The organism is Paenibacillus sp. AN1007 (genome assembly GCF_040702995.1).
Lineage (GTDB): Bacteria > Bacillota > Bacilli > Paenibacillales > Paenibacillaceae > Paenibacillus.
On record NZ_CP159992.1, the window covers coordinates 5,157,501 to 5,388,186 of the forward strand.

A 230,686-nucleotide genomic window follows, 5' to 3' on the forward strand; every position below is an offset into this window, starting at 1 on the left:
GGATATTGTTCCAGAAATTCGTGAATTAAATTTAATAAAAAAGAACCCCGACTTTTGCCAGGGCTGATAAAGAATATATTATGTATCCTTTCACGAACGATTCGTTTTTTGATAAGCATGCATTGCCGTTTGAAATTGATCTAACGCTTCTTGATATTTCAGACGATCTTTGTCATTAGCGGCCAGCTGCTTACGCATTATTAAATCATCCTGCAATTGCTGGACCAGTTCTTTAATTTGATCATTCGGATTCGATTTGGCTGGTTTGGGCAAGGCCTCCGTCCCGGTCTGCACAGTCAGTTCTCCTTTACTATCCACCTGACCGATTGAAACTTGGCTTAATGTCAGACCTAGTTTACGCAGTTCTTTTTTGACCCAATCCTCAGTCACTCCAGCAGCCTTTAACGTTTCAGGTAGAATGCGGCCATCCATAATGATCGTTCGCGGTTCCTTTTCCGAAGAAAGACGATACCCCAGCATGTCTGCAGTGAGCGGTTGATATTCCTTTTTTAATAATACACTGATATCTCCACTCTGTTCCATTACCGCAAATTCCACATCAGCCACCCGAAAAACATCTTTTTTACGAAGCTGTTCCAGAAACTCATCAATCGTCAGCCGTTCCTTCTTCAGATTTTTTTGAATCACAGCTCCGTTTTCAACAAGTATGGTTGATTTCCCATCCACAACATCGCGGAACTTTTTACTTTTCATCGTTAAATACTCCGCTCCTGCGGAGACCGAAACCCACACCAACACAGCAAGAAAACCCAAATACCAGCTTGTGTCTGTATCCAAAGAGATGTATCCTACCAGATTCCCCAAAGTGATACCCGTTATATATTCAAACAAGGATAGTTCAGAGATCTGCCGTTTGCCTAAAATTTTGGTGATGAGAAACAGCATGGTTACCGCAGAGAACGTTCGTATAATAACCTCTAACCAATCAGGCACGTCGCATGTTCCTTTCCTGTGAAGTCTTGTGTTCAGATGATGAACTTCATTATTGAAGGTTATACTTACCATGCGCGTCAGATTGTATGCATGCAGCATTCATTCAAAAGTCCGCTGTTTTTTATCTTACTTGTCCAAGATGATAGTATATTCAAAGAGGATGCTTTCTGAAACAATCACAACTCATGTATTTTTCTTACCGCAAACCACAGCTCAACGAAATTAAACCCGTCTTTAGCTCCTGTAATTTCAAATTCCAACCCATCGACCTGTTCGTATCCAGCAGTAGGAAGCCATTCGGAGAAGAACCGTTTATATAATGTATCAATTGTTTCATCAAATTTGTCCCATGTGAACGGATCAGAGGAAAAAATTGCCCATGTTTGAGCTGGGATGGTTAACCTTGTGTAGCCCTCAGTTTTACTCGAATCCCCCTTGAATGCGGACAGCATATAAGGAAAATGATCCTCATCTGTTTTTTTGTAGCTGCAAACAGCATGTATTTTATGATAGTTCTGATTTAAAAAGGTTGGTAAGTCTCCAGCATTGTCCGCCAGTTTTTCAACCTCGCCGTTAGCATGGCATTGCTTCCATAACTCTGCTGGAGTATCTGCTCCGTTTAATTGAAATACTTTTTCAATACCGAATACTTGAAAGGATTCTTTTGTCTCAATACGATAGTTCATAGCCTTTTCCCCTTTAATTGAAATAAGGAAGGAAAGCCGAGGAAAGGCTTTGAGGGAGGTCCCTTCTTCCCGGGCCATTGCCGGATTAACACCATGTAGTAATTGAAAAGCCCTTGCGAATGAAACTGGAGATTCATAACCATACTTTATCGCAATATCAACTACTCTCAGATCACTATGCTGCAATTCAATTGCAGCGAGAGTAAGCCTTCTTCTCCTTATATATTCCGCAAGAGATACATCTGTAATGAATGAGAACATTCTCTGGAACTGATGTGAAGAACAACAAGCACATTTAGCAGCTTCCTTCAATTCGATCTTTCCAGTTAGATTTAATTCAATGTAATCCAATGCTCGATTCATCCTCATCAGCCAATCCATCTGATCCCTCCTCTTAACAGAAGTATAGTTTCACTACATTTTCGTATCGCAACAATTTGTGCACAATTAAGTTTCCTTAGAGAATTCAAGTTGATTCTAAAAATTAATTATATAGCACAAATATGTATATGAATAAGGAACAACCTCTCTAATTACTCACTTTTTCAGAAACCGTACTGAAGCGAAAGACCAGCTTTTCTCCATCCTCAGGATGATGACCGAATTCTTCGGAGTATTTCCCGTTGGTACATGTGTTAAGTGTTCTACGCCAGAAACGTTTCGCATGTTCGTTTCGTTCAGTTGGATTTGTCTGCAATTCCCATTGCCCTGGCATCTTTCCAAAAATCTGCCTCACCGCTTCTTCTCCAACACCCTTTCCTCGATAATTACGTAATAGGAAGAAATCATTCATGTAATAATCGATATAGTGAGGACATGGTATGAAAGGGGAAGTAGCTACAAAAGCAAGCCCCGCAGGTATATCATCCACTGTGATAAGATAAGGGAATAATATGTTCGGGTGTTCCCACCAAATATCAAACACGCGATTCTGTTCAATCAAAGTTCGGGTATCATCATTTTCAAACACCCCATAACGATTGGTCTTGCGTTCCCACACTTCAGACAAATCATGCAGATAAAGAGGATAAATATTATTGATAATGTACTTCTCTTCCATACTGCATAGTCTAACGGTAACATTTAACTTATTTACTTCATGATTAACGCATTCCATTCTGCAACTCCTCCGATTTTGATACTCTCAGTCAACAATATCACTGATACCATAATTCTTCCCCAGCATCAGTATAAAGTGACTGCCGCATCCTTTATAGGCCGAGTATTTATATATTCATTTTTTACATAACAAAAGGCCCGTGTTGGTTTTATCCAACATGAGCCTTTTGTTATGCCTGCGTTTTATAAACAATCTTCTTAATCTGTCATGGGATTGACAGTAGGAATTTGCGAGTTGATCCACATTCAATCAGTAAGTGTTCTTCTTGTTGACATTTACTGCTTGCTTAACTTATTTCTTGCTGCCGGCCATCCATAACCCAACTACAGTAAAAACTGCTCCAGCTCCCGTCATCGCTCCTTGAACTGCGTCCTTCAGTCCAGATCCTTCTCCACCTATGACTGATGCTAAAAGCAAAACTACTATACCTGCGCTCATTAACTTATATGAATTTGTATTTAATTGATTAATCATATTGAGTACCTCCCATAGTATGTTTTTTTATTATTATTTTTTTGAGGTGTATTGTTTTAAATCTTGTACGCCTTCATCGCTTTGAACAGCTCTTTGAAGGTTGGGCGTTTGCCATACATCAGAACACCGGTACGATAAATCTTGGCTGCAAGCCAGCCGAAGACCAGGATAGATACAGCCAGAATGGCGAGAGACGTTAGAATCTCCCAGGTTGGTGCAGCTCCTGCGCCGATTCGCACTAAGATAGCCGTTGGCGAAGTGAACGGAATGAAGCTTGCGACTTTGAGCAATAAAATATTCGGTGCAGAGATGCTGAAGAGTGCGATATAGAATGATACCAGCGACAGCATGGTGATGGGCAGAACCGCCTGCCCCAGTTCTTCCGTGCGGCTCACCATGGAACCGACGGCTGCGAACAGCACCGCATACAGGAAGTAACCTAAAATGTAGAAAATCAGTCCATATACAATCACTGCGATATTGATGTCGTTCACACTCAAATTGAAGTCACTCAGTACCGCCCGATTGTGCGGCAGCATGATGTTACCGGCGATTACAGCGCCGAAGATCCCGATCTGAAGCATGCCCACCATAAAGATTCCGATAATTTTACCAAACATTTGACTGAGTGGTGATACACTCGTAATCAAGATTTCCATGATCCGTGAGCTTTTCTCTGCCGTGATCTCGGAAGCAATCATATTGCCTGTCATCATCGTGGATGTGAACAGCAGGATGATTAACAAGTACACGACGATATAGTTAATCGGGCTCATTGATTTTTCCGAACCAGCTCCAGCCTCACCATCATCGGTGCTTAAGCTTTGTGCGGTCAGCTTTACAGGGGTTGTAATCAACGCCTTTTGTTCAGGCGTCAGTACATCCTTAACAACGACATCCAGCTTTACACTTTGCAGAGCAGATTCAATAGATGTTATGACCTGAGGCGAAATGTCGTCTGTAGAATATAAAACAGGCTGTGGAAACTCCTGTCCTGCAGCAGTTTCAAGTTTCAAATAACCGTCGATCAGACCCGCCTTCGCATCTGCCTGTAATGCAGCTTCATCCTTATCCCCACTCATGATGAACCGATAAGCCTCATTACCCTGAGCTGCCGAGAAATCTTCCAGCTTCTGTGCCACATCCTGCTGCTCCGTTGTCAGAAGCCCGATGTTGACAGGGTTACTGCCCGAAGCTCCACCACCCGTACCACCATTAAATAGAGTAATGAAATATGGAACATTGAGTCCGATCGAAATTAAAAGTGCAAGTACAATGGTCGTGACCATAAATGACTTCGTTTTTACTTTGTTTTTGAACGTGAAACCTGTAATTGTGCCCATTTTATTCATTCGACTCACCTACCTCACGAATAAAGATTTGGTTAAGCGTTGGTTCCTTGATCTCAAAATGCTCCACGGTGGTCTGTGCCATCGCCGTTTTCAGAATCTCCTGAGCTGCCTCAGCCTCACTGACATGGATCTGATATCCACGCTCGTTTTGCTCCACTCGTTTTACACCCGGAAGCTGCTCAAGCCCCTCTACCTGACCAATAGTGCTCAGATATACCTGTTCACGAGGATAACGGCTCTTGATCTCCTTGATCTCACCCTGCACTACCGTATTAGAACGATGAAGTATCGTGATCTGACGGCACAGCTCCTCAACATGTTCCATGCGGTGTGTAGAGAACAGGATAGCTGTTCCTTCATCACGCAATTCCTTAACTGTGGATTTGAGCAGCTCTACGTTAACCGGATCAAGTCCGCTAAACGCTTCATCCAGAATAAGAATCTGGGGTCTGTGTACCACTGCGGCAATAAAGCCCATCTTCTGCTGATTACCTTTGGATAATTCCTCAATTTTTTTATCGTAATACTCCGGCACTTCAAACCGCTTCAGCCAGTACTTCAGACTCTCATCCGCATCCTTGGCACTCATTCCACGAAGGCGTGCCAGATAATTGATCTGTTCACTCACTTTAACCTTTGGATACAACCCGCGTTCTTCGGGCAAGTAGCCCATAATCTGCTGCAGCTCCGTGTTGTAAGGCTTACCGTTGTACAAAATGTTACCGCCATCCGGGTGAATCAGGCCCAGCACCATACGCATCGTTGTTGTTTTACCTGCACCGTTGGCACCAAGCAGGCCGTAAATCTCGCCCTCTTTTACATTAAGTGTTACTCCATTAACAGCTGTTTTGTCTGCGTACTGTTTGACGACTTGCTTTAATTCCAATCGGTTCATTCAGAATCGTCTCCCTTCGGTTATCTCCACTGTACGGGTGCATACCCGGCAACCCAATATTCCAGCACTTCTCCCAGTTCCAAATTGCGAATTTGGAGCACCCGATGATTGGATAACTCCAACCGTTCCTGTGCCTCACTCACCCGGGTGGTTATGACACGGATCAGGCCATTTTCTTCTTGAAAAGATTCCACCACACCGGGAATACTCTCAGGTCGCAGGTCCCCCTCATACCAAATTTCTTTCCACTGCTCAAGCACAAGGTCCTTCTCCGCCATGCCCAGAACCTGCCCTTTGTGCATCAATACGATGTAATCTGCCAGCCGTTTCACTTCATCCGCAATATGAGTGGCAATCAGAATGGTCGTGTCTCCACTTTTCATATAATCCCGGAATTGTTCAACCATCACCTTCCAAGCAAATGGATCAAGTCCCGACGAGGGTTCATCCAGCAGCAGCAGTTTGGGACGAGCAGCCAGCGCTGCAGCGATTTCGAATTTCCGCCGCTCCCCCTTAGACATCTTGGTCAGCTTCACATCACTTGGCACATCCATATCTGCGATAAGCTGCTTAAACAGCTTCATGTCCCACTTGGGATACCAATGTGATCGAAAATCTGCTGCCTCCTGCGGTGTCATCCGGTTCTCTTCAATACCGCTGTTGTCTGCCACAAAGCTAATCTGCTGCCTCAGCTCAATCGGAAGTGTTCCCGAATGCTGCTTCTGTCCAAACCATATGATCTCTCCGCTATCCGGCAGTACAATCTGCTGCAGCATATTAAGCAGTGTACTTTTGCCAGAGCCGTTGTGTCCCAGAATTGCTACAACATATCCTTCCGGAATAGTTAGATCAATGGGGCCAATCACTCTGCGTCTACGCATCTTGGAAACACCGTTTAACTGAATGGCTATGGGCTCCACCATATTTCTGCCTCCTTACTTTGAATAATTCGCTCTTAGGGCCTGCTGGAACAGAGCCTCCATCTCCTCTTCTGTACATCCCACAGCTTTACCCGACTGCACCGCGACCTGCATCGCTTCCTCCGCAGCCTTCAGCCTGTAATTTTCCCGGTCTCCTGCCTCAACCTGAGCCACAAATGTACCAGTCCCCTGCTTCGTACGAAGCAGACCTTCATTCTCCAGGTCCTGATAGACCCGCCTAACCGTAATTACACTGCAGTTCAGTGCCCCGGCAAATTCACGAATGGACGGCAAATGTGTCCCCTCCTCCAGTTGACCCGTTATAATTAACGACCGTAATTGATTCTCAATCTGGTGATACAAAGGTTCAGCGCTATTCTCATTTATTTGAATGGGTATCTTCACATCTTGCACCTCGCCCTCCGGTACACTTCATTCACTTGCCTGAACGTGCCGGTTTCATCCTTTATTCTTTTATCATTTTACTTTAAGATGCCTTCTAACTCAGATCTCTCAAGGCAAGCTTCTTCAGCGTTAACCGGCTGAATCCCCACAATACTGCCAATCCTGCAGCTGCCGCAACCCACAACACCGGGGAGATTAACCCCCATGATTTACTGTAATGAATAACATACCAGAATCCATAATTACCCGAGAGGCGGATCAGAACAGATATCACAACGGCTATCGGTAAGAACATAAAGCTGAGCAGCAAATATTTTTTACCACTGAAGAGAAACTCTCCGTAAATATATAATCCCGTAATCAGAAGTCCATATCCTGTGCAGCTCAGTGCGAAAGCCAAATATTGATCCCATGTGAAGCCAACCGTGTGCAGTTTGACAGCATATAATAATCCGTAGAAAAATAATCCATTATACGCAAACGCAATTAGAGCTTGCTGCAATCTTGACCACATTACCGTTTCATTCGAGATGGGAAGCCTTCGATAGTAGGCCAGCATCTGTGTGTAGGAATCCTCCTGTATGTAGCGGAAGGAACGTCTGCTGAAGAGGAATCCCTGAAACGGGAGCATGATTAGAAAGAATGCATCCACCACCGGATTAATCACGCTGCTCTCCTGCTGCCCAATCAACAGCACCCCACTCATACTGCCGGTATAAATCATGAACATGGCAGACCACAACCACTGGAGCTTATCCTTTCTAAACTCGTTGCGGGTCAACCACCACGCTTGCTTCCATGCATCCATATTCATGCCTGCCTTTCCACTGTCTTTCATCCTGTTTATTTCATATTGTGCTGTACTGTGCTTATGTTCCAGTTCACTGTGTCTACTGTATATATCAATATACACAGTATACAGACCTGGGACTTGTCCCGTCAACCCCTTTTTTCCTGAATCAGGAATTCGGGATAGGAAACGCCTCTGTTCTGCGATAAAATAAACACAGCAATTCCAGATGAAAGGAGCGGTCCTTATGGGATGGCTTATTGAGCCCGTATTGGTTTTCATATTTATCCTTGCGATGATCTGGCTCATTATTCGAAGTGAACCGAATCGGGAGAAGCGCAAAAGAGATGTAAGACGCTCTAGGCAAAACCACCATCAATCAGATTCCGCTGCCTCTTCTTCCATGATGGCTTCTGACTTCTCAACAGATTCTCATTCCAGGCACAATCACGACCACCGACTTCACCACGATCATGATCACAGACATCATGATATGGATTCTTCGGGGTCACATCATCATTCAGGCAGTGACCACGGAAGCAGTGACAGCGGCGGGGATAGTGGTGGTGGCGGAGATAGTGGAGGCGGTGGGGATTAACAGCACCAGTCCCATAAGAAAAGAGCTGTACCCGATACTGTGAATAATCACAGAAGGGTGCAGCTCTTTCGCTTTTTCATTATCTTTTTCCGTTCCGGTCACCTGATTGCAGAAGAGGCCAAATCTTTACACGAGTCGGTAGCCGGCTGGCAGCCTGCGGTTTCTACGGATGGCACGAATTTCAGCCAAAGTGAGACGCTCGTTGGTGGAGATCAACGATTCCACGTCATTACCGCGAATCAAGTCATCCAAATCTCTCAGATTGGTGTTTCCGCGATAAACCCGGAATCCACCTTGAAAGTTAGGCCGTGTAAACAGCACAAGAGTTGCATTGGAACTCGTTGAGAAGAAGCGGAGACTCTCTACCCCGTCCAAAATATTGTCCAGGTTACGAAGCCCAGTATTTCCGCGGTAAATACGGCTTCTTCCTCTGTAGTTCTCCTCCGAGTACACGGTAAGACGAGGATACGTCTGACTGATGCTCACTGTTTTTTTCATTTTGTTTTCCCTCCTCTCAAACTCATTCTATGAATGAATAAGAGAGAAAGTATGGACCAATCATCTGTCAGATTCGTCCATTTTCGTATTTTCATAAATTATGCGCCGAGAATAGCCTCCCACACCGGACGAGTATGTCCTCCTGGATACAAAATATATAACAGAACATATACCACCACACCCGTCATTGCCGAGCCAAACCAGATCATCGAGGTAAATCTGCCCCAGCGGCGATGCGTCCCAAACTTCTTTTTAAAACCAAGAACGAGTGTCGAGATACCAAATACTGCTGCCACAGTAGCCAGAATAATATGAAAGATCAGAAAGATCCGATAAAAGATTTCCATATCCGGGTCCCCGCCCCAAGCCGTATTGCCTACGAATACCGTGCGGGACGTGTAGATTACAAAAAAGATCAGAGCCGCGATTGCTCCCGCTACCATAGCCGACTGGTGTGCCTCACGTTTACCCCGAATGATTAAAACCCAGCCAATCGCCACAAGTACCGCACTAATCACAATGAAAGAAGTACTGATCGTAGGCAGCCAGAAATACATATCCATCGTGCGTTCCCCCTTTTGTCATCACATTACAATCCACTCATGATTTGGCAGCCGGATTTAGCGGTCCGGGCTCGTTGCCGCCGCCGCTAGGATAGGAATCATCATCCTCTTCCTGTCTCTCTTTCCGGTACCATTGAGTAAATACATAGGCCAGCATGGAAACGAAGATCCCCTCCTGAATGAACTTCATCAGAATTCCGCCTACCTGCTGATCTTCCTTGGCTGAAGATAAAAAATTAAAGAACTCCGGCCCTCCAAACGAGCGCAGGATTGCCGAGGAATCGCCAGAGACGCAGTACCTCATCGCTTCAGCCCATACAGCCGGGTTGCTGTAGGTCTGATACAGCGGTTCGGATGCGAAAATAATCAATCCGCATGCCGGTGTTAACAGCACCATGTTCAGAAAAATGAATCCAACCTTCGACAAGCCCGATGCTTGTCTGCCCTCAGGAAGAGGATTCAGCAATGTCCACCACATCAGCATGGACGTGATAAAGAGCACAATATAATACAACCGGTGAACGGTAAAATTCAACATCACGTAATCATGCACAATCGGCAGATGATACAAGGAAAACAGTCCGTTGAACAGCACGGCCGCTACAATCGGATGTGCCAAAAATGAAAGCTGGCGGGTCGGCAGCCAGCGCACGATGCTGCGCCACACCCAAGTGGGCAGCCCCTTCATCATCAATGGCGGGGCAATAAGGTAGGACAGCGCCATGCTTACCATATGGAAGCTGAACATCACATGACCCAGCAGATTAAAAGGACCGGCTTGGGCCAGATACAGAACAAACAGACCTGTAAAAAACATCACTTTCTGTCCTGCTGTCGCCGGTTCAGCGTTCTGCACTTTCTCGCTGAATGGACCTACCAGCACCAGATATGCCGCTGCGATAATCAAAAATAAAGCAAGAACAAGTGGGCTCCACAAGTCCTCAAAACTAAAATACTGCAACCCGAGCATACGGGAAACCTCCCCGTGACCAGTTTTAGTGAACATTGGCTTCGTATAAAAGGGGAAAAGACGGCAGCATTCGCCGCCGCCATCTCTCTTACCACCACACCCAGAAGAGGGCCATAATAATACATGTAAAAGCTACGAAAAATCCAAAGGCCATAAACAGAATCGGCATCAAGTGACCTTTGTCCTTCAAGTGCATCCAATAACCCAGCTGAACGAATACCTGAAGAATGGCCATGACGACCATAAGAATGATTGTGAAGGTTGTGTTGACCCCTCCGGCAGAAGCTGCCGCAAATGCAATCAATGTAAGAATAATGGAGAAAACAAATACGACAACGTGCTTCTGAGGTCCTTCAGCCCGGTGACGGTGCTTCACAGGCTGTTGATCACTTTGATCCTGAGCGGACATGTGTTATCCCACCTTTCCGAGCAGGTACACGACCGTAAAGATGAACACCCACACAACGTCAATGAAGTGCCAATACATGGCGGAGACATAGACTTTCGGTGCGGTTACGACCGTTAATCCTTTTTTGAACAGCTGCCCGATAATGATTCCGATCCACACAATACCGAATGCAACGTGGGCTCCGTGGAACCCGACCAGCGTGTAGAATGCCGAACTGAAGGCACTCGTGGTCATACCGAACTCTTTATGCTTCACGTATTCGTAGAACTCGTAAATCTCCAGACCAAGGAATCCCAGACCCAGAACAACCGTTATCCCCAGCCACAAGGCAAGTGCATTACGGTTCCCTTTGTGCATCGCCTGAATGGCGAATACACTCGTCAAGCTGCTGACCAGGAGGATGAACGTTGCTGCTGCCACAAGAGGCAGATGAAACAATTCATTCGCTGTAGGTCCGTCATTGGTCTGCCCGCGGAGTGCGAGGAAGGTGGCGAAGAGCGTACCGAACAGCACTGTCTCGCCGCCAAGGAACAGCCAGAAGCCGATGAGCTTGTTGCGCCCTTCGAGCGTCGCCTTCTCCGGTTCATGCGGCAGTTTGCCGTTTACCGGCTCGGCATGTGAGGTTGTCATGTTCTCGCCCCCTTCTCGTCCTGATCCTCCGGTTCAATGTGCCAGCCGTGATCGTCATATAATGAACGCAGTGCCATCGCACCAAATGTAATAAGAAGACCGATAATAACCACAATATAATTATTGAAGATGATATTCATAAATTCCAATTCGAATTTGTCTTTGCTGAACATCAGTCCAAGTCCTGCGATAAAAATACCTACAGACATGACAAACGGCAGCGGTGTAGCAGATGGCATATGAATCGAACCTACCGGTTCCGCCGGGGTCATCTCTTTGTTGCCTGCCATCTTCTCTTTCCAATACGCATCGATACCGCGCACCAGAGGCGTTTGCTTGAAGTTGTACTCTGGTGGTGGTGATGGGATCGTCCACTCCAGTGTACGTCCGTCTTCCCAAGGATCATTCGGTGCATCGACCGGTTTCCTCGTCGTAATGACGATGTTGATCAAGAAGATGATTACGCCAACCCCCATCAGGAATGCGCCGATGGAGCTGACCAGGTTAAGCAGATCAAAATCCTGATTCGGCAAGTATGTAACGATCCGGCGCTGCATCCCCATCAGACCGAGGAAATGCTGTACGAAGAAGGTCAGCTGGAAGCCGATCATGAATGTCCAGAACGTCCACTTTCCAAGCGTTTCACTCAGGATCCGGCCAAACATCTTCGGCCACCAGTAATGAAGCCCTGCGAATAATCCGAGTACGAGCCCGCCCACAATAACATAATGGAAGTGAGCTACGACAAAGTATGTGTCATGGAACTGGAAATCTGCCGGAGCAGAAGCCAGCATGACGCCGGTAACTCCGCCCATAACGAAGGTTGGAACAAATCCGACAGCGAAGAGGTTCGCCGCCGTGAAGCGAATCTGTCCACCCCACATCGTAAAGAGCCAGTTGAAGATTTTGATCCCTGTCGGTACGGCAATCAGCATCGTCGAGATCGAGAATAACGCATTGGCCACGTTACCGAGACCTGTAGTGAACATGTGATGCGCCCAGACCATGAAGCCCAGAAAGGCAATCAAAATCGTAGCGAACACCATGGAACTATAACCAAACAGCCGCTTACGCGAGAAGGTTGGAATAACCTCCGAGATAATGCCAAAGGCCGGCAAAATCAAAATGTAAACTTCCGGGTGTCCGAAAATCCAGAAGATATGCTGCCACAGTACGGGGTTACCACCGTTCGCAACATCGAAGAAATTCGCACCGAGAATCCGGTCAAACGTCAACAATACCAGACCTACCGTGATGGCAGGAAAAGCAAACAGGATAATGGCGGACGTAATAAACGTGGTCCATGTAAACATTGGCATCCGCATATAGGACATGCCTGGTGCACGCATCGTAATAATGGTCGCCAGGAAGTTAATGCCGCCAATGAGTGTACCCAGACCGGCGATCTGAAGACCGATCGTATAGAAGTCCACACCATGCGATTCACTGTACGCTGCACTGGATAGCGGTGTATACGCAGTCCATCCTGCGTCCGGCGCGCCTCCCATAACCCAGCTCAGATTAAGCAGCAAACCCCCAAACAAAAACGTCCAAAAACCTAACGCATTAACAAAAGGGAACGCTACGTCACGTGCCCCGATCTGCAAAGGAACGACCGCATTCATAATGGCAAAAATAATCGGCATGACGCCAAGGAAAATCATCGTGGTTCCGTGCATCGTAATCAATTCGTTAAATACTTGTGCCGATACAAAAGTGTTCATCGGCTTCATCAGTTGAATCCGGATCAAAATGGCTTCAATTCCGCCAATGCCGAAGAAAAATCCGCCCGCAATTAAGTAAAGAACGGCAATTTTTTTGTGATCGACTGTGGTGATCCAGTCCATCAAGCCCCTGTACCGCTTGACGCTATGCGCATGAGCCAAGGTTGTGTACCCCCTTCTTCATCCTTGCTGTTCTATTCGTAGTCCAATTTGTAATTGGCCAAATACTCGGCAATTCCGTCGATCTCCTCATCCGTGAGTCCGAGACTCTTCGGACTTGGCATGGTATTGCCCTCTTTCACAGACTGTGGATCATGAAGCCACTCTTTCATGTTATCCAGCACCGGTTTGCCTTCTTCCTGACCCTCACGCTGATTCAGCAAAATACCTGCAACGGCTTCCTTGCCGCCAATGCCTGTAAGGTTCGGTGCAGCCGGTCCGCCTTGATCGCCAACAGCGTGGCAGGAAAGGCAGTTTGTTTTGAATTTCTCGGCAAGCTGTGTGTCTTCAGGAAGAACAGCCGGTGCTTTCATGGCATTAACCCAGCGATCGAAAGACTCCTGACTTACAGCTTTAACTTTAAATTCCATGAAGGCATGTGATCTTCCGCATAACTCGGCACATTTACCACGGTAAACGCCTTCATTCGGAGCCGAGAAGCTGAATTTGTTCAGTGTTCCATCCGGGTTTGTGTCCATTTTACCCGCAAGTGACGGCACCCAGAAGGAATGAAGCACGTCAGCGGTTTTCAATTCAAATGCAATTTTCTTTCCGGTCGGGATGATGAGGTCTTGAGCGGTGGTTATGTCATACTGAGGATAAGTGAATTCCCACCAATACTGATGTGAGGTTACCTGGACCTTAACTGCGTTTTTGTCGTTCGTCAGATCTTCACCATGGGCAAAAATCGTCTGCACCGTTGGCACAGCCAAAATAATGACCAGCAGAAGTGGAATGGCTGTCCATATTACTTCCAGTTTGAAGTTCCCTTCAACCTGCTCAGGCATTTCGGTCTGCCCGGCTCGTCTGCGAAACCTGATAAGGACATAGGCAGCAATCGCAAATACAATGATGAGCACCACGATCATAATCGCAATAGACAGCTTCATCAGATCTAATTGGTCTTGCGCCACAGGACCTTGAGGTTTCATTGCCGACAAGTCTTCCCGCCCGCATGCGGATAGCAGCAAAGAGAACACTGCCAGCAAGGGAAGGATTCGCTTTGCAACCTGCCACTGTTTCATCATTGATCTACCCCACTTTTTTACGTTTTCGTAGATTACGGTTGTCGTTCGGTACAAAGGCAGCACTGTACGTTTCGGTACGATAAACATAATCCTCTTCATCAAATAGAATGCTTACAAAAATAACGCTTCCAGTACTCCCGTCATTTCCTGTCCAGGGCATGTCTGCGCATTCTTCCAATTCATTCTATATGCTTTAATCACTTATTAAATATAAGTTGAGGGTATGATTTTGTCAATCTTTGGACACATGTTCACAAATTGTTCACTTTATGTATAAAACCGCTCTGCAGCTTGCTTTGCAAACGATTTCACTTAAAAGTATTACTCTCTTCATCTGAAAAATTTTGCCAAATTTCGGTGATAAACTAAAAATTCTTAGCGATTTTTATCACAATCAAAACATGTGGTATTATGCAAAAATGAACACACTTAGGTTAAGGTAATCATTTCCACTGAAACTGGAAATGGTTAAATCTGCCCCATGCGTTTGTCCGCCATGATTGGCATGGAGCAGCCCTCGTCAGTCTTTACCATTTTGATGTTTACATCTCCGGGTCTTAACAACCGCTTCTCTGTTTTCTTGTATGGTTCATTATCTTCTTGTTCTCAAGTACCATCTGTCAGAATTAAAGGTCCATCCTTAGTAATCGCTATAGTATGTTCATACTGCACACCCCAGCTTCCATCAAGCGTTCGCACGGTCCAGCCGTCCTCATCCCAGACTACAGCGCCGGAGCTGCCCTTCGTGAAGATCGGTTCGATGGTTATGACCATACCTTCAGCAAGCATCATTCCTGTTTTGCGTTTCCCGTAAGGCAGCACATTCGGCGGCTCATGGATATACTGCCCGATACCGTGACCGATCAGCGGCTTCACAATGCCGTATCGGTATAATCTGGCTGTCCGCTCAATGGCATTACCGATGTCTCCAAGCGTATTGCCCGGAACAGCCTGAGCTATCGCTTTATACAGTGCTTTCTCTGTACGCTGCATAAGCCTGCGAATCGATCTGCTCGGTTCGTCTACGGCATATGTCCAGGCCGAATCAGCAAGCCATCCGTCTTTGTTTACAACCATATCGATTGTAACGACATCTCCGCTTGTCAGTGCCTGATTGCCGGGAAATCCGTGACAGACCACTTCATTCACTGAAGCACATGTGGCGTAAGGATATCCCTTATACCCTTTTTGCTCAGGTGTCGCCCCATGATTCGCAAGGAATACCTCCACACGTTCGTTAATTTCCGCTGTTGTGGTGCCTGGAACCATGTACTTCTCGATATGTTGATGGCAGCTTCGTAATATTCGTCCCGCTTCCCGCATGCAGCCAATCTCTTCTCTTGTTTTTAAAATAGGGTCCACATGCCTTCATCCTTCCTGCTGTAGGTGTACTTCTATATATATGCAGCAGGCCTACAACAAAGCCCCCTAAAGTGACATCTGTATCGAGAAAGTACAGCCGATGCGGCCCCTCTGCCCAAACGCAAAAAAAACCGTCTTCCGGAGCCAAGGCCCGAGAGACGGTTCTATTCATATTTTGAACAGTATAATCAGAAGTTGGTGTTGTTTCAGGATACGGAAGAATCCATCTTGACAAGCTCATGCTCAACGACAGAAGTCAATTCTTCCTCATACCCACCCGTAATCCGGTATTTTCTCACATACTCCTTCACGAATTTTTTTGGATCCTTAGGACGGAAAATCCGAGTCATTTCCCTCAAACTTTCTTTGACCTCATTGTGACCTTTCGTTGCCATTGTAATTCCCTCCCAAAACGTTGAAAGTGAATGCTCCGTTTAGAGAACGCCGAATAAGTCTTAAATGCCATTCATGAAGTTGTGTGCGCGGCTTAAAGCAAGCTTTAGGTCGGGAACCTCGCCGAATAGCAAGTACCTGACACTATAAATACCCGATATGATTCAGGTTGAATCATAATCTTATTGTATCATATTCGGAACCTCGTTACGACTTGACGATTTTTCCTAATATATATAACGGTTTTACGGCCCAAAAAGTTTAATTCCGAATCATATTTTACAAAATGTTTATTCTATACGGATTAATCTATCCAGCATAACTCCCAACTATTCGGGGGATATTATCTTGGACCACCAAATCAGTTAACTATCTGGAATTAAAAGGAGGACCTGTTATGGATCGCAAAGAACAGGATATGCTGCCCCTTTCGCATGAAAAGGTAGAAGTCGACGGTGTTTATATCAATGAATCCGGGCAGGAAGAACATCTTCACCGGGGTCAGCATTTCCCCGCCGATCCCGTACTTGGCAGGACGGAATGGAAGCTGACGGAGTTTGCTTTCGATAATCATCATGAAGGAAAAACAGATGAGCGTCTCGTGCCTAAGGAAGATGACGAGGATAAGAAAGGAAAAATCACCAGTCCCCGCAGACAGATTCAAACTTAGTGAATTCATCGGTTCAGTTCTGTCCAGCTCCTACATAGCCTTATAAAAAGGACAAAGGAGGCTGGGCATGATGTCCCCCATGAAATCGTCCAGTGGTCTGGATGAAAATATAGCCGGCATGTTGTGTTATCTTTTCACATTTGTAGGCGGCATTATCTTTCTGGCAGTGGAGAAGCGAAGCAAATTTGTATTATTTCATGCTCTTCAATCCGTAACGGTCTTTGGACTGATCATGGTGGGGCATGTGCTGTCGACCTTTCTTCCGCTGTTCGGTCCGCTTGTGGCGTCACTGTTATCCCTGCTGGGTGTAATTGTATGGCTCCTGACGGTAATCGCCAGTCTGCAGGGGAAATGGTTCAAACTGCCTTGGATCGGTGATTTTGCCGAAAAACAGATGAGGCACCTCTAACATCACAGGCATTCGAAAAAACACCGAAACAACGGGCCTCTTCTGAACCCTTTGTTCCGGTGTTTCCTGTGCGTATATTATGTTAACTTTAAGAATTGAATTGACACTAAATACACGAGATACTGAATTTAATAGTCCATTTATTGTATGTTTAACATCGTTGATATTTTATAACATAAATTATCAAGGTCATAAATCGTTCGTATCCTGAGTCAACATGGGTTATGTCATGAATCATTCATGATATCAGTTTACATAATAGTGCATTTGAACCGCAGGTACTCCCCACAAACCACAAAATAAACCTGTGTTCACGATAAAGCAAACTACCTTATCTCTACTGATTTTCCATTAGCATTCGGTCTTACATTATTCCTATCTGTCTTATCTAACCTTATGTGCCTTACGCAGACTTGCTGCTCTCCTCAATCATCTCATCTTCATGCGGTGCAGCCAGCTGAGCCGCGGTATCTTTACTTCCAAGGCCATTAAATAACAGATTCATAAAGATCGCTGTAAAACTTCCTGCAATAATGCCATTGCCCAACATAATCTGAGCCCAGGCTGGCGCACCCGCGAACAACTGAGGCACAACCGTCACACCCAGTCCCATACCAACGGAACAAGCAATGATGAACAGGTTCTCGTGACGGTTCAAGTCCACCTGACTGGCAATGATCCGAACACCAGAGGAAACAACCATGCCGAACAAAGCCACCATCGCACCGCCAAGGACAGATCCGGGTACAAGCTGGGCCAGCGCGGCAATTTTCGGTACAAAGCCAATCACGATCAGCAAACCGCCAGCAACAACGATGACGTCACGTGTCTTTACACGCGTCATCTGTACAAGTCCTACATTTTGCGAATAGGTTGTATATGGAAAAGAGTTGAAGATCCCGCCAAGTACAATTGCCAGACCCTCTGCGCGATATCCACGCGCCAAATCTTTGGAAGTCAGATCCTTGTCCAACAATTTGCCCAGAGCCATAAATACGCCCGTGGATTCGGCCACACTGACAATCGCAACCAGAATCATTGTCAGAATCGGAACAATCTCAAAGGTGGGCTTGCCGAAATAAAATGGCTGTACCATGTGAAACCAGCTTGCATCAAGAATAGGAGCAAATTCCACTTCGCCCATCAAGCCGGCAGCCACCGTGCCAACGAACAGACCAATTAATACCGAAATGGAACGTACAAATCCTGTCGTGAAACGAGTCATCAAAATGATGAAGATGAGAACACCGAACCCGAGCATCAGGTTAACGCCGCTTCCAAAGTCCGGCTGTCCCTGGCCACCGCCCAAATCGGTGAATGCCACCGGAATCAGTGTCAGACCAATAATGGTAACCACCGAACCTGTAACCACTGGCGGAAAGAGCCGGATCAGTTTGCCGAACAATCCAGAAAAAACAAGCACGAACAAGCCCGATGCAATAATGGCACCGTAAATGGCAGAGACTCCACTGCTCTGTCCGATCATAATCATTGGGGATACCGCCTGAAATGCGCAGCCCAGCATAACTGGCAGTCCTACGCCAAAATATTTATTGCCCCAAACCTGGAGCAGTGTAGCCACACCGCAGGCAAGCAGGTCGATTGCAATCAAATAAGTCAGCTGCTCTTGTGTAAATCCGAGTGCCTTACTGACGATCAGCGGTACAATAACAGCTCCCGCATACATCGCCAGTACGTGCTGCAGGCCCAGTGAAAAGGTTTTGACCGGATGCCGGTGACGCTGAAAAATACGTTCGCGTGCCATATCAGTTCGTGCCCTCCTCATCTGCAAAGGTTACTTGTCCATTGGACAGCGCTCCGATACGAACCAGAGATTCCACACGGTATCCAGCCTCTTTTAACAGACGCCCTCCCGGCTGGAAAGCTTTTTCAATCACGATCCCAATACCGACTACTTCTGCTCCAACCTGCTCCACAATGCGAGCCAGACCAAAAGCCGCTTCACCGTTCGCCAGAAAATCGTCGATGATCAGCACACGATCGCCGGGGTTCATGAACTTTTTGGCAACCGTAATCTCGTTGGTCTCCTGCTTGGTGAAGGAATAGACTTTTTCCACCAGAATATCTTCGGTCAGGGTGAGCGACTTCTGCTTCCGAGCGAAGATTAGCGGAACATTCAGTTCGAGTGCAGTCATAATGCCGGGCGCGATACCGGACGATTCAATCGTTAATACACGTGTAATTTGTTCACCTTCAAACCGGCGAATAAACTCTTTGCCTACTTCCTTCATCAACACGGGGTCCATCTGGTGGTTCAAAAACGAGTCTACTTTGAGTACCTGCTCGGACAGGACAATGCCTTCCTGTCTTACTTTGTCTTTTAACAGCTGCATCTTTTTTTCCTCCCAAAGCTCTTTACCTGCATATACAGTTAGTTTTGCATCACTACCCCACACCTCATGTAAAAAAACAAAAAGCCCGCCTTTTCACACCTGCGGCATCAACCGGAGACGGGAAAGACGGACTTGTTCCTGTATGGACAAGCCGTGTGAACACTGCAAACGCCAAGGGACGAGGTCAAAGTGTACAAATATACTGACCTTGACCGCTCAGGGCGCAGAAGCATCCTTCCCGTAGTCCAATCATTCCGGTGATCGGGTAGAGACATGCAGGCCTATTCCTGCACATATACGAGTAACGGCATATTTAATTCATTTTGGCTCCAAGATTCGTTTCAATGTATAATTGCGAACCTGAAATGTAAAAGTGTAATCTCACTGACAATGTTAGAAGTATACCGAATTGGCGGCTTGAAATAAAGAGGAATTTTCATGGAATTTACGGAAACTATGTTTTATTTGCAAACAAGGGGATGATTGATTCTCATTTTTTTTGTACAATATGAGAACGAAAGCGTGTCCTGAAGGGATGAACCTGAGAGGAAGCGTTCTGAATATAGTCGTTAAAGGAGATTGTCACAATGAGAGGCATACTGAAAGAATTTAAGGAGTTTGCTGTGCGCGGCAGCGTTATTGATCTGGCGGTCGGTGTCATAATCGGGGCTGCTTTTGGAAAAATCGTTACGTCCCTTGTGAATGATATCATCATGCCTCCGGTCGGGAAACTGCTCGGCGGGATTGATTTCAGCCAGAAAATTATTAACTTGGACCCTGATGTAAAAACAGCAGGCGGACAAGAGATCACAACACTGGCTCAAGCCAACGAGGCTGGGGCTACCGTCATCGCCTACGGTCAGTTCATCAATATCCTGATTGATTTCATTATCGTGGCGTTCTGTATCTTTATGCTGGTGAAGGGCATCAACTATCTCAAACGCAAGGAGCATGCCAAGCCCGAACCGGAAAAAACGACCAAAGCCTGCAAGTACTGTCTATCTGAAATTCCGGCTCGAGCTACCCGTTGTTCCCAATGCACCTCACAGCTCGAGGCAGAAGGAAGCAGCGCTCCGGCTTAAACGTTGATCTATGGTTATGTATAAAAATAAACAATGACGCAGGTTTGATTCTTTGATACTGATGCTCACAGATAAAAGCCGTTTAAGTTTAATGCTTATCCAGCCATCACGGTAAGCTTATAAAGCATATTCAAAGTTTGGTATGAGACATATTCACTGCTATGTATACACATATAAATTACATCAAACCTGCGTATGTCCAGGTTCCACCTATTGAGGCGGGACCTTTTTTTCATTTATCAAAAAAACTTGCTCGTCAATCCTATGCTCCCTGCTTAGAAACGCCGCGGAAGCAGATGTTCCAGAATCGATTTGAGGTCTTTGTCTTCCTTGTAAACCTCTTCCCCGGTATCCAGTTCAGTGACCCGGATATACTCAAAGTTAGCATTGGCATCCGTTGGCTTAAACAACAGCTGTGCCTCGTCCTCCAGTCGAACATGAAATCCCATGTCTTTAAACATCGTCGTAAGCTGACTGCTCGCCGGCTCCTGACCCTGCCCTACAAAGATAAGTCCTCTAAGGGTTTTGCGCTCCTGAGGTTGCGGATAAATCACCTGAAAGTGTACAATGCATTCCATACAATCGTTCCCCTTTCGTTAAAAACATAGTTTGTGAAATTTTGAACTTTAAATTCTGCTATATAAGGAGATACGTATCATGACCCCAGAACGTTTCGACATTTATGACAATCAGCAAAAATGGATCGGTACAGCTCCCCGAAACGAGGTTCATGCCAAAGGATATTGGCATCGCTCCTTTCACTGCTGGATCGTGCGTGATGAAGGTGACCAGCGTATGATTCTGTTTCAGCGACGGCGGGATATCAAGGATACTTTCCCGGGATATTACGACATTACGGCAGCCGGCCACCTCACAGCTGGTGAACAGCTGCAGGACGCCTCCCGTGAGCTTGAAGAAGAACTCGGTGTGCATACGTCATTCGAAGCACTAACTTATTTGTTTACAGCTGAGCAGCAGCTCCAGGGCGAGGTCCGCGGAGTTCCTTTCCTGGACCGGGAGATCAGCGCAGTATACGGCTTATGCCTGAATCAGCCGCTGGAGTCTTATCGCCTCCAGGCCAGCGAAGTAGACAGCCTGTATGAGGCACCACTGGATGAGCTGATTGCTCTTTTCGAGCAGCAGACGAATGTCATTCAGGCATCAGGTGTGCGGCCGCATTCTTCTGTGTCCATGCCGGAAGGCGCAGCATCATCTGTGCCGACATCAGCTGGCATCTCATCCGATCTTGGCCATTCCAAGCAGCCTGCCCGCACTGATCGCATCCTGCGTGAAGTCCGGACAGCAGATTTTGTGCCGCACGGCACCGAATATTATATCGATGTGTTCGAAGCGCTGAAACGAGTTAAACAAGCATAACTTCATTTTCTCAACATCAGCATCACTTCATACCTTAAATCTTCTTACTTTAAATCTCCATACCTTAAGCAGCATTAACCTGGATCTGAAATACTGTACTAGCCCTAACAACAAAAGGACGAGGCGCAGCGAGCCATCGTCCACGGATCGTCCTTTTATAGTTCACGGCCATAAAGCCGCTATGTCTGCTTCTCTTCCCGTTACCGTACATCTCTTGGTGCAGGGGAAGACCAGTACCGTGCAGCGATATCTGCATATCGTCGTCCGTAACGGCTCTGCAGCTCCTCACCCATGTCCTGCTCCAGTTCATACAGCACCAGTTCCTGTGCAAAGTGATTCAGCAGCAGGCCCGTCATCACCGGATGCTCTGTGACCACGGCCTGCGTTGAAGTGGACTGCCCGCGCATGCCGAGCATGCACCAGCGGCGATCCACGACCAGCGAGAACTTGCGCCCCGTCCCCGTTCCAGATATCGGCAGGCCCGGGAAAGGAAGTGGATGGTCCAGCATGCCTTCTCCGCCCTCACAGGACCACAAGAGGCGCACGCCCCGAGCCTCCGCCTGCTGCAGATCTTCCCGAAGCAGCTCGGCTTCTTCCCGCCAGACGTCTACCACGATCTCCTGCTCGGCCCCGGCCAGCTCACGGCTCAGGTTCTCAAACACATTTTTGTCACCTTCCACATTGTAAAACACAGGTTTCTCCGGCTCACTCTTCGGCATACTTCGCTCCACATAATCCAGCGAAGTATGCATCTGATCCGAGATCATGCGTGTCATCTCTTCAGGTTTCAGCATGCTGTATTTCGCAGGCTCGCCCGGGCTGCACCTGAGAAATCCCCGCTGTTCCAAGCGCTGCAGGGATGCATACACATTCGAACGGGACACCCCCAGCCGTTTGGCAACCTCATACCCCGAGGCTGATCCCTGACGGGCTAATTCCACCATAATTCTGGATTCCATCTCGGTAAACCCGAGATGACGTAAATGATGCAGCAGTTGGTCCATATTTCTGTCCCCCCATGCTGTCAGCAACCAGCACTGCCTAATGGCAGCACGTCCACTGCATCACATCAGATCTGCTCGGCACCGCAGCGCGGGCACCACTTCGAGCCTTTGGGCAGTTCGGATGCACAGATCTGACATTTCACCATTTCACGCGGCAGTTCTGTCTGTACATCTACTGTATTTACAATTGGATTGTTTTCTTTCCAATAACGAATACGCTCATCCAGCTCCTGCTGACGCTCACGTTCCCGCTGCATCTCCTCTTCCCTGCGGCGCTCCCACTCTGCATCGAACGCCTCCTTCTCTTCCAGTGTAAACTCGGTGCTGTTATACTCCGGCTCTGTTTCGAGATCGGCAATGGATGGAATAACCGTATGATACGGCTCAGGCTCTTCATGATCTTCCACGGCTTGTGCATTAAAAATCGACTGTTCCACAGCCGGATTCTGAGCGGCTGCTGCTTCTTGTTTTGCCGTATTAACGGCTGGAGCAGCTTCTGCAGCTCCCGATGCAGCCGTACCTGGTTTGAATTCCCCCAGCTTGCGTCCACACTTCGGACAGAAGTTGGCATCCAGCGTTGCGACGTGTCCACACTCGCACAGCCGTTCATTTTTCAGCTCAGCAATCTTGCTCCGCAGAGCGTCGATCTCATCCTGCAATTCGTCGCACAGTTGAGACAGATCCACCATCTCTTTTTCGGCCCGCGTCATATCCTGTATACGGTAACCCTCATAGAAGATCCGGCCCATATCGGTAAAATGGACTTCCTGTTCCTGCTGCAAGCCCACAATCTGATTGTTCAATTTGCCAATCTCAACGGCGTGTTGTGCCCGTTCTGTTGCTTTATTTGCTCCATTTTTGATGCGCTGAAGCAGTTTCATATTCATTCCTCCTCTGTCCCGTCAAAACAATATCATTTCATTCTTCATTAGTAGTAGGTCGGCAGTTCGCAGCATGCGAATTGCCCTAGATATATAACTTATACGATATGAAGCCAAAAAGTTGCGAAAAATCGCGCCGGCACCCCATTTTATGCGGATATTGGATAGAAACAGGGGCTTTCGTCAAGACCATACGTTCGGTATAATGGAACTTTGGCTCCATTACTTATGGATTTTCACTCCATATCGATGAAGCGATGCCGTTTGAAACACGCATGACTCGCAGCTAACTCTATCTTACCAATTTACAATGCGATTGTGAAAAGGGCAAATGGTTTACTTTTGAACGGGATAGTCCTATCCCTGAATGCATACAGAGGTGGATGAAACATGTTAAGTCCGAACTCAACGTTTTACCCCCGTCCGCTCGGGGTGACCCCGGCAGCATCCCTGCCCCAATCCCCGGCAGCACCGCTGGAAACCAGTCGGCAGCTTGTGGGTGACGACCAGCAGGATGCATATTACTTCCGCTCGCTAGAGAAAGCAGGCATCAAGCTTAACGGTCCGCAAATCTCGGCCGTGCGCCATGGCAGAGGACCTATACTCACCCTCGCGGGTGCCGGATGCGGCAAAACAACCGTACTCGCTGCAAGAGCAGGCTATCTGATGGAAGTCAGTGGTGTACAAGCGGCCAGCATACTGCTCGTAACGTTTACCAACAAGGCTGCCGCCGAGATGAAAGACCGGATCGCTGCTCTGCCGGGCATCAGACCTGCTGCAGCAAGGGCCGTGCAGGCTCGAACCTTTCACTCGTTTGCACTGACATTGCTGCGCCATTACGGAGTGCAGGAAGACATTTTTGGTGAGCCGCGAGCCCAGCATACGGTGCTGAAAATGCTGCTTCGCCAGAATGGCATGAGCGAGGCTTTCCAGCCGGAGAGTCTGCTGGCGATGCTGTCCGCGTGGAAGATGCAGGGATCAGATACGGCAGATCTGCCGGAGAAAACGCAGGATGAGCGCGATGCCAAACGGGTGCTGCTCGGATACGAAACCTGGAAGCAGGATCGCGGCAAAATGGACTTTGATGATATCCTGCTGCGCGCGGCCGCGCTGCTTCGTGATCCGGCGGTGTTAAAGCCGCTGCAGCGGCGTTTTCAATACATTATGGTTGATGAATTTCAGGATACCAACCGGCTGCAGTACGAAATTGTACAGATGCTCGCTGGAGCACACCGCAATCTGATGGTTGTCGGAGACGATGACCAGACAATATATACGTTTAACGGCGCACGGCAGGAATCGATTTTGGAATTCGATAAAGTATACCCGGGTGCGCGCATCGTGACGCTGGATATTAATTATCGCAGTGATGCTCGTATTCTGGGGCTCGGCAGTGAGCTGGTTGCACGCAATAAACGCAGACGGGACAAACGGCTGCGTGCGGCAGGACAGCGTGGGGATGCACCTCGCTTTGCCACTCCTTCCAATGCCGAAGAAGAAGCGGCCTGGGTCGTTCATCAGATCTGTCAGCAGGTGGAGGAAGGGCTGTATCCATATCGGGACATAGCCATTTTGCACCGGACAGCCAGCAGCAGCCGGGCCGTGTTTGAGCAGTTGGTACTGAAGGATGTGCCGTTTGTACAGCATGGGGCTGCCCCGGTATTCTATGATCAGTCTCTCATCAAACCTTTGATGGATCATATGCGGCTGTCTCTGAACCCGCGGGCAATGGATGCTCTGCCAAGTGCACTCGGTCCGCTGTACGTGTCCCGTGATGCAGGATTGGAGTATATCCAGCGCTGTGAGCAGGAACAGGCCAAGAAATACCCGCTGATCCATCTGAGCAAATGGGACAAGCTAAAACCTTTTCAACAGGAGCAGGTCAAGGAACGCATCAAGCTGATCAAATCCCTGCATAAGCTCAAGCCCATCAATGCGATTCAGGAGATGCGCCGTCATTTTTATGATAAATATATGGAGAGCGGCGATCCTTCCATTTTCACCCATTATAAGGAAACGATGCTGGAAACACTGGATGAGTTTGAAGCAGCTGTCAAAAAGTTCGAAACCGTGGAGGAATTCGTGCAATTCGCGGACGAGCTGTCACGCAGGCATCGGGAGATGGAATCACTGCGCCGCGCGCAGGATAGTGACGCCGTGCAGCTCATGACCATTCATAGGGCCAAAGGACTTGAGTTTCCCTGCGTCTACTGGATCGGAGCCAGCGAAGGCATCGTGCCGCACAGCACTGCTCTGCGGCAGGATATTCCGGAGGATCAGAAGGCAGCACTTACCGTGCAGCAGACGGATGCTGATCTGGATATGGCACTGGAGGAGGAACGCAGACTCGCTTATGTTGCAATCACCCGAGCGAAGCAGCATCTCTATGTAACCTCACCAGCGAGCCATCACGGTAAACCTGCAGACGTGTCTCGTTTCCTGCTGGAAGCCTTCGGTATGGAAGTACCCGACAAACGCAAAACACGGGAAGAGAGCCGTGCCAGCGGCACAGCATCTTATGGAAATAACCGAAATGAAGGATATAACGGAAATGGAAACAGCCGAACCGGCAGCGGCAACTGGAAAAGCATCCGGGACGCCGGGAATGGCAGCAGACATGAGAGTGGTCAGAGCGGCGGGACGCTTCATCATTCAAGGTCACAGCCAGCGAATGCTGCTCAGCGGCATTCGCTGCAGCGCAGTGCGATTAATCATAAGGATCATCGGGAAATGGAGATGCTCGATGAACGGGATGAAGATCGCCTCAGTGAGCAGCGCGGCAGCGGAATTATTCGAGATCATAAAGCATTCAGTACACCCGGCCTTCATCCAAAAACGGCGCAGACGGCCTCCACTTCCCGATCGGCTGCATCCTCACCCGCAGGTTCAGACAAAACGGAGCGGACGGAAATGGTAGCTGTCTGGAAATGCAGCTCAGCTTCGTGCAAAGCATGGTTACGACAGAAACCGGCTGTCCCTTCCGGAAAATCGTCGAAAAAAGACTCTTCCGTGCCTCCGGTTTGTCCACTATGTTCAGGGACAATGGTGGCAGGCACCCGGCAGGTTCCGGTGACGAATCGGTTCGGGAAATAGACTACACTTTCGTTTCAGGACGCTTACTGCTGTTTATTAACAGTAAAAGCGTCTTTTTTCCAGTTCAACAGTATCAGGTCTTTTTTCAATATTGGAATGGGGGTTGGATTATGCAGGACGGTAAACAGCATCTGTATGTATCGGTGACTCATAACCTGATTGAGCAAACCAAAAATGAATCTACACCGTTTGAAGTTATCGTGGATGACGGACAATTGGCCACTTTACAGGACTTGATGAAAATGCTGGAAAAGGGTGATGACTATTCACTACAGCGTGCACCCGTGCCTTACAAGTCGGCAGATCACGATGAGGGAAATGAGCGGTTTACGGACGGCGTGACGATGCTGTACACCTTTCTTTACGATCACGGCACACCTGAGACCAGACAAGCCATAGATGATATGAACGTGCTTCCCAAGCTGCAGAATACCGACTACAATGACCCGGGATACGAAGATTCGCCCATGAATAAGTAACAAGTACAGATTGGAATGTCGGCCGGAACAGAACTTTATTCATCAAATGCAGCACCCCTCCTTCTAACCAGTAGAGCTTAAATGGAGGGGTGCTTTTATATCAACGATCTACTTAGTCCAGCCTGATCTCCTGCCCTTTTTCGGCAGACTCATAAATGGCGCACAGCATACGCGTGGAGGCCACCCCATCCGCAATCGGACTGATGGGCGGCGTACCGTTCAGGCAGCATTCCACGAAATGATCGATCTGATTCTGGAACGCACCATGTATATCGAGACCGGAGTGGTCTGTCTGGGGTTCAATGTTCATGATCGTGTCATTTTTCTCCGTGACAATCAGCGTTTTCGGCTCCAGTTCAAATCCGCCTCGTTCTCCGTACAGCTTAACTAAAGACTCGTCCCCACGGGCATGCAGGGTAAAGCTCACATCCACTACCAGCGAAGCACCATTTTCGAAACGAATCAGGGCATTTGCCATATCCTCTACGTTATTAACGGCGGCACTGTAGTCTGCTGCTTTATAAAATGAGAGATGTTCAATGTTCGCCCGGTTGCCGAGTTTACGATACGTATTGCCGCTGACCGACACAGGCTTCGGTCTGCCCATCAGATACCAGCACTGGTCGATAATATGTACACCCAGATCAATCAAGGGGCCTCCGCCGGAACGAGCTTTATCTGCAAACCACCCTCCCGGGTTGCCCAGACGCCGCAAAATAGAAGCTTTGGCATAATACAGCTGGCCAAACTCTCCGGCATCTATAAATCTGCGCAGCATCTGCATGTTGTTATCATAACGGCGTACAAAACCTACAACAAAGGTACGACCGCTCTTTTTCACCGCTTCCTCAATCCGCAGCGCATCCTCCACATTCGTAGCCACCGGTTTCTCCAGAAGCACATGCTTGCCTGCCTCAAGTGCAGCAATGGCAAACTCTGCATGGGTATTGTTCCACGTACAGATACTAACTGCATCTACATGCGGATCTTCCAGCATCTCGCGGTAGTTGGTATATACGGACTGAGCGTCATACTTTGCAGCAGCCGCCTTGGCCCGTTCCTCGTTCAGATCACAGATGGCATAGATGACCGCATCCTCATTTTTGGCATAACACCTCATATGAAGATCCGAGATCGAACCTGTGCCGATCATGCCGATATGCAGCATTTGCTTTGTGCTCATCCTGGTCCTGCCTCCCTTTTCCAAAACTTCGTTAACGTCTAGTCTGCCCGCAGCATGCCTTCATAAATACCGGGTGTAGAATTTTCAATCTCCACCGCTCCCAGTGTTCGTTTGTAGAATTCGACCGGACCAGCCGATCCAATAATCGCATACCCGTAGCCATCTGCTCTCATCGCGTGCATGCAGGCCAGCAGCAGCGCTGTCCCTACACCCTTTCCGCGTGCATCCGGGCTTACTCCAGTTGGACCAAAGAAATTGCGACAAGTAGCTTCATAACAGGCAAAACCGATCATTTTCCCATGCTCCAGCGCAATATAACAGGTCACAGGCTGACGTGCAAAAGCGACATCACATTCATCTACCCAAGGCTGGTTAAAATGGGATCTCACCCAGTTCAGCACCTGCTGCTTCTCCGGGGCAATCGCTCTGCGAATCACAATGGATTTCGCTCTCAGCTTCTCCAGTCCACTCTCCTGCTCTGGCAAACGATAGAGCGCGACCAACATATCACTCATCCGTATATCCCTCCTCATATCTCACATGCAGCCCTGATTGATTTCTTCAAATGTAGTCTGTAGAGGTTCAATTTCACAAGTTTGTCCGCTTATCTTCACATTAACCTAAACCTACTACCGATAACCTGCTTCTTACGCGAACATCTGAATTTAGGCTAACACGCTGTTTACATTGTTACAGACCAAGTGCAACACTGGGCCAGGTTATCCCGTCAGTAAATATGATATGCGGCATTCTATTTAAGAGTTTACCGTGACATTACACTGATGAGAAGGGATGATCATATGAAGAACAGCATGAAAAAAGTAAGCACCTTGATGGCCCTTTCGATGGTGCTGAGCGGCGGAGCCGCTTATGCAGCGTCACTGGATAACGCAGCTCCGCCTGCAGAGCAGCATGCTGCTTCCACTGATAACAGCACTGCCGGAGTTGTTAAAATATCCGTTAACGGTGCATTCGTGGCCGACGGTTACTGGAATAAAGAAAGTAAAGCTGCCATGGTTCCGCTTCGCTCTCTGGCGGAAGCTTTGGGTATCGAACTGAAATGGCATAAAGAAAACAAATCCGCCGAGCTGACTCGCGGAGCGATGTGGACCCAAGTGGTTACGGATAAAGATCAGTATTCTGTTAATAAGATGCTGCTCACCCTCGGTACAGCACCTGAAATCAAGGACGGAACGCTATACGTACCTGCTGTGTTTGCGGAGAAAGTACTGCATGCCCAGCTGAATACAACGGGTAATCAGGTGACGATTACAAGTGAAGAGGATGTGAAGACAGTTACAGATCGCGGTGTAATTACCCGGATTTCGAATCAGGATAAATACCAGTCGATTCAGATTGGCGGTGCAGGTCAGGATGGCATCGTGCTGAACCTGAACAAAGACAGTCAGTTCATCTCCTCAGACGGAAAAGAGATTAAACTTACCGATCTATCCTTGGGTATGGTTGTTGAAGCCGAACACTCCTTAATGATGACAAAAAGCCTGCCCCCACAAACACCGACGTATAAAGTGACTGTGCTGGATACAGCAGCCGAAACAGCAGCGCAGCCTCAAGAACTTTTTGGAACCTCTGGTACGATTGAAGATGTAAATATGAAGGACGGCGCAGTGTCCCAAATTGAAATTAACGGCACACGCCTAACTGAAACAGCACCAGATCATGTTGTACTGAATATCGACAAAGCCACTTCGCTGGTTAGTCAAAATGGCGAAGCTGTAAAAGCCGAGCAGTTGATCAAAGGTGCCAAAGTCATTGGATTCTACAGCCCCATGCTGACACGCAGCCTGCCTCCAATCGGCACAGCCTGGAAATTGGTTATAGAACTTCCGGCGGTGCAGCCTAAAGCAGAATAAGACGACAGCAGTAAACTATAGGTTACAGTGCACAGCTATACCCTGTAACCTATAGTTTAGAGTCTATAGTCTAGAACCCTTTAGACCAGAGGAGAAAATCTACCTTCGACTTCGCGGAAGTATTGAAAATACGGGCAGATAAAGTGTTGGTAACAGCACAGCAATGCCAAATAACCTTGCCACTTGTCTTCGGAGAAGCGGCAAGGTTATTTATATTCTCTAACCCGTCTGTATTAAAACTTCTGAATAGAGTGAGGAATGAATAAGGGGATTTACACTTCCTCTGAAGTATCAATGATTGCCTCAGCCTCAATCTCAACCATCAGCAAGGGATCAATAAGCGCATTCACTTCGACCATGGTAGCCGCGGGTTGAATCTGTCCAAAGAATTCCCCATGTGCTCTCCCGACCTCTTCCCACTGTGTAATATCCGTGACAAACATGCGTGTTCTAACGACATCGGCCATGTCTGCCCCCAGCTCTTTCAGTGCCTTTTCAATGGTCTGCAGAATAAACTTGGTCTGCACATAGGGATCACCCGCGCCAACAACGACCCCGTCCTGCATGGCTGTCGTTCCAGCTACCTCAACCCGGTTACCCACACGAATAGCTCGGCAATACCCCACCAGCGGTTCCCAAGGGGAGCCGGTAAATACCTGCTGTCTGCTCATTTTCTTGTCCCTCACTTTGTTATGTAATAGAAACTGTAAGTAAACTTAAATTATAACAGCTCAAATTCATTCCGAATATATAAATCTGGCACCTTCCACCCGGCAGCCTGCCTATTCCACAACATCATAAATCCCCTGAACAGCCGCACGATCTGAAAAATAGGCCATTCAAGGGATTGATGATAGGGTCATCCTGGTTCGAAAAAAGTTATACACATGTGGATAGGTGATGTCACCGATTTACGGTTTAGATACGATTTACAGCTTAATATTCGCTTCGTCAAAATATTCCTCAAGCGTCAATCCGCTTTTGACCACATCCGGTGCGAGGTCGGCACCCACATAACGAATATGCCAAGGCTCGTATACGTAACCGGTCTTGTCCTCTTCACCTTGCGGATAACGGATGATAAAGCCGTACTCGGCTGCATGTTCATCCAGCCATTTGCCTTCTTTGGACGAGCCAAATACCTCTTCCAGCACATTACCCACGCTTGGACTCGATACATCTATCGCTAGTCCGGTCTGATGTTCACTTCTGCCGGGAACGGCACTTACACGAGAAGCATACTCTTCCCCTTTGGTTTTCACATTGTTATTGTAGATAGATACTTGTCGTTTGTAAGACCGGTAACCGGATACTGCACGAAGCTCGATACCGTCTGCTTTTGCACCTGCAAACAGTTTCTCCAGCGCTTCCGCAGCTTCCTTGCGCATATGCCGTTTCTCATGGGGGCCCTCGAAGGAAAACGGTACGTTTGGCTCTACGAGATCACTCGGCTCATATCCTTCCGGCAGACTGCGCTGTTTGTTAACAATCACCGTCATCGCCTGTGCATTAGTCACGACGGATTGAGAATCTACCGTTGTCTGCAAAGCACTAATACTGCGTTTCTCCATCAAGGGATCTTCAGCCGCCGCTCCACTTCCATTGTCCGAAGAACCCTGATCCTGTCCTGCAGATGTGCTGTCTGAGCCGCTCTCTGCACCTTTATCACTGCCCGAATCGGATGCGTTCTCTCCCATATTGCCTTTTCCCTCTGTGCCCGGGTCTTCGGTCAAATGAACAGTAGTACCATCGGCGCCCTGCTCCGTGGATGATCCGTTTGCGTTCTGATTCTCATTCGATCCAGAACCGTTCTGGCACGCAGCCAGAACAGCTCCACATATCATAAGTGAGGACAGCAGCACCACGATCCGGCGCTGTCTTCCTGTTCCTGATTTCATCGTAAAACCCCTATCACGTTAGTATTAGATTACATATATTCATGTGCGTTTTTACACGGTTCCTATAATGTTCCCTGCGACAGTATACCTTAATTGCATGCGAAGCTCCACCAGTAAAGAGTACCTTCTCCCAAGTTCTATATGGATCTATACCCTATATACAGCTTGTACCCTGGTTTTCTGTAGATTTAATACGCCATTCCAAACTTAGTCAACTTCGATGCAAACTGGAAATGGGTATGCATCTCCACAAAAACAAGCGAGGGCGATCATCCGATCTCCCCCGCTGAATAGGTGATATGCCTCATTTGGAAGCCGGGCTGTCCTTGCGCTTCTGGACAGCCTGCCACATCCGCGCCGCCACGCGCTCGCGGATCAGATCCAGACCTGCGGCTGCGGGCACACCCGGCAGCAGTGCGGTCAGTTCAGGCAGCGCCGGCGGTGTACCCGGCTGCGCGAGCCGCACCTCCACGGCGCCGAAGCCCGGCCCCGGCTGGTGCATGGCGCCGTCCGCGGCCGCCTCGGCGATCCATTCGCCGACGGCCGCGCCGCCTTCGCCAGCCCGCGCCTGCGGGCGGCCCGCCGTCTCCGCTGCGCGGCCCGGGCCGCTGGGATCATGGGCAAGTTCCTCTGCCCATGATCCCAGCACGCCGGCGAGCAGCGCTTCGCGCGGCAGGCCGGCGTGCGCCAGCAGCTGCAGCGGCTCGGCTGCGAGGCGTGCAGCAGCGGCACGCTCCGCAGCCGCGGCATGCGCGCAGCCTGCGCTGCCGCAGGTGCACGCTGCTGCTGCGCCGGGCACGGCGTCGCCTGGCGCGCCTGCAGGCTCAGCCGCGGCCAGCAGCCCGGCGAGCTCCTCGGGCGCCGGGCCGCCGCGCAGCAGGGCGTACAGCGCCAGCGGGCGCCTGCGCAGCTGCGCCAGCACGGCCTCGCGCTGCGCCTCGCTCAGCTGCGGCAGCGTGCCCGTGACCGTGAACACGCCGGTGGAGGCGGTTCCGGTCTCATTCGCATCAGCGGACCCGGATGCTTCCTTTCCCGAATTCGCTGCTGTATTTACCTCTGCTGTCCACATCCCGGGGGACATATGCAGCTCCACTTTCCACTTTTCGCTCATCATCATCCCCCTTTCTCCCTTGATCATCCGAGCCGATTTTTGCTGCACCACACACAGCTTTAATACCTTCATCACTGAACATTATGGTTTATAAGAGTAAACTACAGCCATGTCTCCCCTTGAAGCGAGATCAGGCTGCGCAGCTCGTCATCGGACATCTCGGTCAGCCAGTTCTCTCCTGAACCAACCACCTGCTCGGAGAGTGCTTTTTTGCTCTCGATTAACTCATCGATCCGTTCCTCTAGCGTCCCCTGACAGATTAGCTTGTGTACCTGCACGTTGCGGTTCTGCCCGATGCGGAACACCCGGTCTGTCGCCTGATTCTCCACCGCAGGATTCCACCAGCGATCATAGTGAATGACGTGGCTTGCCCGCGTCAGATTCAGGCCAACACCGCCTGCGCGTAGAGATAGAACAAACATGGATGGTCCTTCTCCCCTTTGGAATGTCTCCACCATTTCATCCCGCTGTGCCTTGGACACACTGCCGTGCAGGAAATAAGGCTCTTCCTCATAACGCCGCTTCAGCCTGGAAACGAGCAGTTCGCCCATCGCCACATATTGAGTAAATACGAGTGCTGATTCTCCGTTATCCCGAATCGCGTCCAGCAATTCAAGAAGCCGCTCCATCTTGCCGGAAGCTTCTGTCTTCCCATGGTCCTTCCGGCTGCTGTCCGCCAGAACAGGATGATCACAGATTTGTTTCAGCTTGGTCAGAGAGGACAGCACGATGCCTTTGCGAGCAATACCGTTTCGGCCATCCAGACCGCCCATAAGGTCATCGACGACACGTTGGTACAAAATCGCCTGTTCCGGTGTCAGTGAACAATAGGATTTCAGCTCCAGCTTCTCGGGCAGGTCTTTGCGAATGTCCGGATCACTTTTCAGCCTGCGCAGCATAAACGGCGACACCAACCGGTGCAGCTCACGCAGCGAGGCCGCATTCTCTTCCGATGGAACCAGACCTGTATAACGCTGGCGGAACGATGAGGATGTGCCGAGATAACCCGGGTTGAGAAATTGGAAAATAGACCAAAGCTCACTAAGCCGATTCTCCACCGGCGTGCCTGTCATGGCAATACGATGAGAGGTCGACAGCCGCATAACACTCTGTGCCTGCTTTGTACGATAATTTTTAATATACTGTGCCTCATCCAGCACAACCGTAGACCAGTGCAGAGAAGCGAGATCCGGACCGTCACGGCCAGCCAGATGATAGGTGGTGAGCACGATGTCATGCTTCTGCGCCTCCTCCTGAAAGGCACTGCCATGAAGCCGCTGTCCGCCATGATGAATATACAGGGACAGATTTGGCGCAAAACGCTTCAGCTCGCGCTGCCAGTTGCCCAGCAGCGATGTTGGACAGACAATAAGTGCCGGCCATGGACCTTCCAGCATGTCTGCAGCGCCATGCATCGCAGCAGTCTGCATTCTTTCGTTGGACTCACTATGTTTCGAAACCATGCTCTTTCCAGGGTCTTTGTCCTGTATAGTTTCGGTTATCCATCCTCGATCTGCAGATGGACCAGCAGTGGACTTTTGGGCTTCTTTTGATTCCTGTGCCTCCTGCAGTGCAGCCTGCCGTTCCTCTTGTTTCCGGTCCAGCAGACATGTAATCACTTGGACCGTCTTGCCAAGTCCCATATCATCAGCCAGACATACCCCGAAACCAAGCTCTCCCATAGCCGATAACCATTGATACCCGCGTTCCTGATACGGTCGCAGTTCGCCATGCAGCTCCGCTGGTACGGGACGTGGTTCGATGCTGCGAAGCACCTGCCCCTCGAGCAGAAAGGCAAGCATCCCCTCGGACGCAGCACCGAACACAGACATGCCTTTCCAGATGGAGTCCTCTCCCTCATCTGCGGCCAGATGAAGCCATTCGGAGAGCGGCATATACTGCTCTTCTTCTTTTTTCATATAACGAAGCACCTGGCGAATTTCTTTCGTGTCTACTTCTATCCATTCTCCGCGAAACATCACATAAGGAACGGTTGCTTCAGCCAGAGCTGCCAGCTCTTCCGCCGTAATCGGCTTGCCATCCAGCATCGGCTCTGCAGTAAAGGCTACCAGCTGCTCCATGCCCAGCGCAGACACAGCTCCGGGCTGACGTTCCGGAATTCCGTTCATCATCTGCAGACGCAGCCCGGCCCGCCTTTTTCCGGCACGGCTCCATCTCGATGGCATCAGGACCGTTACCCCGGCCTTCTGCAGTTTGGGAACCGCATGGGTCAGAAATTCAAAAAAACTCTGCTGCTCCAGCTGAATCCCTTCTGGTCTAGCATGCAGCAGAGCGGTTTCCAGTTCCGGTGCCAACTCGGACGCCTGACCGATGGCCATCAGTAACTGCTCTGCCGCTGACGCGTAGTACACCTTGCCCCGGTCCAGATCACGCTCCGGATGTGCCCATATGGTACGTGCTGGCAGCCTCAATCCAGCTTCCTGATCACTGTCTACCCAGAAACTGATGCCCCAGGTAGAATCCTGTTCACCCAAAGGCGGCTCCAAACGCAGCACCAGCTTGAATTTGCCTTCGGCGGGCAGCGTCTCTTCGGCACCTAATGCAGGCATCGTTGTGCCGCCAGCTTCATGAATGCTGTCCACAAAGGCAGCCATTTCCTCCGTCGGACCCTGCACAGTAACGGGACGGAACATCGAGATCAGACTGTTCCACCAGAGCTCCGACACCGGTGAAGAACCGCGCCGGAATGATGTCCGATAACGCGAAAGTTCGCTATCCATGCCTTCCAGTTCACTAGTGACCACGGCATGAATGATCCCGCTCATAAACGAAAACAGCACTGCACCAGCCGCCTCTTCGCGTGTTTCCGGCTCCATGGAGGCATAAGCTCCGGGTGCTGACAGCGCAATCGGCGGCATCGATTCGGCAAGGCTTCTGAAACGCTCCTGATCCTCTTCAAGATGCAGACGCGGACGCCAGACCCCTGCAAGTGTCTCCTGTCCGGTTCTCCGCCTTGCACCGGTCTTGGCAGCAAATGCAGCCGCTGGAGCGATTGCCCCGCGAAGCAGCAGTTCCTGTGTGAACTGTGCCGCCTTAACCCAGTAACGCATTTCCTCCCCAGCCTGAATGCCCGCCGCAAGAAACATCCGGTCGTCCCACTGCATCAGCATCCGGAAGGCATCCTTCGGCGAAACTGCCAATCCTTCCAGCGTGCGTCCAAGCAGCTGCCGCCGTTTCACCGTCTTGGCTTCTGCAGCATTTCGAAGCGGATTCGGCCAGCGCAGTTCGGCAAGACGCAGTGCAGCAGGCTGAAACAGACGACCCCCGTCGCCAAATTGCAGCCTTCTCACCACGCTGCTCCATGCATCCACACGCGGTTCCGATGTTTCACCGGAAAAACAAAAAAATACGTCTCCAAGCCATACTCCATACAGCGATTGCATCATTACAGTCTCCCGTCATCCCTTCGCATTGTTACTCTCCATCATATACGAAAATGAACGGATTTAAAAACCTTTACACATAAAAAGTGCCGCTCATCCTCTTTTTCAGCATAAAAAAATGTCCCTTCTCCAGAAAACAGAGAAGGAACATTTTGTTTAATCGTTTGTTTAAATGAAACGAGCCGTATAGGCTGTCACCCGTTTTTAATGATCAAGAACGGATCAGACTGCCAAGCAGTACGTCCAGATTCAAAATACCTGCACGGTGATCTGCGCAAAATCCGATTTTGTCGAAAACACCAATCATGAAGCGGCGATGCTCTTCAGCAGGTTCTTCAAACCGATCATACGTCACAACCGAATCTACCATGTCTACAATTAGCGGCACAAACCCGTTCTTGTATGGAACAACGATAATCCGTGTAGATGAGGTGTCTTCCTGTTCAGGCATACCGAGCAGCACGCGAAGACTTACGACCGAAACCACCTTGCCGTACAGTGAAGCAAATCCTCTGATTTCAGGGCTTCCAAAAGGAACCGTTGTAACCTCTACCATTCTGATAATTTCATGAACCTCATCAATGCGAAGTGCAAAAATCTGTTCTCCGACCGAGAAATTAATATATTGCATTACTTCATCCATAATTGTCCCCATACCCTCTCATTCCGTAAAATCAGATCTTCAACACGCTTTTGGCTGTCGAACTTTAGACGATGAGTCGTTACATGTTGTATCGGCAATTTTGGCGTAAATGTTTAGGCTTCCAAGCAAGAAGGGGCCCACTCCTCTTTCTTTTTCGATCCTCTTCCCAAAAAATGAGTTTTGATGCGCATTTCTGTGGATAACCACTTCGATAAACCTTGATGTTGGACAAAAATATATAGTTATACCTGTTTTGTGGATAAGTTGTGCACATATTGCTCACAACCTGTGGATATATACGTATATTTATGTGGATATTTAATATTTCAGTGTGGACATGTTGTGTATTTGTTGGTAAATCTGACGTAGAATTTTGTCGTATTTAGTCCTTTCATCCCTTATTGTGGACATATTGTGGAAAGAGAAGGCCTTCTATGGTAATAAACATTCGGGCAGCAGACGGCTGAACTATTCTTATTCAACCGCTTTCTCCTGCCCATGCTGCAAGAATCTCCGCTGTATGCTCATACTCCAACACAGGGAAGTAGTGGTTATAGGGTACCTCGACTTTTTTATACCCGGCCTGCAGACCGCTTGGAAAGCGGTATTCCCGATCCTTGGCAGCCCAGACAACCAATCGATCCGAGGTATTTCCGGTCTTTGTAAAGCTTCCGTATTCCTCCCAAAAACTTAATCCCCGTCTATTCCCTTGACCCAGGTGAATCCACCGCAGCAGGTCGACGTGTGCGCCTGCAATGCGAGGAGATCGGAAATAAGCGTACACCCTCTGGCCCAGTCTCGTGACGCTGCTATCATTGATTTGTCCGCCACTGCCTGTATTGAACATTCGTGTCCAGCTCTGACGGGACCTGCCGCGAAGCAAGGCTCTTACCATGCGGCGCGGTAAACGGAGTATCTGTTTCAAACGCCAATCTCTCGCGTTATCTGCGGCAGGCTGCAGTAAAGCAGTGCGAATATCGGTGCGCCCACTTTGCTTCACCGCCGCTGCTGCGACAGCAGCCCCTACGGAATGTCCAACGAGTCTAAGCGGACCACGGATTGCAGCCAGAACTTCCGCAAGAGCATTAACCTGACCGATAAATGCGTCATGTTCAAGGTGAATAGGCGAACGGCCAAACCCTGCCATATCGATAATCCAGACGGGATTTCCTGTAAGCCGCCGCAGCTGTGCTCCAAGCGGGAGCAAATCGTCAGCACACTGCAGCAGCCCATGCACGATCACCCACGGTTCCCCTTCGCCTTCCCAGCCTAACATGGCCAAATTTCCTTTTCGCACGCGGATATAATCGGTTGGAGAACGTTCAGCTTCAGGCTTTGGCAGAAGGCGGTAATCCAGATCGGCCGTAATGAACGGAAGCTGCTCCTGAATATCCGGCCAGCTTCTCCCCATACGTGCCAGAAGCGCCTCCGTCTCATGTACCGGGAAGGTCCTGTCTGTAACAAATGCGAGTGATTGTGCAGGGATACCGCTGATTCGACTTCCGCCAAGGCTCAAGAGTCGTTGAATCAAGCTTAAAGGTAAGGATCCTGCTGGTTTAGGCACATCAAGCTCCCTTGTGATCAGATTGAGCAGTTCTTTCATATTCGGACTATCTTCCTTGCGAGCCAACAGGGGGTACGTCCCATCAAGCGGAGCTTCATCACGGGCCAAGAATACAAGTGTCTCTGCTACGACATCGTTCTCGACAAGCGGCAGCCAGAAGGACTTTCCGCCAGGTACTACAGGCATCAGACCTTTCTGCACAGCTCCAATGAGCAGTCCGATGCCACCCGTCTGCTCGGTTTCACCTGTGGGACGGGGCCCAACCACCGTACTGGGATTTACGACAGACAGAGGATAGCCATACTGTTTTGCATGTTCCCGAATATAAGCATCTGCTTGGAATTTCATCTCTTCATATGCACTCTCTTGGCTGCCCGCATGGCTCACCTTCATCCGTTCTTGCTGCTCAATTTCCTGTCCGTAAGGACTCATGAAACCAACCACATGAATAAAATGCCGCAGTGCTCCGCTCACCTGGATATCCTGTGCCAGCTGCGCTATTTCTCTTGCCCCATTCATGAAGATTCTCTCTGCCTTCTCTCGCTCCAGAGTAATGTCCATCGTACCGCCTGCATGAAGGATTACATTGGACTCCCTGACGAGTTTGTGTTCTCTTTGTGCAAGTCCCAAACCCTGCAGGGATAAATCCCCAACGATAAACGTTATCCGCTCAAAGCTTTTTACACCATAACTCGCCAGTACTGTTCTGGCCCGCTGCTCGGAGCGAACCAGGAGAAGCATATGTATATCCGTGTTTTCTACAAGTTGTTTGACCGTTTCCCTTCCAATAAAACCTGTACTGCCCGTCATAAAAAGAGTCGTTTTTGCTGAAGCTGTTTTCTCCATTTCATGCCTCCATATTTGCTGATATTTAATATCCAGTCTTTTTGATCATTATCTAAATCAGTATCATAACCATTCCACAAACTAGTACTATATAGTACTATTAAAGTCCAAAAAAAGAGCTTCGTTTAACGAAGCATCTGACAAAATGTACGCGCCGCCCGCTCAATCATACCCAGATCACGAGAAGTTCCGGCCAAGATCAATGAACCTTCAAGTGCCGCCACGAATAGCGAAGCTGCAGCTCCGGGTTCAACCCCTCTGCGGAATTCTCCGCGTTCCAGCCCTTGCTGGAGCAGCTTCTCCACCATAGGTACAAGCTCTCGAAAGAAAATCGAGATGCTTTCCTTCGCTTGGGATGCACTGTCGGGGGCCTGGATATATAGCGTGACAAACGGGCATGTTCCTTCGAAGTTTCGACTTTCTATACCTGCCGAAAGAAGTGACAGGAATGAATGGATTCGTTCCTCTACACTCCGCTCGCGCTGGCTGAGCAGCAGATACAGCTCTGATTCATACTGCGCAATCCAGAACTGTACAACGGCCTGAAGCAGTTCCTCCTTATTTTTGAAATGATAATAGATGTTGGATTTGGATACGCCGCTGACCCGCACCACCTCGTCCATGCTGACATAAGCATACCCCTGCCGTAGAAACAACTGCGCGGCCACTTCAACCGCTTTGGTGCGGTTCACCGGACCAGAGCTTCTAGGCTTGGACAGTTTAGACATTCCTTGATGTGGTGCATTGCTTTTATTGTTATTCATAATTAGAACTATACAGTACTATTTTAACGAAAGCAAGTAAATCCGTTGATACAAGCAGCTCATAGTCCTCATTTTCAAAAAGTTGTCCACATTTAGATCATATACGCACAGGATATCCACATATAGTATCAAATTCATGTAAAGTATCGTTTGCTTGCTGTAAATGAAAATGAGTTATCCACACATCTTCAAGGCTGCCTGCTGCATTCGGTTGACAGCAAAATAAAGGAGCCAGCTGTACATACAGCTGACTCCACATTGCGTGTGCTTTATTTCTTTTTCAGACTATCCCAGTTCTGCTGCAGGCCATCCAGCAGTGCTTTTTTATCCGATTTGCCTGCTACATAAGCTTGAATGGTGCTGCCGAATTCCTGTGGAACCCCTTCAGGGAAACGGTTAAAGTTCCAGCTTAACGTTTTATTCTCCTGACTATACTTCATAATATCTGTCGCGAGGTCTCCAAGCTCTTCCTCAGAGGCCTGAATAGAACTAAATGCCGGGATGAACTTGAATTCTTTGGTCAGATACTTCTTGCCGATGTCGGAAGTGACCAACCATTCCAGAAACTCTTTCGCTTCCGGCTTCACTTGGGAGTTTTTGTTCACAACCCAGTAGTTAGGCACACCCACAAACAATTTGTCGTTTGGTTCATTAGTAATCGGCATCGGCAGAATGCCCAGATTCAGATCCGGATTAATTCCGTCAATCTGTACCTGTGTCCAGTTCCCCTGCTGCATCATTGCTGCTTCGCCGCTGGCAAACAGCGTTACTTGGGTGTTGTAGTCTGTAGTAAGCGGATTTTTGTTACTGTATTTCAGCGTCAGGTCCAGCAGATTTAACCAGTCGTTAAACACAGGATTGCCTGGAATTTTCTCTGTGCCTTCGTTCAATCCTTGAATGAACTTTACCGGATCGGCCTGATTGGCAAACGCTACGTTAACGTTATGATTCCCCAGCACCCACCACTCCTGATAACCGTTGGAGAATGGCGTAATGCCTGCGTCCTGCAGCTTCTTCGCTGCCTGATCCAGCTGCTCCAGCGTTGTTGGAATTTCAGTAATGCCGGCTTTGGCAAATAGATCCTTGTTATAAATAAATCCGTACCCTTCCAGTGCAAGCGGCTGTCCGTAAAGCTTGCCATCTTTAGTCATAGGCTCTTTGGCAACTTCCAGAACATCCTTGGCCCAAGCTTCACCAGACAGGTCTTCCAGATATTCAAGCCAGGTATCCAGTTCACGATATCCACCCACGTTAAAAATATCCGGCTGTTCGCCTGCAGCAAACTTGGCTTTTAATGCAGCACCGTAGTCACTGCCGCCGCCTACCGTCTGAATATCCAGCTTGATGCCCGGATGGGAGGATTCGTACTCGGTTTTGAGGCGATTAAGGGCTTCTGCAATTTCAACTTTGTATTGAAAAATTTTAATTGTTTTTGAGCCAGCCGCTGCTTCACCGCCGCCAGTTTGCGCATCCGTGTTGACGGGACTGCCGCTCTTGTCCCCGTTTCCGCAACCCGCAAGCATGACTGAAAAAGCGATGAACATCAGCAGCGTTAACTTCGTCATTCTTTTCATAGATACACTCTCCCTGTAAGTAGTTTCATTTTAACTGTCTGCATGCCCCTGCTTACTACCGTTTGCTTCTTGTACTCTGGATTCTTGATTCGCTTTTGCTCTGTTTGCCAGGATTGATCCTGTCCTTAGCCTCTTCTTTCTTTTCCTTACTATATAGATGAACTAGCACGATCCACACAACGTGTCACGCGTAGTTAATCACGGAATTAGCGGACAACCCAAAATCCTTATCTTCTTTGTTTCTTCTCTAACCTTATCTGTCCTTCTCTGCTTTTGACTTCCTTGCACCGTCCTACTCCGGCACATCTGCCCAAGCCTTGCGGGTAGATGTGCCCTTTGCCTCTACCTCCGTGCGAGTCAGAGCGAAGGCAGCATGATGCGCTGGAGGAGCAACAGCGACCAAAAGCACACATGATGCCGGAGCAGCCTACTCTCGCACTACCCTTTAACTGATCCTGCGGTAATGCCCTGAATAATATACTTCTGCATGAGCAGGAAGAAAATAATGATCGGCATAATGCCGAGAACCAGAGCAGGAAGTGCCAGATCCCACTGCTTGGTATATTGACCAAACAGCGCGAAGGTCGCAATCGGAATGGTTCGCAGATTAGAGCTCTGCAGGATCAAGGATGGCAGCAGATAGTCGTTCCAGATCCAGAGCGTATTTAGAATGATTACGGTTACATACATAGGTTTCATCAGCGGGAATACGATCCGGAAGAACACTCCGTAGACCGAGCTGCCATCAACCCGAGCCGCTTCTTCAATCTCCAGCGGAACCGATTTAACGAAGCCATGGAACAAAAAGATAGACATCGGTGCACCAAATCCGAGATAACAGATAATCAGCCCGCCCAGACTGTCGATCAGTCCCAGATTACTGGTTACCGTGACGAGCGGAATCATGATAGACTGAAACGGAATTACCATTGCGGCAATAAATACACCGAATAATATCCGGTTAAACCGTGTATTGCTTCGAACCATACGGTACGCAGCCATGGAACTGATCAGTACCAGCAGCAGATTGCTGATGATGGTGACGATCAGGGAGTTCATGAGCGCTGACGGGAAGCTGATTTTCTCCCAGGCATTGGCATAATTCCCCCACTGGAACACTTCCGGCCAGGCGGCCGAATTCGTAAGCAGGTCACCGAATGTTTTGACCGAATTCACAAACAGGAAGTAAAACGGAATCAGAAACAGTATCCCGATAAACACCATGATGATCTCGGTAATCACCGTACCGAAGCGATAATTTTTCGTCGTCTCCATCAGGCTTCAACCTCCTTGCTCTTCGTCACACGCACCTGAATCATGGTGATGATCGCAACGATTACGAAGAATATAAATGCTTTGGCGGTTCCAATGCCGTACCGGTTGTTCACAAAGGCTTCATTATAAATATTAAGTGCAACCGATTCAGTTGATCCAAACGGTCCGCCCTTCGTCAGCGATAGGTTAAGGTCGAACATTTTGAAAGACCAGGAGATTGCCAGAAACAAACAGATCGTTACACCAGGCATGATAAGTGGTAAAATAATGCTCCGCAGCACCTGCCAGCGGCTGGCCCCGTCAATCTCGGCAGCTTCCAACAGATCAGGTGACACATTTGTCAAAGACGAGATATAAATCACCATCAGATAACCAGCGGTCTGCCATACAAAGACGATGACAATTCCCCAGAAGGCTGTCGGTTCATCACCAAGCCATGGGAGGTTAAAGAAAGACCAGCCTGTCACGTCACCTACCGCTGAAAACCCTTTCACAAATATAAATTGCCAGATAAACCCGAGCAGCAGCCCACCAATGACGTTAGGCATAAAGAAAATTGTGCGCAGCACGTTTCTTGTCTTGAGTGGTTTGGTCAGGAAATAGGCCAGAAAAAAACCGATGACGTTGGTAAGAATAACCCCTATAACGGTAAAGCGTACCGTGAACCAGAAGGCCGACTGGAACTTGGGATCGTTTGCAAAAATATGCACGAAGTTATCAAGTCCTACCCAGTTCACGCTGGCAGATACTCCGTTCCAATCTGTAAAGGAATACACCATGCCAAGCAGGAAAGGGACCACGATGATGAGAATAAAAAATACAACGGAGGGACCCACGAACACAAGCTGCTGTAACAGCTGTGAAGACTTGCGATGCTTCATATCGTTCTCCCCTTCTATAGATGGATGATATTGGTCTCTTGTTCTATTAAACTCCAAAATCGTAAAGGGAAACACCGACATTCTTGAACAGTTGGGTGTAAAATATTGTCCTCCCTTGACGAGGCGCCTAGAAGGGGTGTACTGATGTCCAAATATTACAGTATCCGCACCAAGCTAATTGCCTTTATGTTGATTGCAACAACTATTCCGCTGCTGGCATCCATCAGCATGACTTTTATTCAGACCAAAACAGCCCTGCGGGAACAAGCCTTGGAAGAAAATAAACGACTGATCTATCAGGCATCAACCAATCTCAATAACTACGTGGATAACGCGGCACGGGCCTCACTTGCTGTTTACAATGATCCTAATTTCCTGCGAAATTTGGCGAAGCTTCCTGGGGACTATCGCGCTGTTGCCGAGGTATATACCACTTTACAAACGATCAGGTCAGCTGTGCCCGATGTGTTTCAACTCTATCTTCACTCCTTCGCATCCAACCAATCGACGTTGATTGCTAACCCTTTTCCGAAACGGGAGGAACGGAAGCAGGCCTACTCGGATTCACTGCATGGTAAAACAGGGGACGGAAACTCCGATATCTGGGTAGAATCTGCACATATGAGCCATACCTACGGCTTCAAAGCCGCTTCTCCAGATGATTCACCGAGAACCGTAATTACCCTGCACCGGATCATTCGAGATATTCCCTCTCCTGAACGACTGGGTGTGCTTGCCATCGATCTCAACATGAACAGCATTGCTGCCATCTGCAGCAGGCTGTATGATCCGGCTAAGGAGCAGATTTACGTCGTAGATGGACAAAACCGGATAGTCTACCAAGGGCATTCCGAGGTACAGAAAGCAAGTAATACGGACCATCTGCAGCGAGCGGCAGCTGATGCCCTGCAGGACGGGCGAGCAATTGCAGGCACGGCACTCGATGCGGCCGGTCATTTTGAACAGGATCACTCGATGTATGTGTATCAGCAGCTCGGGAGCAGCTACGCAGACTGGACGATCGTCAAGCAGATTCCAAATGAAACGTTATATGCAAGGGCTACTGCGCTTACATGGAATAATGCAGTGATTGCTTTTGCAGCACTTATTCTTGTCATCGTGGCAACCTTATTCATTTCCATACGGATCACAGGTCCGCTCAAGCAGTTAATGCGGTATATGACTCAGATTCAGGCAGGACGCCTGCATGTGGATATCCGTTTGTCGAGCCGGGATGAGTTCGGGGTGCTTGCAAGGCATTTCCGGGATATGATGGACACCGTTAACAACCTGATTCTAAGAGAATACCAGTTGGAGATTGCGAACAAGACTCATCAGCTCAGAGCTTTACAAGCGCAGATTCAACCCCATTTTCTCTATAACACCCTGCAGTCGATCGGTACACTGGCGCTGCAGCAGCAGGGAAAGCGAGCTTATACCTTACTGTCTTCTCTATCCAAAATGCTGCGTTACAGCATGAGGGATCAAACCCGTGTGACACTTCATGAAGAAGCAGAACATGCCCGGTTATACCTGGAGCTGCAGCAGGAACGCTTTGGTGAGCGGCTGGAGGTACACATGGATTTTGCGGAGGATACCCGATCTGCTCCGATCCCTCGTATGACACTGCAGCCTCTCATTGAAAATTATTTCAAGCACGGTGCAGACATACAGCCTGGAAAAGGAATTATTTCAATTACCAGCCGCCGGGTTGACGAACAGTGGATTGAGATTGTACTAATGAACAATGGACCCGTCATTCCTGAAGACAGATTGGCCGAAATTCGGAAATGGCTCCAACCTGAAGCTGCACTATCTGACATACCACAGGAATCGACAGGATCCGAATCTATTGGCCTGCGCAACGTTGTACGCAGACTCGCACTTAACTCCCCACCGGGCAAACCTGCCCGGATCGAAATGAACAATATAGATCCAAGCGGTGTGAAGCTTCAAGTCAAACTATACGCGGGAGAGTGAACAACATGAAAGCACTGCTTGTCGATGATGAACAGCATGTCCGTCATGCCATCCGGCTTCTCGGTCACTGGCACGACCTCGGAATTAATGTGTTACTGGAAGCAGCAGACGGGTCTGAAGCGATTGAAGCAATTACAGCACATCAACCGGAGATTATACTGACGGATATGCGTATGCCAGGCAAGGACGGCATGGTACTGCTTGAATGGATTTCAGCTCATTCCCCGCACAGTAAGGTCATTGTCGTCAGCGGGTATGATGACTTTGAACTGGTGAGGCATGCCATCCGGCATGGCGGCATGGACTATTTGCTAAAACCTGTCGAGGCGGATGAATTAAACTCCTCCTTGAGGAAAGCCGTGAAGGCCCGGGAAGAGGAGGATGCCCTGCGTATAGAAACCACCAAGCAATCCATCGTAGTGAACTGCATGCGTCCGCATTATCAGGATCGCCTGCTCACTGAACTGGCTGTCGGCAGAGGCAGCACCTCTGCACACATACAGCGGCTGCAGGAGGAACTGAATTTCCCCGTTTTCATTCCGAGGTGCTCTGCTGCCGTCACCAGTCTGTCCCACCTGGATGCGGACTGCTTGGCTAAATATCGCAGCCAGCCGGATCTGCTTGTATTTTCAGTTCTTAACATCTGTGCCGAGATGATGCGCATGCCGGCAGAAGGCGTCACATTCCGCCAGCTCAACCAACCAGATGAAATTGTACTGCTGCACTGGGGATCTCAGTCCTCGCTCGAACGCATTCTGGAAAGTATCAATGATGGATTAGAACAGACAATTCAGCGCCGGCTCCATTTTGGAATATCCACTTGTGACAATTACCCTGCCGGTATTTCAGCTGCCTATCTGGATGCCAGTTCGAAATTGTGGAGACGCAATACGTTACATACTCGGCAGCGCATCCACTCCACGCTTGAATCATCTGCCAAAAATAAAGGCAAGCGGCTCACTGCATTCGAAGAGTCTATGCGCGTGGCAGCCTTGAGTTACCGTGCTTCCAGTGTATCTGCGGTAGTCGCGGAGTGGCTCGATCCCTTCACCAAGCTGGATATAGTCAGCGCAGAGCAGCTGCTGCAGTGGATGCAGGAACTGGAATGGATGCTCAGCCGATGGTTGGATGATGCGGAAGGCCCGCTCTCCCATGACGAGGAGGGTGCTGAGGATCCGTTCCCTCCTTTTGCGGAACTGCCCTTTGACGATGAAGGTCTGCTTTCGTTCCCGCTCCTTCGCTCTCTCTTGGAACAGCGATTGCTTGCAGCCGGGAAGGCACTTTCAGCGCAGCAGCACGCTGTTTCTGATCCTATGAGTGAAATTGCCCGTTACATGGATGCCCACTATCAGGAGGACTTGTCATTGCAGCAGATTGCGGCACGCTTTTATCTGAGCAGGGAGTACATCTCCCGTAAATTTAAACAGCAATTCGGGCTGAACTGGTCGGAATATCTCGGTAAACTGCGGATCAATAACGCCAAGCTCCTGCTGCAGAATCCCTCACTTCGGGTTGCCAAAGTCTCGGAGATGGTCGGTTTCCAGGATGAAAAGTACTTCAGTAAAGTTTTCAAAAAGATGGAAGGCATGACCCCTGCGGAATATCGGAAAACGGTATGCCAAACCGGAACGTAACTCACCTGTTTTCATCTAAGAAAAGAGGACTTCCAGTATGATCTTTTGGAAGTCCTCTTCGCGTATTTACATTTCACTGCAGTCCAGGTTTAACGTCCGTTGGATTTGTCAGATCTATTTTCCTATAGTAGTATCCGACTCGTATCGATTCCGGCCTAGATGGGAAGAGTTATCAGTCTCGCAAGATCACTCTAGGTACCACGCGGATATATATCAATTCTCCTGCAAGCTCCACCATCGTCTGAGTAACGATGACCGCTGCAGCGATGGATGCCCACTCGGATGAGAGAGATAACGCCAAAGGCAGAACAACCAGCGAATTACGAGTTGATGCACTAAAAATCAACGCTCTGGAGGCACCTGTATCGAGTCGAAACAGCTTTGCAATAATCCGGGATATCAGGGGCATAATGATTAAAAAAACAGCATAAATCGGAATTACATGAACGATCGTTCCGATGTCTTGGTAGACCTTCCCCATCTGCGATGCAGCCACGACCGTTAAGGTAAGAGCCATCATTGGAACCGGAAGCCATACTGTGGCATACAGCACCCGCTGTGTACTTAAGCTTTTTTGAGAGAACACTTGCGTCAATACGGCCAGCAGCAGCGGAAGGACAATTAGCAGCAGGAAAGCTTCCAGAAACGGACCTGTCTGCATCATTCCAGCTCCCTCACTGCCCAGCAATAACCAGAGATAGACGGGAAGCAAAACCATCTGCACGACAAACAGAAATGGAGTCGCAGCCAGCATCAGCTTCTCATTCCCCTTCCCCAGCTGTGTGAAAACGATGACGTAATCAATGCAGGGCGTTAACATCACAAGATAAACCCCAATCAGAGCACCCGGGGATTGTGGAAAAACAAGTGCAAGAAGCCATACTACCACAGGAACTAAGATAAAATTAACCAGCAGCAGCGCAGCCATAAATCGCAGATTGGTCCATGAAGCTCTCAGCTCCGTAAATGGGATCTGAACAAACATGCTGTAGAGCAGCACAGCAAGGATTGGAGACACCGCATAATGCATTGCATTTCCCACATCCGGGACGGCCAGTCCGATCCATACACCTGCAAACAGAGCAATCACGTAGAACCAGGTCTGCTGTTTCTCCATCGTTTCTTTCAGTAACATACTTTCCCCCCTAATTGTCGAACAATCTTGTATAGACATATTCATGTCTGCTGCAGCGTACATTGGGACAGAGTGCAGTTCGTCTCCAATAAAACCAGATTAAGCAGGGAATCTGGAGGAACTCTGTGATCGAGTATGGAGTTTCGATTATTAGAACGAGTGGTTAGTGGGTATATTCATAGTAGACTGACCCGCGGTTCATTTATTTTATCAAACCAAGGAGGAAACGCTATGTCACGAAATAATCCGTATAAGTGGTTAAACGCCATCGGTTTTATCGCTGTCATTATTGTGAACTACCTCTCCAATGCGCTGCCGATCGGCGGCAAAACCAACAAGGAAGTATCGGATATGTACCCTGTACTGCTCACACCGTCGGGTTATGCCTTTGCTATATGGGGGCTGATCTACCTGCTGCTGGCGGGCTTTGTCATTTATCAGTTCTTCCCTGCTTCCTGGAAAAACAACTCCATCGCCCGTCTAGGATACTGGTTTCTCGCCAGCTGTGCCTTTAACGTGGCATGGATTTTTGCCTTTCAGAATCTGCAGACCGGGCTCGCCCTGCTGATTATCGTACTGCTGCTGCTCAGCCTGATTATGCTTTACGTCAAAACACGCATGATTACCATGCCAACCACTGCCGAGATCTGGCTTGTTAAACTGCCTTTCAGCATCTATCTCGGATGGGTCAGCGTAGCTACGATCGTTAATGCGGCGGTTTATTTATACAAAATCGGATGGGATGGATTTGGCATCAGTGAAACAGCCTGGACGATCATTATGCTGGTTGTTGGTATGATTCTGGCTGTACTTGTCAGCTTCCGATATCGCGACAGCGTGTATCCACTTGTGTTCACTTGGGCGTACATTGCCATAGCTCTTAAACAAAAGGATGTCACTTCCGTCTATTATACGGGAATTACCATAGCTATAGTTCTGGCGGTTTACGCCGTATGGCTGTTTCTCGCCCGCAATCAAGACCGTGATTAAGCATCTTCTATAAAACCAACCGATAGCAAAAAGCCGATTTGAGGTCATCTGACTCTTAATCGGCTTTTTGCTGTTATTTATGCAGAGCTGGGCTGTCTGTCCCGGTCAGGGCTGCGAGCTCATGCTATTTCAGCGCGATAACTTCAATCTCCACCAATGCGTCCTTTGGCAGACGAGCAACTTCTACAGCACTGCGCGCCGGATAAGGCTGTGTAAAGAAGCTGCTGTACACTTCATTTACGGGAACAAAGTCATTCATGTCTTTCAGGAACACCGTTGTTTTCACAACTTTATCCATACTTGTGCCCGCTGCTTCCAGGATGGCTTTGACGTTGCTCAAAGACAGACGAGTCTGTTCCTGAACATCTGCTCCGAATTCACCTGTTTGCGGATTAAGGCCAAGCTGCCCAGATGTATAGATGAAATCACCCGCATCTACTGCCTGACTGTATGGACCGATGGCACCCGGCGCTTGTTCGGTCGAGATTGCTTTTTTCATTGAACAGGTTCTCCTTTGTGTTCGCTGCCCTGCCGCCGGAAAGCAGCAAGACCTGCTATTATTTTTTAAAATTTATTATATCATGCTCTCATTCGGGGAAGAAACGCTTATCGCTATTTATCCTTGTATCATTACAGCAGCACCGTCCCACAAAAGGTCAGACGCATGACGTGCCCTGTACACCAACAGCATGAATCACATCATTGGGATATATATGATTACCTGTGGTTTGGACCACGGCTATATTCCTCATCGCTTGAGCGATTGTTGAGGCATGCACAGCCCGGTATTTGGCTGCTCGCCCTTTCATCCAGCGGTCTAATACTTTCATCACTTTGGCAGCAAACTCCTCACCGAGACGTTTCTCGCCGCGATCCCCCAGGATGAGTGATGGACGAAAAATGTGCAGGGAACGAAAACCGATTTTCGAAAGGGCCTCCTCCATCTCACCCTTGGTGCGGCTGTAAAATACACGTGAAGCTGCATTTGCACCCATAGCGGAAATAACCAGCATCTGTTTCACATCATACTGCTTCGCCAGTACCGCCGCACGAACCGGATAATGATAATCCACCTCGCGGAACTTCTCCTGACTGCCTGCTTTTTTAATGGTCGTGCCCATACAGCAGTAAAGATCATCGATATCTTCAAACAGATGCCCCTGACTCTCCAAGTGCGCCCAATCCACAACATGCTGCTTCAATGCGGGATGCTCCAGATCAAGCCTGCGTCTAATCAGGATGCGAACCTCGCTGTACAGCGGGTGTTCCAGCAGATTGCGAACCAGAAGTTCGCCTACCAGTCCCGTAGCCCCGATCACCATCGCTTTACGTTCAGGATGACTCATGTGCATCCCTCCAATCTATTCAAAAATTGAGAGCGCAGTCGTAAATGGTTTAATCTGTTCCTATTTTAGAAGTACACGTCGCCCTAAGGTAAACGTAAGCAGCAGCATCACCGCACCAACGATGACTTGAAATCCGTAGGTGGACATCCAGATCGCTGCCTCTGAGAGTGTTTCCATTTTCTCGTACAACCAGCCTCCAATCAGCGGCCCGATAAACGAAGTTACACCAGTTAGTGCCGAATACACGGCCACAAACATGGGTCTTTCACTTTTTGGTGTATCACCTATCGTAAAATTGAACGCAAGCTGGTTGAAGCCGCCAACGCCAATCCCAAGGAAGATATGGGACAGAAATAACGCAACCAATACCGGAGCAAAGGACATTACTCCCCATGACAGACAGGACAGCGCAATCACCGGCAGCGTCCAGAACAGCAGCGTTTTGTTACTGTATCTCGCATTCAGATTGCCCCAAATATAGAATCCACCCATCATCACCAGAGTCTGAACAACCGTAATCAGGGAAACCATCTGATAACTGACGTGCAGCAGATCGAGCATGACGTAGGAATAGAGCGGTACAATCAAGGTTTGAATCAGCAGCCATACCGCCAGGAAAACGGTTGCCTTCAGGAAAACTTTATCTTGAAAAGGTTTGATAAACATACGCGAAAACGCCTTCTCTGTCGAACGTTCAAAAGGCATATCCGGGTAAAAGAAATAGATGACGGTATTGGCAATGGCACAAATCCATACGGGGATGAACAGGATTAGAAAGCCGGTCTCTCCCGGATAACGGTCCAGTAGAATCCCACCACCAAACAAGCATACGCTTCCAAGTGCATTCAGAATCGTATTTCGTATCCCGAAATAGCGTCCCCTCACTTTGGCAGGTACGATGTCTCCAATCAGGGAGGTCCAGATCATCCCCCCGATGGTATTGCATATGAAAGCGATCGTATATAAGCCAATATAAACGCTGACCCACCACTCCTTGGGAAATATAAAGGGAATCAGTCCCGTTGCACTCCACAAGATGCGATGAGCCCCGACGAACAGCAAAAGCATACGCTTTCGGCTGCGAATGCGCTGCATCCAGTACGCTGCGCCAATCTGTGCAATGTTTACAAACGTAGTAATCGCGAGCACAAAGCCGATATGTCTCGACCCGGCCCCGAGGTAAAGCAAAAACCCGGTGAGGAATGGACCGCCCAGCAGCGTCTGCAAAATAATCGCCGGCACGCCCTCCCATGTTGCAATTGATAAATTCGTACGCTGTGTCGAACCCTTGCGCCGCGGCTTGCCTGTTAACGAAGAGGGGTTCATCTTGAACATCTTCTGTATGGGGATACACTCCTTAGACCGGGTAATGCTTGCCGGTCGATGCTAGTTGTCACCCCAAATTCTACTCACAGCACGAAGGTTGTCAACTCATTTTTTCACGGTCAATGGCAGCCACAGATGGAAGATGCTCCCCTTCCCGGGAACACTCTCGAGTTCGATCGATCCACCCAGCAATCTTGCCAGATCTCTACTGATAGAAAGACCGAGTCCAGTCCCTCCGAATTTCCGGCTGATGGAGCCATCCGCCTGTTGAAAGGCTTCGAATATGGCATGATGCTTGTCCTCCGGAATACCGATCCCTGTGTCCTGTACAGAAAAAACAAACCACTGTCTGTCACTACCCGCTTGTTGGGTCTGTTTGACGCTCACGCTAAGGGTAACCTTTCCCTTCGGGGTAAACTTGATCGCATTGGACATGAGATTTCGCAGAATCTGCTGCACACGCTGCGGATCAGACCAAAGTGTATCCGGGAGTCCGATTTGTTTCTCCAGAACCAGCTTAATCCCCTTCTTGTCTGCAGCGAGTTGGAAATGATTCATTGCATCTTCGATGAGCTGGTTTAGACTGATGTCTTCCAGTACAATGTCCAGTTGGCCGGCTTCTACTTTGGACAAATCCAAAATATCGTTGATCAGTCTTAACAGCTCTTGTCCGGATTGATCAATCATGCCCGCAAAACGTACAATTTCTTCCTGATCCATCGTGTCGGCATTCTCGCTAATCATCTGAGCAAAATTAATTACACTATTCAGCGGTGTTCGCAGTTCATGAGACATATTGGCCAGGAACTCGGACTTGTACTGGGAAGCAATCATCAATTGTTTGGCTCGTTCCTCCAGTACGATCTGTGCCTTCTGCAGCTCTTCCTTCTGCACGGATAAGAGACGATTCGTACTCTGAATCAGGAGAATCCGGTTTTGCTCATTCTGAAAGTCCCGTAAGATGAATGCAAAAATAAGACTAAGCACAATTCCGCTGGGAAGTGTATAAGGCATAATATGTGAGAAGAAATATGCGGCGGGGATGACGCCCACGAAGGCAATATTCACACTATTTATAACGTTAACAATTACGGTAACAATGATACCTTTAACAATCAGTCGGTAGCTGCTGCGCCTCATCCAGATATTCAGACCTGCACACAGCAATCCCAGGATAGACATGTTAATAACGGCGGCGATTGTGGCGTCTGTAATGCCGAATGTCAGTCTGGACAATCCAATCCCCACACCTATAATCACCGTACTATAAGGCTGTCTGTACGACAGGACAGCAACGATTAGAGGCACGTAGCGAAGGTCAAAAATGACTTCATCATTAAGCTGGAATCCAAAGACAGTGCTGATCCAGCCTGCAAAAATCAGCACAAGCACGGAACAAATCTGTTTCACCTGGGAAGAAGCACGTATTACGATATATTTATAGAACACACTCGCAAGATATGCGATCGTAATAAGCATGCCCATATTGAGTACGAACATTTTCGAAAACTGCATGAACTCACTCCTGTTGTTCGACATATAACCCAAGTGCTTATTTTATTCGTATGGTTACATCATATCATGCGCTTCCCGTCTCGGCATGGAAACCTCATCAAATGGCAGCAAAAAAATACACAAAATCAGGATTCATTTTGTGCGCAGGAAGTAGTAAAATATATTGTTGTTTCGTTTTTAGCCTTTATTGCTATGGTCATGTTAGTTTACAACATGATGAAAGGAGAAGTACTGCTGTGCACGTGTTAAAAAATAAATCCTACTGGCTGTCACTAAGTCTGATGTTATCCTTGGCTGTCATGGGGTTATTCTATGATATTCTCAACAGTCCGGAGCGCGGATATGTGATCCTGAACTCTCCCATCGACCGGATGCTTCCTTTTATTCCTGCAATGTCGATCCCCTACTTGGGATGGTACCCGTTTGTATTCGGTGTGCTGGCTTATCTGTGTGCCAAGGATCGGCTTGTCTATTATCGTGTCTTGTTATCCATGAACATCTGCGTCTGGATCTGTTATCTGATCTATTTTAACTTCCAAACCATGGTTCCGCGTCCGGAATTATCAGGTTCCGGTCTGGGCTCTGCCGTCATTGGATGGCTTTACAGCCAGGATCGTCCATATAACTGTTTCCCGAGCATTCATGCCCTTCATTCTTATTTGGTTATGCGTGCTGCCTTGTCGGTTTCCAGCATTCGAAAATCCGTCAAAACACTTGTGGCTTCCGGCGCAGCCCTGATTATTGTCTCCACACTGCTTATCAAGCAGCATGTCATTTACGATGCACTCAGTGCCATCATTCTCGGTGAATGTATCTTCACCATCGTGACTGGACTAGCGCTTTACCGGCGGCGCAGAAAATCCAAATGGACCGAGGGGATCAGCTGACCCCCTCTTCCTTCTTTTTCTCCGGCTGTTTTTGCCGTCTCCATTCATCAATAAACAATCCTGCATAATAGGGGTCCCACTGGGTCCCCTTCCCTTCTTCCAGAATCATCAGTGCTTTCTCATCGCTCATTCCATTCCGGTACGGCCGGTCTGACGTCATGGCATCAAAGGCATCTGCCACCGCAATGATGCGGCCAAACAGTGGAATCTCCTCGCCTGCCATACCATCAGGATATCCTTTGCCATCGTATCTCTCATGATGGGACCGCACCCCCGGCAGAAAGTCTGCCATGGCATCCACAGGTTCAATCTGAAGCAAAATACTCTCCCCTAATACTGGATGTGTGCGAATGACTGCAAACTCCTCATCACTGAGCTTACCGTCTTTCAAAAGCACTTCGTCAGGTATGCCGATTTTCCCGATATCATGGAGCAGTGCAGATTTGTACAGCAAATCGGCTTGTTCGTCATTCATACCGCTAAGCCTGCCAATGAGAATGGAATACTCCGCTACACGCATGGAGTGTCCCGCTGTATATTTATCCCGGGCATCCAGTGCAGCCGCCAGCAGCGAAAAGTAACTCTGCAGCAGCTGCCGATTGCGTTCCTGCCTCATTTCCAACCGATTGATCATCATGTTAAATCCGGAAATCAGCTGCGAAAACTCATCTGCATATAAATCCGGGGTCCTTCTGCCGAACTCGCCTCCCTGAATCCGGTTCATCTCCTGCGTTAGTTCTGCCACCGGATCACGGACATCCCGGATCAACAGCCAGCTGCCAATCATGGAGAATCCTCCACCCAAAATGACGATAAGTACACCCCAAAGCGTATATTCCTTCGCAAACTGCGGATCTATGTACTGGAGCCTAATATAAGTAGCCAGAAAAAACAAACACAAGGGAAATAAACCGATGAGGGCAGTACTGGTCTGAAACTTCCGCTGTATAGATACCAGGATTCTTCCGCCCAGTGAAGGTTCCATGCCGTACAGTACCTTGCCTCTGCGGCGAACTTCAAGCAGCAGCGGTCTCACTGCCCGCACCGTAAGATAATATTCAATCAGGGCATGCATGATTGCAATCAAGAACGCACAGACAGCCGCAATAACGACATATCCATAGGGAATCTCCAACCAGCCTGTGGAGATCATCCACAGGGTTAAACCAGCTGCTGGCAGCGAGAAACCCAGCATATGCGGACCGATAATGCGATATATCGTTTGTCCTGGAAAGCGGTGAATCCTCTCATACAGCCGATTCAATTCTGCCTTTTCATGATGCTCTGCAGCAAAAAATTGCCTTATCGGACCCAGCTGAGCCCACAGTGTAATTAACTCGGCAACCAGCATAAACAAAGTTGAAATGACTACAATAACAATTAATCGAATATATTGAATATTGGGTATCTGCAAGGTTGAAACCATCACCACTGTGCCCACTACAAGGATCGCTGTTAATGAACCAATCAGATAATTGCGCAGCAGACGGAAGATAAATGCACGATATACTTCCAATCCAATCCCTCGCTCTCTATGTCTAACCAGTTCTGCCCTGATAAAAAAGGGAGAATATAGGATGTTAACGCCTATATATTTATCGGCTGTTCTCATTAAAAAAATTAATAAAGTCCTGCAAATATTGCTTTTTCTCGCGGATGGCTCGCGGATGGCTCGCGGATGGCTCGCGGATGGCTCGCGGATGGCTCGCGGATGGCTCGCGGATGGCATAAAAAAGGCTGCTCCCTTGAGGGAACAGCCTTTTTTATGTTTTCAGGTCTAACTTTGGTTTCGGTTATTGTAACGTATCTTTTAAGGCAGCTTACCTTCTAGCTTGTTTTGATTTTCGCTGCCAGAATCATCGTACCGCGCGGCTGGTCTCCCATGGCATCCGGTTCAAGCGTGATTGCCACTGTATCGTAATCATTCGCGGTATCCAATGTATAATAGACTGCCCCCGCGCCATCCCGGCTTAGGAATGTACCTGCATTCTTAGGGGTATCCCCCTTGATCAGCCATACTTGGAATGCTTGATTACCTTCCAGTGCAGGCAGCTTCTCCGCCTGTACAACGAGGTGTGTTCCCTTGCTGTCAATCACGATGGTTGCAAGACCCTGTGCGACAATATCCTGCGTGGCCGGGCTCAGTTTCACAGCCTCACCCGTTTTCATCCCCTGCGCCGGGGCCAGAGCGGAAGCAAGCTGCTCCTGCAGCTGTGCGTTCTGCGCCTGCGCCTCGGCAAGCTGCTCCTGCGCGGCCGACGAGCCTGCGGCTTGCTGCGTCAGCGAGTCGATCCGGCTCTGCAGCTGCGCCGCATACACGCCGAGCACCAGCGCCGCTGCCGCGAGGCCCGCACTGGCTGCGCGCCAAGCGCGGCCACCGCGCGCACGCGCACGCTCTTGCGGCTGCCCAGGCGCAGCTGGGGCAGCCTTCTCGGCCCGGGCTGCAGGCACCGCCGCTGGCGGCAGGCCAGGCCCGGGCTGCGCCGAGCGCGCTTGCTGCGGCGCAGCGTCTTCCTGAAGCACCGCAGATGCGGGTGCTTCAGCCTGCTGCGCAGGAGCGGCCGCCGGCGCTTCGCCGGTGCTCTCCTGCGCCTGGCCAAGCACGCTGCCCAGCACGCGTGCTCGCATGCCCGTCGGCGGCGCCACAGGGTTCGCCGCAAGCGGCAGGAAGCTGGTCACTTCCTGCAATTCCTTAACCTCCTGACGGCATGCTTCACAATTAGACATATGTGCTTCGAATGCCGCCACTTCCTCTGCTTCCAGTCCGCCCAGCACATACATCGGTGCCAGATCAGACCACTCCTCATGTCGTTCTATCATGGATGTATGCCCTCCCTTCCCGCGTCCGGATGCAATTCAGCATCAGCCAGCAGCTTTTGGAGCTGCCGCATAGCAAGCCTGACACGGCTCTTCACCGTACCCAGCGGAATCCCGAATCGGCTGGATACTTCCTGCTGCGTTAAACCTGCATAATATATCGATTCAATCACTTGTTTCTGGTCCTCATTCAATTGGGTCAATGCCTCTTTGATGCGAGTGCCCTCCCATTTGCGCTGGACTTCTTCTTCTGTATTTGTATATTCGTCAGCATATGCCGCCAGTGTCTCTTGCTCAACTGAAGTGGCCGCTGCTCCTTTCGATCTCCGCCTCAGCATGTCCACCGCGATGTTGCGCGTAATCGCGAACATCCATGTGGTCAGCTTCCCCTGTGAGGCATCAAACCGTTCTGCATTATTCCAGATGCGCAGGAAAAGTTCCTGAACAGTCTCTTCTGCCGTCATTGGATCACCAACAATCCGGTAGGCAAAAGAATAGACGGCCCGTTCATACCGGTCATATAACAGCTCCAGCGCCGAGGCGTCACGTTCTGCTATTCGCTGCATTAACCTGCTGTCCTCTATCGATTCAGTCATCCGAGGGCCCCTTTCCGTATCTTCCCTCATATTATAACCTACGCAGAAACGTTTGAAGAGGATTACCCCAAACAACATTTTATGAGAATTATTTTACCCAACCATCTTTTGGGAATATTTATTCTGGCAGTTTTTAGGGTGTTTCTAAAAACGATGAAGGAAGCCAATTTTGCCGAATTTTCGTTCCCATCCAAGAAGTTTACCGCAGGCGTGCCGGGGCACGTCAAGGGAAACTGACGCCGCAGAGGGCAAAAAGGGGGTAAATGATGAACTTCAGCGTGTTTCAAAACACGCCCTAGATTGTTCCCGGAGATTTTTTTTCAAAAGTTTCACTTCGTTCTTTTACACTTCTTTCTTAAAAATGCAATGAAATGGCGTGTGTCCGGGGCTTCTCTTCCTTATTATTGCAATAAATTACAGACTGTGGTATGATATAAAAGTTGTATTAACAACCTCATATGATTTTCCGTCTTCTATATTAACCCCGGAATATTTTCTTCATGCTGCGACCGCAGCGAATAAGCTCAACTAACCTATGGAGATTGACGAACCTGAATCACAATAACCCGGTAGACAAAGGGTTTACAAGATGTTCCCATTCACACTGGCGCGGTCATCGGAGCCGCAAGGACAAAAGAGAGGTAGGGCTTTTGTTGTTTTGGATATCACTTATTCTTGAGAAGATTGAAAACATACATCAAGCACCCGGAATTGGGTTCCGGGTGCTTTTCCATGTCTCATTTATTTTCTGATTTGTTTTTGTGGTTTAATCACCTTTTTATCCCAGATGAAAATCACATCTACCATTTACGATTCGTTGATCGCTTCAGGCTTGCCGGTCAGCCTGAACGTGCAGTCCACGTTTGGACTGCGGCCTCTCAACAGAGGCTTAGATAAACATCGTTTTGGAGATGATCACGAGCAGGATAAACAGAACGAGAATGGTTCCCATGGAGCTCCAGGCTCCTCCACCATAACCATAGGCAGGTGCGCATCCGTGCTGGTATCCTTGCATCATCGGGGCCTGATTAGGCTGATAGCCGTACCCATATCCATACCCCATCGGCATTGTTCCGCAGCCGTAACTGTACATCTCATGACCTGTGTACTGATATCCATACATCTGCTCATGTCCTCCTTTATGTCCGTAAACATGCCCCTGTCCGTTCGGTGAGTTAGGTTTAACTTCGCTCATCGTTCATTCCTCCTTAACATTTGCCTACACCCCTAAGCTATGTATCTGCCCTGTTCATGGACCGGGCTATGGCCCTCATCTGTTCAAAATAGGCGTTTAGCTGCCAATCACTACGCAATAGGCTGGGTGCAGGTTAGTCATCCATAGATCTGAACTTGTTTTTTTCACAAGAACAAACGTACACCACTGACCTTCCAGCGATCTGCATCTAATCCAGCTTGTCCACTCTCATAAAACCCTGCCGGTTACCCGGCAGAGCTCGTCAGATTATACCCAGAACGACTTCGTGATAATTACCAGCAGAATGAACAGCACCAGGATTGCTCCAGTGGAAGTCCAGCCGCCGTATCCACCTTCCATTACGTTACCCATGCAGAACCCTCCTCGCCTATCCATTAAGGTCTAAACGGTTTATTAAACCAGGAATGCTTTCGAGATGATCACCAGCAGGATAAAGAGAACCAGAATCGCGCCAGTCGATGTCCATGCGCCGCCGTATCCACCAACTACTCCACTCATGTAAAACCCTCCTTTAATTTGAGGTACAGTTCACTATATGCAGCAGACATACAGTGGACCGGGCTCATATATAAAATGGGCGAAATCCCTGTTAGACCCTCTTCTTAACCAGCATAAGAGATCGCTATCCTGCTTATGGAGAGGCATCCTTCTCGTCTAACACTTACCTTAACGGACGCTTAGTGCTATAATTTATAAGATTTATGATCTGTATATTTCCATTATTGGGATATATACATTTTTTTATTTAGAAATGCTGTTATTTTAATATTCTAGGGAAAGGAGTAGGCGAAATTACCTTGGGGTGAATGGACACGATCTTATCTATTCTTACAAGAGGAGCATCAAGACCCGTTTAGCAGCCAAGAAGATACCACATGTCATTTCCTTATCATCATAATTTAGAGTGTAGACTTTACCCGATGACCTAAGAAAAGAACCCATCCGATGGGAAGCATATTAGGGGATTAGAAAGATGAAGAAACTTGTTATGATTCTTGCATTAACTGTACTGCTCAGCGCTTGCGGTAATTCGGAATCAGCGAAAACGCCTGACAACCAGACAGCTGAAGCGAAGACTGCTGCCGAGAACGGATCAGCGGAGACTAAAGCAGCTAAATTCACTACATACAGCGGGGAAGGATTCTCGTTCTCCTATCCGGAATCCTGGAAAAGCGTAGATACAAGCCAAATGCACGCAGCGGTCAAAGCCGCTTTCTCAAATCAGTCTGCTTCAGCAAAATTTGCAGATAACATTAATTTGACCATTGAAGCCAACACTTCCGGTTCCGTTAATCCTGAGGAGCTTGCAAATCATACAACGGACTACTACATACAGAACGGCGAGTCTATAGGTATATCCGATTACAAAAAGACGAATTATAGTAACAAACCGTACAAAGAAGTAACTGCAGGCGTACTGGAGGGAAGCTACACCCACTCTTCGGGAACGAATATAAATCTGGTTCAGTTTATGATTCCAACCGATACAGATCTCTATACCCTGACATTATCTTATGCGAAAGATACTTATAATTCAGATGAGGTCAATGAGATTCTGAACTCTTTGAACATTACTGCCGCTTTGGCACAAACAGCTCCTTCTGCTCCAGCAGGAGATTCATCTTCTCCCGCAACTGCAGCGGATTTCTTTAACGATTTAACTCCGTACATTACGTCTGAGACAGCCGCGCTGGAGCAGGCATCTTATGATTTTTTGGCAAAACATACGGATCTGTTCTCTGCAAATACTGCTGAACTTCGCAAAAAGGTAAAAGGACTAGTTAATACCGAAGTAACAACACGGCATCTCAACAAAAATGTGGCCAATTATTATGATACATTTGTCCAAATCCGTGGACAGGTTGTTCAGGTTGAAGAAGATAACTCCCTTGGCTCGACTTTCTCTGAAGTTCTGCTCATGGATGATTATGGAAACCACATCACGGCGCTTTATCCCGACACGACCGGGGATCTGCTTGACGGTGACTATGCAACTGTTATTGGAGTGCCTATTGCCAATTATTCTTTCGATAATGTCAGCGGCGGATTCACCAACTCCACGCTGATCGGTGCATCGTTAGTCACTGCAGAATAGACTGCAGCAAATGAATAAACTCCAAACAAGCTGACTTCAATGAAGTCAGCTTGTTTGGCTTACCGTTCTAATCAACGGTACTTATTTTAGCCATAGCATGCAGTATGACAAATCCAAAAACGGAAAGCCCATGTGTGAGACCTGTCGCCATTTACCAACTGGCCTTTATAATTACTGTGCCAGCAGGCATCCCTTAACCTTTATCAGCGGTATAATGAGCTTGGCGCACTACGCTGGTCAACGCGCAACCAGACCCGCATGGAACTTTTGTTAAGCTCCGCCAGTTGATCTTCTGTTTTCTTCTCACTACTCTTTAATTCGGTCTGTTGTGCAGCGAAACCAGTTTGTCCTGTACCGACTGCAGCTTCTGCACGCTGGAGGCATCCGGTTTGTCACGCCGGTCATCTATCTTCACAGATGTGGAGACACGCTGGGCTCCTGACAGAAACGGAGCTTCATGCAGAGCCGCGATGGCGGTGAACACTTCATTCAGCGGGCCTTCAATAATTGTACTCATCGAGGTCAACTGGTATGTAATACCTCGCTGCCGTTCCAATACCTTTTGCATGTCCGCTACATAACTGCTCAGACTGGTGCTTCCCGTCCCAATCGGAATAACCGTTACTTCTGCAATTGCCACTTCGCTCTGCCTCCTCTGGGCCCGGATTGATCCGCTGCCGCTCATGTTTTAGTCGAGTTTTGACTGATTTTATTTTACCAGTTAAAAGTGCTCCAATTCAAACTGACGTGATGACGTCATTCCATTTTTCTTAAATTTTTTTTCGCAGAATCTTCAAATCTTCCATTCCTTTTCCTTTGCGGATTCTTGGCTTAGATGGTATACTCGGAATTACGTTTCATGGTTTCCACCCTGTTTACAAACACTATATGTTGGGGTACATTAGTATCACAGCAACAAAATATAGTGAAACGGGATACCCCACTTCTTATACCCAGCATCTGGAATCTATCGAAAAACAAGATGAAATCACCTCCAAAGGCACGTCCCTGTAGGTGTAAATCGCTTTCTCGAAGACAGGGCTGGCATGGAGGTTAACGGGGCTGTTTGGACTGCGCCCGGCACCTTTATTCACAGGTAAGAAATGATCAGACAACAGCTTACATACAGCAGCTTGTTCTGTCGGAGATTCATAGATAAGACAGTCAGAAGCCAGAACATGGATGGGCATTTTCAGCCGAAAGGCAAGGGGAATGCTTTTTGTATGGGCATGTACTGTTCACCCCTTGCTTGAATGATTTCATCCTAAAAGTCCTTTTTACCACCGCGGCAGTCCGCAAAATGCGTTTTTACTCACCGTTGTAGACCTCCAATTCTTATTTACAAAGAATTGTTTCATTTTTTATTTTTATCATTATCTTTTTATCATGTGAAAGCGAGGAATATTCATGCCACAAGTTGTGACCAAGCCGAACAATCGCCAGCTTGCCTTCGATGAGATGCGGATCTCGGTATATGCCGATCGTATCCTGGAAGGACTGGACATGCTCGACAAGGAACGTCTGGTTCGCGGAGTAACGAGCAAACTTCGTCGTGACGAAGTTACCGGAGATGAGATCAGCAATGCTTTTATGATGAGCGCTCTGGAACTGGTAACGAAAGAGGAGCCGAACTGGAAATTTGCAGCAGCGAGATCCCTGCTTACTTCCCTTTACAAAAAAGCGGCAACCAACCGCAGATACAAATCATACCCGGACGAGCCTTACGGCGCATTCCACCCACTCATCGTTGACCTTGTCAAAAAAGGCATCTATCGCGAAGAATTGCTGGAATGTTACACCAAGGAACAGATCGACGAGCTTGCGGAGTGCATTGATTATCGCAACGATCTGCTCTTCGATTATATCGGTCTGCTCACACTGGCTGAGCGTTACCTCGCTAATGATTTTGACGGGAAAGTCATGGAACTGCCGCAGGAGCGTTACATGGTCATTGCCATGTACCTGATGCACCAAGAGCCTGCTGAGAAACGTATGGAGCTGGTAAAAGAAGCATACTGGGCGATGAGCAACATGTATATGACGGCAGCTACGCCGACAATGTCCAATGCAGGTAAAAAGGTAGCCGGACAGCTCTCCAGCTGCTTCATTGATACGGTAGATGACTCTCTCGAAGGTATCTTTGATTCCAATACAGACGTAGCTCGGTTAAGCAAAATGGGCGGCGGCATCGGCGTTTACCTCGGTAAAGTCAGAGCGCGTGGTTCAGATATCCGTGGTCACAAAAATACAAGCTCGGGCGTTATCCCTTGGATTCGTCAGCTGAACAATACAGCGGTGAGCGTGGACCAACTCGGAACCCGTAAAGGCGCAATCGCCGTATATCTGGACGTTTTCCACAAAGACATTCTGGCGTTCCTCGACCTGAAGCTCAACAACGGAGACGAGCGGATGCGTGCGCATGACGTTTTCCACGGTGTCTGCCTGCCTGACCTGTTCATGGAGCGCGTTGCAAGTCGTGGTGAATGGAGCCTGTTCTGCCCGCACGAGATTAAAAAAGTGATGGGCTGGAAAGACGAAAACGGCCGCGCACTTGGACTGGAAGATTTCTACGATGAATCCTTCGGTCAAGGTACATTCCGTGAAAAGTACGAAGAAGCCGTGAATCATCCGCTGTTGTCCCGTATTACAGTACAGGCGATTGACATCATGAAACGTGTGATGAAATCGCAGCTGGAGACAGGTACGCCGTACATGTTCTACCGTGATACCGTAAACCGTACGAACCCTAACCGGGCACATGGCATGGTGTACTCGTCCAACCTGTGTACTGAAATTATGCAGAACCAATCTGCTACCGTGGTGGAAAAAGAAGAACTGGTGACGAAGGATGGTCAGACACGCATCGTGATCTCCAAAGTGCCTGGTGACTTCGTGGTCTGCAACCTGAACTCCATCCACTTGGCTCGCGCCGTACCTCATAACGTACTGGAGCGCTTGATTCCGATCCAGGTTCGTATGCTGGACAACGTCATCGACATCAACAACATTGAAGTGCTTCAGGCCCAATACACGAACAGCCAGTATCGCGCTGTCGGTCTGGGAACATTCGGACTGCATCACCTGCTTGCTCTTGAGGGCATTCGTTGGGAGTCCGAGGAAGCCGTCACCTATAACGATAACCTGTATGAAAAAATCAATTACTTGCTCGTACAGGCCAGCATGGAACTGTCCAAAGAAAAAGGACATTATCCGAAGTTCAAAGGTTCTGACTGGGAAAGCGGCCATTACTTCGATCAACGCGAATATACAACGGGTGAGCGCGTAGGCGAATTTGTAACTACAGATCAATGGAAAGAACTGCAAGCGCAGGTGAAACAAAACGGTGTACGTAACGCCTGGATGTTTGCTATCGCACCGAACGGTTCCACTTCTATCATTGCTGGTTCAACAGCTAGTATTGACCCGCTCTACGAGCTGCTGTCATATGAAGAGAAAACAACATACAAAATTGCTAACCCGGCTCCGGATCTGTCCGAGAAGACGATCTGGTACTACAAAACGGCATTTATGGTGGATCAGCATGCTTCGATCAATATGGCTGCTGCCCGTCAGCGTCACGTTGACCAGGGTCAAAGCTTCAACCTGTATGTTCGTCCAGATATTAAAGCGACTGAATTCCTGGAACTGCATCTTCATGCTTGGAGAGCCGGCATGAAATCGACCTATTATGTTCGAAGCCGTGCATTAACGATCGAGGAATGCGATTCCTGCGCAAGCTGATCCGCATAGGATCGTAACATCGTGATAGACATGGGTACCTCCATCCTGCCACGCTAACGATGATGACCACCGGGGCATCCTGTTTTGAATACAAAATAGCGCTGCCCCGGTACTTTTTTGCCTAAAACCTGACCACAGCATCGCAAGATGTTAAACATATACCCAGACAGTACAAGCATGTTCTGTCATGTAGTTTCACAGTGTAAATTCATTCAAGGAGTGAACGAATTATGCAAGTACAGAAAATTTTCAATACCGAAGCACCTAACCAATCAACACGTATTATCGAAGGTGAATGTTCAGGTATCCTGAACTGGAACGACATTCGTATGCCCCATATGTATAAGCTGTACAAAGTACTGCTGCTCAACCACTGGATTGCAGACGAAATTCCGATGTCCAAAGATGCTTCCCAGTTCGCCCACCTGGACGAAGAGGAGAAACGTACGTTCAAAATTAACATTTCTCTGCTGGCTGTACTGGATTCTATGCAGACGATGTTTGTCGGTGACGTGAAACGTTACTTTACGGATTCTTCCCTTGAAGCAATCTCTGCCATTATCGGACAACAGGAAGTTGTGCATAACCAATCCTATTCCTATGTTCTTTCTTCGATCGTTTCCGATCAGGAGCAAAAAGAAATTTTTGAGTACTGGAAGCATGATCCAGTACTGCTTGACCGCAACCGTTTCATCGCCGATATTTATCAAAGCTTCCGGGACAATCCGTCTCCACAGACGTTCTTCCAAGCGATGGTTGCCGACCTTATTCTGGAAGGTATCTTCTTTTATAGTACGTTTGCGTTCTTCTATAACCTGGCTCGTGATCAGAAAATGATGGCAACCAGCCAGATGATCTCGTACATCCAGCGGGATGAAAATCAGCACTGCTACTTCTTCGCGGAAGTGTTCAAACAGCTGCTCGTAGACTTCCCTGAACTGAACACACCAGAAAACATGGATTACGTGTACAAAACGATTGACCGCGCAGTTGAGCTGGAAACGAACTGGGCACATTATACACTCAGCAACGTTCGCGGCATCGACCTGAACGAGCTGGAAGACTACATTAAATACACAGCGAACAAACGCCTGCGCCTGATGGGTATGGAAAAAGCATATGAGGGTGTTGACGTAAACTGCATGCCTTGGATCAAACCATTCTCCGACGAAGCGCTGAACGCAACGAAAACCGACTTCTTCGAAGCCAAATCCCGTAACTACGGTAAAGTCGGCGACGATAACGGATTTGACGATCTGTAACAATATTACCGTAGAGCTGGAGCCAAAGCTTAATCAGGAAGCTGCTCTCTCTGTTTATGCAGGAGCTCGCCTCTTGAGTGCTCTTCTTATGTAAATGAATCACTTGAAACCAACCACTCCCTTCTGCTGGGATAGCTTCAAGGCTGCCAGCTGAAAGGAGTGTTTTTTTGTCTCTAAACCTTGTAAAATAGTTGGAAGAGTTTCCTATTCTTTTACTATGAAAAGAGGTCTAATCATGGATAGAGAGTTGCTGGAACAGATCAACACATGGCATGCACAGGAAGATTACGCTCTCATCGTTAAACGTCTTGAAGCATTACCCGAATCCGAGCAGGATGCCGAAACGATCGGACAGCTTGCAAGAGCATATAACAATTTGGAAGAGTATCGTAGAGCCATTAAACTATTGCAAGGCGTGAAGGAACAAGGCCAACTAGATCCGCTATGGCACTTTCGATTAGGTTATGCCTATTATTACGTCGCTGAATACAAGCTGGCACAGGCAGCTTTCGAAGAAGCGAATCGACTTGAGCCCGATGACGAGTCTACCCTGGAATATCTGGACTGGATTCGCCCCAAAGCAGCTAAAATGGATCAGGATCGCATTCGCTGGGAGACGGAGCAGGCAGAGTGGGAGCAAAGCGGAACACTAAACCAGCTTCAGGCTGCTTCAGGCACATACGATCCTGCAGCGTTCTGGCGGTATAGCGATTATGCGCAAGATAACCATGTGTCTGCTCCTTTTGACGAGGAATTAATTCAATCCATTGAACAGGAACTCGGCTACAAATTGCCAGCTTCCTATATTCAGCTAATGAAAACGCAAAATGGCGGTTTTCCTGCGCGCACAACGTTTCCGACACAAAAGGAAACCACATGGGCAGAGGACCACATCGCGATTACAAGCATCAGCGGGATTGGCCGGGACAAAATGTATTCTCTCGGAGGTGAGCTCGGCAGCCGCTTCATGATTGAAAATTGGGGATACCCCGACCTCGGAATTGTCGTCTGTGACTGTCCGTCCGCTGGTCATGATGTCGTCATGCTGGACTATCGCTTCTGCGGCCCTCAAGGTGAACCTTGTGTCGTTCATGTGGACCAGGAAAGCGATTATGAAATCACCTATCTTGCGCCTAATTTCGAAGTATTCGTCCGCGGTCTGCTGGATGAAGAACAATTTGATCTGCTAGACGAGGAAGGCTCTGACTCTCTTGATGAAAGACAGGCAATTACTGCTGTATTCACAGAGAACCAAAGCGTGTCAACATTCTCTAAAGAAGCCATCGCACCTTTTAGGTTCATTGATGCAGGAACCAATTCCTATTCCGTCATTCTCAATGCAGGTACATATCTTCAGGACGTTTTTGATTCACGCGCAGATGAAGGTTTCGAAGGTGGCGGGTACGATTGGGCCTCCCTCGCATCTGTGTTCCTTGAAGAAAAGATGCCGCATCTGACTTCGGTGATTCGTTTCGATCCGGAAGCCGATATGTTCTGTGCTTATACAGATGACAAAGATGCACTTATATCCTTTATTCTCGGGTTCAAGCGGGCCTGCGAGCAGCGTGATCTTATTCTTGACCTGTTTTCAAGAGCGGAGCTGGACTAAACAGAAAATAAGGAGCCCTTTTATGACAACTCGCATCTACTTTGCTTCGAATAGTCTCGGGCATGTCCCGGAGCCCGACCTGCAGCGGGCACTTGATCATTTCAATATCGGGGAATTAGTCCACTTTCACCGGACAGCTGAAGGGGTGATGGGACAGACCTTGCTCATTCAAACTACGCAAGGCGAGTTTATTCTGAAAGGCAATCCGTTATACAACGGACAGTTTCAGGAAGAGCAATTTTTCGTGGAACAGCTGTCTGCTCGAACAACCATCCCTGTGCCTGTTCCCTATCAGATTCAGGAGGACACGCAGCTGCTGGGCTGGAGTTACGTAATCATGCCCAAGCTGCCTGGAAACCATCTATATGATCCTGTTTTCCAAACGACTCTAACTTCACAAGATCATAAAGACATTGCTGATGTACTGGCTGAAACGTTAGCCGAGCTGCATCACTGGAAAGTTCCGGATGCCGGAGAATATGATCCTGTGGCAGATAAAATCATGCCTTTTGCCGGCTCGTATCTGGACTGGCTGTACGGAAGCATCCGCCACTGGCTGCACGATGCGGAGAAGTACTCCGTGATTACTGACGATGATTTGCGCTGGGTGGATGAGCAATTGAGGCAGTCCGAATCTGCTTTTTTAGTCTCGACGGTCCATGAATTTGTCATGGGAGATTTCAAAGTTGAGAATTTTCTTGTCCAAAAAGCAGATCCGCCTGCGGCTCCGTGGAGAATCAGTGGATTATTTGATTTTACGACGGCTTATTTCGGTGATGGCACAGCCGATCTGACTAAAATGACCGCAAGATACCTTCGGGAAGATCGGCCTGATCTGGCTGCGAGATTTCTTCGTCATTACCGGGAAAAGGTCTGTGCAGACGATGTGGAAAAATGTAAACATTTTCGTTCGCGCCTTCTTATTCATCTATTGTATCAACGTATTCTGTGGTGGGGTGAAGCGAAGGCCACAGGACAGGTAACTTGGGAAGCTGATCTGTCTTTTGCTCCGTGGGCAGAGCAATATATCGAGAGGGTGCTCTCTTTGCTCGACTGAACGTTCAGATCGTAAGACAAGCTTGCGGCTTGCAGGTGTTAAAGGACTCCATGACTACCGATGGATCTGCATCCATAGTGGTGAAAACCTGATGTGATAACTCAAAACGAAAGCAGCCAGTGATCCTTGTGATCACTGGCTGCTTTTAATTTGCTCTATATTATAGCCCACGTCTACTTGGTCTACCTCAGTTATAGTCACATCAAAGATCTACTGAATTCTATAGTGATCCAACGATTCAAATTAAAACTGTGTGGCAGGAGTCTTTTGATGTTTTTGCAAAAACTCGACCATTTTACGATAAACTAAAATTTCATTTGTTTTTCTGGAGAAACCATGGCCCTCATCATCCAATACGATGTACTCGACGTCTACGCCTTTCTCCTGCAGTGCGGATACGATCTGGTCGGATTCAGCCTTGACCACCCTTGGATCATTGGCTCCTTGGATGACCAGCATCGGGTTTACCATCTGATCCAGATACGTAATTGGCGAATCTTTGATCAAGCGTTCACGGTCACGTACCGGATCACCCAACCATTTGTCCATCATAGGCTTCCAGTCTTCCGGTACAGATTCCAGGAAGGTAAACAGATTACATGGCCCAAAGATATCCACAGCTGCGCGGAACAGCTCTGGATGACGACCTGCCAGCAGCAGGGTCATATAACCTCCGTAACTGCCGCCCACCACAAATAAACGCTCTGGGGAGCTAATACCCTGATCAAACAACCACTGAATGCCTGCGACACAGTCCAGCCTTGGCCCTTCGCCCCAATCCCGCTCTACCATCTTCACGAATGCAGCACCATAACCGGTACTTCCCCGGAAATTCGGAGCAAAGATGTGGTAGCCCTGTGCCAGCAGCAGCTGGAACATCGGCCGAAAGAACTTGCCCTCCGATGCCTGCGGTCCGCCATGCGGCCAGAATACGCTGTAACCGTTAGCTTGCTCCGGTTTGGCTTTGAACAGCAGTGCTTCAATCTCCAGTCCGTCATAGGAACTGTACCTTACTACATCTGGATATACGAGATCATCCGGGTTCAGACCCGTTACCCGATTGGCCGTTAACGGCTCCCAAGAATCAGATCCTGCGAGCAGACGATAGATGTTGTGCGGCTGTACAGCACCGCGTCCAAGAATGTACACGTTACCAGCTTTGGTCACGTTCACCTGTTCGATCGTATCAAGCGGCATGTCCATGCGGCGAGGTTTTTCAGCATCTTTTTCCAGCACATACATGTGGTACTCCGGCCCGGTCATTGTCCAAACAAATAACGTTTCAGATGCCTCATGCCAGCGAATTTCTTCTACATCTTCTCCTTCAATGTGACACAACGCTCGGAACTCTCCCGTATCAATCACATACTCAGCCACATAGGAATAGGCCGAATCATCATTGGTAATCAGCAGCAGGCGATCATTTCCTGCAAACAGAACATATGGAACCTGACTCTGTCGCTCGGTAACCGGTACTATGGAATGAGATTCCCCGTTCCGGTACAAATGGGCTGTCTGGTACGTGTTGGAATACATTTTGATGATAACATAGGCTTCTTCATTCGGGCTTACTGCGATCAGACTGCTGGTTGCCTCTTCTCCTTGATGCAGCAGCTTGTCCTCTCCCGTTTCCAGGTCACGGCAGCGTGAGTTCAAATAATTCGGATTGCCCGAACTGGTATTATAATACAACCGTTTCCCATCCTCCGATAAGTGAGCATAATAACAGCGGTCATTTGGCTCTGCCGGCACAATAGGCAGCGGAACTCCACCCTCCGGCGGCAGTGCATAGAGGTGATAATTTTCATCCCCATCTCGATCAAAAGCAGTGAGCAGATGACGCCCCTGCGGATCAGCCTTAATAAATTGACTGCTTTGGTCCAAATACGTCAAAGGATAGGGATATCCCCCAGGCAAATCCAACGCCCAAATATTCGGCTGACCATTCAGGTTGCTGTCCATATACAGCTTCTTCTCATCCGCTGATACGGCAAAATGCGAAATACGATACGTCTGAAAATATTGCTCCACATCCGGTTTTGGAAACTGAATCATCATAAACCTCCTTATGATTGAACCCGTGAATTTAACATTGGTAAATTAAGGTGCTATTTGTCCAGTTTATCGTTTATTCCATTGTTTTCACAATAGATATGTGAGCTTTAATTCCATTAATATTTTCTAAGAGGCATATCCTTACGTATAAAAGGTCATGTGCGGTTTATCCTCACGGTAATATGTCAACCGCTGCTTCAAGCTGCCTGTATGCAGTTCGAATAGATGTCCGTCCGGGTCTGTAAAATAAACCGATCTCCCATCCCGCTCATCTCTCGCTCTTCCGGGAATAATATCGGCTCCTGCAGCTCGCAGCTGCTCCACTGATGCGTCAAACTCTTCCTCTTTTACCGTAAACGCGATATGGGTATAGGTTCGTTCCGTATAATTCCGAAGAACATCCTCCTGGTTCAAAGCAATCCAAAGGCCCGCCAGTTCAAAGTAGGCCAGCTTGCGTCCTTTCACCTGAATTCGGGCACCCAGAGCCTGCTCAAAGAACGTAATGGATCGCTCCAGATTCGATACGGAAAAGCACAAATGATTGATTCCCTGAATGTTCATAGGGCTCCTGACACCTCCATCAAATTTAAAGATTCACATCCTTATTATGGTATATTTTTTGCATAGAAAACAAGCATGTTACTTCGTATCACCGCACCTTCTTCTGGGCGAACGCATAGGGTAGGTTTATCAAGAAACGTTCGAGGAGGATGTCAAAACCATGAACCCTGTCTATCCATTTTACGGTGAAAAAACGGTGTGCAAGCCGCAGAAGTTAGCCTTTCCGCCCCAACATCAGGATCGGCAGCCCGGTCTGGAATCGCTGATGGTGCCCGAACCGATCAGTGAAGATCCTGCTTATATAGGCAGCTGTAAGCTTCAAAACAAGGTTGCCATTATTACGGGCGGCGACAGCGGCATAGGGCGAGCGGCGGCAATAGCTTTTGCCAAAGAAGGTGCAGACGTAGTCATCGCTTATCTATATGAACGAAACGACGCAGAATGGACACGTGATCGGATCGTGGAGCTCGGTCAGCGCTGTCTGCTCATCGAAACAGATCTGCGGCTCAAACCAAACTGCGAAGCAGTCATTCGCAAGACCATGGAAACGTTCGGGAAAATCGACATACTGGTCAACAACCACGCCGTGCAGTATGTGCAGCAGAGCATTGTCGACATCACCGAGGAGCAGCTCTACCATACGTTTCAAACGAATGTGTTCTCGTATTTTTTCCTGATCCAGGCAGCCCTTCCCCATCTGTGCCAAGGGGCATCTATTATCAATACTGCCTCCATTACAGCCTACAAAGGCGATGTGCGGCTAATCGATTATTCTTCGACCAAAGGGGCCGTGGTGTCTCTCACCCGTGTACTCTCCCAATCCCTGGCTGACAAAGGCATTCGTGTAAACGCCGTGGCTCCGGGGCCCATCTGGACTCCGCTTATTCCAGCCAGTTTCTCGGCTGAAGATGTGCAGGTGTTTGGCACCGATACGCCTATGGGGCGGGCCGGTCAACCTTACGAGCTGGCGGCGGCCTATGTCTATCTGGCATCACGTGATTCCTCCTATGTCACGGGTGAATGCATCCATGTCAACGGCGGCGATATGGTGACTACGTAAGCTTAAATAAAAGTGTGTATTCAAACAGCTTGTTTGTATCTCTCATGGATATAACAGGACATGAAATAGGCCCGGATTGTAAATTGTAGATTGCAGGTTACAGACTGAATCCGGAACTCCCGAAATGGGTGAAGACCTAGACATGCATTAGCAGAGAACCGCACTCTGAAAGGCATGTATTGATGCTCCTCACTCTTGGTGTCAGGTTGGATTTGGTTGGTTTGGCAGGAGATTGGTTATCCCGTTGCGAAAAGGGTTAGAAGCTTTACTCCGGTTAAGAAACGGAATCTGACATCTCGCGACAAGGAGCTGATTGACAAATGAACTTTGATCCCCTTTACCAACCCTATCCCTCATACCGTGTGCCGGTATACGCCAAACAGGGCATGGTGGCGACGTCGCAGCCGCTCGCTGCGCAGGCTGGTCTGGATGTGTTGAAACAAGGCGGCAATGCGATTGATGCCGCCATCGCCACTGCGGCAGCACTCACCGTGCTGGAGCCGACCTCCAATGGCATTGGTGGCGATGCTTTTGCCCTCGTCTGGACAGAGGGCAAGCTGCACGGCCTGAATGCCAGTGGGCCTGCGCCTCAGAGCATTTCGATTGAGGCGCTTCGAGCGGCAGGCTGTACGGAGATGCCGAAGCTGGGGGTTGTGCCGGTGACGGTGCCTGGCGCACCGGCAGGATGGGCGGAGCTGAGCCGTCGTTTTGGACGGCTCACGCTGGCGCAAGCGCTGGAACCAGCCATCCGCTATGCGGAGGAGGGTTATCCGCTTGCGCCGGGGCTGGCCCGCCACTGGGCGCGGGCAGCCGAGGTCTATGCACGCCAGGGCGATGCGGAAGCAGGGCGTGCTTGGTTTGAGACGTTTGCCCCTGGCGGGCGTGCACCCGCTGCGGGGGAAGTGTGGCGCTCGCCGGGCCATGCGGCCGCGCTGCGCCGAATTGGCGAGAGCGAAGCGCGAGACTTTTATGAAGGAGAACTGGCGGAACGCATTCACGCTTTTATGGCCGAGCATGGCGGTTACCTCACCCGTGACGATCTGAAGGCTTTCCAGCCTGAATGGGTTGATCCGATCTCTGTCTCCTATCGCGGCTATGATGTGTGGGAGATTCCACCGAACGGGCAAGGACTCATCGCCCTATCTGCACTTAATCTGCTGAAGGGATTTGACTTTGCCGAGAAGGAATCCGTTCTGAGTTATCACCGGCAGCTGGAAGCAATGAAGCTGGCTTTTGCCGATGGAGAAAAATACATTACGGAAGAACGCAAGATGGGCGTATCTGTGGAAGAACTGCTGTCTGAAGCGTACGCCGCAGAACGGCGCAAGCTGATTGGAGATACGGCACGGGCACCAGAGGCAGGTGATCCGCGCGGCAGCGGAACAGTATATCTGGCTGCCGCAGACGGCGAAGGAAACATGGTCTCTTTTATCCAGAGTAATTATATGGGCTTTGGTTCAGGATTGGTGGTGCCGGGCACAGGCATTGCACTTCAGAACCGCGGGCATAACTTCTCGCTTGATCCGCAGCATGCCAATGCACTGGAGCCGGGTAAACGTACGTATCATACCATCATCCCCGGGTTTCTCACCCATGGCGGTGAAGCGGTCGGCCCTTTCGGGGTAATGGGCGGTTTCATGCAGCCGCAAGGTCATGTGCAGGTCATCATGAATACGATCGATCATCAGCTCAATCCACAGGCTGCGCTCGATTCTCCGCGCTGGCAGTGGATCAAGGACAAAACGATACTGGTTGAGCAGGGCTTCCCCCCTCACATTGCCCAAGCACTCGCTCGTAAAGGGCATGATATCCGAACTGAGCTGGATTCGTCCCCGTTTGGACGCGGGCAGATCATTTGGCGCAACCCGCACACGGGTGTGTTATGCGGAGGAACGGAAAGCCGAACGGATGGCTCAATAGCAGCGTGGTAGAGAGCATGGTAGAGATTAATAATGCAGTGATGCGTACTGGACGATTATGTACTTAATGGGATAGTTCTGGAGTGGATAACCTAAGGATGTAATAAGGACTTATAATACTGAAAAAGGCTTTTAAAATAGGCTTTAAGATAGGTCGTATCGATTAGACGTGACGTATGTAAAGGTCAAGCAGGGCAGAGCAAAGTAGAGTGAAATTACTCTGCTTTGCTTTTTTTATTTTCACGTTTAATTCAAGGCAAACTTATAACTGGAGAGAAGTCTAATGTAATGTAACAACACAATTGTAAGAACCACGTTTAATTCATGAAATGGATTTATATTTCTGTAAACTTTCATTAAACACCATTAAAAAAACACATTTTTCACCGATATAGTTAAAGGGAAAATCTCGCTGCATAGATGACTGGTGTCCATCTATCATCCAGTAAATTTCCATAAGCATACATAAAAGCACAAAGAAATGGGGGCATTTCAATGAAAAAAATGATGCACATCCGAATGGGGCTCACGATACTCATGGCCCTGACGCTGCTGGTACTGGCGGCCTGTTCCAACAGCTCTAAAGCGGCGGTTGCAGATACCAAAACCAGAGTGGGGATTGTCCTCACGGAAGTGGGACTGGGAGACCGATCGTTCAATGATGCTGCTTTTAACGGATTGGTCAAGGCCAGAGACGAGAAGAGCATTGTTTTTGACTATCGCGAACCCAGCAAGGATTTGACGGCTGAAGCTGCGTTTGAGGAGTTTTCCAAAGAGAAGTTCGATCTCATTATCGGTCTGAGCAATACGGTTCTGACGGATATGGAGAAGGCTGCCGCTAAATATCCACATCAGCAATTCCTGTTAATTGATAGTCAGTCTGCCCTGCCTAACATTGCATCCATCTCATTTCGTGCCGAAGAAGGAAGTTATCTGGCTGGTATCGTTGCAGGCATGGCTTCCAAAGAGAACCATGTCGGTTTTCTGGGTGGAATGGAGATTCCAGCACTCAAAGATTTTGAGCAGGGATTCAAACAGGGCGTACTCGCCGTTAACCCCGAGGCTGCTGTAGAAGCTGTTTATGCAGGTGATTTTGGCAATGCGGATCTCGGCAAACAGCTGGCTCAAAAAATGATCCAGGAACAGAATGTCGATGTGATCTATGTGGCCGCCGGTCTTACCGGTGTAGGCGCACTGGCCGAAATACAGGCACAGGGTAAATATGCCATTGGCGTGGATACGGATCAATTCTTTTTGGCGGAAAAAGCAATCCTTACATCCATGCTGAAAAATATAGATGTCTCCATCTATAACGCAGTGAATTCGTTCATTGAGAACAAACATACCTTCCCGAAAAAGGAAATCGTAGAGGGGCTGGCAGAGAACGCAGTAGGCTTGACTGGGCTGCACAACATCACGTTGAGTGAGGAGCAGCAGAAAACCTTCGATGATCTGAAAACTAAAATTTCTTCGGGTCAAACTAAAATTACATTGAATCCATAACCCACGGATCGAGGAGGTACGCATATGAAATTACAGGGAAAACTCATCATCAATGCTCTGATCTCAGTGCTTCTATGTCTTGCGCTGGTCGCATATATCATCACGGAACTGCTCGGCATGAATGCGAAAAATCAAAACTTGGTACCTGCCATGCTGAAGGTAAGTGAGCTGAACTCCAATCAAATTCAGACACAGCAGGCGCTGGATGTTTACTCCTTCTCGATGACGGCCGGTAATCAGGAAGCTGTACTGGTTCTTCTAAAAGAAGGCCAAGCCTTAATTAAGGAGCTGAACGATGGACTGCTGGAAACGGTTGAGGAACGGCAGCTCATTCAAACGGTTCAAACAAAGCTGCAGGCACTGGAAAAAGGCGCTGCCGAGGCCATGACCAGCATGAACAGTGCGGAAGCGAAGCGTTACAGCGCACGGGTTCGAGGCATACAGAATGACATTTATTCGCTGAATGAGATTACGCGGGAGCGGTACACACAGTACACGTTGGATCTAGAGAATGACATCCAAATGACCTGGCAGGTGGCTCTGGGCGGTGCTGCCCTTTTGTTCATCACGGTCATGCTGTTTAATATGTACACATCACGTCAGATATCCAAGCGCATTCGACTGCTCAAGGAAGCTGCGGGACATATCGCTAGCGGTGATCTGACCCAAACGCTGCCTGAACCTAAAGGGAAAGATGAACTTGATGATCTGAGCCGCTCCTTCGGGCAAATGACGAATAACATTCGCGGCATTATCCAGTCCATCGATACAGCTGGACAGCGAGTAGATCAGATGGCACAGGATATTGACCGCGGCAATGATACGGTACAAGCGATTGTGCAGCAGGTCTCCCGTACAACGGAAGAGCTGTCCATCGGCAGCCAGAAGATTGCCGAGGACCTCAGCGAAACCGTCATCGTAGTCGACAAAATGCAGTCTACATTTCATGGCAATCTGCAGGCCACTTCCCAATCCGCCATGGCTGGACGTGACGTATTAGCTACGGTGGAAGAGGGGAACAAGGCCATTAAAGAACAGCTGCGGCTGGCCGAAGTGAACCGCCAAGCGATGTCCGAAGTGGAACAGACTGTACTGGAACTGGAAGAAAGCGCGGCTCGCATCACTACAATGACAGGATATGTATCCGAGATCGCGAAGCAGACAACCCTTCTATCTCTGAATGCCTCCATCGAGGCTGCACGTGCGGGGGAAGCCGGACGCGGCTTCGCTGTCGTGGCAGGAGAAGTGAACAAACTCGCTGAGCAGTCTGCCCAGTCCGTCAAACACATCTATGCGGCTGTGAATGAGATTACCGAATCGATGGAAAAAGTAAAAAGCTCTGTGCTGCAGAGTACGCAGCTCTTTGGTGAACAGGAACAAGCCACTGGCCAGACACGGCAATCCTTCTCGGCCATCCGCGAAAGTGTAGAGCGGATCAGTGCGGGTATCCAGCAGCTTGCTGACGATATGCATCACTCAAGCCAGCTTAGCTCCCAAGTACAGCATGCCATCGAAAATATCAGTGCCATCACCGAGCAGTCCGCGGCCAGCAGCGAAGAGATCACTGCTTCTACTGCGGAGCAGCAGCGCTCCTTCAACGAAGCAAGCATCAAAGTCAAGTCACTGCGTGATATCAGTGCGGAAATGCATCAGGAACTCCAGCGTTTCCGTCTCTAGGATAACCTGGAGAGCAGCGGATGACATGCAGCGCGTGATCCTTCTAACTCGCGGTGTACGTATGGTGTACGCGTGGTGTACATACGGTGTATGCGTAGTAGTGCACGTGTGTTGTACGTACGGTGTATGCATATTGTATTGATTCTAGGCGTATCATGTAAATTTTGGGGGAATCATATTGGCTGGTTGTGCGGCTAAGGCTGCATACTGCTCATATATGGGCAGCCTCGCTGAGGGATTCGACGAAATCATAGTAATTCCGTGCTGAGCAAGACATTACATTTTATTGTAACGATCTCAGGTGACCTTATTTGAATGATTTTGAGTCGTTAGAGATTCTAACGATTTCCACGGAGCTTATTTTGGATAAAATTGAAGTAATGGCTCCATTTCCAACCTAAATGATCGAAATAGGGTTCCCTGGGATCGTTAGAGAATAAAGTTTGAGAATATACCCCAAATAAAGTTCTTCAGGATCGTTAGAAATTTCCACCTTCTAAGAGTGGATATTAGCGTTAGGTAACTCGCCTTCGTCAGTAATAGTTAGTGAGTCTTTTTTAAGTTGGATTTGTGGATTCGGTTCGTGTGTGTAGCCTTGGGTTCGATTCATGCGTTTGGTTCGCTGGTTCGGCCTTGGTTTTGGTAATGCTGCTGCAGCGTATCCAATGGTCGCTGACCATAAACAATGATTAAACCATGTTTCTATTATTATTGAGAATATAATACTAAAAAGGAGCCCTCCACAACTTGGTCAAGACCCCATTTAGTAGACATTATAAAAAGACCCTAGGCTGCAAACTGGCGTCGGTACTCTACCGGCGTCAGTTTTTTCAGTTTCCGTTGTGGCCGCTTTCGATTATAAAAACGAATATATTTTTCGATTTTGCTTTGTGCTTCGTTAAGCGTTCGGATATGATAAGGGTAGAGTCCTTCCGTTTTGAGATGCGAGAAGAAACTCTCCATCGAGGCATTGTCATAACAATTTCCTCGGCGAGACATGCTGATTCGGGCGCCAACCTTTGGCAGCATGTCGTGGTAAGCATGAGACGTGTACTGGAAACCCTGGTCGCTGTGAACGACGAGTCCGGTCACGTCTTTTTGCTTCGCAAACGCCTTACTGAATGTGCGGAGCACCAGTTCATTATCGTTGCGTTCGCCTATTTCGTAGGCCACAATTTCGTTATTAAACAGATCCTTTATAGCTGAAAGATATATCCAGCGCTCTCCCACACGATACTGGGTAATGTCCGTTACCCATTTCTGATTCGGTTTTTCTGCACTGAAGTCTCGCTTCAGGCAGTTCTCTGCTACTCGCTGCGCAGGTGCATACGGGCCACTGGAGCGTCGTTTACGACGAATCCTGGATTGAATACCGAGCATTTGCATCAGGCGGAGCACCTTTTTATGGTTCATCCAAGTCCCCTGATCTTGCCAAAGGAACAACTGGAGTTGTCGATAACCATATTTCCCTTCATATCGTTGATAGGTTTGAAGTACTTGGTTCATCGCCTTTGTATCGCGGTCAAATCGTTTACGTTTTATGTAGGCATAAAATCCACTCCGTGACACGCCAAATACATCACAAAGTTTCTGGATATCCCCGTATGCCGCTACTTTTTCTATGATCTGAAATCTTTCTTGTTTGCTTCCTCCTTCCAGATGACCAAGCACTTTTTTAGCAACGCATTCTCCCGTTTCAGTTTTTGGACATAACGGTCTTGGTCCAAGTATTCTTTACGTCGCCCTCGCTGATCCATCAGTCCAAACTCACCTTGTTCCCGATATTTTCTCATCCAGCGCTTCATTCGTCCTGGGTCATGAATTCCCAGATGCTCATTAATCTTTCGATAAGTCCAGCCCTCAACCGTGTGCAGACGAATAGCCTCATTTTTCAACGTCTCCGAATACGTTTTAAACTTTTGTCCCTTAATCGCCATAAAAAATACACCCCCTAGAATTTCATCGGTTAAACCCAGGGGTTTTTCCAATGTCTATTCTAAGGGGTGCACTTCAACTTGGATGGGGCTCCTTTTTTGATCCTTCTTTGATACCGCTTGTACGTAGGTTTAATCCATTAGTCAGGTCCAGCACATTTATATGTTAATGCTTTTGTATGATGCTGCTCGCTGGTTTAAGATGTTTCTTACAGCGCATCAATGATATCTCCAGCCAGCAGGGATGACGGGTCACCGCGCAGCAGAGCTGCTCGTTCGGCTGCCTGTCCATGCAGGTATACGCCGAATGCGGCGGACTGCTCTGCGCTTAGTCCTTGGGCAAGCAGACCGGCGATGATGCCGGTCAATACGTCCCCTGCACCGCCGGTTGCCATGCCGGCGTGGCCGGTGGTGTTAATGTACGCCTCGCCGGAAGGCGCTGCGATGACCGTTCGTGCTCCTTTGAGCACAAGGGTCACGCCCTGCTCGCGGGCGTACCGTGCAGCGTGTCCAATTCGGTCACGCTGCACCTCGGGGGTCGGCATGCCCAGCAGACGGCCCATCTCGCCTGGGTGCGGCGTAAGGATCGTCGCCGCACTGCGCTGTCCCCAGATGCGCGGCCCGCCCGGGCCTGCATCTGCCAGCATGTTGAGGGCGTCCGCGTCAATAACAAGCGGACGATCCGTCTGCTGCCACAGACGGCGCAGCCAGTCGGTGTCGTCTTCGAAGCGGCCAAGGCCAGGGCCGGTCGCAAGCACGTCGCGGCTCTCCGCAAGGCGCAGCACAGCTGCGGCGGTAGCCGCGTTCCATTCGCCGCTGCCGTCATCGGCTGCAGGGGCAAGCATTAGCTCGGGCACGGTGCCGATGACATGCGGCATCAGCGCCGCGGGCAGCGCCCATGTGGCAAGCCCGCAGCCTGCGCGCAGCGCGGCTTTGGCCGAGAGCAGGCCTGCGCCGCTCATCGGCATGCTTCCTGCGGCCAGCAGCACATGGCCGTAGGTGCCCTTATGGCCGTCCGGTGCCCGGCGGCGGCCTGTGTCCACGCGCAGCACAGCCTGCAGCACCTCTTCCGTCAGCAGACGGACCGAGGGGCCATGCTCCGGCGCGAGCCGCGCGGGTATGCCGATGCCGCGCACGACAATGCGCCCCGCGGCAGAAGCGCCCGGGTACTGTACCAGCCCGCGCTTAAGCAGCGCAAGGCATACGGTCACCCGGGCTTTAACACAGGGCTCGTACACCTCCCCCGTATCGGCATCCAGCCCGCTTGGCACATCGGCGGACACGACCGGCTTGCCGCTGTCGTTCGCCGCCTGAATTAGCGCCGCGTACGCGCCGCGCGGCGCCCCTCGCGAGCCGGTGCCCAGCAGCGCATCCACGATGCCCGTGCACCGGCTGAAGTCCACGGCTTCGCGCCCGTGGACCACGGCAGGGATGCCGAGCTGTGCGGCGGCATCTCTCTGCACTGCGGCTTCGCCCCGCAGTGCCTCCGGGTCGTCGGCGTAGACCAACGTCACGCCGAGCCTCGCTTCCACCAGATGGCGCGCCGCAACCAGCCCGTCGCCGCCATTGTTACCCTTGCCGATCAGCATATACCAGTGCTGATCACCGGGATGCAGCATCACCAGCGCCGGGTCGGCGATGATGTCGCCCCCATAACCCGCGCGATCGCCGGGCCCGGTGTGTGCCCGTTCCGCCCTTTTGGCCGGGCCATGATCAAGCCAGGGGCGAATGCCTGAATCGCCCTTACCATTTTCACGTTGAGCTTCATCGTCTGCAAACCGGCCACGACCACACTGGCCCCCCCGGCACAGTTTGATGACTTCCTCGGCAATCGCTCTGCCTGCATTCTCCATCAAACTGGCTGCAGGAATGCCAAGATGCCGGATCGTATGCTCGTCCACCGCACGCATCTGATCAGCCGTCACGATAAACAACAGTCATCCCTCCCGATCGACATGCTCATTTTATCTGCATCCGCCATTAACATTCATTAGCTTTCCGTTTCTACGTCCTGCCATTCCATCCGATCCAAGCGCCATCCTATACGTTCCTACTGCCAAAGGATTTCCCCAAAACGGCGTATGCTTAGTATCCCACCGTAAACCGCGCTTGAATAAACTGCGGATCATCCAGCTCATCTACTAAAGCCGCAGCAAAATCGCCTACAGATATGCTGCTCTCGCCCAAATCATCTGTAATTACACGGTTCATGCCAATCCGGAATTGACCTGTTCTCCGCCCTGTAGTGATCGTTGCCGCCGGACTCATATAAGTCCAGTGAATGTTTGATTCCTCAAGAAGTCCATAGGCATCCGCATGGGCCTGCGACAGCGGTTTTACTTCTTCGGGGAATCCAGGTGTATTCATAAGCATTTCGCCAGAATCGGTCATCAGACTCCCTGCCCCGCCAACAACAACCAGACGTCCTGCATTTGCACGGCGCACGCCTTCAATCAGTGACCGAGTCACTTCCAGCAGTTCCTCTTCCTCGCCAAACTTCGGCCCATAAGCACTGACTACCGCTTCTTGTCCGGCTGCAAAATCAGCGACCTGATCGGGGTTAAGTATATCCCCCTGCTCCACACGCAAGCGCTTATGTACCATCTCCACCTTGGATGGATCACGCACGACTGCCGTTACTTCATGACCGCGATCCATCAATTCCCACAAGATGGTTTTCCCAATTTCGCCAGTTGCTCCAAAAATCGCTACTTTCATATCCATTCCCTCTTTTCTGTCGATGTCGTCTCATCAATATCGTTATTGTAATGCGATTTCCTTTTGTTATATACCTTAAACGGCTCACGTCATCTTAAACCGGAAATGAGCACTTGTAAACTCGAATCAACATCCCTGTTTTATACAGGGCGCCAAGTTCATCATGCCAAAAAACCTTTGGTTGTCCAAAGGTTAACGGTCTATTTTTACACATCCTGCTCCCCCTGCCTCCACCACATTCCCTCTGACTTCGGACTTGTATATTCAAAGCCAAATTGAGCGTATAAGCGATCAGCAGGAACATCAGCCAGCAGACTGACGAGTCCTCGCGCAGGTACGGCTTCGCGTAAATAGTTCATAATCTCGATCATAATCACTTTCCCGTAGCCCTTCCCCTGCAGATCGGGATGGACCGCAATATCGACCACCTGAAAAAAACAGCCGCCGTCCCCGATGACACGCCCCATACCAATCAGGACATCGTCCTCTCGTAAACATACTGCAAATAAACTCCGCGGCAGTCCAATCTCGGCTCCTTCCCGGCTCATCGGGCTAAGCCCGGCAATCTGCCGCAGCGTCAAATATTCCACCGCAGCTGGCGGTGCATGTTCAATTTTCACCTCATCCATCCACTGTTCTCCCTTCTGATTTTAATGAACTGCCATTTAATGCTTCATCTAAATGCGTGGATATTTATGCTGATCTTCCTCTGTAATCTCCCTGATGACCCTGCATGGATTCCCGGCAGCAATAACGCCGGCAGGAATAGGTTTGGTAACGACACTCCCCGCACCAATAACGACATTGTCTCCAATCGTGACGCCGGGCAGGACGGTTACTCCTCCCCCAATCCACACATTATTTCCTACTGAGATCGGTAAGGCAATCTCCAAGCCTTGGTTTCGCTGTTCAGCATCGAGTGGATGTTCAGGTGTATAGAACCCGCAATTAGGACCAATGAATACGTGATCTCCAAAACGGATTCTACCCGCATCAAGCATAACGGTATTATGATTGCAATAAAAATGTTCTCCGATCTCAATGTTATATCCCTGATCGCAATAAAACGGCTGCTCGATCAGAAATTTCTCTCCTGTTTTTGCAAAAAGCTTCCGGATAAGAGCCTCTCTTTCCGCTAGATTGCTTGGCCGAATTTGGTTATAGTCATAGCACATTTCCTTAGCAAAAGTGCGTTCTTTAACTAACTGTTCATCATTGTTATTATCGTAAAGCAGACCCTTCTGGGCTTTTTCCTTCTCCGTCCATTTCACACTGATTTCCTCCAACACATGATTTCTCTTCGCACAGGTGTATCCTAACAGAAATCCGTGAATTCTCCAATTGTGAATGAAGGGTATCACATGCCTCACAGTCCATTCGCCTCGCTCAACCAGCAGGTGAATGGGCCTCCTGTATTTCGTATAAATACCCTAAGATATCCTCTAAATCAACGCTCCATCTGCTTGAATTCATCGACTTCCTGTGTAATAGTGAGAGAAAGCTTGCGTGAACCGTGTTTCAATACGTTAAGTTGGTGCAGAGGAGGAAAAATTGTGTTTCAACATTGGTTCGATATCCTGCCCTCATATCCTGGCGCTGAAGCGGCGCTGCTCGGGGTGATCGCCCTGCTTCTGGTAACATACCTGTGGTCGGCCACAGAAATTCGCCGCAGCCGGGAAAGACGAATACAAAGGGTACGAGATACATTATACATAAGCACAAAACTTTTGGGACAACTTACCATTTGGGAACAGCGAAAATATGAAGTATCTGAACACGAGCACCATGAGCTGCTGAAGGCAATGCTGACCTGCAGGACGGCCTCATGCCTCTCCCCGCAGCTGCATGACCAGATTCGTGAATGCGTTAAAGACCACGATACGGCCAGACTTGCACTTATGCATAAAGCGCTGGAACGAGAGTGCACCGCACTTTCGGAAGAACTCATCCGGAATGCCCATTCCGTGCACTGGGGCAGGTCCATCTGGACAATTATCCGCCCGGCTGCTGAACCTGCCGCACTTGCAGCCACTGCACTTTTATTCGGAAGTTTCTACAACAAACTCCTGAGAGAAGGCATCATGCTGGACTCATGGGAAGGAATTCTACCATGGATACAGTGCGCTTCCCTCATGCTGACCATCGTTTACGGTTATCTGCTGTGGGCCAGTCCCAAACGGGGGACAGCCGGCACCTTACTGAGATGGCTCTCGCTGCTGATTGCGCTGTGCGCGCTGCTTCACCTGATCGGACTTGCGGCAGCGCCTTACGCTCTTGCACTGCAGCTGATTCTTTTTGCCTCAGGATTCAGATTGACCGGATCACGTTCCCGCAGTGAGCGTCCCTATGCCGGGCATACCGACAGCGGAGAAGCCGGCAGCAGTGACATCGCGTCAATCTCTGAATCCGTGGAGGAGGAGATGAATGATACAGATGCCTCCCGAAAATTCATATCCAGTTCAGACAAGTGAAACATTCCAATTCAGAGAATTGAACAACTCGTCTCTAGTGATTATATTTGTCTTATAATCCTGCTTTCTGAACAGGTAAAATGGTTAGTGCACAAAAAGGGCTGTTCTCCAAGTCACTTCCGTGATTTGAAGAGCAGCCTTTCATCATTTATTTATATTGTTTAGCTGCAGGTTGTGTTTGCAGCACTTTTTACGTTTTCCACGTTTGCAGCGTTTGTTACGTTTTTTTTTGCATCTACGACCCTTCTCAGCTTATCATCCTAATTGCACTATGAAGTAAATGACGTATTTCGTAAATTCGCTCCAAACAACGTTTCAGATTTCATGTCAATACATCATGATCATACGTTTAGGCTTCTCTATCCTTTGGCACTCGCATTTGATCCACGAACGGAACGGGATGAGGTACTTCGAGAGGTACTGCCGGATTTGGAGGCGCTGCCTGAGGACGTATTTTCAAAACGCCTGCGCTCCGTTCGCTCCATCTGCACAATCTGACCCTCATGTACTACGATGTGCAGTGAACCAAACTCCATGTCATTCAGCTGTCCGGCAATTCGGTCCAACCATACCTCATCCACTTTTAACGGCTTAGCCATAGAGCCGCCTCCTCTTCTCGGGCTTCCACCCGTTATAATCCTGTTAACATCTGTATTCCAAAAGATTATAATTCATTCTTATCCAACCTATATACTTGGTTTATACAATATCAGGGCTTCCAGCGGCTGTCAATTGATATTTTGATCCCATACAGCAGCTTCCTTTTCCAGCTCTTTTCTTACGCTTTCAGTACAACTACCCCTTATCTGACACGGCTTTATGCCCAAGCCAGCTTTTGAGCAGCAGCGTAGCCAAGGCCAGGATTAACAATAGCGAGGCCACAGCAAAGGAAGCTGAAAATTGATATTCGTTATACAGAATTTCAACGTGCAGCGGCAGGGTGTTCGTTTCTCCGCGAATGTGTCCAGACACTACAGATACAGCTCCGAATTCACCCATGGCACGCGCGTTACACAAGATGATGCCGTACAGAAGTCCCCATTTAATGTTGGGTAACGTCACGCTCCAGAAGATGCGCCACCCGGAGGCGCCAAGCGTCACAGCCGCTTCTTCTTCCCGAGTTCCTTGATCCTCCATGAGCGGAATCAGTTCTCTCGCCACGAAAGGAAAGGTAATAAACAATGTCGCAATCACAATGCCCGGCAGCGCAAAAATAATTTTGATATCATGCTCGGCCAGCCATGGGCCAAACCATCCGTTTGAGCCAAACACCAGAACAAAGATCAAACCGCCAACGACAGGCGAGATGGAAAAGGGAAGATCAATCAGGGTAATCAGCAGTCCTTTCCCTTTGAACTGGAATTTGGTGATGACCCAGGCTGCCGCCACGCCAAAAATCGTATTTAGCGGAACGGTGATTGCGGCAACCAGTAGAGTCAGCTTCAGTGCAGACAAGGCATCCGGTTCCGTCAGCGCAGCCATGTAGACACCCCAGCCTTGCTTCAGCGCTTCCATGAGCACGATCACCAGCGGCAGGATCAGCAGCCAGATCAGGACGAGACTCGCAAGTCCGATCAGCAGCCATTTTACCCAAGCTGCCTCTGTTGTCGCGCAATTTGTACTGCGTCCGGTTTTTACAGGCGGAACAGGACCAAGGGGTACAGAACTCGCCATAAATACACCTCCTTCGGTTTGGGTGAGCGTGACGCAGCGCGGCTGTGTATTCCCGTCCGGGCCGCCACGAATGGGCAGGCCGCACGGACAGAATGCGAGGTTATTCGAGCTTCCTCTCCTCACCTCCTCTGATGCTGCTGCGATATCACGCTCTCCCTGCCTTACGACTCCAGCGCTGCAGGGAGTTGATGATGAGCAGCAGGATAAACGATATCAATAAGAGCAGCAGGGCTGTGGCTGCAGCTCCTGCATAATCAAACTGCTCCAGCTTTGCCATGATGAGCAGCGGCGCGATTTCCGTTTTCATCGGCATATTGCCTGAAATAAATACAACTGAACCGTACTCACCAATGCCCCTGGCAAAAGCCAGTGCAAACCCTGTCAGCAGCGGGGGGATCAAATCCGGCAGCAAAATAGTGCGGAAAATTCGCCATCGCCCTGCTCCCAGCGTTGCCGCAGCCTCTTCCACTTCTGCCTCAAGCTCCTCCAGCACTGGCTGCACGGTACGTACGACAAACGGAATACCGATAAACATGAGCGCAAGTGTAATTCCGGCCTGAGAGTATGCCAGCTTGATGCCCAAAGGCTCTACGAACTGTCCAATCCAACCGTTTCCGGCATAGATTGCCGTAAGAGCCACTCCGGCTACTGCCGTGGGCAGCGCAAACGGCAGATCAATGACCGCATCGAATATTCGTTTACCGGGAAATGAATACCGGACCAGCACCCAAGCCAGGAGCAGGCCCAGGAACAGATCAATTAAAGCCGCTGCTCCGGCTGTCAGGAAGCTGACCCGAAACGAAGCCAGCACTCTTGGATTGGTGGCTACTTCCACCATCGCTGCCCAAGTCAATCCTGTGGAGTTGAATATCAGTGCCGTCAGTGGAATCAGCACGACCAGACTCAGATACAATACGCTGTAACCCATCGTTAATCCGAATCCTGGCAGTGTTCGCCTTCCCCGGATTGCGATCCCCTTGCTCATGCCTATTCACCCTCTCCGCCGTCAGCCGGTAGGGCTGGTTGGCTGCGTACAGTGCAATATGTGCTCTTGTAGTGTTTCTTTTGTTGTGTTTCTTTTGCTCTCTTTTGGTTCTGCTGCACTTTCGTTGTTCTCCCAGTTCGACTCCTCGGTTCCGAGAAGAGGTGTTCCTAGCTGCCCGGTACGTAGATCTGATCGAAGACACCGCCATCTTTGAAGTGTTTGGCCTGGGTATCCCCCCAAGTACCAAAAACATCTTTTAACGTGAACAGCTCCAGCGCCGGGAACTGGTCCTTGAATTTCTCTTTCACACGGTCCAGCGTTGGACGGTAGTAATTTTCGGCAGCAATCGTCTGGCCTTCTTCGCTGTAAAGGTATTGGAGGTAAGCCTCCGCCACATCGCGGGTACCTTTTTTGTCTACATTTTTATCCACGATCGCCACAGGGGGTTCAGCCAAAATGCTGATGGAAGGCACAACGATGTCGAATTTGTCCGGTCCCAGCTCTTTCACCGAGAGGAATGCCTCATTCTCCCAAGCCAGCAGCACATCGCCAATGCCGCGTTCCACAAATGTCGTTGTTGATCCTCGAGCACCCGAGTCGAGCACAGGAGCGTGTTTGAACAGTTCTGCCACGAACTGTTTGGCCTTCTCTTCGTCGTTGTTGTTATGCTTCAGGGCATAACCCCATGCCGCCAAATAGTTCCACCGTGCGCCGCCCGATGTTTTCGGATTCGGTGTAATCACCTGGGTGTCTCCTTTGATCAGATCATCCCAATCCTTGATGCCTTTGGGATTACCTTTGCGCACCAGAAACACAATGGTGGACGTGTACGGTGAACTGTTATGCTCGTATTTTTCCTGCCAGCCTGCATTAATCAGGCCTTTATCTTCAATCGCATCAATATCATAGCCAAGCGCCAGCGTCACCACATCTGCATCCAGTCCGTCAATGACGGAACGGCTCTGCTTACCCGAACCTCCGTGAGATTGTTTAATGGTCACTTCCTGACCCTTCTCTTTCAGCCAATGCGCGGCAAATGCCTTATTATATTCCTCATAAAGTTCCCGTGTCGGGTCATAGGAAACGTTGAGCAGTTCAACTACTTTGCTTCCTTCCTTGGTCCCGTCTGTTCCTGATCCTGCTGAAGCACCTGCCGCACCAGACCCGCTGTTATCGGATCCGCAAGCCGCCAGCACCCCTGTTAACACCAGTGCCAGCCCAACCAGAATTCCCTTATGAACTCTCTTTCCCATCACTTTACACTCCCCCCGATATAAACTTGCATGATTAACTACAGGTTGGCAGAACAGCGGAACGCACCCGAAAAAAAAACAACAAGACGGAGGAACCCCTGCGCACTCTCCCCTCATCAAGTCATACCGACCCCAAGGCCGTGTATGCTTCATCCGGTAAAATGCGCTGCGGTGTTCCTCCGTCTATACGGTGAGAACGCTATGCTGTTCAAATGTGTGTACTCTTGTGTCTGTCATGACCGACTCCGCAACAAAATCAGCCATTTTCATTATTCCTACCTGTTTAGTAAGTTATATACGTATAATAAAGGCAGTCTATATGACTGTCAAACGTTTTTTCCACTTTTCACCGAAATTCTGCACCTCTGGAAAAAAAGAGGAACAACGGCTCCTTACTCGTTGTTCCCTTCCGCGAAGTTTAATCCTTCGCTGATCCTGTTCACATGACTGGAGCCGGGCTGCAGAACCTGCCCGTTCTTTATCTGCCCGCATACCGAATATTCGGCATTGGAGGCGGGTTCATTCCTTCACCCAGATAAAAGCCGGTATGCGGCGGCTGGTTATAAGCCGTATTTTGCCAAGCGATTCCGAGACGATATACCGGATCATGCATCAGAGTATAAATACGCTTGTCCGTCAGAGCTGTGGTGGTGTAGATTCGCAATGCCGAGCTGTCATTTGTACGCCATACGACCTCTTCCCGCCAGTCTCCGAAAAGGTCTGCCTGAAGGCTCGGTGTAGATTTGGTGCCATTATTGGAAGATACCCCGGAAGCAGTCAGCAGATTTACAGTTTTACTGTTGGCATAGTCCCATTTGTCGATCCGGTTGCTGTCCAGCAGCTCGCGCAGCAGATCACCGTCCCACCAGATGCCAAAATTCGTGGAAGAAGGCAGAACAGAACCGAGCTTCTGCCCTTTGGCTGTGTACAGGCTGCCGTCTGCCCATACTTCGGCACCTTTGTACCTTGGATCGATATCTGCTGCCATGCCGCGTCCAATATCTTTCGTTGTTTTGATACCCCAGATAAGCTGACCCGTACCTGCATCACGGAACGATACCCCTGCATTGGACGGTGTCTCGTGAACCTGAAATACCTCCAGCCCCGGACGATCCGGGTCCAGATCACTCAGATGCATCGCATCTCCATGCTTCAAACCTGTCGTGTACAGCCCTCTTCCATTATCGTCGACAGCCATAGCCCCATAAACAATCTCATCCCTGCCATCCCCGTCGACATCAGCCACACTCAGATTATGATTTCCCTGTCCGGCATAGCCTGAATTGCCTGCCGTATTGGAGTCAAAAATCCACTGCTTAGTCAGCTGTCCGTTTCGCCAGTTATAGGCTGCCAGCACACTCCGTGTATAGTACCCGCGAGCCATAACCAGACTTGGGCGTTCACCATCCAGGTAAGCAACGGCCGCGAGAAAGCGGTCGACCCGATTGCCGTAATTGTCTCCCCAGTCTGAGACATTACCCCGTGCCGGTTCATAGTTTATGGTGGACATCGCTTTTCCCGTCTGCCCGTTGAAGATCGTCAGGAATTCGGGTCCGGATAACACATAGCCGCTCGAATTGCGGTAATCCTTGCTGGCATCCCCGATCACAATGCCTGTACCATCCCGAGTGCCGTCAGCTGTTTTCATGGCGATTTCGGCTTTGCCGTCCCCATCCAAATCGTAAACCATGAACTGGGTATAGTGAGCGCCCGCACGAATATTTTTGCCTAAACTGATCCGCCACAGGCGAGTGCCGTTTAATTTGTATGCATCGATGAATACTTCACCGGTATAACCGCTTTGCGAGTTATCCTTGGAGTTGGAAGGGTCCCACTTCACGATCAGCTCGTATTGACCGTCTCCATCCAGATCCCCTGCGCTGGCGTCGTTGGCACTGTAGGTATAAGCCACACCATCCGGTGTGGTTCCACCCGCAGGAACTTGAAGCGGCACGCTCAAATAATTGCTGCCCCAGACACCTGCAGCGGCAGAAGCAGCCTGCTCGGTTCCACCAACAACAGCACGCACCGTATACTTTGAACTGCTTGTCCCGCCTGCATCCTGCAGATTGGTGCTGCCTGTTATAGGTGATGTATTCACTTTGATTCCATCCCGATACACATTAAAAGCCACATTGGAGCCTTCCGTTCCGAGCAGACGCCAACTGACAAACACACCACTGCCTGTTTTCACTGCCACCACACCCCGATCCAGATATTCCATCTGCCTCGGACCAGCTGCATGAGCTCCAGGCAGGTGGATCAGACCAGGCGAAGCGGAAAACAGTGCCGAGCCCAGCAGCATTATGCCGGCTGCCCGCCATGTGCGCTTCCAGAGTGATAATTGTCCCATTATTCATTGCCTCCCCAATCAAATTGGTAAGCCCAATGCCTTGTAGCGCATCTACAGATATGCAGGTAAAAATCAATTTTATGTAAGCGCTTTACTAATTATATTTTAAATTAAACATAAAATCCCATCTATAGGTCTTAATTAGTAAAAACGTTGGTCGTCAGACATTTCGTTCGTATCACAAAAGTAACTGTGATTTCATAATCCGTTCATCGGCCTGACAGATCCCATTGCACATTTTTCTAACGATCTCCAGAAACGCTATTCGGGCATGGTCGCACGGTTTTATTTTCTAACAATTTCAGAAAAGCTTACTGAGACGATCACCCCCGGATTATCGGACTAATCCAAAGGTTACGTTGTGAATTCAGATTTGGCAACAATGGAAGCAACCTTTTGAACAGAAGGGTCGTCTATAGGTGCAAATCACTTTAAAATAAAGGGAAATACCTCCCTGGAAAAGCGAGGCGACACGAGATGAAAAAAAATATGATGGCTGCTTTCAGCGCAGCGGCGCTGCTTACGCTCTCACTAAGTGCAGGTCCTCTCCATGCTGCGCCATCCAATTTCACGGATATTCAAGGATTACCAGGTGCAGACAAAATTGAATCCCTTCATCAGAACGGGTTAATCAAAGGGGTTAGTGACAACTTGTTCAAGCCGGAAGAACAGCTGAATACAGCCCAAGGCATTCAATTGATTGTAGACGGGCTGGATCTTAACCTTAACGCTATTCGTTTCATCAAAATGCCTGTACCGAGTGATTATTTTTCTGCTGTAAAAGATGGCGTCTGGTACAGCGATGCGTTCATCCGCGCACAGTACAACAGCATCAAGCTGCCGCAGAATATCGACCCCTCCAAACCGCTCACCCGTGAGCAGTACACCCTGTTCCTGATGCAGGCCATAGAGGCCAAAGGCGGTCTGCCTATGATCAAAATTCAGCCTGTTGATATCACAGATGAGAAAGAGCTTACGCCGGAGTACCAAGGTGCAGTACAGCGTTCCCTCGTGCTGAAAATCAGCACGCTGGATGCGAATGGACAGTTCAATCCGAAACAAGCCATTACTCGCGCTGATGCTGCGGTGATGATGTACAATGCAATGGAGCACATGGAATCCTTCTTTACACCGCAAATCCCGGAAACACCGGAGAAGTGAGATTAAATTTTCTCTTTAGTAAAGCCGGATTTTAAAAAGCTGATTATTTTGTAAAAGAAAACAGCACCAAATAAACTGCACTATTCTTTCGTAGAAAGAGTGCAGTTTATTTATTATACTGAGTTTGAATTTGAGATGGAGATTCACCTAAAGGTAGAGTGGAAATAAAGCGTGAGTTTGAATCGGAGCCTCTGTCTACGTGATTTATATTACACTGCAGAATCTGTCTCGTCTTTGATGCAGGAGGTTAGCTTGGTCAAACCCTTTAGCAGCATGGTCGTTTTCTAAATATCTCCGCCGCGATAAATATACGCAGACCATTTCGGAAAAACCTCTTTGAAAAATTTGTTTCCCAGGTCGGTTAAGTCCGAACTTTGCTAAACCAGGTCTTCCTTGAGTGAGCCATCCTCCTGAAATGGTTCTACAACGTTTAACTTATGTTCAACTAAAAATTTCATGTGTACCACTGTCATTGAAGTCACCTGCTGTCGATACGACAGACTTTTGCTTCTTTTCAGCATCGTAGGATAACTGTATCTTAATATACTCACACCTGCCGATCACCTCGATTATATGTACTATTGATATCATATTTTACCATACACAGAAATTCCCATTCAGACCGGAGCAATCTCCTGCCCACTTCTTTCTGTGCGTACACCAATACAAACACACAGCAGTTTGATCATCGGCAGCCTCTATCGCAGCAGTAAAATAACAGGTACAGGCCGCCTCATATTGAGCAGCTGAAACGAAGTTGAAGCGTAGTTGAAAAAGCAAAAAAGCGAGTACTCCCCCTGATTAGAAGGACCGTACTCGCTTAAATTATTACTGCTTATAATCCACGTTCAGATGATCTTAGAATGAACCTTTTACAACGACTTCAGACAATGGGAAGCGGCCTGACGGACGAGCCGGCTCAGCAGCCTTACCCACAGTGATCAACAGGGTTGGCACAAAACGTGCAGGGATGTTGAATGCTTCAATCAATTGCTGCGGGTTGTATCCACCCATCGGGCAGGTGTCATAACCCAGGGAGCGTGCTGCAAGCATGATATTCTGGGAAGCAAACGAAGCGTTGCGAATCGCTTCATCACGAGCGATTTGCGGACTTTGGTAAGCACCGTTAATTTGACCAACCAATGCGTCACGAACTTCCGCAGGCAGTGCACCAGCTTCAACAGCCTGATCATAGATAAATGTGTTGCGGTTAGCTTCCAGATCACCAAGAACCGCAATGGTAACGGAGCTGTCAACCACTTGTGTTTGGCCGTAAGCAATCGGGAGCAATTTTGCTTTGTCTGCTTCGGATTCAATGACGAGGAATCTCCAGTGCTGCAGATTCCAGGAAGATGGTGCTTCCGCAGCTGCGGTCAGTATTGCGTTCAGATCAGCTTCCGGCAATACAAAACCTTTTTCATACTTTTTAACTGCGTGGCGTTCGCTAATGACGCGAAGTGTTTCATTTTTTTCAGTAACCGACATTGTGTTCCACTCCCTAGTTGTGTTTGGAATATTTTATTTTTACGTTCGCAAAGCCTCTTGAAAGCTATTTCGCCCTCAAGCAAAGACCTTCCGAAAATAACATCAGCGCAGACGAACGCTCCCCATCTGTGTTCACGTTATGCCCGGAATCACCTCAATCTTCAATCCATCTTACACCGGAGCATACGCCTGTTTACACTTCTCCCCCATGCCTGGTCGAGCTGCATCATGATCCACCTAACGGATGACAATCATCAAGACTTCTCTTTCTCTTTGACAGAGAAACCTTCTATTAGACAGGCTCCTTCTCCACGCTCAATGCTTTGTCTTACATCACGAATGGATATTCCATCGAAATAAGCGCTCAGCGCCTCTTCTCCTCCATCGTATATAGCCCCCATCACACCCTGCATATTAGAGGATACTTTACAAGGTGAACCCGATTCACCTGAACACCAGCTTGGCCCCAGTGAACCTCCGGCTACGAGCCTGTACACTTCCCCCAGCTTGATCTCTTCACTTGGACGGCTGAGCAAGTACCCGCCATGGGCACCTTCCTTTGTTGTCAGGTAGCCATGTTTACGCAGAACACTCAGTACCTTGCGGACTCTGGCCGGGTGCGTCCCCACACTTTGGGACAGGTCTTCACTGTTGGCCATGCACTCGCTTCTCATGGATAGAAAAACAAGACAATGCACCGCAATGGTAAATTCGCTGTTCATAACTTACTCCCTTCCCGGCATAATGCGCCGATGAACTTCTTTCCAAGGTAAGTATAACTGTCATTATATGAATAACAGTTATGTTTGTCAACACCTGCACCTGGGCTTGGACCAAGTATGAATATGCCTGTTATACCAATACTTACAGCCCCTCTACGATCTGCTGAAAACACATTTGGAAAAGCAGGTTGGAGAAGCCATTTATATAAAAAAAGTGAGCCTTTCGCATCGCGAAGGGCTCCAATAAGATAGACATATGAAAGGGCTTACGTGATTATTATAATCGGTAATCCGCAATTTGAAAACGCTTTTTTTGTAAAGTTTGATTTTAATCTGATTTCATGATAACCCGGCTCATTTTAAAATAATGATTGCCAAAACTAATGTCATTAGTTATATTACTAACATCATTAGTTTACGGGAGGTTTTCAAGTGCGTATTATCCGCGAGTTCGATGTAACCCAAGTCACATTTTTCCCCCGCCTCTTTCCTGTAAATGTCTATCTGGTTGAAGAAGAGCAGCATTTGACCCTGATTGATGCAGGAATGCCATTCAGTCTTAAAGGAATTCTTACAGCAGCCGCTGCACTCGGTAAGCCTATTACTACCATCATCCTGACCCATGCTCATGCTGATCATGTTGGTTCACTTGATGGTCTCAAGGATGCACTTCCCGATGCTGAGGTGTGCATCTCCAGACGGGATGCCGAGCTGTTAGCAGGGGATGTTTCACTGCTGCCGCACGAGCCGCAGACGAAAATACGCGGCAGTGTGCCTAAAGGCGTCCGTACGAAGCCGGATCGCCTGCTCGAAGATGGCGACCAGATCGGTTCGCTGGTCGCCATTGCTTCTCCAGGCCATACGCCGGGGCATATGGCCTTTATGGATACACGCAGCCGAGTGCTGATTGCCGGCGACGCGTATCAGGTGCGCGGCGGTCTGGCTGTATCCGGCCGCATGCGCCCGCTTTTCCCGTTCCCTGCGCTGGCCACGTGGAATCGCGAAGCGGCACTAGCCAGCGCCAAGCGCCTGGCAGAGCTGGAACCGTCCGTGCTGGCCGTTGGCCACGGACGGATGCTGCGCCAGCCCGCGACCGCCATGCGCGCGGCCGCAGCGGATGCGCAGCAGCGGCTGCAGCCAGCCGGGGGCAGCGATGAGCCCCCGGCAAGGTCTGGACCGCGACGCGCTGCTCAGCGCCGCGATCCAGATCGTGGACAGCGACGGCTTTGAGGCGCTGACCCTTGCCGCTCTTGCGAAGCGGCTCGATGTGCGCTCACCGTCGCTCTATAACCACATCAGCGGGCTTCCCGGGCTTCGCCAAGAACTGGCGCTGATGTCAGTGCAGCAGCTTGGCCTCGCCGTAAACGAGGCTGCGGCTGACCACACCGGCGATGAGGCCATTCAGGCCATCGCCGCTGCTTACTTGGGCTTCGTTCGCCGGCATCCCGGGCTCTACGAAGCCTCGTACCATGCACCCGATCTGAATGAACCACAGCTCGCGGCATGCAAAACAGCTCTGCTGAACATGATGCTGCATACCCTGCAGCCATACCCCCTCACCGAAGCGCAGGCGCTGCATGCTGTTCGGGGATTGCGAAGCCTCTGCCATGGTTTTGCCTCAATCGAGGCACAGGGCGGCTTCGGCATGGATTTCAGTCCAGACGACAGTTTGCGTCTGACCGTGTCTGCCTTTCTTCACGGGCTGCGCCACCTTTCCGAAAACACATAACAAGGCCGCTCTTGTCAGAGTAAGAGGACAGTCTTGAACAAGCTGCACCAAGTCATTGAACCTCGCCCAGCCAGTCAAGCTTTGGGTACCGCATGAAGTTTCCATCTTCGCGGTACCTTTTCATTTTCCCATCGTTCGAATAAACATGAGCTCGGCGGGAACACTATTACATACATATTTTCCTAATAAAAAAAGGTCGGTATCTTCATCGTTTTATAATATATGCGTTCTATCGAGTTCCAGCGTTTGTGCTATAATAGGAACTGAAAAATCAGGTTATTTGTATTTCATCCGGTCTATCGGATTACATATCATTCCAGAAAGAGGGCGTTTACGTGGCTCAAATCTCTCCGTACTATCTTCAGATCGGGGCGACCGTTGGTATGCTGGTCATGGCCTTACTTGCCATCTTTATTCGCATGAAGGCCAGCCACCGACCAGTCACCATTCGTAAAATCATTATTCCGCCGCTCGGCATGAGCACAGGCTTTTTTATGTTTGCTGTACAGGAGACGCGTGTCCCATGGTTATGGGCATTCATTGCTTTTCTGGTCGGCTGGTTTATTTTCTCGTATCCGCTGATTCGCAGCACCCGGTTTGAACGCGTAGGAGAAGAGATCTTCGCCACACGTTCCCGCAGTTTTGCCTTCATCTTGCTTGGATTGCTGGCTGTACGCCTAATACTGCATGAAGTCATCCAGCAGTACGTCAGTATTCCGCAAACGGGTGGTTTGTTCTTCCTGCTCGCGTTCGGTATGATTGTGCGCTGGCGTGTATATATGTATAAGCACTACAAAGAAGTGCTGGCTGTTCAACATTAGGCAGCTGTAGTGTCGCAGTATCACAGCAACTCAAAAGACACGTTCATCACCATCCAAAGGTGCTAAAGAACGTGTCTTTTACTTTTCTTGCTGTCACTTTTGTGTTTGCTTTTGTCTTCAACTTCAGACACGAGAGCCCCACAGACCTGCTCAGCTGAGACTTGAAGCAAAAAGCCATTTATCATTCAGGGTCCGCAACTTTTACCAGCTGCTTGCCCAGATTATCTCCCGAGAAAAGACCCATGAAGGCTTCCGGTGTGCGTTCGAAACCATCTACGATGTTCTCCTCATACTGCAGCTTGCCTTCCTTGATCCATTTGGCCAGCTTGGCGCGCCCTTCCTTAAAGGACTTTGTATAGTCGCCCAGCAAAAAGCCTTTCATCAGTGCTGTGTTCGTTAACAGCAGTGTCTGTGGACGCATTCCGATATCCGGCTTCTCCAGATTATAGGATGAAATCTGTCCACACAGCGGAATACGAGCATTCCGATTAATATGACGCAGCACGGCATCCGAGATGTCGCCGCCGACATTGTCGAAATACACGTCCACTCCGTTTGGACAAGCTTTTGCAATCGCTGCAGACATATCCTGCTCCGTCTTGTAATTGAGCACAACGTCGAAGCCAAGCTTTTCTCTCAGATAATCGCATTTATCGTCAGAACCGGCAATACCGACCACACGTGCACCGACGATTTTACCGATTTGACCCGCAATCATCCCCACAGCTCCTGCCGCACCGGATACAACAACCGTCTCGCCATCTTTAGGTTTTCCGATATCCTCCATACCGAAGTATGCGGTCAACCCCGTCAAGCCGAGTGCACCCAGATAGGCTGTGATTGGAGCCTCATCTGAATCAATCAGTGACAGATCCGCTGTATTGACCGCAGCGTACTGCTGCCATCCCCACATGCCGGTGACCAGATCCCCTTTGCGCAAATTCGGCTCGGACGATTCCACAACCTGTCCAATCGCCCCACCCTTAATGACTTCATTCAAGGCATACGGTGGTGCATACGATTTCGTATCTTTCATTCGTCCCCGCATGTACGGATCGACCGACAAATATAATGTACGAACCAGCACCTGCCCGGCTTCCGGTTCTGGCAGCGGTACCTCAACGAATTCAAAATTTTCTCTGGAAGGTGCCCCTTCAGGACGGGACGCCAGTACAATCTGTTTGTTTACAGTCATCAAAATAACCTCCTGATTCCCAATGGCTTCAAGGTCAACCCTTGTCATCTGCAGTGAAACAGTGCACCACTGGCTCTATGTTGAATCTTCATAATAGTTTAAACCGAAACAGGCGGATCACAAACGTGGGCCGCCCAGAAATATACAAATATCATCACACGGCAGCTTTCAACCATGCCTAATACAATTTTTCAATCCTTACGGGGACTTCTCAATGACCCATCTAATAAAACCTCTCAACCAACCTTACTGTGCAGTCAAAATGACGGGGCCTTCCGCTGTGATCGCAATGGTGTGCTCATATTGGGCAGACAGGCTTCCATCCAATGTGCGTGCAGTCCAACCGTCTGAATCCAGCTTGCTGCGGAATGTTCCTGTATTCAGCATCGGTTCAATGGTAATAACCATACCTTCCTTGAGACGTGGGCCGCGATGTGGCGGACCGTAATGTGGAACCTGAGGTTCTTCGTGCATCTTTTCCCCGATCCCGTGTCCAATAAATTCACGAACTACCGCCAGACCTTCTCCTTCGGCATACTGCTGAATTGCATTGGAGATGTCACCGATCCGATTGCCTACAACTGCAAGCTCTATCCCTTTATATAGAGAGTTTTTGGTCACATCCAGCAGATGCTGTGCTTCGGGACTTACATTCCCCACCGCATAAGACCAAGCCGAATCGGCCAGCCAGCCATTCAAATTAACGACCATGTCGATGGTAACGATATCGCCGTCTTTCAGTACGTATTTTCCCGGAAAGCCGTGACAGATCACGTCATTAACCGACGCACATGTCGCATAAGGGTATCCGTTGTACCCCTTTTGTTCCGGAATAGCGCCATTTTTTTTAATAAATGCTTCTGCAAACTGGTCAATTTCCTGTGTTGTGATCCCCGGACGAATCAATTTTGCGATTTCTCTATGGCACGCAGCAAGAATTTCGCCCGCTTTTCTCATATATTCAATCTGTTCTTTGGTCTTTAAAGTAATCATGCCAACTACTCCTTGTCCGTTATGATCTTATCCTGTCTTCTATTGTAACGCGAAATGCCCAAAATAAAAAATTTCGGTTCTCTAGCCAACATCATATTATACGCCAAGCCGCCAATGGATGAATACTCTTTTCTCGAAAAACACGAAACCCCTCTCAGACGAGCATCGTATTAGCATAAATAACTGAAAACGAAAGGGTGAACGACTTATGTTTAAGAAGCTCATAGGAAAACTAATGGACTCCAAGTCCTCATCTCACCACAAACGTTACAGTTCCTCCAATAGACGATCCTATAAAAAATACAGCAGCTCCTCCGGCAAACGCACATACAAACGCTACTCATCATCGGATATGAAACACAGGGATCAACGCCATGGCTCCGGTTATTATAAAAGCAGGAAATACAGCTCCAGCTAAACGAAATACGGTTCTGGCCGGATTGACTGTACAAACCCTAGGTGATAGACCAGCCACCTAACTTACACTATGTATGCAGCGAGCTAAGATTCAGATTCGATTCGTTTGGATTGGGATTGGATTCCCTTATGCTTGGACTGCTGCTTAAGCTTGACTTGTCTTAATTCGGCCTTGGCTTGAGTCTAATTCTCAGCTGCGAGACATACTAAAGGGGTGTTCACCAATACCGTTCTCACGGTCAGCTGAACACCCCTTTTTATATTTATACTTGCTTTGCTCCGCTCTGCACACTTCCTTTACAGCAGCAGTTTCAAACCCTCCATCTCGAACAGCAGCTCTGCTGCCCCGCCCTCATAACCCGGACGAAGCCCCAGAAGCCGTTCCAGCATTTCATGCAGTTCAGGCGTAAGTCGAAGTTCCTCCTGCCAGCTGGCAGGGGCGCTTCCCTTCTGCGGCTCATACGCTGAGTACAGCATAAAAAGCAGAAAGTGTCCGATATCCTGCAGATCCTGATCAGGTACAGCTGGCTCATTTTCGGCCTCAGGCACATCCTTCATTCGGCGCTTCAACTCTGGCAGCAGCGGCTCCCCCAAGCGTCTTGCCAGGCCAAAATCAATCAGATACACCTGTCCCTCTCGTAAGATGACGTTAGGGATTCGTATGTCGCCGTGAATATACCCCTGCTCATGCACATGAGCAACCGGAGTCAGCAGCTGAATGGCGAATTCAATGCACTCAAGCTCTGTATACTGCTGCCCCTGCTCGAAAATTAAATGTTCCAGTGTCTGTCCGCGAATGTACTCTGTCACCATGTAATTCCGTCTTCGCACTGTAAATGCGTCCAGCAGCTTAGGAATTGAAGGATGATGCAGGTGATGCAGCACGTCCGCTTCCCGAAACAACAGCCGTGCGGCAAGTTTCCCCTTGCTGGGCTTCGACTCCTTCAATGCCACTTCTATTCCAGTCTGCTGGTCTACACACAGATAGGTAAGTCCATAACTCCCTATACCCAGCAGCTCCCGTATAACATAACGCTCCCCGACAATCATGTCTTCCCGCCCCGGACGGTCTGTCCACAGCCCAAGCAATCTACGCCAGCTTCGCTCCAGTTCCACGCTGCCTCCTATGCCAGTATGCTGACCCCGTTTATCGTAAACCGAAAAATGGCGGATCAGCGGCTGGACTTCATGTTGTATTGGAGCTAATTATATCAGGCCGTATAGGTTGAAATCACGATCAGCCGTAATGCAGGATGATTATTAATGTAAACTGATCAGTCATGATCATCAAGCTTCCTTATGTTTCTTGGGCAGCAGACCAAACAGCATACGGAGCGAAGTGACTTTGGACTTGCGTTTTCTTCCCTGGTAACTGCGCAGATTCGTGACCAGTTCGCGGTCCCGTTCCTCCTCCAGCTTTTCGTTCATCCATACACGCTGCTTCTCCATCTGTTCCTGCAGCGCAAGGTGGGTTTCCGCCAGATGCTGAAGTGTGAGCTCCAGTTCATCTACACGATGCTGCAGCAGCTGCACACGATCATCCTGTTCCTGCTTTGGTTCTACCGCACCGTAAGTGACCTCACTTACAAGCTGACCCAGCCCTTCATACGATCTCAGCTGGCCATGCTGATCCACTTCCAGCAGCGGTTTGGAATCAGGGCCAGACAGCACGGCACTGGCAGCAGCACACTCCTGTTCTGATTGCTCGTAAGCACTCTGCACTAAGTCCGGTTCTGATTGTTTTTCTGCCGGAGACAGCACCGTGACTACGGCATCAGCCAGCGGCAGATTATGCTCACGAAGCTCCGTCATCAGGCGTTCAATGCACTCGATATCATCGGATTTGAACAATCTTGATTTATTCGCAGCACGTTCGAAGCGATATCCCTGCTCCTCCAGCGCTGCCGCATATTTACGAAGAGTACTGGCGCCTATTCCCAGGCTCTTGGCCGTTTCCGTCGTTGCTCCTGCTTCTTCAATCATTTTTAATTCCCTCCCGGTATGAAGTCTTTTGGGCTTGCAAAATAACGGCTTCAGCGTTCCTGCAGCGAACTGTCATCGGATCGGGTAACCTCTCTTCTGCACAACAATGGATATGGATTAAAATAACCTTTCACACACACCCCATCAGAGTTCCTTTCTGCATGTCGATAAGTATTCGTCGATGTGCACGCATAACCCTTTGACGGTTTAGTTCTGTTTCTGCGGAATCATAAGAACTTTTGTCAGGTATCATTTTCGTAGAAAATTCCCTTTATCCGACAAGCTGCAGGAATGCTGTCATGTCGGAATATGGACATGCAGATGCTGTCTAAAATTCAGAGTTCAAGTGATTCATGTCATTTTTGTTAACTCCGCCGCTCCAATACGCTCCCGCGACAAAGGAAATCATTGCTGTATGGCTTTTTTATGTGTTATCTTATGTAACGTAGAATTGAACATCGGCATAAAATAAAGCACTATACTTAACATAAGAATAATCAGGTAACGGATAAATTCATTGTAAACGGAGGCTGAAGGCAGTGTTAGGCAAATCAGGTAAGGTGGCAGTCATCGGGGCAGGTCTTGTGGGTTCAAGTTGTGCATATTCGATGATTAATCAATCGATATGCAGGGAGATTATGATGGTTGATCGGACGTATGACCGGGCTGTGGCACAGGCTCTGGATTTTTCTCACTGCATGGACTTCACTCATAACCGAACCAAAGTCTACGCAGGGACCTACGCCGATTGCGGCAGTATGGATGTGATCATTCTGACTGCAGGAGCCAATCCGAAGCCAGGGCAGACGAGACTGGATGTTCTGGAGGAAGCGGAGTCCATTGCCAAAGATATTGTGGTCCCCATTATGGATAGTGGTTTTAATGGAATTTTTGTCATCGCGGCGAACCCCGTGGATATCGTTACGTATATGGTATGGAAATTATCTGGTTTGCCGCGTGAACGTGTGATCGGAACGGGTACATCCATTGACTCTTCACGGCTCAAAACACTGCTGTCCGAGGTATTCTCCATCGATCCGCGCAGCGTACACGGTTATGCACTTGGTGAACATGGAGAGTCCCAATTTGTTGCCTGGTCGCATGTGACGATCGGAGGCAAACCTATTCTGCATATTCTGGATCAGCATAAAGAACGCTTCAAACACCTGAACCTGGACGATATCGCCAAAAAAACGAAGGATGCCGGTTGGGAAATATTTACCCGTAAAGGCTCGACTCAGTACGGCATCGGAAATGCACTCGCCCACATTACCCGCTCCATCCTGAATGATGAGCACAAAATCATTGCCGTTTCCGCTATTCTGGACGGCGAGTATGGGCAGCGGAATGTCTGCGCAGGAGTCCCGGCCATCATAGGCGAAGGCGGCATTCAAGAGATTATCGAATTAAATCTCGACCAAGCCGAGTTTGAGAAATTCGAGCGCTCCTGCGAGATTTTGTCGGGTAATATCAACCGTCTGACCATCGCTTAAGCCCTATAAATCCTCCTTCCAGACGAACAAAAAAAATGCACCTCTTGGAATGTCAGCAGATAGACTACCGATTTAAACCGCTGACTATTCTAAGGGGTGCAGCTCAAAACACGATCAGCAAGCTAAAAGTATCCTCTATTTATTTTGGCCCAATAGATACTCGCACAGGTTAATGTACATTTCCTGCATTTTAAGAGATCTTAGAAGATAAGATGGATTAACATCAATTGGTGCAATCAGCTTTAGGATTGAAGCAAATTCTTCATAGGTTGGGGGTAATTCACTCCGCAGATAATCATCCGGAACAGAGAAGTATTGATTGCGCTCCCTGATCTCTTTTATTTTTTCACTGTGAAAGAGTATGGAATTTTCATCATTTTGAGCAGAGCGACCACGTAATCGATAGTTAAGTATGTACAATAGGTCCTGTAAAGATCGTGTTTGTTTTTCAGTGAAATCATGATCCAGCAGGTACATGAAATAAGGATGTTCGTCCGAGGCAGCCACTGTTTTAATAAGCTTGATTTGGTACTTCAGGAGCTCAAGCTGTTCTTCTACATTCATTACATTCCCACCTTTACAATTCGCTAAATGAATAAGATAGACACTCTATGTTCCTTTACACGATCAGCATACTCCTTTTCCCCAAAATACTTCAATAGAATTCCGAACGCTTCTCTCCCTTCAACGGATAACAAAAAGGACACCCCTATATATTGTCGGCGTGTCCGTATATATCATCTTAATTCAACTTGTCTAGATATTATCTCGAATTAATTGGGTGCAATTCGCGGCTCATCGGAAGGTCCCCACTGCTGCAGGACACGCTTCAGTTCACTCAGCATCACAGGCTTGCTGATGAAGTCCCGCATCCCCATTTCCAGACATGCCTCCTTGTCTTCACGACGGGAATTTCCAGTTACCGCGATAATCGGAGGAATACGATCCTGCGGAATCAGCCGGTGTAACAGATTTGTAGCCTTAAGCCCATCCATCACAGGCATATGAATATCCATCAGTACAATATCATACACATTCTGAGAGATCGCATCAATCGCTTCTACCCCGTTGGTACACACATCTGCCTGGTAACCCAGTTTCTCTAAGTATTCCTGCAAAATCTTCCGGTTGACCGGATGATCCTCTGCCACAAGAATACGCATTGAAACCTTGTCACTTTGACGTGTACGTTCATGCTGGAACTGGCTTGCCGACTTCTCACCAGATGCCTCAACACGAGCTGCCGGAATTGCAAACCGGAAAATAGAACCTTCTCCTTCAGTGCTCTCGACACTGATGCTTCCGCCCATAATCTCAACAAGTCTCTTGGAAATCACAAGCCCCAGTCCTGTACCGCCATATTTACGGTTAATGACCGGATGCAGCTGCGAGAACGACTGGAACAGCTGGTCCTGTTTGTCCGCAGGAATGCCGATTCCTGTATCTTCCACAGCAAAGTCAAGCACCGTATCCTCGGGTTTGCTTCCCTTAATCATATCTACGGTGACGTCAATACTTCCTTGATCTGTGAACTTCAGTGCATTGCCAACCAAGTTCACCAGAATCTGCCGAATTCGCATCGAATCTCCGGCCATATAATCCGGAATATTCGGGTTCAGACGATAGCGAATCTCAAGATGCTTCTCATCCGCTCGCGGCTTGAACAGCTCCGCGACCTGCTCCAGCATTTTGCGCAGCGAGAATGGCTCGTAGGCCAGTGCCATTTTACCAGACTCCAGTTTGCTGAAATCGAGAATATCATTCAGAATATTCAGCAGTGCATCACCACTCTCCTGAATGATCTGAGCGTACTCCCGCTGCTCCTCTGACAAGTCTGTACCGACGAGCAGTTCGGTCATTCCTACAATGCCGTTCATCGGTGTACGGATTTCATGACTGACAAGAGAGAGGAACTCGGACTTGGCCTGCGCGGCCAGCTCTGCGGTTTCTTTGGCCCGAACAATTTCACGTTCTCCAGTGACGTCATTAAAGACAATAACCGCACCGCGAATCTGTCCCTCGTCAATAATCGGAGTAACCTGATACTGTACGAGGAAGCTGCTGCCGTCTTTTCGCCAGAACACATCCTCCGTCACTGAACGCGTATGCCCATCCAGTACCGTCATATGAATTGGACATTCCTCTTTCGGGAAGTAGCTGCCGTCTGCACGGGAATGGTGAATAATTGGATGTGAGCTTTTCCCGATGAATTCATGAGCTTCGTACCCGAACATCGAAGCGGCCGCCGGATTCATAAACATCGTAATACCATCCGCATCCAGACCGTAAATCCCTTCGGTAACGGTATTGAGAATCAGCTCATGCTGTTTGCTCAATTCCTGAATACGTTCTGTGTATTCTTTACGCTCGGTAATATCCGATACGATGCCGTAGACGCCAACCATTTCTTTATCTACAATAATTGGCACATTCGTTACGGACACTTCAATTTTGCGACCATTCGAACTAACAACACGAGTCTCATAATACTGAGGCTCTCCTTCCTTCACAAGCGCGAAGAAAGCTTCACCTTTTTGCATTTCGTTCTTATCTAGATTCGATAAAAAAGACTGACCAATCAGCCTATTGCGCGGAATATCAAGCATCTGCACCATATTGCTGTTTACCGAACTATACTTGCCATCCAGATCCAGAGAATAGACCGCAGCCGGATTATACTCGAACAATGACTTATACCGCTGACGGCTTTCGCGAATACGTCTGTCCGCATCCTTCTGCTGCGTAATATCCCTGCTGATGCTGACAATTTGAGTTACTTTGCCATGTTCTCCAGCCACTGGCTTCGCCAGTGTCTCCATCCAGATGTAATGTCCACTCTTATGCAGGACCCTCATCTTGCAGCCATCCCCTATACTCGGCAGTTCCAGAAGATCAGGAAAATCTCCGGGGTAACAGTAGGACTTAAATGATTTCCCCGTTACTTCCTCCGGCGCGTAACCCAGCAGTGTGTATACAGATGGAGATACATACAAGAGTGTGCCATCCACGCTGCAGGTTGTAATCAGATCCTGTGCATGGTCTGCCAGTACCTGGTACTTCTCCTGTGTCTCCTGCAGTTCCTGTTCAATGATTACTTTATCCGTCACATCTTTGGCAATACCATAGATGCCAACGACTTGTTCGCCTTCTGTAATCGGTATATAGGTAACCTGTGCATGTTTCACAGAACCATCTTTATGATAAAATGCCATCGATTCACTGACTGAATGCCCAGCCAGCACCTTTTCGATAAATTGTGCTCGTCTCTTCTCACTTTCAGGCGGGCTGATGCGATCCCGACTCACCCCTGCAAGCTCTCCTATCTTATAACCGGATAACTTCTCGAAGGAAGGATTGGCATCCATATGATTCCCTTCAACGTCCATGACATAGATAGCATCCGGATGGTTAAAAAACAATGACCGGTAAGAGCTTCCCTCAGAAATAATTCGTTTCAGGGTTTCCGTTTTATTACGATCCAAAGGCCTACCCCTCTTTTCTCAGCCAAATCTTCTTCTTTTCACAAAATTGAATATACGCCGCTTTCGGCTGTAACAGGCTTACCCTCGAATAACCATGTACGCCTGACAAGAAACAGCTTTTTTTATTTTACCAGATTCTCGTCTAATTTTGCTTATAAAAGAGGATAAAATTCATATGGATCGAGATGAAAAAGATGGAATTGAGGTGCCTGGATATTAGAATGAAGAAACCTGAGACTGCTGCATACCGAATATTCGTATGCGCCGCCTCAGGAGAGGTTTCTTTTGTTGTTATACTTCCTTTTTGGCAAAATAGATCATACCCACAGCAATAAACAGTACGGCACTGCCGCCAACGACTGTTAATAGCGAAGTCAGCGGCACATTATATGCACCGAACCCTGCGCCCTCGATAGGAACCATCAGAATCATCGGCTGTGCCCATGGATAATACGGACCAAACGAAGCGGAGTTCACGACCAGAATATTAGGAATGGTCAGGGCAAAATTTAAGGCTAGCGGCGCAGCAAAGCTGCTCCAGATTAGAGAAACAAACATCTGCAGAGCCGCCAGCGGCACACATGCTAGAAGTCCGAGCAGCAGCTTGCCGGCAAGGAATCCCCAAGGTACAGGGTCCACATGGCCTTGAATCAATCCGACCAATACGATCATTCCGAACAAGAGCAGCTGTGTACCTGCCAGAAGCGAGAGTACTATGGTGAATTTGCCCAAATATAAACCTGCACGTGTAAGCGGAAGGACAAGCAGTTGTTTCCATCCTCCACCTGCATGCTCGAATCGGCATACAAATGAGGTAAATACACCTGTAAGCATCGGCAGCAGCAGCATACCGTGAAGCGTAACCATAACGCCCAGCAGTGCCCCCCAGTTACCCGAAGTGGAAGATAACAGACCGATGAGCAGCGCGATCAGTGGACTGATCAGAATCAGAAGCCAGACAGGAGATTTTGCCATTTTCAAACGTTCGGCAGATAAAATACGGAAGTAGGCTTGCATATTAGGCCACATCCTTCCGGCTGAAGTGCATCATACCCATCAGCATAATCAAAATTCCTAAACCTGCGCCCATCCCTGCGTATAGATATGCATTAGGGGCACTCCAAGCCATTTGAGCCCATGCCAGCGGGAACTGGGGAGAGATGGACAATGCGAACATACCGGTAATGGCAAGAATAATGCCGAAGGTAACCGGAAGCGCCTGATTTTTGGATACCAGCGTAAGCCATAATTCGATCGATAGTACCGGCAGTGCACCAGCCAGCGGCATGAGCCCCAGCTTCAGCGCCTGTGACCACGGTATTTCTTTTGCATCAAAACCAAGCACTAGGCCCAGTCCAACAATACCTACGCTCAGCAGCAGACAGGAGATGATAAGCAGCAGACAGGCCATCAGAAACTTGGCCAGATAAACGGCCGATCTGGGAATCGGCATCGCCAGCAGCTGCTTCCACGAACCCTGATCATGCTCGATACCAGCGATCATGGAGCTGAGAATGGTCGCACCCAGCATTAAAGCGAGCGGCACAAACACAATAACATTTCCAAATAATCCTCCCCACAGATTCTCTGCATACTGCTCTTTCAGATAATCCAGCCTCAATCCAAAATTCAAAGCCTGCATGGCTGTTAAGCCAATGGGGGCAAGAAACACGAGAAACCAGATGCCTTTGCCGCGAATTTTGAGCCAATCCGCCGATAATGCACGCCCTGTCATATGGAAGCCCCCTCGCCAATGACACGCATGAAGAGATCTTCCAAAGACTGTCGTTGTTCCTCCACCCGGTATACATCATGATCCTGCTCGATCAGACGGCGCACCAGCAGTGCAACTGCATTATCATCCATGTAAGGGAACGTTAGTGCGGCTCCCTGTCTCTGACCGAATTGTCCCTGTTCACGAGCCAGCTTCATTGCTTTTTCCGGTTCGGATACCGTTAGTCTAATGGAACTTCCCGTCTGACTGTGCAGACTTGCAATCGTATCCTGCAGCACCATTTTGCCATCCCTGATGATGCCGACCCGGCTCGCCATCTGCTCAACCTCGCTCAGCAAGTGGCTGGATACAAGGACTGTAATCCCATGCTCCAGCGGCATCCGTTTGATAAGCTCGCGGATCTCCTGTATACCCGCCGGGTCCAGTCCGTTTGTTGGCTCATCGAGAATAAGCAGTTCCGGGTCGCCCAGCAGAGCGCTGGCAATACCGAGACGCTGTTTCATCCCGAGAGAGTAGCCTTTTACAGCACGTTTAGCATCTTTGGTCAGATCAACGATGGACAGCACTTCAGCAATTCTTGATTTGGGCACATTGATAATACGCCGCAGCACTTCCAGATTCTCTACCGCATTCAGATGTCCATAGTAGGAAGGATACTCTACCAGGGAGCCTACACGGCGCAGAATATCCATCCGTTCCTTGCGAATATCCTTGTCGAAGACTCGGATGACACCTTTGGTCGGTTTGATCAGGCCGAGCAGCATGCGGATGGTTGTTGTTTTACCGGCACCATTGGGACCGAGGAAGCCGTAAATATCTCCCTTTTTAATATGCAGTTCGAGTTCACGAACCGCTGCACGGTCCTTGTATGTTTTCCATAAATTCGCTGTTTGAATAATATTTTCACTCACGATTAATCACCTCGGAACTATCGTAATCCTCCAAGGTTAAAGCAAGCATGGGTCCAAGTTTAAGTTTAGTTTAAAAAGTAGACATGCTTCCCTATTCAAAGCGCACGTTCATCCTCTTTGCCGCTGTAGAGATAGGTGCGAACACCTGCTTCGGAGCTGTCTACCCGCTTACGCAGGCCCATCTCACGAATCAGAAGGTCCACGATGGATAGGCCAAGTCCAGTACCCTTGGTTCCTGAATCCGGCTGCATACCGGGTCCGCGATCTTGGATTACTACAGCAGTCCGTCCCTGTACCTGTTCGGTGGATATGCGGATATACTTTCCGCTGGCCGCATGACGAACTATATTTTGAAACAAATTATCCAGCACACGACGCATACCCTGCTCATCCACCTCCCAGATTAACGGATCATCCGGCAGATCAATATCGATCTCGAATTCCTCTTTCTCCCACACCGGATACCATGATGCCGCCGCTTCTCTAACCATACGCAGCACATCTTTCTGCTCCAGCTTCAATGTATATCTTCCGCTGGTCAGCAGATTATACGAAAGCATATTGTCGATAAGCTCACCAAGATCCTGCATTTTATTCTCCATACGACTCAGCGCACGGATGCCCTGCTCGCTGAGGTTTTCTTTATGCAGCGCATGCATATGACCACGAATAACTGTTAGCGGCGTTCGCAAATCATGTGATAATCCTGCAACCAGCCGTTTGCGAAGCTGTTCCTCCTCCTGCTCACGCTGGCGGCTGTCTGTTAACTGATACACCATCTGGTTAAAGGATTCCTCCAAATGTCCGATCTCATCCGACCTGCGGATTTCCACCGGGAGCGGTATGCCCTCCTTACTCGGAGCAATCATCGCTGTCTGCAGACGAATCAGCCGCTTGCGGATTTTAGCGAAGAACAGTACGGACATCACGATAAATATAATAAAAACAATCAGCATCACAGCACCGAAATAGATAAATTCGAGCAGTCCATTATCGGATGAACTCTGGAGCAGGTCACGGGGAACTTCGATCACCATAAAACCTTGTCCTTTGTCTTCATTCTCTCCTCCAACATATGCAACAACGGTTAGAGGATCACGATTTAAAGCTTTTTTCATGAACTGTACCGTAAAATTTGCTGTCCATACCGCAGGAATTCGAGTCTCTTCTGATCTTCCGGTTACCAGTTCCCACTTCAGTATGACATCCGAATTAGAAGCCTCGGACATCCCTTTTGAAGTTCCCGAAGTGTTCAACGACTTTTGCTTGGACACCTCAGCTTCTGTACCCCCAAGCACCAGTGCCGTTTTCCCGGAAGCATCCACACGATACATGGCGGACTTCGGGTAACTCTTCTGCAGCTGCTTCATCCGTGAATCAATAGTTTGCCCTGAAGCCCCATCCAGCTTTTTCGATTCTATTGTCCACATATCCGTAATCAGTTGCGAATCACCATAAGGTGCATCTTCAACAGGTTTTGCATTGCTGATAATTACAACAAAAACGGTGGCTACGAGCGGTACCACAACAGGCACAAACAGGACAGCTGCCAAAATAAGAAGCATGTATCTGGACATAAGAGATCGCCCAAATTTCAGTTTCTGCCGGACTGGCTGTTCCGTGCTGCTGTCTCTGTCCCGCTCAGACTTCTTCGCCTTTCGCTTCCTAAACCAGATCATGGCTTCTTCACGCGATATCCCACGCCGCGCACCGTCTGAATAATAACCGGATTAGCCGGATCAAGCTCCAGCTTCTCGCGCAGGTGCCGGATATGCACCATCAATGTTTTGTCTCCGTCCAGATAAGACTCATTCCAGACAGCCTCATAGATCTGTTCTTTGGTACGAATCATGCCCATATGCCTGAGCAGATAAGCAAAGATATGGAACTGTTTCCCTGATAAAATAATCTCCTCTCCCGTCTGCTCATTAACGATCCGGTTATCCTGCTCATAGATCGAAAGGTGCTCCAGCCTAAGGACGTTATCGCTGGATACCGATGCACCTGCCTTGCGAAGCTGAACCTCAATCCGCGCAGCGAGCTCGTCCGGGTGGAACGGCTTGGTCACATAATCATCGGCAAAATCAAGCCCGTGCAGCTTATCATCAATGGATGTCCTGGCCGAGAGCATAACGATGGGTATGGCAGGATGTTCTTTTTTTAGCCGCTGACCTACTGTAAATCCGTCCAGTCCCGGCAGCATTACATCCAGTATCACCAGAGAACACTCCGCTGCGGCTTCGGATGCTCCTTCACCGCTTCCAAGCCACACGACCTCATATCCGCGTTCCTCCAGGTCTTCTCTCACCCATGCTGCAATTTCAGTATCATCCTCAATGTATAACAGTTTGGTTTTCATCTATGTATTCGTTTCCTTTCCATACCCTTTGGGTTAATGATATATCTGGACATTCTGCACAGCTGCAGATCCTCAGAGCTAAAGCGCACTGTCTCAAGATTAAATGCCAGCCCGGCTGCACAAGCTACACTGTCTGCAATCACTGAAAAGTTCAACCAGTTCAATGTTTCTCGCCTGGAATCAACCTCTATGACTTTATACGTTCCATTATAACGCAATCCGCTGTCACGTAATATGAGGCTGTCTCATTCAGTAAAGACGAATCTACATAGCAAATCCATGTTTTGTATAACTATTTTAGATCTGACGGGAGGAATTTACATGCTGCTCGAAGCCATCTTTCATCAACCCAAACGGAACTGGGCCTATGCCTATGACCAGGATACCATTCGTCTGCGACTGCGGGCCAAAAAGAATGATCTGACCGAAGTTTTTGCCCTGACAGGGGATAAATATGCATGGGAAGAAACCCGGGATATGGTTCCTCTGACCAAATTCACATCGGACTCCATGTTTGATTATTACGAAGGGGAGGTCAAGCCTCCGTATCACCGTTTGAAATATGCTTTTCTGCTCAAAAATGAAGATGAAAATATCTGGATGACCGAGACGGATTTCCAGGAAGAAGAACCTGATGATCCGGGCCGCATGTTCCAGTTCCCTTATATTCATGCCGGGGCTGTATTTACACCTCCCGCCTGGGTGAAGGATGCGGTTTTTTATCAGATTTTCCCCGAGCGTTTCGCAAACGGCAACCCTGAAATCAATCCCAAAGAGGTCGAACCCTGGGGCGGAGAACCTACACCATTTAACTTCTTTGGTGGTGACCTGCAGGGAGTCATGGATCATCTTGATTATCTTAGCGACTTAGGTATCAATGCGATCTATTTCACCCCAATTTTTGAAGCGAGGACCAATCATAAATACGATACCGAGGACTATCTGCGCGTAGACCGTCATTTCGGTGATGCGGATACCATCAAACGATTGGTAAAGATGTGCCATGAACGTGGTATCCGTATACTGCTGGATGCCGTGTTTAACCATTCCGGCAAAACATTTGCTCCGTTCCTCGACGTACAGAAGCATGGTGCCGCATCTAAATACAAAGACTGGTTCCATATTCACGAGTTCCCGTTAGACGTGAAGGATGGCATTCCAACCTATGAGACATTCGGATTCGAAGCACATATGCCCAAGTTGAATACGGAGAATCCGGATGTAAAGGCATATTTGCTGGAGGTAGCCGAATATTGGATCAAGGAAGTTGGCACAGACGGCTGGCGTCTTGACGTAGCAGACGAAGTAGACGATGCCTTTTGGCGGGATTTCCGCCGCGTTGTCAAAACAGCCAACCCGGATGCTTATATTCTGGGAGAAATATGGAATGAATCTTCTGCCTGGCTGCAGGGCGACCAGTTCGATGCTGCGATGAACTATCCGTTTACCGCTGCTGTGAATGGATTCTTCGTTGAAGATAAAATGCACGCTGAACAATTTGCCAACTCGATCGGCCGCCAGTTATCAAGATACCCGCTTCAGGCAAGCGAGGTCGCATTCAATTTGCTGGACAGTCACGACACTCCGCGGCTGTTAACCCTGTGCGAGGGTGATCAGCGCAAGATGAAGCTGGCTGCATTGTTCCAGTTCAGTTATATGGGAGCTCCTTGTATCTATTACGGTGACGAGATCGGGCTGGACGGTGAACATGATCCGGGATGCCGCAAATGTATGGAATGGGACGAAGCAAAGCAGGATCGGGAGCTGTTTAGCTTTTATCACAAGCTGATTGCCCTGCGTCATGCTCATCCTGCACTGCGCGCTGCGGGAACCGTTCGTTTCCTGCAGGCCAAGGCAGGAGGCAGCCAGCTTGTAATGGAGCGGCAAAGTGACGAGGAGCGCATTCTGATTCTGTTCAACCGTTCGGAGGAAACAGCCATCGTTGAACTGGAAGCAGGGGATCAGCCATGGACCGAGCTGTTTGAAGGCAGCCACCGGACTGCCCTGGAAGATGGTGTACTTGCCATAGAACTCCCTGCCTACGGATATGCGGTGATGCGTACCGAGTTAGAGAATACCTAGAAGAGTGAGCAGGTCAAAACCTGCAGGTGTAAGATCATTCAGATCACGCATTTGAATTCTGTACACGTTTGATCGCCAACTCCAAGAAAGCGTGCGGGATCCTGAACTTTCAGGGTCCGGCACGCTTTCTCGGATTATAAGGTATTGAAATGTTTAATTTCAATCAAACAAAGGTGAACAGCTGATCGTTCATCGGCTGTTCACGCGGCTGCCTATAGTCAGGCACGATTCGGACACATCTTATCGATCAATGACCTTTAAACGTATTGGTGATCTTACTCAGAAGCGGTTTCTGATGTTTCTGACGCCTTATGTGCCGTACCAGCTGTCTCTTCAGATTCTGCACGCTTCGCCTTGGGTTTAGCCAGCTTCTCCATCATTTTACGACCCGTTGGTGTCTGGGCCAGCCCGCCCTGCGCTGTCTCGCGATGACGGCTTGGCATAGCGCTGCCCACCTCCAGCATGACATCGATAACTTCATCAGACGGGATGGCACTGCGAACACCAGCGAGCGCCATGTCAGCCGCAGCCAGTGCCGTAACGGCTCCAAGTCCGTTACGAACGATGCACGGAATTTCAACAAGCCCGGCTACGGGATCACAGATGAGGCCCAATGTATTTTTTAAAGCCAATCCAACGGCATGCACGACCTGCTCCGGTTTACCGCCTCTCAGCTCCACCATCGCACCGGCAGCCATGCCAATCGCAGAACCAACCTCTGCCTGACAGCCGCCTTCCGCACCGGAAATAAATGAATTGTTGGCAATCACATATCCGATGGCTCCGGCACAGAACAGTCCATTCACCAAGTGTTCATCAGTCCAGCCGAAACGCTCCTGCGAACTGATGAACACCCCCGGAATGATACCGCAAGATCCCGCCGTTGGCGTAGCCACGATACGTCCCATTGAAGCATTCACTTCAGATACGCACAATGCATAAGCCATAGCAAGGGCAGAGGCATCACCAGAACATGTTTCCCCTTGGCGAATATATTCGGCCATCTTTTTCCCGTCTCCACCTGTCAGTCCACTGCGCGAGGTTGTATCTTCTGTAAGACCTTTGCGAACGGCTTCCTTCATTACCTGATAGTACTCCGACATCTGCTTCACCACGTCTGCTTCCGGTGTGTTCGTCTCCTGCACCTGCTCTTCAATCATCAGCTGCGCAATCGTTTTGGACTCCGCTGTGCAGATTGAGTTTAACTCATGCAAATGTTTAAATCGCATTCGGGTCAACCCCTCTCTTCAGATCAATCACACGAATATCCAGCACATGATCCAGTGAACGGAGTTTCTTCAAAACCTCTTCACTCGGAGGTGCATCCATTTCCATCGCCGTTAAAGCTTCACCATCGCGCGCCTTCCGGTCCACCTGCATGTATCCGATATTCACGCCGGAGGAGCTGATCGTTGATGTCACAGATGCGAGCACTCCTGCCTTATCCGCATGACGCAGGACCAGTGTCGGAAACTCCCCGCTGATCTGTACACGAAAGTCGTTCAATGCATGTACAGATACACTGCCTCCACCAATGGAAGCCCCCTTTAAAGAGCATTCCCGATCACCGTGCCATAGTTCAATTTTGACCGTGTTCGGATGAGGAGCCGGCAGACCACTCGTGTAGAATTCTACCTCCATACCCGCTTCAGCCGCATACTGCTCTGCATCGGGAATGCGAGGATCATCTGTAGCATAATCGAGCAGGCCCCCGATCAGTGCGAGATCAGTCCCGTGCCCTTGGTAGGTATCTGCAAATGAACCATACAGGGTAAGCCTTGCACGTTCTGGCGTACAGCCCAACCATTGACACGCAATTCGGCCCAGTCTTGCGGCACCGGCTGTATGTGAACTGGATGGCCCTGTCATCGACGGACCGATAATTGAAAAAACATCTTTAAATCGCACCTTATAACCCTCCAATTGGTTTCGTCATCGTCATTCAGACAATACCCGCCACTATGTTCCTTGATCTACTGAATGATGACAATAAAAAAGGACAGAAGAAGGCCGTTAGCCCTCTCTCTGTCCTTGATACCTGAGAGTTTCATGATCACAGCACCGGGCAGAACAGGATCAAGTACATTCCAGTACACGTCTGTTCGCCGGCTGAAGAATCATATACCCCTTGGGTGGCGCTTCTTTCGCGCACTCTCCAGAGCTGCGTCCAACGATGGTACATTTACCTGAGAGATTAACGATTATGCCGGGTGCATAATCGCTTGCTCCTTCGGTGCCTTAAGCCTGCCTATACATTCCAGTTTCGGCATCTGCTGTATGCAGCATATCGATTGGTAACATATTGAATCAGCCCGCTCAGGTCTCTCCCGCTCGTTATCATTCGCTGTATTCTTTTATTTCATTACGAAATTTCAAGTGTTGGCATTCATTCAATCATATACAGAGTAATATGACGCACTGCATATGTCAACAAAAGTGACGTAATCTCAAAGCACTTCATTTTTCTCTATATTATATGCGCTTTTCATTAGGATTGTTCGATGCTTGTTCCATATCTTTCATACCCGGAATACGACTTACTTTGCTTTCGGAATCTGAAGAGCTTCTGCCCATGCCTGCAGTTTCTCCACTGTCCATGAATCATTCTCACCCATGATCGAGTAACGCATGCCCTTCTCACTCCATGACAAGTTGCGGATGATAGACATATACGAACCTTCCGTATCGCGAATACTTACCTTCTTTTCCTCTGGCAGCAGGTTCTCATCTACGTTTTCCTCTGGTGCTGTGAATACAGTCATACTGATCTCCGGCTTGTTATCTTTCACATAGTATAACGTCACCTCATCCCGGCCGTGCTCACCCATGGACGAAGTCAGCTCAATTCTGGACAATTCCATATCTTGACCAACGTACTGCAGGAAAGCCCCTCCAACGGCCTTCTCTGCCTCTTCGAGAGATACCTCTTTGTTATTCATCACATCATTCATTTTTTTCACTTCCACATCTGCCGGAATGTCCAGCTTGAACGTTTCGTCCGTGAACTCGGGATTGTAATCAATCCGGTCATACAGAACTTCTGATCTGGTATCCCCATACGTACTGGTCGCTTTGACAATCATCCACTTTTTGGGGTTTATCCAATACTCGGACGAAATGGACAGTGAATTCTCGTCCTTCGGCGTTAGTTCAATATGGACCACCTCTTGACCTTGAAGCTTCTCTTGACCCAGCATCTTCACGTTATGCGTATCACGCATCCGCTCCAGCTGATCTACCAGCATCTGCTTCTGGGTTTGGTTAGGCTCCTGCTGGAACGCGGATGAATCCATTGAAAATGCAGTTTTTGCCTCTTTCTCATAGATCAGAACCTCTGATCCGTTATGAACAGCAGAGCTTACATTTCCATTATCATCTGTCTCAACCCGCTGCTGTCCTGTTTTTCCATCTACCCATTCCTTCACCTTTATGGTGTTCGTAATCTTCTCATCCGTCCACATCTTTAACACACCTTCTGCATAGTAGGACGCCGGCTCCGACTCGGCAGTAATAATTTTTTCAATCATGTCATCCCCTGACATACCAAGCAGCTCCTTTTCTGCACAACCTGCAAATAGTGAACCTGCGATCAAGACTGCCCCTATCAACTTCCATCCGTTTTTAATCATAAATCATCATCCTTCCTTAGATTATATCCAGTGTTTCATCCGGGTTCCTTCTTTCCGGCAATCGGCAAGCAGCTGCAGTACCGTATTGTTCAGAGGACCACATACGTATATCCCCTCCGTGTTTTAATGCGATTCTTCTCGCTATGCTTAATCCTAATCCAGAGCCTCCTGCATAACCGCCCATCTGCTCTTCGTGATATTGAACGTACGGCTCAAAAATCCGCTCGAGCTGTTCTGCCGGAATAGGAGGGCCTTCATTGTGCACGACTATCAGTGCTGCTCCGGTTCTGTACGCATCCAGTTCCGCGCCCAGGGATGGATCGACCCATCCGGGCAGTTCCGCTTCGGAATCAATTACAGCGAGCCCGATACTCCCTTGGGGCGGAGTGTAGCGAAGCGCATTATGCACCAGATTATCAGTCAGACGCATCAGTGATTCAGGATGAACCCGGTAATCGTGACTTGTACGTACAGACATCCGCATATTGTAGTTTTCACGTTCCGCAAGTTCTCTGTAACTGCCAAGCAGCATTTCGAAGAACTCTTCTCCTTCTACCTCAACCATAGCCAGCTCTGAATCACCAGAACCTAGTGCTGTATACGTTTCAAGCTCTCCTATCATCCGTTTCATACGCTCCACATTTCGAGCAATAACCTCTTTATATTCCTGTCTTTCTAATCGTTTGGAGCCTGTATCCATACTGAGTGCTTCCGCGTAAGCACTGATCGACATCAGAGGTGTCTTTAGGTCATGAGACAGAGAAGCCACAATCATCTCTTTTTCTTTTTGCTGCTTCTCCACTTCCATCTGAGACTCTCTGATGGTCTGCTGCATTGCATCAAATTGCTGTAACAACATACCCATTTCGTCACTGCGAACGCCGCCCCTTATCTCATCCGGTCTTTCTCCACGGGCAAACGCGTCCATCCTGTTCATCAACATCTTCATAGGGAAGAAAAGCTTGCGGGATAACAACCACAACACCGTTCCGTACAAGATAACAAAGAATACAACTGCCCCGCTGATCACCCAGATTGTTCGAATCGATAATCCTTCCAGCCAAGCTTGACGCAGCATCGTTATTTCATAAATTCCTGCCAGTTCCCCTTGATTCCAGACCGGTTTTTTCAGCGAAAACGTGCGATGGCGCATCTGCAGGTTATACAGGTTCCGATATAATTCAGAGCTTCTTACTGTATATCCACTTGTTGACCAAGCATTTCCGCCAGAAGTGTAGACCCGAATACCAGAGGGCAGATATAGATTGAAACTCAGCTGTTCGCTGGCAAGGGCAGATAGAGTTTGATTACGCCCCGGGGATTGCAGTGAGTACAGCGTTGGATCATTCAGCACCTTCTCTATCGGAGCAAGGCGTTCGGTCAACTCCACATACTCCCCTACTGCACGCTGATTCTCATAATAATTGTATAAGGAAAACAAGGCCCAGCCTGCTGCCACAGGCAGCAGCATGACAATCAGGAAAGCAAGCATCAGCCAATATTTCAGCCTCATTCGACCCGCTCCCCGATAAAACGATAACCACTTCCCCATACGGTTTGAATCCAGCGCGGCTGGTGCGGCTCGTCTCCCAGTTTTGCTCGCAAACTTTTGATGTGCACGGTAACTGTGCTGGAGCTTCCTTCAGCCGATTGACCCCACACATGTTCGTAAATTTCTGTTTTCGTGAAAGCCCGATTTGGATGTGAAGCCAGAAGAAGCAGCAGTGCTCCTTCTTTTCCCGTGAGCTGCAGTTCCTCACCGTGCAGTTTCACCTGTTGATTTAACGGGTGAAGCGTCAATCCATCATTGTATTGCAGAAGAACAGAATTGGATGGAGAACCGGAGCGGCCCCCTTGATACCGCCGATATCTGTTTAGATGGGCTTCGATCCGAGCCGTAAGTTCCGCCAGACTGAAAGGTTTGGTAATATAATCATCCGCGCCCAGGCCGAGACCTTTCAGCTTGCTTTCCTCCTGCGTACGAGCACTCATGATCAATACCGGAACATCGCTGATTAACCTGACATGTTTACACACTGTAAATCCGTCCATCTCCGGCAGCATCAGATCCAGCAGTACAAGATGATACTGTCCGTTTTTGAAATCTTCCCAGCTCTCCAGTCCGCTTGACGCCCAGGTCACTGCATACCCTTCACGGCGCAGATGGTCCATCAGAATACGGGCAATTTCCGGGTCATCTTCTACCAGCAGTATGTTATCCTTGTCTGTCATTGCACTTTCATCCTCCCATGACTAAAGTGTAGCGAAGAATACGTATGATTCCGCAAAGTTTATACTTTCTTTATAATTACAGTACAGTACGTACCTCAAATTGTTAGATCGTACCCCAAAACAAAAAAGAGCCCCCTGAACTTCAGGACGCCCGAACAGTACATCACATCACAATGCCTCTTCATAACTCGTATAAACATAATTGATTTCTATTTATCCTAGCACGGCCTCTCCCATCTGGCAAACAATCCCAAGTATTCAGAATTCACAAAAAGCCCCCGGATGCATTGATCCAGGGGTTCCGTCTTCTTCTTATGATGTTATCCAAAACGACCCATAATATATTCCTGCGTCAGACGGTTGTCCGGATTGGTAAAGATATGTTCTGTTTCCCCATGTTCAACCAGACTGCCGAGATAAAAATAAGCCGTATAATCCGAGATGCGTGCCGCCTGCTGCATGTTATGGGTGACAATAACGATCCGCAGCTCCTGCTTCAGCTCCGAGATCAGTTCCTCGACCTTACCCGTCGATACCGGGTCAAGAGCGGACGCTGGCTCGTCAAGCAGCAGAATCTGTGGGTCAACAGACAGCGCGCGTGCGATGCAGAGACGCTGCTGCTGACCACCCGAGAGTGCCAAGGCTGACTCATGCAGCCTGTCCTTGACCTCATCCCAGAGCGCGGCGCGGCGCAAGCTTTTTTCCACAATTTCATCCAAATCCTTTTTACTCTTCGTACCGCGATAGCGGGGGCCAAATGCGATATTGTTGTAAATGGACTTATGAAAAGGGTTTGGCTTCTGCCACACCATGCCGATCTTCTGACGAAGTTTGATCACATCCGTACCCGGCTCATTCAGATCGTTACCATCCATCCAGATGTGTCCCTCCGTGCGTGAACCGGCAATCTCATCATTCATCCGGTTCAATGAACGGAGAAATGTTGATTTACCGCATCCGGACGGCCCAATCAGGGCCGTTACACTGGCTTCGGGAAAAGTCAGGCTGATCTGTTTCACGGCCTGAAAATGCCCATAATATATGCTTAACTGTTCCGTACCAAATGGTATGGCCATGTAGGGTTCCTCCTTATTTCGAAGCTGTCATCCGGCGGTAAACCACCCGGCCGATCCAGCGTGCACTCAGATTGAAAGCCAATACCAGAATGACCAGCACGGCAGAAGCACCTGCTGCGATTTCTTTGGAATCCGGCCCAATGCCTTCACTGTTGACTTTCCAGATATGCACCGCTAGTGTTTCCGCAGGGCGCAGCGGGTTAATCGGTGACCTTGGGCTTGTCGGATTCCAATCCGTAAAGTCCAGCGGCGGACTGCTCATACCCGCAGTAAACATCAGCGCTGCGGCTTCACCAAAGATCCGGCCAGAGGCCAGAATGGTCCCTGTGATCAAGCTCGGCAGTGCCACAGGCAGCAGGATGGACGTAATGATTTTCCATTTGGACAAACCTAGGGCAAGCCCTGCTTCTTTCTGCTCTTTAGGAACAGCCCGGAAGGCCTGCTCCGTCGTACGGACCATCAGCGGCAGGTTAAATATGGCCAGTGCCATTGCACCCGATAACAGGGAGAAACCAAGGCCAAACGTATTGACGATCAGCAAAAGTCCAAACAAACCGATAACGATCGACGGGAAGGATGACAATACTTCGACAACCAGACGAATGAAACTTGTAATCCGCCCCGGTTTGGCGTATTCCGCCATATAAATACCTCCGCCCCAGCCGAGCGGGATCGTAATAATCAATGTTAGAACGAGCAAAAATACAGAGTTAAAGAGCTGCGGTCCGATACCGCCGCCGCCTTTGAGCAATTGCGGTGCACTCGTCAGGAAGTGCCAGTTGATCTGTCCAATGCCCCGGAACAGAATAAATCCGAGTAAACCGAGCAAAAGCACAACAATGAAGAGAGCCAGAATTACGATGACAACTGTTGCAATTTTATCCGCTGTTTTTGGCTTCATTCTCATACCCGGTTCCTCCTTTCAAGCAGGCGAACCAGAATGACAAAGACAAAGGTCATTACCAGCAGGACAAGCGCCATGCTCCACAATGCATTGTTATGAACAGAACCCATCGTGGTATTACCCATACTCAGGGTGATTACACTTGTTAATGTTGAAGCGGATTCGAGCAGGGATTGCGGTACATGCGGCGCATTACCGATAACCATCTGTACTGCCAAAGCCTCACCGAACGCCCGAGCCATACCGAGAACAATACCTGTCAGCAAAGCGGGAAGTACTGTCGGAATGATTACGCGATAGATCGTCTGCCATCGTGTGGCACCGAGCGCATAAGAAGATTCACGCAGACCTTTGGGTAGAGCTGACAGCGCATCAGCCATAATGCTGGTTACGGTAGGCAGAATCATCACGGATAGAACCAGACATCCGGCTGCAATCCCGATGCCGGCTCCTCCGAAAATACTGCGCAGCATAGGAACGATTACACTCAGACCGATAAATCCGTATACAACAGACGGAATACCGGAGAGCAATTCAATCGCAGGCTGCAAAATCTTTTTACCTTTACCGGGTACAATCTCTGTCATAAAGAGTGCTGCACACAGACTAAGTGGACTTGCAATTAAAGCTGCCAGCAGGGTGGTTGTGAATGAACCCGTGATAAACGGCAATGCACCATATACTGCAGGCTCACCTGCCGGATTCCATGTTTTGCCGAATAAAAATTCACGCAGACTGATGCCATCCTGGAAAAAGGTCGATAACCCTTTGGATGCCACAAAATATACAATGGAAAACATGACAACGATCAGGAACACGACACATATCGACGTATAAATCCGTCCCGTCCACTCTTCCCAGTAATGTTTCTCTCTCAAGGGCCGGCGTGGTTTCAACTTGCTGTTCATCACCGTTCCCCCTTCGGTCTGTTCCATAACAACCATCCTTCTATAGTGGAATTAGTGCAAAATATGGGAAAGTTATTCAGCAAACCGCGTAAAGAGGCAGGACATGGGTCCGCCTCTTTCGCTGTATGCGCAAGTCCAAAGCGTGTTACTGAGTCACATTACCTGCTGCATCGCGTTTTACTTTCATGCCGGATACCGGAATGTAGCCCAGATCCTTAACGTCTTTTTGTTGGATTTCATCACTGAGCATATAGTCGAGGAATGCTTTTGTTGCCGCATCCGGCTCACCTTTTGTATACATGTGCTGATAAGCCCATACCGGATATGTTCCTGCTTCTACGTTCTCGACTGTAGCTTCAACACCACCATATTTCAGAACTTGCAGGCTGTCATCCAGGTAAGACAGAGCCAAATAACCAATTGCTCCTGGCGTTTCAGCTACAAGTTTCTTAACTGTACCGGAAGAATCCTCTTGAATTGAACCTTGAATATCTTCTACTTTCGTTCCAAGCGCAAAGTTCTCAAACGTTGCACGTGTACCGGAGCTGCCTGGACGGTTAACAATGACGATGGCTTGGTCTTTACCGCCAACATCTTTCCAGTTCTTGATTTTACCGGAGAAAATATCAACCAGTTGTTCTTTCGTCAGATCCGTTACACCTGCATCTTTGTTGCTTACGGGTGCGATGGCTACGACTGCTACTTGGTGATCAACCAGTTCTTTAGCTTTCGCTTCGTCTTTCAACTTCTCTTCTGCAAAAACGTCAGAGTTACCGATTGTGGCTTGTCCTTCGGAAACCTGTGTCAGGCCCGTACCACTACCGCCACCTTGTACTTGAACCATTACGTTCTTATATTCATCAACTGCCATAAATTTTTGTCCAGCTTGCTCTACCAGAGGCTGCAGTGCTGTTGATCCAACAGCCAGAATGTTACCGCTGAGTTCAGCAGCAGCACCTTCTCCTGATCCACTGCTTGCGGCTCCATTTGTCGTACCTGCGTCGTTTTTCGATCCGCATGCTGCAAGCACCAGTACGAACGTTAAGGTCATCAAAATAAACGGCAACTTTTTAAACATGTTTTGTTTTCCTCCCCCAATGTAGTGATGGCGTTTTGTGAATTTGTGTGATCACCATCAACTCTTTAATCATTGTAATTTCGGTATGTCATCTGAAAATCAATGTTTTGTAAACGCAATGTTAAAAATATGAATGGGGATAAAATACGAAACATATTTTTGATTGCTGGCAGCCGCTTCGGGAACGGACGTTGTTTCAATCGCTGTTATCCCCGGATATATTGATTAATATTCTAGAGGAGTATATCCGGGGATAAAGGCGAACGCTCCGCTTTTCCACAATCGTTCCGTTGCCTCCGCTGCGTCAGCGCTCATCTGTTTCTAAAACATTTGATTCCCCATCCAAAAGGGAGGGGCAGGGGAAAGAGTACTCCGTGCTGGGCGTTTCGGTTACGGATCATTCTTCCGATCGCTGTTGTCTCCAAATCGTTATGGATTTTATTTTTCATATGTAAACATTCCGAGACAAAGGCGAGCGCTTCGCTTCTACAGAATCGATTCCGTCTCCTGCACTTGATCACTTCTTTGGAATTCCAAAAGCTTTGATCCCAGCTATGGGTGGTAGCAATAAAAGGCCTGCCTCAGACAAGGCTGGCCTCAAGAATATATGAAGATAAGATTTTTTTTCTTTCTAACTATAAGAAACGTAGAAGTTGATCAAAAAAGACGCCTCATATGATATGTATTACACATATCATATGAGGCGTCTTTTCATTTCTATCTCTATTTGTAAACTCATTGCTTATTGTTATCCCAAAATCCACAGCCATAATGCTAGTCCTGCCAACGTAATCAACAACGTTGGAACCGTCAGGATGATGCCTGCCTTGAAGTAATATCCCCACGTAATCTTCACGCCTTTGCGTGACAATACATGCAGCCACAGCAGGGTGGCCAGTGATCCGATCGGTGTCATCTTCGGACCCAGATCGGAACCAATCACATTGGCATAGATCATAGCCTCTCTTAAGATCCCCTCCGTATGCGTCCCCTGAATGGCAAGCAGATTGATTAACACTGTTGGCAGGTTGTTCATCACGGATGATAATACAGCAGCCATCAGTCCCATACCCAGTGATGCAGCAAGCAGACCATAATTCGCTACAGCATCCAGCCAGCTGCTCAGGTGATCTGTTAACCCGGCATTACGCAGACCGTATACTACAATATACATGCCCACCGAGAAGACAACGATGGACCAAGGTGCTTCTTTGACCACCCGCTTTAAATCTACCGCTTCACTCTTGCGTGCAAGAATACCGAATAAGAGCGCCACCGCACCTACAATAACGGAGACGGGAATCGGGAGGAATTCACTGGAAGCATAGGCGACCAGCAGCAGACCCAACATAAACCAGGCAATCTTGAAGACACGCGGATCACGGATTGCTTCCTTCGGGTCTCGGGCAGCGGTGATATCGTAAGTCTGCGGAATGCTTTTGCGATAAAACATAAACAGCATCGCCGTACTCGCTGCAATCGAGAACAGATTGGGCACAATCATACGCACCGCATACTCTACAAATGTAATGCCGAAGAAATCGGCAGACACAATGTTTACCAGATTGCTGACGACCAGCGGCAGTGAAGTGGTATCCGCTACGAATCCGCTCGCCATAACAAAGGCCAGTACCATGCGCTCATCAAACTTCAACGCACGAACCATCGCCAGGACGATCGGTGTCAGAATAAGCGCTGCACCGTCATTCGCAAACAAGGCAGACACTGCCGCGCCCAGCAAAATGGAATAAAGGAACAGCCTTCGTCCGCTGCCTCCAGCCAGCCTTGCCATATGAAGGGCCGCCCACTCGAAAAACCCGGTTTCGTCCAAAATCAATGAAATCATAATAATACCAACAAAAGCCAGCGTAGCATTCCATACAATAGAAGCTACATCCGAAGCGTCATTCAGGGTGACTACCCCGGCTGCCAGAGCCAGGATTGCTCCCCCTGAAGCACTCCAACCTATTCCAATGCCGCGAGGCTGCCAGATCACCATCGTGATCGTCAAAACAAATATTAAAATTGCTGCATATACCATAGTTCCTCCTGCTGTCCTGACTGAACATGTTTATATTGACGTTCCATAATTAAAATACATCGCATGCCTTGCGTGTAAGAACCAGACGATATATTTATACAGGCCCACAGGAGGATTGTCTATCTTTATTTTCTTCTATATTACAAATACAGGATATTGACCTTCGACATTCAAGACTTGTTGTCGTTTTTGGCAGGATCATCCACCATTTTGAACATACCGAGCAGTCCCTGTAACTGTTCTGCCATGCTGTTCAAATGAGCAGAAGAAGACGCAATCTCCTCAACGGAAGCAAGCTGTTCCTGCGAAGAAGCAGATACTGATTCGGTGCTTGCCGCCGATTCTTGCGTGACGTTCGAGATATCCGTCATCGTTCGAACAACATGAGACGCACCGCTCTCCAATTGTTTTGTCGTTTCGGACAATGCATCCAGCGTATAGACTGCATTTTCCACAGCTTCACGAATTTGAGCAAAAGATTGTTCAGATGTATTTACAGCTTGTATACCATCACCAACCCGGCTTTGGGCTGCATTCATCGCTGTCAGAGCCGAATCCATATCCTGACGAATATTATGGACAAGTTCACCAATCTGGGCTGCAGAACTGCCGGATTCTTCAGCCAGCTTACGCACCTCACCAGCCACGACTGCGAATCCACGCCCTGCATCGCCTGCTCGGGCTGCTTCAATAGACGCATTCAAGGCAAGCAGGTTGGTCTGTTTGGAGATGGAAGCAATGACGTCAACCATACTGCCAATCTCAACCGAACGGGTATTAAGGGACTGAACAACTTTTCCTAACTGCTCTACAGTCTCCTGGATGATGTTCATCTGTTCGACAGCCTGTCCCGCTGCTTTATTCCCTGAAGATGCTGCACCCGACGTATCCCGCATTGTTGTTGTAATGGATTGGACGCGCTCTGACATCAGACGCACATCCTCTGCCATCCGGCTCATCTGTCCCGATCCGTCCTTCACACTGTTCACCTGCTGCTCAGCACCCTCAGCAAGCTCTTGAATAGCCATTGTTGAATGTTCAATAGCTTTAGTTGTCTGGTCTGCACTTGCAGACAGCTCTTGCGAAGATGCGGATACCTGCTCTGCCGTTTCCTGTACGCCCAGAATCATCATCCGTAAGTTATCCACCATACGTTCGAAGTATTTCGCCAGTTCACCTACCTCATCCTTACGTCTGCTATCCATCTTCACGGTCAGATCACCTTTACTCACTGCACGGGCTGATTCCTGAAGCCGCTTGATTGGACGAAGCATCGAACGAGTAAACCAGATAATAAAGATTACAGCCAGAAATACGGAAGCCAGAAGAACGATGAGTGTAGCTAATCGAATTTCTTTGCTTGCGTCGGTGACTTCGCTCTTGAACATCGTACCTGCTATTTTCCAGCCAGTGGCTTCATTGGTAGAGAAAATCATCATTTTGGAGCGATCTTCGTATACATAGTCGAATTGACCTTCCTTACTTTCGTACATCGGTTCCAAAGCTGCACTGTCTTCTTTAGTACCTGCTTCCTGCACAGGGGAAACAACAACATTTTTGTTGGCATCCAGGATAATAACATATCCTTCTTTCCCGACCTTGATAGAGGCCTGATCTTGCAGATTCGTCAAGTCCAGTGACAATCCTATCACGGAGGATTGATCTTTTAAGGTCCTAGAGATAAACACAACGGCTGTGCCGTCTGTATTTTGGGTGACTGGAGAAACAGCAATTGTACCCGGCTTCTCCATCGCCAGCTTGTACCAATCCCGCTCTCTTGGATCATATGCTTCACCTCGCAGACTGCTCTCTGTTGGCTTGCCGCGAACCATGACCCCATCCTTCGTCCCTACGAAAATATTAAGAGCATCTGGATGCAGCCCTAGATACTGAGCGAGCTTGGCCTGAAGCTCAGTACTATCATTCTCTCCTTTGATCAAGGTCGGTTCGAGTGAATCCGAGAAGAAATTAATGTCAAAAATTTTGCTGTTGACCTGACTTTCCACTATTTTATTGGCCGTACTTACACTCTGCACGGCACTGTCATTCAACTGCCCCTGCACCGTATCTTCTGCGATATACAAAGACACTATACTAATCGCCAAACTCGGTACCAAGAGTACGATCAGGAACGAAACGAGCATTTTATTTCTGATATTCCAGACAAAAGTCTTCTTTTTACTCTTCTTTTTGTTTATATTCGGTTTTGCTTTGACTGGTTTGACAGGTTTCTCACTTTTTTCAGGTCTGTGCTCCTGGATTTTGTTCATTTGTTTTTCCCCCTTGTATTTATGAAGCCATTCTCTTTGTTATGTATAAACTTTGAACTTCTATTGGCTTATATTATATATCGGCTAACAATGAGGTTTATTTGATAAGAATGCGGTTTACGACAAACAGGCTGCTTCCTATTGGGAGCAGCCTGTTCTGTACTATAAAGTTAAAACATGATTTATTTCACAGCTTTATACGATGCACCCAAGTACGGCCCGTCTGGAGGATACGCTGCCGGTTTCCCAAAATAATAGCCCTGCGCGAGTTCAATTCCCACCGAGCGACAGAAATCAAATTCTTCGATCCGTTCAATACCTTCAGCAAGCACTTTGCCGCCAAATTGACTAGACATCTGGACAATGTCCACAATCTTCTGCTGTTTGATGCGATCCTGATCACAATGATCGATAAGGCTTCGGTCAATTTTGACAAAATCAGGCTCCAGCCGGTTCATCAGCTCAATGGTGGAATACCCGGCACCTACATCATCCAATGCTACCGACATGCCATGAGCACGATAAACCTTAAAAATATGCTGCAGCGTCGACAGATGCTGAATCTGTTCCGTTTCCACAACCTCGAAGACGAAGTCCTTGGGGTCCAGTGAGAGGCGTTCAATAGCCTCAAATGTATGTGTCAGGCAGTATTCGGGGTTATAGATGGAGGAAGGCAGGAAGTTAACAAAACGTTTGACACCACGAGGCAGGAGCCTCGCACTGGTTTCAATAGCCTTAATACGAGCTGTTCGGTCCAGAAATGAGTGCAGCCCCGTTTCATGTGCCACTTCAAACAATTCATAGGAACTAAAAGCTCTTCCGTGTTCCGCCGGACGGAGCAAAAACTCAAATCCAATAATGCACTCTGAGGCATCGACGATCGGCTGCATATAACTGCTAAACTGGCGTTCCAAAATGATGGAAACGATATCGGCATGTTTGACTCTGGAGTGCTGCATGGATAGGTTGATCCATGCACCATCAGCATCTCCTGCAAAAACATCAGAAGCAGATCTCATCTGAGCCATAAGAGAAATGGATAACATTCTCTCCAAATGAACGATCTCTTCCATTCGAATCTGCAGCTCCTGCACATCTGAAAAATGGAACCAGAGCATCTCTTCTGAATATTCAACATGCCTTCCCTTGGTTTGCAGCGCTTCCAGCAAAGCAGGGGAGACGGGACGCAGGTACAGCGTACCTTGACCCTCTATTGGATAGATCGGACTGCAGCCACTGCAATTCATGTAGAACCCCCTTGCCAGTTTATCAAGCTGTACGTCATTAATGTTATCACGTTTATACCCAAAGTTTGTAAATAGTATATCATGCGTGTTGAAATTAATCTCTATTGTTTTGATGACTTCCTATATGACGTTTATAGAAACAGTTGTATTCACTTCTCTCACAAAAAAGACCAGCAGTCTGATGACTGCCAGTCTTTCCTCTGTACCCATTATTAAAGTCTATGAAGCAGGAATGACAATTTTTTGTCCAACTTTCAGGTTGTACACATTTGTAATTTGATTTGTTTTTAGAAGTACACGCCAGTCCACACCATACTTCAGGCCGATGCGGTACAAGTTGTCCCCTTTTTTCACGACATGCACCACCTTAGTATTTACAGCTGGTTTTTCCGGCTGCGGTTTAGGTGATGGCGTCGGTTTCGGCGTTGGCGCCGGTGATGGTTCTGGTTTCGGTTCTGGTGTTGGCTCGGGTTTTGGAGCTGGATCAGTTCCCGGTTTTGGCGTCGCTGCCTCACCTGTCAGTTTCAATCCGTATTCTGCAAAACCATCTTTATTAGTACCAATGAAAGACATTGCCGGATTGGCTTCAACCAGATCTTTGGCATCTGGAGAAGAAGCAAATACGACTTCAAGGTCATTCAGTGCTTTTGTTACCCCGGCAGATGGCTGGATTGGTGCCAATGACCAGTTGCCGTCTGCTGTGGGGTTAATTGTTTTGTTTTCACGAATATAGTCGATAATGACTTGACGGTTCTCATCCGGTGCTGCCAGAACGATACGTTTGCCATCCGGGTTAGCCAGTTTGGATGAAGACGCACGATAGTTATTGGTTGCTACGATGAATTTCTGTGCTGGATCAACCGGTTTGCCTTCAAAACTCAGATTTTTGATCCGGCTTGCTGATGCATTGACAACCGCTGCTTTGCCGTCATATTTGGCTGGTTGAGTGACATCGATCTGATAGGTTACCCCGTCAATAACATCGAAGTTATACGTCGGGAAATCCATGTTAATCAGCTGCTGCTGACCGCCTTTGGCTGGATGGATCTGGTTAAATTGGCCTGCTGACCATTCTAACCACTCTTTCAACTCAGCACCATTAACCATTACAGCATGTACCGTATTGGGATACACGTAAAGGTCTGCCACATTTTTAATCGCAATTGTACCTTTAGGAATGTTGGTGTAATAGGAAGCACCGGAACGTCCACCCGCTTTGAAAGGTGCACCTGCCGACAAGACAGGAACATTCTCATAATCGGTACCCTGCAGCTTCTTCTCTACATACCATTTCTGTGCATTGGTTACGATCTGAATAGATGGGTCATCCTGCACCAGAGCAAAGAAACTGTTGATTGGTGCTGTCGATTCACCAACTGGACCACGTACATACTTCAGTGTGCCCTCGTGCTCGTCATGGACAGCATCAACAATTGCCTGATCTGCATCGACCAGCGATTTTTTGTTTGCTGTATCATAGATCGGACGAGCTTCCGTTTTGGAATCAACCACTTTCCATTTGCCGTCCACCTGCTCCAGATCCAGATCAATGATTCCGAGATGGTCACCCCAGAAGCCCGGCTCTACAGCAGGAACACCGTTGATTGTACCCTTCTCCAGATCTACTCCTTTTTTACCTTTGAAGTCTGCACTAGGGAACACTTTGTGGGCATGTCCAAACAGGATGGCATTGATGCCTTCCACTTGACTCAGGTACAGCACGGAATTCTCCATCAGGTCGGTTTGCGGAATATCTTCAAATCCGGAGTGAGGAATCGCTACGATAATGTCTGCACCTTCGGCTTTCATCTTCGGAATAAACTTTTTCGCGGTAGCAATAATATCCTTGGCTATTACTTTGCCTTCCAGGTTGGCGCTGTCCCACTGCATGATTTGCGGCGGCACAAAGCCGATCACACCCACTTTAATGGTATGCTCCTTACCATTTTCATCCGTAACTTTCTTGTCCAAAATTTTGTATGGGGTAAAATAGTTTTTGTCGTTTGTTTCATCTTGATCACCATCGTCCACATAGACATTGGCATTAATATAAGGGAAGTTAGCTCCCTCCAGCGTCATGTCAAGGAAATCGAGACCATAGTTGAATTCATGGTTACCGATGTTGCCTGCATCATAGTCAAGCAGATTCATCGCTTTATATACAGGGTGAGTTTCACCCTTTTTCAGAGGATCGATCTTCGCTACATAGTCTCCCATCGGGTTGCCCTGAATCAAGTCACCGTTGTCGAACAACAAGCTGTTTTTCGCTTCTTCACGAGCTTTCTTGATCAGCGAAGCTGTTTTGGCCAGACCATATTGATCTGTCTCTTTGTCCGAATAATAGTCGTAATTGATCAGGTTGTCATGAATGTCTGTTGTCTCCATGATCCGCAATTTGACTTTGGCCGCATCTGCAGCCGATACAGGTACCGGAAATACCGCAAGCACGTTTAACGCAACGAAAGCGGCAGTCAGGCTTGATAACACTTTTTTGCTTTTCTTCAAAATAACCCCTCCCGGTTATGTACATCGAATCATGCCATATTCGCAAACAACAAGCACAGAAAATAATAGATTTCATGGGTTGTGCGTGCTGATAATCCAATGAAGATTCATTAATGGACATCAGGTTAGTTTATCTCACATGAACACCTATTCATATCTGTGCGCGTCATTTACATCCAAATCATAACGTAATGTTAAACCGTTGAAAAGCATTAATTTTTACGTTATCCGCACATACCTGGTCAGAATTACATTTTCATGCGTAAATTCGACAATTTCCGCAGTATTTTAGGAAATAATTAGGGTTATTTTATTTAAATTACGTATATTACATCACCATTACACCCAGCTGATCTAAGCTGCATTGATCCGATATCACCAAAAAAACCGTGAAGCCTTGAGAAGGCATTCACGGTTATTATAGGGCAGCAGGCTTCGTCATCTGACAACGGAGCTCCGCAAAGAAACTGCTGAAATAATGTCAGAATGAATCACTGTTCCCATACATGATGTTCATGGTCTTTGCCAGTATATTCAATTCTGGAAGGTGTAATATCCAAAATGACATAGTTAGGGTCATTAGGTCCATCGAACCATGCCTTTAACTCATCATTCCATACCTGCTCACGCAGACCCTCATTTTTGGTTACTTCACATGTACCCTCGATCTCAACCACTTCCTTGGAGCCTCCAGCTTCGTAACCGAGCAGCAGGCTGACATTCGGATTTTTCTCCAGTTCTTCTACCTTATGCGTACGGCGGTTGGTAGCCAGATGAATGTTCAGTCCATCATTGAAAAGAGCCATATAACGAGACTTCGGCTTGCCATTCTCTACGGTTGAAAAGCTGCAAAACGGGTTATTTTCCAAAGCTTTCACAATGTTTTGTTCCAATTCGTTCTGGTTCATGGGAGTTGCTCCTTTCAGGTTGGGGAGTGTTTGACAAATTGTGCAGAAACGTTACGTAAACGGATCGTTCTTCCGATCGCTGTTATCCCCGGATTTATTATTGAATAGCTGTTTAATGGGAAATAATCCGGTGATAAAAGCGAGCGCTTCGCTTCTTCAGAATCGATTCGGTTCTCTCCACTAAGCACAATTCCTCAAACTTAGAGTTACATTTAAAATTTGGAGACAACGAGCGACTTCCTTGCTCTTCAGAAGCGATCTTGTCCCCTTCACTAGTGCTGCTGATCTTCCAGTGGTAAAAGCAGCTAAAAGCCAGAAAGCTTTTAAAGCCTTTCTTGGATTATTAGTAAAAATCTCTGTCCTTTACATTGAACATAGATCTCCTAATACGCGGTACAGTTGTGCCTACTAATTAAGAACAGATGCCTGATTAGTGTGCAAATGCCTGTACTTATAGTGTACCCGCCTCACCTATGTTGAATCCCCAAACCCAGAACGTATACGTGACAATTTTAGAAAAGTTATGCCTAATTCAGGTCGCCAAGGTAGATACGCTGCTTTCCTTTATTTAAAAGCAATTCACCGATCGTTTTGGGATACAGACGAATTTGGTCCAGTTTCTCAAGCGCAATCCACTCCACGGCCACCTGATGATCATCCGGGTTAGAACCTTCAAAGACAGAAGCCTCCCGGTCAACAAGACTGCATGCAAAATAAAATTCGACCTGATGGATATCAGCATCCCACTCGGCAAACTCATGATTGGCTCCGATGTACTCACGAATATGTAAAAGCTCACCTACCTGCACAGCCTGTCCAATCTCCTCCAGGCACTCCCGTGCAGCAGCATCTTTCAACTCCTCGCCTTTTTCCTGTCCGCCGCCAGGGAAAACATAAGCATCACCGTACTGGTCTTCCAGACGAATCAGTAACAAACGCCCCTCCTGAACAATGACCGCTTTGGCCGAATTCCGTATGGGTTTCATGGTATGATATGTCCTCCATTCTCCATCCATATTAACTTATTTTTCGTGAAAGGCAGTCATGACTATTCCCTCCGCTTCGAGAAGCAGGCGGATCTCCCGAGCGAATGTCAAAGCTTGTCTGCCATCGCCATGGATACAGAGCGTATCTGCAGTAATCGGAACCTCACTACCCGACGTAGAGACGACTACTCCATCCACAACCATTCGCAATACCTGAGCCAGCGCTTTTTCCGGCTGTTCTATCAGTGCGCCTTCATGACTGCGGGGTGTTAACTGGCCCTCCGAACTATACGTGCGATCTGCAAATACTTCATTCACTCCCCGCACACCAATTCGTTCGGCTGCTCTGATCAACTCACTACCAGCCAGACCATACAGGTATGCCTCCGGACGTACTTGATAGACCGCTTCGGCAATCGCCTCGGCAAGTTTGGCATCGGCTGCCGCCATATTGTACAGCGCTCCGTGCGGTTTAACATGATGCAGCTGTCCTCCACCTGCCCGGACAAAAGCATCCAATGCACCAATCTGATATACGACCATGTCATAAGCTTCTCTAGGCGTGATATCCATCATTCTTCGTCCAAATCCCTGCAAATCAGGAAGCCCGGGATGTGCGCCAACCGCGACGCTATGAGCTATTGCCCGCTCAACCGTCAGGCGCATGACAGCAGGATCACCGGCATGGAACCCGCAGGCGATATTGGCTGAGGTCACCAAAGGCAGGATGGCCTCATCAGACTCCATTAGAATCCGGTGAGCCCCATAGCTTTCACCGAGATCACAATTGATATCCAGTGTAAGTGATCTATCCATTATACCGCCTCCCATGCAGCCATTTTTCTCCGAATCATCTGATCCATCAGCTGCAGCTCTTTCTCCCGCTTCACGTACAGATTTCGCGCTTCTTCTTTCGTAATCGGTGCAAAAGAAAACCGTGTTCCCGGCTTGGCTTGAGCCAGAATCGGCAGATCTACCGCAGCTGTCTGTGCAATTACAGGATACCCTCCAATGGTCTGATGATCTGCCATTAACACAATAGGCTGTCCATCTGTCGGTACCTGCACGGTGCCATAAGAGACTGCTTCGGATAAACGCTGCAGCGGCTGAGCCAATTCCAGCTTTGCGCCCTGCACTCGGTACCCCATGCGATCCGATTGAGGTAAGACCACGTAATCGCCGGCATAAAACTGCTTCAGGCTATCCGCCTCAAAGTACGAACTGTCTTGACCCGGCATCACCCGAATAACAGGTCTTCCGTCATAGCCGGGCCCATTCCGCTCCGACAATCGCCATGATGGAGCTGCCATAGATTCGTTCTCGCCTGCATGCATCGCCATAACACGTATCCATTGCTGTACTTCATCCGAGATCATGCCTGCAGTTAGCACATCGGATGTACGCAGCGCCCTTCCATGCATACCGCCAATCCCCGTTTTGAGGTCCGTGCTTCGACTGCCCATCACTTCAGGTACATCAATTCCGCCAGCCAGTGCCATATATGCACGCATGCCATGCCGGCATACTCCAAATTTCAATATACTTCCGGCTCTCAGCAGCACGGGACGCCACAAAGGCACGCGCTGCCGATCTACCGCAGCACTCAGATCGGCACCACAGAGCGAAATCAATTGATCCTTCTGAAATCGAAGCTCGGGTCCTGCCATCGTAATTTCAATTACCGCTTCACGCCGTGAATTGCCGACAAGTATATTCGCCGCTCTGGCCGCAAACGAATCCATAACGCCACCCACCGACACACCATAACGGCGAAACCCCATTCTGCCTTCATCCTGGACGGTGGTCAACAAGCCGGGACGAATGATCTCCACACCCATCATTCAACCTCCCTCCTTGCCATTTCCACATATTCCTGCATCGTAATCGGTTGAAAACGAACCACATCCCCAGCTTTAAGCAGACTCGGCGAGTTCAGTTCCGGACGGAACAAGCGGACTGGCGTGCGGCCGATACACTGCCATCCTCCTGGCGTTGCTATCGGATAAATTCCCGTCTGCGAACCGCCAATGCCTACCGTTCCTGCCTCTACCCGAAGCCGTGGCGTTCCCCTTCTTGGTGTGGCAATTCGCTCCGGTAACCCTCCCAGATAAGGAAAACCCGGAGCAAATCCAATCATATGTACGAGGTAATCCACAGATGAATGGATCGCAACAACTTCCTCTGTCGTTAAATCATGTTCCGCAGCTACATGTGCTATGTCCGGCCCGAACTCTCCGCCATAACATACCGGAATGGTCATGATTCTGGGGGATGCCGGTTTTCCTTTCGGTTTCGTATCCTTGGATTTACCCGGCTTACCGCATTCATGCGGGTTATCTAAGTGATCTCTTTCCTTCAGGCTGCTCAGCCGCTGCAGCAGTATACTGCTGATCTCGTCATATGACAACAAAAGCGGATCGTAAAATAATGTGACTGACAGATAGGATGGCACCCACTCTACTGCAGCTGTCACAGCACCCTTTTCCAGCAAAACACATACCGACATTACCCTCTGATGCACTTCTTCCGAGAGTACACTGCCGCAGCGGATCACGATCCCATGCTCCCCGAGTGGAGACAACATTTCCTCCGTCCAGTTGTAGGTGGTTGCGGCCATGCCCATCTCTCCCTTTGAGCTTTGTTACCTTGCTGATTGAATTGGTTATTATTCCATGTATCCCTCTGCACTTCTCTTATACCTTTCTTATACTTCTCCGCCTACCAATGCTTTTAACAGCAGCGAACGAACTACCGGAAACGGCTCACCCTCTTTATTACGTACAGCAAAATAAAGAGACTGCATAAACATTCTGATATTCACACTCATGTGACTGTTTTCCTGCAGCGTCATACCATCCCTGACGTCTTCGCTCCTCGCTGTCTGAAGCTGGGCAACCCAGGCTTCAAGTGCTGCCTGTTCCAGCAGGTTACGATTCAGAATAGCCACGGCTGCCTGGGCCATACGCTGATCTTCATCATAGATGTACGCTCTGCCGGACTCCATAACTTTTATGGAGAGTGCATGGAGCAGCGCCTGCAAATCAGTCTGTTCAAGATACGTTGACTGTGCCAGATCCTCCGCAGCGTCGGCAGCATGAGCCGAAGCGTGTGCCCACCCTTTGTCCTCTACATAGCCGCGAACATCCTTTTCCTCTCTCAGATAAGTAATCAATCGCTGCTGAATCCATGCCGCATCTTCTCTTTGCAGGAAAGACCGCTGACGGTCCATACTCAAGATGGGCGGCAGGATCAGCACAGAAAACGTTCGAGTAAATACACTGTCTGTTTCCTGTTCTCCGATTCTGTAGAAGAGATGTTCATCATCCAGTGCCAGCTGCATCAAAGCCTTAAGCTGATCATCCGCAAAGACGTTCTGACCAATCCATGTGGCGAGCGTAATATAGATAAGCTCATCCCGGAGGACAGGGTCCGGGTTACCGATATGCTTCATCATATGCAGCGCGAGTTCATAGGGCTGTTCGACCTGATCTGCAGCATGGTTCACAGTTTGGATCTGCTGCAGCTTCTGTTTTAACGTGATTGCGTCCATTTACAACGATCCTTTCCCCTGTGCCAGATGTGTACTGCAGTTGTACAGCTCACACTGCCACACCTGATCTTGATGTATCATCCGTGTAATGGATGTGTTCCCCAATTTCACGCGAATATCCAGCTCCGGCACCAGTGTTCGCAGCGTATTGCGAAGCACAGCCCCGTGACTCACCACGATCACTCGTCCATCCGGGTGCTGGCGAATGATATCTTCAAGCACAGCTATGCCACGAGCAGCTCCTGCCTCGGGAAGTTCTTTTCCCAGATCCAGGGAACTCCAGTCTGCCCCCCACTTCGCAATGCGCTCCTCCTCTGTCGTCCCTTCCACCTGTCCTCCGCTCATTTCACGTAACCTCGGGTCCAGATGAATCTCTTGAATATGCAGCCGTTCTCCGATGATCCGTGCCGTCTCACTTGCCCTTTCCAGATCACTGGCATAGATGGCATCCCATGATTCCTCCGCCAGCCTTACTGCCAGCAAAGCCTCCTGTTCTCTGCCTTCCTGATCCAGCGGGTTGTCCGTCTGTCCCTGTGAACGCTTTTCTTTATTCCATGCTGTACTGCCATGACGTATCAATGCGATATGTGTCATTCTTGTTAGTCCCTCTTTTCCATATGAAGCTCGTCCTCTGTAAAATGTTTTGTTGTTTTTGGCTTGGAAAATTTGCCTTTGTTATAGCTGTCCGATCCACTTCGTGGTATAGAAAGACTATCCCACGAGGCTTGCTTCAGCATTTTGGCAATATGAATAATCTGCCCCACATGATAAGGATAATGTGCCAACTGCCGCATAATGGCTTCCATGATGGTATGGCCTTCATTCCGAATATATATGATCCGGGACATTTGCTCCGGAGTTATCGAACGCAGTGCTCCAAGCAGACAGCCCCAGCCCTCTTCCCACTTGGCAAGCAGCTCTTCCCGGGTATGAAAATCACCAACAAATTCAGCGTCGCGTTCACGCCATGGCTTCTCTCCATCCGTTGTCAGCACATCCGTCCACCGTGATCTCATATTGCCCCACAAGTGTTTAACAATCACTGCAATACTATTGGTATCTTCATTCCACGTTTGGAATAACTGCTCCGGCTCCAGCTGCGCCATCGCGCGTTCGCCAAGCTGCTTGTAATAGATAAACTGTTTCTCGGCTGTCTCCAAAAAGAGCTGATTCGTATCCATTCGTCTTAACCACCTCTCCAAATGTACATAAAGCGCTGACTGATATTATGCCGGAAAAGAAAACGTGCCATCTGCATTCGGTTCAAAATTGATGACTCTACTTACAGCATCCAGGTTTAACTCTCCATAGATGTGTGGAAAAAGCTCGTTTAACTCATATAGATCTTCATAAATCAGTTCCGCCTTCAAAGCTCTCTCTTCAATCCCAAGCAGCAGGAGGTCGGTACGGCCCGCATAATACTGCCCGGCTACCCATGGAATCTGAGCTGCTGTGGAACAATGAATAAAGCCGTCGGTCTGGAGACTTTCCGGTGCGTACGTATCTCCTTTGGAAACTTCGTCCCATAACGAACGGGAAATAATACTGTAGATCATTGGGCTTTTCCTCCTTCGATGCTGTGATGCAGCCATTATTAATCAAATATTATAGATCATCCCGAATGCGGGCGTACAATTTCTGGTCGGTAAACACACCTTTTATTTTCAACTGCTTGCGCAGCAATCCTTCCTGCACCATGCCCAGCTTTTCCATTACACGTGCAGAGCCAATATTACCCGCGTTGCATCTTCCTTCCAGCCGATTGCAGTCCAGCTCCTCAAAGCAATAATCCACGACAGGCTGCATCGCTTCTACAGCCAGTCCCCTGCCCCAATACGAGCTGGCGATAGCATACCCCATTTCAGCGCGCTGCATGGATTCATCCAGATTAAAAATTCCGCCTCTACCGATCAGCTGTCCTGTCTCTTTTAGCACAAAGGCCCAGAGATAGACCGTTTTTTGCTCATAGTTTCGCAGCACCCGTTCCAAATAACCGATGGAATCTTCCTTCGTCTGATGGCACTGCCACAAGCTCTGCTCACTTACTTTCGGATCAGATGCGAACGCAAAATATGGATCCAGATCATCCATCGTAAGCCGTCTGAGGTACAGCCGCTCCGTTTCAAATTCCGGTGATGCCGCAAAAAGTTTGTCTACATTCATTGAGGTACCTCCTTATGAATTATATTGGTTTCAGGACTTCATCACTTGACTCAGCAAAAATCGGTCTACGATATAAACACACAAAATCCCGATCAGGTATCTAATCAAATCTATGACAAGAAATCCCTGGCCCAGAATCAGTGCTCCCCATACCGTAGAACGCAGATGATTCAGCCAAGGTACGTGAATCATCTGCGAGAATTCAATAAAGAAGCTGAACGTGACACTTGCCAGTACTGCACCTGCACGGCCCCAATGGATACAGACTGCACGCACACCGAAATAGATCATGCCTGCCCAGAGTGCGTCTCCAAAATGATCGTATATCCATTGCGGCAAGAATTCTCCATATTTTCTAGAGGCCAGTCCTGCTGCCATCGTTATGATCAAGGCAGTTACGTATACCAATCTATTTTTCATGAGCATTCTGTTTCTTCCACTACAATCGCCCATCCAGAACCTGTGTAATAAATTCGGTTTTAGCCTTGGTATATGCTTCTCTGTCATCTTTATTCTCATCAGCAAGCCTCAACTTTAGTGCTGCGTATGCCTTGACCAATTCCGGCCGCTCTCTGAGCACATCCCGAAATCGAATCTGACGCTCCCAGCGTTCCTCACCTGAACGCATGAGATGAAGGTGCACTGCCCTCTTTTCATCCTTGACTCTGACCCAGAAACGCCTATACTCCCGGCCATCCAGTTCAGGCGGAACATAATTCCAGCCGGCAGGATGAAGCCGCTTGGTAATAAGAGAGATATCATCCCAAGACTGCACGGCCCCCATTAAATCAATGATCGGTTTGGCAGGCAGACCCGGCACGGACGTGCTCCCAATATGTTCGAATGTATGTATGTCTAGGTGTTGTAAAAGATCTCTTAACTGCTTCATTTCTTCTTGAGCCTGTACTCTCCAGGAAGCGTTAGCTTCTACAACCTCTACTGGTTCGGTGGCCCACGCAGGCCAATTCTCCGGTTTCAGATGTTCCGTCATTTCCAAGATCACCTCTTAATCCAGATTAATCTAAATTCAAAAAAGGAGGCGCTAGGCACGCCTCCTTCATAGTATATAACATTGATCCAACCAGAGGTTGACGCATATCAAGCCTTCAGTGGAAATCAACCTGCTTCAGGCCCTTACAGGGCAAGAAGTTTTATTTATTTTACTGTTACGGGTATCGTCACTTTTTTATTTCCCCATTTGGCAGACACAATCGTCTTTCCCTTGGACACAGCAACAATCTTGCCATTGGTCACTGAAGCAACGCCCGGCTTGGAACTGCTCCACACGGCACTGCTTGTAACCATCGTTGTTTTCCCTGTATCATATTTAGCCATCACACCCAGCGTAATGCTGGATTGTGGAGACAAGACCAGGCTCTTCTGACCCATAATCAGCTTCTGGAGCGTTGGCACCACAGTGACGGTTACAGTCACAGTCTGGTTTTGATACGTACCTGTCAAGGTTGCTTGTCCTTCCGTCAACGCTTTGACCGAACCATTTTTCACCGCAGCCACACCGGGATTGGATGAGGTCCAGACAATGGATTTGGATAAATTCACCTTTTTCCCATTAGAATAGGTTCCCGTAACTTTAAGTGCCTTGGACTTCTTGAGATTGAGCTGTACTGCTGTAGGTGTGATTTCCACCTTGGTTATAATGTCCGTCACCACTACAGGCACCTTAACCGTGGTTGACCCATATTTCCCCTGCAGCAGCACCCGGCCAGGAGTGACCCCTTTGATCTTTCCATTTTCGAGCACAGCCAAGTTATTGGATACAGTCCATACGATATCGGATGTGACATCCTCTTCTTTTCCATTTGCCCGTGTAATACTTACCTTTGGCAGTGCACCTTCGTTTCCTTTGACAAAGCTGTACGACTTAGGTGAAGCCTTGATACTTTTAATTTTGTCCTGAACCTGAACAGCCACTTGAGCTTTGACTCCGTCCACTTGTGCAATAATGACTGCTTCGCCTGCAGCAATCGCCTTCACTTTGCCCTTGGTAATCGTAACGACAGCGGAATTGCTGGTGGACCAAGTCACTCCGCCGGTAACATCCTGTTTGTTATCAAAACCTTCAACCGCCGCCATCACCTGATAGGACGCTGTTTCACCTACACTCATCATCTTGGAGCTGCCGCCTGTAATTTCAATTGAAGTTATATCACCAGCTGCAGCCCAAGCAGACGCAGGTATCACAGCGGTGAGTGTTATAACCAGAGCAAGCAAGCCTCGAAGCACCCATTTCATTCTATTCATTTCCAGTTTCCTTCTCCCATCATCCGATATTTTCCATCTTATCAACCAATATTTTACTTCTACTATACCTTATATCGGACAGTCGGTGGTTAAAGTTAAATGACAAGCCGGAATAGATCAGGGACGATTGAAAGAACCTGCTGGATATAGCTGCTGCTGCCAATAACCGTAAACGTATAAAAGCTATCACTCCTTCAACATCCACAAAGGTTCGCACAGAAGATGAAATGATCTTACTGATGGAGACTGCCCGCAACCGTTTCAGAAAAGCAATAGAATCCGGACAGATCGAAAGTATTAACGAGCGTGAATGGAAGCTGCGTTAAGAATATATACTTCTGGAAGCTGTAAGACTGCTGATATGGATCTGGTAATGATTAGAGATGATCTGGCATGAGCTTTATTTGATAGACTAGGTTTCATTCGTGAAGGCAGCATCAGCAAAGAATATAAATTAGCAGCCCGCCTGGAACAAGAGTACCAATGGGTCATTGATCATATGTTTGAATAAAGGGACCAGGCAAGGGTCCCTTTGTTATTTGTTTTTCATTCGTAGTTTCATAATCATTCCTAGGGGGTAGTGCACTTCAGCGGGTTTCAAGACACGCCCTGGTTTAATCTCACCTCTACAATTCGTTATCCTGCTCACGTACTGGCAAAATCAAACGTTCGGCTCCGCCCATATACGGCCGCAGGGCTGCCGGAATATGAATGCTCCCGTCAGCCAGCTGGTGATTCTCCAGCAGCGGGATTAGAATACGCGGCGAAGCCACGGCTGTATTGTTGAGTGTATGGCAGTACACCAGCCTGCCATCCTCATCAAGACAGCGAATGTTCGAACGGCGAGCCTGAAAATCATGCAGATTCGACGACGAATGCGTCTCACCATATGCCCCGCGGCTTGGCATCCAGGTTTCGATGTCATACTGTTTGTATGTCTTCTGGGACATATCACCCGTACATACTGCCACCACACGATATGGCAGTTCAAGCAGCTGCAGCAGTTCCTCCGCATGTTCCGTAATCTCCTGCAGCATACGTTCCGATTCCACCGCATCCGGCGCGCACAGGATGACCTGCTCCACCTTGGCAAACTGATGCACACGGTACAATCCCCGCACATCACGTCCACCCGACCCTACTTCACTGCGAAAACACGTCGATACGGCTGCCAGCTTCACCGGCTGCTTCACATCAATGACCTCATCCGCATAATACGAAACCAGCGGTACCTCCGATGTACCGACAAGCCATTTGTCCTCACCCTGCAGCTCATACACCTGATCTCGGCCTGTCGGGAAGAATCCAGTGTTCACCAAAGCGTCCTCTCTGACCATGAGCGGAACCTCCATAGGTGTGAAACCCTGCTTCAGCAGCAGATCCAGCGCAAGCTGCTGTACAGCCCGGTGCAGCATCAGGCCAGCACCCTTTAATACATAACTTCGAGTGCCGCCGATCTTCACGCCGCGCGGAATATCAATGAGTTCATGCATTTCTCCAAGTTCCACATGGTCTCTTGCGGCGTATTCAAACACTGGAAGATCCCCCACTCGGCGCAGCTCTACATTATCTTCATCCGATCTGCCCACAGGAGTATCTGGCGACACGACATTTGGAACCAGCCACTGCAATCGGGTCACTTCTTCCTGAATCTGCGCAAGTTTCGCTTCCTCCTGCTCAAGCTGTTTATTAAGCTGTTTTACCTTCGCCCTCATGTTCTCCGCCTGCTCACGCTCACCTGTCTGCATAAGTTTCCCGATATCTGCCGACAGTGTATTGCGCAGGCGGCGTCCTTCTTCTGTATGCTGCAGAAGCACTTTGCGCTCGTCATCCCGCTGTATCAACGCGGCAATATCAATCTTGATCTTTTTCCCGTCTGCTGCGGCCTGAACCTCTTCTGCATGTGCCCGAACCCACTTCATATCTAACATGGTCACCGTCTCCTTTGGCTAAAAAAATACAAAGAGCGCCCTCATCCCTTGGGACGAGGAGCGCTCTGCTCGCGGTGCCACCCAACTTGCCGAATCCGTATAAATATCCCTGATTCAGCCTCTTGGTCCGCGATAACGGGCGGTTCCGGTTAACTTGGGAAAGTTTCAATTCGCTCCCTGGCGAAAACGCCTCCGAGTTGGATTCTCTTCAACGGCATGATCCGATCTGCAATTGTGTTACTCAGTATATACGAAGACAGAATATAAATGCAACTGATAGATATCCCATTTCAATAAATGATGGAGCTTTCTTCATCCGTTTGTCCAAATCCTGAATCATTACAATGCCCACTTACGTATCTTTACAAAGCTGGATCAAGTAAAATTGAAATAACTTCTAAAACCTCAAGGGGTGAGCTTATGTTTTACTTCATCGTCTTTCTGTTGATTAGTTTAATCGGATTCGTCTTTGGAACCAGAGCCCTGATCATACCGGATTCATGGCCATTCAACCGTAATAAAGACGAGTTAATGCAATCCGACATCATCCGTATCAAATTCCGAGGTATTTTCCTTCTTGCAATTAGCATCGTTATGTCTTTAGCTTCGATTAAGCAATTATTCGAGTAATCGATCTCAAGTTGGATGGTTTTCCTGTAAACAAACTGCACTATGGTTTGATCAGACTACAGATGAGGAGTTGTTGCTTTATGAATATGAGTCCTAACCCTTTGAACTCACAAGAGGCCGAAGCTGCCAAACGAAGAGCAGACGAACTTGCCCACCAAGCTCAGCGAGGTACTTGGATGAGCGGGATTATCACCACGATTATTATAGCCGCTGTTATAATTGGTATTTTATATTGGGTGGCTTACGCTAGAACTTCTTAAGGGAACGCAATTAGCCATTGCCCAGGAAATACTCCTTCGTGACTATTAAAATGAATTAAACGGATACAACGGCTGCTTGTCCTTTGAACAACTTGCCAAATACATACCGTACTAGCGGCCCCAATACGATCAACTGATACGGTAAAGCCAGACTAATGTTACGAGCAATCGTATGAAAATATGCGCCGAACACAGATGCTCCGTCTAACTGATCAGCTGCATAGGCTGTCATAATCCCATATAGAGACATGATCAAAACCATCCCGACAACCATAAAAAAGGACATGGTAACGATCCCTTTGATTCTACTGGATCTCGCAAAAGGGATGGAAAAGGCCATTTTTCTCGCTGCAGGTCCAACGATGAACGACTCCACCACAAAAGCGATGACAAAACAGATTACGAATTGCAGCAGCATCTGCATCGCAGACATCTCGCTTAACATTCCCGTGTGCCATAGATTGAAGGTCATCATGACGACGACCATTCCCGTACACATCATAAGTCCAAAAATAACTTGTTCTTTCTTGCTTCCTGGCAATATACTCATCCTTTCTGTACTGGGATCATTATAGAGATTGTGACCACCCTTACATAAGTGAACATTATGTGAACGATTTGTTGACTAGGGTGTGTCTGAAAACGCTGAAGGAAGCCAATTTTGCTAAATTTTCGTTCCAAGCTAGGAAGTTTTCCGCAGGCGTGCCGGGGCACGTCAAGGGAAAGTGACGAAGCAGGGGGCGAAAAGGCGGTAAAAGATGCACTTCAGTAGTTTTCAAGACACACCCTAGACACACTCCCTTTACTCGCCTATAATTACACCTAGTAATGCCCGTAACTTCATAGTTTCCCAGGGGAGTCGGAATTGGCCGGCTGAGAGTGTATCCCATCAAGATACTAACCCTTAGACCTGATCTGGATCATGCCAGCGTAGGAATCGGAGTATATTGCAACGGCACAGCCATAAGCTGAAAGCCATTCTCTCACGCCTGCACGCGTCCCGGATTACGGGGCGCTTTTTTTGTTTTCTATGGACAAACAGAAACAGAAAAATGACGTTATTCGGACAACCTGCAAGTATAAATTCGTCGATTTATGCAAAGGGATTGGATATGAAGCCAAGGAGTACCCCGTGCCATAGGCCGGACATACCGAAGGAGAGAAACACGATGAAATGGCGTAAAACAATGGGATTGTTACTCATGTGTGTACTGCTGATAACCGCAGCTGCATGTGGTGGCAAAGAAACGGCTCCAGTTGAGCAGAAAGGTGCGGCCAGTTCAGGGAAAACGAACGATGACAGTGGCGCTGCACTGAAAGATGTGAAGGTCGTGCTCGACTGGACGCCTAATACGAATCATACCGGTCTGTACGCAGCAGTGGATCAGGGTTTTTATAAAGCTGCTGGCTTGAATGTAGAGATTGTACAACCAGGTGCCGGCGGTGCAGATACGATGGTTGCCTCGGGTGAAGTGCCGTTTGGCGTCAGCTACCAGGAGAGTGTAACTCAGGCCCGCACGCAGGATGTTCCACTGGTGTCCATTGCAGCAGTTATTCAGCATAATACATCCGGTTTTGCCGCTCCGGTAGATCGCAAGATCAAATCCCCCAAAGACTTTGAAGGTAAAACTTACGGCGGCTGGGGTTCTCCGGTAGAAGAAGCCGTGATGCAGTCCATTATGGAGGGCGAAGGTGCTGATGTATCCAAAGTTAAAAACATTAACATGGGCGATGCCGATTTCTTCACAGCCGTGAAACGGGACATTGATTTTGCCTGGATCTTCTACGCTTGGACAGGAATTGAGGCTGAACTGCGCGGGGAGCCGATTGACATGTTATATGTGAAGGATTATGCCAAAGCGCTGGACTATTACACCCCTGTGCTTGTAACCAACGAGCAAACGATTCAGAAGGACCCTGAACTGGTGAAAGCTTTCCTGAAGGCCACTTCTGAAGGATACCAATATGCGATTGATCACCCTGAAGAAGCAGCGAATATTTTGATTAAAGCTGTACCCGATCTGGACAAGGAATTAGTAGTGGCAAGCCAGAAATGGCTCAGCCCGAAATATAAGGATGATGCACCGCGCTGGGGTGAACAAAAGGAAGACGTATGGAAAAACTACACCGACTGGATGTTCAGCAAGAAACTGCTGGATAAAAAGATTGATGTAACGAAAGCCTATACGAACGAGTTTTTACCACAATAAAATGAATCTAAATGTAACACTGAAATATGATATTTACACGTTTGAACGAAGAGGAAAGAACTTAAAAAAGCAAAGCGATCGTCTATAAGGTTCGCCGAGTTCCCCCTTCTACATCAACTTCTTATTTTAAATACACCCGAAAAGGAGTTTTGATCTCTCATGGCAAGTACATTACTCAGCATTCAAGTTATTCCCAAAACGCCGAACGGCGAGAACTCCTATCCATACGTAGACCGTGCCATCGAAGTGATTCAGCAATCCGGCCTGAAATATCAGGTCAATGCACTCGACACTACCATGGAAGGCGAACTGGAGGAGCTGCTGGAGGTTGTCCGTAAAATGCACGAAGTACTCGTGGAAGCTGGCAGCCCAAGCATTATCTCACAGATCAAAATTGCACATAGTCCAGACGGATTCAGCATGGATACGCTGACGGAGAAATACCGCTAATGTCTTCCTATTTCAAAAGTGTATGGCCGCCCTTTGTGGCGGTTATTCTCTTTATTGCGATATGGCAGGGGGCGGTCTCCCTGTTCCATATTGAGAAATGGATGCTGCCTGCACCCTCTGACATTGCCCATGAAGCAGCTTCTCAAGCCGATCGACTTGGCATGCACGCTTCTGCAACAATTCAGTTAACACTCATCGGTTTTGCGGCAGGTACGGCCGTTGGTCTGCTGATTGCAATGGTGCTGCATCTGATCCCTTTTCTCAAATCGGCCTTGTATCCACTGCTTATTCTTAGTCAAAATATTCCGACCATCGCGCTCGCACCGCTTCTGCTGATCTGGTTCGGCTTCGGCCTGCTGCCCAAGCTGATTACGATCATTCTGGTCTGCTTCTTTCCAGTGGCCGTTGCGGCCATGGATGGGCTGACACGCACCGATGCTGCCATGATGAACTATATGCGTATGGCGGGTGCGAAGCGCCGTCATATCTTCTGGAAGCTGGAGCTTCCCCACGCTCTGCCGTCCATATTCTCGGGCATCAAAATCGCTGCGACATACAGCGTGATGGGCGCCATCATCGCCGAGTGGATCGGTGCTGACAAGGGCATCGGCTATTATATGATGCTGCAGAAGTCAGCGTATCGGACAGATCGTCTTTTTGTCGCCATTATGATTATCGTAGCGCTCAGCCTGCTGCTCTTCCTGCTGATCGCACTGCTGGAGAAACTGCTTGTCCGCTGGCGTCCACAGAAACGCTAGATTGAATTCACTGCTGGAAACAATGCTTGGGATTGTTAACAGCTTAGAAAGTTATCGTATTTTGTACATTAGGATGTGATCCTCATATGAAACAGCAACAGGACCAACATGCCGAACATGATGCTTCAGCTCCGCTCCCACCTGCGCTGGACATCGCCGATGTTCACGTGTCCTTCAAAGAACGGCGGCGTAAACTGCCTGTGCTGAACGGCCTGTCTCTGACAGTGAAAAAAGGGGAATTCGTCGCTATCGTTGGCCCTTCCGGCTGCGGTAAAAGCACCCTGTTCCACATCATCGGCGGCCTGCTGACACCGCAGAACGGCGATGTGTTCATGAACGGCAAGCAGGTTACCGGAGAGCGCGGGCATATCAGCTACATGCCGCAGCAGCCCGCTCTTTTTCCATGGCGGACGATTGAAGATAATGTGCTGCTGGCTGGCGAGGTCGCATCTTCCGCAGCTTTCGCTGCCCCAGGTGCTCAGCCCGCTGCGCGTGCCGAAGCACTTGCAGCGGCACGGCAGTGGCTGGGCAGTGTTGGCCTTGCCGGATTCGAGCGGGCATACCCTCATCAGCTGTCAGGCGGCATGCAGCAGCGTGCCGCTTTCCTGCGGGCGCTGCTCAGCCCGCAGGAGCTGATGCTGCTCGATGAGCCGTTCAGCGCGCTCGACGCCCTGACCCGAAGCGACATGCAGCGCTGGCTTCTGGATATCTGGGAACAGAACCGCCGCTCAGTGCTGTTCATCACCCACAATATCGAGGAAGCGCTGCTGCTGGCAGATCGGGTCTATGTGTTATCGAACCGGCCTGCGGCTGTGCTGCATGAGGTTCAGGTTCCTTTTGACCGGCCGAGACAAGAAACTATTACGGAAGAACCCGCTTTTCTCGAACGCAAACGACAGATTGCGCAGTGGATGAAAGAAGAACAGCAGAAAGCCCGCCTATTATGATAGCGCGGGCTTTTAAGTTATTTTTTTCCTAATTTGGTGATCCAACTCGCTCCATTTGGCGTTATATATATGAATACCCATGATACAAGGAGGAACTCCTTCATGCATTCCCAAACGTTTGCACCGCTGATCGACGCCCATCTTCATTTGGATAAATACAAACCGGAAGAACAGGAGGAGATGCTGCTCAGCTTCTCATCGCAGCAGGTCGAGGCTGTCATTGCCGTCTCTATGAACCTGGATTCCGCTCATGCCAATCTGAAGCTCGCCAAACAGCATCCACGTTACGTGTACCCTGCGTTTGGTTACCATCCCGAACAGCCGATGCCATCTCTTACCGAACAGGAGCAGTTCTTTCAATGGATCGAAGAACACATTGGACATGCCATAGCCATTGGTGAAGTCGGCTTACCCTATTACAGCCGCGAAGAAGCACGGCGGTCAGGTCTGGAATTTGATCAGAGGGGATATATTGATCTGCTCGAACAGTTCATTATGCTCGCCAAAAAGCACAACAAACCCGTTATTCTGCATGCGGTGTACGAAGATGCGGGTATCGCCTGTGATCTGCTGGAGAAACATCAGTACACGCGTGCTCACTTTCACTGGTTCAAAGGCTCAAAACAGACGATACGGCGTATGGCCAACAACGGTTATTTCATCTCCTTCACACCGGATATTCAGTACGAGACAGAGATTCGTGAGCTTGCCCGGCAGTATCCGGCAGAGCAGGTCATGGCCGAGACAGACGGGCCTTGGCCCTTCGAAGGACCCTTCCAGGGACGTATGACACACCCGGCAATGACTCGTCAGGTGATCCAGGCCTGGAGTGAGATTACGGGTATGGGAACCGAGCGCGCGACACGCTTGTTTTACCGAAACACAAAACGTTTCTACCGTCTGCCGGAGTAAACACATCATGAAAAGAAGCCCGCACCAGCAATGCAAAGAGCCAGTCTGCTTCATGCTGAACGGCACTCCGCTAGTCATACTTGACTCGGAGGTACCGTCCAGTCATGTTCGACTGGCTTTTCATCTATATTTTATTCATGCTGTTGTTGGTGCTTCCGATTGCAAAGTTCTTACTGTCCTATGGTTTACCCCTATTATCGCTTCAGGAAACCTTTGCGTTCCAGGAATGCTCTTACCTGCAGACGTGCAGGCTCGGTTAGACGAATCGCCATTTGTTCAGACCAAGGGGTTGTACGTTCCCCGTTTGTCCGCTTTTTCAAGTATTCTGCCGTGATCTCATCATACTCCTGCACACCCTTCAGGCTCTGCTCCGGTTGATACCGGTTATGATGCAGTACAGCCTTCAGCGGCAGTCGCGGACGAATACCTGTTTCTTGATCGGCAACTCCAATGCACATGCCGTATACCGGATAGACCCCATCCGGCAGTTCGAGCAGTTCCGCCACTTCTTCAATACGGTTACGGAGTCCGCCGATATACACAATGCCGAAACCAAGGGACTCGGCTGCCAGTGCGGCATTCTGTGAAGCGAGCGCAGCATCAATTGTAGCCACCATAAAGTTTTCAGTTGAGTCCGCATAGGACTCCTTCTCCGGAAGATGGCGTTTTGCGGCATCCTGCAATCGGTACAGGTCAGCACACCATACGAGAAAGACCGGGCATTCATTGATATATGCCTGATTCCCTGCCAGTTCAGCCAGCTTGGCCTTCTGCTCCTGATCGGTTACAGCGATAATGGAATATGCCTGTACGTTGCTTGAAGAGGATGCCATCTGCCCTGCAGCTGCGATGGCTTCGAGCTGTTCCTCACTGACCGGGTCCGGCTTGAATTTGCGCACGGAGCGGTGCCTCATTATCAGTTCAATCGTTTCGTTCATGGCTGTTCACTCCTAATCCTCGAAGTACGAACTCCACCGTCTGTTCGGCAAGTTCCTCTGTGTTCATATCCTGATAGTCAAATCCAAAACGCGAGTGCTTCGCCCGCTTGTGTGCAAGTGCGGCTCCCATAACCTGAAGCATGGCGTACGATGCGGACTCAATCTTAAACAAGCCCTCATCTTTGCCCTGCTGCAGGTATTCTCTCACTTTGTTCCAGACCGGGTCCAAATATTGAAATACGGTCGCAGTCCGGTGAGTGCGAAGGGTGATTTCCAGCTGCACAATGTCACTCATCTCACGATCCGTCATCGTAAATCGCACGACTTCCCCCACAATTCGGCGTATACCGTCAACGGGAGACAAGGATTCTGCAGCCAGTGCACTCAAAATATGCTCGGGAAAAAAATGTTCAAACAACGCGTCAAACACCTTTTCTTTTCCGCCAAAATGGTAGGATACCAGCGACACATTCGCGCCCGCCTCATCACAGATTTGACGAACACTTGTCCCGTCATACCCCTGCTCAGCAAAAAGTTTTTTGGCTGCAAGCAGTATCCTCGTTTTGATGTCCAATTCCGGTTCCGTCATTTGTTTCTCTCCTCTTATCCGTTCATGTCAGCTGCTGCAGCCCCTTATCCTGACTGCTGCCCTCACTCATTCTATCTATTATATTACACCAAGCACCCCGATGAAAATCATCGGGGTGCTTGGTTCGTACGATACAGCTGACTGATTCACGTCTGCGTACGTATATTAGCTGTTTGCCGGAGCCGGACTTGGCATACCGGCCGGTTTGCGTCCTTTTTTGAGCAGCGTCACAACAAGAGACAGTACAACAGCTGCAAGCAGTACAACCACGATGGAAACGGCAGCAGACTGCACGCCTGGCCCACCAAGCTGCACGCTTAGAATGCCCTGTACCGCATAAGTTGCAGGCAGGTAATGACCAATCCCGCTGTAGAAGCTGTTCAGCAGTTCACGCGGTACCATTGCACCGGATGATACCAGCTGCAGGGACAGCGAAATGATATTGAACAAACTGCCTGCCGGTCCAAAGCAGATCAGGAAAAACTGCGAGAAGAACATAAATGTACACAGGAACAGTGCCTGGAACAACCAGAATGCCACAAATCCTTGTGCGATCTGTCCACCCAGTGCGACAATCAGGGAAGACCCAAGTAAGGAAACAACCAAGGCTGAACCGACATTAATAACAACCCTGGCACCGAACAATGTCAGGCGGGAGAACATAGTGGACAGCATGCCCATCGCAACCTGGAGATTCATTCCCATAATCATGGCGCCTACATAAGACGCGAGCACCATCATCATCGGTACCATCTGGTTATTCATGCCGTTCACCGGATTAATCGATGTCGTTTTGCCTTCCACCCGATTGGTCAGGTTCGCAGCTGCCTGGGCAGCCTGATCTGAAGGAGCACCTGAAGCGGTCAGAACGGCTTGTACGCCTTGTGCGGAAGCTTGTTTGTTAATGGTGTTGGTCACGCTCTGCGACACACCCTGCATCATGCTTTTGATCGTTACCGGATTAGCTTCATTAATCGTGTATTTGATCTCGGCCGTGGAACCTGCCGTCTGAAGGGATTCATTAAATCCGGCCGGAATATTCAGCACCATATGGACTTGATGATGCTTCAATTGATCCAGTGCCTCAGCCGCATTCAAGTTGGCTGCCGTGTGGAAAGGCAGTGTCTTTGCCAACTGATCAGCAATGCCTTTGGACAGCTCCCCATCTTCATTCACAATGGCTACAGTTAATTCATTAGTCCGGTCATTCACTCCGGAATATGCCGTCATCCAGATCACACTAAAGATAACCTGGAACATCAGTGCAGTAACGATCCCTATAATTACTGGTGGTTTTTTAAATAAAGTGCGTAAAGCTTGCAGCATATGATTTGGTTCCCCCATCTTCAAAATAGTTCTAATTTGATTTAAACATTCGTTTGAATCAAACAATCGTTTAAATTTTAATTGTATATGTCAATATTGTCAATAAGTTTTCGTTAAATTCAGAAAATTAAAGCAAACTTTCATGAAATAGTGTTTCTATTTTCACGAAGTTTTTCTGGCAATTTACATATGACCACATTTACATAAAAAAATACACGGTCCGCCGCTAAGCTAACCGCGCATTCCTTTGATTTTTCAAATATCTGTTTCTTTCCCGGCTCCCCTTATGTTCCCCCAAGTAACCTCTTTGCTGTATTACTTGGTTCGAGCCAGCTTCATACGCTGCAGACGCAGTGCGTTCAGTACAACCGATACCGAACTGAATGCCATCGCAGCTCCTGCCAGCCACGGCGCGAGGAAACCTGCTGCTGCAATGGGGATCCCGATTACATTGTAGCCAAGCGCCCAGAACAAGTTCTGTTTGATATTGCCCATCGTGCGGCGGCTCATCTCTATGGCATCTGCAATGCTGTTCAAGTCACCGCGCATCAACGTAATATCTGCCGCTTCCATCGCCACATCCGTTCCGGTTCCAATCGCCATGCCGATATCGGCTGTTGCCAGTGCAGGAGCATCGTTAATGCCGTCTCCAACCATCGCTACCTTCCGGCCGCTCTCCTGCAATTTCTTCACTTCGGCCGCTTTGCCTTCAGGCAGAACTTCTGCCAAAACGCTGTGAATTCCCGCTTGCTCCGCTACCGCAAGAGCCGTGCGTTCATTATCTCCCGTAATCATTATGACATCGATGCCCATCGCTTGGAGACGTCCAATTGCCTCCCGAGACGTATCCTTGATGGTATCCGCCACCGCAATGATGCCTGCCCACTGACCTTGAGCAGCAACCAGCATAGCCGTACGCCCCTGTTCCTCCAGTTGGTTCATCTGCATCATGGTTTCCTCCGACAGATCTACGTTTGCGTCTGCCAACAGACGGCGTGTTCCCACCAAAATCACCTCACCAGATACTTCAGCACGCACACCATATCCGGGTATATTCTCAAACGCTGCTGCCGGTTCCAGATCCAGACCTTTATCCCGAATGCCGCTGACAATCGCCTCGGCTAACGGATGCTCCGAATTCTGTTCTGCTGCTCCAACACGTTTAAGCAGCTCGGATTCAGTCCAGCCCGGTGCGGTGACAACATCAGTTAATACAGGCTTTCCTTGGGTAACGGTTCCTGTTTTGTCGAGCACAACCGTTTGAATCTGCTGGGCCGTCTCCAGATGTTCGCCTCCCTTGAACAGGATGCCGTATTCCGCCGCCCGGCCCGATCCGGCCATGACGGAGGTTGGCGTTGCCAGCCCCAGTGCACATGGACAGGCAATAACAAGTACAGCAATCGCCTTCTCCAATGATCCGGCGAAGTCCCCCGGGCTGGCAAACAAATACCAGATCAAAAAGGTCAGTACGGCAATACCCACAACAATCGGCACAAAAATACCCGAGATCACATCGGCAATCCGCTGAATAGGCGCTTTCGACCCCTGCGCCTGCTCAACGACTTTGATAATTTGGGATAAGGCTGTATCTGAACCCACGCGGGTCGCCTGAATGCGGAGAACACCGTTTTTGTTCAGCGTTGCACCCGTGACCGGATCACCCGGCTTTTTGTCTACAGGCAGACTTTCACCACTAAGCATAGATTCATCGACAGAGGACTGTCCTTCTTCAACGATCCCATCCACCGGGATGCTGTCCCCGGGCTTCACCAGAACGACATCACCGACCGCTAAATAAGAAGCCGGAATTAGAACCTCCTGCCCGTCACGGATAACCCGTGCCTCTCGGGGAGCCAATTCAATCAGGCTTTTGATTGCCTGTGAGGAGCGGCCCTTTGCGACAGCCTCAAACCATTTTCCAAGCAGAATCAATGTGATCAGGATTGCACTGGTCTCATAATACAGCTCGACCATAGGCACAGCAGCTGCACCAGCAGCCATGCTCACATCCGTTCCCATCGCCCCGTGTTCCATTCCCTGACCCATCCCGGCACCAGGCAGATAACCGCTCGTTAACGTCAGATACAGACTGTAGAAAAAGGCTGCGCTGGTCCCCAGTGCAACGAGTACGTCCATATTGGCACTGCCATTACGAAGTGCCTTGTATGCTCCGACATAGAACTGCCATCCAATAACAAATTGGACCGGAGTCGCGAGGAGCAGCTGGAACCATGGATTCAAAAACAGATCCGGTACATAAATCCCCGATGTAAACGAGAAATGGCCCACCATCGCCCACAATAGCGGAATGGATAAGAGCGCGGAGATCATCCACTTCCACTTCTTGCGCTGCGAGCTCCCGTTCCCGAACAGAAGTCGATTCCTCCTGTGTTAATTGCAATTCGGCACCATAGCCCAGCTGTTTGATCTTGGCTGTAATGTCCGAAGGTTTAAGTGTACCTGCAGCATATTCAATATGCCCCGTCTCCAGCGCCAGATTAACGTTGGCTTGTGCAACACCCGGAAGCCGGGACAATCCTTTCTCAATACGTGCAGAGCAGGCCGCACAGGTCATGCCTGTAATATCCAGATCAACCGATTCAGTCACCGTACCATAACCAAGTGCCGCTACTTTATCCCGTAAGGCGTTCACATTTGTTGTTTTGGGATCATACATAATCGATGCCTGTTCGATGGCAAGGTTTACGCTGGCTTGCTGCACCCCTTCCATGCGGGAAAGACCCTTCTCGACTCTTGTTGAGCAGGCTGCACAGGTCATACCCGTGATGTGAAGAGTTGTCTTCAGACCAGGGCTTTCCATAGGTGCTGGCGTAGGTGCCGATTCTATTTTCTCAGAGTTGGTGGTCGCCATTATGTCGTCTCCTTTCAGAAAAATAATACCCTATAGGGGTATATTGGAAGCGGGAAAACAGGCTGAGACCGTTATCACATTGACCACGCAGGTCTGTTCAAAAATCATTGGAATTGTCTCCATGATTTTACGGTCCCGAGCCTGTTCTGATACATTCCATTCGTCAATGATCCCTTGGATCATTACACGACATCGTATCCCTGATCTTCAATTGCTGCTTTAATCTGATCTACTGTTACAGCCTGTTCATTATATTCCACGGCTACTGTTCCGGCTGCCAGATCGACCTGACCGCTCGCTCCTGCGCTTTTTACCGCTTCTTCAACGGATTTCACGCAGTGATTGCAGGACATTCCTTTTACATTCAATGTAATATTAGACATGTTCTATTCCTCCTTGGTTATGTTCGTATGTGTGACTTGAATCGTTCCATAATTACTTCATTAATTTCCTGACAGTAACCAGCAATTCATCGACCACTTCGTGTTCACCAGCCTGAATGCGTTCTACGATACAGCTCTTCATATGTCCTTCCAGCAAAAGCTTGCCTACCGAATTCAGCGCGGACTGTGCGGCAGCAATCTGGGTTAACACATCATCGCAGTACGTGTCCTTCTCAATCAGACCTTTAATCCCGCGTATCTGGCCTTCTACCCGGTTTAAACGAGAGATCAGATTGCCCTTCATCTCCTCGGAATGGTGGCTTTTGCGAACAGGCCTTCCGTTCTTGTCTAGGTTCACACCATGACATGAATCTGCCTGCTGCCCCACTATATCTGTGCCTACAACATCAGCGGAGCCTTCGGCTGCAGTTAAAACCGGTTCTTCGGGATGGCTCTGATGATCCATCATAACACCCCTTTTCATTCGTTCTTTCATCAGATTAACATACCCCTATGGGGTATTCAAGGGATTTCTTTTCTTATATTATTGAACGTTTTGTGTATGTAGATTGGTGTATGTAGTTTTGACGATTACAACTCATGTCTCGTTTAAATTAAAACTTGTATTCCATTCTGCAGCTGCGCACCTGTAAGCCCATCTGCTCATAGAAAGCCACCGCTTGCGCGTTAAATGCCGACACAGTTAGCTCCATATGCTCTACCTGAAGCTCTTTCCCCAGGTCCAGTATGGCTTGCATCAGCTTCCTGCCCGTACCATGCCCCCGATATGCAGCATCAACGATCAGTTCGTGGATATACAGCATCCTGCGATCACTAAAAAGAGCATGATCCTGAATGATACTGAACTGTGCACTGCTGAATCCGATTAACTTCCCTGTCTCCACATGCTCCGCTGCATATACATAACGCTGGTCCGTAGTAAACCACTCGGCATATTCCTTTTCCCCCAGCCTTGGCTGTAAAGGCCGATATATGTCCGGTCTCGCCTGTACATGCATCTGGTGAAGATCATCCATCAGCCGGGATATACCCGGAAAGTCAGCCAACTGTGCACGCCGAATCTGTACTGCTTCGTTATCCATTACCATCCCTCTCAACCTTTCTATAGGTATTAGAACACATTATACAAGGATGAAAAAGCAGATACCATACGGCACCTGCTCTGAAGATGGCTGCACAAATCTGTGCCCTGCATAAGTTAAAAGCGATCTAACGTTCCAAGCAAATCCTTCTTATCATGAAGCAGGAAGAATCAAGTCTACTTTTTGGAAGAGGTATGGTTTCCTTCGTTAAAAGCAACCGGTGACGGCTTGACTGCCCAATCATCTGCCTGTGGCTCAATGTCCACACCGTTCATGATTTTCTTTTTCTCCATCAAAGAATCGCCGTCTTCATCTAGTTTGTTGCGGATTGCCGCCTCATCCTGAGGTTGATTGTTCTGTGTCATCGTCTAAGTCCTCCTTTTGCCATTTCATGTTGATGTATGTTCCTTGTATATAATTACCCAATGATTTCAATATCATTCGATATCGACCGGGACAAACTTATCGTGCCTGAGCTGGAAGTAAACTGTTGTGAATAAATCCGTATATCAAGACGTCTTCTATCAATGGATACCTGAGATTTCCACTTCATTTCATGAACTAATTTTGGACAGGTGTCACAAAAGGACCTCTTCCAGGTGTTGTATAGATGAACAAACAATTTACACATGGAGGTATCTATCGTGAAACCAATGTACAAAGTATTAAGTTCCATTGCTCTTGCAGGCATGATCGGCACCGTATCCCTTGCAGCACTGCCATCATCGGCAGACGCAGCGAAAGCCAAAACTGAAGGGTCCACGACGGTTACTGCACCAGCAGAAACAAACAAAAATAAAAAAGCACCGGCAGCCGTGGTCAAAAAAGTAGAACAAACACTCCAAAAGTTGACCAACAAAGCGTACAAGTTGGATAAAGGCAGTTATCTCGAAGGAATCGGTTGGGATTTTAATGTCCTTGGTACCCCTTTCCCAAGCCAATTACTGGTCGACTTAAAGGGAAATATTCGTTCGGGACATATTCAAGAGGATGAAATCTCTTATTTCTTTGAAAAGAACAAGCTCAGCTACACCCAAGAAAATATATCCTTTGAAGATGTAAACGAACAGGACATCAAAGCAGCGGAAGAGGTGTTCGGCAAACTGGATTTACCTATGGGAGAGCTGAACGGTGCTGTGCTGCAGCACAAAGGGAATCATCAAATTCTTGAATTTATGTATACAAACGAAGATTACGGGACGTGGATTAGCGTGGATCAAGCCACGCATAAGGTTGTTGGTGTTAATGCCAGAGCACTCGCCGATGACTTGTTTAACAAAGGACAGAAAGCTATTGATGAATATCACAAAAAAATGAAGAAGATTTCGATCAGACAATTACAAGATAGCGGCGTGGCACAAGCAGAGCTGCTGCTCGGTTTGGATCTGAATGGTCATATGGTGAAAAAAGAAGCGCTGCCTTCAGATCTTGTCACATTCACCAAAGAAGGTGAACCTACTGTAGAAGGCCATTTCAATTCGGACGGTGTCTTCTACTCCATTCAGATCGTATATAATTAAGAAGAACTCTCGTTAAACGAGAGGAGCTTCAAACAACATTTGAAACAGTGTAATTTTGATGAAGTTGGAGATAGACGGTTCCCCCCTTCTCTCTGACACACTCATCTTGGATAATAATAAAATGGCGTCCCTGGTCAAGCTTCTGACCTTAAGGGACGCCTATTTTCGTATGTTCTATTGTACTAGTGCTGCAGCTGATCCTGACGAGCAAGGGCTGCGAGCGCACATAGTGCGGCTTCGATCTCGAGCTCTACAGCCTTGGCAACCGCATCGGTATGCGGATCATACTCGGCAGCAAGATCACTGTCTGCGAAGCCGTCGATCGCTACGATCGCTCCAGCCCGTGCACCGCGAAGCGTACTTACGATATAGAGTGCTGCAATCTCCATCTCCGCGGCCAGCGCTCCAGCCAGCTTATATTTACGATGTGGAATCTCCTCCACGCCTGTGAAGAATGCGTCCAGTGTCACCGTTATTCCCACACCAACCTTGGTCGTCCCTGTACTAGTGAATGATCCTGCCTCAGCCTCTGTTCCCGTCCCGGCACTTGATGCTTCCCCTGCGCCACTGCCCACCTTACGAGCAGCAGCGACCAATGCACTGGTTACATCAATATCCGCCACAGCCGGGAAACCGTCCGGTACGAGCTGACGTGTCAGCCCGTCAGAGCGCACAGCCGCTGTGCTGACAATAACGCTGCCTGCCGGATAATCAGCTGTATATGAGCCTGCTGTGCCCACACGAATCAGAGTTTTCACTCCTGCACGAATCAGCTCCTCGAAGCATACAGCTGCACCCGGCGAACCGACGCCATGACTGACCACAGCCATCTGAACCCCTTCATACACACCTATAAATGTACGATATTCACGGCTGAATGCCAGCTCTCTGACATCCTCCAGCTTGCGGGAAATCTTCTCCGCACGGGCGGGATCACCGCACACGACAGCATAGGCGGGCATATCTTCGGAATGAATCTGCAAAATCGGCATTAACATATTAATCAAACTCCTTTTTTGTCCACTCATCCTCAGGAATCGGCAGATCCTCACCCGAAAAACGCTGTTCCTTGAACGGATCGGCAAAATGGTGGAAGCCGTTGCTTTCCCAGAAGCCGTTGCGATCCTCTGTCATGAACTCCAGTCCGCGTACCCACTTCGCACTTTTCCAAAAATACAGCTGAGGCACGACTAAACGCAGCGGAAACCCATGTTTCGGCGTAAGCGGCTCACCGTTATATTTGAACGCAAGCAGTACATCATCATGCATCAGCTCTTCAAGCGGCACATTCGTTTCGTAATCATGATCCGCGTGAATCATGACATACTTTGCCTCCGGCTTAACGCCGAGCAGCTTGATAAATTCGGAGAACCGGATACCCTCCCATGGTGTATCGAACTTCGACCAACGGGTAACACAGTGAATGTCACTCACCATGCTCACCTGCGGCATCGCCTGAAGCTCAGCCAGAGAGAACACTTTCTCTTCTTCGACCTCACCAAAAACCTTCAAATCCCACGTGGAGAGGTCATATTCCGGCACTTCGCCTTCATGCAGAATCGGAAATTTCTCCGTCAGCATCTGGCCTGGCGGCAGCCGATCTCCGTAATCGGTGCCAACTTTCGGTGACGGTGTTTTCGTTTTTTTCAAACGTTCAGCTTTGTTATGCACGTCCCTGATTCCTCCTTTGTTCACGATGTCGCTATGCAGCTGAAACCGTTACTCACATATCTATCCTATCATAGCTAGGCTTCACAACAGGATTAACGCGAGCTTCCTCCTGCTTTCAATGCATCTTGAGCATACGTTCTGTCTTTGAAGAAGAACATCGCTACCAGCGTTACAATATACGGCAGCATCATGGTGAAATGCGTTGGCAGGGAGAAACCCTGCAGACGGATACTCAGTGCTTCCATGAAACCAAACAGCACGCTGGACCCCATCACGCCGAGCGGATTGGCCTGGCCCAGCATGGTAGCAACCAAAGCGATGAAACCGCGGCCTGCCGTCATGCCTTCCGTAAACATCGTCACCTGACCAAGCGACAGCTGTGCTCCAGCCAGTGCACACAGTACACCGCACATCAGCACAGCGCCATATTGAATGCCGCGAACCTTGATGCCGATGCTCTGAGCTGCGATCGGATTCTCTCCCACAGAACGCAGACGGAAGCCGGACACACTTTTGAACAGATAGAACTGCAGCGCAATGACAATAATAATCCCGAGATATACGAGCGGACTATGGCCCGATAACACCGTACCCACCCATGGTATATCCTTGATCAGCGGAATATCCCATTTCGGGAGTCCGACCATATCCTTATCGTAGTATGCACCTTTTACATCGAAGATTGCCCGCAGGGCAAAGGTCGTGAGTCCCGCCGCCAGGAAGTTCAGGGATATACCGACCACAATGGCATTGGCCTTCAGATTAATACTTATAAACGCGAAGAGCGCTGAGAACAGCATCACGATAATAATCGAGAATAATACCGCCATCAGTACATTGCCGAATAAATAGTTACCTACAATTGCAGAGAATGCTCCGATCAGCACGAGTCCTTCCAGACCCACGTTAAACAGGCCTACACGAGAGCATAAAGCACCGCCGAGTGCCGCAAGCAGAATCGGCGTCATGATCCGCAGGGTTGAGCCAAACATGGCTGCATCAAACAGCTGCTGCATTGGACTTTTTCTCCTTTCTCCGCTTCAGGAAGGAATAACCGATCTGTGCCGAAACAAATAATGTAAGGACAGCCTGAATCACACTGCCGACCTCCAGTGGTACATCTGTGTTCCGCTCCATGCCCATCGCACCTGTCTGCAAAGCCGCCAGCAAAACAGCCGCTACAGCTGTACCAAGTGGATGGGAGCGTGCAAGCAGTGTAGCCATGATGCCGCTCCACGCATAACTTGCCGAGGATAACGAGCCATCCAGGAAACGGTACTGTGTACCGAGTACTTCTCCGGCACCTGCGAGTCCAGCAAGGCCGCCGCTGATCACCATGGACAGCATCATCATACGAATACGGCGTACACCGCCATATGCCGCAAATGACGGATTGCTGCCGAGCATGCGAATTTCATAACCCGTCACCGTTTTATGCGTAAACCAATAGATTAGTATTGCGGCTGCAATCGCTATAATGAAGCCTGCGTGCAGTCCCATACCCTGAAACAGCTTCGGAAGCCAGATGCTCTGATCGATCATTGGCGTCTGCGCCATCGCGGCTGATCCTGTGCGATCTTTGAATGGATACGAAACCATGTATCCGCCAAAGTAGGTTGCGATATAGTTGAGCAGCAGTGTTGTAATCAGCAAATTCATACCAAAGCGTGCGTCCAGCCAGCCTGCAAAAAGAGACCACACACCACCAGCGATAATTCCCGCCAGAATGGCAGCAATACATACGAACCAGCCCGGCCCTGGCAGATAAAGCGCCGTAAGTGCCGCACTGAGTCCGCCCAGAATCATCTGACCTTCCGCGCCCATGTTGAAAAATCCTGCACGGAATGCCAGCGCTACGCCAAGTCCCGCCAAGATAATCGGCGTTGCACGTGCCAATGTATTGGTGAAGAAGTAGAAGTTACCGAAGGCACCCTTCCACATCTCGGCGTACGTATCCACCACGCTACCGCCAACAACCAGAATGGCGACCGCTCCGGCGAGCAAGCCGATCAGTACGGCAAGCAGCGGCTGTACAAGTCCGCGAAGTGTTTCTTTTACCCGATTCATACCCGCTCTCTCCCCCCTGCCATTAACAAACTGATCTGTTCCTCTGTCGCTTCTGCCGCCTCAAGTTCCCCGGCAATCTCACCTTCATACATCACAATAATGCGATCCGATAACTGCAAAATCTCCGACAGTTCAGATGAGATCAGCAGGATGCCTGCACCTTCATTTCGTTTGCGCAGCAATTCGGCATGAATCGTTTCCATCGCACCGATATCCACTCCCCGTGTAGGCTCAGCTGCAATCATGAACGGTGTATCCTGTGCAAACTCACGCGCTGCAATCAGCTTCTGCAGATTACCGCCTGAGAGGAATTGTGCTTTCGTTTCCGCGGAACCTGTTTTAATACTGAACTGTTTGATCCAGCTCTCCACCATCGCTTTGGCCGCTTTGGCCTTGATCATGCCCCGCTTCTGCAACCGATGATGGTGTCCCATCAGTCCATTCTCTTTCACGCTGGCATCCTTCGCCGCGCCCCACATATAGCGGTCTTCCGGTATATGCGCCAGCCCATGCTCACGGATACGGCGAACGGGCCAGTTGGTCGTGTCCTGTCCGGATAAAAGCACGCGGCCTCCATCCGGCTTCCGCAGCCCAGCGATGATTTGAATCAATTCGGATTGACCATTGCCGGAGATGCCTGCAACCCCGACCACTTCACCTTTGCGAACCTGCATGTGAATGTCTTTCAGTGCAGATCGGTCTTTGCCTCCCGAGAGTTGAACGGCTTCCACCTGAAGCACAGCTTCTCCCGGAACAGATGCCGGCTTGTCCATCCTCACCAGTTCACGTCCCACCATCAGGCGTGACAGCTCCTCCACATTCGTATCCTTCGTTTCTAATATACCTGTGACTTGTCCATCTCGAAGTACAGTGATTCGATCCGCAGCATCCATGACCTCCTGCAGCTTGTGTGTGATGATAACGAACGTTTTGCCCAGCTTCGCGAGTGATTTCATGTTTGCCAGCAGCTCTTTCACTTCGAGCGGAGTGAGCACCGCCGAAGGTTCATCCAATATAATGATGTCTGCTCCCTGATGCAGCACCTTAAGAATTTCTACGCGCTGCTGCATACCAAGCGGGCATTCACCCACTTTTTTCCACGGATCTACCGGCATGCCATATTTTCTGCCTAATTCATTGACCTGTGCCGCTGCTTTTTTTCGGTCAAATACCCCTGCCGCTGCAGGTTCACGTCCAATAACAATATTCTCAGCCACCGTAAAGGAAGGAAAAAGCATAAAATGCTGATGCACCATACCAATCCCGCTGGCCATGGCCTGAGACGGTGCAGCAAAGCTCACCTCGCGCCCACGAACTTTGATCGTGCCTGACGTGGGCTGTTCCATCCCGTACAGCATACGCATTAAAGTCGTCTTCCCCGCCCCATTCTCTCCAACAAGGGCATGAATCTCCCCCTCGCGCAGATTAAAATGGATATCCTTGTTCGCCGTGAAGCTGCCGTACTTCTTCGTAATTTGCTCCATCTCCAACAGCATATCTTGCGTTCGCTCCTCTCGGTTGATATTAGTTCAACGTGAAATGGTTACACTGGGCACTCCGATGACAGAACAACCTTTCGATCGCTTGTTATCCCCGGATATTTTTGAACTCCCTCTTATAAGGAGAAAATCCAGGGATAAGCGTATGCTTACGATGCAGCTTTCTTGCAGAAAGCTTTTAGGCAACCGCTTCGCTTCTCCAGGTTTCTTCTGTCCTCTCCGTTATTGTGTAAACGTTCAGTTCAACATATAAGGTCACTGTAAACAGCAGCAAAACCGGCTGCCTGGTTGGGCAGCCGGCTATAAACTTCTTTTTCACCCATGAAGGGACATTTATAAAACTACTGCTGCAGTGGATCTTTAACGACAATTTTGCCGGATACGATATCCTCTTTAATTGCTTTTACTTTGTCGATAACCTCTTGTCCAACAAATGCATTCAGCGGAGATTCACTGTCACGCGTAACGTAAGTCAGACCTACACCGTCTTCTTTCAGGCCGTAATTCACTGCACCTGCTTTGAATTTGCCTTCCACAAAATCCTTCACCGTCTCATAAGCAACCGTATCGGTGGATTTCAACTGGGAAAGAACGATATGCTCGGGATCTTCTACCGTACGGTCCGTATCTTGTCCGGAAGTGTAGAAGCCTTTTTCTTTGGCAGCTTCGAACACACCGAGATCGCCTACAGCCGATGCGCCTGCGATGAAGTCAGCGCCTTTGCCGAACTGCACCAGCGCCAGTTCTTTAGCTTTGGCCGGGTCATTGAAACCACCGACATAGTTCACAAGGAATTCTGCTTTGGGATTAACGGATTCCAGACCCGCTTTGAAACCTTCTGTATATTTCTTGATCAAAGGCACGTCCATTGCAGCGATCATGCCCACTTTGTCTGTTTTCGTGGAAAGTCCGGCAGCCGCGCCCAGCAGGTACGCTCCTTCATACTCACGGAAACCAACGCTGCGAACGTTAGGCAGATCAACCGTTGTGTCTACAATCGCAAACGATTTGTTTGGATTCTCGGCAGCTACCTTTTTCAATGCATCCTCTGCTTGGAACGTTGCTGTAATAATCAGATCGTAGTTCTCAGCAACAGCTGCACGAAGATTTTGCTCGAATGCTGCAGGGTCTGTAGATTCGATCGTTTTCGTATCGACCTTGAACTCTTGACCTGCTTTTTTGAAGCCTTCATCCATTTGTACAAAGAAAGGGTTAACCCCTATTTTTTCAGGAAGTACCAATGCCATCCGCAGGGATTTCTCAGAATTGCTGCCTTGAGCAGATTGAGTTGATTGTTCGTCTTTAGAAGCCGAATTCCCACAAGCAGCCAGCAAAATAGCCAACATTACAATTGATAAGACGAACGATAAACCTCTTTTCATTTTCGAAAATTCCCCTTTTCAATAATCTTTTTTTATATCCTAGCGGATAATGTCGATCCTTGTCAATAAAACTTTCAGCGTTTACACTCATATGGAAGATCATCACAGAAGAAGGGATTTCCAGCCATTGGAAGACCTGCTGTGGCGGTTTTTTTCCGTTGACATTTGGCGCGACTCCGTGCTAAAGTCAATCCAATTATTCTATTCTGATAGGATTTGTCAGAATTATATTGTATATCTCTATCATTTTCAACTATTTCTAAGGAGGCATTCATTTGAAAAAAATCACCCAGATCACACTGGCGGCTCTGCTCGCCGCTCCGGTAACCCTTGGCAGCCTCAGCCTGCCTGCTTCAGCTTCTCCAGCATCCGCCGCTCCGATTGCTCCCAAAACAACAATAAATGTGAAAACGCCTGCAGTAAAAGAGAAAGCCCCCGCAGGTTCCACGGAGACTGCAGCGGCAGATTTCGCCCAATTCCTGCAGGCCAAGTATGGCATTGAACTGCCAAAGGAAACCACCAAGGGTGATTTTATCAAAGCCACTGCAGCTATCCTGGAAGCAAGTTCCGCATCCATTGCAGATGCGGATGACGCACAAACGCCTGCCTTTAGCGATCTGAAACCTGGTGATGACGCTTATGATGCGGCTGCTGCCCTCTTTAATAACGGGGTTTTATCAACTACCGAAGTTCATGCTGAGGAACTGCTGAGCATATACTCAGCGGTCTTCATCGCCGTGAAAGCAGCCGGCTTCAAAGAACTCGCTTACACCTATCCCGCAGACAAAACGGCTAAAGCTCTTGCCAAAGCTGGCATTAAGCCTTACCGTCTGCAGGGACAAGCGGAGCAGGAACTGGCTGCAGCCATTGACACAGGACTGGTTCCTGAGAGTCTGTACCCCGCAATTCAAAGAGGCGGCCTGGCAACCACCGATGCAGCGAACATTTTGCTCGGTCGTGTGCTGGTAAGCCAAGGTAAATACAAAAACGAAATCGGTCGTTCCGGTGATGCCGACATCTATGCCAAGCTGAATGCTGCATATCGCACGGCCGATCTGATCGAAGCTCCTGACCTCAGAAAAATTGTCGATCAGGCACTGCGGGAAAACCTGGTTACAGGTTATAATCTGAAGGACAGCCGGTTCGATTCCAACTTTATTGATCAATTGACCCTGACATACGGGCATGACAGCATTAAACATGCAGTGCAGCTCATCGGTCTGCTTCGCAGTGAAGGCATTAATGCCCATGTGCAGTTCCAGCCGAAAACATCTGCCTTTATTTATTTGAAAGAGTGGGGCGAGCCAAAAGAAACACCTGACTACAAAGTTACACAGATCGAAAATGGCAATTATATTGCGTATGCAAAGGAATATGACATTCAGTTCGAGTTTAACAACACTTCTGACAAATCACGTTTCAATGACATCGTTCTGCAGTATGCAAAAAAGAACAGCAGCAGCCAATCCCCGCTGATTATCAACTCTTGGTGGCAGCCGCTGTATTATTCACCAACTGCACTGGCTAACTATCCGGTTATTACAAACAACAAAATCTCGCTCGGTCATTACTATGCTCAATCCTTCTCGCTTAAAGAGAACGCCAAATCGATTCAGGAAGGATTCCGCAAGCTGGCTCCTGAAGCAAATATCACCTCGTACAACTTTTGGGTGGACCAGCCTTTCTTCAATTATTTGAACGGGGGTTCCGAGTAAACATCGATTGAAAAAACATGAATCATATGCTCTTTTTTTAGCAGAATATACAGCCGTCTTCACCGATTTGGATTCAGGTTTCGACCTTTATTGCTCGGGAAGGCGGCTTTTTCGTATGCTTTTGCAAAATTCTTCTTAAAAATCATTTTACAAATGCAGGAATTGCCAATATCAGGTCGAATGTCTTATGTACACAAACACGCAAGTAACGCTGCACATCTCCGCAAGAACAGGGGTTAAACATGGTATACGACGGTATTTTGATCGGCTTGATTGTTGGTCTGTTCAGGGGTGGAGTCCGTTATGGGCTCAACCAGTTTGCAGCACTCCAGCTGCGCGGCGGCTGGGTCTTTCCACTGCTGTTACTCTTTCAGTTTGGCATTTTTTATATGCAGGAACGATGGAACTGGGTAGCATCCATTAATGGTTATCTGTTTGCAGCCGTTTACGTTACCGGCCTCATCTTTTTATGGCTTAACAGACAGCACCGGGGTTTCACACTGATTTGGATCGGGGTGTTTCTCAATTTTATGGTGATGGCTGTCAATGGAGGCCGCATGCCTGTTTCAGTGGAAGCTTCTGCTGTGCTCGGCCCCTATTATGTTGATCTGCTTCGGGAAGGCGGAGCTGTGTCCAAACATTTTATGATGGATGCGTCAACTCATCTTTCTTTTCTCGGTGATATCATTCCGCTCTCAAGTCCTTATCCACGGACACAGGTCATCAGCATCGGTGATGTCGTGATGAATGTGGGCATATTTCTGTTTATTCAGTACATGATGGTGAATCGAAGCAAAAAAGATGTGACGTCAGCAGAAGTATCCCCAACCCCGTGAGGATCGGACAGATTCCAAGGAAGGGAGGTCTTTTCCGTGAAGAAATTCGAGGGTATCAAATATTCCCGTATTGTCATCAACGCAATCATCGTAGCTTCTGTCGTTGTAGCACTAACTTCGGGATACAAGCTTGGCGGCTAGTATCACTGCCAAACCAGACAAACAGGCTGCGAGCGGCCTGTTTTTTCTTGCTGGATTTTTGGGAACGATCTTGTTATGTTAAAAAACATATAGTATATGTCTATACAAGAATAACCAATATAAATGGAATGAGCCATTCATACGTTAACCCAATTAGAGGAGCGGCATCATTCATTTATAGATAACATCACGAGATAACTAAACCCAAGCAGGAGATTTAATATGAACTTTATTCGCAACCTTATCCGTAAGGCAGATCGAAGTATGATGTATGTTACTCTGCTCAGCTGCACCGGGATTGGCGTTTTTATCTATATGAACCAGTGGTCCTATCTGCACCTGACTACAGCCGACTGGGTCATGGTATATACCATGCTGGGAGCCGCGCTGATCCTCGACTACTTTACATTCCAGATTCCCCCGAAGGGCAACCAGCAATCGATGGATTCCTCTGTGTATTTGGCCTGTATATTTATGTTCGGCGGGGCATTCAGTCTCTCTGTGCTGCTGCCGATTTCCATCATTCTGCTGATTAAAGACCGCAAACTTACCTGGTGGAAGCATATCGTCAATTTCAGCATATACAGCCTCATGATTACCGGGGCTGCTGCGGTGTATGAATGGACAGGTGGTCAGAGTGGAGCGATCAATGGCTATAACTTGTTCCCTTATTTTGCAGCTCTGGCAGCTTATTTTATCATTAACACGATTACGCTGGGATTGTTCTTTCATTTCTCAACCAAGGATGCGCTGCAGCAGATGAAACGGGCATTCGTGACGGAGTCGCTTCTCGTTTATCTGTGTACGCTTATTCTGGCACTGGTGCTCACCATTCTGGTCGTACATAACGGCGTGCTTGGTCTTCTTCTATATCTGAGTCTCAGCATCCTGCTCTCCCATGCGTTTAAACAGCTGTTCATTATGTACCAGTCTATCGAAGAAAAAGCCAATTCGGACCAGCGTACAGGGCTGTTCAATCACAGTTATTTCGAGAGTATGCTGGAAACAGAGCTGAACAAAGCACGCACGCAGGGAACCCCGCTCTGTCTGGGACTGCTTGATATTGATGATTTCAAAAAATATAATGATCAGTTTGGCCACCTTCAGGGTGACAGCCTGCTGGCACTACTCGGGGATTTTCTGATTCGCAAAACCGAGGGCACACCGGTTACTGCATTTCGCTACGGCGGAGAAGAATTCACCCTGCTGATGCCGGGCATGGAACTCGATGAGTCTTATCAATTCATGAACAAGATGCGCAAACAGCTGAACGACACACCGTTCGAAGGAGTTGAGGTATTACCACACGGTTGTCTCTCCTTCTCAGCAGGGGTTGCTTCCTATCAGGTGGATATGTACAACAAATCCCAACTGGTGGATCAGGCGGACAAAGCGCTCTACTATGCCAAAAAACAGGGCAAAAATAACGTGCACCGTTACGGAAGCAATGACGGTATGGAACACGAGATCGATCTGGTTCAGGATGTCCGCGATATTGAGCAGCAGCTCAATTTGTTTCAATACAAAGATATGGATACGTTCAAACATTCCAAACGGGTCTACAAATACGCGCTGGATATCAGTGAAGTGCTCAAGCTGGACAATGCAGAGAAACGGCGCTTCGTGCTCGGGGCCTTGATTCATGATATTGGCAAACTGGAGATTCCCTGGTCGATTCTGAACAAAAAGGAGAAGCTCACCTCAGAGGAATGGGATACGATTAAAGGCCATGTGACCTGGGGCAAAAAAATGGTAATGACGAATGATCGTTTCGCCGATCTGATCCCATACATTGAACTGCATCACGAACGTTACGACGGTCATGGATATCCTTACGGCCTGAAGGGGCATGAAATTCCGAAGCTGTGCCGCATGCTGACCGTGATTGATTCCTTTGATGCCATGACAACCGAGCGTCCGTATCAGCAAACCAAAAACGTGGACGAAGCCATACAGGAACTGCGAGCTTGTTCAGGTACACAATTTGACCCGGAACTCGCCGAGTTATTTATTCGATATATTGAAAAACGAACGGCTCATCAACTGTTACAGTAAGCCAAAATAGAGAATAACGTTTCTAATACGCCAAAGCGCTATCCCCATGCAGGGATAGCGCCATTTTCATTTTCATCGTGATGTGTTGTGTGCCTTGGACCAGGGTGCATCGGATGCATCCATAAATCAGTCCTGTGAACTCTCTGTGCTGCTCATCGTATTCAGTTCATGCGAGGTCTGATGCAGCTCTTTAATCATCTGCTGCAAAAACATGTTGTCCTGGCGACTGATCCCGTGCTGATTGTCTTGAACAAGCATCTGGTGAATGTTCTTCTTAAGCAATTCACTGCGACGTTCCAATACTTCTTGACTCATGCTGCTGCGTCACTCCTTAACATGTTTTGTGATGATTTTGCGTTCTATATAAGTATAGAGGACCTTGCTTCATATCGAAAACGGGCAGAGCTCTCCTGAGTCGAGCACATGAACCCTCACCCAGCATGACAGCATTTCACCCCATAGTGTTCTTAGATATCCTTCTAAATACTCTTTGATCCTGCCCGATTTCCTGTAAACTGCCCGGACTAGGGTCTTGGACAAGGTTGCGTTATAATGGTCCCATTAGACTCATCTTTATTTAAAAGGAGTTATATACAGATGTCCTACAAACAGATTAAATGGATGATCCTGCTGATTCCCACCATCACCGTGGGGTTGTGGGAATATATTCGCCATCAGTTTCTGATGCCTTATCTATCAATGGATGCCGGAAACTGGCTGACGCCTGTGATCGTTTACTTTGTCAGTGTAACGCTCCTCAGCCGTTTATTCCGCATGCTGGAGGGGGCAAGGGCCGCACTGGAACAGGAACGTGCATCCAAGACTGCGCTTGAAGCCCGCGACCAGCTTGCCCGGGAGCTGCATGACGGCATTTCACAGTCTCTGTTTCTGCTCTCCGTGAAGACAGACAAAGCGGGGCGCAGCCTCGCTGGTACCCGTCATGAGCAGGATATTCGCGATATCCAGAAAACGGTACATGAAGTCAATACATATGTAAGACAAGCCATTGCCCAGCTGCGTTATGTACCTTCTCCCGCTGCCGATCCCGAAGCCATTGCCCTGCAATCCCAGGTTGAATCCATCGTGAGTGATACGGTCCCTGATGCTCATATTACATGGCATCTCACCGAAGTTTCTTTCTCAGCAAAAGAACAGGTCGAGCTGCTGGCCTGCATACGGGAAGCGCTGCTTAATGTACGCAAACATGCCCAAGCCACCCAGGTGCGCGTTCACGCGGAAGGCAGTGCCTCTCGCTGGTCCGTTCACATTCAAGACAATGGCGTCGGCATTCAGGGAGACCCACTGCAGCTTAAAGACCGTTATGGCTTGAGAATTACGAAGGAACGAGCCGAGCAGATGGGTTGGGAATTGAAGCTTGATTCAGCGCCAGGTAATACACAAATGATCATTGGAAAGGGGCAGAATTGATGGAACTGGTACGTGTACTGGTCGTGGACGATCATGCGCATGCGCGTGAGGCGATCTGCACCATTTTATCTGAGGACAGCTTGTTTGAAGTCATTGGTACGGCAAAGAATGGACAGGAAGCGCTGGAATTGACCGAGCAGTGGATGCCAGATCTGATACTGATGGATGTACAGATGCCGGATATGGATGGATTGGAAGCAACGCGGCAAATCAAACTTCGTTTCCCCTACGTTATTATCGTGATGGTTACTGTTTCGGATGATGTCACTTACCTCTTTGAAGCTTTGAAGCAGGGGGCTCAAGGTTATCTGCGCAAAAATTTATCTCCTTCAACTTGGCTTGAATATCTGCGGGCCATTGTCAGTGACGATGCACCGCTCAGCAAGGAGCTGGCATACCGAATTTTGCAGGAGTTTCCCGCTCCTCGAAGTGAGGATGTACAGGAAAATCCGTTAACAGCCCGGGAATTGGAGATTCTGCAATGGGTATCTGCGGGATATACCAATCGTGAAATTGCCGAGCAGCTGGGCATCTCCGATCAGACCGTCAAGAACCATCTAAAGAACATTCTACAGAAGCTGCAGCTGGAGAACCGGGTACAGCTCACTCGCTATGCGCTGGAGAGCGGACTTGCCGGCCGCAAACCTCGCAAATAAGAGTGTTTTCAAGTGAATAGGGAATTCTATCATAAAATCTGCCGCTTACGATGTGCAGGATGTAACAGCACTGCATCTGAGCGTGCAGCATTTCAAGCTTTTGTCACAAATATGCGATAATCCATGATTTTTTATAGCCCAATGTAGTCATACGCCTTCATTTTGGACAAAGTTATAATGGTATAGATTGTGTGCGAACGAACAAATCATGGATATATAACTGCAAATCTATAACCTGAGGGTGATGATTTTTTGAATGTAAGAATTTTGACCCCGCGCTGGAACAAACGCCACTGGGCACTGCTCACAGGTCTGCTGTTGGTGCTCTGTCTTGTGATGCCGCAGTGGGCATCTGCCCATGCGTACATTGTGAAGGCGTCACCGGAAGAAAATGAACTGCTTGCGACCGCGCCGCAGCGGCTGACGCTGGAGTTTAACGAATCGCTGCAGACGGCCTTTTATGATATTAAAATTACCGGACCTGATGGCAACCAAGCGGGTGATGGGAACGTGCAGATTGATCCGGAACGTCCGCATATTCTGGAAACCGGTTTGAAGTCTGGACTCGGAGATGGAACATACGCGGTGAACTGGAAGGCGGTATCGGCCGATGGTCATCCCATCTCCGGAGCATATATGTTCCACATTGGTGAACCTTCCGGTGCGCCTGCCGGGCTGAAGGATCTGGCTTCCGGTTCGGGTGCAGCCGGCGGACCGTTGAAATGGATTGTATCCTTCACGGACTGGATTCAGTATCTGGGACTGTCCATCATTCTAGGCACACTGGCCTTCCTGCTGCTGCGAATTGCACCCGCTTCGCTGCTTCGGGAACCGATGGAAGCTCCAGGCAGCTATAAACTGCTCTGGATCAGCTATGCTGCCGCATCCTTCGCCGCGCTGGTGAGCCTTCCGCTAAATACGCTGTATGAGTCTGGCGTGACTTTGGGCGAGTTCAGTTGGGCATTAATGGGTAGCGCCCTCAAACTGACATCCTTCGGTCAGATTTGGATGCTGCAGATGCTTATTGCGATGCTGATCGCCGTCACGCTGCTGTCCGGCTATGATCTGGACCGCTCCATACGAGTACGTATCTGGTCCTCATACGGATCACTGCTGCTTGTGCTGGGCTGGCTGCTTACTCATGCCATGACGGGCCATCCCGCTGCTGCCGAGCAGCGTGTACTGGCCATTGCGATGGACTTTGTACACCTGGCTGCCGCAGCGTTCTGGATTGGCGCTCTCGCTGCTATGGCGGTATGCCTGCCGCCGCTTACGGATCGATTACCTGCGAAACTGCGGGGCGAAGTCTACTGGGCGGCGTTAAGAAGGTTTACAGCATGGGGCATCGGTGCTGTAGCTGTTCTGGTTGCTACGGGCATCTACAGCAGTATAATTATCCTGCCCGCACCGCTGCTGACTTCCCTGTTCACGACAGCGTATGGTCTTGTGCTGATCGGCAAAATACTGCTGCTTGTTGTAATGCTTGTTTTCGCTGGTTATCACGCGAAGCGAGCAAAGGCAGCTGCTAGCAGCCGTCTATCCCGCAGCTTGAAAATTGAACTCGCTGCCGGTGCCGTCATCCTTGCACTGGCGGCTGTGCTTACTCATCTGTCTCCTGGTCAGCCTGCTCCGGCAGGACCTTATCAAGGCGCACAGACGACAGAGGACGGCTCCGTGATTACACTTCAGGTGAGTCCTAACGTAACGGGAGAGAATCAGTTTAAAGTCAGCTTTAAACAGGCTGACGGCAGCATCGTCAAAAATTTGGAACAGGTGACGTTATCACTCACCCACCTGGATATGGATATGGGTATTTACGAGATCACCATTCCGAAGAATGATACTGGAATGTATGCAGCAGAAGATTATATCTCCATGCCCGGCAAATGGAACATCAAGGTCCATGCGCTGACGAAATCACTTGATGCGATAGACGCCGAATTCGAGATTGAAACATCCAGACCATAGCAGCAGTCCGCATATAGAATCAAACATATATGAATTCACAGCAGAAGAATGAGAGGGGTTATGATTTTGAAGAAGACATCATGGGTATCCAAACTTACATCCACTGTGGCAGCAGGTGCAGCAGCATTCCTGCTGGTCTCCGGCTTGGCCAGCGCTCACGTCACGGTGAATCCGTCTACCGCACAGACCAGTGCATGGCAGACCTATACGATTAAAATACCGTCTGAGAAAGAACTGGCAACCACCAAAATTACGCTTAAAATTCCAGAGGGAGTTGCGTTCAAGCAGTATCAGCCGCTTGCAGGATGGAAGATCACAACCGAGAAGAATGACTCTAACGAAGTAACTTCGATTACTTGGGAGATTGACGGAGATAATCAGGGTATTCTCGCTGGACAGTTCCAGCAGTTTAACTTTGTTGCACAAAACCCGAAAACGGCAGCAGAAGTCGCTTGGGATGCGTTCCAGTATTACAGTGACGGCAGCATTGTAGAATGGACGGGGAAGCCGGGGGACAACAATCCCCACAGCATTACAGCAATCAGCGATGACCCTGCCGCTGCTGGTAATGCCGCAGGTGGTGGCCACGACAGTTCAGCTGCAGCCAGTGATGGACATGACAGCGCAGGTGCAGCTGGCGACAAGACCGACGGCACAGCTTCTGATGGTGCAGCCGACGGCAAAAAAGGAAATGATGACACCACTCTGGGCGATGCCCTCTCTGATACAGTGACAGGACAACCGAACAACACAGATACAGACACCGGTACGCTGAAACTGCAGCAGGCGACGTTAATCGTATCCATTCTGGCTCTAATCATGTCCTTCCTGGGCATTGCACTGGCAACTCGCCGTAAGAAGCGTTAAACAGTAAATAAATAGCAAAGGAGGCTGCAGCACACGGGATTGCCCCGTTTATGCTGCAGCCTCCTTTTTTGTTGTCCCAATCAAACCGGGCCGTTCTTGATAGATCTGCCTGGCTGATCTTCAGCGCTCCTGATCCGTTTGAATCATCACTTCGATATATTGGTTCAAACTTCGCTTCTGCATTTCGATCGATTGGATCCGCTTGGCGAGGCCTGCGAAGAACTCTTCAATCTGCTGCCTCGTATAGTTAGCAGACTGCCCTTTCCAATCGTTGAGTCGGCCGTAAAGCGCTCTGGCCTCCTGTTCGTCCGCCTGCAGGCGAACAAGCAGCTGCGACAGCTCCTTTTCCGCGATCCGCAGGTCATTCAGTTCCACCAGCAGTTGTCCGCTCATCTGTGTATCTCCCCCTCTATGCATGTAGACACGCTTCACGTAGAATCTTCGTTTCTCGGGCCATTACCGGACACTAATTGAAATGAACCGGACTCTCATCCGCCTGCCGGAAAGCATCTGCCTTCTCATCAATAAAGGTCAGGAACTGGCTGGTATGCTTCATATGCCATGTGCTCAGCTCCTGGATGGATGCATCCAGCTGCGTTACAATCGGCTCCAGTCTGCGGCTTCGACTCGAATGTAAATACTGGGCCATTCGTGTCCGTACCTGATTCAGCTCGGCATTGCACTGCTGGGCATTTTGTTTCCAACGGGAGGCTACACTTTTCAGTTCCTCCGGCGTTACCTGAATCAGGCCGGATGCTGCTGAAGCGATTCCGCCCATTAGACCGCCTGTATAGGCTCCAAAATTTCGTGCAAAGGCTGAGAGGTCAGTTAAAACATTGGAGGGTTCACGAGGAGAAAAGTTGATTTTTTCTCCAGTGATCGAGTCATAGAGATCGTTAGAGACATACCCATTTTTAAACTGATACTGCTTCAAATCATGGTACTCTTTACCACCGAAGGTATTATTAAATTTGTCCATCATGCTCATGTTGTCATTCATATCTTTGTAATTGGAGTTGATATAATACATCGAACCCACATGCCGATCGTATCCACCAAAGAAGCCGCTTGCCACAAAATCGCCAGGATGCCCGAAATTGGTGATCTGCGAATCAAACCCGCCTTCCTCTGCCTTGCGTCTCAAGGCTGGAGTCAAGCTGGAGATGACAGAAGGCGCACTGAAGGTGACTGCTGTCAATCCTGTTGAAGCTGCCGCATACTGGGCATTTCCACCCCCAAGCGAATGGCCGGTCAATGAGAAATCCAGATCCTTGTATTTTTTTTGCATATTAGTCGCATAGTCTTCGGCTTCATACATCTGATTAGGTAAAGGATTCAATGTTTTGTCCAGCTGTTTATCTATTTCGCCTTTAAAATTCTCCACTGTAGTCAAGCCGGTGAAGTCCTTTACCTTTTGTATGCCATCGGCTAACCAATCCGGTCTTATGTCAGTTGTTTGATTGATTTTTCTCCCAAGTTCCGGTAGAGCAATCTGCCCATCCGCAAAATAATCCGGTCCGCTGCGGTCTATCGGAGCACTCCCTTCAGTTCCCCGGTAAGCAATGACTGCTTGTTTTGTCTCGGGATTGTAGAAGGTCACCGCATCAAAACCGGATTTTTTATTTCCATGAGTTTCCTCAAGCACCTTCCAGCCCGGAAGATTTGCGTATTCTGTGCCAGCTTTTGCATGCTCATAAGCGAGTTCAGACATCAAGCGGTACGTTTCATCATCAATTTCTGGCGCAGCAGCCATACTCTGTTCACCTCCCAAAAGTCAATTTATTCATTTTTCGTAAGGATCATATCCTTTTGCTGTAATGGCTTCCTTGATTGCAGGGCTCATTCCGAAATTTTTGATTTTCTTCTCGTTGTAATCATAGGAGATCGTAAATTCCTGATCTTTATGCTCGGCAACATGTCCCTCCATAGCAATGGAATCAAGCGCCATCTCAGGCAGCAGCTCCTTGCTCGTAATGACGACATCCAGTTCATATTTATCTTTAAAATAACTTGTGGCTTTCTTCTCCGCTTCTTGAAAATAAGCCTGTTTCTCGCTCTCCGTCATGTTCTGACACCCCCCCAGCACAAATATAGCGAAAATCATTATTACCACTAGGCCAATTTTATGATGTACCCGCTGCACACAGCTCACCTCTTTCAGATGAATCAAACCATTCAAAAGTTCTCATGCACATGTATCCTTTCGTCTCACGAAGTCGCCTATTTCTTCAGTTACCTGAATCATAGTACAAAATCAACATTAGGCACATCGGCTATCAGGAGCGTTTTCATGAAACTTTTTTCCTAGATGATTCATCCCTATATCTGGGTGTATATTACCCACTTCCCGGACCGCTGTATCAACCAATCTCTAACTTTTTTCATCTTAAAACAAAAAAACTTCCTCCCTGGCTCCATTGGAAGCCATGAAAAAAGTCTTATTCAATAACATAGTTCCTCTTATCCACTGAGACCACAGCCATACACAATCTATATCGATTGAGAAGCTTACCCGGTGGGCTTGAGATCAATATAAAAAGAGCCTGCTCTGCACAAGAGCGGCTCTTCCCACAGTCAGATTGACCTGCCTTTTCCCGTTATTCAAGGACCATCCGCAGCGCGGTCAGCAGTACCCCGATGATAAATCCGGTCACCGCACCGTTAATTCGAATCCACTGCAGATCCTGACCCACCTTGTCTTCAATCAGCGAGATGAGTGAAGCATTATCCATTTTATCTACATTTTCGCGCACAAGGTTACCGATTTTGGAATGGTTTTTCTCCAGCAGTGTGGTGACACCTTCCACGATCTTGGCATTCATACTTGTCATTAACGCTTCATCTGAGCGCAGATCAGCCAGAACCTTTTCAATGGCAGGCAGCGCATACGTGTCCACATAACGTCCATCCTCCATTGCCACCAGCGCTTTATCCCGCAGCTCCGTGAGCTTGTTCAGCACCGTCTCCTCGGCGTCCCAGCCCTCCAGCAGCTTGTTCTTCCAGCCGTTCAGGCCATCCTGCACGGCTTCACTCACTGCCAGGCGCAGTGCCTGAGTACGCAGCATGTGAAGTACTTTGTAACGCAGCGCGCTGCCCTCTCTCTTCATATCCTCTACCCGGTCAAAAAGGTATCCTTGAATAATGCCGCCGAGACGGTCCTCATTCATATAACCCATGAACGCGTTCATCGCAAACTGCATGAGTCCATTCATCTGGATACCGCTAATTGCTTTCATGCCGCTTTCACCCAGTAACAGAATGGTCTCCGGTTTCACCAGCCACTCTTCCGCTTCTTTTAACGCATAATCCAAGGCCTGCGCATCATACCCTCGCTCCGTCACCTGCACAGCGGCCCGCTCCAGGATCGGCCCCAGATCAAATGCACCTGCCTGGGATTTGATCTCTTTGGCAGCAATCGGAGCAATCTGTTCCAAAGGCAGCCCTGCCAAAATGCGTTTGCACAGCGTATCAATCATCGTTTTGATACCATCACTATGCAGTTCCCGGCCCAGTGTATCCAGTACGGTCTCCGCTGCTTTGAAGCCGGCAATTTTCTCGGTAATACTGTCCTTGTTCAACAGATTATTCTCGACAGCAGATACCAGTCCTTCCGTCATCTTGTCCCGGTTCTTCGGCAGCAATGCCGTATGGGGGATGGGTATGCCAAGCGGATGCCGGAAAAGCGCAGTCACCGCGAACCAGTCCGCAAGTCCGCCCACCAGCCCTGCTTCAAAGGAACCTACCAGCAGCTTGCCTACCGGAACCCCCTGGAATGGCAGTGACGCCGCGAAACCCGCTCCCATAATTACAAGAGACCAGGCTGCTGCCGTTTTGGTTTGTTTAGGTTTAGCCATAATTATTCTGCTCCTTTATCGTTAATCGCACGGCTCTGATTGTCATTCGAAATAACCGCGCTTCAGTTGGTTAAGATTATGTAGAACATACTGCCCCGAGGTTTAGACCGGTTTCCCGGCTCAGCCCTCCATAGAGCATTTTTTTCGATATGTTACGTTCGTTTTTTGTATACTTCATCTTATCACCCACAAGCGGTAAAACCAAACCTGTGCCTGCCGAAAAAGGATAAAACAGGGGCTTCTCGCGCGCAAACTTCTCCATGCTGATTCAAAGAGAGCTCATCTTTAGTATAATAAAGACGGACAGCCTGTCTCTACCCGATTGGCTGCCCCACTGCAGGGTAATAAGTTAATGTTAAAGTGAAGAATCAGAGGAGGAATGACAGATCATGAAACACGTTCAGGACACAACAACACTCTACAACGGCGTCAAGATGCCATGGCTCGGGTTTGGCGTATTCAAAGTGAAGGACGGAGATGAGGTGGTAGATGCCGTCAAAACCGCGATACAGGCCGGGTACCGCAGCATTGATACCGCCAAAGCATATAACAACGAATCGGGTGTCGCTCAAGGCATTCGTGAGTCTGGCATAGCCCGTGAGGATCTGTTTATTACAACCAAGGTATGGAACAGTGATCAGGGGTATGAGAGTACACTCGCCGCCTTCGAAGAAAGCATGAAACGTTTGGACCTTGAATATCTCGATCTCTATCTGATCCACTGGCCGGTCAAAGGCAAATACAAAGACACCTGGAGAGCGATGGAGAAACTCCATAAGGAAGGCCGCATCCGCGCCATCGGTGTAAGCAACTTCCAGATCCATCATCTGGAAGACCTTATGATGGATGCTGCCGTGAAACCTGCGGTCAATCAGGTCGAGCTTCACCCGCTCCTGACCCAGACAGAGCTGCGTAATTACTGCAGCAAACACGAGATTCAGATTGAAGCCTGGTCTCCGCTTGGACAAGGCAATCTCATGGATCATCCTCTACTCCAAGACATTGCTGCCAAATACGGCAAGTCTCCCGCACAAGTCATTTTGCGCTGGGATCTGCAGAACGGCATCGTGACGATACCGAAATCGGTAACCCCTGAGCGCATTCGTGCCAATACCGAGCTGTATGACTTCGAGCTAACCGCTGAGGAAATCGAACAAATCAACGGCCTGAACGAAGATAAGCGTTTCGGTTCCGATCCGGACAATTTTAATTTTTAAATCATGATAATTAGAATAATCCATCTGCATACAGACCCTATACAATTCAATGACACCTGCCTTCGTTTCTGGAAGGGCGGGTGTTTTTTTGTATTGTAACGATCCCGTTATAGAAAAACCCTTTGGGGAGAAGAATGAACGCATAACCTCAGACCATAACCCAAGTTGAGCGGGGATTACATATTTTTTTTCAGGCTTAGAACTATTTTGTCTGTTCATCAGTCTAACGAGTGTCAAACAGCTCAAGCACTCTATAACATCCGGGCCTGGAATACACGGGGACTTGAATATTATTTAGATTTATCAGGGGGGAACAAGATTGATTAGACTGAACAGCAGAAAAACAAAGGAAGAACAGTTCAGCGAAAAAATAACTACAATTCAAAACAAATTATACAGACTGGCCTACTGCTATGTTAAAAATGAACAAGAAGCGCTGGACATCGTATCCGAAGCGACCTACAAAGGCTATATCGCCTATGGCAGGATGGACTCCATGACCTATTTTGATTCCTGGATGTCCCGAATTGTGATCAACACATCCATTGACCATATTCGGCGCAGCCAGCGAGTAACTTACATGGAAGATCATGCGCAGGAATTCGCTGCTCCAGAACGAGGAGCCTCCGCGGAAGAGAAGATGGATCTGTATGATGCAATCGATCGGCTCGTTCCCGAAGATCGAGCCTATATTATATTAAAGTTTTTCGGTAATATGAGCTTCCGGGAAATCGCTGAAGTGCTTTCCTTATCGGAGAATACCGTTAAGTCAAGATTCTATCGGATTATCAATAAATTAAAAATGGATTTAATCGAAGGAGAGGTCTGAAGATTATGACAAGTAAAGAACGTTACGAAAACATTGAAATTCCTGCTCAACTTACAGATGTTATTCGTCAAGCCCAGCAAAAGGCTGCCGCTCGCAAAAGCTCATCCCGCATCATTCGCTCCGTTTCTGCTCTGGCGGCTTGTGCCGCTTTTCTGTTCATCGTCAACATTCCCGCTGTCGCAAACGCCATGGTTAAAATACCTGTAGTCGGAACCATTGTTCAGGTACTTCAATTCGGCGGCGGTGATGGTGGCCAGATTACTGACGGAGTTACCGTGGGTTCAGAAACAGCCGAAGATACACTCAGAATTAATTTCAGCACAGACGAACAGGGTCATACGAATGATGTGCCTTATTATAAAGTAGTACACAAAGAAGCACCTAATCGTCTGATTTTCACCTTTGATGGTACTCGTTACATGGATATAGACAAAGTCAAAGCTGACTTCGTGACTCAGCCTTTGGTGAACGATGTTTATGGCTCCATGATTCTGGACGACTCATCCGTTGGATTCGTTGTTGTTTTAAAAGAAGGGGTGCAGCATTCCGTCACGGAATTCAAGAACCCTGGGTATCTGGAAGTGAAACTGTCTTCTGACGGCAAACCGATCACGCCTCGGAAAGTATACTCCCTCCGCACAGAACCCATGCCTTATGGAGAATCGATGGGGATATTGAAAGAGTCCTATCCGGAAGAGGATATTACATTCCTCAGAACGTCCAATGATGAGTTTACGGCTGTTATTGGAGAATACTCTACCGCGGCAGAAGCTGAACTCAAGCTTAAAGAACTCGCTCAGCTGCCTGATTACAATAACGATTTCTATGTGGACAGCTGGATGAGTAACGAGAATCCGAAGTGAGCAGCATTCGCCAGCTGGCCCACTGCCCCTTTCACAATGAACATCGTGGCGATATACGAGCCATAAATAGGAGCAGCGCAAAAATCCCGATCCAGATGCCGAACATCTGGATCGGGATTTCTATTCAGCATGCTGCGTAAGCTTATCCTTTGGATACCAGCTTGAAATCATCAAAGTGGAACCCTGGCGCGACCACACAGGTCACCAGCACCGGCTCATCACCTAGTGGACGTGCCGTCTGCCATACCCCTGCCGGAACAAGCACCTGTGGCGATTGCCCTGCAGCGATATCCATACCGAGAATCAGCACTTCTTCGTTCTCCGGATTATCGCCATTACCGCCAAGCTTCAGCTCGATAGGACTGCCGCTGTGCCACAGCCACAGCTCATCCGAAAGCACCGTATGCCACTCGGAGACTTCGTGAGCATGCAGCAGGAAATAGGTCGAACTTGCCGAGAAACGCGGGCCCGAATATGCATCTGGCAGAACGGACTGCGGAATCTGATACGATGCCTTCCATACTTCTTTATACCAACCACCTTCAACGTGAGGCTGCATATCCAGCGCAGCAACGAGCGGTGATAATTCATGTGTTGTCATATCGTGTTTCCTTCCTTCCAACTCAATTTCGGAGACGCTCCCGAACCGGAGCCTGACCTCGCTCTCCCTACTCTAAAACAACATTACCAATTTGTCACCTTGACAATTGGTAATATTCATTACTTCTCACCTTTTTAAGGAATACTTTTCTGGACCAAAAACTGATTCCACTCATAATGATAGCGTTTACAAATTTGTTAACTTTCCGTTATGATATGGATATCAACGCGAAGCCTGGAGTAGAGAGGAGCTGCATAATGAGTCTCATCGAAGATCGGATTGGTCCGAAGTATCGAATTGGCGAGCACGCCTTTACCATTGAACATATGCGAAGACATGACGGAAGCGCGATGCCGCAGCCTCATGCTCATCCCTTTTACGAATTGTATTACCTGCTCGAAGGTGAACGGGTATACTCCATGAATGGACAGATACTACCTGCCCGTAAAGGCGATCTTGTTCTCATCAACCCGCATGATGTACACACAACATCCAAAGGCAGTAAACCCGGCTTCGAACGAATTCTTATTGGTTTCTCGCCTGCTTTTGCTACAGGTATGGAGCTGGGTATTTGCGGTCTGCTGCCATTTGAATGCTCCAGCCTGCTTCGCCTTCCCGAGTCCGAACAACCCGAGATCGAACGTCTACTATGGCAGATGCTGCAGGAATGCAAAGATCGGCGTCCTCACTATGAGATCGCTGTACGCAGTCTGCTGGCACAGCTTCTCATTCGAATCCACCGGGTGCAGGAGGTTATCCGGGAGTCTAATCCGGGTTCATTACACCCGATGCAGGACAAGATTAGCGAGATTGTAACGTATGTAAATAAACATTATACGGAACCGCTCACCTTGGAAGGTGCGGCAGCCCGTTTTTATATCAGTCCTTCCTATCTGAGCCGAATGTTCAGCAGGCTTACTGGATTTCGCTTCAGCGAATACCTGCGTGTCGTCCGGGTTCGAGAGGCTCAGCGAAGACTGCTGTCGACACAAGAACGTGTCCAATTGATCGCAGAGAAAGTAGGATTCGAGCATACCGCTCATTTTAACAAAACCTTCAAACAGGTCACCGGCACGACGCCGCTGCGCTACCGCAAAGAACATCGGTGAGAGCAGGTACTGCTCTGCTCCGCCCTGCATCTTTTATAAAAAAACCGAGTAGGCAGCCGTGCTCCAGTATATGCGCCTTCTTTTTATAGGAATTACAAACCCTGCTGTAAAGAAAACTTCATTTACTGGACGTCCGGCTGCATTACTGCGATTTAAAATTCTTGATTCATCTAACTTGGCTGGCCGTTATCTGCGAATAATGACGCCATTTCTAACTTCGGGACCAACAGAAATCTGCCGGCCTCTGGTATCTGCATCCGTTTCCCGGCATACAATCCCCGCGGATTCCAGTCCAGTGACCATAAGCATCTTCCCGTCTGCTCCCCTGCCTTCAATGCCCTCCAGTGCTGCACCTTTGCAATTGTGGAGATGAATCAGCGGGCCTTCCGTGATTCGTGCCTGCAGCCCCGTAATCTGCAGGTGTTTCGCCTGAGCACACTGAATTCCTGTGCGCGCTTCTACGCTGTACCGCTCAATACTCACGCTGTCCAGAGGCATCTCCGGCAGACCGCTGACCAACAAAGCTGTATCCGCACCCGCACAGACCACATCCGAAATACGGATATCCCGGAACACCGGCGTTTCTTCGCTGATGTCCTTCGCCAGATCCCCACCGCGAGCAGAACCCTCCTGATTGGCATAGAAAAAAGAAAACGAGATTGCCTCCATAATGATGTCCTTCATGTAAATACGCTCAATCTGAATATCTTCAACAACACCCCCGCGTCCACGTGCACTTTTGAAACGCAGACCGATATCCGTACCAATGAATGTGCAGTCCGTTACACGTACATGCCGTACACCGCCCGACATCTCACTTCCAATAACGAAGCCGCCATGACCGTGGTATACAGTGCAGTCCCGGATTGTAACGTATTCTGATGGCAGCCCCAGTTCGCGCCCCTCGGCATCTTTGCCTGATTTCATACAGATCGCATCATCCCCAACATCGAATACACTCTGTTCTACCAGAACATGACGGCATGACTCGATATCAAGCCCATCTCCATTTTGGGAGAACCATGGGTTACGTACGCTGACATGACGTATAGTCACATGCTCGCATGCCCAAGGATGAAGGTTCCAGGCTGGCGAGTTCTGGAATGTAGGCCCCTCCAGCAGTACCCGCTTGCATCGGCGCAGGCTGACCATATTCGGCCGCAGGAAATCCCGGATGTCTTCATAAGCGGCGATGTCCCCTACGTTTTCGCGGTGGAGCTTCTCGGCAATGGTCCCGCCATCACGTGCAGACTGAGAAGGCCACCAGATCTGTTCGTCTGCACCAGACGTTTCCACAACACCGCCTGAAGCAAGCATTCGCTTCCACTGGCCAGCCGTCATTTTGGAACGTTTGACCGGACGCCAGGCTTCCCCTCCGCCATCCCAGATCCCTTCTCCCGTTATCGCAATATCTTCGAGCCCGTCTGCATCAATGGGTGATTGGCACCGTACGACCTGCCAGCCCTCGAAGCTTGAAGCAATGAGCGGATACTGGTCAAATTCCCGACTGAAGGTTACCAGCGCGCCGCCCTTCACATGCAGTTCAATCCGACTCCGCAGCACAATAGGCCCTGTGAGCCATACCCCAGCGGGAATGACGATTTTCCCGCCGCCTTCGTCTGCACATGCCGCAATAGCCAGCCGGAATGCCTCTGTATTATCCGTAACGCCATCTCCGACAGCACCGTACTCGGTAATGAGATATTCACGCTCAGGAATAGCAGGCAGATCCACTTCGTAAGCTTGAAGATCCGCTGTACTGCCTGCCCCTCCGGACAATGGGGAGTGATATATATTCATGGTTTGGAATCATCCTCTCTACTGTAATCAAGGTGTCTGACAGGTACCATTTTTTTGTACTTTCATGCGCCTGCATCACATATGTTCAAACGAATTCCCTTGCTCCATCATATCAACGGCACTATGGTGCCGGGTTGAGCTTTTTTGCCATGTACAGGGTGAACTTGATGTTATTTGTTATGTATATTCCTTATCCGGTTTATGAAAACAGGATATCAATTCCAGTATACAGCACACATCAATTCCAATGATTGTAAATAAACTAGGAATATCGATTCATTTTTCTGTCAGGATTCGTCACAAGCCCTCTATCTATATAACACATATATAACGCATTTACTGGCTATAGCCCTATATAATCTATTACTTATGTCATGTTTTATTACAGACTAATTGCTATTAGCAGGATGACTATGTATGATTAAATAACTACTTTGCAATATTACCTTATTATTCCTTTTATTTTCCGTCGCAGAAAGGGTGTATGTTCTTGATTGAATTTAAAAGTGTCCAAAAGCATTTCGGTCATTTCCATGTCCTCAAGGATATTCATCTTCGCATCGAAGAAGGGGAAGTTGTCGTTATTGTCGGCCCCTCAGGCTCTGGCAAAAGCACACTGCTCCGCTGTATTAACCGTCTGGAAACGATCAGCGAAGGCGAACTCATTGTCAGCGGCATCCCGCTGCATCAGAAAAAGGTGGACATCAACCTCTTCCGCCGCGACATCGGCATGGTTTTCCAACATTTCAATCTGTATCCTCACAAAAAAGTCATCGATAACATTACCCTTGCACCCATGAAGGTGCGCAAGCAACCCAAAGCCCAAGCGGCAGCAACAGCAATGAAATACCTGGAACGTGTCGGCATTGCCGATAAGGCGGACAGCTACCCTTCCCAATTGTCCGGTGGACAGCAGCAGCGTGTAGCGATTGCGAGAGGACTCGCGATGGAACCGAAGATTATGCTTTTTGACGAACCTACGTCTGCCCTTGATCCCGAGATGATCGGGGAGGTCCTCGATGTAATGCGCTCCCTGGCACATAACGGCATGACCATGGTTGTGGTTACCCATGAGATGGGTTTTGCCCGCGAAGTGGCAGACCGGGTCATTTTCATGGACGAGGGCCGGATTGTAGAAGAGGCACCCGCCGCAGCGTTTTTTGACAACCCCCGAGAGGAAAGGGCGCAGCAGTTTCTCAGCCGCCTGATCCATCACTAGCTCACGCTCCTTCATGAGATTCGAAAGACACTCACACTACAACTACCAAGAAGCAATAGACACCAGAGAACCTGGCTCTCGCAATGAGAACAATTATTCCGTATCGGCATATCCGTCATCATTCTTTTATGCGCAGTCCAATTTCGAAAGGGGTCTTAATTGATGAAAAATATAATGAAGTGGCCGTCTTTGACGTTAATGTTGGTACTAATACTGTCCCTTGTATTGTCCGGCTGTAACACGGGTACAGATACACCCTCAGCGAGCGGCGGAGGCGATGCAGAAGCGAAAGGAACGATTGAGCAGATCAAGGAACGCGGCAAGCTGGTCGCTGGTGTGAAATACGATACCAAACTGTTCGGGCTCAAAGACCCGTCGAGCGGGAATGTGGAAGGCTTTGATGTCGACATAGCCAAAGCGATCGCCAAGCAGATTCTTGGAGATGAGACGAAGGTCGAACTGAAAGAAGTCACCTCCAAGACACGGATTCCGATGCTGCAGAATGGGGATATCGATATCATCATCGCCACGATGACCATTACAGATGAGCGTAAGGAGCAGGTAGATTTCAGTGATGTATATTTTGAGGCAGGTCAGTCCCTGCTGGTGAAAAGCGACAGTGCCATCACCGGGCTGGACAGCCTCGATGGCGTGAAAGTACTGGCTGTGAAAGGCTCCACGTCGGCACAGAATATACGCGAGAAGGCACCGAAGGCCGAGGTGCTGGAGTTTGATAATTATCAGGATGCATTTACGGCACTGAAAGCAGGCAAAGGGGAAGCTCTGACTACCGACAACATCATTCTCATCGGCATGCAGCAGACGGACAACAACTACAAGCTGGTTGGCGGTAACTTTACAAGCGAACCTTATGGCATGGCCATTCGCAAAGGAGACACGGCTTTTGTAGAAGAAGTGAACAAGGTGCTGAAAAGCCTGAAAGACAGCGGTGAGTACGACACCCTGCACGAGAAATGGCTGGGAAGCAAGCCTGAATAACATTTAGAGCGAATCTGCTGATGTGATGCATATCGTGCAGGCCTTCGCTGGCCAAGCTGCATGCTATGCATCTGGCAACGATGCAGCATTTGCCGATCTACTCAACAGATCATGGTGCATATGGTGATCTGCATAACATGTATTGTAAGCATCTGCTGTATGTGAGAGGTATGCATGCAGCGGATGCGTCTGCTGTTTTATTTTCACACCTGGAGAACGGGGGCACTTGTATATGGGCACATTGGATTTCAGCGTACTGTTCAGGCACTCGGACCGGTTCATTGAAGGATTCCTGAATACAATTCAAGTGAGCGTGGTAGCTCTGATTGGCAGCTTTGTGCTGGGAGCCATTCTTGCGATCTTTCGAATCTCTCCAGTCAAACCGTTAAACTGGTTCGGAACGGCCTTTGTTGAGTTTATCCGCAATATTCCACTGCTGCTGGTTGTGTTTTTTTTCTATCTTGGACTGCCTGCACTCGGTATTTCTCTGGACGGATTTATATCAGGCACTCTGGGGCTGACCATCTACACGGCCGTTTTCATCGCGGAAGCCATTCGGGCAGGGATTCAGACCGTACCTCGCGGACAGCTGGAAGCCGCACGATCCTCCGGGCTGTCCTATGTACAGGCCATGAACCTGGTCATTCTGCCGCAGGCCATCAAAATTGTGCTGCCCTCCATCGGCAACCAGTTTATTAATCTGGTCAAAAACTCATCCATCCTGGCAGTGGTAGCCGGAATGGACTTGATGTATTTTGCAGACATTGTAAACTCGGATACCTTCCAGCCGCTAAGTGTATACACCATTGTTGCACTATTCTATTTGACGCTAACCTTACCACTCAGCTTTCTGGTGCACTATATGGAACGCAGGTTTGGACAGAGTGATGCCGAGGCACGCAAACCTAAAGGAAAACCGAAAAAAAACAAACCCGCTGGGCAGGTTACGATGTAGTGCGGAATTTGAGATGGGTTTTGGGCTTACGATAGGCTCGAGAAGGATTTGAGTCTGAGTTTGAGCTTGGGCTTGGGTTTGGGTTTGGGTTTGCAAACATTGAACATATACTGCTCACCGAAGGAGGCATCGGATGTATGGACTTTAGCGGGGCCTATGAATGGCCTAACCTTCGTTTCCTGCTGCAAGGATTTTGGGTAACCCTGCAGGTTGCGGGCTTATCCATTGTGTTCAGCTTTGTGCTGGGTACGCTGCTCGGTACAATACGATTCACACGAGTTCCCGTCCTCTCACAGATTGTGGCGGTCATCGTAGATACCATTCGTAACCTGCCGCTGCTGCTCATCATCTTTTTTATTCATATCGTGCTGCCGCAGCTCGGCATTAAAATGCCCGCCTTCTGGTCTACGGTCGTGGGTCTGAGCCTCTTTGAGGGCGCCATGATTGCAGAAATTGTGCGCAGCGGTCTTAAATCTGTGGAGCGCGGCCAAGTGGAAGCTGCTCGCTCTTCGGGCCTCAGCTACATGCAGACGCTCGGCGGCATCATTATGCCGCAAGCACTGCGCCGCATGTCTCCGCCCATGGTCAGCCAGTTCATCTCTCTGCTGAAGGATACGTCACTGGCAATCATCATCTCTCTGCCGGAGCTGATGCGTAATGTACAGATCCTTGGCGGGCAGAGCTTCGATTACATTATCCCGGCGCTGCTTCTGGCAGCAGTCCTGTATTTCATCATCAACTACTCCCTCTCCATCGTTGCAAGAAAGCTTGAGGCACGCATGAATTAAGAAGGGACTGCATCGCAGAACTGGCACTTTTCGAGGATCGTTCACTCTTGATGCGCTGCTCGAATTGGAACTTCCCGAGGCTCAGCTGTATAAACCCAACGACTCCATAATAAAAAGCTCCACTCTCACATATTTCGTGGGATTGGAGCTTTTTAGTTCTAATAGTTCTAACGCTCCCTAGGAACCCTGCTGCTCACAACCCACTCTTCTCTCAGATTGCTGCACCATTCCGACGCAGCTCGGCCTGCAGCAGCGGTACGGGCAGTTTCTCCGGGTCAAGCTTCAGCTTTACCGCCAAAGCCGCTGCTGTCCCGGCAGCCTCTCCCGTTGCCATGCAGCTCGGGGTTAGTCTGGTCGTGGCGTGGGCCTCATGTGTGGTTGAGATACACCGCCCGGCTGCCAGCAGATTGCAAATATTACGCGAGACAAGACAGCGATAAGGAATATCGTACGCTCCATCTCCTTTAATAAAAGCAGCCGTCACTCCCTGACCGGAGGGATCATGAATATCGATTGGATAACCGCTTCTGGCAATCACATCTTCGAAGCTCCGCCCTGCAACGACATCCTCTTGAGTGAGCGCATAGTATCCAATTATACGTCTGGATTCACGAATACCGATCTGCGGTGCTACTGCCGAGATGGAAGCCCGTTCGAAGCCTGGTACGTCACGCCGCAGAAACTCGGCAATCATCAGCACCTGCTTCCGTCCTTCCTGTTCTGCAGTCGTTAAATCTACAGCATTTGTGGCATCATACCCCTGCACCCGAGTGCAGTTAATCAGCACCTCATCTTCCGCCGGTCCGGTAAAAAACAACACCTGATCACGCTGAATCGGCACCGCCGCTCTCTTCCAGTGTGAGTAGAAGCCGCTCACGCCCGTTAATGGAATCGTGTCCAGTTCGGCAAAGGGCGTTTTCTCATAAAATTCATCCGGGTGCGCCTGCATATACTGCTTCACACGCCCAAGGTCCACGCCGCGCATGCGGAATTTCATCGTCATGGGCTGGGACTGACTATCCGCTTCCCTTCCCTTCGCTACAGCAGCCCCAGCCAGATAAGCCGCATCGGCATCTCCGCTTGCATCAACAAATACTTCCGCTTGAATCTCGAGCTGACCGGATTTGTTCGTAACTCGCACAGCTTCTACACGACCGTCTACTGCAATAACACCATCCACAAAACTATGCAGTAAAAGCCGGACTCCCGCCTCCTGCAGCATCTCTGCCGCAACCACTTGGTAGACCGCCGGATCGTATGGTGTCACGCTGTGCACAAAACCAACGGTATCACGCAGATGCCCCGGTGAGCCGCCGCATGTCTGCAGACGGTCTACAATCTCCTGTGCAATCCCCCGAATGACCTGTTCGCCCTGCTCGGTATGAAACGTCATCCACGGATACACCATAGCGGCCGTTGACATCCCGCCAACGAATCCGTAGCGTTCCACCAGCACTACACGGGCACCCTGGCGTCCTGCTGCGATAGCTGCTGCAATCCCCGCAGGGCCGCCTCCAATGATAACGACGTCCGCCGATTCCCTCTCCACATGTTTATGTTCACTCATACGTTACCTCCCCTTCCATGTGATCCACTGCCTTTCCTATCCTGATTACTCTTTCAATCCCGTCATCGCTACACCCTCGATAAATCGCCGCTGCGCCAGGAAAAAAACAATCAATAGCGGCACCGTTGCCATGACGGTCGCACTCATCAGATACTGCCAGGCTGTACCTACTTCATCGGTGAACAGGGACAATCCCAGCGGCAGTGTCATCAGCTCTCTCGAATTAATGAAAATCAACGGATCAAAGAACTCGTTCCAACTTGTCACAAATGTAAAAATCGTCAGGGTTGCCATGCCCGGCTTTGCAAGAGGCAGCATAATCTGCCAATAGATTCGAAATCGGCTGCAGCCGTCAATCATTGCCGCTTCCTCCAGCTCGGAGGGGACCGTAATGAAGAACTGCCGCATCACAAAGATGCCAAACACACCGCCCGCGCCAAAGATCGGCAGCAGAATCAACGGAAGATGCGTATCAATCCATCCCAGCTGTCTCATAAACAAGAACATCGGAATCGCCGTCACCTCATGGGGGATCATCATCGCACTCAGCAGCATAAGAAAGACCACATTCCGTCCCTTGAACGGAATCTTGGCAAAGGCATACCCTGCAAGAGAAGCAAAAAACACCGTCCCCAGCACTACCAGCGCAGAGATGTAAACACTATTCCCGTAAAAACGGTGAAACGGAATCAAGCGAAACACATCGATATAATTCTGAAATTGTACTTGGTCCGGTATCCACTGCGGCGGATAGGTAAATATGCTTTGCGGTTCTTTCAAAGAAGTCGAGACCATCCAGAGCAGCGGAACAATCATGATTAACGAAACTACGGTCAGCACGAAATATGTGCCCGCAGCGGCGCCGAACCTCCGGCCGTTCAAACTAGGCATCGCCTTCACCAAATACCCACCTCTTTCGAAGCTGCCACTGCAGCAGCGTTAGAATCAGTACAATCAGGAACAGCACATAGGCAAGAGACGAGGCATAGCCGAACTGAAACAGCTTGAATGCCTTTTCCCAGATGTAATAGACCAACACCTTCGTGCTGCTGCTTGGCCCGCCTTGGGTCATGACATAGATCTGTCCGAATACTTTGAGTGATCCAATCACGGTCATCACCACGGTTAGAAATACAGTCGGCGTAATCATAGGTAATGTGACGTTGAAAAAAGAAGCCCTTTTGCCTGCCCCATCAAGTGTCGCCGCCTCATATAAGGAACGAGGCACTTGCTGTAATGCTGCAATGAACAGCACCATGTTCAGCCCGACATTTTTCAGCACACTGGTCACAATGACCGCAGGCATCGCCAGATTGGGATCATACAGCCAAGCTGGTCCCTTAATACCGATCATCAGCAGCAGCTGATTGATTAATCCTGACTCTGTCGCGTACATCAGCTTCCACACAATCGCCCAGACAATCAACGAAGTCATGACCGGCACAAAAATGGCTGTTCTAAAAATGCCGATCCCCCGAATGCTCTTGGACAACAGCAGGGCAAGCAGCAGGGCGAGTACAATATTCAGCGGCACCAGACCTGCGGTAAAATAAATCGTATTACCGAGCACTTCCCAGAACATGCTGTCCGTCATAATATCCCGGTAATTGTCCAGTCCGATAAAATGATGGTCTCCCAGCAGCGGCCAATCCGTCAGGCTCATGTATAACGCCAGGCCCATCGGAAACAGCAGCAGCAGGGTAAATCCCAGCACCATAGGTGAAATAAACAACCAGCCAGCAATCTGCGCCTCTCTTGCGAGCGGTCCGCCGCGTCTCCGCTTGTTGGCGCGGCTCACGACCCGTCCCTCCCCGCCAAACGATCCATTGCATTACGAAAATTACTGACTGCTCTGCGCAGCTGATCCTCCGTTTTACCTGTAACGATTGCGCCGAGCATTATCGCCTTGACGCCGCTGTGGTGCAGCACCGGAATATCCTCCGGCACCAGCTTGCGCTGGGAAGGAACCAGTACCGGAATTCCGGCCTGCTGGACCAGCCGCCGGTAGTGAAGTACGTCCGCGAAGCTTAGCGGGGTGCCGTATTCTTTTCCGGGTACAATGGAAGCCTCCAGCGCAGTAAAACCAAAGTGTGCAGCCCCAGCCACCAGAGACGGATCATACTCATCGTTAATCGCAAACGTAGATGCCAGCCCCAGATTAAGCAGCATAAAAGAAGGCAGATGATGCGCGTAGATCGAGTAAAAATCAAATCCCATACCCGCTAGGCGCTCCACATCCTCTCTTCGTGTTCCTTCGATGCTGCCGGATGGCACAACACCTAACGGCCCTCCGAACTCCGAGCGGATCGCGTCAAACACCTCGGTGTATTCATCCAGTGGACCAAAATGGCTGCCGCTGGCGCGGTGTCCGACATTATAGTGCACCTTCAGCGCATCGGCACCTTCCTCCTTGGCCGCCCGTGCCAAGGCAGGATCGTTTGCAGGCAGACTGACGATGAGCGACAGCGGTTTTTGATCCAGCAAAGCCTGCAGCCGATCCATCTTCAGCACGTCCTGCTTATCCCAAAGCTGATCGACCTGCTGTGAATGCTGCACCTTGTGCACTCCCTGCAGCTGCTGCACATCATGCAGCTTCTTTGTCTGCTCGGACTGCTCGGATCTCTGTTCGTTGTGCATTCCCTGTAACTGACGCATCTCCTGTGCCTGCTCCGTATGGTGCACATCGCTCGGGTGCTGTCTCGGCTGTATCCGCTCCGGCTGCTGCTCGGACCCCTGTTCGCTGCGCACTTCATGCAGCTGCTGCATCTCCTGTGCCTGCCCCGTATTCTGTATATTGTTCAGCTGCTGTACTCGCTGCGTCTGCTCGGACTGCTCGGACTTCTGCTCCTTCTGTACCTTCTTCATGTGGTCCACCTGTTTCATCCTCCTTTCGCTGCTCTTCAGGGCTGCAGTATGGGTTGTACTTCCGTCTGCATTTGCTTTAAATTATCCTCGGCAGCCGCTGTACGGGCGAACAAACGGTCAAATCCCTGCAGCACCGCATTATCAATATCCTGCCAGCGAATATGTCCTGGAATCAGGCGCGCTTTGGGCATTTCATTAATGACCGCCTGCTCGATATGCTCTCTGCTCGGGTTGTTTGGCTGCTCGATGAAGGCGTCCGAGTTCAGCACCGAAGTACGCGCAGGCACAAAATACGTCGCGGTGGCCTGAGTCCCTTGTTCACTGGCAAAATACTTCAGCAGCTTCTTCGTTTCCTCCGGATGTTTGCTGTCGTTAAACATGGCATAACCCGCCTGCCCCAGCATCGGTACGCTGCCCTGTGAACCGGACGGCATAGGGGCAATGCTCCATTCAAAATCCTTGATCTCCCTCGCTTTGGACACATAGCTGTAGTTATCGAAGAACATGCCCACATTGCCTGCATCGAAGCTCACCTGCTCGCCCGCTTTCGGGTGAGATTCGTCGGTAAACATCATGCGCTCCAGCATCGCGAAGGTCTGCACACCGTACTGATCATTCCAGGTAAACGCTGTCATATCTTCGTTGAACGGCCCGCTTCCATTAGACCAGGAGTACGAGGAAAGCACCGCCCAAGTCTTCCAGTCGCGAAAAAAGTTAGCCCCATAGATGCGATTCGCCGCATCTTTGCTGGTGATGGCTTTGGCAGATGCCTCGAACTGTTCCCACGTCCACTCCCCTTTGGCAGCCAGCGTGTTTGGATCGGTCAGCCCGGCTTTGTCGAAGAGCGTTTTATTATAAAACATCACCACCGGCGGTGTAGAAAACGGCAGGCCTAACAGTTGATCTCCCTCACGGAAGAGATCAAGCGTGCTGGGAATGTAATCATCCAGCTTAAATTGTGCATCATCCTTGAACGCCGACAGGTCGGCCAGGATCTGGTTGGACTTGAACTGCGGTATCATTCGTTCCGATACCCAGGCCAGATCAGGCAGCGAGCCCCCTGCGGCAAGCACCGATATTTTCTGCTGATAATCGGCAAATGGCACCGATTCCATCGTTACCTTGATGCCCGGGTTCTCTTTGGTGAAGCCATCAATCAGCTTGTTGTACACATCAATGTGTGCCTGATTCCCCCACATCATGAACTTCAGCTCTACCTTGTCGTTCTCTCCACCAGAGGCGTTAGAATCCCGGCCCGTATTGGTGCTTGTGCACCCGATTAGAGCTGTGATCATAAACGCGAGAACCAGCATCAGTCCTGCCTTTTTCATAGAAATCCCCCTTATGGACGTTATGGTATTCCTGTGCCACCTCAGTATATCGAAAGCGATGCTTGCTCCTAAATCACGTCAGTTTCAGAAATGGTACGGAATTTTAAGAGGTTTTGTGTCGCTCTAGCCCTGCCCTCTGTTCTCACTAATCCCCACGCTGCACACCATATCCGTCACGGTATTCCCCCGCCGTACACCCTGCCTGCTGCTTAAACACCAGCATAAAATGTTTGGGGCTCTGATACCCGGATAACCGGGCAACGTCATAGATTTTGAGCCCGGTGTTGACCAGCAGCCATTTGGCCCGTTCCATGCGGGCCTCCGCGATATAATCGGAGTAGTTGATGCCTGTCTCGGTTTTGAACAACTGGCTCAGATAGGTCGGGTTCAGGTTGACCAGTGCAGCAACCGTCTGGAGCCGCAGGTCACCATCCGGATGCTGGTGGATATGTTCCTTCACACTGCGAATAATTTTACGCGGCTCCCCATGATCCAGCTCTGCTGCGCCAGTAGGTTCTGAAACAGGAAGTGTGGAGCGGCCGAATCTGCGGTCCAGCAGCGATTGCATTTTTTGCAGACATTTCACCAGTTCATGACGCTCTATGGGCTTCAGCAGATAGCTCAGCACCCCGTGCTCCATCGCCCGGCGTGCATATTCAAATTCACCGTATCCGCTAATAATGAGCATCAGCAGTTCGGGGTACATCTCTCTGGCCAGCGAAACGAGCGTTAACCCATCCATCTCACGCATGCGGATATCTGTGATTAATACATCCGGCACTTCACAGCGCAGCACCTCCAGTGCCTCGGCTCCGCTCGCCGCTTCCCCCACCACCTGAAACTGAGGGGATGCCTGTACAATCAACTCTCGCAACCCCTGACGAATCACCGTTTCATCCTCCACAAGCAGCACTTTATACATGCGTATCAATCCCCTTTCGGTTGAAGGTGAATGGATAAGGTAACAACCAGCCCCTGTCCAGGACTGCCATCAACACTTAGCCCGCTGTCTTTTCCATATACCAGATGCAGCCTTTGGGCGATATTGTGCAGCCCCAGACTCTCCCCGGCATGACGATGCAGAATGGGATTAGCAGGTGGGTGCACGGTTTGTCCGGAAATCGTCTGTCCAGAGATAGAAGCATTTAACCGATCCAGCTCCTCCTGTTCCATTCCTTTGCCGTTGTCCCGTACACTGATGAGCAGTTCCTGATCAAATAAAACGGCAGATACCCAGATTATGCCCCCCGTGCTGCCGCCTGCTAGACTTCCTTCGATCCCATGGCAGATCGCATTTTCCACCAGCGGCTGCAGGATCAGCTTGGGAACAGGACAGTCGTTAACTTCTTCCTCAATGTCATAAATAATCTCCAGTTCACCGTTATAACGCACCTGTTGAATTCGCACATAAGCATCGACAAACGCCAGCTCTTCCCGCAACGTCACCATGCGATCTGCCTTATCAATGGTGTATCGCAGCAGCCTGCCAAGCGCTGTCACCATTGCAGATACTTCGGCATGCCTCTGACGGACAGCCATCATGTTGATCGACTCCAATGTGTTGTATATAAAATGAGGATTCATCTGGCTCTGCAGCGCCGACAGTTCTGCTTCCCGTTCCTGAATTTCGAGTACATACACCTCATGAAACAGGCGATGAATCTCCTCCATCATGCGGTTAAATCCCCGGCTGATCTGTCCTAGTTCATCACTGCTGTAATGGGTAACCCGCTGGCTGAAATCACCCTGCTCCACACGAATCATATGGTGTTTCAACCGAATAAGCGGACGAGTGACCCTATAAGATACCAGTACGGCGAGGATTGCTACAGCCGCCATACAGAGGAGGGCAAGTCCCATCGTAAACGTAAGCATTTCCCCCGACTCCTTTTGAATGACCGTAATTGGCGTCAGGCTGATTACAGACAACCCGGAATATCCTGAATGATGCCTGACATGGAGGTAGGAACGTCCATTCAGTTCTATCTTCTGATTCTCTGCATAATCGCGAATTTCCCCGTGGGATAACAGCGGTTCATAAGCGGACAACCCATCCGTAGACGTCTTTTCATAAACCAGACGCTGCTGGCTGTCCACGATCATCAGACTTGCCTTTTGCTCGAAATTCAGGTTAGACAGCAGCTGCCCAAAGGCCTCCAGACGGATATCAACCAAAATGTACCCCAACCGCTGGAGCGTCCCCGGATCACGCAGCTCTCTGCCCACCGTAATATAGGATGCTTCCTGACCGCTTACATAGTAGCCGGGAACATGCGGGGGGAGCAGACGCCATGTGCCTTCTGTGCCTTTCAGTTCAGTAAACCACTGCTCCCGGCTGCCGTCCCAGACAGGCTTGACCGCAAGGGAGTCCAGATTGGAGAACAGAATGCCGCTGTTGCTGATCAGATGAATGCCCCGAATCTCCGGCCGATCATAAGCTTGAGCCGAGGTGTACAGTTTCATTTTCTGATAATCATCCGACCTCGCCCACGTTCCCGAACCCATCGGTCCATCGTACTCACGCAGGATGCCAAGCACCATCTGGTCATAGAGCGGCAGGAGCGACAAGCGCTCGAAGTCCTTCAGCATCCGGTTGAGATTCATGTTAATCTGTCGCACCATATCAATGGTGAACTGCTCGGTCTTGCGGTCCAGCGTCTGCGAAAAATGGGCAACGTTCATCACCCCCTGCAGACTGAGCGGCAAGAGTGTCAATACCAGAAAGAGCAGCAGCAGCTTAGTGCGCAGATTAATGCTTTTTCGCAGCGAACGGAAACTACTGAAACCCCGGATTGAAACCAGATCACGCATAGAATGAATGCCCTGTGCGCAGCTGCGTACGGCGTCTCTCACCCTTCCTATCATTTTCATGCCCTCCTCCTTGGTTAAATCATTGTATGAGACCTCCCCACAGGTATAGTTCAACCCGCTTCTATCATCAGAAATTCAGGAATGAATTGAGGTCATCATATCCAGTTTAGAGGCACGGCGGCTATCCCGTAAGGTATGGATTCGGTACGAAATTTCAAGGGGAAACTGCTTCGGAGGCAGTTAGAAACTTGTTCGAGGGGGCTTTGGAGTGAGTTTGAGACAGCACCAAAAAGCCGACTGCATCACGGCAGCCGACTTCCTTTAAGTACATCCCTATTCGTGCAGCCTAACTTAGGCAGGTTGAAATAGGGCATTTTATAAAGACTCTATAAGTGTTCTAATCTTATAACTTGAATATGGTCATATCAAAAAACCGACTGCATTATGCAATCGGCTGTCTTTTCATAAAGTGTTTTTTATATTGAAATCGATAATATTCGTTAATTAATTCATCCAAAATCATGGACTGTTCGAGGACTTTGTTATCCTGCATGCCATGATTCTCTGCCAACCAACGTAACTCCTGCCTATTCTGCTCGATTCGATCTTTGATCTGCAGCGGTTCACTCACAGCATACACCCCCTCTTTGTATAACATAATAGGATAGATTGCCAAAAAATTCATATTTTGTTCCTTTGCAAAATTTAATGTTTATTGCCGGAGTGTAATTTCATAAATTTAGTCTTGTTGATATTGTCAAATGCTAACACCCTACTACAACATATGGATACATGATCTATAGTTACAGCTATATACCGTACTCTATCTATCTTTCATTGGAAATCTCCAACTATAATTTAGATTATCCTTTTACCTTGATGATGAAAATTATTGTTGTCGAATACGATCAGTAGTTATATGAATCAGATGTGTTCTGATCACTGCAATGATGTCCAATTCAATATTGCTTATGGTATAATATTCCTATCAACAGAATGGCTAATATGGGTGGTCGGCTAGTCTCCTGCAAAGGAGGTGATGCCTGTGGCGATTGAAACGGTATTGACATTAATGATCAGTTTTGCCGGGTTCATTGTAACCTTGATTGGACTGATTGTAACTATTGTCATTGCCTTAAATAATCAAAACAAAAAGAAATAGACCGCCCCCGCTAAGGTAAAGGTCTATTTCAGCTACCTATGCACAGCCACCGCCCTTAGAAGCGGCTGTTGTAAAGAGTGAGGATGTTAGCGCATCCTTGCTCTTTTTTTATTATCTCCAGTTTAGCACAGTTTGCTGCACAAGTTAACTCTTTACTGGTAATTATTGTAGCTCAGTTTCGGAGTAACTTTTCGATAAAGGGCTCACACTTTACTGCAGCATTCAGGTTATTTAATTTATTTAGTGTAAACGAAACGCCCCTCCTACTTCACCTGCTTTATAAACGCCAAGTCAGGATTCACTCCATCTCCCATTTCAATAAATGTATCATATGATCCACTAAAGGTTATTTTGCCTTGATGAATGAAATGCAGCACACACTGGATATTTGCAATATCCTGCAGATGATGGTTCGAGACCAGTACAGTGCACTCATTATGGAGTGCCAGCTTTAGGATTCTTTTTAAAATATGATAACGCATCTCCGGATCGATCCCTGCTAGTGGCTCATCGAAGATATACAATTTCCTCTTCATTAATGTGATGGCCAGAATACATAAATAGCGCCTCTCCCCAACAGACAGCTGCCCGAACTCCATATTCCATACACGCTGTACCAAATCCACCTCAGCTGGACTCATATCTCCATCTACATAAGGTTCATTATTCACTTCAATACGGTTGGAGTGATCGGAGTACAGAAAAAAACGAAAAAGATCCTTTGCCTTTAAGGTTAGAGGAAATAACAAACCCTGCAGCTGGTAGATGATTTCGTTCTCATCAGGAACACCTTGTATTTCTGGCGGGCGTTTTATCACATTCGCGATCAGATCCAATAATGTCGTTTTACCGGAACCATTTTTGCCAATGATCATATTCACGGTCTGTTCAGGAAACCCCACATGCAAATGATCCAGATTTTTGCGAGAGGCTTTGGGATAAGAAAAGCTCAAATCTTCAATTTTAATCATAGATCCTCCTGCTATGTCCGATGTGTTCTGGATATGACTTTCACAAACTTGAGTGCGATGAGTCCGCAGGTAACATAACAAAGTGTAATGAAGCTCATGTTGATCAGACTCAAATGTGGAAAAGGACTATCTATAAACCATTCCGCTATTAAAAAGGTTAGATTGCGAACATATTCCATTGGATTAATAAACACCAGATATAGACCGTATTCTGTTGTATACGCCAGCCCCTTTGCAGACAGAAAAAACATGACCAATAGACTCATACTGATCACCGCATTCAGCGACTCCTGCCTTACCGGAAGAAGCATGAGGATAAGCGTTAATAAAATGACCATGACAGACCCCAATATACAGCTTGTTAAAGACACGGCGAGAAACAAAGCAACCTGTCCAAAGCTATCCAGAAATATCACTCCCGTTATTAGCGAGAACAGAAGAATGGTCAAGAACAGAAAACCAATTTGGTTCAGAGCTTTTCCCCAAATAATAGGATATTTACTACCCGAGATAAATTTGAACATCTTGAAAAAACCGCTCTCCCTTAGAGAGATCAGATTGGTCGTCACATCGATGGACATCACAAAGATAATATATGAAACGAATACACTCGTTTGGATGTAAAATTCATTGATCTCAGGCCCCTGGGTAAACCATTGATAGTTAAAAATAAAAAACGCAATAAGGGGAAATAACAGATACCATACGAATGCCACTTTGTTGCTTAACATCATTTTAGTAAACAGCCGGAAGTATTCACGAGTTATTTTCAAAAAACAACCTCCAATTGATCCATTGTTACATGCTGTATTAAGAGATGACACAAAAAAACATAATCCAATTATATAATATTTTGTAAATAATTTAATAGCATTACCATCAGAAATATTGATTATGTATAGTCTACTTCTATCAAAAAGATGAATTTATACAATATCAAGCTCAAAGATCACCCTATTTCCTTGAATTAATTTCAAATATATGTTAATTTAACTACATAGAAATACATAGTAGGTGGTGTACCCGTTGAAAAATGAAATGATCAAAGGATATATCGATGGTATTGTGCTCTCCATTCTGATTCAAAGGGATGCATACGGATATGAGATATCTCAACATATTAATCAAGTAACCGACGGTGCATTTCTGCTCAAGGAAGGCACGCTGTATCCTGCATTAAAGAGACTGGAGGCTAATTCTTATGTCGAAGGCTACTGGGGGGAACAGGAAGGCGGGCCCAGACGAAAATATTACAGGATAACAGATGAAGGCCAACTTCGACTTGAAGCGATCAAAAGCTCATGGGAACAAAATACACAGATCATTAATGTTTTCTTAGGAGGAACGGCAAATGGACATTCAATCTTATTTAGACCAAGTGTTTAAGAGAACCTTTTTATCTAAACGAGAACGCACTGATTTGGCAGAAGAAATGGCTGCACATTTGCATTCCTCCAAGGAGCATTATATGAATGAGGGATGCACTGACGAGCAAGCAGCCACCAAAGCTATAGCCTCTTTTGGCGATTCGATCACCATAAGAACGAAATTGACTCAAGCGACCTATGGTCTATCAAGCAAACTGATTCTGCGGTTTATAACGATAAGCTTTCTCTTATATTTAAGCTCCCTGTTCACAGGAATAATTCTTCATTACTACGATGTTCATAACCGAGCGATCGAACTTTTCCCTGTAGTCTTCATTACTCTATGTGCCATGAGCAGTGCTTTACTGCTGACTCGCAAAAACACAGATCGTTGGTGTCTATTGTCGGTTCCCATTTTATTCGGGTTAGGATATTTGCAGGCATATCTAGGTCTTTTCAAAAATAGGCTTGGGGGCGCGGATTCATTTACGCTTTTTGAAAATTTATTTTTCAGCGGTGCGTATGACTTTTCAGGGCGCAGCAGCTTTCATGTTTATCGGTGGTCTGATCCTAGCAGTTCAAACACTCATTTTGTTTATTTTCAGCAAAAACCTCTATATTTCTTTGATGCCTTTTGTATTCCCCATTCTTTACACCGTATCTCACATGGTTGTTTTTGGACCATATTATATGTTCATTGGAGATGACTTTAGTTCGTCCGTTGCCAATGGATACAGCGTTTTTGCAGTCAGTAACATTCAACGTCTTTCCGATATCGGTGTGAAACTAGGTATGTGTCTTGTCTTGTTTTTCACTTTAGGTTTAGTGAAGAAGCGGATATTTAAATCTAAGCTTCAGGCTGGATGAGTTGAAATGAAATATTAGATTAATTAAAAAATAAGCCGCTTGTAATGAAATAAGAGCTGGCTTATTTTCCATGTATATGTTGATTTTCACTATTGGGGATGAATTATGATACCTCTCCATACTGTAAGCTTAATTCGAGATCAACATAAGCAGCTTACTTCCGACCCAAAGTAAATAACCAGCCTGGGTGATGATATACATTGATCGTTCCACACCTGTTAATCGCCTTTGTCTTTTAATTCTTCTTAAGTGTAGAAAATATAAAAAGGAACTAACAAGTAAAAAAAGGATTCCCAAATCATTAAGTGCATTTAAAATAGGTATCTTAATCATCTCCTTCCCCTCTTATATGCCGCTACAAATGAAGGGATTTACACAGATCAATTTAGCCGGCTGGAGCAGGAGCACATGTTAAACCAAAAATAAAAATGGCGACTGGAGGAACTCCTTCACTTGGCTTGACAATCCATCTGTTGAAAAAGAGCCTATCTTAGAAATGGATAATTAAGTTAATTTAAGAATGTGGCTGTTTAAAAGATTTCTATGGCATGAGAGTCCTTTGTTTCTTTAAAGCAATCCATGTTACTAACAGGAAAAACAATGTATACGCTAAGGTAAACAGCATGCTTGTCGTTACAGAATAAATGTCAGGCATATCGTAGAATGAAACAATTCCTCCATAAGCCGTATCTCTAAATAAAATAGGAAGCATTGATTTTTGAATAAATAAAGGTAAATACTGTCCTACAGACCAACTATGGAATACTGATGATTCAATGGTTGGGTAGATAAAACCCACGATGATCCCCGCCATTAAACTTTTGCTCAAAACGGTGATGCAGCCTGCAAACATCCCCCACAATAACAGACTTATAATAGAACCTAACATTTGTAGAGAATAATCTTTAATCGTTATTATTTTCGTGTTTACTAAATCCATCGGAAGATTAAAAACAGCTGGAGTGACATAGCTAAACATCATTCCTACAAGTATTGTCAGCAATATAAACAAAAGAGTAAATGTAAATATAGCCATGAATTTTGCGAGCAGCACTTCTAAACGCGTCAAGCCTTGAACCCATAATTGTCTGAGCGTAAAGCTCCGGTATTCTATTCCAAATATCAGTGCACCAATGATAGAGATTACGATTGGTCCTAGGGCATTTACAGAAGCCAGCGAATAGGGTATTGCCATTTTAGGACTCAAGATAAATAACATCGCGGATAAAGAACTACTGGAAGGTTCTGAACCACGGATAAATTGATATGTTTGTTCCAGAGAATATCCGCTATTATCCATAAACGCTTGGAAAGAGTTCTGGAAATTTGATCCGACACTTAAATATGTGTATATAACAAATACGAGGAAGATCACAGTTGACCATATACTGAACGGGTGTTTCATAAGCTTAATGCATTCATTTGTATAGGATTTAATCATGATTTCCCCCCTCTACAAGCTGATTGTAAATAGATTCCCACTCTTGTACATGATTCAAAGGAATCCATTCGTTAATCAAAACATTTTTTTGGCGTAATGCATCTTGAAAAGACTCAAATGTACAATTTTTATCAAGCGTAATTCGCCAAGAAAAACGATCTAACCTGTTTGCATTCAGTACTCCATCTAGTTCCAAAAGTTCATTCGTGCTAAACTCTGCGTTTACTTTGATTTGAATTAATTTTGGCTGCACACCATCATTATAATCAGATATATCCAGTTCTTTTTCAATTCGTCCATTAATCATCATACCAAGTCTGTTACAGCAATGTTCTATTACATCCCACTCATGGCTCGCTATAACTAAACAACATCCTTGATTGGACATATCTTGAATTACTTCAACCAACCTTTTATAGGAGTAATGATCGAGTCCATTTGTTGGTTCATCCAAAAGATAAACTTTCGCATTCTTCGAAAGAGCAATAGCTATTCCTAGTCGTTGTTTCTGACCGAAAGACAGCGTCTTCACTTTCTTTTTCATTATTTGTGGTGTAGTCAGATCTAGTTTTTTCAATATTTTCAACGCTCTTTGTGGATCAGGGGACAATAATCGCACATTATCGTTACCCGTTAAATGGGAATAGAAAGAAGTGGGTTGGAATGACATACTCGTTTGGTTAAATTGATTTAATTTCTCTTCAATAAAAATATTTCCTGAGGTTGGTGAGAGGAGTCCAGCTAAGCTGGATAATAAAGTCGTTTTGCCAGAACCGTTGATTCCTACCAATGCATAAACATCACCAGCATGGAGAGAAAGAGAAATATTATTTAGTATCAGATCATTTTTAAATTTGATCTTCAAGTTATCTACTTTCAGAATTCTGTTCATATTTAGCTCCTTTCGACTCTCATCCTTTATACCAACAAATACTAGGATAAGGTCATTATGGACCCATCCAAGTATTTTTGTTTTTCATATGTTGTCTAACTTATTGAGCAGTTGAGCTGCCAGTCGAAGAAACATTAATTAGAATACGACTTGTAAATTCTGATCCTCCTGCGTGACCCCATGGTGTAGGAATTCCGCTCTCAAACAATACGCCTTGGTTCGTTTGCCCCGTTGAAGTATATTTATAATTCCATTTGTTCTCCTCGTCTTTGAAACCGTAGAGCGGAGCAGTAGAATTATTTTGCCACAGATTACCGAAGTCTGTTATTTTACCGTTATCCCAAGTCCATTGAGCAAACGCTTCTTGAGTCGCAACTGTAATTCCATACAAATTTTTATAGCTTTTCACCCATGAATGAGTTGAAATTGTCGCAAATGTTGAAAATCCATCGTTATTTGCTCCTGGCACTGGGGCTACATATGATTCAGAACCAATAATTGAAGTATCCGGAATTTCCACGTTCTCCGCTGCGAATGTTGGAGCAACACTCCCCAATGCTAATCCTGTACTCATAACAGCGACAGACAACATTTTTAAGAATGAATTTTTTTTCATTTTGGAATTCTCCTTTTTTTTGGACTGAGAAACGTTAAAAATCAACCAGCAACACTTCAAAAATTATGCATCTAAATATCGATCACCTCCGTTTCCAGAAAAAAGAACCGTCAATCTTTTTATAAAACATGAAGTACAATATAATTGACCCCCATAATAATCTTAAAACATTTTGAAAAAAAATACTAAAAAAACCTTCTTATGAATAAATACCCATAAATAAAAAGTAGAGTAGGCAATATTTATTGGCAATTAATGCTGACGCTCCAAAGACTGTACACAATCTCACATGTTCGGTTCCGGTTCTTATTATATGTTCTCTGCAGGAAACTTTAGTTCTTCCTTTACCTATGATTTAACATCTTTCGGATTTGTCTTGAAATCAGTATGTGTATTGTATTTTACTTTTTAATATTCATATTCATTCCTAAAGTAAATCGATTATACTCATTAATTAGCTCATCCAACGCCATAGACTGCTCAAGCACTTTCACATTCGGGATTCCATATTGATCTACCAAGCGACTCAACTCTTGCCGACCTTGCTCGATTTGGTCTTTCAAGATACTTAGTTCTCTCATGGCATGTACCCCTCTAGGACATTCTAGAAAAACATTAAATATGAGTAAGCTATTAGTTTCGCTCATGACTACAAGTGCTTTTTAGAACATATTATGTTTTGCATAATATTGTAAAAAGAATTCTTTGGAAAAAACACTGCGCTCTGCCTAATCCTTTTTCAAAATACAAAACAGCCTACCTCAAAAGCAGATAGGCTGTTTGTTTTATTTAATATTTATCGTCTTAAATAATTGTGAATATGTCTCTTGCTGAGACAAACTAGCTTGCTGTCTATAAGTTCCGTATAAATCAACGCACATTACTGTATCAAAAAGTCGGCAAACTTAACTTTCCTACTACATTTTTGTACTTTTGAATCTGTGTTTCATTGGCTTCACTCCGATACTCCCCGTACAAATCTAAACATTTAATACACATCAGGTCATCTTTACTTGAAGAAGAGAGATCTAAACACATAAGTAAAGCATCAATTCCGAGCGAATAATTACGTTGTTTTAATTGATAATTTGCCAATTCAAAGTAAAAAAATTTATATTCTTTGTTTAACCTTTGATCTTTATAGCCACCTTTACTTTGCATGTCCTTATTAAAAAATTGGATCTGATAATCAAACCTATTCAGAGCATATTCAACGTTAAAAGAATACTGATTAGCTGCTTGCAAAATATTAATAAGTCCCACTAATATCTCTTCTGGATTGCTCTCGATATAATCCAAATAAGAATCGATTACATTTTCTTGACCAAGCATTAATTGGTATAACTTTCGATTCCCCTCCCCCCATTTTTTGAATAAATTTATTATTTTTTGATCCTCTTCGGTAGGATTCTCGATTTCAATTATCCTCATGTATTTCTCCATATACTTTATGGCCTTATCATATTCCCTGCCGGCCTCATATACACTTGCTACCATTAAATTTGCATAGGCTGTATATGTAAAAAGAGGATAGGCTGTTAGCCTTCTTTTATTTTTTCGCCTACGGGATTGCATCTCTAATTGAAATTCAGCTTTCCGTTCCAGTTCCCGTGCCCATGCATCAACCTTGTCCCACAAATGTATCGTCATATACACGTTAGCCAAGTCTTTAATTGCATCCAGTTGCACTTCTTCATTTAATTTATCAATATACGGTTCAAACTTTACTGCTGCATTGAGATTATCAAAGTTACTCAGTGTTTTATGAAGCAGGAAGATACGGTACTGGCAAAGGGCCAACCGCTCCGAATGTTGATACTTCTCACTGTCGGCCACACATTCATATAAAAGGAGTGCCGATTCATTCATACTTTTACTATAGAGACTCTCTGCCACATCAAATAACTCATCAATATAGGATTGATCATCTGTCACATGAGTAATGACTTGTTGTATAATATCTAGCTTACCAAGTTCAGCACAACGATATAAAAACGGTTCTAAGCGCCTCCAATGGGGCGCAGATTCAATAAAACATTCAACTCCATACATTTCATAAAAGTACCCCTGTTCCAAACCCATTGCTGATGTGATTTGGTCTAGTTGATTCATCGAAATAAGCCTGGTTCCTTTGATGATCGCACTTAATGTGCCAACATTAATGTCAGCCATTTCTGAAAATTGCTGTAGCTTATATCCCTCATTCTTCAAGTAATCCTCAATATAGGAACGTATATTGGACATTATCTTCATCGTCCTCCCCCAGATAATTCACTATCGAAAAGTCGGTACACCTAATTTATCTATTAGTTTTGTATACTGCTCTTCCTGGGTCTTACTAGCAAAATATCTGTATTTTCCGAATAAATCAATGCATTTGATACACATCATGTCATCATTACTTGAGACAGAACGTTCGAAACTAGTAATTAAATGTTCAATCCCCTTTTCAATCTGGTTTTGATTCAATCTGTATTTTGCAAGTTCGTAGAATAAGCGTATATATCTAAGATTCAACGACTGTTCGTTATATGTCCCTTTTAAATATTTCTCTATTCTAATGTCATTGATATGATTTTTGAATCTATCTAATGCATTGTCAATATTGTATGAGCACTGGTTAGCAGCCTTCACAATATATACGAATGCTGTTAAGATTTCTTTAGGATTGGCATCCAGATAATTTAGGTAATCATCTAAAATATCAAAATCGCCCAACAATAATGTATATAAATATCGATTGCCCTCAGCCCAACCCTTGAATCGCTCTATCAATTCTTGCTCTTCCTCTGTCGGATTATTAATTCCATCCATAATATCCTCATAAACATCTGTGTATTTTAAAGCCTTCCTGTACTGCTTACGCTTTTCGGATACAGTTGCTTTTAACAAATTCGCATAAGCTTTATAACTGAATGCCGGATAATGCGCAATTCTCAATTTATTTCTCCGCCTGTTGGTTCGAAGATTAAGCTGAAAGTCAACTCTCTGTTCTAGTTCTTCAGCTAGCTCCAAAACTTTATCCCACAGATGTATTGTGCTGTACAAATTAGCTAAATCTTTAATGGCATCCATCTGTACTTCCTCATTCAATTTATCAATATAGGGTTCAAACTTTATTGCTGCATTGAGATTATCATATTTATTCAGTGTTTTCTGAAGCAAGAAAATGCGGTACTGGCATAAGGCCAACCGCTCCGAGTGTTGATACTTCTCACTGTCTGCCACACACTCATATAAAATAAGAGCTGCTTCATTTAATCCTCTAGCAAAGAAGCCTTCAGCTACTTCAAATAACTCTTCTATATAAGATCGGTCGTCCGTTACATGAGTGATAACTTGTTGTATACAATCCAGCTTACCAAGTTCAGCACATTCATATAGATATGGTTCCAATCGTCTCCAGTGGGGCGTAGATTCAATGAAGGATTCCACTCCGTAAGTTTCATAAAAATACCCCCTTTCTAATCCCATTGCAGAAGTGATCTGATTCAGTTGGTTCATAGACATTGGTCTGCTACCTTTAAGAATGGCACTTATTGTCCCAACATTGATTCCTGTAATATCGGAAAAATGCTGCAACTTGAGATTTTGTTCTCTCATATATCTTTCAATATGTACTCTTATCGTAGGTAGCGATTCCACGATCTCACCTCCGTCACACAAATCTCTTATAATTCAATTACATATAATAAATGTTATTTTAATCCTGTATTTTACATCGGTCAATCTAAGCAAATACAAAAAAGCTTACTCTCGTTACTTGAAAGTAAACCTTTTTGAAAAATTTAATATATCTTTGCTGTTATAATTTTCCTGTACCATGCGGATAATTCAGTATTTGTAAAGGTGCATCGATATCAAAATTACCTAATTGACTGATATTAATAATCATAAAGCTAAGCAAGATTACATAAAAGATTTTCTTTTTTTTCATAAGATTTCTGAACCTCCATCATTATAGTTTTGTATTGGTGCTCGATTTCAGTGGCACCCATGTTTTTGTACTTCTCATATAGGGAAATACAATGAATGATAACTGTTTGATTGTTAAATCGTACAGATTCCCTCAGACAGTGCATAAGCTGCTTCAAACCCTCTCGATATTCATGGCGATTCAAGTGATAGAGAGAAAGTTCTAGCAAGAATGCAACACAAATCTCATTTTTCATCTGCTCAGTGTAGCCTTTTAAACTTTTAATTTCCGAGTTAATTTGATCCCTGAATTTATACAAAATATCATCAATATTTTTATCAAACTTATTAGCTGCCTCTAAAATATTAATGATTGCAGGTAAAATTTCTTCTTCATTTTTCTCGATAAATTCCAAATAAGCAGGTAATACACTGTATTCACCCATCATTAATTTATATAAATAAGTATTGGCTTCCGTCCATCCAGCAAATTTATCAATGAAAATCTGATCTTCTTCATCCGGTTCAGAGACATTAGCGAGTTTGGCATAGATCTCTGTGTAGACTAATGCCTCGTCATAACGTCCCTGCCCCTCACATGCTGATGACTTAAGCAAATTGGAATAAGCTCTATATACAAACAAAGGATAGGAGGTGAGTCTATCACTTTTGTCTATTTTTTTCTTTGTATATGATTGCAAGATTTTCGTTTTCTGATCTAATTCTTCAGCCAAATTGAATACCTTGTCCCAATATCGAAGAGCAGTGTACGTATTCGCCAAATCCTTAATCGCATCCAGCTGCCTTTCCTCATCCAGCCGATTAATATATGGCTCGAAGTGCACGGCGGCCCGGAGGTTATCATGCTGATTCTGACCGAGCGAGAGAGTGAAGATGCGATACTGGCACAGGGCCAGGCGCTCGGAATGCTGGTATTTCTCGCACTCGGCTACACATTCGTATAACATGCGGGCTGCTTTTTGCTGACCGCGCTCCAGCATACCTTCGGCCATCTCAAATAGTTCCGAGATGTAGGAGCGATCGTCCGTCACCTGTTGAATGACCCGCTGGATGCAGTCCAGCTTGTCCAATTCTGCGCAGCGCTGCAGGAAAGGCTCAAGCCTTCGCCAATGAGGAGCCGATTCTACGAAGCACTCCGCACCGTACGTCTCATAGAAATAACCTTCCTCTAAATTCATGCCCTGGGTAATTAGATCGAGCTGCGCCATGGCGATGGGGCGTGTTCCCTTAATAATGGCGCTAAGCGTTCCAGCGTTCACTCCCGATATATCCGCAAAGTATTGAAGTGTATACCCCTGTTTCCTGATGTAATCCTCAACCGTTGAGCGTATCGTAGCTGCAGGTTCCATATATCCCACCTCCACAAATAAAATCCAGAAATTTGAATTTTTATGATTACACCAATTTTAATCCTAAATTTTACAGTGGTCAATAAAAATCGTGGCAATTATTTTACATTTGTGTGCTGCCCAAAAGCTCTGCTAACAATTTCGGTACAAATGTATCATCCATCGGCTCACCCGTGACCAGCATCCGGTAGAACACAGGCCCGTAGATCATGTCGATATACAGCCCAATGTCCAGTCCCTGCTTCAGCTCGCCGCGTTCTACACCTTTCTCCAGAATGCCCCATGCTTCACGGCGGCGCGGCTGAATATATCTGCTGCGGTATTCTTCCGCAAGAGCCGGATCAGACTGCCCCTCTCCGATAATCTGTGTAATGACTTTCCCTTCGGCACTTGTCAAAAATTGAACCAGATTCCCTGCATGAATACGCACATCCTCTAATACAGAGCCCGTATCCGGCACCGGCAATCTGGCCGTTAATGCCGACATGTATCCGTCCAACATGACCGCCCCTTTGCTTGGCCACCACTTATAGATCGTTGCTTTGCTCACCTGTGCACGTTCGGCAATCTTCTCCATCGTCACCGCAGCGAACCCATCCTCCAGCAGCAGTTCATATGCCGCCGTAAGGATTGCATTCTGGGTTTCCATGTTGCGGGGACGTCCTCTTTTTGCACTCATTGCTGACCCCTCCATTGTAATCCTTTAAATAAGCTCAACTAAAGTATTACACAATCACTTCAATGACAGAATAACCTTCCATCCGCTGTTATCCCCAGATTTTTTTAATTCCCTTTAATAAAGGGGAAAATCCGGTGATAAAGGCGACCGCTTCGCTTTTCCAGGTTTTTTCTGTCCTCTCCGTTATTTGTGTAAAAATAGTTCAGCTGGATAGCTACAAAAATTAAATTATCAAAACGATACGTTCATTATACTAAAATACAGCACCAATAGACATTTCAACTCCCCTTGCATTGCCGTTACATTTCTTTAAAATACCTTTTTTTATAACTGCCTATTTACAATACTAAACGTATCGTATATTATTTAGATATAAATAGTAAACGGAACGTTTAGTAATAACACCGCAAGTCATCACAGTTAGTACATGCATCTGTGTCACCCATCCTATATTTTATTGGAGGTCGAATTTATGAATACGAAACAAAGCCAAGTTGCCCAACCGACGAATACTGCAGTGCCTGGCTGGATTATTTTCCTGCTCGCCGCCTCCTGCGGTTTGATCGTCGCCAATCTGTATTACGCTCAGACGGTTCTCGGACCGATCAGCACCACAACAGGCCTTTCTTCTGGGGCTGCCGGTCTGATTGTAACCCTCACACAAATCGGATATGTCATTGGTCTGCTGTTCATCGTGCCGCTCAGTGATGTTATGGAGAATCGCCGTTTAATGATCCTGTTTCTTACCCTACTCGCTGCCGCGCTAATTACCGCCACCTTTTCTACAAGTGCTTTTCTCTTCCTCACGGCTTCGCTGCTCATCGGCATCGGGTCCGTTGTGGCACAAATTCTCGTACCCTATGCCACGTACCTGACCTCCGAAGAGCAGCGCGGACAGGTAGTCGGCAATGTCATGAGCGGCCTGCTGCTCGGCATTATGCTCGCACGCCCTGTCGCCAGCTTTATCACCAGCATTTGGAACTGGCAGGCAGTCTTTGCATTCTCGGCCGTGGTAATCGCCCTGCTCATGCTGCTGCTGTCACGGGCACTTCCCGTTCGTCAGCCTGAGCCGAACTTGAAGTACGGACAATTGATCCTGTCTCTCTTCACGCTGCTCCGCACGCTGCCTATGCTGCGGCGCCGGGCATTCTATCAGGCCAGTCTGTTCGGTGCGTTCAGCCTGTTCTGGACAACGGTCCCTCTAAGGCTGGCAGATGATTTCGGCTTGTCCCAGCAGGGCATTGCCTGGTTTGCTCTGGCAGGCGTGGGCGGTGCTGTTGCCGCTCCGATTGCCGGAAGATGGGCAGACCGCGGCTTCACCCGGGTACTCACCGGAGCCGCTATGGTGATTGCTGCTGCCGCCTTTGGTCTGGCATATCTGTTTCAGAGCCATTCTACACCGGCCTTGATCCTGCTGGTTGTCGCCGCCATCACGCTGGATATGGCTGTATCCGGCAATCTGGTGCTGGGACAGCGCATCATCTACTCCCTTGGCAGCGAGGCGAGAGGACGAGTGAACGGTCTGTTTATGTCAATCTTTTTCATCGGAGGTGCCATAGGTTCTTCACTCGGAAGCTGGTCTTATGCCCATGGCGGCTGGAACCTTACTACGCTCATTGGCCTAGTTATGCCGCTGCTCGCCCTGCTGTACTACTTCACAGAGAAAAAGGTTACAGCCGTAAGCGGCACATAACCTGTATCTGTACCTTTATCTTTATCTTTATCTTTATCTTTGTCTTTATCTTTGTCTTTGTCTTTGTCTTTGTCTTTGTCTTTGTCTTTGCCTGTACCTTTACCTCTGCCCGTACCAGTCTATACTTTATATACTTTTATCGTTACCTTTCCCTGCGGTTGTCTTCCTCCATTCCATCTGCATCTCCACCATATACAGAGCATTCATTTAAAAATGCCCCCTATACAAAGCAAGGGCAGAGGCCATCCATAGGATAGCTTCTGCCCTTATTGTTATGTTCGTACCTCGTGCGGACAAGTCATTCTGTCCTGCGCTAGTCACCGCTACTCTGCTCCGCTCTGTTCCGTTCTGTTTCGTTCCAACCAGACGCGACAACCTGAATGCTGTAGCTGTACCCCAGCTGTACCCTTTTTGAAGCGTATCCCCAGACCAGCCTTATTTCATTACACTATTTCATTACACTAAACTTCTTGGTCATTGCCCGAACGGACTCGTCTTCTCCCCATACAATGACACCTACGACTTTGGTCGCCTCCAATGTCATCGATGCAATCTCACTTGCATATTGTTCAAAAGCATTATTCAGGGACTGGCCCGTCTGTGTAAAAACAAGATGTCTCAAACTGCCGTTATCCTCGGAGCAGGATTTGACCAGATTGATCAGTTGATTCTCTCCCGCCTTCAAAATGACGGTGCTGTATCGGATACCCGCATGCTGAACACCGCTCTGATCCAATACAGGCTGATCCGAATACAACCCCGGCTCATTCAGGGCAGCTTGTCCCATGAGAAGCGCTGCCGCATTGGCTGCGGCCCCCTGCTCCAGATTTTTATCCAATATAATTGCAATTCTCTTCATACGAGTGCATTCACCCTCTGTGGTTTTTTCGTAAAGCATACCCAGGGCATTTGGATTCCCTCGCGCAGCACTTTGTACGTCACCAGTCCGTAATGATCCGCACAGAGCTGGTTCGTGAGCGCAATCGAGGTCTCCGTATTCAGCATGACCTGCCTGCAAGCCTCAGGGTTGGAAGATACCGTGCTGTTCTCTCTATAGGCAGTATTCAGTTCAGATAACAAGTATGTAGTTGCCGGATGATGATAAATCGTATCAATCTGCTCCGGACATACGGCATGGAAGCCGGACAGTACCAGTGCAGGAATTTTCTCTACAAAGCTTTCGGACACGACCAGATCTGAATCCATAATGAAGCTGTTCAGCTTGGGATACGCTCCGGGAACTAACAAACAGGAGATCACACCTGATTTCAGGTCTTCTGCAGCTGCTTCAAATTCGGGGTATGGCTTAATCATATCAGAATTATCCAGTTTTTTCGCAATATGCATGCTGCAGGTCAGGAAACCATCATTATCGCCCAATGTACCCAGTATGGCGTATTTATCTTTGGTTATCTCCATTTTTTTCTATTTCCTCCCTTTATTTTTCCAATTCGGTACGATATTATACCAAAAAATTCCTGCTGTCAATTAACACTTTAACGTAACAAAAATATGTATTCTTGTGCATATATTTTTACAAAAAATGTATTGTATATGGAAAATAATGAGCTATAATGTTATGAAATCCATTTTTTATGTTTTCAACTTCATTTTCGGGGAGGATTTATGAAAACGATCGTATACATATCCGATTTCAGGCTTCCATTGAATTTAAACTTCGTGAAACCTCTAACCAAGTTTACAGACTGCCATAAAATTCTGATTATTGAACGGCATCAATTACATCATCCCGAGCGGCTCGAACCATATTTTGATGAAATAAGGTATGTTGATTATCTTGAATCTGTGGATGCCATCCGGGGACATATCCTTCAAATTTTGCAATCGCACTCCATCATTGCTTTGTTAACTCCGGGTGAGAATGCCATAGAGATCGGCGGACAACTCCGTTCCGAATTCGGGATTCCTGGAATGCAGCGTAATCAGGCCGAGGCAGTTCGTAACAAATGGATTATGAAACAGATGCTGCATCAGCGCGGAATTCGCACGTCCCGAACAGCCATTGCGCTCCAGCAGCAGGACTATCTTCGTTTCTCTGCTGCGTATGGGTTCCCGATTATTGTGAAGCCGCTCAGCGGGTACGGGAGTATCAACACGTTTAAATTGTCCAGCATGGAAGAATTGCTGCATTACCTGCAGCATACAAGACAAGAGCAGCAGCGTGATCTGCTGGAAGAGTTCATTCAGGGTACAGAATTCCATTGTGACTCCATTGTGTGCCGGGGAGAAGTGGTTTTCGCTTCCGTTTCCCAGTACCTCTATAACTGTTTGGATATCGCAACGCAGCAGAAACCTCCGGCCAGCATTACCTTCCCCAAGGGCACAGAAGCGGATTTTATTCAACGTATCCAGGATATCAATAGACAAGTCATTGCCGCGCTTGGCATCAATCAATCTGTGACTCATGCCGAGCTGTTCCTCACGCCGGAAGGAGAAGTGGTTTTCGGAGAGATCGGAGCAAGAATCGGAGGTTCGCATGTGATGCCGCCTTGTATCAGGAATACGCACGGTGTGGATCTTTTTGAAGCCGTTACGGATCTGGAGCTTGGCACATATGCCTTTACGCAGCAGGAGACCAGTAACCAATTCACGGGTATGATCTGCTTCCCTTCACGCGCAGGTGTGATCCAGCACATCTCCGGGAGAGAGGATTATAAGGATGTTCCAGGCATCATTGAATTTAACGTCTCCTATGAAGTGGGGCAGCATGCAGGAGATGTAAACGACACGATGACCCGGTCAGGGTTCGCCATTGTGGAGGGTGATTCGTTCGAGGAACTACGTCAGACGCTGCTGGATATGTATGATCGATTCGTCATTGAGGTTGCGGTTCCCGAGAACGTGTAGATAACCAAGAAGATGCGGAGATCGACCTGAACAATGGTGGTTTGTTACTAGGAATTGGGGGATTCTTGGGGAGGAATGAAACGATTGTCTTTATTCAAAACATACGCGGGACTGAGCCGCGACATCTATTTTCTCTGCCTGGCAAGAACCATTAACAGCACGGGGGATTTTATTTTCTCGCTGATTACCTTGGTGCTTACCCTACAGATGGGCATGAGTGTGGTCAGTGCGGGTATTTTTGTATCTATGGCGGCTCTGATTAGCGGCCCCGGTGTACTGCTTGGCGGCTATTTGAGTGATCTGATCGGCAAAAAAACGATTATTGTCTCCGGGCAGGTTTTGTCTGCCCTCATGATCATGAGCTGTGCCTTCTGGTCAGGCACGATCACCATCGGTTATCTTCTGATTGCGGTCATGTTCTTCATCAGTATTACGCGCCCGGCGTATAACGCCTTCATTATTCAATTGTGCCCGGAAGAGAAGGAGCGAAAATCGGCCTTTTCCCTGATGTATCTCGGAGCCAATCTCGGTATAGCGCTTGGGCCGCTGATTGCCGGATTTTTTATCAAGGATTACGTGCATATCGTCTTCATGAGCATCGGTGCAGTATTTCTGTTCTCTACCTTCATTATCTGGAAGAAGGTTCATGTTCGGGTAAGTGACGACCAGGCTTTGCAGACTACGACTGAAAATTGGGCACATCATGTACATACACAGCAACCACAGGGGGAGCAACAGCCAGGTGAGAAGCAGCATCACCAGCCGGGGCAGCAAAATCCTAAACAAGGCAGCTCTCCATTTCGACAGCAGCAAGGATCGAAGCCCTCGCCTTCGCCATTGCTCCCCATGCTGCTGAGGAATCCGCTTGTTTTCTTTTTCATCGTGGTATCCTTTCTTAACTATTTTATCTACATGCAGTACTCGTTTAGTCTGCCACTGCAGATGAATCATTCCTTTGGTGAAAATGGCGCTGCTTATTATGGCTCTGTCATGACCATTAACGCGATCAGTGTCATTCTTCTCACCACGGTGGTTCTGTCCGTGACGCGCAGTTTCACGGCTCTGAACTCCATCGCGACAGGCGCTCTTTTTTATGGCATCGGATTCGGTGCACTGTACCTGCTCGGTGATTGGCCTCATTTCACTATCGTTGTGGTGTCCACGGTGCTGTGGACGGTTGGAGAGATTCTGGTGCAGACCAACATTAATTTGTATATCGCATCACGTGTACCCGACACCCATCAGGGAAGATTTAACGGCTTGCTGTTGTTCGTAGGTTGTCTGGGTTACACCCTTAGCCCTTATCTGACTGGCCTGTTCATTCGAGGCGTGAATATGGAGAGTGTATGGATTATTATTCTGGGTATCAGCCTGTTCTATGCGATCTGTATGGTACTTCTCTGGTATGTTGAAAAAAGCTTCACAACCAAACGTGGAATCGAATCAACTGATTTCTCGAAAAGTGTCTAAGTCTGAGCCTCGGTATATAAGAGCTTACTGCTTGTGCTAAAACAAAACGAGCAATCACACCAAAAAGGGACAATACTGAATTGGTTCTAAACGAAGGATATCCAAAAAAGATTTTTCGGATGTTACTACGCTCATTTGACCAAATCATCAGGATTGTCCCTTTAGTTAATCTACTTTTAGTTAATCTATTTCTACTTGCCTTACTTTGCTTTTACCCTTGTTAAGCCTTTGCTTTACCTACTACGTTTGTTTTGCTATGCCATTCCGCTTAACCCTCGTCTTACCTATCGTCTTACGCTTTGTCTTACATAAATCCAGCTTTCGGATGCTTGGCTGCAGAATTTATTTCCGCAATCTGCGTGCACTTAATGCATGATGTCCATTTTGTAAAAAGGTGCTGCGCGTATTCTTCATCATCTCGATTCGCTGCTCGGCCAGCTGATCTGCGGCAGCATAAGTAGGTATGCCTCCGGTACGAGAGCTTTCGAAAATTTTCTCAAGCGTAGTATAGATCTCTCCGATCTTCGCCCAAGCTCGCTCGGCGTGGTATCCGTTCAGCTCGTCGGCAATGTTAATCACACCGCCCGCATTAATGACATAATCCGGCGCGTATACGATGCCTCTCTGATACAGCTCATCGCCATGGCGTGGTTCCAGCAGCTGATTGTTGGCACAGCCCGCAACAACTTTGGCTTTCAGTGTTCGGAGCGTATCATCATTAATCGTGCCGCCGAGCGCACATGGCGCATAGATATCACACGCCACGCTTGTAATATCCGCCGGGTCAACAGCCTTTGCCCCATAACGATCTACCGCCAGCTTCACGGAATCCTTATGAATATCGGTTACGATGAGCTGTGCGCCTTCCTCGTACAGATACTTGCAGAGATGCATCGCTACATTCCCGACACCTTGAACGGCAATCGTCTTACCTTCCAGCAAATCGGTGCCGAAAGCTTCCTTCGCAGCTGCCTTGATGCCGCGGTATACCCCCCAAGCGGTTGCCGGCGAAGGGTTACCGGACGAGCCATAGCTTGCGGAGATGCCTGTGACATAATCGGTCTCCTGATGGATCAGATTCATGTCCTCTTCCGTGGTACCGACGTCTTCGGCGGTGATATAACGACCGTTCAAGCCTTGAATATAGCGGCCAAAGGCGCGGAACATCGCTTCATTTTTATCCCGGCGCGGATCTCCGATAATAACCGTTTTCCCCCCGCCCAGATTGAGGCCGGACACGGCGTTTTTGTATGTCATACCGCGAGCCAGGCGCAGTGCATCTTCAATAGCCGCTTCCTCTGAGGCGTATGTCCACATCCGTGTACCGCCAAGCGCAGGTCCAAGGGTCGTATCGTGTATGGCAATAATGGCTTTCAAGCCTGACTTCGGATCCTGGCATAGAACCAGTTCCTCATAATCATGCTCTCCATTGCTTTAAACCAACTCATCTGCTAACCGTCTCCTCTACCATTTATGAGATAAATTTGCATTTGTATAATTAACACTCCACCCCTATTTTACCCATATCCACCCAGTTTGTGCAAAATCACATTACCATGTTCGCTTTTCGCTTTGGAGTCGGATCGGTATTGCGATCCCAGTCCATACCGAATACTTCCTTGAATAAAACTCGCCATAGCAAAAAGAGGCCCCGCCTGTCACGTCATGACTGGTCAGCCCCTCCAACAGCTTATACCTGATATGCAACCGCCAGCTTGTGCAGCTCGCAGCTGGTCAGGTCAGTATGCTCATACTCCATTCGCTCTAGGTGAGCGTTTCGGCCACATTAATCGGATGCAGTGCTCCATCTACGGCAAAAGAAGCCTGCCCAGTCTCTTCCGAGACGACCAGCACAACCGCATCTGTCAGTTCACTTAATCCGAGTGCCGCCCGGTGGCGTGTACCCAGCTTTCGCTCATGCGCTTCAGCCTGGGATAGCGGCAGTACATTACCAGCAGATACAATTTGATTACCGCGAATAAGCACGGCCCCATCATGCAGCGGCGCGCCCGGAATGAAGAGCGACTCGAGCAGCGCATGCGTTACTTTGGCATCCACCGCTACCCCGGAATGAATCATCGGCGCAAGCGGAACTTCCCGTTCAATCACGATCAGTGCCCCATACCTGCGGTCAGACAGATGCTGCACGCTGGACGTCAGCTCTGCGAACTTCTCGGTAAATGGAGACAGGTAACAGTCGAGATAAAAAGAAGATGCGAGCACCTCAATGTGTTTGATCTCGGCCCGAATCTCGGCAAACTGCCCCAGCAAACAGACACTGTCATGGTCAAAACGCGATAATGTCTGATTCATTCGCTCTGCTACGCGGTGCAGGTCTGCCTTCAGCTTCTGCCGCATCAAGGAACTGTCGCAGTCTGCTTGTCCTGTTTGCTGTTCCATCTTGTGCCGCCTCCCTCTTCTCCATTATTGTCTGCACTCAGACTCGGCAGCGTTTGGGCTCGAATTCCATCATTAGTACCCATACCTTGCCCGCCAAAGACAAGCTTTATGCAGCGATAAGCTGTGAGGCTGTCACAAGAGAAACAAACAAGACGGACTGCTGAGCAAAAATCCACATACCTGTCATGAAATAAATTTGGATAAATGTTACAATAAATGCAATGCATTAATTAAGGGAGAGAAGTAATGAAGAAACGAAATTACTACCTTTTTGCGTCTATGATCATTCTTTTAGCTGTCGGATTATGGCTCTTTACAATGAATTCAACAAAGTCTCTTAAAGAGGCTGCATGGGACGATGTTAACTTTGACACGATCACCTCAATAGATATCGAAAAGGGTCATGACCAAAAAGTAACCATTACAGACAAAGATGAAATTCATAAAATAATGAGCAGTTTGTCAGCCCTTGAAGTGAAGAAAAATTCCAGGGTTTCCTTAGATTTCAATGAGGTGTATAGGCTCTTTGTTGATGTAAATCATGGCGCAAGACTTGGAATGCATTTATATGATAATAAGTATATCGATGTCTACGATTACGAAGCGTCTCCTAAAAAGAACTCATCTATGCATTATCAAATTTCAAGTCAGTTCGATCACAGAATAATTCAGGATTATGTAAAATGAAAAAACGCAAAGAAGCTGAATTGACATCACCAGCTTCTTTGCGACATTTATTTTCAGCTATTTTCAGCTGCTCCTTACTCTGAATTGATTAATATTCAGATTCCGATCCTGACCTCGTTATTGTGCCTTGCCGTACGAACCTGCTTTAAACGTCGTCGGATCATACCATTTGTATCCTGCAGCCGGGGCAGCCCAAGGTTCTACTTTCGGTTCGGTGGATGCAGACGGTGTCTCCATTGGCAGCAGGCTTGTTACGTTATCCAATGTCAGACCTGGCACTTGGGCCAGGCTGGTATAGCTTTCTTTCACCGCCAGCCATTTCACGGTATTCACGAGGAACGCGGCGTCGTCCACCTCTTTGAAGCCATCATATGTCTTCTTGGTGGCTCCGTTTTCTTCACGCAAATACTTCGGCGTTGCATCTTCAACCGGAGAAGAATCACCGATAAATGCGGCTTTCCCTGCGCCTACTTTGGCAATTGCAGCGTAAGCCCCTTCCGCTCGCCCGCCTCCATTGTACACGCCCTGATCGACGGCATTATTCCACTTGGACACGCCGTTTGGAACATACACTAATCCTTTGGCTTTGTTCGGGTCCATAATGGCAATGGTTGATCCCGCATGCATTGCCACAGCTTGTACACCTGTTGTAATGCCAAAAGACTGCGCTGGTGTTACGATATCCGTGGCATTCACATCACCTAATGCGTTATAGCGGAAACGAACACCAAAGTTGTTCCCCAGCCAGTCCGAACTGATTACCCCCTGCATGGCTGGCGATGCTGCTTCCGCGGAGGACATGCCTTTCGCTGGATTCAGGAAAGCTCCCCGGCGGTATCCATTGAACACCTCGGAGGAATCCCAGCGGTTTTTGTTCCGGTCTGCATTATAATGATCCGAGATAAAGAAGATACTTCCACCGTTCTGTACATACTGCAGGAGCGCGGCCTGCTCTGTCGCTTTGAATGGCACGTTGGCTTCGCCGATGACAAACACGTCATAGTCCTTCAATTTGTTATAGGTGTAAGCCTGTTCACCAAATGTATACGGGATGCTGCGTTCCAGCTGATCCACGGTAAAGCCTGCGTTTCGCAAACCGTTTGCAAAGTCTGAAAAAGCTCCATCAATAATCCAGTCGGCTGCACCTGCGGTCTGGGCATGCGTGTTATCAAACAGTACTTTTTTGCCTGTACCATCCGGCAGGGTCGTTCCCGGGTTCGGGTTCGGCTCTGGATTAGGGTTCGTGGTTCCTGACGAGAAGGTAATTGAGGTTGGATTTTTGACTCCGGCATAACTGTTATATGCGCCCAGCGTTCCAGTGACGATAATTTTTTTGCCTACCAGATCCGGATTTGAAGCCAGTCCGTATTGAGCACGAAACGAAGAAGAGATCTGCACATTGAGCAGTTTGTTGTTCGAGCGTTCCGATGCCGAATCCGCAATCAGCACATTGAAATCATTGGCATATGGAGAGGTGAACTTGGCCGTCAGTGACCCTGTCGCATGTCCCACAACATAACCTTCGACGGCTGCCGTGCCTCCGCTGCTCTGGGAAGCAATAGCCTGTGATACGGTAAGTGGTGCTGCGGCCTGAACCGGAGTCTGATATCCCGGAACCAGTAATGCTGCGGCCATCATCATAAAAACCAGGAATGCCCCAATCCACTGCTGCCTTAACGCCTTTTTCATATCCTCTTTCTCCTCCTCCGCATCGTTTGATGCCTGTGCATAATGTTTTCCCTCAGGTGGTTCGGTTCGTTTGTTTCTATCTTGATAACTTATGCTTGTCCCTATTTAATTTAATGCTTCATATGATGAATTCCTCTATGTTTATGTAAAATTTTTGAAAAAATTTCTCCGAGTGTTTATATCGTGATTTCGATACGAATAAGGCTTTTTATCAAAAAAGTTGAGTGATCTCAAGGTTAAGCATTGCATTTTACTCGAATACGAGGCATAATGTGATTATATATGATAATGATTATCATTCTTGAGCTTGTTATGGTGCAGTAGGACAATGACAACTATGCTTACGACTTTATAGATAAAGGGGAACGAACATCGAATGAACACAACTCTGCAAAAGGCTGACCTGCAGCTGGACGATTATTTGGATCTTCTGAACCTGGCGACCCATCTGGGTGATACGAGATGGCAAAAGGAAATTATCCGCAAACTGGCATATACTTATCCCAAAGCAGCTTGCAAACAACCACAATAGCTCACTGCCTAGACAAAAATATGTGAGCTGCGATTCATGGACTGAAAGAAATCTTATCCAATTCAAGAATTAACGATGACTGCCTGCGAAGAATTCATGCTTTTGAATTCGGTCGTGGGCTTTTTTGCATCTATATCTTGCGTTACAATAGGATGCAATCATGTGCGGATTCATTTTGAATGCAGAAACTTACAGCCGCACATATGGGAAACTAAATTGGAGCAGAGGAGCTTACATGATGCAGCTTGAAACCGAAAGATTACTTATCCGCGAGATTGTAGAAAGTGACTGGCAGCACATACATACGTACACCTCCCTGCCCGAAATAACGGAGCACACCGCATGGGGACCGAACACGGAGGAGGATACCCGGGCTTATGTGCAGGATGTAATCCGTATGCAGCAGACGGAGCCGAGAGAAGGGTATGAGCTGGCGATTGTTTTGAAAAAAGAAGGCATTCTCATCGGTGGCGCTGGGCTCCACCTTGTGGATCAGACCAACGCCGAGATCGGCTATGTCCTGCATCCCGCGTACCAGGGGCATGGATATGTTACGGAAGCATGCCGTGTACTGCTTCACTTTGGATTCAGGGAACTTGGCATTCACCGCATTTTTGCCAAATGCCGCCCTGAAAATCCTGCCTCCGAGCGAGTCATGGAGCGCATCGAGATGCAGCGTGAAGGTTTACTGCGGGAGCATTGGTTCTATAAAGGGTCATATCATGACTCCGTGCTCTATTCCATACTGGATCGGGAGTTAGAATAAACTAAACAGACATTTATCTGCGCAGCGGTAATATACATTTATGAGGCAGCGCTGGATCAGGGGATTCTAGCGTTTGGAGATGTACCTTGTGAGTGCTGCCTTGGGGCTGCAGCGTGTGGGATGCAGCTTGAGTGCTGATAGGTTGTAAGTAATATGTTTTGAGAGGTAACGATGTGCTGTCCTAGTAAATACCTGCTGTGTCTTTGAGGTGCTGCGGATGCTCCTAACAGTGAGTCAACAGCGTATAAACAGCAATGAAATTTCTAACGATCTCCAGAAACCTTATTTGGGTAATTTACTGCAATTTGTAATTCTAACGATTCCCAGTAACGCTATTTCATTAAAAACTCGCTAAATACCCACACTTTTCACTGGAATTGAAAAAATAACGTCTCTCCAGATCGTTACATTTTCAAAAGGACCGAAACACCTCAAATAAGCTCCTCTCGAATCGTTAGCCGCAGTCGGGGTAATAAAATCATTCTTCGCGCCTAGTTAGTGGTTGGTTGGTTGGTTGGTTGGTTGGTTGGTTGGTTTTAGTTTCGATTATTATTGGGTACCTTTTTAGTTATCACTTTGTTATCACTTAGTAAAAAGACGAAGCAGCATAGGCTGCTTCGTCTTTTATTTCCGTCCCGATCTCGTTTCTCCCCACCGTACATCATCTCTATTTATTTGTTACCGTCACTTGCTGTCTATCATTTGTTAAACGTTACTTGTTACTATTTCCCAGTTTCGTTATCCAACCATGTTAACCTTGTTTGTTCTCCGTCCACGTTAATAAGTCTCTTTTTTATCTTCTCCGCTCAACCGATCTTCCGGTTTTCTCTCTAAATTGCTCCCTATATCCAGAACGCCCTGCATCCTTCAGCACTTTTGCCATCTCCCGTTACGACCCCAATCGCCAGTGGAGATGACACAACTTTCCGTATGTTGTGTGCATGGTATGCTGCGTTAATACTTAAATCTCCTGCTGTTTCAATCTATTGCTGCATCTTCTACAAACGGCACAGTTCCTTCGGACAGCTCGGGAACGAAGGGCATCCACACATACAGCGCAGCGCAGCCATATCCCGGATCATTAACTTACCGTCCATCATGTCCAAGGTACCCTGCTCTTTCCACGCGCCAAGCATACGTGTAACACTCTCCCGCGTTGCTCCGATCATCTCCGCAAGTTCAGTGTGATTCAGCTTCATCTCCAGCACGATACCGTCTGGAATAATCTTTCCATACGTGTTGCTGGCACGAATCAATGTCGAAGCAAGTGCACCTGCTTTGCCGTACAGCAGCAGGTCGCGGAATCTCGACTGGGTAATCCGCTGTGCGAGCGCCATCCATTGCAGAAATTTCAGCGCCAGGTCTCCGTTTTTGCTCAGCACACTTTCGAGATCCGTCAGCGAGATGATGGCCAGTTCCCCTTTTTCCGCCATCTCTGCACTGTAACTGTGATTTAGTCCGCCAATACCGCCAAATTCACCGATCAAATCACCACTTTGCTGAATCGACAGAATAATCTCTTTGCCATCCTCCGTCGATTTGGTCAGCTTCACCCGTCCCGAACGAATGTAGTACAGATATCCGGCTTCATCACCTTCCAAAAAGAGACTGTATCCCGACTTCACTTTCTTAGGCTGCATTTTCTCTTCAATCAGATTCCACTGCTCCGCTGTAACAAAAGACAGAATCCCACCTGTTTTCTGTGTCATTTTGCCCGCCTCCGTCTGTGTCCGCTCTGCTTTTTGGGTGATTCTTTCCACAAATACTGTACCCATCATTTTCGTCCCCCTCGGTGATTCCTTATGATTCCATCATATCGTGAAACAGACCGAAAGGTTATCGGGGGATTACCTGATCTTTGGCGGGAAACTCCCCCAATTCGCTGTGAGAAAAGTCACATATCATCAACAAAGACCCAGGTTAACGATGTATTCAACCTTGAATTGTCAATCTTTTACGTTAGTGCTAGCATACAGTTAAACGCTGGTACGTCTTCAAGCTTGTGAATCTGTAATCTTATGCATCTCCAGAATAGGAGGAATACATATGTTATCGCTTGATAATGATCTTTGGGCAGAACTATCGGGTCCCTATGGCTCGGCCATAAATGTACCCGGTTTGCTGCAGCAATTAGAGCAGGCATTCAGCCAAGAGGTTTTTGACACATTGTTTCAGGAATATCTGTTTCATCAGAACTCAATCTATACGGCTGCCTATGCCGTGATGCCATTTTTAGCAAAGCTGGCAGGTGAAACATCTGATGCTGCCGTGCGCAAAGAGCTGTTTATCCACTGCGGTATTATTGAAGCAAGCCGCAATGAAGAGCATCAGGTACCTTATCCGCCATCCTGGATTGAACTGGCCGAAGCCGTAGGCAGTACCCTCTGTACGCAGATGTACGGTGATTATGTGAATGCCATTAATCTATTCAGATCACTGACAGAAGAAGTGCTGCATGATGCTGCTGAGTCATCCACAGATGACACCGAGAAGCGTTACATCCTCATTGCCGATGCTGCATTACGCGAATCCTACATTGTCGCTAATATGCTGATGACATTTACTGAAGGCGATGAATACGTAGCCGTATGCCCGGCCTGCGAAAATGAAGTGTACATATGGCCTGACGAAGATCATACCGTGCCCCTCCGTGCCTATGAAGATGATCCTGTCTTTCATACCGATCAGGAAGCTGTAGTTATTCAGCCCGCTTCTTCATTGGCAGATGAGGCCGCACAAGCTTTAGCAGAACGGGCCGGGAGGATCGGAGAGCAGAAACTTACAGCACATCTCCCTTATCTGGCAGGGAAAACCGTATGCCCGGCTTGCCGTGAGAATTTATCTGTATGGCCTGCGTTACTGGGTACATTTACAATATAAATGAAGCAGCATCTTCTCTAATTGGCAGGAAAACTATGCTTCTCAGAGGTATTCGGTGCCCAGGTTCAGCATTTTACAGAATGCAAATAGGGGTTTTCCCTGAATTACAAGACTCATCAAAAAGTCTACAATAGAACTAACATCGTAATATCCTGATTGTAAATCGCTTTTCTATCCAACGAGCCTTGATTCAAGGTTACCCATATGTAATCCATATATGATCCGAAAAAGGAAGTGTCCCTCATGCATGATGAAGTCTCATCTGCCGTTCAGGAGATGATGAGCGGCCTGTGTCAGAGCACCACCGGCGATTTTTGCGGAATGGCCTGTGTGTCTGGATCGATGCTGCGCTGGAAATATACCTCCGGGGCAACCAATGAACGTGTGAAACGGATGGCTATGCGCCCTGGACAAGATCTGGTAGGCACAGCGCTGAGAACGGGACGCACAGTCATGCTGGATGAGCAATCCCGTGGAGAATATACGCCGGATCGCTGCCCGCTTATGCTTGCTGAACGGTTGGTATGTGCGATAGCCGTGCCCATGTTCAAGGAAGGCAGGCTGCCAAGCGGTGTACTGCTTGTAGGAAGCAGAACTCCCTGCACGTTTTCCCCCGAGATGGTTGTCCAAACGGAACAAACTGCCCGGCAGTTGGAGCAGTATGCATGAGCGAGTACATGTGCAGGGCCTGAACTGCACCTCACCGGGATTACAGCTTCGCCACACATATTAACGATTTGTTTACATCTCATAAGGAGACTTTTCGGAGATTACCCTCTGAAAAGTCTCTTTTTTTGGTATGATAGAGGTAGATGAAGGAAGCGGACAGGGGGAAATGATTGTGATTCGACTGTTAGTCGTAGATGACCATGTAGTTGTACGTTCCGGGTTGATCGCCCTGCTTGAGGGTAAGAACGATATACATATTGTTGGAGATGCAGCCGATGGCGACGAAGCCATTGCCAAAGCACAGGAGCTGAAACCGGATGTGGTTCTGATGGATTTCAGTATGCCTCCGGGCAAGGACGGATTAACCGCTACTGCCGAATTGAAGAAATTAATGCCAAATATATCGATTTTAATACTAACGATGCATGATGATGAGGAATACCTGTTCCGCGCAATCCACGCCGGGGCTTCAGGGTACATTCTCAAGAGTGCGCCCCATGAAGAATTACTCGCTGCCATTCGTTCTGTAGCCGATGGAAGTGCCTACCTCTATCCAAGTGCAACCAAGCGATTAATGAGTGAGTATCTGGACAAAGCCAAACAGGAAAATGCCGGGCCGTATGACACCCTATCGGATCGGGAGAAAGAGATTCTGTCCTGGATCGCCAAAGGATATGCGAATAAGGAAATTGCCGAGCATCTAGTCATCAGCGTCAAAACGGTGGAATCCCACAAAAGTAATCTGATGGAGAAGCTTGGCCTGCGCACCAGACCGGAACTGGTGAAGTTCGCGATGAAAAAGGGGTTGTTAAACTTTGAGTAAACCGCGCAAAAACAGACTCAGCGGATTAGCCGACCAGCCTGTTCAGCTGCTGCTGAAGGAGATTGACGAGCATATCTCAGACAATGAGTTCCGAAGCAAACTGAAGGGATCACTGCATCAGCTCAGCGACCTGAAATTTGCACTCGATGAATCCTCGATTGTAGCGCTGACGAATCGTCTAGGCAAAATCCAATACGTAAACGATAAATTCTGTGAGATCTCGCAGTATACTCGCGAAGAGCTGATTGGTCAGGACCACCGGATTATCAACTCGGGGTATCACGGTAAAGCCTTTATGAAGACGCTATGGAACACGATTTCTGCTGGCAAGGTGTGGAATGGCGAGATTCGGAATCGCGCCAAAGACGGCAGTTATTACTGGGTGAACACCACGATCGTGCCTTTTCTGGACAATGACGGTGAGCCTTATCAGTATTTGGCCGTGCGCAGCGAGGTGACCAAACTCAAACAAGTTGAAGGCGAGCTGCAGCAGATGATGTCACAAGTGATGAACATTCAGGAAGAGGAACGGCGCCGCATCTCCCGTGAACTCCATGACGGAATCGGACAAAGCCTCTTCTCTCTCGTTATCCAGATGGACCGCCTGCTGGCAGATCAAGCAAATCCGGGTGTGGAAGCGTTACGGAAACAGGTCACCACTATTATGGAGGATGTACGGGGTTTGGCCTGGGAGCTTCGGCCGTCTGTCCTGGACGATCTCGGCGTAGTTCCTGCGATTCGTACCTATATCGAGAACTATACTCGTCACTACGGCATCGAGGTTGTTCTGGAATGCAGCCTGCGCAAGCGGCTCGATATAAACAAGGAGATTGCCATCTATCGTATCATCCAGGAAGCTTTAACGAATGTCGCCAAATATGCTGACACTGCAGAGGCCCGTGTAACGGTTGAAGACAGTGAAGATCTCACGCTCGTTGTTATTGAAGATCAAGGCACCGGATTTAATGAGGACTCAGCGGGCCATGGTGTTGGGTTGTTCAGTATGGAGGAACGTGCACGCGGAGCAGGCGGGACGTTACGCATTACGTCTGAACCCGGTGAAGGCACAACGGTAACCCTTTTACTTCCTAAAACAGAGCGTGCATAGGGCTTACAAAACTTGGGCTTCTTTATGCAAATCTGCAGCTGTAAGCGCAAGCGTTACGGGCTCAGCTTATAGACATAAGGCGATGGGTTGACCATCGCCTCTGTTTCTTTACATCTTCTTTACATCTATAAAGGATGCATCTCGTTTGACTCTTCTAACGTGAATCCAGGGAAAACACGCTGCACACGTACTGGAACAGTCTTCACAACTTCCCGTTTAGTAACTACATACTCCATCTTTCCTCCAGTTGAAATGGTTTTTCCATCATCAACCGCTGGAGTAAATAGAACAGTTAGATCCCAATATTCTACTCTCAATTCATCTCCTCCTGCCTGAATGCCTACTCTAACTAAATACTCAGGCCTCTGACCATTTATATTTTTTTTAATTGTCTTCATATCCAAAATCTTGGTGGATAACATCGTTGGCCCCATAGAGAAGTGCTCTTGCTTCAATCGATCTACATCCATATTGAACGTCGATTTCTTTAAAAGATCTTCAATCCCCGTATCCATCCCAGCCAAGAAAACTTGGATTGTATTATTTATACGGGCTAACTCAAAAGGCCCGATGTCTTTCATGTTTTCATCCCACACATTTTCGTAAGGGATACCTGTGGTATGAATTGAAACCGTTTGGGTTTTATCGTTCCACGAGACCGATGCACCCAGCGCTTTCGACACAAAACTAATTGGAACCATGACACGGTTATTAACCATTTTTGGAGCTGCATCCGTTTGCAACTGGGTTCCGTTCACATTCAATTTGATCATTCCGGCTGCATATGCTGAACCCAGCACACCTGACATTACCGCAACCGTAGTTAAGACGGATAATAAAATCTTTTTCCTCATATGATTTTCCCTCCTCCTATTCAACAATAAAAACACGTAACATTTAGAAAAGTTACACCGTTATTTTTATTTTTGTGTGGCGATTAATTACAGACTTCGCTTCCCGCATATATATGTGACAAAATGAAGGGAATCTATCGACTATTTTTAACATATTTAATAAAATCAGTTGACTACAGTTACGTTTCGTCATTAAACTATGAATGCTGCAGTGATACTGCATACAGGAAAACGAAAAGGATGGTTCCAACATGTCACAGAGGCGTTCCTCCAAAGGCGGAGAAATTCCGCAAATGTATAACCTGGACGAGATGGATCGCAAAATTATTGCCGCCCTCCATCAGAACAGCCGGATATCCTATACAGACCTCGGCACACAGATCGGATTATCACGCGTAGCCGTTCAAGCTCGCATTAATGCATTATCGGAAAAAGGAATTATCGAACGCTTTACCGTTGTCATTAATCCTGGCAAGGTTGGGCTGCAGGTCTCTGCCTTTTTTAATGTCGATGTGGAACCACGCTTCCTGGACGAAGTGGCGGAGAGGCTGGATGAAGAGCCAGCTGTGACCAGCCTCTACCACATGACAGGCCCAAGCACCCTGCATATGCATGGTATTTTTGCAGATATGGAAGAGATGGAGCAGTTTTTGCTGGAGAAGCTCTACCAGATGCCCGGCATCGTCAAGGTGGAATCTCAGATGCTGTTGAAACGATATAAAAGCCGTATGGGCATGAGACTCTAGGAGGATATCAGCATGAGTTGGAAAGATTACAACGGTCTCGTGATCGGCATGGTACGAACCGGAATTCTCGGATACGGCGGCGGTCCCTCGGTTATTCCGCTCATCCGTTATGAGGCCGTCACTCGTTACAAATGGGTTAGCGATGATGAATTCGGCGAGATTCTGGCCATTGCCAACGCCCTGCCGGGGCCTATTGCAACCAAGATGGCTGCTTATCTCGGGTATAAAACGAAAGGTGTACTGGGCG

General features: G+C 48.1%; 214 protein-coding genes, 1 pseudogene and 3 riboswitches (1 of these 218 running past the window's edge). Of the genes and pseudogenes, 65 read left to right on the forward strand and 150 right to left on the reverse strand.

Annotated features, from left to right (window positions below; genetic code table 11):
• Positions 1–90 precede the first annotated feature (90 nt).
• From ABXS70_RS23090 to ABXS70_RS23130, 9 genes are all read right to left on the reverse strand, one after another.
• Positions 91–954, reverse strand: coding sequence for a DUF421 domain-containing protein (locus tag ABXS70_RS23090; RefSeq protein ID WP_342554067.1), 864 nt, complete (start codon positions 952–954; stop codon positions 91–93).
• Between the two features lie 176 nt (positions 955–1,130).
• Positions 1,131–2,021, reverse strand: coding sequence for an effector binding domain-containing protein (locus ABXS70_RS23095; RefSeq protein ID WP_342554066.1), 891 nt, complete (start codon positions 2,019–2,021; stop codon positions 1,131–1,133).
• Positions 2,022–2,169: 148 nt separating this feature from the next.
• The gene (locus ABXS70_RS23100) at positions 2,170–2,757 is read right to left on the reverse strand and encodes a GNAT family N-acetyltransferase (protein ID WP_366291150.1); all 588 of its coding nucleotides are present in this window, start codon (positions 2,755–2,757) and stop codon (positions 2,170–2,172) included.
• Between the two features lie 294 nt (positions 2,758–3,051).
• Entirely contained in the window at positions 3,052–3,234 is a 183-nt protein-coding gene (locus ABXS70_RS23105; RefSeq protein WP_342554064.1) for a hypothetical protein, read from the reverse strand.
• A 56-nt stretch (positions 3,235–3,290) separates the two neighbouring features.
• Complete coding sequence (locus tag ABXS70_RS23110) at positions 3,291–4,586, reverse strand: ABC transporter permease (protein ID WP_366291154.1); 1,296 nt, start codon at positions 4,584–4,586, stop codon at positions 3,291–3,293.
• Positions 4,579–5,481 carry an ATP-binding cassette domain-containing protein gene (locus ABXS70_RS23115; protein WP_342554062.1) on the reverse strand — a complete coding sequence of 301 codons (903 nt, stop codon included), beginning with the start codon at positions 5,479–5,481 and terminating at the stop codon, positions 4,579–4,581. Before ABXS70_RS23115 ends, ABXS70_RS23110 begins: the two co-directional genes overlap by 8 nt.
• Positions 5,482–5,501: 20 nt before the next feature.
• The gene (locus ABXS70_RS23120; RefSeq protein WP_366291157.1) at positions 5,502–6,404 is read right to left on the reverse strand and encodes an ABC transporter ATP-binding protein; all 903 of its coding nucleotides are present in this window, start codon (positions 6,402–6,404) and stop codon (positions 5,502–5,504) included.
• A gap of 12 nt (positions 6,405–6,416) precedes the next feature.
• Positions 6,417–6,806, reverse strand: coding sequence for a GntR family transcriptional regulator (locus tag ABXS70_RS23125; RefSeq protein WP_366296749.1), 390 nt, complete (start codon positions 6,804–6,806; stop codon positions 6,417–6,419).
• Between the two features lie 94 nt (positions 6,807–6,900).
• Entirely contained in the window at positions 6,901–7,614 is a 714-nt protein-coding gene (locus tag ABXS70_RS23130; protein ID WP_366291160.1) for a hypothetical protein, read from the reverse strand.
• 229 nt (positions 7,615–7,843) lie between these two features.
• Here ABXS70_RS23130 and ABXS70_RS23135 point away from each other — a divergent pair, with 229 nt between their 5' ends.
• A complete protein-coding gene (locus tag ABXS70_RS23135; protein WP_342554058.1) occupies positions 7,844–8,194 on the forward strand; it encodes a hypothetical protein in 351 nt (116 codons plus the stop codon).
• 126 nt (positions 8,195–8,320) lie between these two features.
• Here ABXS70_RS23135 and ABXS70_RS23140 read toward each other — a convergent pair whose 3' ends face one another.
• From ABXS70_RS23140 to ABXS70_RS23180, 9 genes are all read right to left on the reverse strand, one after another.
• Positions 8,321–8,692, reverse strand: coding sequence for a hypothetical protein (locus tag ABXS70_RS23140; RefSeq protein WP_342554057.1), 372 nt, complete (start codon positions 8,690–8,692; stop codon positions 8,321–8,323).
• Between the two features lie 98 nt (positions 8,693–8,790).
• Positions 8,791–9,255 (reverse strand): DUF420 domain-containing protein, encoded by a 465-nt coding sequence (locus tag ABXS70_RS23145; RefSeq protein WP_342554056.1) that lies wholly within the window; start codon positions 9,253–9,255, stop codon positions 8,791–8,793.
• A gap of 37 nt (positions 9,256–9,292) precedes the next feature.
• Positions 9,293–10,225, reverse strand: coding sequence for a cytochrome c oxidase assembly factor CtaG (gene ctaG, locus ABXS70_RS23150; protein ID WP_366291165.1), 933 nt, complete (start codon positions 10,223–10,225; stop codon positions 9,293–9,295).
• 88 nt (positions 10,226–10,313) lie between these two features.
• A complete protein-coding gene (locus tag ABXS70_RS23155) occupies positions 10,314–10,634 on the reverse strand; it encodes a cytochrome C oxidase subunit IV family protein (protein WP_342554054.1) in 321 nt (106 codons plus the stop codon).
• A 3-nt stretch (positions 10,635–10,637) separates the two neighbouring features.
• On the reverse strand, positions 10,638–11,264 hold the full coding sequence (locus ABXS70_RS23160; RefSeq protein WP_366291170.1) for a cytochrome (ubi)quinol oxidase subunit III: 627 nt from the start codon (positions 11,262–11,264) through the stop codon (positions 10,638–10,640).
• Complete coding sequence (gene ctaD / locus ABXS70_RS23165; protein WP_342554053.1) at positions 11,261–13,150, reverse strand: cytochrome c oxidase subunit I; 1,890 nt, start codon at positions 13,148–13,150, stop codon at positions 11,261–11,263. The genes ABXS70_RS23160 and ctaD overlap by 4 nt, the downstream gene beginning before the upstream one ends.
• 32 nt (positions 13,151–13,182) lie before the next feature.
• Positions 13,183–14,235: a cytochrome c oxidase subunit II gene (coxB, locus tag ABXS70_RS23170; protein WP_342556213.1), complete on the reverse strand. Its 1,053-nt coding sequence runs from the start codon at positions 14,233–14,235 to the stop codon at positions 13,183–13,185.
• 606 nt (positions 14,236–14,841) lie between these two features.
• Positions 14,842–15,597 (reverse strand): type I methionyl aminopeptidase, encoded by a 756-nt coding sequence (map, locus tag ABXS70_RS23175; protein WP_366291174.1) that lies wholly within the window; start codon positions 15,595–15,597, stop codon positions 14,842–14,844.
• Positions 15,598–15,803: 206 nt separating this feature from the next.
• Positions 15,804–15,992 (reverse strand): hypothetical protein, encoded by a 189-nt coding sequence (locus tag ABXS70_RS23180; RefSeq protein ID WP_017690840.1) that lies wholly within the window; start codon positions 15,990–15,992, stop codon positions 15,804–15,806.
• A 395-nt stretch (positions 15,993–16,387) separates the two neighbouring features.
• Here ABXS70_RS23180 and ABXS70_RS23185 point away from each other — a divergent pair, with 395 nt between their 5' ends.
• Entirely contained in the window at positions 16,388–16,660 is a 273-nt protein-coding gene (locus ABXS70_RS23185) for a transposase (RefSeq protein WP_342554051.1), read from the forward strand.
• A gap of 70 nt (positions 16,661–16,730) precedes the next feature.
• Positions 16,731–17,069 (forward strand): hypothetical protein, encoded by a 339-nt coding sequence (locus ABXS70_RS23190; protein WP_342554050.1) that lies wholly within the window; start codon positions 16,731–16,733, stop codon positions 17,067–17,069.
• Positions 17,070–17,472: 403 nt separating this feature from the next.
• Here ABXS70_RS23190 and ABXS70_RS23195 read toward each other — a convergent pair whose 3' ends face one another.
• Together ABXS70_RS23195 and ABXS70_RS23200 are read right to left on the reverse strand one after the other, a co-directional pair.
• Positions 17,473–18,834, reverse strand: coding sequence for a nucleobase:cation symporter-2 family protein (locus ABXS70_RS23195; protein ID WP_342554049.1), 1,362 nt, complete (start codon positions 18,832–18,834; stop codon positions 17,473–17,475).
• Between the two features lies 1 nt (position 18,835).
• Entirely contained in the window at positions 18,836–19,423 is a 588-nt protein-coding gene (locus ABXS70_RS23200) for a xanthine phosphoribosyltransferase (RefSeq protein WP_342554048.1), read from the reverse strand.
• 221 nt (positions 19,424–19,644) lie between these two features.
• Positions 19,645–19,744, reverse strand: a riboswitch (purine riboswitch).
• Between the two features lie 266 nt (positions 19,745–20,010).
• Here ABXS70_RS23200 and mscL point away from each other — a divergent pair.
• Complete coding sequence (mscL, locus tag ABXS70_RS23205) at positions 20,011–20,505, forward strand: large conductance mechanosensitive channel protein MscL (RefSeq protein ID WP_366291181.1); 495 nt, start codon at positions 20,011–20,013, stop codon at positions 20,503–20,505.
• Positions 20,506–20,780: 275 nt separating this feature from the next.
• Here mscL and ABXS70_RS23210 read toward each other — a convergent pair whose 3' ends face one another.
• The gene (locus ABXS70_RS23210; RefSeq protein WP_342554046.1) at positions 20,781–21,083 is read right to left on the reverse strand and encodes a hypothetical protein; all 303 of its coding nucleotides are present in this window, start codon (positions 21,081–21,083) and stop codon (positions 20,781–20,783) included.
• Positions 21,084–21,162: 79 nt separating this feature from the next.
• Between ABXS70_RS23210 and ABXS70_RS23215 the strand changes: the two genes are divergently transcribed.
• Positions 21,163–21,882 carry an NUDIX domain-containing protein gene (locus ABXS70_RS23215; protein WP_366291185.1) on the forward strand — a complete coding sequence of 240 codons (720 nt, stop codon included), beginning with the start codon at positions 21,163–21,165 and terminating at the stop codon, positions 21,880–21,882.
• Positions 21,883–22,082: 200 nt separating this feature from the next.
• On the opposite strand, the gene ABXS70_RS23220 is transcribed toward ABXS70_RS23215, so the two are convergent.
• Both ABXS70_RS23220 and ABXS70_RS23225 read right to left on the reverse strand, forming a co-directional pair.
• Positions 22,083–22,886 (reverse strand): helix-turn-helix domain-containing protein, encoded by an 804-nt coding sequence (locus ABXS70_RS23220; RefSeq protein ID WP_342554044.1) that lies wholly within the window; start codon positions 22,884–22,886, stop codon positions 22,083–22,085.
• A 65-nt stretch (positions 22,887–22,951) separates the two neighbouring features.
• Positions 22,952–23,767 carry a zinc ribbon domain-containing protein gene (locus ABXS70_RS23225; protein WP_342554043.1) on the reverse strand — a complete coding sequence of 272 codons (816 nt, stop codon included), beginning with the start codon at positions 23,765–23,767 and terminating at the stop codon, positions 22,952–22,954.
• 390 nt (positions 23,768–24,157) lie between these two features.
• On the opposite strand from ABXS70_RS23225, the gene ABXS70_RS23230 reads away from it, so the two are divergent.
• Both ABXS70_RS23230 and ABXS70_RS23235 read left to right on the forward strand, forming a co-directional pair.
• Entirely contained in the window at positions 24,158–26,860 is a 2,703-nt protein-coding gene (locus ABXS70_RS23230; RefSeq protein ID WP_366291189.1) for a UvrD-helicase domain-containing protein, read from the forward strand.
• A 110-nt stretch (positions 26,861–26,970) separates the two neighbouring features.
• A complete protein-coding gene (locus tag ABXS70_RS23235) occupies positions 26,971–27,339 on the forward strand; it encodes a hypothetical protein (protein ID WP_342554041.1) in 369 nt (122 codons plus the stop codon).
• A 112-nt stretch (positions 27,340–27,451) separates the two neighbouring features.
• On the opposite strand, the gene ABXS70_RS23240 is transcribed toward ABXS70_RS23235, so the two are convergent.
• Together ABXS70_RS23240 and ABXS70_RS23245 are read right to left on the reverse strand one after the other, a co-directional pair.
• Complete coding sequence (locus ABXS70_RS23240; RefSeq protein ID WP_342554040.1) at positions 27,452–28,522, reverse strand: Gfo/Idh/MocA family oxidoreductase; 1,071 nt, start codon at positions 28,520–28,522, stop codon at positions 27,452–27,454.
• Between the two features lie 38 nt (positions 28,523–28,560).
• Complete coding sequence (locus ABXS70_RS23245) at positions 28,561–29,037, reverse strand: GNAT family N-acetyltransferase (protein ID WP_366291194.1); 477 nt, start codon at positions 29,035–29,037, stop codon at positions 28,561–28,563.
• A gap of 285 nt (positions 29,038–29,322) precedes the next feature.
• On the opposite strand from ABXS70_RS23245, the gene ABXS70_RS23250 reads away from it, so the two are divergent.
• A complete protein-coding gene (locus ABXS70_RS23250; RefSeq protein WP_366291197.1) occupies positions 29,323–30,396 on the forward strand; it encodes a copper amine oxidase N-terminal domain-containing protein in 1,074 nt (357 codons plus the stop codon).
• Positions 30,397–30,668: 272 nt separating this feature from the next.
• Here ABXS70_RS23250 and ABXS70_RS23255 read toward each other — a convergent pair whose 3' ends face one another.
• The 10 genes from ABXS70_RS23255 to ABXS70_RS23300 all read right to left on the reverse strand — a co-directional run bounded on the left by ABXS70_RS23255 (position 30,669) and on the right by ABXS70_RS23300 (position 44,356).
• Entirely contained in the window at positions 30,669–31,067 is a 399-nt protein-coding gene (locus tag ABXS70_RS23255; RefSeq protein ID WP_342554037.1) for a RidA family protein, read from the reverse strand.
• Positions 31,068–31,325: 258 nt separating this feature from the next.
• Positions 31,326–32,294 (reverse strand): D-alanyl-D-alanine carboxypeptidase family protein, encoded by a 969-nt coding sequence (locus ABXS70_RS23260; protein ID WP_342554036.1) that lies wholly within the window; start codon positions 32,292–32,294, stop codon positions 31,326–31,328.
• 304 nt (positions 32,295–32,598) lie between these two features.
• Entirely contained in the window at positions 32,599–33,411 is an 813-nt protein-coding gene (locus tag ABXS70_RS23265; RefSeq protein WP_366291201.1) for a hypothetical protein, read from the reverse strand.
• Positions 33,412–33,506: 95 nt separating this feature from the next.
• Positions 33,507–36,809, reverse strand: coding sequence for a DEAD/DEAH box helicase (locus ABXS70_RS23270; RefSeq protein WP_342556212.1), 3,303 nt, complete (start codon positions 36,807–36,809; stop codon positions 33,507–33,509).
• A 211-nt stretch (positions 36,810–37,020) separates the two neighbouring features.
• On the reverse strand, positions 37,021–37,452 hold the full coding sequence (locus ABXS70_RS23275; protein ID WP_342554033.1) for a chemotaxis protein CheW: 432 nt from the start codon (positions 37,450–37,452) through the stop codon (positions 37,021–37,023).
• A 478-nt stretch (positions 37,453–37,930) separates the two neighbouring features.
• Positions 37,931–39,862, reverse strand: coding sequence for an alpha/beta fold hydrolase (locus ABXS70_RS23280; RefSeq protein WP_342554032.1), 1,932 nt, complete (start codon positions 39,860–39,862; stop codon positions 37,931–37,933).
• Between the two features lie 125 nt (positions 39,863–39,987).
• Positions 39,988–40,554 carry a TetR/AcrR family transcriptional regulator gene (locus ABXS70_RS23285; RefSeq protein WP_366291205.1) on the reverse strand — a complete coding sequence of 189 codons (567 nt, stop codon included), beginning with the start codon at positions 40,552–40,554 and terminating at the stop codon, positions 39,988–39,990.
• A gap of 341 nt (positions 40,555–40,895) precedes the next feature.
• Complete coding sequence (locus tag ABXS70_RS23290; protein WP_366291208.1) at positions 40,896–42,200, reverse strand: ABC transporter substrate-binding protein; 1,305 nt, start codon at positions 42,198–42,200, stop codon at positions 40,896–40,898.
• Between the two features lie 438 nt (positions 42,201–42,638).
• On the reverse strand, positions 42,639–43,475 hold the full coding sequence (locus tag ABXS70_RS23295; RefSeq protein ID WP_342554029.1) for a carbohydrate ABC transporter permease: 837 nt from the start codon (positions 43,473–43,475) through the stop codon (positions 42,639–42,641).
• Positions 43,475–44,356 carry a sugar ABC transporter permease gene (locus ABXS70_RS23300; protein ID WP_342554028.1) on the reverse strand — a complete coding sequence of 294 codons (882 nt, stop codon included), beginning with the start codon at positions 44,354–44,356 and terminating at the stop codon, positions 43,475–43,477. The genes ABXS70_RS23295 and ABXS70_RS23300 overlap by 1 nt, the downstream gene beginning before the upstream one ends.
• Before the next feature lie 144 nt (positions 44,357–44,500).
• Between ABXS70_RS23300 and ABXS70_RS23305 the strand changes: the two genes are divergently transcribed.
• The gene (locus ABXS70_RS23305; RefSeq protein ID WP_342554027.1) at positions 44,501–46,336 is read left to right on the forward strand and encodes a sensor histidine kinase; all 1,836 of its coding nucleotides are present in this window, start codon (positions 44,501–44,503) and stop codon (positions 46,334–46,336) included.
• Between the two features lie 5 nt (positions 46,337–46,341).
• A complete protein-coding gene (locus ABXS70_RS23310) occupies positions 46,342–47,970 on the forward strand; it encodes a response regulator (protein ID WP_366291213.1) in 1,629 nt (542 codons plus the stop codon).
• A 172-nt stretch (positions 47,971–48,142) separates the two neighbouring features.
• Here the strand turns inward: ABXS70_RS23310 and ABXS70_RS23315 are convergent, their stop codons facing one another.
• Positions 48,143–49,105, reverse strand: a complete 963-nt coding sequence (locus ABXS70_RS23315) for a bile acid:sodium symporter (protein WP_366291216.1) — start codon at positions 49,103–49,105, stop codon at positions 48,143–48,145.
• A 231-nt stretch (positions 49,106–49,336) separates the two neighbouring features.
• On the opposite strand from ABXS70_RS23315, the gene ABXS70_RS23320 reads away from it, so the two are divergent.
• Positions 49,337–50,095 (forward strand): tryptophan-rich sensory protein, encoded by a 759-nt coding sequence (locus ABXS70_RS23320; protein WP_366291219.1) that lies wholly within the window; start codon positions 49,337–49,339, stop codon positions 50,093–50,095.
• 124 nt (positions 50,096–50,219) lie between these two features.
• Here ABXS70_RS23320 and ABXS70_RS23325 read toward each other — a convergent pair whose 3' ends face one another.
• The 4 genes from ABXS70_RS23325 to ABXS70_RS23340 form a co-directional block, all read right to left on the reverse strand.
• Positions 50,220–50,594 carry a RidA family protein gene (locus tag ABXS70_RS23325; protein WP_090918620.1) on the reverse strand — a complete coding sequence of 125 codons (375 nt, stop codon included), beginning with the start codon at positions 50,592–50,594 and terminating at the stop codon, positions 50,220–50,222.
• A 157-nt stretch (positions 50,595–50,751) separates the two neighbouring features.
• Positions 50,752–51,441: an oxidoreductase gene (locus ABXS70_RS23330; protein WP_366291223.1), complete on the reverse strand. Its 690-nt coding sequence runs from the start codon at positions 51,439–51,441 to the stop codon at positions 50,752–50,754.
• Positions 51,442–51,501: 60 nt separating this feature from the next.
• Complete coding sequence (locus ABXS70_RS23335) at positions 51,502–52,767, reverse strand: MFS transporter (protein ID WP_342554022.1); 1,266 nt, start codon at positions 52,765–52,767, stop codon at positions 51,502–51,504.
• A 105-nt stretch (positions 52,768–52,872) separates the two neighbouring features.
• Positions 52,873–54,282: an ATP-binding protein gene (locus ABXS70_RS23340; protein ID WP_342554021.1), complete on the reverse strand. Its 1,410-nt coding sequence runs from the start codon at positions 54,280–54,282 to the stop codon at positions 52,873–52,875.
• 236 nt (positions 54,283–54,518) lie between these two features.
• Between ABXS70_RS23340 and ABXS70_RS23345 the strand changes: the two genes are divergently transcribed.
• A complete protein-coding gene (locus ABXS70_RS23345) occupies positions 54,519–55,169 on the forward strand; it encodes an inositol phosphorylceramide synthase (protein WP_342554020.1) in 651 nt (216 codons plus the stop codon).
• Here the strand turns inward: ABXS70_RS23345 and ABXS70_RS23350 are convergent.
• From ABXS70_RS23350 to ABXS70_RS23375, 6 genes are all read right to left on the reverse strand, one after another.
• A complete protein-coding gene (locus tag ABXS70_RS23350) occupies positions 55,162–56,685 on the reverse strand; it encodes an HD domain-containing phosphohydrolase (RefSeq protein ID WP_342554019.1) in 1,524 nt (507 codons plus the stop codon). The genes ABXS70_RS23345 and ABXS70_RS23350 overlap by 8 nt on opposite strands.
• Positions 56,686–56,996: 311 nt before the next feature.
• On the reverse strand, positions 56,997–57,989 hold the full coding sequence (locus ABXS70_RS23355; protein WP_342554017.1) for an anti-sigma factor: 993 nt from the start codon (positions 57,987–57,989) through the stop codon (positions 56,997–56,999).
• On the reverse strand, positions 57,986–58,582 hold the full coding sequence (locus ABXS70_RS23360; RefSeq protein WP_342554016.1) for a sigma-70 family RNA polymerase sigma factor: 597 nt from the start codon (positions 58,580–58,582) through the stop codon (positions 57,986–57,988). The genes ABXS70_RS23355 and ABXS70_RS23360 overlap by 4 nt, the downstream gene beginning before the upstream one ends.
• 889 nt (positions 58,583–59,471) lie before the next feature.
• Positions 59,472–59,597 (reverse strand): sporulation protein YjcZ, encoded by a 126-nt coding sequence (locus ABXS70_RS23365; protein ID WP_342556211.1) that lies wholly within the window; start codon positions 59,595–59,597, stop codon positions 59,472–59,474.
• Positions 59,598–60,044: 447 nt separating this feature from the next.
• Entirely contained in the window at positions 60,045–60,149 is a 105-nt protein-coding gene (locus ABXS70_RS23370; protein WP_342554015.1) for a YjcZ family sporulation protein, read from the reverse strand.
• A 42-nt stretch (positions 60,150–60,191) separates the two neighbouring features.
• Positions 60,192–60,296, reverse strand: coding sequence for a YjcZ family sporulation protein (locus ABXS70_RS23375; protein WP_342554014.1), 105 nt, complete (start codon positions 60,294–60,296; stop codon positions 60,192–60,194).
• 475 nt (positions 60,297–60,771) lie between these two features.
• Here ABXS70_RS23375 and ABXS70_RS23380 point away from each other — a divergent pair, with 475 nt between their 5' ends.
• On the forward strand, positions 60,772–61,893 hold the full coding sequence (locus ABXS70_RS23380) for a PsbP-related protein (protein WP_342554013.1): 1,122 nt from the start codon (positions 60,772–60,774) through the stop codon (positions 61,891–61,893).
• A 313-nt stretch (positions 61,894–62,206) separates the two neighbouring features.
• Here ABXS70_RS23380 and ABXS70_RS23385 read toward each other — a convergent pair whose 3' ends face one another.
• Positions 62,207–62,533, reverse strand: coding sequence for an MTH1187 family thiamine-binding protein (locus tag ABXS70_RS23385; protein ID WP_342554012.1), 327 nt, complete (start codon positions 62,531–62,533; stop codon positions 62,207–62,209).
• Positions 62,534–63,300: 767 nt separating this feature from the next.
• Between ABXS70_RS23385 and ABXS70_RS23390 the strand changes: the two genes are divergently transcribed.
• From ABXS70_RS23390 to ABXS70_RS23405, 4 genes are all read left to right on the forward strand, one after another.
• Positions 63,301–65,634, forward strand: a complete 2,334-nt coding sequence (locus tag ABXS70_RS23390) for a ribonucleoside-diphosphate reductase subunit alpha (RefSeq protein ID WP_366291232.1) — start codon at positions 63,301–63,303, stop codon at positions 65,632–65,634.
• A 230-nt stretch (positions 65,635–65,864) separates the two neighbouring features.
• Positions 65,865–66,896 (forward strand): ribonucleotide-diphosphate reductase subunit beta, encoded by a 1,032-nt coding sequence (locus ABXS70_RS23395; protein WP_342554010.1) that lies wholly within the window; start codon positions 65,865–65,867, stop codon positions 66,894–66,896.
• 235 nt (positions 66,897–67,131) lie between these two features.
• Positions 67,132–68,505 carry an Imm51 family immunity protein gene (locus ABXS70_RS23400; RefSeq protein ID WP_342554009.1) on the forward strand — a complete coding sequence of 458 codons (1,374 nt, stop codon included), beginning with the start codon at positions 67,132–67,134 and terminating at the stop codon, positions 68,503–68,505.
• Positions 68,506–68,527: 22 nt separating this feature from the next.
• Complete coding sequence (locus ABXS70_RS23405) at positions 68,528–69,562, forward strand: aminoglycoside phosphotransferase family protein (RefSeq protein WP_366291236.1); 1,035 nt, start codon at positions 68,528–68,530, stop codon at positions 69,560–69,562.
• A 243-nt stretch (positions 69,563–69,805) separates the two neighbouring features.
• Here ABXS70_RS23405 and ABXS70_RS23410 read toward each other — a convergent pair whose 3' ends face one another.
• Positions 69,806–71,617 carry a S9 family peptidase gene (locus ABXS70_RS23410; protein WP_342556210.1) on the reverse strand — a complete coding sequence of 604 codons (1,812 nt, stop codon included), beginning with the start codon at positions 71,615–71,617 and terminating at the stop codon, positions 69,806–69,808.
• 141 nt (positions 71,618–71,758) lie between these two features.
• Positions 71,759–72,178, reverse strand: a complete 420-nt coding sequence (gene fosB, locus ABXS70_RS23415; RefSeq protein WP_342554007.1) for a metallothiol transferase FosB — start codon at positions 72,176–72,178, stop codon at positions 71,759–71,761.
• 160 nt (positions 72,179–72,338) lie between these two features.
• Between fosB and ABXS70_RS23420 the strand changes: the two genes are divergently transcribed.
• From ABXS70_RS23420 to ABXS70_RS23435, 4 genes are all read left to right on the forward strand, one after another.
• Positions 72,339–73,238: an SDR family oxidoreductase gene (locus ABXS70_RS23420; protein ID WP_342554006.1), complete on the forward strand. Its 900-nt coding sequence runs from the start codon at positions 72,339–72,341 to the stop codon at positions 73,236–73,238.
• A gap of 320 nt (positions 73,239–73,558) precedes the next feature.
• Positions 73,559–75,169 carry a gamma-glutamyltransferase family protein gene (locus ABXS70_RS23425; protein WP_366291240.1) on the forward strand — a complete coding sequence of 537 codons (1,611 nt, stop codon included), beginning with the start codon at positions 73,559–73,561 and terminating at the stop codon, positions 75,167–75,169.
• Between the two features lie 483 nt (positions 75,170–75,652).
• Positions 75,653–76,660, forward strand: a complete 1,008-nt coding sequence (locus ABXS70_RS23430) for a BMP family ABC transporter substrate-binding protein (protein ID WP_366291243.1) — start codon at positions 75,653–75,655, stop codon at positions 76,658–76,660.
• 24 nt (positions 76,661–76,684) lie between these two features.
• Positions 76,685–78,337, forward strand: coding sequence for a methyl-accepting chemotaxis protein (locus tag ABXS70_RS23435; RefSeq protein ID WP_342554003.1), 1,653 nt, complete (start codon positions 76,685–76,687; stop codon positions 78,335–78,337).
• Positions 78,338–79,123: 786 nt separating this feature from the next.
• Here the strand turns inward: ABXS70_RS23435 and ABXS70_RS23440 are convergent.
• From ABXS70_RS23440 to ABXS70_RS23465, 6 genes are all read right to left on the reverse strand, one after another.
• Positions 79,124–80,008 carry an IS3 family transposase gene (locus tag ABXS70_RS23440; protein WP_342553462.1) on the reverse strand — a complete coding sequence of 295 codons (885 nt, stop codon included), beginning with the start codon at positions 80,006–80,008 and terminating at the stop codon, positions 79,124–79,126.
• A complete protein-coding gene (locus tag ABXS70_RS23445) occupies positions 79,957–80,274 on the reverse strand; it encodes a transposase (RefSeq protein WP_342553461.1) in 318 nt (105 codons plus the stop codon). The genes ABXS70_RS23440 and ABXS70_RS23445 overlap by 52 nt, the downstream gene beginning before the upstream one ends.
• 206 nt (positions 80,275–80,480) lie before the next feature.
• A complete protein-coding gene (locus ABXS70_RS23450) occupies positions 80,481–82,205 on the reverse strand; it encodes an NAD(P)H-hydrate dehydratase (RefSeq protein WP_366291246.1) in 1,725 nt (574 codons plus the stop codon).
• A gap of 151 nt (positions 82,206–82,356) precedes the next feature.
• Complete coding sequence (locus tag ABXS70_RS23455; protein WP_342554001.1) at positions 82,357–82,989, reverse strand: NAD(P)H-binding protein; 633 nt, start codon at positions 82,987–82,989, stop codon at positions 82,357–82,359.
• A gap of 206 nt (positions 82,990–83,195) precedes the next feature.
• A complete protein-coding gene (locus tag ABXS70_RS23460; protein ID WP_342554000.1) occupies positions 83,196–83,618 on the reverse strand; it encodes a GNAT family N-acetyltransferase in 423 nt (140 codons plus the stop codon).
• A gap of 48 nt (positions 83,619–83,666) precedes the next feature.
• Positions 83,667–84,260, reverse strand: coding sequence for a sugar O-acetyltransferase (locus ABXS70_RS23465; protein WP_366291251.1), 594 nt, complete (start codon positions 84,258–84,260; stop codon positions 83,667–83,669).
• 282 nt (positions 84,261–84,542) lie between these two features.
• Between ABXS70_RS23465 and ABXS70_RS23470 the strand changes: the two genes are divergently transcribed.
• Positions 84,543–85,460 (forward strand): hypothetical protein, encoded by a 918-nt coding sequence (locus ABXS70_RS23470; protein WP_366291254.1) that lies wholly within the window; start codon positions 84,543–84,545, stop codon positions 85,458–85,460.
• A 359-nt stretch (positions 85,461–85,819) separates the two neighbouring features.
• On the opposite strand, the gene ABXS70_RS23475 is transcribed toward ABXS70_RS23470, so the two are convergent.
• The 5 genes from ABXS70_RS23475 to ABXS70_RS23495 form a co-directional block, all read right to left on the reverse strand.
• On the reverse strand, positions 85,820–86,059 hold the full coding sequence (locus tag ABXS70_RS23475; protein WP_342553997.1) for a YezD family protein: 240 nt from the start codon (positions 86,057–86,059) through the stop codon (positions 85,820–85,822).
• A gap of 196 nt (positions 86,060–86,255) precedes the next feature.
• A complete protein-coding gene (cysW, locus tag ABXS70_RS23480; protein WP_366291257.1) occupies positions 86,256–87,134 on the reverse strand; it encodes a sulfate ABC transporter permease subunit CysW in 879 nt (292 codons plus the stop codon).
• Positions 87,135–87,279: 145 nt separating this feature from the next.
• Positions 87,280–88,119, reverse strand: coding sequence for a sulfate ABC transporter permease subunit CysT (gene cysT / locus ABXS70_RS23485; RefSeq protein WP_366291260.1), 840 nt, complete (start codon positions 88,117–88,119; stop codon positions 87,280–87,282).
• 167 nt (positions 88,120–88,286) lie between these two features.
• Positions 88,287–89,372 (reverse strand): sulfate ABC transporter substrate-binding protein, encoded by a 1,086-nt coding sequence (locus ABXS70_RS23490; RefSeq protein ID WP_366291263.1) that lies wholly within the window; start codon positions 89,370–89,372, stop codon positions 88,287–88,289.
• A 478-nt stretch (positions 89,373–89,850) separates the two neighbouring features.
• Positions 89,851–91,596, reverse strand: a complete 1,746-nt coding sequence (locus ABXS70_RS23495) for a rhamnogalacturonan lyase (RefSeq protein WP_342556209.1) — start codon at positions 91,594–91,596, stop codon at positions 89,851–89,853.
• Between the two features lie 606 nt (positions 91,597–92,202).
• On the opposite strand from ABXS70_RS23495, the gene ABXS70_RS23500 reads away from it, so the two are divergent.
• Positions 92,203–92,886, forward strand: a complete 684-nt coding sequence (locus tag ABXS70_RS23500) for an S-layer homology domain-containing protein (protein WP_342553993.1) — start codon at positions 92,203–92,205, stop codon at positions 92,884–92,886.
• A 377-nt stretch (positions 92,887–93,263) separates the two neighbouring features.
• Here the strand turns inward: ABXS70_RS23500 and ABXS70_RS23505 are convergent, their stop codons facing one another.
• The 3 genes from ABXS70_RS23505 to ABXS70_RS23515 form a co-directional block, all read right to left on the reverse strand.
• Complete coding sequence (locus tag ABXS70_RS23505; RefSeq protein ID WP_342553992.1) at positions 93,264–93,437, reverse strand: hypothetical protein; 174 nt, start codon at positions 93,435–93,437, stop codon at positions 93,264–93,266.
• A gap of 307 nt (positions 93,438–93,744) precedes the next feature.
• Positions 93,745–94,371, reverse strand: coding sequence for a nitroreductase family protein (locus ABXS70_RS23510; protein ID WP_342553991.1), 627 nt, complete (start codon positions 94,369–94,371; stop codon positions 93,745–93,747).
• 254 nt (positions 94,372–94,625) lie between these two features.
• Positions 94,626–95,093, reverse strand: coding sequence for an Rrf2 family transcriptional regulator (locus ABXS70_RS23515; RefSeq protein ID WP_342553990.1), 468 nt, complete (start codon positions 95,091–95,093; stop codon positions 94,626–94,628).
• 432 nt (positions 95,094–95,525) lie between these two features.
• On the opposite strand from ABXS70_RS23515, the gene ABXS70_RS23520 reads away from it, so the two are divergent.
• From ABXS70_RS23520 to ABXS70_RS23530, 3 genes are all read left to right on the forward strand, one after another.
• A complete protein-coding gene (locus ABXS70_RS23520) occupies positions 95,526–96,323 on the forward strand; it encodes an MBL fold metallo-hydrolase (RefSeq protein WP_366291268.1) in 798 nt (265 codons plus the stop codon).
• On the forward strand, positions 96,247–96,822 hold the full coding sequence (locus tag ABXS70_RS23525) for a WHG domain-containing protein (protein WP_342553988.1): 576 nt from the start codon (positions 96,247–96,249) through the stop codon (positions 96,820–96,822). Before ABXS70_RS23520 ends, ABXS70_RS23525 begins: the two co-directional genes overlap by 77 nt.
• Before the next feature lie 335 nt (positions 96,823–97,157).
• Entirely contained in the window at positions 97,158–97,643 is a 486-nt protein-coding gene (locus ABXS70_RS23530) for a cytochrome c biogenesis protein CcdC (protein WP_342553987.1), read from the forward strand.
• Between the two features lie 181 nt (positions 97,644–97,824).
• Here ABXS70_RS23530 and ABXS70_RS23535 read toward each other — a convergent pair whose 3' ends face one another.
• From ABXS70_RS23535 to ABXS70_RS23550, 4 genes are all read right to left on the reverse strand, one after another.
• Positions 97,825–98,838 carry an NADP-dependent oxidoreductase gene (locus tag ABXS70_RS23535; protein WP_366291272.1) on the reverse strand — a complete coding sequence of 338 codons (1,014 nt, stop codon included), beginning with the start codon at positions 98,836–98,838 and terminating at the stop codon, positions 97,825–97,827.
• Between the two features lie 246 nt (positions 98,839–99,084).
• A complete protein-coding gene (map, locus tag ABXS70_RS23540; RefSeq protein WP_342553985.1) occupies positions 99,085–99,831 on the reverse strand; it encodes a type I methionyl aminopeptidase in 747 nt (248 codons plus the stop codon).
• A gap of 714 nt (positions 99,832–100,545) precedes the next feature.
• The gene (locus tag ABXS70_RS23545; RefSeq protein WP_342553984.1) at positions 100,546–101,364 is read right to left on the reverse strand and encodes a protein kinase; all 819 of its coding nucleotides are present in this window, start codon (positions 101,362–101,364) and stop codon (positions 100,546–100,548) included.
• Between the two features lie 171 nt (positions 101,365–101,535).
• A complete protein-coding gene (locus tag ABXS70_RS23550) occupies positions 101,536–102,231 on the reverse strand; it encodes a hypothetical protein (RefSeq protein WP_342553983.1) in 696 nt (231 codons plus the stop codon).
• 539 nt (positions 102,232–102,770) lie between these two features.
• On the opposite strand from ABXS70_RS23550, the gene ABXS70_RS23555 reads away from it, so the two are divergent.
• Positions 102,771–103,724, forward strand: coding sequence for an L-lactate dehydrogenase (locus ABXS70_RS23555; protein ID WP_366291277.1), 954 nt, complete (start codon positions 102,771–102,773; stop codon positions 103,722–103,724).
• Between the two features lie 135 nt (positions 103,725–103,859).
• Here ABXS70_RS23555 and ABXS70_RS23560 read toward each other — a convergent pair whose 3' ends face one another.
• The 7 genes from ABXS70_RS23560 to ABXS70_RS23590 all read right to left on the reverse strand — a co-directional run bounded on the left by ABXS70_RS23560 (position 103,860) and on the right by ABXS70_RS23590 (position 112,211).
• Entirely contained in the window at positions 103,860–104,288 is a 429-nt protein-coding gene (locus tag ABXS70_RS23560) for a hypothetical protein (protein WP_342553981.1), read from the reverse strand.
• 209 nt (positions 104,289–104,497) lie between these two features.
• Positions 104,498–107,206, reverse strand: coding sequence for a PAS domain S-box protein (locus ABXS70_RS23565; RefSeq protein WP_342553980.1), 2,709 nt, complete (start codon positions 107,204–107,206; stop codon positions 104,498–104,500).
• 291 nt (positions 107,207–107,497) lie between these two features.
• The gene (locus ABXS70_RS23570) at positions 107,498–108,223 is read right to left on the reverse strand and encodes an ABC transporter permease (protein ID WP_342553979.1); all 726 of its coding nucleotides are present in this window, start codon (positions 108,221–108,223) and stop codon (positions 107,498–107,500) included.
• Position 108,224: 1 nt separating this feature from the next.
• Positions 108,225–108,941: an ABC transporter permease gene (locus tag ABXS70_RS23575; RefSeq protein ID WP_342553978.1), complete on the reverse strand. Its 717-nt coding sequence runs from the start codon at positions 108,939–108,941 to the stop codon at positions 108,225–108,227.
• The gene (locus ABXS70_RS23580; protein WP_342553977.1) at positions 108,938–109,852 is read right to left on the reverse strand and encodes an ABC transporter ATP-binding protein; all 915 of its coding nucleotides are present in this window, start codon (positions 109,850–109,852) and stop codon (positions 108,938–108,940) included. Before ABXS70_RS23580 ends, ABXS70_RS23575 begins: the two co-directional genes overlap by 4 nt.
• Before the next feature lie 95 nt (positions 109,853–109,947).
• Entirely contained in the window at positions 109,948–111,429 is a 1,482-nt protein-coding gene (locus ABXS70_RS23585) for a HAMP domain-containing sensor histidine kinase (RefSeq protein ID WP_342553976.1), read from the reverse strand.
• Between the two features lie 98 nt (positions 111,430–111,527).
• Entirely contained in the window at positions 111,528–112,211 is a 684-nt protein-coding gene (locus ABXS70_RS23590; RefSeq protein WP_342553975.1) for a response regulator transcription factor, read from the reverse strand.
• Between the two features lie 321 nt (positions 112,212–112,532).
• On the opposite strand from ABXS70_RS23590, the gene ABXS70_RS23595 reads away from it, so the two are divergent.
• Complete coding sequence (locus ABXS70_RS23595; RefSeq protein WP_342553974.1) at positions 112,533–114,293, forward strand: alpha-glycosidase; 1,761 nt, start codon at positions 112,533–112,535, stop codon at positions 114,291–114,293.
• 275 nt (positions 114,294–114,568) lie between these two features.
• Here ABXS70_RS23595 and sdaAA read toward each other — a convergent pair whose 3' ends face one another.
• The 27 genes from sdaAA to serS all read right to left on the reverse strand — a co-directional run bounded on the left by sdaAA (position 114,569) and on the right by serS (position 143,983).
• A complete protein-coding gene (sdaAA, locus tag ABXS70_RS23600; protein ID WP_342553973.1) occupies positions 114,569–115,522 on the reverse strand; it encodes an L-serine ammonia-lyase, iron-sulfur-dependent, subunit alpha in 954 nt (317 codons plus the stop codon).
• Entirely contained in the window at positions 115,512–116,201 is a 690-nt protein-coding gene (sdaAB, locus tag ABXS70_RS23605; RefSeq protein WP_342553972.1) for an L-serine ammonia-lyase, iron-sulfur-dependent subunit beta, read from the reverse strand. Before sdaAB ends, sdaAA begins: the two co-directional genes overlap by 11 nt.
• Positions 116,202–116,308: 107 nt before the next feature.
• A riboswitch (glycine riboswitch) is annotated at positions 116,309–116,462 on the reverse strand.
• A gap of 368 nt (positions 116,463–116,830) precedes the next feature.
• Positions 116,831–117,922 (reverse strand): sigma-E factor regulatory protein RseB domain-containing protein, encoded by a 1,092-nt coding sequence (locus ABXS70_RS23610; protein WP_366291286.1) that lies wholly within the window; start codon positions 117,920–117,922, stop codon positions 116,831–116,833.
• Between the two features lie 16 nt (positions 117,923–117,938).
• On the reverse strand, positions 117,939–119,435 hold the full coding sequence (locus ABXS70_RS23615; protein WP_366291289.1) for a HAMP domain-containing sensor histidine kinase: 1,497 nt from the start codon (positions 119,433–119,435) through the stop codon (positions 117,939–117,941).
• On the reverse strand, positions 119,432–120,154 hold the full coding sequence (locus ABXS70_RS23620) for a response regulator transcription factor (RefSeq protein ID WP_342553969.1): 723 nt from the start codon (positions 120,152–120,154) through the stop codon (positions 119,432–119,434). Before ABXS70_RS23620 ends, ABXS70_RS23615 begins: the two co-directional genes overlap by 4 nt.
• Before the next feature lie 320 nt (positions 120,155–120,474).
• Complete coding sequence (gene pstB, locus ABXS70_RS23625) at positions 120,475–121,230, reverse strand: phosphate ABC transporter ATP-binding protein PstB (RefSeq protein WP_342553968.1); 756 nt, start codon at positions 121,228–121,230, stop codon at positions 120,475–120,477.
• A 13-nt stretch (positions 121,231–121,243) separates the two neighbouring features.
• Positions 121,244–122,131 (reverse strand): phosphate ABC transporter permease PstA, encoded by an 888-nt coding sequence (gene pstA / locus ABXS70_RS23630; RefSeq protein WP_342556208.1) that lies wholly within the window; start codon positions 122,129–122,131, stop codon positions 121,244–121,246.
• A 2-nt stretch (positions 122,132–122,133) separates the two neighbouring features.
• Positions 122,134–123,042 carry a phosphate ABC transporter permease subunit PstC gene (pstC, locus tag ABXS70_RS23635; protein ID WP_342556207.1) on the reverse strand — a complete coding sequence of 303 codons (909 nt, stop codon included), beginning with the start codon at positions 123,040–123,042 and terminating at the stop codon, positions 122,134–122,136.
• Positions 123,043–123,187: 145 nt separating this feature from the next.
• Positions 123,188–124,120: a phosphate ABC transporter substrate-binding protein PstS family protein gene (locus tag ABXS70_RS23640; RefSeq protein ID WP_342553967.1), complete on the reverse strand. Its 933-nt coding sequence runs from the start codon at positions 124,118–124,120 to the stop codon at positions 123,188–123,190.
• A gap of 748 nt (positions 124,121–124,868) precedes the next feature.
• Entirely contained in the window at positions 124,869–126,161 is a 1,293-nt protein-coding gene (locus ABXS70_RS23645; RefSeq protein WP_342553966.1) for an arsenic transporter, read from the reverse strand.
• 170 nt (positions 126,162–126,331) lie between these two features.
• The gene (locus ABXS70_RS23650; RefSeq protein ID WP_342553965.1) at positions 126,332–128,431 is read right to left on the reverse strand and encodes a methyl-accepting chemotaxis protein; all 2,100 of its coding nucleotides are present in this window, start codon (positions 128,429–128,431) and stop codon (positions 126,332–126,334) included.
• A gap of 182 nt (positions 128,432–128,613) precedes the next feature.
• Entirely contained in the window at positions 128,614–129,678 is a 1,065-nt protein-coding gene (locus ABXS70_RS23655; RefSeq protein ID WP_342553964.1) for an EAL domain-containing protein, read from the reverse strand.
• Positions 129,679–129,897: 219 nt separating this feature from the next.
• Complete coding sequence (locus ABXS70_RS23660; protein ID WP_342556206.1) at positions 129,898–132,126, reverse strand: bifunctional 2',3'-cyclic-nucleotide 2'-phosphodiesterase/3'-nucleotidase; 2,229 nt, start codon at positions 132,124–132,126, stop codon at positions 129,898–129,900.
• A gap of 548 nt (positions 132,127–132,674) precedes the next feature.
• A complete protein-coding gene (locus tag ABXS70_RS23665; protein ID WP_342553963.1) occupies positions 132,675–133,091 on the reverse strand; it encodes a pyridoxamine 5'-phosphate oxidase family protein in 417 nt (138 codons plus the stop codon).
• Positions 133,092–133,618: 527 nt separating this feature from the next.
• Positions 133,619–134,077 (reverse strand): NUDIX domain-containing protein, encoded by a 459-nt coding sequence (locus ABXS70_RS23670; RefSeq protein ID WP_342553962.1) that lies wholly within the window; start codon positions 134,075–134,077, stop codon positions 133,619–133,621.
• Positions 134,078–134,113: 36 nt separating this feature from the next.
• A complete protein-coding gene (locus tag ABXS70_RS23675; RefSeq protein WP_342553961.1) occupies positions 134,114–134,893 on the reverse strand; it encodes a 5-oxoprolinase subunit PxpA in 780 nt (259 codons plus the stop codon).
• Positions 134,893–135,918, reverse strand: coding sequence for a biotin-dependent carboxyltransferase family protein (locus tag ABXS70_RS23680; protein ID WP_342553960.1), 1,026 nt, complete (start codon positions 135,916–135,918; stop codon positions 134,893–134,895). The genes ABXS70_RS23675 and ABXS70_RS23680 overlap by 1 nt, the downstream gene beginning before the upstream one ends.
• On the reverse strand, positions 135,915–136,694 hold the full coding sequence (gene pxpB, locus ABXS70_RS23685; protein ID WP_342553959.1) for a 5-oxoprolinase subunit PxpB: 780 nt from the start codon (positions 136,692–136,694) through the stop codon (positions 135,915–135,917). Before pxpB ends, ABXS70_RS23680 begins: the two co-directional genes overlap by 4 nt.
• A gap of 87 nt (positions 136,695–136,781) precedes the next feature.
• On the reverse strand, positions 136,782–137,627 hold the full coding sequence (locus tag ABXS70_RS23690) for a DUF2785 domain-containing protein (protein WP_342553958.1): 846 nt from the start codon (positions 137,625–137,627) through the stop codon (positions 136,782–136,784).
• Positions 137,628–138,221 carry a histidine phosphatase family protein gene (locus tag ABXS70_RS23695; protein ID WP_366291297.1) on the reverse strand — a complete coding sequence of 198 codons (594 nt, stop codon included), beginning with the start codon at positions 138,219–138,221 and terminating at the stop codon, positions 137,628–137,630. It lies immediately after the preceding gene.
• 5 nt (positions 138,222–138,226) lie between these two features.
• Positions 138,227–138,808, reverse strand: a complete 582-nt coding sequence (locus ABXS70_RS23700; protein ID WP_342553956.1) for a DUF1572 family protein — start codon at positions 138,806–138,808, stop codon at positions 138,227–138,229.
• A gap of 45 nt (positions 138,809–138,853) precedes the next feature.
• Positions 138,854–139,183, reverse strand: a complete 330-nt coding sequence (locus ABXS70_RS23705) for a DUF952 domain-containing protein (RefSeq protein ID WP_342553955.1) — start codon at positions 139,181–139,183, stop codon at positions 138,854–138,856.
• 49 nt (positions 139,184–139,232) lie between these two features.
• Positions 139,233–139,790: a GNAT family N-acetyltransferase gene (locus tag ABXS70_RS23710; protein ID WP_342553954.1), complete on the reverse strand. Its 558-nt coding sequence runs from the start codon at positions 139,788–139,790 to the stop codon at positions 139,233–139,235.
• 30 nt (positions 139,791–139,820) lie between these two features.
• On the reverse strand, positions 139,821–140,210 hold the full coding sequence (locus tag ABXS70_RS23715; protein ID WP_366291302.1) for a DUF2809 domain-containing protein: 390 nt from the start codon (positions 140,208–140,210) through the stop codon (positions 139,821–139,823).
• A gap of 19 nt (positions 140,211–140,229) precedes the next feature.
• Complete coding sequence (locus tag ABXS70_RS23720) at positions 140,230–140,781, reverse strand: GrpB family protein (RefSeq protein WP_342553952.1); 552 nt, start codon at positions 140,779–140,781, stop codon at positions 140,230–140,232.
• Between the two features lie 164 nt (positions 140,782–140,945).
• Positions 140,946–142,052 carry an Ig-like domain-containing protein gene (locus tag ABXS70_RS23725; protein ID WP_366291305.1) on the reverse strand — a complete coding sequence of 369 codons (1,107 nt, stop codon included), beginning with the start codon at positions 142,050–142,052 and terminating at the stop codon, positions 140,946–140,948.
• A gap of 626 nt (positions 142,053–142,678) precedes the next feature.
• Positions 142,679–143,983 carry a serine--tRNA ligase gene (gene serS, locus ABXS70_RS23730; RefSeq protein WP_366291308.1) on the reverse strand — a complete coding sequence of 435 codons (1,305 nt, stop codon included), beginning with the start codon at positions 143,981–143,983 and terminating at the stop codon, positions 142,679–142,681.
• Positions 143,984–144,714: 731 nt separating this feature from the next.
• Here serS and ABXS70_RS23735 point away from each other — a divergent pair.
• On the forward strand, positions 144,715–144,873 hold the full coding sequence (locus ABXS70_RS23735; RefSeq protein WP_366291311.1) for a hypothetical protein: 159 nt from the start codon (positions 144,715–144,717) through the stop codon (positions 144,871–144,873).
• A gap of 55 nt (positions 144,874–144,928) precedes the next feature.
• Here ABXS70_RS23735 and ABXS70_RS23740 read toward each other — a convergent pair whose 3' ends face one another.
• Positions 144,929–145,423 (reverse strand): hypothetical protein, encoded by a 495-nt coding sequence (locus ABXS70_RS23740; RefSeq protein WP_342553947.1) that lies wholly within the window; start codon positions 145,421–145,423, stop codon positions 144,929–144,931.
• A 292-nt stretch (positions 145,424–145,715) separates the two neighbouring features.
• A riboswitch (TPP riboswitch) is annotated at positions 145,716–145,828 on the forward strand.
• A gap of 214 nt (positions 145,829–146,042) precedes the next feature.
• On the opposite strand from ABXS70_RS23740, the gene ABXS70_RS23745 reads away from it, so the two are divergent.
• The 5 genes from ABXS70_RS23745 to ABXS70_RS23765 all read left to right on the forward strand — a co-directional run bounded on the left by ABXS70_RS23745 (position 146,043) and on the right by ABXS70_RS23765 (position 150,150).
• Complete coding sequence (locus ABXS70_RS23745; RefSeq protein ID WP_366291315.1) at positions 146,043–147,083, forward strand: ABC transporter substrate-binding protein; 1,041 nt, start codon at positions 146,043–146,045, stop codon at positions 147,081–147,083.
• Positions 147,084–147,242: 159 nt separating this feature from the next.
• Positions 147,243–147,533: an MTH1187 family thiamine-binding protein gene (locus ABXS70_RS23750; protein WP_216518400.1), complete on the forward strand. Its 291-nt coding sequence runs from the start codon at positions 147,243–147,245 to the stop codon at positions 147,531–147,533.
• Entirely contained in the window at positions 147,533–148,291 is a 759-nt protein-coding gene (locus tag ABXS70_RS23755) for an ABC transporter permease (protein WP_366291319.1), read from the forward strand. The genes ABXS70_RS23750 and ABXS70_RS23755 overlap by 1 nt, the downstream gene beginning before the upstream one ends.
• An 86-nt stretch (positions 148,292–148,377) precedes the next feature.
• Positions 148,378–149,238, forward strand: a complete 861-nt coding sequence (locus tag ABXS70_RS23760; protein WP_342553943.1) for an ABC transporter ATP-binding protein — start codon at positions 148,378–148,380, stop codon at positions 149,236–149,238.
• A gap of 102 nt (positions 149,239–149,340) precedes the next feature.
• Complete coding sequence (locus ABXS70_RS23765) at positions 149,341–150,150, forward strand: TatD family hydrolase (protein ID WP_342553942.1); 810 nt, start codon at positions 149,341–149,343, stop codon at positions 150,148–150,150.
• Between the two features lie 194 nt (positions 150,151–150,344).
• Here ABXS70_RS23765 and nfsA read toward each other — a convergent pair whose 3' ends face one another.
• The 8 genes and pseudogenes from nfsA to ABXS70_RS23805 form a co-directional block, all read right to left on the reverse strand.
• Positions 150,345–151,088: an oxygen-insensitive NADPH nitroreductase gene (nfsA, locus tag ABXS70_RS23770; protein ID WP_342553941.1), complete on the reverse strand. Its 744-nt coding sequence runs from the start codon at positions 151,086–151,088 to the stop codon at positions 150,345–150,347.
• A complete protein-coding gene (locus ABXS70_RS23775; protein WP_342553940.1) occupies positions 151,072–151,677 on the reverse strand; it encodes a TetR family transcriptional regulator in 606 nt (201 codons plus the stop codon). The genes nfsA and ABXS70_RS23775 overlap by 17 nt, the downstream gene beginning before the upstream one ends.
• A 165-nt stretch (positions 151,678–151,842) precedes the next feature.
• The gene (locus ABXS70_RS23780) at positions 151,843–153,003 is read right to left on the reverse strand and encodes an ABC transporter permease (RefSeq protein WP_342553939.1); all 1,161 of its coding nucleotides are present in this window, start codon (positions 153,001–153,003) and stop codon (positions 151,843–151,845) included.
• A gap of 315 nt (positions 153,004–153,318) precedes the next feature.
• A pseudogene (locus tag ABXS70_RS23785) lies at positions 153,319–155,824 on the reverse strand (heavy metal translocating P-type ATPase).
• A 233-nt stretch (positions 155,825–156,057) separates the two neighbouring features.
• On the reverse strand, positions 156,058–156,258 hold the full coding sequence (locus ABXS70_RS23790; RefSeq protein WP_342553938.1) for a copper ion binding protein: 201 nt from the start codon (positions 156,256–156,258) through the stop codon (positions 156,058–156,060).
• Between the two features lie 52 nt (positions 156,259–156,310).
• The gene (locus ABXS70_RS23795; protein WP_366296754.1) at positions 156,311–156,616 is read right to left on the reverse strand and encodes a metal-sensitive transcriptional regulator; all 306 of its coding nucleotides are present in this window, start codon (positions 156,614–156,616) and stop codon (positions 156,311–156,313) included.
• 256 nt (positions 156,617–156,872) lie between these two features.
• Positions 156,873–157,361 carry a GNAT family N-acetyltransferase gene (locus tag ABXS70_RS23800; RefSeq protein ID WP_342553937.1) on the reverse strand — a complete coding sequence of 163 codons (489 nt, stop codon included), beginning with the start codon at positions 157,359–157,361 and terminating at the stop codon, positions 156,873–156,875.
• Between the two features lie 176 nt (positions 157,362–157,537).
• The gene (locus ABXS70_RS23805; protein WP_366291326.1) at positions 157,538–157,726 is read right to left on the reverse strand and encodes a hypothetical protein; all 189 of its coding nucleotides are present in this window, start codon (positions 157,724–157,726) and stop codon (positions 157,538–157,540) included.
• A gap of 279 nt (positions 157,727–158,005) precedes the next feature.
• On the opposite strand from ABXS70_RS23805, the gene ABXS70_RS23810 reads away from it, so the two are divergent.
• Positions 158,006–158,881, forward strand: a complete 876-nt coding sequence (locus ABXS70_RS23810; protein ID WP_342553935.1) for a hypothetical protein — start codon at positions 158,006–158,008, stop codon at positions 158,879–158,881.
• A gap of 182 nt (positions 158,882–159,063) precedes the next feature.
• Here the strand turns inward: ABXS70_RS23810 and ABXS70_RS23815 are convergent, their stop codons facing one another.
• The 6 genes from ABXS70_RS23815 to ABXS70_RS23840 all read right to left on the reverse strand — a co-directional run bounded on the left by ABXS70_RS23815 (position 159,064) and on the right by ABXS70_RS23840 (position 165,500).
• On the reverse strand, positions 159,064–159,879 hold the full coding sequence (locus tag ABXS70_RS23815; RefSeq protein ID WP_366291329.1) for a nucleoside phosphorylase: 816 nt from the start codon (positions 159,877–159,879) through the stop codon (positions 159,064–159,066).
• A gap of 1 nt (position 159,880) precedes the next feature.
• A complete protein-coding gene (locus tag ABXS70_RS23820) occupies positions 159,881–160,552 on the reverse strand; it encodes a sulfite oxidase-like oxidoreductase (protein ID WP_342553933.1) in 672 nt (223 codons plus the stop codon).
• 92 nt (positions 160,553–160,644) lie between these two features.
• On the reverse strand, positions 160,645–161,568 hold the full coding sequence (locus ABXS70_RS23825; RefSeq protein ID WP_342553932.1) for an ABC transporter permease: 924 nt from the start codon (positions 161,566–161,568) through the stop codon (positions 160,645–160,647).
• Complete coding sequence (locus ABXS70_RS23830; RefSeq protein ID WP_342553931.1) at positions 161,552–162,619, reverse strand: ABC transporter permease; 1,068 nt, start codon at positions 162,617–162,619, stop codon at positions 161,552–161,554. The genes ABXS70_RS23825 and ABXS70_RS23830 overlap by 17 nt, the downstream gene beginning before the upstream one ends.
• Positions 162,616–164,115, reverse strand: coding sequence for an ABC transporter ATP-binding protein (locus ABXS70_RS23835; RefSeq protein WP_342553930.1), 1,500 nt, complete (start codon positions 164,113–164,115; stop codon positions 162,616–162,618). The genes ABXS70_RS23830 and ABXS70_RS23835 overlap by 4 nt, the downstream gene beginning before the upstream one ends.
• A gap of 344 nt (positions 164,116–164,459) precedes the next feature.
• Complete coding sequence (locus ABXS70_RS23840) at positions 164,460–165,500, reverse strand: BMP family protein (protein ID WP_342553929.1); 1,041 nt, start codon at positions 165,498–165,500, stop codon at positions 164,460–164,462.
• Positions 165,501–165,775: 275 nt separating this feature from the next.
• Here ABXS70_RS23840 and ABXS70_RS23845 point away from each other — a divergent pair, with 275 nt between their 5' ends.
• The 3 genes from ABXS70_RS23845 to ABXS70_RS23855 all read left to right on the forward strand — a co-directional run bounded on the left by ABXS70_RS23845 (position 165,776) and on the right by ABXS70_RS23855 (position 170,247).
• The gene (locus tag ABXS70_RS23845) at positions 165,776–167,215 is read left to right on the forward strand and encodes a hypothetical protein (RefSeq protein WP_366291335.1); all 1,440 of its coding nucleotides are present in this window, start codon (positions 165,776–165,778) and stop codon (positions 167,213–167,215) included.
• Between the two features lie 242 nt (positions 167,216–167,457).
• Positions 167,458–168,051, forward strand: coding sequence for a DUF5317 domain-containing protein (locus ABXS70_RS23850; RefSeq protein ID WP_342553927.1), 594 nt, complete (start codon positions 167,458–167,460; stop codon positions 168,049–168,051).
• Positions 168,052–168,414: 363 nt separating this feature from the next.
• Positions 168,415–170,247, forward strand: a complete 1,833-nt coding sequence (locus ABXS70_RS23855) for a diguanylate cyclase (protein ID WP_366291338.1) — start codon at positions 168,415–168,417, stop codon at positions 170,245–170,247.
• A 126-nt stretch (positions 170,248–170,373) separates the two neighbouring features.
• Here the strand turns inward: ABXS70_RS23855 and ABXS70_RS23860 are convergent, their stop codons facing one another.
• Complete coding sequence (locus tag ABXS70_RS23860) at positions 170,374–170,562, reverse strand: hypothetical protein (protein WP_342553925.1); 189 nt, start codon at positions 170,560–170,562, stop codon at positions 170,374–170,376.
• 282 nt (positions 170,563–170,844) lie between these two features.
• Here ABXS70_RS23860 and ABXS70_RS23865 point away from each other — a divergent pair, with 282 nt between their 5' ends.
• From ABXS70_RS23865 to ABXS70_RS23880, 4 genes are all read left to right on the forward strand, one after another.
• Positions 170,845–171,675 carry a histidine kinase gene (locus ABXS70_RS23865; RefSeq protein ID WP_366291341.1) on the forward strand — a complete coding sequence of 277 codons (831 nt, stop codon included), beginning with the start codon at positions 170,845–170,847 and terminating at the stop codon, positions 171,673–171,675.
• Complete coding sequence (locus tag ABXS70_RS23870; protein WP_366291344.1) at positions 171,675–172,331, forward strand: response regulator transcription factor; 657 nt, start codon at positions 171,675–171,677, stop codon at positions 172,329–172,331. The genes ABXS70_RS23865 and ABXS70_RS23870 overlap by 1 nt, the downstream gene beginning before the upstream one ends.
• Positions 172,332–172,583: 252 nt before the next feature.
• Positions 172,584–174,299, forward strand: a complete 1,716-nt coding sequence (locus ABXS70_RS23875) for a copper resistance protein CopC (RefSeq protein ID WP_366291347.1) — start codon at positions 172,584–172,586, stop codon at positions 174,297–174,299.
• A gap of 60 nt (positions 174,300–174,359) precedes the next feature.
• The gene (locus tag ABXS70_RS23880; RefSeq protein WP_342553921.1) at positions 174,360–175,166 is read left to right on the forward strand and encodes a YcnI family protein; all 807 of its coding nucleotides are present in this window, start codon (positions 174,360–174,362) and stop codon (positions 175,164–175,166) included.
• Between the two features lie 120 nt (positions 175,167–175,286).
• Here the strand turns inward: ABXS70_RS23880 and ABXS70_RS23885 are convergent, their stop codons facing one another.
• The 4 genes from ABXS70_RS23885 to ABXS70_RS23900 all read right to left on the reverse strand — a co-directional run bounded on the left by ABXS70_RS23885 (position 175,287) and on the right by ABXS70_RS23900 (position 179,020).
• Positions 175,287–175,559 carry a hypothetical protein gene (locus ABXS70_RS23885; protein ID WP_342553920.1) on the reverse strand — a complete coding sequence of 91 codons (273 nt, stop codon included), beginning with the start codon at positions 175,557–175,559 and terminating at the stop codon, positions 175,287–175,289.
• Between the two features lie 73 nt (positions 175,560–175,632).
• The gene (locus ABXS70_RS23890; protein WP_366291351.1) at positions 175,633–176,919 is read right to left on the reverse strand and encodes a hypothetical protein; all 1,287 of its coding nucleotides are present in this window, start codon (positions 176,917–176,919) and stop codon (positions 175,633–175,635) included.
• 30 nt (positions 176,920–176,949) lie between these two features.
• The gene (locus ABXS70_RS23895) at positions 176,950–177,231 is read right to left on the reverse strand and encodes a hypothetical protein (protein WP_366291354.1); all 282 of its coding nucleotides are present in this window, start codon (positions 177,229–177,231) and stop codon (positions 176,950–176,952) included.
• A 532-nt stretch (positions 177,232–177,763) separates the two neighbouring features.
• Positions 177,764–179,020 carry a DUF445 domain-containing protein gene (locus ABXS70_RS23900; RefSeq protein WP_342553917.1) on the reverse strand — a complete coding sequence of 419 codons (1,257 nt, stop codon included), beginning with the start codon at positions 179,018–179,020 and terminating at the stop codon, positions 177,764–177,766.
• A gap of 389 nt (positions 179,021–179,409) precedes the next feature.
• Here ABXS70_RS23900 and ABXS70_RS23905 point away from each other — a divergent pair, with 389 nt between their 5' ends.
• The 3 genes from ABXS70_RS23905 (at position 179,410) to ABXS70_RS23915 (ending at position 181,929) form a co-directional block, all read left to right on the forward strand.
• Positions 179,410–180,237, forward strand: a complete 828-nt coding sequence (locus tag ABXS70_RS23905; RefSeq protein WP_366291357.1) for an aldo/keto reductase — start codon at positions 179,410–179,412, stop codon at positions 180,235–180,237.
• Between the two features lie 319 nt (positions 180,238–180,556).
• The gene (locus ABXS70_RS23910; RefSeq protein WP_366291360.1) at positions 180,557–181,066 is read left to right on the forward strand and encodes a sigma-70 family RNA polymerase sigma factor; all 510 of its coding nucleotides are present in this window, start codon (positions 180,557–180,559) and stop codon (positions 181,064–181,066) included.
• A gap of 5 nt (positions 181,067–181,071) precedes the next feature.
• A complete protein-coding gene (locus ABXS70_RS23915) occupies positions 181,072–181,929 on the forward strand; it encodes a hypothetical protein (RefSeq protein WP_366291363.1) in 858 nt (285 codons plus the stop codon).
• Here the strand turns inward: ABXS70_RS23915 and ABXS70_RS23920 are convergent.
• Positions 181,890–182,060 (reverse strand): hypothetical protein, encoded by a 171-nt coding sequence (locus tag ABXS70_RS23920; RefSeq protein WP_366291366.1) that lies wholly within the window; start codon positions 182,058–182,060, stop codon positions 181,890–181,892. The genes ABXS70_RS23915 and ABXS70_RS23920 overlap by 40 nt on opposite strands.
• Positions 182,061–182,071: 11 nt before the next feature.
• Positions 182,072–182,530: a cupin domain-containing protein gene (locus ABXS70_RS23925; protein ID WP_342553915.1), complete on the reverse strand. Its 459-nt coding sequence runs from the start codon at positions 182,528–182,530 to the stop codon at positions 182,072–182,074.
• A gap of 257 nt (positions 182,531–182,787) precedes the next feature.
• On the opposite strand from ABXS70_RS23925, the gene ABXS70_RS23930 reads away from it, so the two are divergent.
• Positions 182,788–183,639: an AraC family transcriptional regulator gene (locus ABXS70_RS23930; protein WP_342553914.1), complete on the forward strand. Its 852-nt coding sequence runs from the start codon at positions 182,788–182,790 to the stop codon at positions 183,637–183,639.
• Positions 183,640–183,825: 186 nt separating this feature from the next.
• On the opposite strand, the gene ABXS70_RS23935 is transcribed toward ABXS70_RS23930, so the two are convergent.
• Positions 183,826–185,439, reverse strand: coding sequence for a glycoside hydrolase family 28 protein (locus ABXS70_RS23935; protein WP_366291369.1), 1,614 nt, complete (start codon positions 185,437–185,439; stop codon positions 183,826–183,828).
• 484 nt (positions 185,440–185,923) lie between these two features.
• On the opposite strand from ABXS70_RS23935, the gene ABXS70_RS23940 reads away from it, so the two are divergent.
• From ABXS70_RS23940 to ABXS70_RS23955, 4 genes are all read left to right on the forward strand, one after another.
• Positions 185,924–186,658 (forward strand): amino acid ABC transporter ATP-binding protein, encoded by a 735-nt coding sequence (locus tag ABXS70_RS23940; RefSeq protein ID WP_342553912.1) that lies wholly within the window; start codon positions 185,924–185,926, stop codon positions 186,656–186,658.
• Between the two features lie 162 nt (positions 186,659–186,820).
• On the forward strand, positions 186,821–187,657 hold the full coding sequence (locus ABXS70_RS23945) for an ABC transporter substrate-binding protein (protein WP_342553911.1): 837 nt from the start codon (positions 186,821–186,823) through the stop codon (positions 187,655–187,657).
• A 232-nt stretch (positions 187,658–187,889) separates the two neighbouring features.
• Positions 187,890–188,612 carry an amino acid ABC transporter permease gene (locus ABXS70_RS23950; protein WP_342553910.1) on the forward strand — a complete coding sequence of 241 codons (723 nt, stop codon included), beginning with the start codon at positions 187,890–187,892 and terminating at the stop codon, positions 188,610–188,612.
• Positions 188,613–188,749: 137 nt separating this feature from the next.
• Positions 188,750–189,400 (forward strand): amino acid ABC transporter permease, encoded by a 651-nt coding sequence (locus ABXS70_RS23955; RefSeq protein WP_342553909.1) that lies wholly within the window; start codon positions 188,750–188,752, stop codon positions 189,398–189,400.
• Positions 189,401–189,611: 211 nt separating this feature from the next.
• Here the strand turns inward: ABXS70_RS23955 and ABXS70_RS23960 are convergent, their stop codons facing one another.
• From ABXS70_RS23960 to ABXS70_RS23995, 8 genes are all read right to left on the reverse strand, one after another.
• On the reverse strand, positions 189,612–190,967 hold the full coding sequence (locus tag ABXS70_RS23960; protein ID WP_366291374.1) for an FAD-dependent oxidoreductase: 1,356 nt from the start codon (positions 190,965–190,967) through the stop codon (positions 189,612–189,614).
• A 45-nt stretch (positions 190,968–191,012) separates the two neighbouring features.
• Positions 191,013–191,858, reverse strand: coding sequence for a carbohydrate ABC transporter permease (locus ABXS70_RS23965; protein WP_342556203.1), 846 nt, complete (start codon positions 191,856–191,858; stop codon positions 191,013–191,015).
• On the reverse strand, positions 191,851–192,765 hold the full coding sequence (locus ABXS70_RS23970; protein WP_366291377.1) for a sugar ABC transporter permease: 915 nt from the start codon (positions 192,763–192,765) through the stop codon (positions 191,851–191,853). Before ABXS70_RS23970 ends, ABXS70_RS23965 begins: the two co-directional genes overlap by 8 nt.
• Entirely contained in the window at positions 192,762–193,841 is a 1,080-nt protein-coding gene (locus ABXS70_RS23975; RefSeq protein ID WP_366291380.1) for a hypothetical protein, read from the reverse strand. Before ABXS70_RS23975 ends, ABXS70_RS23970 begins: the two co-directional genes overlap by 4 nt.
• A gap of 26 nt (positions 193,842–193,867) precedes the next feature.
• The gene (locus tag ABXS70_RS23980) at positions 193,868–195,163 is read right to left on the reverse strand and encodes a sugar ABC transporter substrate-binding protein (RefSeq protein ID WP_366291383.1); all 1,296 of its coding nucleotides are present in this window, start codon (positions 195,161–195,163) and stop codon (positions 193,868–193,870) included.
• Between the two features lie 145 nt (positions 195,164–195,308).
• Positions 195,309–196,085, reverse strand: coding sequence for a response regulator (locus tag ABXS70_RS23985; protein WP_366291386.1), 777 nt, complete (start codon positions 196,083–196,085; stop codon positions 195,309–195,311).
• Between the two features lie 5 nt (positions 196,086–196,090).
• Positions 196,091–198,034, reverse strand: a complete 1,944-nt coding sequence (locus ABXS70_RS23990) for a sensor histidine kinase (protein WP_366291389.1) — start codon at positions 198,032–198,034, stop codon at positions 196,091–196,093.
• 382 nt (positions 198,035–198,416) lie between these two features.
• Positions 198,417–198,605, reverse strand: a complete 189-nt coding sequence (locus tag ABXS70_RS23995; RefSeq protein WP_366291392.1) for an aspartyl-phosphate phosphatase Spo0E family protein — start codon at positions 198,603–198,605, stop codon at positions 198,417–198,419.
• Between the two features lie 414 nt (positions 198,606–199,019).
• On the opposite strand from ABXS70_RS23995, the gene ABXS70_RS24000 reads away from it, so the two are divergent.
• Positions 199,020–199,136, forward strand: a complete 117-nt coding sequence (locus ABXS70_RS24000) for a putative holin-like toxin (RefSeq protein WP_222592206.1) — start codon at positions 199,020–199,022, stop codon at positions 199,134–199,136.
• A 263-nt stretch (positions 199,137–199,399) separates the two neighbouring features.
• Here the strand turns inward: ABXS70_RS24000 and ABXS70_RS24005 are convergent, their stop codons facing one another.
• The gene (locus ABXS70_RS24005; RefSeq protein WP_366291395.1) at positions 199,400–200,107 is read right to left on the reverse strand and encodes an AAA family ATPase; all 708 of its coding nucleotides are present in this window, start codon (positions 200,105–200,107) and stop codon (positions 199,400–199,402) included.
• An 11-nt stretch (positions 200,108–200,118) separates the two neighbouring features.
• Positions 200,119–200,880: a hypothetical protein gene (locus ABXS70_RS24010; RefSeq protein WP_366291398.1), complete on the reverse strand. Its 762-nt coding sequence runs from the start codon at positions 200,878–200,880 to the stop codon at positions 200,119–200,121.
• Positions 200,881–201,133: 253 nt separating this feature from the next.
• On the opposite strand from ABXS70_RS24010, the gene ABXS70_RS24015 reads away from it, so the two are divergent.
• Together ABXS70_RS24015 and ABXS70_RS24020 are read left to right on the forward strand one after the other, a co-directional pair.
• On the forward strand, positions 201,134–201,493 hold the full coding sequence (locus tag ABXS70_RS24015; RefSeq protein WP_366291400.1) for a PadR family transcriptional regulator: 360 nt from the start codon (positions 201,134–201,136) through the stop codon (positions 201,491–201,493).
• Positions 201,459–202,181, forward strand: coding sequence for a permease prefix domain 1-containing protein (locus ABXS70_RS24020; RefSeq protein WP_366291402.1), 723 nt, complete (start codon positions 201,459–201,461; stop codon positions 202,179–202,181). Before ABXS70_RS24015 ends, ABXS70_RS24020 begins: the two co-directional genes overlap by 35 nt.
• 701 nt (positions 202,182–202,882) lie before the next feature.
• On the opposite strand, the gene ABXS70_RS24025 is transcribed toward ABXS70_RS24020, so the two are convergent.
• The 8 genes from ABXS70_RS24025 to ABXS70_RS24060 form a co-directional block, all read right to left on the reverse strand.
• Positions 202,883–203,782: an ABC transporter permease gene (locus ABXS70_RS24025; RefSeq protein WP_366291404.1), complete on the reverse strand. Its 900-nt coding sequence runs from the start codon at positions 203,780–203,782 to the stop codon at positions 202,883–202,885.
• Positions 203,775–204,674, reverse strand: a complete 900-nt coding sequence (locus ABXS70_RS24030) for an ABC transporter ATP-binding protein (protein WP_366291407.1) — start codon at positions 204,672–204,674, stop codon at positions 203,775–203,777. Before ABXS70_RS24030 ends, ABXS70_RS24025 begins: the two co-directional genes overlap by 8 nt.
• Positions 204,675–204,774: 100 nt before the next feature.
• Positions 204,775–205,290, reverse strand: a complete 516-nt coding sequence (locus ABXS70_RS24035) for a hypothetical protein (RefSeq protein ID WP_366291410.1) — start codon at positions 205,288–205,290, stop codon at positions 204,775–204,777.
• A 401-nt stretch (positions 205,291–205,691) separates the two neighbouring features.
• Positions 205,692–205,871 carry an aspartyl-phosphate phosphatase Spo0E family protein gene (locus tag ABXS70_RS24040; RefSeq protein WP_366291413.1) on the reverse strand — a complete coding sequence of 60 codons (180 nt, stop codon included), beginning with the start codon at positions 205,869–205,871 and terminating at the stop codon, positions 205,692–205,694.
• Positions 205,872–206,178: 307 nt separating this feature from the next.
• Positions 206,179–207,534 carry a helix-turn-helix transcriptional regulator gene (locus ABXS70_RS24045; protein WP_366291416.1) on the reverse strand — a complete coding sequence of 452 codons (1,356 nt, stop codon included), beginning with the start codon at positions 207,532–207,534 and terminating at the stop codon, positions 206,179–206,181.
• Between the two features lie 30 nt (positions 207,535–207,564).
• Complete coding sequence (locus tag ABXS70_RS24050) at positions 207,565–208,935, reverse strand: helix-turn-helix transcriptional regulator (protein WP_366291419.1); 1,371 nt, start codon at positions 208,933–208,935, stop codon at positions 207,565–207,567.
• Between the two features lie 254 nt (positions 208,936–209,189).
• Entirely contained in the window at positions 209,190–210,575 is a 1,386-nt protein-coding gene (locus ABXS70_RS24055; protein WP_366291422.1) for a helix-turn-helix transcriptional regulator, read from the reverse strand.
• Between the two features lie 103 nt (positions 210,576–210,678).
• Positions 210,679–211,254: a TetR/AcrR family transcriptional regulator gene (locus tag ABXS70_RS24060; RefSeq protein WP_366291425.1), complete on the reverse strand. Its 576-nt coding sequence runs from the start codon at positions 211,252–211,254 to the stop codon at positions 210,679–210,681.
• Positions 211,255–211,726: 472 nt separating this feature from the next.
• Between ABXS70_RS24060 and ABXS70_RS24065 the strand changes: the two genes are divergently transcribed.
• The gene (locus ABXS70_RS24065) at positions 211,727–212,947 is read left to right on the forward strand and encodes an MFS transporter (RefSeq protein ID WP_366291428.1); all 1,221 of its coding nucleotides are present in this window, start codon (positions 211,727–211,729) and stop codon (positions 212,945–212,947) included.
• Positions 212,948–213,395: 448 nt separating this feature from the next.
• Here the strand turns inward: ABXS70_RS24065 and ABXS70_RS24070 are convergent, their stop codons facing one another.
• Both ABXS70_RS24070 and ABXS70_RS24075 read right to left on the reverse strand, forming a co-directional pair.
• Complete coding sequence (locus ABXS70_RS24070; protein ID WP_366291431.1) at positions 213,396–213,806, reverse strand: DUF2000 family protein; 411 nt, start codon at positions 213,804–213,806, stop codon at positions 213,396–213,398.
• On the reverse strand, positions 213,803–214,366 hold the full coding sequence (locus ABXS70_RS24075) for a hypothetical protein (protein WP_366291434.1): 564 nt from the start codon (positions 214,364–214,366) through the stop codon (positions 213,803–213,805). Before ABXS70_RS24075 ends, ABXS70_RS24070 begins: the two co-directional genes overlap by 4 nt.
• Positions 214,367–214,573: 207 nt before the next feature.
• Here ABXS70_RS24075 and ABXS70_RS24080 point away from each other — a divergent pair, with 207 nt between their 5' ends.
• On the forward strand, positions 214,574–215,815 hold the full coding sequence (locus ABXS70_RS24080; protein ID WP_366291437.1) for an ATP-grasp domain-containing protein: 1,242 nt from the start codon (positions 214,574–214,576) through the stop codon (positions 215,813–215,815).
• 84 nt (positions 215,816–215,899) lie between these two features.
• Positions 215,900–217,285 (forward strand): MFS transporter, encoded by a 1,386-nt coding sequence (locus ABXS70_RS24085; RefSeq protein WP_366291440.1) that lies wholly within the window; start codon positions 215,900–215,902, stop codon positions 217,283–217,285.
• 342 nt (positions 217,286–217,627) lie between these two features.
• On the opposite strand, the gene ABXS70_RS24090 is transcribed toward ABXS70_RS24085, so the two are convergent.
• The 3 genes from ABXS70_RS24090 to ABXS70_RS24100 form a co-directional block, all read right to left on the reverse strand.
• On the reverse strand, positions 217,628–218,692 hold the full coding sequence (locus ABXS70_RS24090; protein ID WP_366296756.1) for a Glu/Leu/Phe/Val dehydrogenase: 1,065 nt from the start codon (positions 218,690–218,692) through the stop codon (positions 217,628–217,630).
• A gap of 357 nt (positions 218,693–219,049) precedes the next feature.
• The gene (gene cdaS / locus ABXS70_RS24095) at positions 219,050–219,685 is read right to left on the reverse strand and encodes a sporulation-specific diadenylate cyclase CdaS (protein WP_366291442.1); all 636 of its coding nucleotides are present in this window, start codon (positions 219,683–219,685) and stop codon (positions 219,050–219,052) included.
• Positions 219,643–219,768 carry a hypothetical protein gene (locus tag ABXS70_RS24100; protein ID WP_366291445.1) on the reverse strand — a complete coding sequence of 42 codons (126 nt, stop codon included), beginning with the start codon at positions 219,766–219,768 and terminating at the stop codon, positions 219,643–219,645. Before ABXS70_RS24100 ends, cdaS begins: the two co-directional genes overlap by 43 nt.
• Positions 219,769–219,931: 163 nt before the next feature.
• Between ABXS70_RS24100 and ABXS70_RS24105 the strand changes: the two genes are divergently transcribed.
• On the forward strand, positions 219,932–220,372 hold the full coding sequence (locus tag ABXS70_RS24105; RefSeq protein WP_366291448.1) for a hypothetical protein: 441 nt from the start codon (positions 219,932–219,934) through the stop codon (positions 220,370–220,372).
• A gap of 117 nt (positions 220,373–220,489) precedes the next feature.
• Here ABXS70_RS24105 and ABXS70_RS24110 read toward each other — a convergent pair whose 3' ends face one another.
• Positions 220,490–222,061, reverse strand: coding sequence for a DUF6359 domain-containing protein (locus ABXS70_RS24110; protein ID WP_366291451.1), 1,572 nt, complete (start codon positions 222,059–222,061; stop codon positions 220,490–220,492).
• A gap of 376 nt (positions 222,062–222,437) precedes the next feature.
• Between ABXS70_RS24110 and ABXS70_RS24115 the strand changes: the two genes are divergently transcribed.
• Both ABXS70_RS24115 and ABXS70_RS24120 read left to right on the forward strand, forming a co-directional pair.
• On the forward strand, positions 222,438–222,593 hold the full coding sequence (locus ABXS70_RS24115; RefSeq protein WP_366291454.1) for a hypothetical protein: 156 nt from the start codon (positions 222,438–222,440) through the stop codon (positions 222,591–222,593).
• 238 nt (positions 222,594–222,831) lie between these two features.
• Positions 222,832–223,359, forward strand: a complete 528-nt coding sequence (locus ABXS70_RS24120) for a GNAT family protein (protein ID WP_366296758.1) — start codon at positions 222,832–222,834, stop codon at positions 223,357–223,359.
• Between the two features lie 998 nt (positions 223,360–224,357).
• On the opposite strand, the gene ABXS70_RS24125 is transcribed toward ABXS70_RS24120, so the two are convergent.
• Positions 224,358–225,137: a Crp/Fnr family transcriptional regulator gene (locus ABXS70_RS24125; protein WP_342553881.1), complete on the reverse strand. Its 780-nt coding sequence runs from the start codon at positions 225,135–225,137 to the stop codon at positions 224,358–224,360.
• Positions 225,138–225,405: 268 nt separating this feature from the next.
• On the opposite strand from ABXS70_RS24125, the gene ABXS70_RS24130 reads away from it, so the two are divergent.
• The 4 genes from ABXS70_RS24130 to ABXS70_RS24145 all read left to right on the forward strand — a co-directional run bounded on the left by ABXS70_RS24130 (position 225,406) and on the right by ABXS70_RS24145 (position 228,839).
• Entirely contained in the window at positions 225,406–226,239 is an 834-nt protein-coding gene (locus ABXS70_RS24130; RefSeq protein WP_366291457.1) for a hypothetical protein, read from the forward strand.
• 243 nt (positions 226,240–226,482) lie between these two features.
• Positions 226,483–226,908: a GAF domain-containing protein gene (locus ABXS70_RS24135; RefSeq protein WP_366291460.1), complete on the forward strand. Its 426-nt coding sequence runs from the start codon at positions 226,483–226,485 to the stop codon at positions 226,906–226,908.
• Between the two features lie 172 nt (positions 226,909–227,080).
• The gene (locus ABXS70_RS24140; RefSeq protein WP_366291463.1) at positions 227,081–227,731 is read left to right on the forward strand and encodes a response regulator transcription factor; all 651 of its coding nucleotides are present in this window, start codon (positions 227,081–227,083) and stop codon (positions 227,729–227,731) included.
• Positions 227,724–228,839, forward strand: a complete 1,116-nt coding sequence (locus ABXS70_RS24145; RefSeq protein ID WP_366291466.1) for a PAS domain-containing protein — start codon at positions 227,724–227,726, stop codon at positions 228,837–228,839. Before ABXS70_RS24140 ends, ABXS70_RS24145 begins: the two co-directional genes overlap by 8 nt.
• A gap of 125 nt (positions 228,840–228,964) precedes the next feature.
• On the opposite strand, the gene ABXS70_RS24150 is transcribed toward ABXS70_RS24145, so the two are convergent.
• Positions 228,965–229,693, reverse strand: a complete 729-nt coding sequence (locus tag ABXS70_RS24150; protein WP_366291469.1) for a copper amine oxidase N-terminal domain-containing protein — start codon at positions 229,691–229,693, stop codon at positions 228,965–228,967.
• Between the two features lie 251 nt (positions 229,694–229,944).
• Here ABXS70_RS24150 and ABXS70_RS24155 point away from each other — a divergent pair, with 251 nt between their 5' ends.
• Complete coding sequence (locus ABXS70_RS24155) at positions 229,945–230,439, forward strand: Lrp/AsnC family transcriptional regulator (protein WP_342553875.1); 495 nt, start codon at positions 229,945–229,947, stop codon at positions 230,437–230,439.
• 12 nt (positions 230,440–230,451) lie between these two features.
• On the forward strand, positions 230,452–230,686 hold the beginning of the coding sequence (locus ABXS70_RS24160; protein WP_342553874.1) for a chromate transporter. Its footprint extends 353 nt past the window's final position; only the first 235 of its 588 coding nucleotides appear in the window; the start codon lies at positions 230,452–230,454; its stop codon lies off the right edge, out of view.

Excerpts from the sequence above, each read along its gene's own strand:
- ABXS70_RS23420 (WP_342554006.1), top strand. The coding sequence starts at position 72,339 with ATGAACCCTGTCTATCCATTTTACGGTGAAAAAACGGTGTGCAAGCCG.
- ABXS70_RS23510 (WP_342553991.1), bottom strand. The coding sequence starts at position 94,371 with ATGTCGGTTACTGAAAAAAATGAAACACTTCGCGTCATTAGCGAACGC.
- ABXS70_RS23825 (WP_342553932.1), bottom strand. The coding sequence starts at position 161,568 with ATGCAGCAGCTGTTTGATGCAGCCATGTTTGGCTCAACCCTGCGGATC.
- ABXS70_RS23325 (WP_090918620.1), bottom strand. The coding sequence starts at position 50,594 with ATGAAAAAAGCAATCTCGACCGAACAAGCGCCGGGTGCCATCGGTCCA.
- ABXS70_RS23535 (WP_366291272.1), bottom strand. The coding sequence starts at position 98,838 with ATGACTGTAAACAAACAGATTGTACTGGCGTCCCGTCCTGAAGGGGCA.
- ABXS70_RS23225 (WP_342554043.1), bottom strand. The coding sequence starts at position 23,767 with ATGAAACTGCTTCAGCGCATCAAAAATGGAGCAAATAAAGCAACAGAA.
- ABXS70_RS24105 (WP_366291448.1), top strand. The coding sequence starts at position 219,932 with ATGAAGAAACGAAATTACTACCTTTTTGCGTCTATGATCATTCTTTTA.
- ABXS70_RS23815 (WP_366291329.1), bottom strand. The coding sequence starts at position 159,879 with ATGTTAATGCCGATTTTGCAGATTCATTCCGAAGATATGCCCGCCTAT.
- ABXS70_RS23940 (WP_342553912.1), top strand. The coding sequence starts at position 185,924 with ATGTTCTTGATTGAATTTAAAAGTGTCCAAAAGCATTTCGGTCATTTC.
- ABXS70_RS23515 (WP_342553990.1), bottom strand. The coding sequence starts at position 95,093 with ATGAACAGCGAATTTACCATTGCGGTGCATTGTCTTGTTTTTCTATCC.
- ABXS70_RS23955 (WP_342553909.1), top strand. The coding sequence starts at position 188,750 with ATGGACTTTAGCGGGGCCTATGAATGGCCTAACCTTCGTTTCCTGCTG.
- ABXS70_RS23805 (WP_366291326.1), bottom strand. The coding sequence starts at position 157,726 with ATGACACAGAACAATCAACCTCAGGATGAGGCGGCAATCCGCAACAAA.
- pstB (WP_342553968.1), bottom strand. The coding sequence starts at position 121,230 with ATGGCCATACCATTTGGTACGGAACAGTTAAGCATATATTATGGGCAT.
- ABXS70_RS23755 (WP_366291319.1), top strand. The coding sequence starts at position 147,533 with ATGTCTTCCTATTTCAAAAGTGTATGGCCGCCCTTTGTGGCGGTTATT.
- ABXS70_RS23235 (WP_342554041.1), top strand. The coding sequence starts at position 26,971 with ATGCAGGACGGTAAACAGCATCTGTATGTATCGGTGACTCATAACCTG.
- ABXS70_RS23115 (WP_342554062.1), bottom strand. The coding sequence starts at position 5,481 with ATGAACCGATTGGAATTAAAGCAAGTCGTCAAACAGTACGCAGACAAA.
- ABXS70_RS23575 (WP_342553978.1), bottom strand. The coding sequence starts at position 108,941 with ATGACAGGGCGTGCATTATCGGCGGATTGGCTCAAAATTCGCGGCAAA.
- ABXS70_RS23895 (WP_366291354.1), bottom strand. The coding sequence starts at position 177,231 with ATGACGGAGAGCGAGAAACAGGCTTATTTTCAAGAAGCGGAGAAGAAA.
- ABXS70_RS23460 (WP_342554000.1), bottom strand. The coding sequence starts at position 83,618 with ATGGATGAGGTGAAAATTGAACATGCACCGCCAGCTGCGGTGGAATAT.
- ABXS70_RS23495 (WP_342556209.1), bottom strand. The coding sequence starts at position 91,596 with ATGGAATATCTGGATCGGGGTGTGGTGGCAGTGAAAACAGGCAGTGGT.
- ABXS70_RS23455 (WP_342554001.1), bottom strand. The coding sequence starts at position 82,989 with ATGAAAGTAGCGATTTTTGGAGCAACTGGCGAAATTGGGAAAACCATC.
- ABXS70_RS23110 (WP_366291154.1), bottom strand. The coding sequence starts at position 4,586 with ATGAATAAAATGGGCACAATTACAGGTTTCACGTTCAAAAACAAAGTA.
- serS (WP_366291308.1), bottom strand. The coding sequence starts at position 143,983 with ATGTTAGATATGAAGTGGGTTCGGGCACATGCAGAAGAGGTTCAGGCC.
- ABXS70_RS24115 (WP_366291454.1), top strand. The coding sequence starts at position 222,438 with ATGAACACAACTCTGCAAAAGGCTGACCTGCAGCTGGACGATTATTTG.
- ABXS70_RS24055 (WP_366291422.1), bottom strand. The coding sequence starts at position 210,575 with ATGGAACCTGCAGCTACGATACGCTCAACGGTTGAGGATTACATCAGG.
- ABXS70_RS23265 (WP_366291201.1), bottom strand. The coding sequence starts at position 33,411 with ATGATGATGAGCGAAAAGTGGAAAGTGGAGCTGCATATGTCCCCCGGG.
- ABXS70_RS23680 (WP_342553960.1), bottom strand. The coding sequence starts at position 135,918 with ATGATGGGTGTGGAGATCATTCGTCCCGGCTTGTTGACCACCGTCCAG.
- ABXS70_RS23230 (WP_366291189.1), top strand. The coding sequence starts at position 24,158 with ATGTTAAGTCCGAACTCAACGTTTTACCCCCGTCCGCTCGGGGTGACC.
- ABXS70_RS23430 (WP_366291243.1), top strand. The coding sequence starts at position 75,653 with ATGAAAAAAATGATGCACATCCGAATGGGGCTCACGATACTCATGGCC.
- nfsA (WP_342553941.1), bottom strand. The coding sequence starts at position 151,088 with ATGAACGAAACGATTGAACTGATAATGAGGCACCGCTCCGTGCGCAAA.
- ABXS70_RS23900 (WP_342553917.1), bottom strand. The coding sequence starts at position 179,020 with ATGGCTAAACCTAAACAAACCAAAACGGCAGCAGCCTGGTCTCTTGTA.
- ABXS70_RS23610 (WP_366291286.1), bottom strand. The coding sequence starts at position 117,922 with ATGATTAAAAACGGATGGAAGTTGATAGGGGCAGTCTTGATCGCAGGT.
- ABXS70_RS23160 (WP_366291170.1), bottom strand. The coding sequence starts at position 11,264 with ATGACAACCTCACATGCCGAGCCGGTAAACGGCAAACTGCCGCATGAA.
- ABXS70_RS23865 (WP_366291341.1), top strand. The coding sequence starts at position 170,845 with ATGTCCTACAAACAGATTAAATGGATGATCCTGCTGATTCCCACCATC.
- ABXS70_RS23715 (WP_366291302.1), bottom strand. The coding sequence starts at position 140,210 with ATGAAAAATAGATTGGTATACGTAACTGCCTTGATCATAACGATGGCA.
- ABXS70_RS23640 (WP_342553967.1), bottom strand. The coding sequence starts at position 124,120 with ATGTTTAAAAAGTTGCCGTTTATTTTGATGACCTTAACGTTCGTACTG.
- ABXS70_RS23695 (WP_366291297.1), bottom strand. The coding sequence starts at position 138,221 with ATGACACATATCGCATTGATACGTCATGGCAGTACAGCATGGAATAAA.
- ABXS70_RS23375 (WP_342554014.1), bottom strand. The coding sequence starts at position 60,296 with ATGAGTGGAGTAGTTGGTGGATACGGCGGCGCATGGACATCGACTGGC.
- ABXS70_RS23905 (WP_366291357.1), top strand. The coding sequence starts at position 179,410 with ATGAAACACGTTCAGGACACAACAACACTCTACAACGGCGTCAAGATG.
- ABXS70_RS23215 (WP_366291185.1), top strand. The coding sequence starts at position 21,163 with ATGACCCCAGAACGTTTCGACATTTATGACAATCAGCAAAAATGGATC.
- ABXS70_RS23120 (WP_366291157.1), bottom strand. The coding sequence starts at position 6,404 with ATGGTGGAGCCCATAGCCATTCAGTTAAACGGTGTTTCCAAGATGCGT.
- ABXS70_RS23665 (WP_342553963.1), bottom strand. The coding sequence starts at position 133,091 with ATGAACCAGAACGAATTGGAACAAAACATTGTGAAAGCTTTGGAAAAT.
- ABXS70_RS24070 (WP_366291431.1), bottom strand. The coding sequence starts at position 213,806 with ATGAAGAGAATTGCAATTATATTGGATAAAAATCTGGAGCAGGGGGCC.
- ABXS70_RS23290 (WP_366291208.1), bottom strand. The coding sequence starts at position 42,200 with ATGAAAAGAATGACGAAGTTAACGCTGCTGATGTTCATCGCTTTTTCA.
- ABXS70_RS23925 (WP_342553915.1), bottom strand. The coding sequence starts at position 182,530 with ATGACAACACATGAATTATCACCGCTCGTTGCTGCGCTGGATATGCAG.
- ABXS70_RS23390 (WP_366291232.1), top strand. The coding sequence starts at position 63,301 with ATGCCACAAGTTGTGACCAAGCCGAACAATCGCCAGCTTGCCTTCGAT.
- ABXS70_RS23240 (WP_342554040.1), bottom strand. The coding sequence starts at position 28,522 with ATGAGCACAAAGCAAATGCTGCATATCGGCATGATCGGCACAGGTTCG.
- ABXS70_RS24130 (WP_366291457.1), top strand. The coding sequence starts at position 225,406 with ATGTTATCGCTTGATAATGATCTTTGGGCAGAACTATCGGGTCCCTAT.
- ABXS70_RS23140 (WP_342554057.1), bottom strand. The coding sequence starts at position 8,692 with ATGAAAAAAACAGTGAGCATCAGTCAGACGTATCCTCGTCTTACCGTG.
- ABXS70_RS23155 (WP_342554054.1), bottom strand. The coding sequence starts at position 10,634 with ATGTCCGCTCAGGATCAAAGTGATCAACAGCCTGTGAAGCACCGTCAC.
- ABXS70_RS23105 (WP_342554064.1), bottom strand. The coding sequence starts at position 3,234 with ATGATTAATCAATTAAATACAAATTCATATAAGTTAATGAGCGCAGGT.
- ABXS70_RS24005 (WP_366291395.1), bottom strand. The coding sequence starts at position 200,107 with ATGATTAAAATTGAAGATTTGAGCTTTTCTTATCCCAAAGCCTCTCGC.
- ABXS70_RS23260 (WP_342554036.1), bottom strand. The coding sequence starts at position 32,294 with ATGAAATCAGGAACAGGAAGACAGCGCCGGATCGTGGTGCTGCTGTCC.
- ABXS70_RS23185 (WP_342554051.1), top strand. The coding sequence starts at position 16,388 with ATGGATCGCAAAGAACAGGATATGCTGCCCCTTTCGCATGAAAAGGTA.
- ABXS70_RS23800 (WP_342553937.1), bottom strand. The coding sequence starts at position 157,361 with ATGGATAACGAAGCAGTACAGATTCGGCGTGCACAGTTGGCTGACTTT.
- ABXS70_RS24035 (WP_366291410.1), bottom strand. The coding sequence starts at position 205,290 with ATGAAAAAAAATTCATTCTTAAAAATGTTGTCTGTCGCTGTTATGAGT.
- ABXS70_RS24060 (WP_366291425.1), bottom strand. The coding sequence starts at position 211,254 with ATGAGTGCAAAAAGAGGACGTCCCCGCAACATGGAAACCCAGAATGCA.
- ABXS70_RS23195 (WP_342554049.1), bottom strand. The coding sequence starts at position 18,834 with ATGGCACGCGAACGTATTTTTCAGCGTCACCGGCATCCGGTCAAAACC.
- ABXS70_RS24045 (WP_366291416.1), bottom strand. The coding sequence starts at position 207,534 with ATGTCCAATATACGTTCCTATATTGAGGATTACTTGAAGAATGAGGGA.
- ABXS70_RS23360 (WP_342554016.1), bottom strand. The coding sequence starts at position 58,582 with ATGACTGAATCGATAGAGGACAGCAGGTTAATGCAGCGAATAGCAGAA.
- ABXS70_RS24120 (WP_366296758.1), top strand. The coding sequence starts at position 222,832 with ATGCAGCTTGAAACCGAAAGATTACTTATCCGCGAGATTGTAGAAAGT.
- ABXS70_RS23335 (WP_342554022.1), bottom strand. The coding sequence starts at position 52,767 with ATGAACCCCTCTTCGTTAACAGGCAAGCCGCGGCGCAAGGGTTCGACA.
- ABXS70_RS23445 (WP_342553461.1), bottom strand. The coding sequence starts at position 80,274 with ATGGCGATTAAGGGACAAAAGTTTAAAACGTATTCGGAGACGTTGAAA.
- ABXS70_RS23740 (WP_342553947.1), bottom strand. The coding sequence starts at position 145,423 with ATGAGTATATTGCCAGGAAGCAAGAAAGAACAAGTTATTTTTGGACTT.
- ABXS70_RS23935 (WP_366291369.1), bottom strand. The coding sequence starts at position 185,439 with ATGAATATATATCACTCCCCATTGTCCGGAGGGGCAGGCAGTACAGCG.
- ABXS70_RS23890 (WP_366291351.1), bottom strand. The coding sequence starts at position 176,919 with ATGGCTGCTGCGCCAGAAATTGATGATGAAACGTACCGCTTGATGTCT.
- ABXS70_RS23830 (WP_342553931.1), bottom strand. The coding sequence starts at position 162,619 with ATGAATCGGGTAAAAGAAACACTTCGCGGACTTGTACAGCCGCTGCTT.
- ABXS70_RS23475 (WP_342553997.1), bottom strand. The coding sequence starts at position 86,059 with ATGGCTAAGCCGTTAAAAGTGGATGAGGTATGGTTGGACCGAATTGCC.
- ABXS70_RS23590 (WP_342553975.1), bottom strand. The coding sequence starts at position 112,211 with ATGAAAACCAAACTGTTATACATTGAGGATGATACTGAAATTGCAGCA.
- ABXS70_RS23775 (WP_342553940.1), bottom strand. The coding sequence starts at position 151,677 with ATGACGGAACCGGAATTGGACATCAAAACGAGGATACTGCTTGCAGCC.
- ABXS70_RS23850 (WP_342553927.1), top strand. The coding sequence starts at position 167,458 with ATGGTATACGACGGTATTTTGATCGGCTTGATTGTTGGTCTGTTCAGG.
- ABXS70_RS23525 (WP_342553988.1), top strand. The coding sequence starts at position 96,247 with ATGAGCCCCCGGCAAGGTCTGGACCGCGACGCGCTGCTCAGCGCCGCG.
- ABXS70_RS23180 (WP_017690840.1), bottom strand. The coding sequence starts at position 15,992 with ATGGCAACGAAAGGTCACAATGAGGTCAAAGAAAGTTTGAGGGAAATG.
- ABXS70_RS23960 (WP_366291374.1), bottom strand. The coding sequence starts at position 190,967 with ATGAGTGAACATAAACATGTGGAGAGGGAATCGGCGGACGTCGTTATC.
- ABXS70_RS23855 (WP_366291338.1), top strand. The coding sequence starts at position 168,415 with ATGAACTTTATTCGCAACCTTATCCGTAAGGCAGATCGAAGTATGATG.
- ABXS70_RS24040 (WP_366291413.1), bottom strand. The coding sequence starts at position 205,871 with ATGAGAGAACTAAGTATCTTGAAAGACCAAATCGAGCAAGGTCGGCAA.
- ABXS70_RS23915 (WP_366291363.1), top strand. The coding sequence starts at position 181,072 with ATGACAAGTAAAGAACGTTACGAAAACATTGAAATTCCTGCTCAACTT.
- ABXS70_RS24020 (WP_366291402.1), top strand. The coding sequence starts at position 201,459 with ATGGACATTCAATCTTATTTAGACCAAGTGTTTAAGAGAACCTTTTTA.
- ABXS70_RS23675 (WP_342553961.1), bottom strand. The coding sequence starts at position 134,893 with ATGGATAGATCACTTACACTGGATATCAATTGTGATCTCGGTGAAAGC.
- cysT (WP_366291260.1), bottom strand. The coding sequence starts at position 88,119 with ATGAGCAAGGGGATCGCAATCCGGGGAAGGCGAACACTGCCAGGATTC.
- ABXS70_RS24125 (WP_342553881.1), bottom strand. The coding sequence starts at position 225,137 with ATGATGGGTACAGTATTTGTGGAAAGAATCACCCAAAAAGCAGAGCGG.
- ABXS70_RS23920 (WP_366291366.1), bottom strand. The coding sequence starts at position 182,060 with ATGCTGAATAGAAATCCCGATCCAGATGTTCGGCATCTGGATCGGGAT.
- ABXS70_RS23835 (WP_342553930.1), bottom strand. The coding sequence starts at position 164,115 with ATGCTGTTGGAGATGGAGCAAATTACGAAGAAGTACGGCAGCTTCACG.
- ABXS70_RS23095 (WP_342554066.1), bottom strand. The coding sequence starts at position 2,021 with ATGGATTGGCTGATGAGGATGAATCGAGCATTGGATTACATTGAATTA.
- ABXS70_RS24135 (WP_366291460.1), top strand. The coding sequence starts at position 226,483 with ATGCATGATGAAGTCTCATCTGCCGTTCAGGAGATGATGAGCGGCCTG.
- ABXS70_RS23340 (WP_342554021.1), bottom strand. The coding sequence starts at position 54,282 with ATGCAGTTTTCGAAAATGTTCGTACTCAATATGGGCATGCTTATTACG.
- ABXS70_RS23790 (WP_342553938.1), bottom strand. The coding sequence starts at position 156,258 with ATGTCTAATATTACATTGAATGTAAAAGGAATGTCCTGCAATCACTGC.
- ABXS70_RS23395 (WP_342554010.1), top strand. The coding sequence starts at position 65,865 with ATGCAAGTACAGAAAATTTTCAATACCGAAGCACCTAACCAATCAACA.
- ABXS70_RS23380 (WP_342554013.1), top strand. The coding sequence starts at position 60,772 with ATGAAGAAACTTGTTATGATTCTTGCATTAACTGTACTGCTCAGCGCT.
- ABXS70_RS23270 (WP_342556212.1), bottom strand. The coding sequence starts at position 36,809 with ATGCAATCGCTGTATGGAGTATGGCTTGGAGACGTATTTTTTTGTTTT.
- ABXS70_RS23190 (WP_342554050.1), top strand. The coding sequence starts at position 16,731 with ATGTCCCCCATGAAATCGTCCAGTGGTCTGGATGAAAATATAGCCGGC.
- ABXS70_RS23705 (WP_342553955.1), bottom strand. The coding sequence starts at position 139,183 with ATGATCTACAGTATTATTTCCCGTTCGTTATGGGACGAAGTTTCCAAA.
- ABXS70_RS23595 (WP_342553974.1), top strand. The coding sequence starts at position 112,533 with ATGCTGCTCGAAGCCATCTTTCATCAACCCAAACGGAACTGGGCCTAT.
- ABXS70_RS23945 (WP_342553911.1), top strand. The coding sequence starts at position 186,821 with ATGAAAAATATAATGAAGTGGCCGTCTTTGACGTTAATGTTGGTACTA.
- ABXS70_RS24155 (WP_342553875.1), top strand. The coding sequence starts at position 229,945 with ATGTCACAGAGGCGTTCCTCCAAAGGCGGAGAAATTCCGCAAATGTAT.
- ABXS70_RS23745 (WP_366291315.1), top strand. The coding sequence starts at position 146,043 with ATGAAATGGCGTAAAACAATGGGATTGTTACTCATGTGTGTACTGCTG.
- ABXS70_RS23880 (WP_342553921.1), top strand. The coding sequence starts at position 174,360 with ATGATTTTGAAGAAGACATCATGGGTATCCAAACTTACATCCACTGTG.
- ABXS70_RS23355 (WP_342554017.1), bottom strand. The coding sequence starts at position 57,989 with ATGATAGAACGACATGAGGAGTGGTCTGATCTGGCACCGATGTATGTG.
- ABXS70_RS23650 (WP_342553965.1), bottom strand. The coding sequence starts at position 128,431 with ATGAACAAAATCCAGGAGCACAGACCTGAAAAAAGTGAGAAACCTGTC.
- ABXS70_RS23885 (WP_342553920.1), bottom strand. The coding sequence starts at position 175,559 with ATGAGCGGACAACTGCTGGTGGAACTGAATGACCTGCGGATCGCGGAA.
- ABXS70_RS23965 (WP_342556203.1), bottom strand. The coding sequence starts at position 191,858 with ATGCCTAGTTTGAACGGCCGGAGGTTCGGCGCCGCTGCGGGCACATAT.
- ABXS70_RS23370 (WP_342554015.1), bottom strand. The coding sequence starts at position 60,149 with ATGGGTAACGTAATGGAAGGTGGATACGGCGGCTGGACTTCCACTGGA.
- ABXS70_RS23870 (WP_366291344.1), top strand. The coding sequence starts at position 171,675 with ATGGAACTGGTACGTGTACTGGTCGTGGACGATCATGCGCATGCGCGT.
- ABXS70_RS23710 (WP_342553954.1), bottom strand. The coding sequence starts at position 139,790 with ATGAATGTAGACAAACTTTTTGCGGCATCACCGGAATTTGAAACGGAG.
- ABXS70_RS23405 (WP_366291236.1), top strand. The coding sequence starts at position 68,528 with ATGACAACTCGCATCTACTTTGCTTCGAATAGTCTCGGGCATGTCCCG.
- ABXS70_RS23145 (WP_342554056.1), bottom strand. The coding sequence starts at position 9,255 with ATGGATATGTATTTCTGGCTGCCTACGATCAGTACTTCTTTCATTGTG.
- ABXS70_RS23585 (WP_342553976.1), bottom strand. The coding sequence starts at position 111,429 with ATGTCCAGATACATGCTTCTTATTTTGGCAGCTGTCCTGTTTGTGCCT.
- ABXS70_RS23490 (WP_366291263.1), bottom strand. The coding sequence starts at position 89,372 with ATGGGAAAGAGAGTTCATAAGGGAATTCTGGTTGGGCTGGCACTGGTG.
- ABXS70_RS24075 (WP_366291434.1), bottom strand. The coding sequence starts at position 214,366 with ATGGAGATAACCAAAGATAAATACGCCATACTGGGTACATTGGGCGAT.
- sdaAA (WP_342553973.1), bottom strand. The coding sequence starts at position 115,522 with ATGCGATTTAAACATTTGCATGAGTTAAACTCAATCTGCACAGCGGAG.
- ABXS70_RS24080 (WP_366291437.1), top strand. The coding sequence starts at position 214,574 with ATGAAAACGATCGTATACATATCCGATTTCAGGCTTCCATTGAATTTA.
- ABXS70_RS23245 (WP_366291194.1), bottom strand. The coding sequence starts at position 29,037 with ATGAGTGATATGTTGGTCGCGCTCTATCGTTTGCCAGAGCAGGAGAGT.
- ABXS70_RS23550 (WP_342553983.1), bottom strand. The coding sequence starts at position 102,231 with ATGATTGAAGAAGCAGGAGCAACGACGGAAACGGCCAAGAGCCTGGGA.
- ABXS70_RS23500 (WP_342553993.1), top strand. The coding sequence starts at position 92,203 with ATGAAAAAAAATATGATGGCTGCTTTCAGCGCAGCGGCGCTGCTTACG.
- coxB (WP_342556213.1), bottom strand. The coding sequence starts at position 14,235 with ATGATGAAACAGTGGCAGGTTGCAAAGCGAATCCTTCCCTTGCTGGCA.
- ABXS70_RS23645 (WP_342553966.1), bottom strand. The coding sequence starts at position 126,161 with ATGGTATATGCAGCAATTTTAATATTTGTTTTGACGATCACGATGGTG.
- ABXS70_RS23760 (WP_342553943.1), top strand. The coding sequence starts at position 148,378 with ATGAAACAGCAACAGGACCAACATGCCGAACATGATGCTTCAGCTCCG.
- ABXS70_RS24030 (WP_366291407.1), bottom strand. The coding sequence starts at position 204,674 with ATGAACAGAATTCTGAAAGTAGATAACTTGAAGATCAAATTTAAAAAT.
- ABXS70_RS23670 (WP_342553962.1), bottom strand. The coding sequence starts at position 134,077 with ATGAAACCCATACGGAATTCGGCCAAAGCGGTCATTGTTCAGGAGGGG.
- ABXS70_RS23200 (WP_342554048.1), bottom strand. The coding sequence starts at position 19,423 with ATGCAGCTGTTAAAAGACAAAGTAAGACAGGAAGGCATTGTCCTGTCC.
- ABXS70_RS23615 (WP_366291289.1), bottom strand. The coding sequence starts at position 119,435 with ATGAGGCTGAAATATTGGCTGATGCTTGCTTTCCTGATTGTCATGCTG.
- pxpB (WP_342553959.1), bottom strand. The coding sequence starts at position 136,694 with ATGGCCGCAACCACCTACAACTGGACGGAGGAAATGTTGTCTCCACTC.
- ABXS70_RS23620 (WP_342553969.1), bottom strand. The coding sequence starts at position 120,154 with ATGACAGACAAGGATAACATACTGCTGGTAGAAGATGACCCGGAAATT.
- ABXS70_RS23320 (WP_366291219.1), top strand. The coding sequence starts at position 49,337 with ATGTCACGAAATAATCCGTATAAGTGGTTAAACGCCATCGGTTTTATC.
- ABXS70_RS23330 (WP_366291223.1), bottom strand. The coding sequence starts at position 51,441 with ATGAGTCATCCTGAACGTAAAGCGATGGTGATCGGGGCTACGGGACTG.
- ABXS70_RS23765 (WP_342553942.1), top strand. The coding sequence starts at position 149,341 with ATGCATTCCCAAACGTTTGCACCGCTGATCGACGCCCATCTTCATTTG.
- ABXS70_RS23100 (WP_366291150.1), bottom strand. The coding sequence starts at position 2,757 with ATGGAATGCGTTAATCATGAAGTAAATAAGTTAAATGTTACCGTTAGA.
- cdaS (WP_366291442.1), bottom strand. The coding sequence starts at position 219,685 with ATGGAACAGCAAACAGGACAAGCAGACTGCGACAGTTCCTTGATGCGG.
- ABXS70_RS24100 (WP_366291445.1), bottom strand. The coding sequence starts at position 219,768 with ATGGGTACTAATGATGGAATTCGAGCCCAAACGCTGCCGAGTCTGAGT.
- ABXS70_RS23220 (WP_342554044.1), bottom strand. The coding sequence starts at position 22,886 with ATGGACCAACTGCTGCATCATTTACGTCATCTCGGGTTTACCGAGATG.
- ABXS70_RS24110 (WP_366291451.1), bottom strand. The coding sequence starts at position 222,061 with ATGAAAAAGGCGTTAAGGCAGCAGTGGATTGGGGCATTCCTGGTTTTT.
- ABXS70_RS23690 (WP_342553958.1), bottom strand. The coding sequence starts at position 137,627 with ATGGACGCAATCACGTTAAAACAGAAGCTGCAGCAGATCCAAACTGTG.
- ABXS70_RS23655 (WP_342553964.1), bottom strand. The coding sequence starts at position 129,678 with ATGAATTGCAGTGGCTGCAGTCCGATCTATCCAATAGAGGGTCAAGGT.
- map (WP_342553985.1), bottom strand. The coding sequence starts at position 99,831 with ATGATTACTTTAAAGACCAAAGAACAGATTGAATATATGAGAAAAGCG.
- ABXS70_RS23720 (WP_342553952.1), bottom strand. The coding sequence starts at position 140,781 with ATGACGGAACATCTGAAACCGGAGAATTGGCCTGCGTGGGCCACCGAA.
- ABXS70_RS23310 (WP_366291213.1), top strand. The coding sequence starts at position 46,342 with ATGAAAGCACTGCTTGTCGATGATGAACAGCATGTCCGTCATGCCATC.
- ABXS70_RS23570 (WP_342553979.1), bottom strand. The coding sequence starts at position 108,223 with ATGCAAGCCTACTTCCGTATTTTATCTGCCGAACGTTTGAAAATGGCA.
- ABXS70_RS23930 (WP_342553914.1), top strand. The coding sequence starts at position 182,788 with ATGAGTCTCATCGAAGATCGGATTGGTCCGAAGTATCGAATTGGCGAG.
- ABXS70_RS23990 (WP_366291389.1), bottom strand. The coding sequence starts at position 198,034 with ATGAAAATGATAGGAAGGGTGAGAGACGCCGTACGCAGCTGCGCACAG.
- ABXS70_RS24025 (WP_366291404.1), bottom strand. The coding sequence starts at position 203,782 with ATGATTAAATCCTATACAAATGAATGCATTAAGCTTATGAAACACCCG.
- ABXS70_RS23860 (WP_342553925.1), bottom strand. The coding sequence starts at position 170,562 with ATGAGTCAAGAAGTATTGGAACGTCGCAGTGAATTGCTTAAGAAGAAC.
- ABXS70_RS23780 (WP_342553939.1), bottom strand. The coding sequence starts at position 153,003 with ATGCTGCAAGCTTTACGCACTTTATTTAAAAAACCACCAGTAATTATA.
- ABXS70_RS23410 (WP_342556210.1), bottom strand. The coding sequence starts at position 71,617 with ATGATTCAGTTTCCAAAACCGGATGTGGAGCAATATTTTCAGACGTAT.
- ABXS70_RS23255 (WP_342554037.1), bottom strand. The coding sequence starts at position 31,067 with ATGAGCAGACAGCAGGTATTTACCGGCTCCCCTTGGGAACCGCTGGTG.
- ABXS70_RS23305 (WP_342554027.1), top strand. The coding sequence starts at position 44,501 with ATGTCCAAATATTACAGTATCCGCACCAAGCTAATTGCCTTTATGTTG.
- ABXS70_RS23315 (WP_366291216.1), bottom strand. The coding sequence starts at position 49,105 with ATGTTACTGAAAGAAACGATGGAGAAACAGCAGACCTGGTTCTACGTG.
- ABXS70_RS23135 (WP_342554058.1), top strand. The coding sequence starts at position 7,844 with ATGGGATGGCTTATTGAGCCCGTATTGGTTTTCATATTTATCCTTGCG.
- ABXS70_RS23295 (WP_342554029.1), bottom strand. The coding sequence starts at position 43,475 with ATGGAGACGACGAAAAATTATCGCTTCGGTACGGTGATTACCGAGATC.
- ABXS70_RS23130 (WP_366291160.1), bottom strand. The coding sequence starts at position 7,614 with ATGGATGCATGGAAGCAAGCGTGGTGGTTGACCCGCAACGAGTTTAGA.
- ABXS70_RS24065 (WP_366291428.1), top strand. The coding sequence starts at position 211,727 with ATGAATACGAAACAAAGCCAAGTTGCCCAACCGACGAATACTGCAGTG.
- fosB (WP_342554007.1), bottom strand. The coding sequence starts at position 72,178 with ATGAACATTCAGGGAATCAATCATTTGTGCTTTTCCGTATCGAATCTG.
- pstA (WP_342556208.1), bottom strand. The coding sequence starts at position 122,131 with ATGAAGCCAAAAACAGCGGATAAAATTGCAACAGTTGTCATCGTAATT.
- ABXS70_RS23985 (WP_366291386.1), bottom strand. The coding sequence starts at position 196,085 with ATGTATAAAGTGCTGCTTGTGGAGGATGAAACGGTGATTCGTCAGGGG.
- ABXS70_RS23560 (WP_342553981.1), bottom strand. The coding sequence starts at position 104,288 with ATGAATGTAGAAGAACAGCTTGAGCTCCTGAAGTACCAAATCAAGCTT.
- ABXS70_RS24150 (WP_366291469.1), bottom strand. The coding sequence starts at position 229,693 with ATGAGGAAAAAGATTTTATTATCCGTCTTAACTACGGTTGCGGTAATG.
- cysW (WP_366291257.1), bottom strand. The coding sequence starts at position 87,134 with ATGGCGAGTTCTGTACCCCTTGGTCCTGTTCCGCCTGTAAAAACCGGA.
- ABXS70_RS23840 (WP_342553929.1), bottom strand. The coding sequence starts at position 165,500 with ATGAAAAGAGGTTTATCGTTCGTCTTATCAATTGTAATGTTGGCTATT.
- ABXS70_RS23365 (WP_342556211.1), bottom strand. The coding sequence starts at position 59,597 with ATGCAAGGATACCAGCACGGATGCGCACCTGCCTATGGTTATGGTGGA.
- ABXS70_RS23435 (WP_342554003.1), top strand. The coding sequence starts at position 76,685 with ATGAAATTACAGGGAAAACTCATCATCAATGCTCTGATCTCAGTGCTT.
- ABXS70_RS23980 (WP_366291383.1), bottom strand. The coding sequence starts at position 195,163 with ATGAAAAAGGCAGGACTGATGCTGGTTCTCGCGTTTATGATCACAGCT.
- ABXS70_RS23750 (WP_216518400.1), top strand. The coding sequence starts at position 147,243 with ATGGCAAGTACATTACTCAGCATTCAAGTTATTCCCAAAACGCCGAAC.
- ctaG (WP_366291165.1), bottom strand. The coding sequence starts at position 10,225 with ATGCTCGGGTTGCAGTATTTTAGTTTTGAGGACTTGTGGAGCCCACTT.
- ABXS70_RS23210 (WP_342554046.1), bottom strand. The coding sequence starts at position 21,083 with ATGGAATGCATTGTACACTTTCAGGTGATTTATCCGCAACCTCAGGAG.
- pstC (WP_342556207.1), bottom strand. The coding sequence starts at position 123,042 with ATGAACAGCAAGTTGAAACCACGCCGGCCCTTGAGAGAGAAACATTAC.
- ABXS70_RS23280 (WP_342554032.1), bottom strand. The coding sequence starts at position 39,862 with ATGGAGAAAACAGCTTCAGCAAAAACGACTCTTTTTATGACGGGCAGT.
- ABXS70_RS23400 (WP_342554009.1), top strand. The coding sequence starts at position 67,132 with ATGGATAGAGAGTTGCTGGAACAGATCAACACATGGCATGCACAGGAA.
- ABXS70_RS23275 (WP_342554033.1), bottom strand. The coding sequence starts at position 37,452 with ATGGATGAAGTAATGCAATATATTAATTTCTCGGTCGGAGAACAGATT.
- mscL (WP_366291181.1), top strand. The coding sequence starts at position 20,011 with ATGAGAGGCATACTGAAAGAATTTAAGGAGTTTGCTGTGCGCGGCAGC.
- ABXS70_RS23250 (WP_366291197.1), top strand. The coding sequence starts at position 29,323 with ATGAAGAACAGCATGAAAAAAGTAAGCACCTTGATGGCCCTTTCGATG.
- ABXS70_RS23425 (WP_366291240.1), top strand. The coding sequence starts at position 73,559 with ATGAACTTTGATCCCCTTTACCAACCCTATCCCTCATACCGTGTGCCG.
- ABXS70_RS23300 (WP_342554028.1), bottom strand. The coding sequence starts at position 44,356 with ATGAAGCATCGCAAGTCTTCACAGCTGTTACAGCAGCTTGTGTTCGTG.
- ABXS70_RS23700 (WP_342553956.1), bottom strand. The coding sequence starts at position 138,808 with ATGGATACGAATCAGCTCTTTTTGGAGACAGCCGAGAAACAGTTTATC.
- ABXS70_RS23725 (WP_366291305.1), bottom strand. The coding sequence starts at position 142,052 with ATGAATAGAATGAAATGGGTGCTTCGAGGCTTGCTTGCTCTGGTTATA.
- ABXS70_RS23950 (WP_342553910.1), top strand. The coding sequence starts at position 187,890 with ATGGGCACATTGGATTTCAGCGTACTGTTCAGGCACTCGGACCGGTTC.